195 protein-coding genes, 3 tRNA genes and 9 pseudogenes (2 of these 207 cut by a window edge) are annotated in these 227957 nt (G+C 71.2%); 98 read left to right on the top strand and 109 right to left on the bottom strand.

Translation table 11 applies throughout. From position 1 onward, the window contains the following. Positions 1-1077 carry the end of an immunoglobulin I-set domain protein gene (locus ACQEV8_RS14270; RefSeq protein ID WP_432960119.1) on the top strand. 1476 nt of this gene lie to the left of the window's left edge, so the window shows 1077 of its 2553 coding nt (coding positions 1477-2553); its start codon lies off the left edge, out of view; it ends in the stop codon at positions 1075-1077. A gap of 1 nt (position 1078) precedes the next feature. On the opposite strand, the gene ACQEV8_RS14265 is transcribed toward ACQEV8_RS14270, so the two are convergent. Then, positions 1079-2422 carry an MFS transporter gene (locus ACQEV8_RS14265; protein WP_432960117.1) on the bottom strand — a complete coding sequence of 448 codons (1344 nt, stop codon included), beginning with the start codon at positions 2420-2422 and terminating at the stop codon, positions 1079-1081. Positions 2423-2635: 213 nt separating this feature from the next. Next, entirely contained in the window at positions 2636-3439 is an 804-nt protein-coding gene (locus tag ACQEV8_RS14260) for an IclR family transcriptional regulator (RefSeq protein ID WP_432960115.1), read from the bottom strand. Between the two features lie 144 nt (positions 3440-3583). Here ACQEV8_RS14260 and ACQEV8_RS14255 point away from each other — a divergent pair, with 144 nt between their 5' ends. The 9 genes from ACQEV8_RS14255 to ACQEV8_RS14215 all read left to right on the top strand — a co-directional run bounded on the left by ACQEV8_RS14255 (position 3584) and on the right by ACQEV8_RS14215 (position 11455). Further along, positions 3584-4480 carry a 5-dehydro-4-deoxyglucarate dehydratase gene (locus tag ACQEV8_RS14255; protein ID WP_432972687.1) on the top strand — a complete coding sequence of 299 codons (897 nt, stop codon included), beginning with the start codon at positions 3584-3586 and terminating at the stop codon, positions 4478-4480. After that, positions 4477-5766 (top strand): glucarate dehydratase family protein, encoded by a 1290-nt coding sequence (locus ACQEV8_RS14250; RefSeq protein ID WP_432960113.1) that lies wholly within the window; start codon positions 4477-4479, stop codon positions 5764-5766. Before ACQEV8_RS14255 ends, ACQEV8_RS14250 begins: the two co-directional genes overlap by 4 nt. 81 nt (positions 5767-5847) lie before the next feature. After that, entirely contained in the window at positions 5848-6981 is a 1134-nt protein-coding gene (locus ACQEV8_RS14245) for a carbohydrate kinase family protein (RefSeq protein ID WP_432960111.1), read from the top strand. Positions 6982-7154: 173 nt separating this feature from the next. Continuing rightward, on the top strand, positions 7155-8222 hold the full coding sequence (locus tag ACQEV8_RS14240; protein WP_432960109.1) for a PhoH family protein: 1068 nt from the start codon (positions 7155-7157) through the stop codon (positions 8220-8222). A 14-nt stretch (positions 8223-8236) separates the two neighbouring features. Continuing rightward, positions 8237-8734, top strand: coding sequence for an rRNA maturation RNase YbeY (ybeY, locus tag ACQEV8_RS14235; protein ID WP_184592507.1), 498 nt, complete (start codon positions 8237-8239; stop codon positions 8732-8734). An 8-nt stretch (positions 8735-8742) separates the two neighbouring features. Next, on the top strand, positions 8743-10047 hold the full coding sequence (locus ACQEV8_RS14230) for a hemolysin family protein (protein ID WP_432960107.1): 1305 nt from the start codon (positions 8743-8745) through the stop codon (positions 10045-10047). Next, entirely contained in the window at positions 10044-10403 is a 360-nt protein-coding gene (locus ACQEV8_RS14225) for an MmcQ/YjbR family DNA-binding protein (protein ID WP_432960105.1), read from the top strand. The genes ACQEV8_RS14230 and ACQEV8_RS14225 overlap by 4 nt, the downstream gene beginning before the upstream one ends. 36 nt (positions 10404-10439) lie before the next feature. Continuing rightward, positions 10440-10793, top strand: a complete 354-nt coding sequence (locus tag ACQEV8_RS14220) for a cytidine deaminase (RefSeq protein WP_432960103.1) — start codon at positions 10440-10442, stop codon at positions 10791-10793. Between the two features lie 185 nt (positions 10794-10978). Then, entirely contained in the window at positions 10979-11455 is a 477-nt protein-coding gene (locus ACQEV8_RS14215) for a hypothetical protein (protein ID WP_432960101.1), read from the top strand. Positions 11456-11479: 24 nt separating this feature from the next. Here the strand turns inward: ACQEV8_RS14215 and ACQEV8_RS14210 are convergent, their stop codons facing one another. Beyond that, on the bottom strand, positions 11480-11818 hold the full coding sequence (locus ACQEV8_RS14210; protein WP_215121499.1) for a P-II family nitrogen regulator: 339 nt from the start codon (positions 11816-11818) through the stop codon (positions 11480-11482). Then, positions 11815-13122, bottom strand: a complete 1308-nt coding sequence (locus tag ACQEV8_RS14205; RefSeq protein ID WP_432960099.1) for an ammonium transporter — start codon at positions 13120-13122, stop codon at positions 11815-11817. The genes ACQEV8_RS14210 and ACQEV8_RS14205 overlap by 4 nt, the downstream gene beginning before the upstream one ends. Positions 13123-13294: 172 nt before the next feature. Between ACQEV8_RS14205 and era the strand changes: the two genes are divergently transcribed. Continuing rightward, positions 13295-14257: a GTPase Era gene (gene era, locus ACQEV8_RS14200; RefSeq protein ID WP_432960097.1), complete on the top strand. Its 963-nt coding sequence runs from the start codon at positions 13295-13297 to the stop codon at positions 14255-14257. Between the two features lie 38 nt (positions 14258-14295). Here era and ACQEV8_RS14195 read toward each other — a convergent pair whose 3' ends face one another. After that, positions 14296-14739 (bottom strand): ATP-binding protein, encoded by a 444-nt coding sequence (locus tag ACQEV8_RS14195; protein WP_432960095.1) that lies wholly within the window; start codon positions 14737-14739, stop codon positions 14296-14298. A gap of 237 nt (positions 14740-14976) precedes the next feature. Here ACQEV8_RS14195 and ACQEV8_RS14190 point away from each other — a divergent pair, with 237 nt between their 5' ends. Genes ACQEV8_RS14190 through ACQEV8_RS14180 form a run of 3 tightly spaced genes read left to right on the top strand, consistent with a single transcriptional unit; the run spans position 14977 to position 16961 of the window. Next, positions 14977-15849 (top strand): helix-turn-helix domain-containing protein, encoded by an 873-nt coding sequence (locus tag ACQEV8_RS14190; protein ID WP_432960093.1) that lies wholly within the window; start codon positions 14977-14979, stop codon positions 15847-15849. Further along, positions 15846-16097: a DUF397 domain-containing protein gene (locus tag ACQEV8_RS14185; RefSeq protein ID WP_189723446.1), complete on the top strand. Its 252-nt coding sequence runs from the start codon at positions 15846-15848 to the stop codon at positions 16095-16097. The genes ACQEV8_RS14190 and ACQEV8_RS14185 overlap by 4 nt, the downstream gene beginning before the upstream one ends. Before the next feature lie 51 nt (positions 16098-16148). Next, a complete protein-coding gene (locus ACQEV8_RS14180) occupies positions 16149-16961 on the top strand; it encodes an SAM-dependent methyltransferase (RefSeq protein WP_432960091.1) in 813 nt (270 codons plus the stop codon). Here the strand turns inward: ACQEV8_RS14180 and ACQEV8_RS14175 are convergent. Genes ACQEV8_RS14175 through ACQEV8_RS14165 form a run of 3 tightly spaced genes read right to left on the bottom strand, consistent with a single transcriptional unit; the run spans position 16951 to position 19681 of the window. Continuing rightward, positions 16951-18273 carry a GH1 family beta-glucosidase gene (locus ACQEV8_RS14175; RefSeq protein WP_432960089.1) on the bottom strand — a complete coding sequence of 441 codons (1323 nt, stop codon included), beginning with the start codon at positions 18271-18273 and terminating at the stop codon, positions 16951-16953. The genes ACQEV8_RS14180 and ACQEV8_RS14175 overlap by 11 nt on opposite strands. A 58-nt stretch (positions 18274-18331) precedes the next feature. Beyond that, entirely contained in the window at positions 18332-18598 is a 267-nt protein-coding gene (locus ACQEV8_RS14170; protein ID WP_391097442.1) for a protealysin inhibitor emfourin, read from the bottom strand. A 21-nt stretch (positions 18599-18619) separates the two neighbouring features. After that, complete coding sequence (locus tag ACQEV8_RS14165; protein WP_432960086.1) at positions 18620-19681, bottom strand: M4 family metallopeptidase; 1062 nt, start codon at positions 19679-19681, stop codon at positions 18620-18622. A 333-nt stretch (positions 19682-20014) separates the two neighbouring features. Here ACQEV8_RS14165 and leuA point away from each other — a divergent pair, with 333 nt between their 5' ends. From leuA to ACQEV8_RS14135, 6 genes are all read left to right on the top strand, one after another. Beyond that, positions 20015-21736, top strand: a complete 1722-nt coding sequence (gene leuA, locus ACQEV8_RS14160; protein WP_432960084.1) for a 2-isopropylmalate synthase — start codon at positions 20015-20017, stop codon at positions 21734-21736. Positions 21737-21922: 186 nt separating this feature from the next. Further along, positions 21923-22618 carry a TerB family tellurite resistance protein gene (locus ACQEV8_RS14155; protein ID WP_432960082.1) on the top strand — a complete coding sequence of 232 codons (696 nt, stop codon included), beginning with the start codon at positions 21923-21925 and terminating at the stop codon, positions 22616-22618. A gap of 154 nt (positions 22619-22772) precedes the next feature. After that, entirely contained in the window at positions 22773-24872 is a 2100-nt protein-coding gene (locus tag ACQEV8_RS14150; protein ID WP_432960080.1) for an MMPL family transporter, read from the top strand. A gap of 46 nt (positions 24873-24918) precedes the next feature. Then, a complete protein-coding gene (locus ACQEV8_RS14145; RefSeq protein ID WP_432960078.1) occupies positions 24919-26160 on the top strand; it encodes a sensor histidine kinase in 1242 nt (413 codons plus the stop codon). Further along, on the top strand, positions 26157-26819 hold the full coding sequence (locus ACQEV8_RS14140; protein ID WP_432960076.1) for a response regulator: 663 nt from the start codon (positions 26157-26159) through the stop codon (positions 26817-26819). Before ACQEV8_RS14145 ends, ACQEV8_RS14140 begins: the two co-directional genes overlap by 4 nt. Before the next feature lie 39 nt (positions 26820-26858). Next, positions 26859-28043 carry a sialidase family protein gene (locus tag ACQEV8_RS14135; RefSeq protein ID WP_432960074.1) on the top strand — a complete coding sequence of 395 codons (1185 nt, stop codon included), beginning with the start codon at positions 26859-26861 and terminating at the stop codon, positions 28041-28043. Here the strand turns inward: ACQEV8_RS14135 and ACQEV8_RS14130 are convergent. From ACQEV8_RS14130 to ACQEV8_RS14110, 5 genes and pseudogenes are all read right to left on the bottom strand, one after another. Further along, positions 28040-28972 carry a dihydrodipicolinate synthase family protein gene (locus tag ACQEV8_RS14130; protein ID WP_432960072.1) on the bottom strand — a complete coding sequence of 311 codons (933 nt, stop codon included), beginning with the start codon at positions 28970-28972 and terminating at the stop codon, positions 28040-28042. The two genes, ACQEV8_RS14135 and ACQEV8_RS14130, sit on opposite strands and share 4 nt — an antisense overlap. Beyond that, a pseudogene (locus ACQEV8_RS14125) lies at positions 28969-29987 on the bottom strand (oligopeptide/dipeptide ABC transporter ATP-binding protein). The gene ACQEV8_RS14130 and the pseudogene ACQEV8_RS14125 overlap by 4 nt, the downstream one beginning before the upstream one ends. Next, positions 29984-31957 carry a dipeptide/oligopeptide/nickel ABC transporter permease/ATP-binding protein gene (locus ACQEV8_RS14120; RefSeq protein ID WP_432960070.1) on the bottom strand — a complete coding sequence of 658 codons (1974 nt, stop codon included), beginning with the start codon at positions 31955-31957 and terminating at the stop codon, positions 29984-29986. The pseudogene ACQEV8_RS14125 and the gene ACQEV8_RS14120 overlap by 4 nt, the downstream one beginning before the upstream one ends. 8 nt (positions 31958-31965) lie before the next feature. Further along, entirely contained in the window at positions 31966-32928 is a 963-nt protein-coding gene (locus tag ACQEV8_RS14115; RefSeq protein ID WP_432960068.1) for an ABC transporter permease, read from the bottom strand. Between the two features lie 4 nt (positions 32929-32932). After that, on the bottom strand, positions 32933-34561 hold the full coding sequence (locus tag ACQEV8_RS14110) for an ABC transporter substrate-binding protein (protein WP_432960066.1): 1629 nt from the start codon (positions 34559-34561) through the stop codon (positions 32933-32935). 243 nt (positions 34562-34804) lie between these two features. On the opposite strand from ACQEV8_RS14110, the gene ACQEV8_RS14105 reads away from it, so the two are divergent. The 3 genes from ACQEV8_RS14105 to ACQEV8_RS14095 all read left to right on the top strand — a co-directional run bounded on the left by ACQEV8_RS14105 (position 34805) and on the right by ACQEV8_RS14095 (position 37295). After that, on the top strand, positions 34805-35518 hold the full coding sequence (locus ACQEV8_RS14105) for a FadR/GntR family transcriptional regulator (protein ID WP_432960064.1): 714 nt from the start codon (positions 34805-34807) through the stop codon (positions 35516-35518). A gap of 145 nt (positions 35519-35663) precedes the next feature. Beyond that, a complete protein-coding gene (locus ACQEV8_RS14100; protein WP_432960062.1) occupies positions 35664-36809 on the top strand; it encodes an abortive phage infection protein in 1146 nt (381 codons plus the stop codon). A gap of 48 nt (positions 36810-36857) precedes the next feature. Then, positions 36858-37295 (top strand): VOC family protein, encoded by a 438-nt coding sequence (locus tag ACQEV8_RS14095; protein WP_432960059.1) that lies wholly within the window; start codon positions 36858-36860, stop codon positions 37293-37295. Between the two features lies 1 nt (position 37296). Here the strand turns inward: ACQEV8_RS14095 and ACQEV8_RS14090 are convergent, their stop codons facing one another. Beyond that, positions 37297-38772, bottom strand: coding sequence for an alpha/beta hydrolase (locus ACQEV8_RS14090; RefSeq protein ID WP_432960057.1), 1476 nt, complete (start codon positions 38770-38772; stop codon positions 37297-37299). A 105-nt stretch (positions 38773-38877) separates the two neighbouring features. On the opposite strand from ACQEV8_RS14090, the gene ACQEV8_RS14085 reads away from it, so the two are divergent. From ACQEV8_RS14085 to ACQEV8_RS14070, 4 genes are all read left to right on the top strand, one after another. Next, positions 38878-39651: an SCO2525 family SAM-dependent methyltransferase gene (locus ACQEV8_RS14085; protein ID WP_432960055.1), complete on the top strand. Its 774-nt coding sequence runs from the start codon at positions 38878-38880 to the stop codon at positions 39649-39651. Between the two features lie 32 nt (positions 39652-39683). Beyond that, on the top strand, positions 39684-41489 hold the full coding sequence (locus ACQEV8_RS14080) for an SCO2524 family protein (protein ID WP_432960053.1): 1806 nt from the start codon (positions 39684-39686) through the stop codon (positions 41487-41489). Continuing rightward, the gene (locus ACQEV8_RS14075) at positions 41483-42400 is read left to right on the top strand and encodes an SCO2523 family variant P-loop protein (protein WP_432960051.1); all 918 of its coding nucleotides are present in this window, start codon (positions 41483-41485) and stop codon (positions 42398-42400) included. Before ACQEV8_RS14080 ends, ACQEV8_RS14075 begins: the two co-directional genes overlap by 7 nt. A gap of 80 nt (positions 42401-42480) precedes the next feature. Beyond that, positions 42481-43443: an FAD-dependent oxidoreductase gene (locus ACQEV8_RS14070; RefSeq protein ID WP_432960049.1), complete on the top strand. Its 963-nt coding sequence runs from the start codon at positions 42481-42483 to the stop codon at positions 43441-43443. Positions 43444-43456: 13 nt separating this feature from the next. Here the strand turns inward: ACQEV8_RS14070 and ACQEV8_RS14065 are convergent, their stop codons facing one another. Beyond that, a complete protein-coding gene (locus tag ACQEV8_RS14065) occupies positions 43457-44674 on the bottom strand; it encodes a GNAT family N-acetyltransferase (RefSeq protein ID WP_432960047.1) in 1218 nt (405 codons plus the stop codon). 110 nt (positions 44675-44784) lie between these two features. On the opposite strand from ACQEV8_RS14065, the gene ACQEV8_RS14060 reads away from it, so the two are divergent. Continuing rightward, positions 44785-45771, top strand: a complete 987-nt coding sequence (locus ACQEV8_RS14060; RefSeq protein WP_432960045.1) for an SCO2522 family protein — start codon at positions 44785-44787, stop codon at positions 45769-45771. Continuing rightward, on the top strand, positions 45772-46722 hold the full coding sequence (locus tag ACQEV8_RS14055; RefSeq protein WP_432960042.1) for an SCO2521 family protein: 951 nt from the start codon (positions 45772-45774) through the stop codon (positions 46720-46722). Here the strand turns inward: ACQEV8_RS14055 and ACQEV8_RS14050 are convergent. The 4 genes from ACQEV8_RS14050 to ACQEV8_RS14035 all read right to left on the bottom strand — a co-directional run bounded on the left by ACQEV8_RS14050 (position 46704) and on the right by ACQEV8_RS14035 (position 48946). After that, positions 46704-47369: a hypothetical protein gene (locus ACQEV8_RS14050; RefSeq protein ID WP_432960040.1), complete on the bottom strand. Its 666-nt coding sequence runs from the start codon at positions 47367-47369 to the stop codon at positions 46704-46706. The genes ACQEV8_RS14055 and ACQEV8_RS14050 overlap by 19 nt on opposite strands. Before the next feature lie 75 nt (positions 47370-47444). After that, positions 47445-47912 (bottom strand): GNAT family N-acetyltransferase, encoded by a 468-nt coding sequence (locus ACQEV8_RS14045; protein ID WP_432972684.1) that lies wholly within the window; start codon positions 47910-47912, stop codon positions 47445-47447. A 24-nt stretch (positions 47913-47936) separates the two neighbouring features. Continuing rightward, the gene (locus ACQEV8_RS14040) at positions 47937-48131 is read right to left on the bottom strand and encodes a DUF397 domain-containing protein (protein WP_432960038.1); all 195 of its coding nucleotides are present in this window, start codon (positions 48129-48131) and stop codon (positions 47937-47939) included. Next, positions 48113-48946 carry a helix-turn-helix domain-containing protein gene (locus ACQEV8_RS14035; RefSeq protein WP_432960036.1) on the bottom strand — a complete coding sequence of 278 codons (834 nt, stop codon included), beginning with the start codon at positions 48944-48946 and terminating at the stop codon, positions 48113-48115. The genes ACQEV8_RS14040 and ACQEV8_RS14035 overlap by 19 nt, the downstream gene beginning before the upstream one ends. Before the next feature lie 116 nt (positions 48947-49062). On the opposite strand from ACQEV8_RS14035, the gene ACQEV8_RS14030 reads away from it, so the two are divergent. The 6 genes from ACQEV8_RS14030 (at position 49063) to ACQEV8_RS14005 (ending at position 54127) form a co-directional block, all read left to right on the top strand. Then, positions 49063-49269 (top strand): hypothetical protein, encoded by a 207-nt coding sequence (locus ACQEV8_RS14030; protein WP_229845541.1) that lies wholly within the window; start codon positions 49063-49065, stop codon positions 49267-49269. After that, positions 49266-49481, top strand: coding sequence for a hypothetical protein (locus ACQEV8_RS14025; protein ID WP_432960034.1), 216 nt, complete (start codon positions 49266-49268; stop codon positions 49479-49481). The genes ACQEV8_RS14030 and ACQEV8_RS14025 overlap by 4 nt, the downstream gene beginning before the upstream one ends. A gap of 44 nt (positions 49482-49525) precedes the next feature. After that, positions 49526-50272, top strand: coding sequence for a DNA repair protein RecO (gene recO / locus ACQEV8_RS14020; RefSeq protein ID WP_189723392.1), 747 nt, complete (start codon positions 49526-49528; stop codon positions 50270-50272). A gap of 40 nt (positions 50273-50312) precedes the next feature. Then, on the top strand, positions 50313-51143 hold the full coding sequence (locus tag ACQEV8_RS14015) for an isoprenyl transferase (RefSeq protein ID WP_432960031.1): 831 nt from the start codon (positions 50313-50315) through the stop codon (positions 51141-51143). A 50-nt stretch (positions 51144-51193) separates the two neighbouring features. Further along, on the top strand, positions 51194-52606 hold the full coding sequence (locus ACQEV8_RS14010) for an MFS transporter (protein WP_432960029.1): 1413 nt from the start codon (positions 51194-51196) through the stop codon (positions 52604-52606). Positions 52607-52753: 147 nt separating this feature from the next. Continuing rightward, entirely contained in the window at positions 52754-54127 is a 1374-nt protein-coding gene (locus ACQEV8_RS14005; RefSeq protein WP_432960027.1) for a histidine-type phosphatase, read from the top strand. Between the two features lie 96 nt (positions 54128-54223). Here ACQEV8_RS14005 and ACQEV8_RS14000 read toward each other — a convergent pair whose 3' ends face one another. The 4 genes from ACQEV8_RS14000 to ACQEV8_RS13985 are packed head-to-tail and all read right to left on the bottom strand — an operon-like array spanning position 54224 to position 57339. Continuing rightward, complete coding sequence (locus tag ACQEV8_RS14000; protein WP_432960025.1) at positions 54224-54643, bottom strand: Fur family transcriptional regulator; 420 nt, start codon at positions 54641-54643, stop codon at positions 54224-54226. A 58-nt stretch (positions 54644-54701) separates the two neighbouring features. Continuing rightward, positions 54702-55604 (bottom strand): metal ABC transporter permease, encoded by a 903-nt coding sequence (locus ACQEV8_RS13995; protein ID WP_432960023.1) that lies wholly within the window; start codon positions 55602-55604, stop codon positions 54702-54704. Continuing rightward, the gene (locus ACQEV8_RS13990) at positions 55604-56371 is read right to left on the bottom strand and encodes a metal ABC transporter ATP-binding protein (protein ID WP_432960021.1); all 768 of its coding nucleotides are present in this window, start codon (positions 56369-56371) and stop codon (positions 55604-55606) included. Before ACQEV8_RS13990 ends, ACQEV8_RS13995 begins: the two co-directional genes overlap by 1 nt. A gap of 20 nt (positions 56372-56391) precedes the next feature. Beyond that, positions 56392-57339: a metal ABC transporter substrate-binding protein gene (locus ACQEV8_RS13985; protein ID WP_432960019.1), complete on the bottom strand. Its 948-nt coding sequence runs from the start codon at positions 57337-57339 to the stop codon at positions 56392-56394. 192 nt (positions 57340-57531) lie between these two features. Between ACQEV8_RS13985 and ACQEV8_RS13980 the strand changes: the two genes are divergently transcribed. The 4 genes and pseudogenes from ACQEV8_RS13980 (at position 57532) to ACQEV8_RS13965 (ending at position 61182) form a co-directional block, all read left to right on the top strand. Next, positions 57532-58914 carry a glycine--tRNA ligase gene (locus ACQEV8_RS13980; protein ID WP_432960017.1) on the top strand — a complete coding sequence of 461 codons (1383 nt, stop codon included), beginning with the start codon at positions 57532-57534 and terminating at the stop codon, positions 58912-58914. Positions 58915-59051: 137 nt separating this feature from the next. Continuing rightward, positions 59052-59687, top strand: a complete 636-nt coding sequence (locus ACQEV8_RS13975; RefSeq protein WP_432960015.1) for a LysE family translocator — start codon at positions 59052-59054, stop codon at positions 59685-59687. A gap of 61 nt (positions 59688-59748) precedes the next feature. Beyond that, a pseudogene (locus tag ACQEV8_RS13970) lies at positions 59749-60204 on the top strand (TetR/AcrR family transcriptional regulator); the annotation flags it as partial. Positions 60205-60315: 111 nt separating this feature from the next. Beyond that, positions 60316-61182, top strand: a complete 867-nt coding sequence (locus ACQEV8_RS13965) for a GNAT family N-acetyltransferase (protein ID WP_432960013.1) — start codon at positions 60316-60318, stop codon at positions 61180-61182. Positions 61183-61201: 19 nt separating this feature from the next. On the opposite strand, the gene ACQEV8_RS13960 is transcribed toward ACQEV8_RS13965, so the two are convergent. From ACQEV8_RS13960 to ACQEV8_RS13950, 3 genes and pseudogenes are all read right to left on the bottom strand, one after another. After that, the gene (locus ACQEV8_RS13960) at positions 61202-61408 is read right to left on the bottom strand and encodes a hypothetical protein (protein ID WP_432960011.1); all 207 of its coding nucleotides are present in this window, start codon (positions 61406-61408) and stop codon (positions 61202-61204) included. Positions 61409-61524: 116 nt separating this feature from the next. Beyond that, positions 61525-62803: pseudogene (locus tag ACQEV8_RS13955) on the bottom strand (MFS transporter); the annotation flags it as partial. A 52-nt stretch (positions 62804-62855) separates the two neighbouring features. After that, positions 62856-63059, bottom strand: coding sequence for a hypothetical protein (locus ACQEV8_RS13950; protein WP_432960009.1), 204 nt, complete (start codon positions 63057-63059; stop codon positions 62856-62858). A gap of 260 nt (positions 63060-63319) precedes the next feature. On the opposite strand from ACQEV8_RS13950, the gene ACQEV8_RS13945 reads away from it, so the two are divergent. After that, positions 63320-64555: an IS701 family transposase gene (locus tag ACQEV8_RS13945; protein WP_432959818.1), complete on the top strand. Its 1236-nt coding sequence runs from the start codon at positions 63320-63322 to the stop codon at positions 64553-64555. 316 nt (positions 64556-64871) lie between these two features. Here ACQEV8_RS13945 and ACQEV8_RS13940 read toward each other — a convergent pair whose 3' ends face one another. Beyond that, complete coding sequence (locus tag ACQEV8_RS13940) at positions 64872-66326, bottom strand: MFS transporter (RefSeq protein WP_432960007.1); 1455 nt, start codon at positions 66324-66326, stop codon at positions 64872-64874. A gap of 78 nt (positions 66327-66404) precedes the next feature. On the opposite strand from ACQEV8_RS13940, the gene dusB reads away from it, so the two are divergent. Beyond that, entirely contained in the window at positions 66405-67538 is a 1134-nt protein-coding gene (gene dusB, locus ACQEV8_RS13935; RefSeq protein WP_432960005.1) for a tRNA dihydrouridine synthase DusB, read from the top strand. 10 nt (positions 67539-67548) lie between these two features. Here dusB and ACQEV8_RS13930 read toward each other — a convergent pair whose 3' ends face one another. From ACQEV8_RS13930 to ACQEV8_RS13920, 3 genes are all read right to left on the bottom strand, one after another. Next, positions 67549-69354, bottom strand: coding sequence for a sulfatase-like hydrolase/transferase (locus ACQEV8_RS13930; protein ID WP_432960003.1), 1806 nt, complete (start codon positions 69352-69354; stop codon positions 67549-67551). Between the two features lie 177 nt (positions 69355-69531). Next, complete coding sequence (locus tag ACQEV8_RS13925) at positions 69532-71469, bottom strand: amylo-alpha-1,6-glucosidase (RefSeq protein ID WP_432960001.1); 1938 nt, start codon at positions 71467-71469, stop codon at positions 69532-69534. After that, entirely contained in the window at positions 71466-72890 is a 1425-nt protein-coding gene (locus ACQEV8_RS13920) for an MGH1-like glycoside hydrolase domain-containing protein (protein WP_432959999.1), read from the bottom strand. Before ACQEV8_RS13920 ends, ACQEV8_RS13925 begins: the two co-directional genes overlap by 4 nt. A gap of 121 nt (positions 72891-73011) precedes the next feature. Between ACQEV8_RS13920 and ACQEV8_RS13915 the strand changes: the two genes are divergently transcribed. Beyond that, positions 73012-74250, top strand: a complete 1239-nt coding sequence (locus ACQEV8_RS13915) for an ROK family protein (RefSeq protein WP_432959997.1) — start codon at positions 73012-73014, stop codon at positions 74248-74250. 405 nt (positions 74251-74655) lie between these two features. Continuing rightward, positions 74656-77403 carry a pyruvate, phosphate dikinase gene (gene ppdK / locus ACQEV8_RS13910; RefSeq protein ID WP_432959995.1) on the top strand — a complete coding sequence of 916 codons (2748 nt, stop codon included), beginning with the start codon at positions 74656-74658 and terminating at the stop codon, positions 77401-77403. A gap of 122 nt (positions 77404-77525) precedes the next feature. On the opposite strand, the gene ACQEV8_RS13905 is transcribed toward ppdK, so the two are convergent. The 5 genes from ACQEV8_RS13905 to ACQEV8_RS13885 all read right to left on the bottom strand — a co-directional run bounded on the left by ACQEV8_RS13905 (position 77526) and on the right by ACQEV8_RS13885 (position 82391). Further along, on the bottom strand, positions 77526-78044 hold the full coding sequence (locus ACQEV8_RS13905; RefSeq protein ID WP_432959993.1) for an NUDIX hydrolase: 519 nt from the start codon (positions 78042-78044) through the stop codon (positions 77526-77528). Between the two features lie 91 nt (positions 78045-78135). After that, positions 78136-78642, bottom strand: coding sequence for an excalibur calcium-binding domain-containing protein (locus ACQEV8_RS13900; RefSeq protein ID WP_432972681.1), 507 nt, complete (start codon positions 78640-78642; stop codon positions 78136-78138). 108 nt (positions 78643-78750) lie between these two features. Beyond that, a complete protein-coding gene (locus tag ACQEV8_RS13895) occupies positions 78751-79908 on the bottom strand; it encodes an alkaline phosphatase PhoX (protein WP_432959991.1) in 1158 nt (385 codons plus the stop codon). A gap of 165 nt (positions 79909-80073) precedes the next feature. Further along, a complete protein-coding gene (locus ACQEV8_RS13890; RefSeq protein ID WP_432959989.1) occupies positions 80074-81561 on the bottom strand; it encodes a sensor histidine kinase in 1488 nt (495 codons plus the stop codon). After that, positions 81558-82391, bottom strand: a complete 834-nt coding sequence (locus tag ACQEV8_RS13885; RefSeq protein ID WP_432959987.1) for a response regulator transcription factor — start codon at positions 82389-82391, stop codon at positions 81558-81560. Before ACQEV8_RS13885 ends, ACQEV8_RS13890 begins: the two co-directional genes overlap by 4 nt. A 217-nt stretch (positions 82392-82608) precedes the next feature. Between ACQEV8_RS13885 and ACQEV8_RS13880 the strand changes: the two genes are divergently transcribed. Both ACQEV8_RS13880 and ACQEV8_RS13875 read left to right on the top strand, forming a co-directional pair. Further along, the gene (locus ACQEV8_RS13880) at positions 82609-83214 is read left to right on the top strand and encodes a carbonic anhydrase (RefSeq protein WP_432959984.1); all 606 of its coding nucleotides are present in this window, start codon (positions 82609-82611) and stop codon (positions 83212-83214) included. Positions 83215-84169: 955 nt separating this feature from the next. Further along, entirely contained in the window at positions 84170-85879 is a 1710-nt protein-coding gene (locus tag ACQEV8_RS13875; protein ID WP_432959982.1) for a SulP family inorganic anion transporter, read from the top strand. Positions 85880-85957: 78 nt separating this feature from the next. On the opposite strand, the gene ACQEV8_RS13870 is transcribed toward ACQEV8_RS13875, so the two are convergent. Next, positions 85958-86386 carry a peptidase inhibitor family I36 protein gene (locus ACQEV8_RS13870; protein ID WP_432959980.1) on the bottom strand — a complete coding sequence of 143 codons (429 nt, stop codon included), beginning with the start codon at positions 86384-86386 and terminating at the stop codon, positions 85958-85960. 232 nt (positions 86387-86618) lie between these two features. Here ACQEV8_RS13870 and ACQEV8_RS13865 point away from each other — a divergent pair, with 232 nt between their 5' ends. Further along, a complete protein-coding gene (locus ACQEV8_RS13865; protein ID WP_432959978.1) occupies positions 86619-87854 on the top strand; it encodes a helix-turn-helix domain-containing protein in 1236 nt (411 codons plus the stop codon). On the opposite strand, the gene ACQEV8_RS13860 is transcribed toward ACQEV8_RS13865, so the two are convergent. The 4 genes from ACQEV8_RS13860 to ACQEV8_RS13845 all read right to left on the bottom strand — a co-directional run bounded on the left by ACQEV8_RS13860 (position 87829) and on the right by ACQEV8_RS13845 (position 93054). Next, on the bottom strand, positions 87829-88755 hold the full coding sequence (locus ACQEV8_RS13860) for an SMP-30/gluconolactonase/LRE family protein (protein WP_432959976.1): 927 nt from the start codon (positions 88753-88755) through the stop codon (positions 87829-87831). The genes ACQEV8_RS13865 and ACQEV8_RS13860 overlap by 26 nt on opposite strands. Before the next feature lie 113 nt (positions 88756-88868). Next, on the bottom strand, positions 88869-89219 hold the full coding sequence (gene nirD / locus ACQEV8_RS13855; RefSeq protein WP_432959974.1) for a nitrite reductase small subunit NirD: 351 nt from the start codon (positions 89217-89219) through the stop codon (positions 88869-88871). Further along, complete coding sequence (gene nirB, locus ACQEV8_RS13850; protein WP_432959972.1) at positions 89216-91837, bottom strand: nitrite reductase large subunit NirB; 2622 nt, start codon at positions 91835-91837, stop codon at positions 89216-89218. Before nirB ends, nirD begins: the two co-directional genes overlap by 4 nt. Further along, entirely contained in the window at positions 91837-93054 is a 1218-nt protein-coding gene (locus ACQEV8_RS13845; RefSeq protein WP_432959970.1) for an NAD(P)/FAD-dependent oxidoreductase, read from the bottom strand. The genes nirB and ACQEV8_RS13845 overlap by 1 nt, the downstream gene beginning before the upstream one ends. Before the next feature lie 161 nt (positions 93055-93215). Between ACQEV8_RS13845 and ACQEV8_RS13840 the strand changes: the two genes are divergently transcribed. Then, positions 93216-93998, top strand: a complete 783-nt coding sequence (locus ACQEV8_RS13840) for a sulfite exporter TauE/SafE family protein (RefSeq protein WP_432959968.1) — start codon at positions 93216-93218, stop codon at positions 93996-93998. Here the strand turns inward: ACQEV8_RS13840 and ACQEV8_RS13835 are convergent. Continuing rightward, positions 93995-94897, bottom strand: coding sequence for an NAD(P)-dependent oxidoreductase (locus ACQEV8_RS13835; protein ID WP_432959966.1), 903 nt, complete (start codon positions 94895-94897; stop codon positions 93995-93997). The genes ACQEV8_RS13840 and ACQEV8_RS13835 overlap by 4 nt on opposite strands. Positions 94898-95004: 107 nt before the next feature. On the opposite strand from ACQEV8_RS13835, the gene ACQEV8_RS13830 reads away from it, so the two are divergent. Further along, positions 95005-95397: a winged helix-turn-helix transcriptional regulator gene (locus tag ACQEV8_RS13830; protein WP_432959964.1), complete on the top strand. Its 393-nt coding sequence runs from the start codon at positions 95005-95007 to the stop codon at positions 95395-95397. Here the strand turns inward: ACQEV8_RS13830 and ACQEV8_RS13825 are convergent. Continuing rightward, the gene (locus tag ACQEV8_RS13825; protein ID WP_432959962.1) at positions 95335-96039 is read right to left on the bottom strand and encodes a class F sortase; all 705 of its coding nucleotides are present in this window, start codon (positions 96037-96039) and stop codon (positions 95335-95337) included. The two genes, ACQEV8_RS13830 and ACQEV8_RS13825, sit on opposite strands and share 63 nt — an antisense overlap. Before the next feature lie 137 nt (positions 96040-96176). Continuing rightward, positions 96177-96695 carry a hypothetical protein gene (locus tag ACQEV8_RS13820; RefSeq protein ID WP_432959960.1) on the bottom strand — a complete coding sequence of 173 codons (519 nt, stop codon included), beginning with the start codon at positions 96693-96695 and terminating at the stop codon, positions 96177-96179. Between the two features lie 273 nt (positions 96696-96968). Here ACQEV8_RS13820 and ACQEV8_RS13815 point away from each other — a divergent pair, with 273 nt between their 5' ends. Further along, complete coding sequence (locus ACQEV8_RS13815; protein WP_432959958.1) at positions 96969-97586, top strand: NADPH-dependent FMN reductase; 618 nt, start codon at positions 96969-96971, stop codon at positions 97584-97586. 628 nt (positions 97587-98214) lie between these two features. Here ACQEV8_RS13815 and ACQEV8_RS13810 read toward each other — a convergent pair. Further along, entirely contained in the window at positions 98215-98844 is a 630-nt protein-coding gene (locus ACQEV8_RS13810) for a TetR family transcriptional regulator (RefSeq protein ID WP_432959956.1), read from the bottom strand. A gap of 121 nt (positions 98845-98965) precedes the next feature. Here ACQEV8_RS13810 and ACQEV8_RS13805 point away from each other — a divergent pair, with 121 nt between their 5' ends. The 4 genes and pseudogenes from ACQEV8_RS13805 (at position 98966) to ACQEV8_RS13790 (ending at position 101374) form a co-directional block, all read left to right on the top strand. After that, positions 98966-99958, top strand: coding sequence for an aldo/keto reductase (locus tag ACQEV8_RS13805; protein WP_432959954.1), 993 nt, complete (start codon positions 98966-98968; stop codon positions 99956-99958). A 312-nt stretch (positions 99959-100270) separates the two neighbouring features. Then, a pseudogene (locus ACQEV8_RS13800) lies at positions 100271-100453 on the top strand (helix-turn-helix domain-containing protein); the annotation flags it as partial. Positions 100454-100481: 28 nt separating this feature from the next. Beyond that, positions 100482-101141, top strand: coding sequence for a hypothetical protein (locus ACQEV8_RS13795; protein WP_432973427.1), 660 nt, complete (start codon positions 100482-100484; stop codon positions 101139-101141). 5 nt (positions 101142-101146) lie between these two features. Continuing rightward, complete coding sequence (locus ACQEV8_RS13790; protein WP_432959952.1) at positions 101147-101374, top strand: hypothetical protein; 228 nt, start codon at positions 101147-101149, stop codon at positions 101372-101374. Between the two features lie 38 nt (positions 101375-101412). Here ACQEV8_RS13790 and ACQEV8_RS13785 read toward each other — a convergent pair whose 3' ends face one another. Continuing rightward, complete coding sequence (locus ACQEV8_RS13785) at positions 101413-102186, bottom strand: SDR family NAD(P)-dependent oxidoreductase (RefSeq protein WP_432959950.1); 774 nt, start codon at positions 102184-102186, stop codon at positions 101413-101415. A 44-nt stretch (positions 102187-102230) separates the two neighbouring features. On the opposite strand from ACQEV8_RS13785, the gene ACQEV8_RS13780 reads away from it, so the two are divergent. Then, entirely contained in the window at positions 102231-102896 is a 666-nt protein-coding gene (locus tag ACQEV8_RS13780; protein WP_432959948.1) for a TetR/AcrR family transcriptional regulator, read from the top strand. Between the two features lie 311 nt (positions 102897-103207). Here the strand turns inward: ACQEV8_RS13780 and ACQEV8_RS13775 are convergent, their stop codons facing one another. Then, positions 103208-103618 (bottom strand): gamma-glutamylcyclotransferase family protein, encoded by a 411-nt coding sequence (locus ACQEV8_RS13775; protein WP_432959946.1) that lies wholly within the window; start codon positions 103616-103618, stop codon positions 103208-103210. Between the two features lie 139 nt (positions 103619-103757). Between ACQEV8_RS13775 and ACQEV8_RS13770 the strand changes: the two genes are divergently transcribed. Then, positions 103758-105404, top strand: coding sequence for a M4 family metallopeptidase (locus ACQEV8_RS13770; RefSeq protein WP_432959944.1), 1647 nt, complete (start codon positions 103758-103760; stop codon positions 105402-105404). An 82-nt stretch (positions 105405-105486) separates the two neighbouring features. Here the strand turns inward: ACQEV8_RS13770 and ACQEV8_RS13765 are convergent, their stop codons facing one another. After that, the gene (locus ACQEV8_RS13765) at positions 105487-106197 is read right to left on the bottom strand and encodes a GntR family transcriptional regulator (protein ID WP_432959942.1); all 711 of its coding nucleotides are present in this window, start codon (positions 106195-106197) and stop codon (positions 105487-105489) included. A 93-nt stretch (positions 106198-106290) separates the two neighbouring features. Here ACQEV8_RS13765 and manD point away from each other — a divergent pair, with 93 nt between their 5' ends. Genes manD through ACQEV8_RS13740 form a run of 5 tightly spaced genes read left to right on the top strand, consistent with a single transcriptional unit; the run spans position 106291 to position 112373 of the window. Next, positions 106291-107499: a D-mannonate dehydratase ManD gene (manD, locus tag ACQEV8_RS13760; RefSeq protein WP_432959940.1), complete on the top strand. Its 1209-nt coding sequence runs from the start codon at positions 106291-106293 to the stop codon at positions 107497-107499. Then, a complete protein-coding gene (locus tag ACQEV8_RS13755; protein WP_432959938.1) occupies positions 107496-108869 on the top strand; it encodes a mannitol dehydrogenase family protein in 1374 nt (457 codons plus the stop codon). Before manD ends, ACQEV8_RS13755 begins: the two co-directional genes overlap by 4 nt. 48 nt (positions 108870-108917) lie before the next feature. Next, on the top strand, positions 108918-110312 hold the full coding sequence (locus ACQEV8_RS13750; protein ID WP_432959936.1) for an MFS transporter: 1395 nt from the start codon (positions 108918-108920) through the stop codon (positions 110310-110312). Beyond that, positions 110309-111367, top strand: a complete 1059-nt coding sequence (locus ACQEV8_RS13745; protein ID WP_432959934.1) for an L-idonate 5-dehydrogenase — start codon at positions 110309-110311, stop codon at positions 111365-111367. Before ACQEV8_RS13750 ends, ACQEV8_RS13745 begins: the two co-directional genes overlap by 4 nt. Before the next feature lie 40 nt (positions 111368-111407). Next, a complete protein-coding gene (locus tag ACQEV8_RS13740) occupies positions 111408-112373 on the top strand; it encodes a sugar kinase (protein ID WP_432959932.1) in 966 nt (321 codons plus the stop codon). A gap of 11 nt (positions 112374-112384) precedes the next feature. On the opposite strand, the gene ACQEV8_RS13735 is transcribed toward ACQEV8_RS13740, so the two are convergent. Both ACQEV8_RS13735 and ACQEV8_RS13730 read right to left on the bottom strand, forming a co-directional pair. Next, positions 112385-114790 carry a molybdopterin oxidoreductase family protein gene (locus ACQEV8_RS13735; protein WP_432959930.1) on the bottom strand — a complete coding sequence of 802 codons (2406 nt, stop codon included), beginning with the start codon at positions 114788-114790 and terminating at the stop codon, positions 112385-112387. 352 nt (positions 114791-115142) lie between these two features. After that, positions 115143-115301, bottom strand: a complete 159-nt coding sequence (locus ACQEV8_RS13730; protein WP_432959928.1) for a hypothetical protein — start codon at positions 115299-115301, stop codon at positions 115143-115145. A 107-nt stretch (positions 115302-115408) separates the two neighbouring features. Here ACQEV8_RS13730 and ACQEV8_RS13725 point away from each other — a divergent pair. Then, a pseudogene (locus ACQEV8_RS13725) lies at positions 115409-116244 on the top strand (IS5 family transposase). A gap of 104 nt (positions 116245-116348) precedes the next feature. On the opposite strand, the pseudogene ACQEV8_RS13720 reads toward ACQEV8_RS13725, so the two are convergent. Beyond that, a pseudogene (locus tag ACQEV8_RS13720) lies at positions 116349-117046 on the bottom strand (SanA/YdcF family protein). A gap of 212 nt (positions 117047-117258) precedes the next feature. Here ACQEV8_RS13720 and ACQEV8_RS13715 point away from each other — a divergent pair. The 5 genes from ACQEV8_RS13715 to ACQEV8_RS13695 all read left to right on the top strand — a co-directional run bounded on the left by ACQEV8_RS13715 (position 117259) and on the right by ACQEV8_RS13695 (position 124160). Continuing rightward, positions 117259-118026: a sirohydrochlorin chelatase gene (locus ACQEV8_RS13715; RefSeq protein WP_432959926.1), complete on the top strand. Its 768-nt coding sequence runs from the start codon at positions 117259-117261 to the stop codon at positions 118024-118026. Between the two features lie 140 nt (positions 118027-118166). Further along, positions 118167-119444, top strand: a complete 1278-nt coding sequence (locus ACQEV8_RS13710; protein ID WP_432959924.1) for a deoxyguanosinetriphosphate triphosphohydrolase — start codon at positions 118167-118169, stop codon at positions 119442-119444. Positions 119445-119578: 134 nt separating this feature from the next. Continuing rightward, on the top strand, positions 119579-120844 hold the full coding sequence (locus ACQEV8_RS13705; protein ID WP_432959922.1) for an NAD(P)/FAD-dependent oxidoreductase: 1266 nt from the start codon (positions 119579-119581) through the stop codon (positions 120842-120844). Between the two features lie 29 nt (positions 120845-120873). Beyond that, positions 120874-122796, top strand: a complete 1923-nt coding sequence (dnaG, locus tag ACQEV8_RS13700) for a DNA primase (RefSeq protein ID WP_432959920.1) — start codon at positions 120874-120876, stop codon at positions 122794-122796. 86 nt (positions 122797-122882) lie between these two features. Then, complete coding sequence (locus ACQEV8_RS13695) at positions 122883-124160, top strand: RNA polymerase sigma factor (protein ID WP_432959918.1); 1278 nt, start codon at positions 122883-122885, stop codon at positions 124158-124160. Positions 124161-124255: 95 nt separating this feature from the next. On the opposite strand, the gene ACQEV8_RS13690 is transcribed toward ACQEV8_RS13695, so the two are convergent. From ACQEV8_RS13690 to ACQEV8_RS13675, 4 genes are all read right to left on the bottom strand, one after another. After that, the gene (locus ACQEV8_RS13690; RefSeq protein WP_432959916.1) at positions 124256-126184 is read right to left on the bottom strand and encodes an ABC transporter ATP-binding protein; all 1929 of its coding nucleotides are present in this window, start codon (positions 126182-126184) and stop codon (positions 124256-124258) included. Then, positions 126184-127917 carry an ABC transporter ATP-binding protein gene (locus ACQEV8_RS13685; RefSeq protein ID WP_432959914.1) on the bottom strand — a complete coding sequence of 578 codons (1734 nt, stop codon included), beginning with the start codon at positions 127915-127917 and terminating at the stop codon, positions 126184-126186. The genes ACQEV8_RS13690 and ACQEV8_RS13685 overlap by 1 nt, the downstream gene beginning before the upstream one ends. Before the next feature lie 113 nt (positions 127918-128030). After that, complete coding sequence (locus ACQEV8_RS13680; RefSeq protein WP_432959912.1) at positions 128031-129482, bottom strand: xylulokinase; 1452 nt, start codon at positions 129480-129482, stop codon at positions 128031-128033. Positions 129483-129637: 155 nt separating this feature from the next. After that, positions 129638-129943: a YtxH domain-containing protein gene (locus ACQEV8_RS13675; protein WP_432959910.1), complete on the bottom strand. Its 306-nt coding sequence runs from the start codon at positions 129941-129943 to the stop codon at positions 129638-129640. Between the two features lie 160 nt (positions 129944-130103). Here ACQEV8_RS13675 and ACQEV8_RS13670 point away from each other — a divergent pair. The 3 genes from ACQEV8_RS13670 to ACQEV8_RS13660 all read left to right on the top strand — a co-directional run bounded on the left by ACQEV8_RS13670 (position 130104) and on the right by ACQEV8_RS13660 (position 130522). Beyond that, a tRNA-Asn gene (locus ACQEV8_RS13670) sits at positions 130104-130176 on the top strand. A gap of 5 nt (positions 130177-130181) precedes the next feature. After that, positions 130182-130254, top strand: a tRNA-Asn gene (locus tag ACQEV8_RS13665). 191 nt (positions 130255-130445) lie between these two features. Continuing rightward, a tRNA-Ile gene (locus tag ACQEV8_RS13660) sits at positions 130446-130522 on the top strand. A 208-nt stretch (positions 130523-130730) separates the two neighbouring features. On the opposite strand, the gene ACQEV8_RS13655 is transcribed toward ACQEV8_RS13660, so the two are convergent. Next, positions 130731-131945: an FUSC family protein gene (locus ACQEV8_RS13655; RefSeq protein ID WP_432959908.1), complete on the bottom strand. Its 1215-nt coding sequence runs from the start codon at positions 131943-131945 to the stop codon at positions 130731-130733. 236 nt (positions 131946-132181) lie between these two features. Between ACQEV8_RS13655 and ACQEV8_RS13650 the strand changes: the two genes are divergently transcribed. Beyond that, positions 132182-133090: a helix-turn-helix transcriptional regulator gene (locus ACQEV8_RS13650; RefSeq protein WP_432959906.1), complete on the top strand. Its 909-nt coding sequence runs from the start codon at positions 132182-132184 to the stop codon at positions 133088-133090. Between the two features lie 65 nt (positions 133091-133155). Here ACQEV8_RS13650 and uppS read toward each other — a convergent pair whose 3' ends face one another. Next, entirely contained in the window at positions 133156-134922 is a 1767-nt protein-coding gene (gene uppS / locus ACQEV8_RS13645) for a polyprenyl diphosphate synthase (RefSeq protein WP_432959904.1), read from the bottom strand. Between the two features lie 469 nt (positions 134923-135391). Continuing rightward, positions 135392-136069, bottom strand: coding sequence for an ANTAR domain-containing protein (locus ACQEV8_RS13640; RefSeq protein ID WP_432972678.1), 678 nt, complete (start codon positions 136067-136069; stop codon positions 135392-135394). Between the two features lie 192 nt (positions 136070-136261). On the opposite strand from ACQEV8_RS13640, the gene ACQEV8_RS13635 reads away from it, so the two are divergent. Together ACQEV8_RS13635 and ACQEV8_RS13630 are read left to right on the top strand one after the other, a co-directional pair. Then, a complete protein-coding gene (locus tag ACQEV8_RS13635; protein WP_432959902.1) occupies positions 136262-136612 on the top strand; it encodes an STAS domain-containing protein in 351 nt (116 codons plus the stop codon). Further along, positions 136609-137562 (top strand): anti-sigma factor RsbA family regulatory protein, encoded by a 954-nt coding sequence (locus ACQEV8_RS13630; protein WP_432959900.1) that lies wholly within the window; start codon positions 136609-136611, stop codon positions 137560-137562. The genes ACQEV8_RS13635 and ACQEV8_RS13630 overlap by 4 nt, the downstream gene beginning before the upstream one ends. Before the next feature lie 21 nt (positions 137563-137583). Here the strand turns inward: ACQEV8_RS13630 and ACQEV8_RS13625 are convergent, their stop codons facing one another. The 9 genes from ACQEV8_RS13625 to ACQEV8_RS13585 form a co-directional block, all read right to left on the bottom strand. Further along, positions 137584-138621 (bottom strand): rod shape-determining protein, encoded by a 1038-nt coding sequence (locus tag ACQEV8_RS13625; protein WP_432959898.1) that lies wholly within the window; start codon positions 138619-138621, stop codon positions 137584-137586. Positions 138622-138805: 184 nt separating this feature from the next. Beyond that, positions 138806-139144, bottom strand: coding sequence for an HAD family hydrolase (locus ACQEV8_RS13620; protein WP_432959896.1), 339 nt, complete (start codon positions 139142-139144; stop codon positions 138806-138808). After that, positions 139042-143145: an SAV_2336 N-terminal domain-related protein gene (locus tag ACQEV8_RS13615; RefSeq protein ID WP_432959895.1), complete on the bottom strand. Its 4104-nt coding sequence runs from the start codon at positions 143143-143145 to the stop codon at positions 139042-139044. The genes ACQEV8_RS13620 and ACQEV8_RS13615 overlap by 103 nt, the downstream gene beginning before the upstream one ends. Continuing rightward, the gene (locus ACQEV8_RS13610) at positions 143135-144172 is read right to left on the bottom strand and encodes an AAA family ATPase (protein WP_432959894.1); all 1038 of its coding nucleotides are present in this window, start codon (positions 144170-144172) and stop codon (positions 143135-143137) included. Before ACQEV8_RS13610 ends, ACQEV8_RS13615 begins: the two co-directional genes overlap by 11 nt. A 70-nt stretch (positions 144173-144242) precedes the next feature. Next, a complete protein-coding gene (locus tag ACQEV8_RS13605) occupies positions 144243-145967 on the bottom strand; it encodes a trypsin-like peptidase domain-containing protein (protein WP_432959893.1) in 1725 nt (574 codons plus the stop codon). Next, on the bottom strand, positions 145964-146353 hold the full coding sequence (locus ACQEV8_RS13600; protein WP_432959892.1) for a CU044_2847 family protein: 390 nt from the start codon (positions 146351-146353) through the stop codon (positions 145964-145966). The genes ACQEV8_RS13605 and ACQEV8_RS13600 overlap by 4 nt, the downstream gene beginning before the upstream one ends. 126 nt (positions 146354-146479) lie before the next feature. Beyond that, positions 146480-147832 carry a carboxyl transferase domain-containing protein gene (locus tag ACQEV8_RS13595; protein ID WP_432959891.1) on the bottom strand — a complete coding sequence of 451 codons (1353 nt, stop codon included), beginning with the start codon at positions 147830-147832 and terminating at the stop codon, positions 146480-146482. 7 nt (positions 147833-147839) lie between these two features. Then, on the bottom strand, positions 147840-149288 hold the full coding sequence (locus tag ACQEV8_RS13590; RefSeq protein WP_432959890.1) for an acyl-CoA synthetase: 1449 nt from the start codon (positions 149286-149288) through the stop codon (positions 147840-147842). Positions 149289-149335: 47 nt separating this feature from the next. After that, positions 149336-150664, bottom strand: a complete 1329-nt coding sequence (locus ACQEV8_RS13585; RefSeq protein WP_432959889.1) for an SLC13 family permease — start codon at positions 150662-150664, stop codon at positions 149336-149338. Positions 150665-150881: 217 nt separating this feature from the next. Here ACQEV8_RS13585 and ACQEV8_RS13580 point away from each other — a divergent pair, with 217 nt between their 5' ends. The 3 genes from ACQEV8_RS13580 (at position 150882) to ACQEV8_RS13570 (ending at position 153665) form a co-directional block, all read left to right on the top strand. Next, positions 150882-151589, top strand: a complete 708-nt coding sequence (locus ACQEV8_RS13580; protein WP_432959888.1) for a FadR/GntR family transcriptional regulator — start codon at positions 150882-150884, stop codon at positions 151587-151589. A gap of 65 nt (positions 151590-151654) precedes the next feature. Continuing rightward, positions 151655-152583 (top strand): IS5 family transposase gene (locus ACQEV8_RS13575; protein ID WP_432972675.1). Its coding sequence is split into 2 segments (ribosomal slippage): positions 151655-152020 and positions 152023-152583, totalling 927 coding nucleotides; the frame shifts between segments, so codons are not numbered across the junction. Positions 152584-152702: 119 nt separating this feature from the next. Beyond that, entirely contained in the window at positions 152703-153665 is a 963-nt protein-coding gene (locus ACQEV8_RS13570) for an IS481 family transposase (protein ID WP_432958423.1), read from the top strand. Between the two features lie 129 nt (positions 153666-153794). Here the strand turns inward: ACQEV8_RS13570 and ACQEV8_RS13565 are convergent, their stop codons facing one another. The 3 genes from ACQEV8_RS13565 to ACQEV8_RS13555 all read right to left on the bottom strand — a co-directional run bounded on the left by ACQEV8_RS13565 (position 153795) and on the right by ACQEV8_RS13555 (position 157811). Further along, entirely contained in the window at positions 153795-155030 is a 1236-nt protein-coding gene (locus ACQEV8_RS13565; RefSeq protein WP_432957533.1) for an IS701 family transposase, read from the bottom strand. Positions 155031-155402: 372 nt separating this feature from the next. Further along, positions 155403-156638, bottom strand: coding sequence for an IS701 family transposase (locus ACQEV8_RS13560; protein ID WP_432959887.1), 1236 nt, complete (start codon positions 156636-156638; stop codon positions 155403-155405). Positions 156639-156710: 72 nt separating this feature from the next. Then, a complete protein-coding gene (locus ACQEV8_RS13555; RefSeq protein ID WP_432959886.1) occupies positions 156711-157811 on the bottom strand; it encodes a MerR family transcriptional regulator in 1101 nt (366 codons plus the stop codon). 169 nt (positions 157812-157980) lie between these two features. On the opposite strand from ACQEV8_RS13555, the gene ACQEV8_RS13550 reads away from it, so the two are divergent. Beyond that, entirely contained in the window at positions 157981-158868 is an 888-nt protein-coding gene (locus ACQEV8_RS13550) for an ATP-grasp domain-containing protein (RefSeq protein WP_432972672.1), read from the top strand. Here the strand turns inward: ACQEV8_RS13550 and ACQEV8_RS13545 are convergent. Beyond that, positions 158856-159119, bottom strand: coding sequence for a hypothetical protein (locus tag ACQEV8_RS13545; RefSeq protein WP_432959885.1), 264 nt, complete (start codon positions 159117-159119; stop codon positions 158856-158858). The genes ACQEV8_RS13550 and ACQEV8_RS13545 overlap by 13 nt on opposite strands. A gap of 56 nt (positions 159120-159175) precedes the next feature. Between ACQEV8_RS13545 and ACQEV8_RS13540 the strand changes: the two genes are divergently transcribed. Beyond that, entirely contained in the window at positions 159176-160573 is a 1398-nt protein-coding gene (locus ACQEV8_RS13540; protein ID WP_432959884.1) for an MFS transporter, read from the top strand. Here the strand turns inward: ACQEV8_RS13540 and ACQEV8_RS13535 are convergent. The 10 genes and pseudogenes from ACQEV8_RS13535 to ACQEV8_RS13490 form a co-directional block, all read right to left on the bottom strand. Beyond that, complete coding sequence (locus ACQEV8_RS13535; protein ID WP_432959883.1) at positions 160564-161157, bottom strand: hypothetical protein; 594 nt, start codon at positions 161155-161157, stop codon at positions 160564-160566. The genes ACQEV8_RS13540 and ACQEV8_RS13535 overlap by 10 nt on opposite strands. Further along, positions 161132-161959: an FkbM family methyltransferase gene (locus tag ACQEV8_RS13530; RefSeq protein ID WP_432959882.1), complete on the bottom strand. Its 828-nt coding sequence runs from the start codon at positions 161957-161959 to the stop codon at positions 161132-161134. The genes ACQEV8_RS13535 and ACQEV8_RS13530 overlap by 26 nt, the downstream gene beginning before the upstream one ends. Continuing rightward, entirely contained in the window at positions 161956-162177 is a 222-nt protein-coding gene (locus tag ACQEV8_RS13525) for a Trm112 family protein (RefSeq protein ID WP_432959881.1), read from the bottom strand. Before ACQEV8_RS13525 ends, ACQEV8_RS13530 begins: the two co-directional genes overlap by 4 nt. Continuing rightward, entirely contained in the window at positions 162174-163079 is a 906-nt protein-coding gene (locus tag ACQEV8_RS13520) for a hypothetical protein (protein ID WP_432972669.1), read from the bottom strand. Before ACQEV8_RS13520 ends, ACQEV8_RS13525 begins: the two co-directional genes overlap by 4 nt. A 15-nt stretch (positions 163080-163094) precedes the next feature. After that, positions 163095-163847, bottom strand: coding sequence for a methyltransferase domain-containing protein (locus tag ACQEV8_RS13515; RefSeq protein WP_432959880.1), 753 nt, complete (start codon positions 163845-163847; stop codon positions 163095-163097). Continuing rightward, positions 163844-165087: pseudogene (locus ACQEV8_RS13510) on the bottom strand (condensation protein). The gene ACQEV8_RS13515 and the pseudogene ACQEV8_RS13510 overlap by 4 nt, the downstream one beginning before the upstream one ends. Positions 165088-165095: 8 nt before the next feature. Next, positions 165096-169210 (bottom strand): annotated as a pseudogene (locus tag ACQEV8_RS13505) (alpha-(1->3)-arabinofuranosyltransferase domain-containing protein); the annotation flags it as partial. Further along, complete coding sequence (locus ACQEV8_RS13500) at positions 169207-169932, bottom strand: class I SAM-dependent methyltransferase (protein WP_432959879.1); 726 nt, start codon at positions 169930-169932, stop codon at positions 169207-169209. The pseudogene ACQEV8_RS13505 and the gene ACQEV8_RS13500, both read right to left, overlap by 4 nt. Further along, positions 169929-170890, bottom strand: a pseudogene (locus tag ACQEV8_RS13495) (glycosyltransferase family 4 protein). Before ACQEV8_RS13495 ends, ACQEV8_RS13500 begins: the two are co-directional and overlap by 4 nt. Before the next feature lie 464 nt (positions 170891-171354). Then, positions 171355-172350: a DUF3068 domain-containing protein gene (locus tag ACQEV8_RS13490; RefSeq protein ID WP_432959878.1), complete on the bottom strand. Its 996-nt coding sequence runs from the start codon at positions 172348-172350 to the stop codon at positions 171355-171357. A 214-nt stretch (positions 172351-172564) separates the two neighbouring features. On the opposite strand from ACQEV8_RS13490, the gene ACQEV8_RS13485 reads away from it, so the two are divergent. Both ACQEV8_RS13485 and ACQEV8_RS13480 read left to right on the top strand, forming a co-directional pair. Then, positions 172565-172717, top strand: coding sequence for a hypothetical protein (locus ACQEV8_RS13485; RefSeq protein ID WP_432959877.1), 153 nt, complete (start codon positions 172565-172567; stop codon positions 172715-172717). A 2-nt stretch (positions 172718-172719) separates the two neighbouring features. Continuing rightward, positions 172720-173964, top strand: coding sequence for a PucR family transcriptional regulator (locus ACQEV8_RS13480; protein WP_432959876.1), 1245 nt, complete (start codon positions 172720-172722; stop codon positions 173962-173964). Positions 173965-173980: 16 nt separating this feature from the next. Here ACQEV8_RS13480 and ACQEV8_RS13475 read toward each other — a convergent pair whose 3' ends face one another. Continuing rightward, complete coding sequence (locus ACQEV8_RS13475) at positions 173981-176038, bottom strand: TerD family protein (RefSeq protein WP_432959875.1); 2058 nt, start codon at positions 176036-176038, stop codon at positions 173981-173983. Between the two features lie 231 nt (positions 176039-176269). Between ACQEV8_RS13475 and ACQEV8_RS13470 the strand changes: the two genes are divergently transcribed. Both ACQEV8_RS13470 and ACQEV8_RS13465 read left to right on the top strand, forming a co-directional pair. Continuing rightward, positions 176270-177043 carry an IclR family transcriptional regulator gene (locus ACQEV8_RS13470; protein ID WP_432959874.1) on the top strand — a complete coding sequence of 258 codons (774 nt, stop codon included), beginning with the start codon at positions 176270-176272 and terminating at the stop codon, positions 177041-177043. Continuing rightward, positions 177040-177900, top strand: coding sequence for an SMP-30/gluconolactonase/LRE family protein (locus ACQEV8_RS13465; protein ID WP_432959873.1), 861 nt, complete (start codon positions 177040-177042; stop codon positions 177898-177900). Before ACQEV8_RS13470 ends, ACQEV8_RS13465 begins: the two co-directional genes overlap by 4 nt. Positions 177901-178031: 131 nt before the next feature. Here the strand turns inward: ACQEV8_RS13465 and ACQEV8_RS13460 are convergent, their stop codons facing one another. From ACQEV8_RS13460 to ACQEV8_RS13450, 3 genes are all read right to left on the bottom strand, one after another. Continuing rightward, positions 178032-179432, bottom strand: coding sequence for an NAD(P)/FAD-dependent oxidoreductase (locus ACQEV8_RS13460; protein ID WP_432959872.1), 1401 nt, complete (start codon positions 179430-179432; stop codon positions 178032-178034). Positions 179433-179721: 289 nt separating this feature from the next. Then, on the bottom strand, positions 179722-180891 hold the full coding sequence (locus ACQEV8_RS13455) for a DUF6545 domain-containing protein (protein ID WP_432959871.1): 1170 nt from the start codon (positions 180889-180891) through the stop codon (positions 179722-179724). Positions 180892-180946: 55 nt separating this feature from the next. Further along, complete coding sequence (locus tag ACQEV8_RS13450) at positions 180947-181558, bottom strand: toxin-antitoxin system, toxin component family protein (protein WP_432959870.1); 612 nt, start codon at positions 181556-181558, stop codon at positions 180947-180949. A 260-nt stretch (positions 181559-181818) separates the two neighbouring features. Between ACQEV8_RS13450 and ACQEV8_RS13445 the strand changes: the two genes are divergently transcribed. From ACQEV8_RS13445 to ACQEV8_RS13430, 4 genes are all read left to right on the top strand, one after another. After that, positions 181819-183174, top strand: a complete 1356-nt coding sequence (locus ACQEV8_RS13445; protein WP_432959869.1) for an extracellular solute-binding protein — start codon at positions 181819-181821, stop codon at positions 183172-183174. Continuing rightward, positions 183171-184109, top strand: a complete 939-nt coding sequence (locus ACQEV8_RS13440) for a carbohydrate ABC transporter permease (protein ID WP_432959868.1) — start codon at positions 183171-183173, stop codon at positions 184107-184109. The genes ACQEV8_RS13445 and ACQEV8_RS13440 overlap by 4 nt, the downstream gene beginning before the upstream one ends. Further along, on the top strand, positions 184106-184954 hold the full coding sequence (locus tag ACQEV8_RS13435) for a carbohydrate ABC transporter permease (protein ID WP_432959867.1): 849 nt from the start codon (positions 184106-184108) through the stop codon (positions 184952-184954). Before ACQEV8_RS13440 ends, ACQEV8_RS13435 begins: the two co-directional genes overlap by 4 nt. Before the next feature lie 94 nt (positions 184955-185048). After that, complete coding sequence (locus ACQEV8_RS13430; protein WP_432959866.1) at positions 185049-186560, top strand: alpha-N-arabinofuranosidase; 1512 nt, start codon at positions 185049-185051, stop codon at positions 186558-186560. Positions 186561-186573: 13 nt separating this feature from the next. Here the strand turns inward: ACQEV8_RS13430 and ACQEV8_RS13425 are convergent, their stop codons facing one another. Both ACQEV8_RS13425 and ACQEV8_RS13420 read right to left on the bottom strand, forming a co-directional pair. After that, positions 186574-187629 carry a hypothetical protein gene (locus ACQEV8_RS13425; protein ID WP_432959865.1) on the bottom strand — a complete coding sequence of 352 codons (1056 nt, stop codon included), beginning with the start codon at positions 187627-187629 and terminating at the stop codon, positions 186574-186576. 129 nt (positions 187630-187758) lie between these two features. Further along, complete coding sequence (locus ACQEV8_RS13420; protein WP_432959864.1) at positions 187759-190737, bottom strand: glycoside hydrolase family 35 protein; 2979 nt, start codon at positions 190735-190737, stop codon at positions 187759-187761. Between the two features lie 126 nt (positions 190738-190863). Between ACQEV8_RS13420 and ACQEV8_RS13415 the strand changes: the two genes are divergently transcribed. Continuing rightward, the gene (locus tag ACQEV8_RS13415) at positions 190864-191322 is read left to right on the top strand and encodes an RrF2 family transcriptional regulator (RefSeq protein WP_432959863.1); all 459 of its coding nucleotides are present in this window, start codon (positions 190864-190866) and stop codon (positions 191320-191322) included. Between the two features lie 294 nt (positions 191323-191616). Beyond that, positions 191617-192270, top strand: a complete 654-nt coding sequence (locus tag ACQEV8_RS13410; protein WP_432959862.1) for a DUF4360 domain-containing protein — start codon at positions 191617-191619, stop codon at positions 192268-192270. A 54-nt stretch (positions 192271-192324) separates the two neighbouring features. Here the strand turns inward: ACQEV8_RS13410 and ACQEV8_RS13405 are convergent, their stop codons facing one another. Further along, a complete protein-coding gene (locus ACQEV8_RS13405; RefSeq protein WP_432959861.1) occupies positions 192325-192717 on the bottom strand; it encodes a hypothetical protein in 393 nt (130 codons plus the stop codon). Between the two features lie 148 nt (positions 192718-192865). Further along, a complete protein-coding gene (locus ACQEV8_RS13400) occupies positions 192866-193642 on the bottom strand; it encodes an alpha/beta fold hydrolase (RefSeq protein ID WP_432959860.1) in 777 nt (258 codons plus the stop codon). An 89-nt stretch (positions 193643-193731) separates the two neighbouring features. Here ACQEV8_RS13400 and ACQEV8_RS13395 point away from each other — a divergent pair, with 89 nt between their 5' ends. After that, on the top strand, positions 193732-194286 hold the full coding sequence (locus tag ACQEV8_RS13395; protein ID WP_432959859.1) for a YciI family protein: 555 nt from the start codon (positions 193732-193734) through the stop codon (positions 194284-194286). Positions 194287-194334: 48 nt separating this feature from the next. Next, on the top strand, positions 194335-194760 hold the full coding sequence (locus tag ACQEV8_RS13390; protein WP_432959858.1) for a hypothetical protein: 426 nt from the start codon (positions 194335-194337) through the stop codon (positions 194758-194760). Positions 194761-195604: 844 nt separating this feature from the next. Here ACQEV8_RS13390 and ACQEV8_RS13385 read toward each other — a convergent pair. Together ACQEV8_RS13385 and ACQEV8_RS13380 are read right to left on the bottom strand one after the other, a co-directional pair. Beyond that, positions 195605-196366 carry an intradiol ring-cleavage dioxygenase gene (locus tag ACQEV8_RS13385; protein WP_432959857.1) on the bottom strand — a complete coding sequence of 254 codons (762 nt, stop codon included), beginning with the start codon at positions 196364-196366 and terminating at the stop codon, positions 195605-195607. A gap of 123 nt (positions 196367-196489) precedes the next feature. Continuing rightward, a complete protein-coding gene (locus ACQEV8_RS13380) occupies positions 196490-196942 on the bottom strand; it encodes an Lrp/AsnC family transcriptional regulator (protein WP_432959856.1) in 453 nt (150 codons plus the stop codon). A 167-nt stretch (positions 196943-197109) separates the two neighbouring features. On the opposite strand from ACQEV8_RS13380, the gene ACQEV8_RS13375 reads away from it, so the two are divergent. Then, positions 197110-198039, top strand: coding sequence for a DMT family transporter (locus ACQEV8_RS13375; protein WP_432972666.1), 930 nt, complete (start codon positions 197110-197112; stop codon positions 198037-198039). Here ACQEV8_RS13375 and ACQEV8_RS13370 read toward each other — a convergent pair. Next, the gene (locus tag ACQEV8_RS13370) at positions 198017-198202 is read right to left on the bottom strand and encodes a DUF397 domain-containing protein (RefSeq protein WP_432959855.1); all 186 of its coding nucleotides are present in this window, start codon (positions 198200-198202) and stop codon (positions 198017-198019) included. The genes ACQEV8_RS13375 and ACQEV8_RS13370 overlap by 23 nt on opposite strands. Beyond that, positions 198199-199008, bottom strand: coding sequence for a helix-turn-helix domain-containing protein (locus ACQEV8_RS13365; RefSeq protein ID WP_432972663.1), 810 nt, complete (start codon positions 199006-199008; stop codon positions 198199-198201). The genes ACQEV8_RS13370 and ACQEV8_RS13365 overlap by 4 nt, the downstream gene beginning before the upstream one ends. Before the next feature lie 144 nt (positions 199009-199152). On the opposite strand from ACQEV8_RS13365, the gene ACQEV8_RS13360 reads away from it, so the two are divergent. After that, on the top strand, positions 199153-199614 hold the full coding sequence (locus tag ACQEV8_RS13360; protein WP_432959854.1) for an ATP-binding protein: 462 nt from the start codon (positions 199153-199155) through the stop codon (positions 199612-199614). A gap of 11 nt (positions 199615-199625) precedes the next feature. Here the strand turns inward: ACQEV8_RS13360 and ACQEV8_RS13355 are convergent, their stop codons facing one another. Then, complete coding sequence (locus ACQEV8_RS13355; protein ID WP_432959853.1) at positions 199626-199751, bottom strand: hypothetical protein; 126 nt, start codon at positions 199749-199751, stop codon at positions 199626-199628. Positions 199752-199863: 112 nt separating this feature from the next. On the opposite strand from ACQEV8_RS13355, the gene ACQEV8_RS13350 reads away from it, so the two are divergent. Further along, entirely contained in the window at positions 199864-200844 is a 981-nt protein-coding gene (locus tag ACQEV8_RS13350) for an arabinan endo-1,5-alpha-L-arabinosidase (protein ID WP_432959852.1), read from the top strand. Positions 200845-200903: 59 nt separating this feature from the next. Here the strand turns inward: ACQEV8_RS13350 and ACQEV8_RS13345 are convergent, their stop codons facing one another. The 8 genes from ACQEV8_RS13345 to ACQEV8_RS13310 form a co-directional block, all read right to left on the bottom strand. Continuing rightward, positions 200904-202625 (bottom strand): pyridoxal phosphate-dependent aminotransferase, encoded by a 1722-nt coding sequence (locus tag ACQEV8_RS13345; RefSeq protein ID WP_432959851.1) that lies wholly within the window; start codon positions 202623-202625, stop codon positions 200904-200906. 189 nt (positions 202626-202814) lie between these two features. Then, positions 202815-203963: an aldose epimerase family protein gene (locus tag ACQEV8_RS13340; RefSeq protein WP_432959850.1), complete on the bottom strand. Its 1149-nt coding sequence runs from the start codon at positions 203961-203963 to the stop codon at positions 202815-202817. Between the two features lie 58 nt (positions 203964-204021). Further along, entirely contained in the window at positions 204022-205266 is a 1245-nt protein-coding gene (gene mmsB / locus ACQEV8_RS13335) for a multiple monosaccharide ABC transporter permease (protein WP_432959849.1), read from the bottom strand. After that, positions 205263-206813 carry a multiple monosaccharide ABC transporter ATP-binding protein gene (gene mmsA / locus ACQEV8_RS13330; protein WP_432959848.1) on the bottom strand — a complete coding sequence of 517 codons (1551 nt, stop codon included), beginning with the start codon at positions 206811-206813 and terminating at the stop codon, positions 205263-205265. Before mmsA ends, mmsB begins: the two co-directional genes overlap by 4 nt. A 46-nt stretch (positions 206814-206859) precedes the next feature. Further along, entirely contained in the window at positions 206860-207972 is a 1113-nt protein-coding gene (gene chvE, locus ACQEV8_RS13325; RefSeq protein WP_432959847.1) for a multiple monosaccharide ABC transporter substrate-binding protein, read from the bottom strand. 142 nt (positions 207973-208114) lie between these two features. Beyond that, complete coding sequence (locus ACQEV8_RS13320) at positions 208115-209083, bottom strand: hypothetical protein (protein ID WP_432959846.1); 969 nt, start codon at positions 209081-209083, stop codon at positions 208115-208117. Positions 209084-209200: 117 nt separating this feature from the next. Beyond that, positions 209201-210205 carry a zinc-dependent alcohol dehydrogenase gene (locus ACQEV8_RS13315; protein WP_432959845.1) on the bottom strand — a complete coding sequence of 335 codons (1005 nt, stop codon included), beginning with the start codon at positions 210203-210205 and terminating at the stop codon, positions 209201-209203. 70 nt (positions 210206-210275) lie between these two features. Next, positions 210276-211439, bottom strand: a complete 1164-nt coding sequence (locus tag ACQEV8_RS13310; protein ID WP_432959844.1) for a mandelate racemase/muconate lactonizing enzyme family protein — start codon at positions 211437-211439, stop codon at positions 210276-210278. A gap of 255 nt (positions 211440-211694) precedes the next feature. Between ACQEV8_RS13310 and ACQEV8_RS13305 the strand changes: the two genes are divergently transcribed. Next, positions 211695-212420, top strand: a complete 726-nt coding sequence (locus ACQEV8_RS13305) for an SCO2400 family protein (protein WP_432959843.1) — start codon at positions 211695-211697, stop codon at positions 212418-212420. Positions 212421-212604: 184 nt separating this feature from the next. On the opposite strand, the gene ACQEV8_RS13300 is transcribed toward ACQEV8_RS13305, so the two are convergent. Beyond that, entirely contained in the window at positions 212605-213054 is a 450-nt protein-coding gene (locus ACQEV8_RS13300) for a MarR family winged helix-turn-helix transcriptional regulator (RefSeq protein ID WP_432959842.1), read from the bottom strand. 101 nt (positions 213055-213155) lie between these two features. Between ACQEV8_RS13300 and ACQEV8_RS13295 the strand changes: the two genes are divergently transcribed. Both ACQEV8_RS13295 and ACQEV8_RS13290 read left to right on the top strand, forming a co-directional pair. Next, positions 213156-214178, top strand: a complete 1023-nt coding sequence (locus ACQEV8_RS13295) for an NADP-dependent oxidoreductase (protein ID WP_432959841.1) — start codon at positions 213156-213158, stop codon at positions 214176-214178. A 94-nt stretch (positions 214179-214272) separates the two neighbouring features. Further along, positions 214273-214692 carry an organic hydroperoxide resistance protein gene (locus ACQEV8_RS13290; RefSeq protein WP_432959840.1) on the top strand — a complete coding sequence of 140 codons (420 nt, stop codon included), beginning with the start codon at positions 214273-214275 and terminating at the stop codon, positions 214690-214692. A gap of 68 nt (positions 214693-214760) precedes the next feature. Here the strand turns inward: ACQEV8_RS13290 and ACQEV8_RS13285 are convergent, their stop codons facing one another. Then, positions 214761-215906: a serine hydrolase domain-containing protein gene (locus tag ACQEV8_RS13285; protein ID WP_432959839.1), complete on the bottom strand. Its 1146-nt coding sequence runs from the start codon at positions 215904-215906 to the stop codon at positions 214761-214763. After that, positions 215903-218470 (bottom strand): M14 family zinc carboxypeptidase, encoded by a 2568-nt coding sequence (locus tag ACQEV8_RS13280; protein ID WP_432959838.1) that lies wholly within the window; start codon positions 218468-218470, stop codon positions 215903-215905. The genes ACQEV8_RS13285 and ACQEV8_RS13280 overlap by 4 nt, the downstream gene beginning before the upstream one ends. Positions 218471-218613: 143 nt before the next feature. On the opposite strand from ACQEV8_RS13280, the gene ACQEV8_RS13275 reads away from it, so the two are divergent. Next, on the top strand, positions 218614-219441 hold the full coding sequence (locus ACQEV8_RS13275; RefSeq protein ID WP_432959837.1) for an EI24 domain-containing protein: 828 nt from the start codon (positions 218614-218616) through the stop codon (positions 219439-219441). On the opposite strand, the gene ACQEV8_RS13270 is transcribed toward ACQEV8_RS13275, so the two are convergent. Both ACQEV8_RS13270 and ACQEV8_RS13265 read right to left on the bottom strand, forming a co-directional pair. Further along, entirely contained in the window at positions 219392-220624 is a 1233-nt protein-coding gene (locus ACQEV8_RS13270) for a pyroglutamyl peptidase (protein WP_432959836.1), read from the bottom strand. The two genes, ACQEV8_RS13275 and ACQEV8_RS13270, sit on opposite strands and share 50 nt — an antisense overlap. 112 nt (positions 220625-220736) lie before the next feature. After that, entirely contained in the window at positions 220737-221318 is a 582-nt protein-coding gene (locus tag ACQEV8_RS13265) for a TetR/AcrR family transcriptional regulator (RefSeq protein WP_432959835.1), read from the bottom strand. Between the two features lie 64 nt (positions 221319-221382). Here ACQEV8_RS13265 and ACQEV8_RS13260 point away from each other — a divergent pair, with 64 nt between their 5' ends. Beyond that, a complete protein-coding gene (locus ACQEV8_RS13260; protein WP_432959834.1) occupies positions 221383-223860 on the top strand; it encodes a beta-glucosidase H in 2478 nt (825 codons plus the stop codon). Between the two features lie 91 nt (positions 223861-223951). On the opposite strand, the gene ACQEV8_RS13255 is transcribed toward ACQEV8_RS13260, so the two are convergent. Together ACQEV8_RS13255 and ACQEV8_RS13250 are read right to left on the bottom strand one after the other, a co-directional pair. Beyond that, complete coding sequence (locus ACQEV8_RS13255) at positions 223952-224923, bottom strand: aldose epimerase family protein (protein WP_432959833.1); 972 nt, start codon at positions 224921-224923, stop codon at positions 223952-223954. 15 nt (positions 224924-224938) lie between these two features. Beyond that, a complete protein-coding gene (locus tag ACQEV8_RS13250; protein WP_432959832.1) occupies positions 224939-225826 on the bottom strand; it encodes an SGNH/GDSL hydrolase family protein in 888 nt (295 codons plus the stop codon). A gap of 257 nt (positions 225827-226083) precedes the next feature. On the opposite strand from ACQEV8_RS13250, the gene ACQEV8_RS13245 reads away from it, so the two are divergent. Continuing rightward, positions 226084-226578 carry a DUF3145 domain-containing protein gene (locus tag ACQEV8_RS13245; RefSeq protein ID WP_432959831.1) on the top strand — a complete coding sequence of 165 codons (495 nt, stop codon included), beginning with the start codon at positions 226084-226086 and terminating at the stop codon, positions 226576-226578. Positions 226579-226748: 170 nt separating this feature from the next. Here the strand turns inward: ACQEV8_RS13245 and fabF are convergent, their stop codons facing one another. After that, positions 226749-227957 carry the 3' portion of a beta-ketoacyl-ACP synthase II gene (gene fabF, locus ACQEV8_RS13240; RefSeq protein WP_432959830.1) on the bottom strand. It continues 63 nt past the right edge of the window, so the window shows 1209 of its 1272 coding nt (coding positions 64-1272); its start codon lies off the right edge, out of view; it ends in the stop codon at positions 226749-226751.

The raw sequence follows: 227957 nt of genomic DNA, 5'->3' as shown, positions 1-227957 counted from the left end.
GGTTCCGTCTATCTGACCCACCAGGCGGAGAGTTCGGTCCTCCGGTTCGACCGCCGGGTCTCGCCCAAGGTCACCCGGTCCCCGACCGACCAGACCGTGGCCCCGGGCGACAAGGTCACCTTCGTCGCGGCGGCCGAGGGCACTCCGGAACCGTCCGTGCGCTGGCAGGTCAGCACCGACGGCGGCCAGACCTGGTCCGCGATCGAGGGCGCGACGCGCACCTCCTACTCCTTCACGGCGCGGGCGGGGCAGAACGGCTACCGGTACCGCGCCGAGTTCGAGAACACCGCCGGTACCACCCGCACCTCTCCGATCTCCCTGACGGTGAAGGAGGCCGGGGGCGGTCCCGGGGGCGGTGACAGCGGTGAGGACACCGAGCCGTCCGGCACCAGGACCGTGACCGGTCCGAACGGGCAGAAGCTCACCGTCACCCCGGTCAACCATCTCTCCACCGAGGACCAGACCCTCAAGATCACCGGCTCCGGCTACGACGTGAAGAAGGGCGTCTACGTCGCCCTGTGCGTCGACAACGGGGAAGGTGAACTGCCCACCCCCTGCATCGGCGGCGTCGACATGTCCGGCACCTCGCACTCGTCGGCGTGGATCTCCTCCAACCCACCTGACTACGGGCAGGAGCTGGCGATCCCGTACGGCAAGGGCGGCACCTTCGAGGCCGAGCTGACGGTGGACGCCAAGGACGAGTACACCGACTGCTTCAAGGCCACCTGCGTCCTGGCCACCCGCGCCGACCACACCCTCTCCGGCGACCGCTCCCAGGACGTCAAGGTCCCGGTCGCCTTCGTAGGCCAGGACCCGGTGGGCACCGACGGCGGAAACGGTGGGGGACCCGGGGGCGGCACCGGTGGCGGCGGCACGGACGGTGGTACCGCTGCGACGGGCGGCGCGGGCGGCGGCGGTGGTGCCGGTGGCGGCACCGGGACGTCGGCCGCCGGTTCCTCCGGCAGTCTCGCCTCCACCGGCGTCACCGTCCTGACGGTGGCCGCGCTGGCGGCGGCCCTCACGGCGGCGGGCTGGTTCGTGCACCGGCGAGCCCGCACGGGCGGCACTCTCGGCTGACCTACCGGGCTCCGGACCCCGGTGCGGCACCCGCCTGCCGGGGTCCTGCCTTGTCGTAGGCCCGCTGGGTGGGGATGGCCGCGGCCTCCACGGCGATCTCCACGACCGGCTGTTCCGGGGCGCCGATCTCGGGGACCGCGCCGTGGGGCGCGCCCGTGGCGGCGGCGACCAGGGCGGCCGGGTGGCCGCCGCGGCGGCGGATCGCGCCGGGCAGCAGCGGGCGCCCGCCGGTGTGCAGGGCGACGGCGGTCATCGGCACGGCGATGACCAGCAGTCCTGCGGCCAGGATCGCGCCCATGACCGGGAATCCGGCCTGCGCCGACAGCACACTGCCGGTGAGCGGTCCGGCGGCCGTGCCCAGCGAGGACGCCGAGCCGACCAGCACCGCCCAGCGGCCGCGCGGGTCGAGCGAGGCGGCGAGCCCGATCAGATACGACAGCACCACCGGGTACATCGTGTTCCAGGCGATCTCGCCGGCCGCGAAGCTCTTCAGGTCGCTCGAGGAGGCGCTGAGCGCGATACAGCCGGCGATGAGGACCGTGCCCGCCCCGATCGGCACCGCACGACCCAGTCGCGCCCCGAGCACGCCCGCCATCAGGACACCGGTCAGTCCGGCCACCAGCGCCACGGCGAAGACGGCACCGACGGTGGCCTCGCTCAGCCCGGCCTGGTCGAGGCCGATCCGTCCGCTCACGCCCCACAGGGAGTTCTGGGCGAGCGACCAGCACAGCATGGCGGCGGCCAGCACCAGTCCCGAACGGGCGTGCGGCAACCGGGCCTTGTCGTGCCGGGCGGTGGGTGTGGCGGGCACACCGGCCGGGAGACGGCCGGTCAGCGGCCACACGACCAGGGCGGTGAGGGCGATCGCGGCCAGCGGCAGGCCGTGCCCCGGGCCGAGGTGCGGGACCGTCAGATACACGGCACCCGCGAGGGCGGAGACGGTCAGCAGTCCGGCGGTGGAGGCCCGGTGGGGGTCGCGCTGTCCGGCGATGAGGGTGGCGGCGACGGTGGTGGCCGTGCCGGATCCGAAGCCGCCGACCATAGCGCCCGCGACGACGGCGGGGACGGCGGTGGTGAGCGCGGCACCGCCGTAGCCGAACAGGGCCAGGGCGAGCCCGATCCGGGCGAGGGTGCGGGCGCCGATCCGCTCCACCCGTGAGGCCAGGGCGAATCCGGCGGCGGCCGAGCTCAGCAGCAGCGCACTGCCGACGGCGCCGGCCTGGGTGGCGGAGAGCGGAAGACCCGAATCGAGCCTGCCGACGGTGGTCGGCAGCAGATACGGAGCGAGGTACCCGGCCGTGAAAAGGGCGACGAGGGACCAGGGAGTGGTGCGGGGGGCGAACACGGGCGTTCCCAGGGCATGCGAAAGGGCGGAGAAGAGGGGGATTGGGCGACGACCGTCGACGGACAGGAACGCGCGGGCAATTTGTATCAAGCAAGTAGTCGAACGCGTGAACCGAGAAGATGTGATCTGGGACACGTTGCGTTTGGGGCAAGGAGCTCCGGGTAGAAGTGCGCTTTTTGCTCACGCCGGTGGCCCTTCACCGGCGGGTTTCGGCTAACGCCAGTGCACCGATCCGCCGCCCGCCGGAACCGTCGCCTCGGCCTTCACCCGGATCTCCCGCATCACGGCGACGATCCGCTCCTCATGCTCCGGAGTGAGCCGGGCGACCGGCACCGAGCAGCTGATCGCGTCCAGCGCGGGGGAGTCGTAGCGCAGGGCGAACCCGAAGCCGACGATCCCGCTCACGCCCTCCTCCCGGTCCACGGAGTGGCCACGGGCCCGGACTCGCGCGAGATCGGCCGCCAGGGACTCCCGGCTCGTGTGCGAGCTGGGGGTCAGCGCCTCGTACGGCCCCTCGGGCAGCTCCTCGTCCGGGCGTTCCGCCAGCAGCGCTTTACCCAGGGCCCCGACGTGCGCGGGCAGCCGGCGCCCCACCCGGCTGATCGTGCGCAGGTACTCGTGCGACTCCCGCGTCGCCAGATAGGCCACGTCCCGGCCGTCCAGGCGCCCCATGTGGATGGTCTCGCCGAGCGCCTCGGACGCCTCGTCGAGACAGGGCCGTACGGCCCGGACCCGGGGGTCGGAGTCGAGGTAGCTCGTGCCGGTGAGCAGGGCGTGGATGCCGATGCCGTACAGGGAGCCGGTGACGTCGGTGCGGACCCAGCCGCGTGAGATCAGGGTCTGGAGCAGCGCGTACATCGAGCTGCGCGGCACGCCGAGTTCGTCGGCCAGCTCCTGCAGCCGGGCCGGGCGGTCGCCGCGTGCCGCGAGGAGTTCCAGCAGCTCGACCGTGCGCGCCGCGGACTTCACTTCGCGGACGCCTCCGGTGTCTGAGCGGACGCCCCCTGTGTCTGACATGAGCCGATGGTAATCGGGTGGCCTCGGGCGGTTGACGTTCGCGTATCCAACCGTCATTCTCATATATAGATGACGTCTACATAAGGAGATGCCGTGAGTGCTGGCGCTGGACCGGAAGCGGTCGCGCAGCGGCTGCGGGACGGCATGGCCGGTGGCGTGCTGTCGTTCCCGCTGACCAGCTTCCGCGACGACGGCACCCTCGACCCGGACGGCTTCCGCTCCTACGTCGCGGAGCGGCTCGCCGCCTCGCCCGGCGCCGTCTTCCCCGCCTGCGGCACCGGCGAGTTCTTCTCCTTGGATGAGGACGAGTACCGGCAGGTCGTCACCCTCACCGTCGAGGAGGCGGCGGGCCGCGTCCCCGTCGTGGCCGGCATCGGATACGGCTGGGCGCAGGCCGTCCGGTTCGCGCGCATCGCCGAGGACGCCGGCGCCGACGCGCTCCTCGTGCTGCCGCACTACCTGGTCGCCGCCCCGCAGGACGGCCTGGTCGCCCAGCTCGAACAGATCGCCGCCCGCACCCGGCTGCCGCTGATCGCCTACCAGCGCGGCCAGGTCGCCTTCACCGCCGAGTCGCTCAAGCGCGTCGCGGCCCTGCCGAACGTCATCGGCCTCAAGGACGGCCACAGCGACCTCGACCGGCTGCAGCGCCTCACGCTCGCCGCCCCCGAGGACTTCCTGTTCTTCAACGGCGCCGCCACCGCCGAGATCCAGGCCCGCGCCTACGCCACCGTCGGCGTCCCCGCCTACTCCTCCGCCGTGCACGCCTTCGCCCCCGAGATCGCCGGCGCCTTCTTCGCCGCCCTGCGCGACGGCGACCACGGCACGGTCGACAAGCTGCTGCGCGACTTCTACGTCCCCCTCGTCGAACTGCGCGACCGCGTCCCCGGGTACGCCGTGTCGCTGGTGAAGGCGGCGGCCCGGCTGCGCGGCCACCCGGTCGGGCCGGTCCGCGCCCCGCTCACCGACCCCTCCGACCGCGACCTCGCCGAGCTCTCCTCCCTGCTGAGCGCCGGCCTCGACCTCGTAGGAGCCACCCTGTGAACCTCGCCATCACGGACGTACGGCTGACGCCGATCCTGGTCGCGGACCCGCCGCTGCTGAACACGCAGGGCGTGCACCAGCCGTACACGCCCCGGCTGATCGTCGAGGTCGTCACGGCCGACGGGGTCACGGGCGTGGGGGAGACCTACGGCGACGCCAAGTACCTGGAGCTGGCCCGCCCCTTCGCCGAGCGGCTGAAGGGGCACCAGGTCAGCGATCTGAACGGCCTGTTCACACTCGCGGACCAGGTCGCCGTGGACCGCTCCCGGGTCGAGAACGCCGTCGACGTCGGCGGGCTGCGCGGCGTCCAGACCGCCGACAAACTGCGGCTGTCCGTCGTCTCCGGCTTCGAGGTCGCCTGTCTCGACGCCCTCGGCAAGGCCCTCGGGCTGCCCGTGCACGCGCTGCTCGGCGGCAAGGTGCGCGACGCCGTCGAGTACAGCGCCTACCTGTTCTACAAGTGGGCCGACCACCCGGAGGGCGTCCCGGCCGAGAAGGACGACTGGGGCGCCGCCGTCGACCCGGCGGGTGTGGTGGAACAGGCCCGGCGGTTCAAGGAGCGCTACGGCTTCACCTCCTTCAAGCTCAAGGGCGGCGTCTTCCCGCCCGACGAGGAGATCGCCGCCGTACGGGCGCTCGCCGAGGCCTTCCCGGGGCATCCGCTGCGGCTCGACCCCAACGGCGCCTGGTCCGTCGAGACGTCGGTCAGGGTGGCACGGGAGCTCGGGGAGGTCCTGGAGTACCTGGAGGACCCCGCGCTCGGCACGCCCGCCATGGCCGAGGTCGCCGAGCGGACCGGTGTGCCGCTCGCCACCAACATGTGCGTGACGACCTTCGCCGAGATCAAGGAGGCGTTCACGCGGGGAGCCGTGCAGGTCGTCCTCTCCGACCACCACTACTGGGGCGGACTGCGCAACACCCAGCAGCTCGCCGCCGTCTGCCGCACCTTCGGCGTCGGGGTGTCGATGCACTCCAACACCCACCTGGGCATCTCGCTCGCCGCGATGACCCATGTGGCGGCCACCGTCCCCGACCTTCACCACGCCTGCGACTCCCACTACCCCTGGCAGTCGGAGGACGTCCTCACCGAGCGGCTGACCTTCGAGGGCGGCAAGGTCGCGGTGCCTGACGCGCCCGGCCTCGGCGTGGAGCTCGACCGAGAGCGCCTCGCCGAACTGCACCGGCGCTGGCTGGACGACGACGGCGCGCTGCGGGACCGCGACGACGCGTCGGCCATGCGGATCGCCGACCCGGAGTGGGTGACGCCCTCGATGCCCCGCTGGTAGGACATGACGGAGTGATCGGCGTCACGTTGTCGGTGGTGTGGTGCAGACTGGCCTGATCCGCACCACGTCAGGGAGCGCACCGTGATCGCGTCCACCGCCCCGGCCGGAAAGGGCCCGAGAAAGGGATCGCACCGCCAGACCCAGGTCGATCCCCTCGCCCCGCTGCGCATGCCGGACGACCCGCCCTGGGACGTCTATCTCACCGGCACCGTCTTCCTCGACATCATCTTCACCGGGCTCGACTCCGCCCCGGTGCGCGGGACCGAGTCCTGGGCACGCGGGATGGGGTCGAGCCCCGGCGGCGTCGCCAACATGGCCACCGCGTTGGCCCGCCTCGGCCTGCGCACGTCCCTCGCGGCGGCCTTCGGCGACGACCACTACGGCGACTACTGCTGGGACGCCCTGGAGCACGGCGAGGGCATCGACCTCTCCCCGTCGCGGACGGTGCCCGGCTGGCACTCCCCGGTGACCGTCTCCATGGCGTACGAGGGGGAGCGCACGATGGTCTCGCACGGCCATGAGCCGCCCCCGGAGGAACCGGCCCCCGAGTGCCCGCCCCGCGCCCGTGCCGCCGTCGCCTCCCTCGCACCGGGCGTGAGCGCGCCCTGGATCGCCCAGGCCGCGAGCAAGGGCACCCGGGTCTTCGGCGACGTCGGCTGGGACGACACCGGCGCGTGGGACCTGGCGGCACTGCCCGACCTGCGGCACTGCGAGGCCTTCCTGCCGAACGCGCAGGAGGCGATGCGCTACACGGGCGCCGACTGCCCCCGGGCCGCGGCGCACGCCCTGACCGAGTACGTGCCGCTCGCGGTGGTCACGCTCGGGGCGGACGGGGCGTACGCGGTGGACCGGCGCACCGGGGAGACGGCGGAGGTACCGGCCATCGAGGTCGAGGCCCTCGACCCGACAGGGGCCGGGGACGTCTTCGTCGCCGGGTTCGTGACCGGGACGCTGGCGGACTGGCCGCTCGCGGACCGGCTGGCCTTCGCCGGGTTGACCGCGGCGCTGTCGGTGCAGGAGTTCGGCGGGTCGTTGTCGGCGCCGGGGTGGTCGGAGATCGCGGGGTGGTGGCGGAAGGTGCAGTCGGTCCAGGGACAGTCGGCGACGGCGTTGCGGCGGTACGGGTTCTTGGCGGGGCTTGTGCCGGAGAAGCTCGTGCGGCCCTGGCCGTTGCGGAGGGCCGTCCCTACGATCGGGTTCCGCCGCTCGGCGTGACGTCCAGGCCTGCTCGGGGCTCCGGGGCAAGGGAAACCGTCGCCTCGGTTTCCAACCCCACCCCTAAAAGCCCTACGGCGTTGTCAGTGCTCCGTCGTACCCTTGGAATCGCGAGGCCGCCCTCAGCTACGCGGCCGTGACGAGGAGGAACCGCAGGCCTTAAGCGCCGGCCCATGACTCAGACACCCACAGCTCACACCCCCGCGCAGGAGCGGGCGAGAGCGCAGTTCACCGTCCCCGCCCAGCACCCCATGGTGACCGTGCTGGGGTCCGGCGACAGCCTCCTGCGCGTGATCGAAAAGGCCTTCCCGGCGGCCGACATCCACGTCCGGGGCAACGAGATCAGCGCGGTCGGCGACCCAGCGGACGTCGCCCTCATTTCGCGCGTGTTCGACGAGATGATGCTCGTGCTCCGCACCGGGCAGCCGATGACGGAGGACGCAGTGGAACGCTCGATCGCCATGCTCAAGGCGAGCGAGAACGGGGAGAGCGACGGCCAGGAGACCCCGGCCGAGGTGCTCACGCAGAACATCCTGTCCTCGCGGGGCCGCACGATCCGCCCCAAGACGCTCAACCAGAAGCGCTACGTGGACGCGATCGACAAACACACGATCGTCTTCGGCATCGGCCCCGCCGGCACCGGCAAGACCTACCTGGCCATGGCCAAGGCCGTCCAGGCCCTGCAGTCCAAGCAGGTCAACCGCATCATCCTGACCCGCCCGGCGGTCGAGGCCGGCGAACGCCTCGGCTTCCTCCCGGGCACGCTCTACGAGAAGATCGACCCGTACCTGCGCCCGCTCTACGACGCGCTGCACGACATGCTCGACCCGGACTCGATCCCGCGGCTGATGGCGGCGGGGACCATCGAGGTCGCGCCGCTGGCGTACATGAGGGGCCGTACGCTCAATGACGCCTTCATCATCCTGGACGAGGCCCAGAACACGAGCCCCGAGCAGATGAAGATGTTCCTCACCCGCCTCGGCTTCGAGTCGAAGATCGTGATCACAGGAGACGTGACGCAGGTCGACCTCCCGAACGGCACCAAGAGCGGTCTGCGGCAGGTGCAGGAGATCCTGGAGGGTCTGGACGACGTCCACTTCTCCCGGCTGTCGTCGCAGGACGTGGTCCGGCACAAGCTGGTGGGCCGTATCGTCGACGCGTACGAGCAGTACGACACCGAGCACGGCACCCAGAACGGCTCGCACAAGAGCCGCGGCAAGTCCGCGCCCAAGGGGAAGTAGACAAGCACCACACCATGTCGATCGACGTCAACAACGAGTCCGGCACCGAGGTCGACGAGCAGGCGATCCTCGACATCGCCCGCTACGCGCTCGCTCGGATGCGCATCCACCCGCTCTCCGAGCTCTCGGTGATCGTCGTGGACGCCGACGCCATGGAGCAGCTCCACATCCAGTGGATGGACCTCCCCGGCCCCACGGATGTCATGTCCTTCCCGATGGACGAGCTGCGCCCGCCGTCCAAGGACGAGGACGAGCCGCCGCAGGGGCTGCTCGGCGACATCGTGCTCTGCCCGGAGGTCGCCACCAAGCAGGGCGCCGAGGCCGACACGCAGCACTCCATGGACGAGGAGCTCCAACTGCTCACCGTCCACGGGGTGCTGCACCTGCTGGGCTATGACCACGAGGAACCGGACGAGAAGGCCGAGATGTTCGGCCTCCAGGCGGCCATCGTGGACGGCTGGCGCTCGGAGCGGGGCCTCACCGGCCCGTCCCCCGCGCCGACGGTCTCGTAGAGCCGCCGATGAATCCGCAACTCGCCCTGGGCGCGGTCGCCCTGGTCGTCGTGGCCTGGCTCGCCGCCTGCGCGGAGGCGGGCCTCGCACGCGTCTCCAGCTTCCGCGCCGAGGAGGCCGTACGCGTCGGCAGGCGCGGCAGCGCCAAGCTCTCCCAGGTCGCCGCCGACCCGACCCGCTATCTGAACGTGGCGCTGCTGGTGCGCGTCGCCTGCGAGATGGCCGCCGCCGCGCTGATCACCTACGGCTGCCTCCAGGAGTTCGACGGCACCACCGAGGCCCTCCTGGTCGCCATCGCGGTCATGGTCCTCGTGTCGTACGTCGCCGTGGGGGTGTCCCCGCGCACCATCGGCCGCCAGCACCCGCTGAACACGGCGACGCTCTCGGCGTACGTCCTGGTGCCGCTGGCCCGGATCATGGGCCCGATCCCCTCGCTGCTCATCCTCATCGGCAACGCGCTCACCCCCGGCAAGGGCTTCCGCCGCGGTCCCTTCGCCTCCGAGGCGGAGCTGCGCGCGCTGGTCGACCTCGCCGAGAAGGAGTCCCTCATCGAGGACGAGGAGCGCCGCATGGTGCACTCGGTCTTCGAGCTGGGCGACACCCTCGTCCGCGAGGTCATGGTCCCGCGCACGGACCTGGTGGTCATCGAGCGTTTCAAGACCATCCGCCAGGCCCTCACCCTCGCCCTGCGTTCCGGCTTCTCCCGCATCCCGGTGACCGGCGAGAGCGAGGACGACATCGTCGGGATCGTGTATCTGAAGGACCTGGTCAGAAAGACGCACATCAGCCGCGACGCCGAGTCCGAGCAGGTGTCCACGGCGATGCGCCCGGCGTTCTTCGTGCCCGACACCAAGAACGCGGGCGACCTGCTGCGCGAGATGCAGAAGGAGCGCAACCACGTCGCGGTCGCCGTCGACGAGTACGGCGGCACCGCCGGCATCGTCACCATCGAGGACATCCTCGAGGAGATCGTCGGCGAGATCACCGACGAGTACGACCGCGAACTGCCGCCGGTGGAGGACCTCGGCAAGGACCGCTTCCGGGTCACGGCCCGGCTCGACATCGGCGACCTGGGCGACCTGTACGGCCTGGAGGAGTTCGACGACGAGGACGTCGAGACGGTCGGGGGTCTGCTGGCGAAGGCGCTGGGCCGGGTCCCCATCGCGGGCGCGTCGTCCGTCGTCGCCCTGCCCGACGGCCGGGAACTGCGCCTGACGGCGGAGGCCGCGGCCGGCCGGCGCAACAAGATCGTGACGGTGCTCGCGGAGCCGGTGGAGCCCGCGGACGCCGCCCAGGAGGAGAAGCCGGAATGACCCCGCAGGAGCTGCGCGCGTTCTGCCTGTCCTTCAACGCGGCGGTGGAGGACTTCCCCTTCAGCCCGGAGATCTCGGTCTTCAAGATCCAGGGCAAGCTGTTCGCCCTGTCGCATCTCGACGAGCGGCCCCTGAAGGTCAACCTCAAGTGCGACCCGGACGACGCGATCCGGCTGCGCGGCGAGCACGAGGGCCTCGTCGTCCCCGGCTGGCACATGAACAAGCGGCACTGGAACACGGTCACGGCCGACGGAGACCTCCCGGACCAGCTGGTCCGGGAGCTCGTCGAGGACTCCTACGATCTCGTGGTCGCGGGCCTGCCGCGGGCGGACCGCCTCCGCCTCGACCGGCCCTGAGACCGGGCCGGGGCAGTCGCTACGTATGCTCGGATCATGACCGACAGCAGCGCGCTCGACCCCGAGGACCGCAAGATCGTCACCTTGGCCCGTTCCGCGCGGGCCCGCAACGGTGTGCCCGAGGGGGCGGCCGTACGGGACGAGACCGGACGTACGTATGTCGCGGGGACCGTGGCCCTCGACTCCCTGAAGCTCAGTGCCCTGCGGACGGCGGTGGCGATGGCGGTGGCCTCGGGGGCGAGGTCGCTGGAGGCGGCGGCGGTGGTGACGGAAGCGGAGTCGCCCACTGCCGAGGACCGGGCGGCGGTACGGGATCTCGGCGGGGCGGAGACGCCGGTGTTGGTGGCCGGGCCCGACGGTACGGTCAGGGCCACCGTGACCGCCGGCTGACGTGTTGGCCGAAATTCGCTGTAACCGGCGGTAATTAGGCCAGTTTTCAACCTTGCCGCCGCCTGCCCCACACGCATCAATGGAACCGTCAGTTCCGACGGACCGTCAGGTTCGACTCTCGGCAGTGTGTCCGCATCCATGTGCCGAGCGGTCCACCCCCCCCACGGAAACGGAGCCGGAATCCCATGAGATGCAAGCGAATCGGAGCAGGTGCGGCACTGGCGGCCGGGGCCCTCGCGGTCAGCGGGCTCGCCTTCGCCCCCGCCGCTCTCGCCGTGACCCCCCAGACGGCAACGATCAGCGCGGACTGCGGCACCTTCGGCAGTGGCGAGGCCACGCTCACGGCCACGCAGAACGGCACCGCCGCCACCCTCACCGTCAAGTCCTCGGCGATCACCGCGCCGATCGCCCTGGGCGCGGACTCGATCGCGTCCTCGCTCACCCTGGTGAAGTCCGGCGGCGGCACCGTCGCCTTCACCGGCACGGAGAACCCGGCGATGGCCGCCGGCGCCCCCGTCGAGGTCGGCCCCCTCAGCGGCACCGTGGCCTCCGGCGACAGCCTGGAGGCCTTCGGCGGCTCGCTGAAGATGACCGTCTTCGGCATCACCATCACCTGCACGGCGACCGGGCCGCAGTCGCCGGGCCCGTTCGTGTTCGACTGAGACCGAAGCGACGCGGCCCCGGTGTCAGAGCGCGTCGGGGCCGCGCTCGCCCGTCCGCACCCGCACGACGGTGTCGACGGGCAGCGCCCACACCTTCCCGTCGCCGATCTTGCCGGTGTGCGCGGCCCTGACGACCGCGTCGATGACGGCCTCGGCGTCCGCGTCCTCGACGACGACCTCGATACGGACCTTCGGCACCAGGTCGACCTGGTACTCGGCGCCGCGGTACACCTCGGTGTGGCCGCGCTGCCGGCCGTAGCCGCTGGCCTCGGTCACGGTCAGGCCGTGCACGCCGAGTTCCTGCAGGGCGTTCTTGACCTCGTCGAGGCGGTACGGCTTGACGATCGCGGTGATGAGCTTCATGCCTGGGGGGTGACCTTCTGGGCGTGGGGGACGACGGAGGAGGAGACCGGGGCGCCGTGGCCCAGGACCCCGTGATCGTAGGCCGTCTCGGCGTGCACCGTAAGGTCCAGGCCGGTCTGCTCCTGCTCCTCGCTCGCGCGAAAGCCCATGGTGACGTCGATCAGCTTGCCGATGCCGTACGTCACGGCGAACGCGTACACCGCCACCACGACCACGGCCAGCAGCTGCTTGCCGAGCTGGGCGAGGCCGCCGCCGTAGAGGAGGCCCTCGGCGCCGCCGGTCATCGAGTCGACGGCGAAGACGCCGATGAGGAGCGTGCCGATGACACCGCCGACCAGGTGGACTCCGACGACGTCGAGGGAGTCGTCGTAGTTCAGCTTGAACTTCCAGCCGACGGCGTAGGAGCAGACGGCACCGGCGGTGAGGCCGACGACCAGGGCGCCGAGCAGGGAGACCGAGCCGCAGGACGGGGTGATGGCGACCAGGCCCGCGACCGCGCCGGACGCGGCGCCCAGGGTGGTGGGGTGGCCGCGCTTCTGCTCGACGAAGAGCCAGCCGAGCAGGCCGGTGCAGCCCGCGGCGAGGGTGTTGAGGAACGCGGCGGCCGCGAGGCCGTTGGCGCCGAGGGCGGAGCCGGCGTTGAAGCCGAACCAGCCGAACCAGAGCAGACCGGCGCCCAGCATCACCATGGGCAGGTTGTGCGGGCGCATGGAGTCCTTCTTGAAGCCCAGCCGCGGGCCCAGGACCAGGCACAACGCCAGTCCCGAGGCACCGGAGACGATCTCGACGGGCAGACCGCCGGCGAAGTCGAGGGCGCCGAGCTTCTCCAGGATCCAGCCACCCGGGCCCCACACCCAGTGCGCGACCGGAACGTATACGAGCAGCGCCCACACCGGTACGAAGACCAGCCAGGCCCCGAACTTCGCCCGGTCGGCGACCGCACCGCTGACCAGCGCGGCCGTGATGATCGCGAAGGTGAGCTGGAAGGTGGCGAAGAGGAGTGTGGGCACCGTCCCCTGGACGCTGTCCGGGCCGAGGCCGCTCATGCCGATGTGGTCGAGGCCGCCGATGAGACCCCCCGCGGCGTCCTCGCCGAAAGTGAGGGAGAATCCGGCCGCCAGCCACACCACCGTCACCAGGGCGATCGACACGAAGCTCATCATCAGCATGTTGAGCACGCTCTTCGTGCGGACCATGCCGCCGTAGAAGAGGGCCAGGCCGGGAGTCATCAGCAGGACGAGGGCGGTGGCGGCGAGCAGCCAGGCGGTGTCGCCGGTATCGGCGCTTGCGGCGGCCAAGGACACGGTGTCTCCAACGGGGTGGGGCTCCGGGGGCTCGTCAGAGGTTCACCGCCGTCCGTTTCCGGTTGCGTACGGGTGTGTTTCCATGACGTTTCGTTGCGTGAGGGTTTCCGGGAGCTCACGAGTCGGCCGGTGTTCGGGCGCCTGTGCGGCGGGGCTCTGTGGATCAGGGAGAATGGGCGCCATGAGCGTTCGTACCCAGTCATCCGAAGAGTCGGCCGAAGCTGTCCACAGGGCCGGCTTCGCCTGCTTCGTGGGCCGTCCCAACGCGGGCAAGTCCACCCTCACGAATGCTCTGGTCGGCCAGAAGGTGGCGATCACGGCGAACCAGCCGCAGACGACGCGGCACACCGTGCGGGGCATCGTGCACCGCCCGGACGCGCAGTTGATCCTGGTCGACACCCCGGGGCTGCACAAGCCGCGCACACTGCTGGGCGAGCGGCTGAACGACATCGTGCGCACGACGTGGGCCGAGGTGGACGTGATCGGCTTCTGTCTGCCGGCGAACGAGAAGCTCGGCCCCGGCGACCGCTTCATCGCGAAGGAACTGGCGTCCATCAAGAAGACGCCGAAGATCGCGATCGTCACGAAGACCGACCTGGTGGACAGCAAGACGCTCGCCGAGCAGCTCATCGCGATCGACCAGCTCGGCAAGGAGCTCGGCTTCGAGTGGGCGGAGATCGTCCCGGTGTCGGCGGTCGGCGATCAGCAGGTGAGCCTGCTGGCCGACCTGATCGTCCCCCTCCTGCCGGAGGGCCCGGCGCTCTACCCCGAGGGCGACCTCACCGACGAGCCCGAGCAGGTCATGATCGCGGAGCTGATCCGGGAGGCCGCGCTGGAGGGCGTCCGCGACGAGCTGCCGCACTCCATCGCCGTGGTCGTCGAGGAGATGCTGCCCCGCGAGGACCGCCCCGCCGACAAGCCCCTCCTCGACATCCACGCCTTCGTCTACATCGAGCGCCCCAGCCAGAAGGGCATCATCATCGGCCCCAAGGGCAAGCGCCTGAAGGACGTCGGCATCAAGTCCCGCAAGCAGATCGAGGCGCTGCTCGGAACACCCGTGTTCCTCGACCTCCATGTGAAGGTCGCGAAGGACTGGCAGCGGGATCCCCGGCAGCTGCGCAAGCTGGGGTTCTGAGAGGCCTCTCCGCGTCATGTCTGAGGGGCCTCACCGCCCTATAACGCCCTCGCCAGGCTCGCCCACACCGCGTTGCCGCCCGTGAGGGACGAGCGGGTGATGCCCCAGCTCTCCGCTATCTCCCGGACGAGCAGCAGGCCGCGGCCGTTCTCGTCGTCGAGGCCGGGACAGCGGTCGGGGATGCCGCGGCCCGAGAGGTCGCCGTCGTGCACCTCCAGACGGAAGCGCTCGTCGGGCATCAGCCCGACGCCGCACAGGATCCGCTCACTGAGCGTGTGCAGCACGGCGTTGGTCACCAGCTCGGACACCAGCAGAACGGCGTTGGCGCACGCCTCGTCGGGCACTTGCCAGGAGGTCAGCCGTGCCTGCGTGTCATGGCGGGCCACTCTGACGCTGGTCCGGTGGGGCGGTAGTTCCAGCCAGTGCGTACGGCCCGGGCGCACCGCGTCCAGGAAACGGGGGGAAGTCGTGTGGGGGGACACGGCGGTCGCCTTCCGTGGGGGTGGGAAGGGGCGAGGCGGACAACGGACCGGCCGGAAAAGGGGAGTGGGGGGTTCCGGCGCCCTGGTCACACAAGTAACTATGCTCGCAGAGCAGTTCACGCTGCAACCATCTCCCTGATAATTTCAAACGGAACGCATCGCACCGCTCGGATGCCCGGCATGACGATCAAGTCCCCGCCGGCCTTGCGCCGATGACGACCCCTCAGGAGGTACGGCGTGAACGACGCGCGATCAGGCACCGGCGCCGGCGCACCCACCGTTCTCCGCATGATCCTCGGCCGCCGCCTCCAGGAAGCCCGGCAGCACGCGGGCCTCACCCTCGACGACGCGGCCAAGACCCTGCGCGTGACCCCGCTGACCATCCGCCGCCTCGAGAAGGCCGAGGTCGGCCTGAAGATCCTCTACGTCGAGAAGCTGCTGGAGACCTACGGCGCCGGACGGCAGGAGATCGACGAGTTCGTCACCCTGGCCGAGCGGGCCAACGAGCCCGGCTGGTGGAACCCGTACCGCGATGTGATGCCGTCCTGGTTCACCGCCTACGTCAGCCTGGAGACCGGCGCGAGAACGCTGCGCACCTATGAGCCGCAGTACGTCACCGGCCTGCTCCAGACGCCCGGGTACGCGCGTGCCGTGCTGGGCGGAGGCTTCCCGAACGACGACGAGGAGGACCTCCGGCGGCGCGTGGAGCTGCGGCTGCGCCGCCAGAGCCTGCTCACCAGGCAGGACGCGCCCACGCTCTGGGTGGTGATGGAGGAGGCCGTACTGCACCGCGTGGTGGGCGGCCCCGAGGTGATGCGGGAGCAGATCGACCGGCTCCTGGAGGCCTCCGAGCTGGAGCACGTCAGCGTCGACATCGTGCCGTTCGCCGCGGGCGCCCACGTCGGGGCGTGCGCGCCGTTCACCTACTTCCGGTTCGAGGAGCGGGAGCTGCCCGACATCGTCTACAGCGAGATCCTCTCCGCCTCCGTCTACCTCGACCAGCGGGCCGACGTCGTGGCCCATCTGGAGGCGCACAACCGGCTGTCTCTGAAGACCTCGTCCGCGGACAGCAAGGCGCTGTTGAACCGCATGCGGAAGGAGTACGCATGACCATCGCCGAGGGCACCGTCTACAACGGGATGCCCGCGTCGGACCTGGGGGAGCAGGGCTGGGAACGGCCCTGGAGCGGTCCGAACGGGGGGCAGTGCGTGGAGGCCAAGCAACTCGCCGACGGCCGCGTGGCGGTCCGGCAGTCCACGGATCCGGCCGGTCCCGCGCTGATCTACACGCCCGAGGAGATCACCGCGTTCGTCGCGGGGGTCAAGCAGGGCCTCGCCGACCATCTGACGGCTCACTGAAGCCCCACTGGGCCGACTCGCACCACCACCCCCACCGAGAGGCACCCCCCCATGAGCAACTCGCAGGCCGCGCGGGACATAGACACCAGCAGGCCGCACTCCGCCCGCATGTACGACTACTACCTCGGCGGCAAGGACCACTTCGAGGTCGACAAGCAGGCGGCCGAGCGGGTCGCCGAGGCCTACCCGGCCATCTTCGTGTGCGCCCGGGAGAACCGGGCCTTCATGCACCGGGCCACCCGGGTCCTCGCCCGCGAGCACGGCATCCGCCAGTGGCTGGACATAGGGACCGGCATCCCCACCGAGCCCAACCTGCACCAGGTCGCCCAGTCCGTGGTCCCCGACGCCCGGGTGGTCTACGCCGACAACGACCCCCTCGTCCTCAAGTACGCCGAGCGCCTGATGCGCAGCTCCGCCGAGGGCCGTACGACGTACATCGAGGCGGACGTCAACGACCCCCAGGCGCTGCTGAACGCCCCCGAGCTGGCCGAGATCCTGGACCTGAGCCGCCCGGTCGCGCTGTCCCTCAACGCCCTGATGCACTTCGTCACCGACGCCCAGGACCCGTACGGGATCGTGCGCCGTCTGCTGGACGTCCTGCCCTCGGGCAGCGCCCTGGCGCTGAGCCACTGCACGCCCGACTTCGACGCCCCCACCTGGCAGAAGGTCACCGACATCTACACCTCGGCCGGGACGCCGGTGCGGTTCCGCTCCCAGGCGGACGTCGCGCGCTTCTTCGACGGCCTGGACCTGCTGGAGCCGGGCGTCACGGTGGGCCACCGCTGGCGCCCGGACCCCACCGACGGCGACACCCCGACGGACGCCGAGGTCAGCCTCTGGACCGGCGTGGGCATCAAGCCGTAGCGCCCTGGGCCTTCAGCAGCTCCCGGTACCAGCGGTACGACGACTTCGGGGTCCGCTCCTGGGTCCCGAAGTCGACATGGACCAGTCCGAAGCGGCGTGCGTAGCCCTCCGCCCACTCGAAGTTGTCGAGCAGGGACCAGACGAAGTAGCCGCGCACGTCGACGCCCGCCTCCAGCGCCCGGTGCAGCGCCCGGACATGGCCGTCCAGGTAGGTGACGCGGTCCTGGTCGTCGACGCCCGGGTACGAGCAGCCGTTCTCGGTGATGACGACGGGCGGGAGCCGGTCGCCGTAGCGGTCGCGGAAGCCGGTGAGGAGTTCGGTGAGGCCCTCGGGCACGACCGGCCAGCCGAAGTCCGTGACCGGGTGGCCTTCGATCTCCCGGACGGAGAAGGGCAGTTCGGCGGGCATGGAGACACCGCCGAACTCGATCTCCGTGCCCTGCGGGGCGCCCACCCGGGTCGGCGCGTAGTAGTTGACGCCGTACCAGTCGAGCGGCTCGGCGATCACCTTCAGGTCGGCCTCGACGTCCCCGGGCATCAGCTCGCCGATGCCGTCCGGGTACCGGCCCAGCAGCAGCGGGTCCGCGAAGAGGCGGTTCAGCAGCAGGTCGTAGAACTCGGCCGCCTCCACGTCCGGCGCCTCGGTCGAAGCCGCCCAGGTCGGGCCGTGCGAGTTGGCGACGCCGATGTCCGTGGCACCCGAGGCGCGCAGGGCCCGTACGGCCAGACCGTGGGCCAGCAGCTGGTGGTGCGCGACCGGCAGCGCGTCGAACAGCAGCTTCCTGCCCGGTGCGTGCACGCCCAGGGCGTGGCCCAGCAGGGTGTGCTCGGCGGGCTCGTTCAGGGTGATCCACTTGGTCACCCGGTCGCCGAGGCGGTCGGCGACCAGCGACACGTACTCGGCGAAGCGTTCCGCCGTGTCCCGCTCCAGCCAGTCCAGATCCGCCGGCAGGTCCCAGTGGAACAGGGTCGGCACCGGGCGGACGCCCGCCGCGCACAGGTCGTCCACCAGCCGGTCGTAGAAGTCCAGGCCCTTCTCGGAGCGCACCCGCGGCCAGGAGACCGAGAAGCGGTACGCGTTCACACCCAGCTCCGCCAGCAGCGCCACGTCCTCGCGGTGGCGGTGGAAGTGGTCGCAGGCCACCGCCGCCGTCGAGCCGTCCTTGATCCGCCCGGGCTCGGCCGTGAAGGCGTCCCACACGGACGGCTCACGGGTGTCCGCCGCGCCCTCGATCTGGTGCGCCGAGGTGGACACGCCCCAGAGGAAACCGGCCGGGAAGCGGGGGATCGGGTTGCCTGCGTCAGTCGCCATGCGCTGGATCATCCGTACCGGCGGTAACGGAAGTCAACGGCCAGGTGCGCAGGACCTGTTAAGCCCCTTCCTTCAGGACCCGCGAGATCAGCTTGCGCTGCTCGTCCGTCAGCCGGGGGTCCGAGCAGTAGACCGTCTTGCCGTCCACCGTGATCTGGTAGCTGAAACCGTCCGGCACCCCGACCGGCGGGGTGCCCCGGCCGGCGGCCACGGCCTGCTCGGCCAGGGCGTGCCACTCGGCGGCATCCGGGCGGCCCGAGGTGTCCACCTCGGCAAACCGCTCGATGCCCGCGAACCCGCCCGTGCGCCTCACCTGAATCCGCATGGCACCTGTTCTAGTACGGAACTACAGGGTCCGCACCCCGACCTGCTCCCAGGCCTTCGACACGGCGTCCAGCTCCTCCCCGTCGCCGAAGCGCTCCCGGGCGGCCTTGACGGTGAGCGTGGCGAAGTCGGTGAACATCGCCTTCTCCTTCAGCTCGCCGCCGGTCAGCACGTCGTACCAGACCTGTCCCGCGCGCTCCCAGGCGTGTCCGCCGAGGGCCGTGGCCGCGAGGTAGAAGGCGTGGTTCGGGATGCCCGAGTTGATGTGGACACCGCCGTTGTCGCGGCCGGTGCGGACGAAGTCGTCCATGGTCGCGGGCTGCGGGTCCTTGCCGAGGACGTCGTCGTCGTACGCCGTGCCCGGCTCCTTCATGGAGCGCAGCGCCACGCCCGTCACCCGCGGGGCGAGCAGGCCCGCGCCGATCAGCCAGTCGGCCTCGGTGGCGGTCTGGCCGAGCGTGTACTGCTTGATCAGTGCGCCGAAGACGTCCGACACGGACTCGTTCAGCGCGCCGGGCTGGCCGAAGTAGGTGAGGTTCGCGGTGTACTGCGTGACGCCGTGGACGAGCTCGTGGCCGATGACGTCGATCGGGATGGTGAAGTCGAGGAAGATCTCCCCGTCGCCGTCCCCGAAGACCATCTGCTCGCCGTTCCAGAAGGCGTTGTTGTAGTCGCGGTCGTAGTGCACCGTCGCGTCCAGCGGCAGGCCGTTCCCGTCGATCGAGTCGCGCTGGTACGCCGTGAGGAGCAGCTCGAACGTCGCGCCGAGACCGGCGTAGGCGCGGTTGACCGTGGCGTCCTTGCCGGGCTTGTCGCCCTCGCCGCGGACCTTGTGGCCGGGCAGGTCGGTGCCGTGCCGGGCGTCGTGGACCGTGCGCTGCGGCTTGCCGTCGGCGACCGAGGCGACGGCACTCGCGCCGATGACCGTGGTGAGGCGGCGCTGGGTGCGCTCGTAGGCGTCGCGCTGCAGGGTGCGGCGGGCGGGTCCGGCCAGCGCGGGGTCCTCGGCCTGGGAGAGCTTGTCGAGGACATGGGGCGGAACGATGGTGCAGAAGACGGGCTCGAAGCCCCCGTGAGTCGTCATGCCTGGCACCTTTGCACTGCGTGACGAGCCTGTCACCGGTCGCCACCATGATTGGTGAAATACGCGGACAAGCGCCTTCACTCTCCGTGGCGCAGTGGTATGGCGAAGTGGCATAGCGCACTTTTTGTCCCGTATGTTCGCCCGGTCCCGCATACTGATACGGATCCGCGCACCGGGAGGGCCTCGGCTAGCATGCTGCGCATCATGCGTTTCGGGCTGCTTCTCCTTAGCTGCCGCGGCGAGGGCCTGTAGTCGAGGCCGACTCCCTCCCCGCGGAGCTTGGTGCTGCGTCGTCGGCCGTCCTTCCGGACACTCTGAGGAGCCCTACGCATCATGGCGAACCGCCAGCAGCCCAGCACCATGCCGATCCACAAGTACGGCCGCTACGAGCAGGTCGACATCCCGGACCGCACCTGGCCGGCCAACCGCGTCACCACCGCCCCGCGCTGGCTCTCCACCGACCTGCGTGACGGCAACCAGGCCCTGATCGACCCCATGTCGCCCGCCCGCAAGCGCGCCATGTTCGATCTGCTGGTCAAGATGGGCTACAAGGAGATCGAGGTCGGCTTCCCGGCCTCCGGCCAGACCGACTTCGACTTCGTGCGCTCCATCATCGAGGAGCCCGGGGCCATCCCCGACGACGTCACCATCTCCGTACTGACCCAGGCCCGCGAGGACCTGATCGAGCGCACGGTGGAGTCCCTGAAGGGCGCCAAGCGCGCCACGGTCCACCTGTACAACGCCACGGCCCCCGTCTTCCGCCGGGTCGTCTTCCGCGGCTCCAAGGACGACATCAAGCAGATCGCGATCGACGGCACGCGGCTGGTCATGGAGTACGCGGAGAAGCTGCTGGGCCCGGAGACTGAGTTCGGCTACCAGTACTCGCCGGAGATCTTCACGGACACCGAGCTGGACTTCGCGCTGGAGGTCTGCGAGGCGGTCATGGACGTCTGGCAGCCCGGCCCGGGCCGCGAGATCATCCTGAACCTGCCGGCGACCGTCGAGCGCTCCACGCCCTCCACCCACGCCGACCGCTTCGAGTGGATGGGCCGCAACCTCTCCCGCCGTGAGCACGTCGTCCTGTCCATCCACCCGCACAACGACCGCGGCACGGCCGTCGCCGCCGCCGAGCTGGCCCTGATGGCCGGCGCCGACCGCGTCGAGGGCTGCCTGTTCGGACAGGGCGAGCGCACCGGCAACGTCGACCTGGTCACCCTGGGCATGAACCTCTTCTCCCAGGGCGTCGACCCGCAGATCGACTTCTCCGACATCGACGAGATCCGTCGTACGTGGGAGTACTGCAACCAGATGGAGGTCCACCCGCGCCACCCGTACGTGGGCGACCTGGTCTACACGTCCTTCTCCGGCTCCCACCAGGACGCCATCAAGAAGGGCTTCGACGCCATGGAGGCCGACGCCGCCGCCCAGGGCGTCACCGTCGACGACATCGAATGGGCCGTCCCCTACCTGCCGATCGACCCCAAGGACGTCGGCCGCTCCTACGAGGCGGTCATCCGGGTCAACTCGCAGTCCGGCAAGGGCGGTATCGCGTACGTCCTGAAGAACGACCACAGCCTGGACCTGCCGCGCCGTATGCAGGTCGAGTTCTCCAAGGTCATCCAGACCAAGACGGACGCCGAGGGCGGCGAGGTCACGCCGAAGGACATCTGGGCGGCCTTCCAGGACGAGTACCTGCCCAACCCCGAGAACCCGTGGGGCCGGATCCAGGTCAAGAACAACCAGTCGACCACCGACACCGACGGCGTGGACACGCTGAAGGTGGAGGCCACGGTCGACGGCCAGGACACCGTCCTGACCGGCTCGGGCAACGGCCCGATCTCGGCCTTCTTCGACGCGCTGCAGTCCGTCGGCATCGACGTACGGCTGCTGGACTACCAGGAGCACACGATGAGCGAGGGTGCCTCCGCGCAGGCCGCCTCCTACATCGAGTGCGCGATCGGCGACAAGGTCCTGTGGGGGATCGGAATCGACGCGAACACCACGCGCGCCTCCCTGAAGGCGGTCGTCTCCGCCGTCAACCGCGCGACTCGCTGACCAGTCGTAACGGGGATTGTGGGGCTCTGCCCGCCGTTGTCCGGCGGGTGGAGCCCCGTCACATACCGGCCAATCCCTGTGAGGGTCACGGAAAGGTCTCCTCCGGGGTGCTGACTCCTCCTCATGGATGTGGCTAACATCACGCAAGCGCGGCGACGCTGCCGCGCGGCGTGACGGAGGTGCGACGTGCTGCCAGGACGGGTACGAAACGGCCATGCCGCCAGGTTTTCGAGCATCCTGGGCACCCGTATCGCATGGACGGCCGTCGGCGACGGGGAGTTCTTCTGCCCCGGCTGCGGCGGCGACCGGAACTACCAGCGGCTGACCGGACAGCGCCGCTTCACCCTGCTGGGCCTGCCCGTGCTGCCGCGTGGCGAGACCGGCCCGGTGGTGGAGTGTGCCGCCTGCCGCCGCCACTTCGGCACGGACGTCCTCGACCATCCGACGACCACCCGCTTCTCCGCGATGCTCCGCGACGCCGTGCACACCGTCGCCCTCGCGGTACTGGCCGCGGGCGGCGCCGGGTCCCGTGCGGCGCTGGAGGCCGCCGTGCTCGCCGTGCGCGCGGCCGGCTTCGACGACTGCACGGAGGAACAGCTGGCCGCTCTCGTCGAGGCGCTGGAGGCGGACACCGGCCGGATCTCCGGCGAGCCCTGCGGCGCCGGGCTCGCCATAGAGCTGCACGAGGCACTGGACCCGCTCGCCCCGCACCTCGCCACCGTCGGCCGCGAATCGATCCTGCTCCAGGGCGCCCGCATCGCCCTGGCGGACGGGCCGTACACCCCGGCCGAGCGGGACGTCCTCGCGACGGTGGGGGCGGCGCTGGCCATCTGCTCCGACGACGTGACGCGATTGCTGGCGGCCGCGCGTACCCCGTCGTAGGACACCTCCCCGCGTTACTCCCCGGGGAGTAGTCCGCGGCCCGTGCCGCCCCGGGCAGTACCCCGCAAGTCGGCCTCGCGCCCGACGAACCGGCCCTCGCGCGCCGGGAGTCTGGAGAGCGTTCCAGACACCCGACGCGGAAGGAGCCCGGCTGATGGGGGACACAAGGATACGAACGGGGCGGCGGCGGGCCGTGGTGCCCTGGGCGGTGGTCGGGTTGTGGCTGGCCGCGCTCGTCCTGCTCGGACCGCTCGCCGGAAAGTTCTCCGGTGTTCAGCAGAACCGCGCGGTCGACTATCTGCCCGACAGCGCCGACTCCACGCAGGTGGCGCGGATCCAGGACCGGTTGCCCGGCGGTGAGTCGACCGACCTGGTGCTCGTCTACCACCGGGACGGCGGTCTGACCGACGCCGACCGGCGCACCGCCGCCGAGCAGGTCGCCGAGGTGAGCGGCGCCTACGACCTGACGGGCGGCGAGACACGGGGCGTCCCCTCGAAGGACGGCTCCACCCTGATGTACCCGGTCTCCAGCACCCAGCCGGGCCAGGACGAGGAGGCCCGGGACGCCTTCGTCGACGGGGTGCGCGACATCGCCGAGGGCGGTGGCGGGCTGAGCGCCGAGGTCGGCGGGCCGGGGGCTCTGAACACCGACATGAACAAGGTGTTCGGGACCCTCGACGCCACCCTGCTGCTCGCCACGCTCGGCGTCGTCACCGTGCTGCTCGTCCTCATCTACCGCAGCCCCTTCCTGTGGCTGGTCCCGCTCGCCGTCGCGGGCGTCGCCGCCGCCACGGCGATGGCCGCCGCGTACGGGCTGCACGAACTGTTCGACGTCACCGTCACCGGCCAGAGCGGCGGCGTGATGACCGTGCTCGTCCTCGGCGCCGGCACCGACTACGCGCTGCTCCTCATCTCCCGCTACCGCGAGGAACTGCGGCGCCACGAACGGCCGTACGACGCCATGCGCACCGCTCTGCGCGGCTGCGGGCCGGCGATCCTCGCCTCCTCGGGGACCGTCGCGGCCGGGCTGCTGTGCCTGCTCGCCGCCGACCTCAACAGCAGCAGCGGCATGGGGCCGGTCGGCACGGCCGGGGTGCTCGCCGCGCTGGTCGCCATGACGACCCTGCTGCCCGCGGTGCTGGTCCTGCTCGGGCGGCGGGTCTTCTGGCCGCTGATCCCAGCGTTCGGGAGCGAGCCGAAGGCCCGGCGGTCGCTGTTCGCCGCGATGGGCACCTCGGCGACGCGCCGGCCCGCCCTGGTGCTGGCCGGTGGGGGCGTGCTGCTGGGCGCCCTCGCGCTCGGCACGCTCAATCTGTCCGGCAGCATCAAACAGGAGGACTCGTTCACCGAGCGGCCCGAGTCGATCACCGCGATGCGGACGCTGGCGCAGGAGTATCCCGAGCGCAGCAGCCGGCCCGTCACCGTCATCGCCCCCGAAGGCCGTGCTCAGGCCGTGCTGGACCGGGCCCGTGCGACCGACGGTGTCGCCGAGGTGGCCCCGGGCCGCAGCGGGTCGGGCTGGACCGAGATCGCCGTCTTCACCACCGCCGCGCCGGAGACCGCGGGGGAGACCCGGACCATCGAGGCGCTGCGTGCCGGGCTCGATCCCACGGGTGCCTACGTCGGCGGGCCCAGTGCCCAGCAGATCGACCTGGCCGACAGCGAGTCCAGGGACCGCAAGTTGGTCGTGCCGCTGGTGCTCGCCGCCGTGTTCGTCATCCTGGTCGGCCTGTTGCGCAGCCTCGTCGCGCCGTTGCTGCTGCTGGCGGCGGTGGTCGCGGTGTGGGGTGCGGCGCTGGGCATCGGCGGGCTGGTGTTCGAGCCGGTGTTCGGGTTCGGCGGTACGGATCCAGGGCTCGGGCTGCTGTCCTTCGTGTTCCTGGTCGCCCTCGGGGTCGACTACGGCATCTTCCTGATGCACCGGATGCGCGAGGAGTCCGTGCGGGGTGCCGAGCCGGAGGCGGCCGCGCTGACCGCGCTGCGGACGACGGGTGGGGTGATCGCCTCCGCCGGGGTGGTGCTCGCGGCGACGTTCGCCGTGCTGACGACACTGCCGATGGTCGGGCTGGTGGAACTCGGGTTCGTCATCGCTGTGGGGGTGTTGCTGGATACGTTCCTTGTGCGTACGTATCTGGTCACCACGGCGAGTGTGCTGTTGCGGCGGCGGGTGTGGTGGCCGGGCAGGCTCTCCCGCGCGCCGGAGCGGACGGTTCCGCAGAAGGAGCAGGAACCGGTGGCCGCCGACGCCCGCTGACCGACGGCGCCCCTCCTCTCCCGGAGGGGCGCCTTCCTGGCCGAGGATGATGCCCGTGCAGGCACCCACCACCCCGCAGGCGACCCGGTCGCGGTCCGCCGAGCGGATCATGGCCGCGATCAACCGCGACCCTCTGACCGCCCCGCACGCACTGCGCAACGACGCGCTGCTCGCCGTCTCGGTGGCCGTTGTCGCCGCAGCGCTCGCGCTGTTCGTCGACGACGGCCGCAGGCCCGACGCGCTCGGCTGGGCCCTGCTGCTCGTCTCCCACGTGCCGCTGGTGTGGCGCCGCCGCCGTCCGGTGCTCGTCCTGGTCGCCGTGATCACCTGCGTGTTCCCCTACCACTTCCTCGACTACCCGCACACCGCGGCCACCCAGGCCGCCTACGTCGCCCTGTACACCGTCGCCGTCACCGGCCGGCCGCTGCGCACCGTCCTGGTCGGCATCGGCGTCATCACCATGGCGGTGGGCGTGCTGCTCACCATCAGCGCGCAGGAGGCGCTGGGACTGCTGAAGGCGTCCGGCTGGGTCGTCGCCGTGCTGTTCTGCGGCGTCGACGTGCGGTTCTACCGCCAGTACGTCGCCTCCATCGTGGAGCGGGCCGAACGGGCCGAACGGACCAGGGAGGAGGAGGCCCGGCGGCGGGTCGCCGAGGAGCGGCTGCGGATCGCCCGGGACCTGCACGACCTGCTCGCCCACAGCATCACCCTCATCGGCGTGCAGACCTCCGTCGCCGCCCATGTGCTGTCCGCCGACCCCGAGCGGCTCGACCGGGAGACGGTCGCCAAGGCCCTGGACGACATCGCCGAGACCTGCCGCAGTGCCCGCGGCGAACTCCGTACGACGCTGGAGGTGCTGCGCGAGCACGGCCCGCCGGAGGCCCGCGGCCCGCTGCCCGGCCTCGACGGCCTGCCCGACCTGGCCCGGGCCGCGCGGCTGGCCGGTGCCCGGGTCGAGCAGACCGTACGGATACGGCAGGCACCGCCCGCCGTCGGCGCCGCCGCCTACCGCATCGTGCAGGAGGCCCTGACGAACGCGGTCCGGCACGCGGGGCCCGACGTCTCGGTCCGGGTGGAGCTGGACGAGCGGCAGGGCGCCCTGCATCTGTCCGTCAGTGACGACGGCACGGGACCGGCCCCTGGCGGCACCCCCGGCTTCGGACTCGTCGGAATGCGGGAGCGGGCCCGGAGCGTGGGTGGCACACTCGACGCCGGACCGCGCCCCGGGGGCGGATTCGAGGTGGCCGCGGTCCTGCCGCTGACCACGACGGGGAAGAGGACCGGATGACCATCCGCGTACTGCTCGCGGACGACCAGACCCTGGTGCGGGAGGCGTTCGCGATGCTCGTGGAGTCGGCCCGCGACATGGAGGTCGTCGGCCAGGCCGCCACCGGGCGGCAGGCCGTCGAACTGGCCCGCAGCGGGCGCGCCGACCTCGTGCTGATGGACATCCGCATGCCCGACCTGGACGGTATCGAGGCGACCCGGCTCATCGCGGCCGACGAGGACCTCGCGGGCGTCCGCGTCCTGGTCCTCACCACCTACGACACCGACGAGTACATCGTGGACGCCCTGCGCGCGGGCGCCTCCGGGTTCCTGGTCAAGGACACCAGGCCGGCCGAACTCCTGGACGCCATCCGCACGGTCGCGGCCGGCGACTCCCTGCTGTCGCCCGGGCCCACGGCACGGCTGATCGAGCGGTTCCTGCGCAGCCCCTCGGCACCGGCGACCGGCGGGCCGGAGTGTCTGTCCGAGCGCGAGCGGGAGGTGCTCGCGCTGGTCGCCCGCGGCCTCAACAACACCGAGATCGCCGAGGTGCTGGGCCTGAGCCCGCTGACCGCGAAGACCCACGTCAGCCGCATCATGGGCAAGCTGGCGGCGCGGGACCGGGCGCAGCTGGTCATCGTGGCGTACGAGTCGGGGATCGTGACACCGGGGAACATCTGACGGACAGGCACGGTCCGACGCCCCCGTTACAGGAGCAGGATGAGACTCCTCAGCCGCACCCTCCTCGTCACCACGGTCCTCTTCCCAGCCTTCACCGCGACGCCCTCCGCCTCGGCTGCCCCAGGCTGCGTGTCCTCCGTCCCGTACGTCTCGGGCGAGGGCGGCTACGACACGTACCGCATCCCCGCCGCCGTCTCCACGGGCGAAGGCACCGTCCTCGCCTTCGCCGAGGGCAGACGCGGCGGCGCGGGAGACACCGGCGCCATCGACGTCGTCCTCAGGCGCTCCACGGACGGCGGCTGCACCTGGGGCCCGCTCACCGTCGTCGCCGCCGGGAAGGGCGACACCCGGGGCAACCCGGCCCCCGTCGTCGACCCGCGTACCGGCGCGGTCGTGCTCCTCACCTCCTACAACAGCGGCAAGGTGACGGAGGCCCAGATCATGCGAGGTGAGGTCACGCCCGAACAGAGCCGCCGGGTGTTCGTGCAGCACAGCCGGGACGACGGCGTGCACTTCACCGCACCCCGAGAGATCACCGCGCAGGTCAAGCGCCCGTCCTGGCGCTGGTACGCGACCGGCCCCGGCCACGCGATCGCCCTCACCCGGGGCCCCCACGCGGGCCGGCTGGTCGTCCCCGCCAACCACTCGGCGGCCCCGCCCGCCGGCTCCCCGGACACCGGCCAGGAGCCCCGCCACTACGGTGCCCACGCGCTCCTGAGCGACGACGGCGGCAGGACCTGGCGCCTGGGTTTCGTCGACGACTCCTACGACGGCGTGAACAACGCCAACGAGTCGATCGCCGCCCAGCTCCCCGACGGCAGGGTCTACTTCAACGCCCGCGACCAGCACGGCACGAGCCCCGGCAACCGCCTGGACAGCCACTCGCGTGACGGCGGCCGGTCCCTGGAGCGGCCGTACACCGTGCAGCCCGCCCTGAACGATGTCCCGGTCGTCCAGGGCAGCGTCCTGCAACTCGCCGGAAAGCGCGCGCCGTTGCTGTTCTCCGGCCCCTCCGTCCCCACCGCCCGCCGGGCGATGGCCCTCTGGCGCAGCACCGACGGCGGGGCCACGTTCACCAAGGCCCTGACGCTCTCCCAGCAGCCCGCGGCCTACTCCGACCTCGTGCCGCTCGGCCGGAAGGCGGTGGGGGTCCTCTATGAGACGGGAGCCCGGGGGACCTACGAGACGATCGAGTTCCGCCGTCTCCCGGTCGGTGACCTCTAGAGCAGCCCGGCCGCCGCCAGGTACTTCCCGACCCGCTCCACCTCGTCCGGCGACAGCGGCACCTGCGGCTCCGCCGTCGCCGGGCAGTCGATCACGCCCCGCAGGTGCAGCGCGGCCTTGAAAGCGCCGATCGCCGAGGAACCGGGGCCCATCCGGGCCCGGTCGCCGACCGTGACCATGCCGAACAGGGCGCACAGGCGCTCCTGTTCGGCACGGGCCTCCTCCCAGTCCCCGGAGCGGCACAGGTCGTACAGGCGGACATAGCCGTGCGGGTCGACATTGCCGAGGCCGGGCACCGTCCCGTCCGCGCCGAGCGCGAGCGCCGCGTCGACGATCAGCTCGGAGCCGGTCAGCACGCTGAAGCCGGTGATGCCCCGGCGGTCCCGGGCGCCGGTCAGGACCTGGCGGAAGGCGGCCAGGTCGCCGCTGGAGTCCTTCAGCCCGGCCAGCACACCGTCGGCGGCCAGTTCCAGGACCACGTCCGCGGGCAGCTTCGTGTGGACGGCGACGGGAAGGTCGTAGGCGATGACCGGGACCGGGCTGCCGGCCGCGACCGTGCGGAAGTGGCGGGCGATCTCCGCCGGGTGGGTGCGGGCGTAGAACGGGGCGGTGACGACGACCGCGTCCGCTCCGGCCGCCGTCACCGACGCGACATGGTCCAGGACCCGGGCCGTCGTCATGTCGATCGCCCCGGCCAGCACCGGGAGCTGCCCGCTCACATGGGCCGCGACCGACTCGACGACCAGTCCGCGCTGCCGGTCCGGCAGATACGCCGCCTCGGACGTCGAACCGAGCACGAACAGTCCGCTCACCCCGCCGGCCAGCAGATGGTCGACGAGCCTGAGCAGCGAGGGGACGTCCACCTCGCGGTCCGGTGTCAGGGGCGTGCACACGGGCGGGATGACACCGGTCAGCGGGGCGAGGGTCATGGAGCCTCCGTCGGGGCGCGTCGGTGGACGAGGTCGCGGGTCGACTCGTCCTCCTGGACAGGATGGTGGCAGCGGAAGCGGTGGGCGGGGGCCGACGCGGCCGAGAAGTCCGGCATCGCCTCCGCGCACGTCCCGTCCGCCTTCCAGCAGCGCGTCCGGAACGGGCAGCCGCTCGGCGGTCGGGTCGCCGACGGCACCGGACCGACCAGCGGGATCGGGTCGATCGGGTCGAGCAGGCCGGGCGTGGCGGAGAACAGGGCGCGGGTGTACGGGTGCCGGGCCCGGTCGGTGACCAGGGCGGCCGGGGACTCCTCCACGATCCGGCCCAGGTACATGGTGATCACACGGTCGCTCATCCGCCGCACCGTCTGGATGTCGTGCGAGACGAACACCAGGGCCAGGCCCAGGCGCTCCCTCAGATCCAGCAGGAGGTTGAGGATCTGCGCCCGCACCGACACGTCCAGGGCGCTCGTCGGCTCGTCCGCCACGACCAGGTCCGGGTCCAGCGCCAGCGCCCGGGCGATCGCGACGCGCTGCCGCTGCCCGCCCGACAACTGGCCCGGCAGGGCGTCGGCGAGGGCCCGGGGAGGCCGACGAGGGACATCAACTCCCGGACCCGCTCGTCGCGTCGGCTTCCGGTGCCCCGGTCGTGCACGTCCAGCGGGTCCCGCAGGATCTGCCGGACGGGCAGGCGGCGGTTCAGGGCCGTCGACGGGTCCTGGAAGATCATGCCGGTACTGCCGCCGACGGCCCGGCGGCGTTCGGCGGCCGGCATCGCCCACAGGTCCCGGCCCCGGAACGACACCGTCCCCCGAGTCGGCCGCTCCACCCCCACCAGCACCTTCGCCAGTGTCGACTTCCCGCAGCCCGACTCGCCGACCACACCGACGGTCTCGCCGGGGGCGACGGCGAGGTCCGCGCCGGTCAGGGCGTACACCCGGTCGCGGGTGAAGAGGCCGCCGCTGCGGGCCTTGTGGACGACGTGAGCATCCGCCAACTCCACGAGCGCACTCATGACACCGCCTCGGTCTCGGTGGCCGACAGCTCTATGGCCGGGTGATGGCAGGCCGCCGTGTGCGCCGGGGGGCCGGCCAGGACAGGAGCCGTCGTACGGCAGATGCCGCTCGCGCGCGGGCACCTGTCCGCGAACCGGCAGCCCGCCGGGAAGTCGGCCGGAGACGGCACGACACCCCTGATCTGCGTCATCCGCTCCTGCGCCGACTCCAGTGACAGCACACTGCCGAGCAGGCCGCGCGTGTAGTGGTGGGCCGGTGCCTCCACCAGGTCGGCGGTCACGCCCGTCTCCACGATCTGCCCGCCGTACATCACCACCACCCGGTCGGTGACGTCCGCGATCAGCGCCAGGTCGTGCGAGACGAGGATCAGCGCGAAGCCCAGCTCCGCACGCAGCCGCAGCAGCAGCTCCATGACCTGGGCCTGCACGGTCACGTCGAGGGCGGTCGTCGGCTCGTCGGCGACGATCAGCCGCGGGTCGCGGGACAGGGCCATGGCGATCAGGACGCGCTGGCGCTGCCCGCCGGACAGCTCGTGCGGGTAGCTGCGCAGGGTGCGTTCGGGGTCGAGGCCGACCATCGTCAGCAACTCGGCCGGAGTGCGCCGCCCGCCGCGCCGGACGACCTGCTTGAGCTGGGCGCGGATCGTCATCGCCGGGTTCAGCGACGACAGCGCGTCCTGGTAGATCATCGCCATCTCGTGGCCCAGGAGCTTGCGGCGTACGCGCATCGGCTCGGCGATGAGGTCCCGCTGCTGGAACCGCACCTGTCCGCTGACGCGCGCCCCCTTCGGCTGGAGTCCCATCACCGCCAGCGCGGTCAGTGACTTGCCGCAGCCCGACTCGCCGACCAGGCCCAGCACCTCACCGGGACGCACCTCGAAGCTGATGCCGTCCACGATGTCCACGCCGCCGTGCCGCTGGTCGAAGCCGATCGCGAGGTTCTCCACCGCGAGCACGGGCTGAGCGTCCCGGGGCAGCCGGCGGGCCCGGGCCCGCAGTCGCCGGGCCGCCTCCGCCAGGCCGGGCAGCTGTACGACCTCCCCGCTGCCGGGCTCCGGTGCCTCCAGCCGGTCGTCCTCGGGCGGCTCCACGTCCCGCGCCGACGGGGCCGCCCACGCGTCGGACACGCCCTCGGACAGGATGTTCAGCGACAGCACCGTGACCAGCATCAGCAGCCCGGGGAACACGGTCGCCCACCAGCCGCCGGTCAGCACCATGTTCTTGCCGTCCGCGATGACACTGCCCCAGGACGGGTCGGGCGGCCGGACACCCGCACCGATGAAGGACAGCGACGCCTCGAAGACCACCGCCTCGGCGACCTGGACCGTGCAGAACACCAGCACCGGGGCGGCACAGTTGATCGCGACGTGCTTGAGCACGATGTGCGGGGTCCGGGCGCCGATCACCCGTTCCGCCGTCACATAGTCCTCGCCGTACTGGTCGAGGACGTTCGCCCGGACGACCCGTGCCACCGGCGGCGTGAACAGGAACGCGATCGCGCAGATCAGCACCGTGATGCCACCGCCGAACACCGCCACCAGCACGGCGGCCAGCGCGATGCCCGGGAACGCCATCACGACGTCCAGACAGCGCATCAGCGTCTCGTCGACCGCCTTGCGGGAGGTGGCCGCGATCGCCCCGAGCAGCGCGCCGACCACCAGCGCCAGACCGGTGGCGCCGAGCCCGATCGCGAGCGACCAGCGCGCCCCGTACATCAGCCGGCTGAGGATGTCCCGGCCGAGACTGTCCTGGCCCATCCAGTGCGCGGCGGACGGATGCCCGGTGCCGTCGACCTGCGGCTGCTGGTCGAGCGGGTCGTGCGGGGCGAGGACCGGCGCGAGCACCGCCATCAGGACGACGACCGCCAGGAAGCAGACGGCGACCTTCGACAGCAACGGCAGCCGGCGCCAGCCGCGCAGCCGTACACCGGGCCGGGACAGCGTCTCGGTGAGGCCCTTCCGGGTCATCATGCGGGTCATCATGTGGTCGCATCCCTCAGTCGCGGGTTGACCAGCAGGTAGAGGACGTCGATCACGAGGTTCACGACGACGAACCCCGCAGCCGTGGTGAGGACGACGCCCTGGACGACAGCCGGATCGCCGTTCTTCACGGCGTCGATCATCAGCTTGCCCATGCCGGGCAGCGAGAAGATCGTCTCGATGACGACCGCGCCGCCGAGGAGATAGCCGACGCGCAGCCCGAGCACGGTGAGGGGATTGATGAGCGCGTTCCGCAGCACGTTCCGACCCACGACCACCCGGGGCGGCAGCCCGCTCCCGATCGCCGTCCGTACGTAGTCCTTGTCCAGCTCCTCGACCACGGCCGTCCGCACGATCCGGGTCAGCTGCGCCGCCACCGGCAGGGAGAGGGCGAAGGCCGGCAGGGTCATGGTCTTCAGCCAGCCGGTGAAGGAGTCGGCCGGGTTGATGTAGCCGCCGGTCGGGAACCAGCCCAGGTCGACCGCCAGGTACTGGATCATCAGCAGCGCGAGCCAGAAGCCGGGCGCGGCGACACCGGTCAGCGACACGACCCGGATGATCTGGTCGGGCAGCCGGTCCCGGTAGATCGCGGCGGTCACCCCGCCCAGCAGGGACAGGACGACCGCGATGCCCAGGCCCAGGAAGGTCAGCTGGAGGGTGAGCGGCAGCGCGGTGGTGACCTGGTCGATCACCGGCGCCCGGGTCAGCGCGCTGGTGCCCATGTCGCCGTGCAGCACGTCGGCGACGAAGTCCACGTACCGCACGGGCAGCGGGTCGAGCAGGCCGTGTTCCTCCCGGAAGTCGTGCAGTTGCTGCGGTGTCGGGTTGGCGCCCTGGAAGAACGCGGACGCCGGGTCGGCGTCCGAGAAGCGCATCACCAGGAACACGAACAGCACGATGCCGAGCATCAGCGGCACGAGCAGGGCGACACGGCGGAGCAGGATCCGAAGGACAGCGGTCATACCGCTAGGCCCACTTGGCCTGGAGGAGGTTGATGCCGGGGTACGGCTGTGGCCTTATCCCGCTGAGCCGCTGGGGGTTCCAGGCCGTCATCAGCTCGTTGTGGACGACCGGGTAGAGCACGGCCTGCTCGGCGACGACGTCGATGTAGTCCTGGACCATGGTCGTCTTCTTCGCGGCGTCCGGTTCCCGGGTGGCCCGGTCCATGTCCCTGAAGAGCGCCTTGGCGGCGGAGTCGCCGGCCCACCGGGTGTACTGCATCCACAGGTTCTCGGGGCCGTAGTTGTAATGCATGATCAGATCGGCGTCGAGACCGAACTGGTTGGGGTTCGATGCGGCGGCGACCACTTGGTAGTCCTGCTTCTGGTCCATCTTGGTGAAGACGGCGGTGGTCTCCTGCGGCGACAGGGTCGTGCGGACGCCGATCGCGTCCCAGGAGGACTTGACGGTCGGCAGGCAGTCCACGATCCAGCTGACGTTCACCGCGAGGATCTCGATGCTCAGCCCCTTGACCCCGGCGGCCTTGAGCAGCGCCTTCGCCTTGTCCGGGTCGTAGTCGTAGACGGTCTTGGCCCGGCGGTAGGACGGGTTGCTCTCGTCGAGGAAGGAGCTCGACGGCTTCCCGCGGCCCTTGAGCGCGACCTCCACCATCTTCTCGGTGTCGATGGCGTAGTGCAGGGCCTGGCGCACGCGTACGTCGTCGAAGGGCTTGTGCCGGGTGTTGAACATCAGGAACAGGTTGTTCATCCCGGCCCCGCCGGCGACGGTCAGGCCGCCGCTCTCCAACTGCCCGATGTTGGCGTACGGAATGTTGTCCGCGATCTGCGCCCCCGCGCTCGACCCCGAGATCTTCGCGACGCGGGGCGCGGCGTCCACGATCGTCAGCCAGTTCATCTTCCGGAAGGCGGGCTTGCGCGGCCCGTTGTAGTCGGCGAACGCCTCGAAGGTGGTGTTCGACTTGGGGTGGTGCGCGGTCTGCCGGTACGGCCCCGAGCCGATGGCCAGCCCCTTGATGGCCTCGTCCCAGCCACCCGGCTTGGAGAACACGTGCTTCGGCATGATCTTGGCGAGCGTCAGCCGCGCAAGCCCGTCCGGGAAGGGGAACTTGAGCACCAGCTCCACGTTCCGCGCGTCGATCTTCCGGACCTCCTTCAGCCAGCTCGCGAAGAATCCCTTGGCGAGGGTCTGGGTGTCCGGGTCGAGGATCCGCTCGAAGACGAACACCACGTCGTCGGCGGTCACGGGCTTGCCGTCATGGAACTTCGCGCCCGCCCGTAGCGCGAACTTCCATGACGTGCTGTTCGGATCCTTCGGCACCTCGGTCGCCAGGGCCGCGTACGGCTCACGGGAGATCGGATCGGTGTCGAGCAGGCCCTCGTAGATGTGGTTGTTGGCGGCCATGCAGAACGCGGACGCCGTCTGCGTCGGGTCCCAGCTGCCGTCGTTGCCGTAGCCGATCACCGCGGTGAGCGTCCGGTCCGCGCCGTCGCCCCCGCCGGTCTCGTTGGTGGACTGGGGCCCGGACGAACAGGCCGACAGCGACGCGGAGACGGCGGCGGCCGCGCCCAGCGCGCCGGTGTACTTCAGGAACGTCCGGCGGTGCGGCGCCGGTACGTCGTGGGTCACGTCGCGCACGGGTCCTCCAGCGGTGAGGTCTGGAACGGTGTGAAGGGGTGGGAGGTACGACGTCCTACGTCCTGACGGTCAGCGCGACCATAGGAGGGGGCGTGAGGGCGGTCAAGGGGTCGCACACGAATGGCGTATCTGCCAGAGGTCGCACCAATGGCACGTGAGACGACGTGAGTTGACGGCCTATCAAGGCAGGCCCAGCACTGGGTACCGCCAGAGGTGGGACGTGGGACGTCCGGGGCGCGTACGATGCGGCGCATGTCCGAGGAGCCCAGGACCAGCCGGATACAGCGCCAGGTCGTCCAGCTCATCCTCGACCGCAGACTCACCGCCGGCGCGCCGCTGCCCACCGAGGCCGATCTGATGGAGGCCCTCGGTGTCAGCCGCAACTCCGTCCGCGAGGCCCTCAAGGCCCTCCAGGCCCTCGACATCGTCGAGATCAGACACGGCTACGGCACCTATGTCGGCAGGGCCTCCCTCACCCCGCTCGTCGACGGCCTGACGTTCCGCGCCCTGGCCCGGCACGACGACGACACCGGCGCCCTCGCCGAGATCCTCCAGGTCCGCGAGGTGCTGGAGGAGGGCCTGATCCGCCGGGTCGCCGCGACGCTGACCGAGGCGGAACTGGACAAGCTGGAGGGCGTGGTGACCCGCATGGAGTCGGCCGGTGCCACGGCCCGGTCCTTCCCCGACCTCGACCGCGAGTTCCACGAGTCCCTGTACGCCTCCCTCGGCAACGCCCTCGTCCCCCAGCTCCTCGCCGCCTTCTGGACGGTCTTCCGACGGGTCTCCGGCGCCCGCGGCTGGACCGACGACCCGGCCCCCGAGATCACGGTCCGCCGCCACCGCGACATCGTCACGGCTCTGCGCGCCCGCGATGTGGAGGGCGCGCAGCGGGCGATGGCGGTCCATTTCCGGGGGATCGAGGCGCGGGCGGGGCAGGAGTCGCGGGGGGTGGGGTGATTCGGCTCCGGGGCGATGCCGCTCCCCGGCCCGGAGCTGGGGGGGATGAGCCTCTCCTTCGGCGCGGCACCTCATACCTTGGTCGCACCGCCGTAGACCGACGGCCGACAGCGCACCCGGCACTCGCGTCGGCACAGTAACCGGCATGGAAGAGACCAAGGGGAGCAGGCAGGCGCAGGGGATCAGCCGGGCGCGGTTCCTGGCCGGGGCGGCGGCGGTGGGGGCCGTCGGTGCGGTGGGCACGGCGGGGCAGGCCCTGGCGACGGAAGCCCGGCACGGCGGCCGGGGGCTGCGCCGGCAAGGCGTCGTCTACACCGTCGGGGCGGGGGAGACACCCGGCACCGCGTGGAGCGCGCGGCGGATGCGGGCGGATGTGCGGGCCATCCGTGACGACCTGCACGCCGACACCATCGACGTCACGGGGGACGGCGTCGAACGGCTCACCGCCACCGCCGCCGAGGCCGCCGAACGCGGGCTGCACATCTGGCTGCAGCCGACCCTCGGGGACGCCCCGCAGCGGGACATCCTGGAACACCTCGCCGAGACCGGCCGGTTCGCGGAGCGGCTGCGGCGGCAGGGCGCGAGCGTCGACCTCAGCGTGGGCTGCGAGTTCTGGCTGTTCGTCCCCGGCATCCTGCCGGGCGAGACGGCCCTGGAACGCATCAGGCACCTCCAGAACGGCACGGTCGACTGGCCCCGGACGCTGCGCCGGCTCGCCGAGTTCACGGCCAAGGCCGCGAAGGTCGGCCGCTCCGTCTTCAAGGGCAACCTCAGCTACGCCGCCGCCCAGAGCATCGACGACCCGGACTGGAGCCTCTTCGACATCGTCGGCATCGACTACTACTCGTACTTCGAGAAGCGGTCCGACTACGTCCGGGAGTTGAAGCAGTATCTGCGATGGGGCAAGCCGCTGGCCATCACCGAGTTCGGCACGTGCGCGTACGCCGGCGCCCCCGAGGCGGGCGGCATGGGCTGGGACATCGTCGACTACGACAAGGAGCCGCCGGAGATCAAGGGGAACCTGGTCCGCAGCGAGCGCGTCCAGGCCGACTACGTGGGCGAGCTGCTGGACGTCTTCGCTTCGATGGGCCTGTACGGGGCGATGACCTTCGAGTTCATCAGCGCGGACGCCCCGCACCGCCCGGACGAGCCCCGGCTCGACCTCGACATCGCGACGTACGCCATCACCAAGGTGATCAAGGACCGTCCGGACGACCCCGCCTCCGGCTGGCACTGGGAGCCGAAGGAGGCGTTCCACGCGGTGGCCCGCCGGTACGGCCGACACCGCTGACGCGCGCGGTCCGTGCCCCCGAGGGACCATGGCTGAGGAGGTGCGCCCATGGAATGGACCCTTGAGGTGATCACCGTGCCGGTCACCGACGTGGACCGGGCCAAGGCCTTCTACGTGGACCGGTGCGGTTTCCGTGCCGAGATCGACGCGTCGTTCTTCGAGGGCGTGGGCCGCTTCGTCCAGCTCACGCCCCCCGGCTCGCGCTGCTCGATCGTGCTGGAGTCCGGCATGCCCGAGGCGCCGGGGCAGCCCCGGGCGGCCCCGGGTTCGCTGCAGGGCCTCCAGCTCTGTGTCACGGACATCGAGAAGGCCAGGGCGGAGCTGGTGGGACGCGGGGTGGAGGTATCCCCGGTCCTGCATGTGAGCGGCTCCGGCTGGGCGGAGGGCCGGGGCGAGGAGATCTGGAACTCCTTCCTCTTCTTCCAGGACCCCGACGGCAACGGCTGGGCCGTCCAGGAGGCCCCGGCGCCGCTCGCCCAGCGCTGACCTAGGCGCAGTAGGTGTCCCGGTCCGGGCGCTCGCCCGTAGCGAGGAAGCGGGAGACGGTCCGGTCGCCGCAGGCATTGCCGTTGGCGAGGTAGGCGCCGTGGCCCGTGGAGTTCACCGTCACCATGACCGCCCGGTCGCCGAAGGCGCGCCGGAGCTCGCGGGCCCCGCTCAGCGGACTGGCGACGTCCCGCTCGTTCTGGACGAGCAGGATGTTCGACGGTCCGCGGTCGGTGATCCGGACCGCGGGCTCCCGCGGCTCGTACGGCCAGGCCGCGCACAGCATCGGGCCGCGCGGCATGCCCGCAGTCAGCGGGAACTCGGCGCGGCTCTCGTCGACGCCCTTCTGGTAGTGGGCGGCGGACCTGGGCCAGGCGACGTTGTTGCAGAGGATGCCGGCGCCGACCGCGGCGGCGTTCTGCATCATCGACTCGTCCGGGGCCTCGGGCACGGGCGGCACGGTGCCCTTGCGGGCGGCGAGGATCATCTCCGCCAGCACGGGGTAGTCGTCGGGGCCGTACAGGCCGCTCAGCATGGTCTGGCGCAGGACGTTGCCGTTCAGCTCCGCCGGGTCGGCACCGGGCCAGGGGAGGGGCTCGCGGTCGAGCCGTTCGGCGAGGCGCAGGAAGAGGGGGCGTACATCGGCAGCCTTACGGGCCACCCGGTACGGATTCCCGGGCCGGGAGGCCCACTTGGCGAACTCCGGGAAGTTGTCCTCCACGCCGGTCTCGAACGCGGCGAGCCAGGCGCGTCCGACGCGGGTGTGGTCGGGGTTGTTGTTGCTGTCCAGCACGATGCGGTCGGTACGGTGCGGGAACAACTGGCTGTAGACGGAGCCGACGTACGTGCCGTACGAGTCGCCCCACGCGGAGATCCGGCTCTCGCCCAGCGCGGCCCGGACGCGGTCGAGGTCGCGGGCGTCGTTGGCGGTGCTGAGGTGCCGTATCAGCTCACCGCCGTTACGGGCACAGGCGTCGGCGATACGCCGGGCGGTGGCCATGGCCTCGGTGACGGAGCCGTCCGGGGCGGGCCAGGGCAGCTTGGCGAGAGCGAGGTCCTTGCTCCCGAGCCCGCAAGCGGCGGCACTGGACGGTGCCATCCCGCGCGGCGCGAACCCGATCAGGTCGTAGACGTCCCGCACGCTTTGAGGCAGCTGCTGCCCTTTGCCGGAGGGATCCCCGAGACTGACCCCACCGGGCCCGCCGGGGATGAGTAACAGGGCACCCCGGCGAGCGGAGGGTTTCTCACTGGGGATGCGGGAGACGGCGATCCGGAGCTTCCGTCCGTCGGGGTCGGAGTAGTCCATGGGGACCTCGACGGTGGCGCACCTCTGACGGGGGTGGAGGCCGGTGCCCTCGCACTTCGTCCACTTGAGGGACCCGGCACCGGCCGCGGACGCACCACTGCCAGGCCCGGCCAGCCCGAGAGCGACACCCGCGGCGGCGATCAGCGCGGCGTTCTTCGTGATCTGCTTCATGCCAGCAGCCTGACCGACCGCGGGAAGCTGTCCCATCCGGGTAACTGCCCTACGCGGCAGGGGGATTACCCCAGGACACGGACGCCAACTTGGTACCGTGAGTGAATGACGTCGAGCTCGTCGTGGGACGCCCGGCTGAGGAATTCGGATGTGGCCTGGGTGAAATTCGACCCCATCGCCTACGTTGATCACAACTACCGCGACATACAGGCGGAGGACGCGGAGATTCTGCGCATCGTCGGGGATCACTTCGCTGATCATTTTCGGACGACGCATACGACCGGGCCGGTTTCCGGCATCGACGTGGGTGCCGGCCCGAACCTCTGTCCCGCACTCGCCATGCTGCCCTGGTGCGAAGAGATCACTCTGCTCGAGTACTCGTCCGCGAACGTGACGTACCTGGAGAACCAGGTCAGGTCATACGACGCGAACTGGGACCACTTCTGGGACGTCCTGCGCGAGCACGATGCGTACAGCGCCTTGGAGTTGGACCCGCGCGAGAGGTTCCGCAGGGCCGTAGAGGTGAAGGAGGGGAGCATCTTCGACCTGGCGCCGGACGAGGGGCGGTGGTCCCTGGGGACCATGTTCTTCGTCGCCGAGTCGATGACCACCTCGTCGCAGGAGTTCCGACTCGGCGTCGAGTGCTTCGTACGGGCGCTGATTCCCGGCGCCCCCTTCGCCGCCGCCTTCATGGAACATTCCATGGGCCACTACGCAGGTGAGCATTTCTTCCCCGCCTGTGGCGTGGGGGAATCCGAGGTGCACGCGAGCCTCGAAACACTCGCGGATGACTTAAAGGTCAGGCGACTCGTCTCATCGGCATGCCTGCGCGAAGGACACGGGGGAATGATCCTCGCCTGTGGTCGGCGTCGGCAGTGACGGCTGGGTGACCTGTACGGGGGATGAGGTAATTGCAGATCAAACCACGGCAGCGACTCCTGGACATATGGCAGGCGATAGCCCGCCAGTCCTTCGACGAGGGAACGTGGAACTGGGGCGACCTGGGCGGGGAAAGCAGTGTCGCCGATGCGGAACGGCTGCTCTGTCTGCTGTATCCGGCCACGGAGATCCCAGCGTTCCGGCTGGATGATCCCGATACCACGGAGCGGGACGTCCTGCGGGCGATGGAGAGGGCAGGCGGTCGGCTGGACCTCCCGGCGTCTCTCGTCGAGGTCGTCGGCGAGTTCATGCGGACGCACACGCGACGCGACGGCAGTACTCCCGCCTTCGCAGGCGGCTACTACTTCCGCCCCGCGGGTAAGGGCACGGACCTCACCGACGAGCAGCGCGAACTCGGCGTGGTCGACTCCTACTCCCTGTCGATCACCCTCTGTCTGGCCACGCTCGGCTTCCTCAAGGTCTACCAGACCAGGACCCGGCGTCCCCACGTCCAGGCGGCGATCGCCGAACTGCGCGACGCCACCAGCAACCGCCTCACGGCCGCGATGGTGAGCCTGCTGCGCTCCTTCACCGTCAGCGTCTACGACCCCGACTCCTCCCAGGGCGAGGCCCTCACCGACCTCCTGGGACAGGGCCGGGTGCCGCAGCGGCACGTGGTTCAGAGGTTCCGGCACCGCTTCAAAGCCCTGCGTGCCGTGATCACCGAGAGCCTCGTCCTCGGGCTCGACGTCCATGAGGGGCTTCTGGACGGGAACCGGCTCTTCGAATGCGGCTGGGCCTGGGGCATCGTGAGGGACGCGCCCGAGGTCGAGACCGACGAACCCGTCGGCCCTCAGCCGTACGGCATCGCCGACCCGGTCCCGTACCTCTACTTCACCGTCGTGGCACTCGATGGCATCGAGGACCTGTTCTCCTACCGCACCCTCACCTTCGGGCTGCTCGACTCCGAACAGCAGAGGCTCGCCGAGGCGCTCCGGCTGCGCTGGGAGGTCACCCATCAGTTCTGGTCCGGCATCGCCCGCTTCGACGCCGACCGCTGGCCCCTGGAGGACATCCCCTGGCGTACCACCGGGCAGCGGCAGGAATCCGAGTACTTCTCGCTCTCCGTCACCTCCCTCCTCGTCCACGACCTGATGCGGCGGCGCGCCACCGACGACGACCTGACGCGTGTCGTCGGCGTCCTGGAGCGTCTCGCCGATCGCGCCCGCATCACCAGCCGCGTGACCCACGACGACCCGATGGTGCGGCTGCACGACCCCGGCGTCACGATGCCGCTGCTGGGCACCGAACGGATCGGGCCACCCCTGCGATGGACGATGACCGACTTCTCGGCACAGCTGCTGAAGCGGACCGTGCAACTGCGCGCGCTCTCCCGCGACCCCGACGCGCACGGCCGGCTGTCCGGACTCGCGGAGGACATCCTGGAGCACGTCTGGCGGCGCCGTATCGGCCACGATGAAGGGGCGGGCCTGTGGGGCTCCTGGAGTTTCACCGAGCGCGTCGTCGAGGTGATGGTCCAAGCCCACCACATGTACCGGCAGCCGCCGCTCCGCAGCCCCGAACTGACCCACCTGGCCGAGGCGCTGCTCAGCGAGGCCGCCCAACTCTTCGGCGTCGAGGAGTTGGAACTGGCACCCCCGGGCGGCGGCAGCCGCGAGAGGGCGCTCAGAGACATCGAGCTCAAGCTGCGCCGCGCCCGTGAACTCGTCGGCGAACGGCCGGGAACGGCCTACGCGCTGGCCCTCGACGTCCTGGGCCTGCTGGACGTTCTCGCCCAGGCCCGGGCAACCGCCCGCCTCGGAGGCGGAACGTGCTGATCTTCGCGGCCTCCGACAAGGGCGGCGCGGGCCGTTCCGTCACCAGCGCCAACCTCGCCTACCACCGGGCACTGTCCGGAGACGAGGTCTGCTACCTGGATTTCGACTTCGGCTCGCCCACCGCGTCGGCCGTCTTCGACGTGCCCGAGGCCCGCCGGGCCGCCGAGGGCAGCGGCCTGCACGCCTACTTGAAGGGCGAGGTCGTCGACCCCGCCCGCATCGACGTCTGGGCAGAGACCGGGCACCAGGCGCTGCGCGACCGGCCGCCCCGCTCCGGACGGCTCGTGCTGATGCCCGGAGACCTCAGCGGCGGCGACTTCGCCACCACCGAGAACGACCTGCGGCGGTGCGTCGACCTGCTGCTGAAGCTGCACCACGAGTTCGACCTGATCCTCGTCGACCTCCGGGCCGGCCGCAGCTACGCCGTCGACCTGGCCTTGGCCGCCACCGCACAGCCCGAGATGAGGGCCGTCCCGTCCCGCTGGCTGGTCTTCCACCGCTGGACCCGCCAGCATGTGGCCGCCGCCGCGCACCTGGTCTTCGGCAGGTACGGCCTCGTCGCCGGTGGCGTGGCCCGAGGCCACGACGAGGACGCCCTGCGCGGCGCCATCCGCTTCGTACGGTCCGCCGTGTCCGATCCCGACGCGCCGCTGTGGTCGCAGGTGCGGCCCGCGCAGTCGGCGTGGATGCGGGTGTGCGACGACGGCCTCGATCAGCTCGCCTCCGAACACGGCATGGGGCGCAGCCAGGTCCTCGGCACCGTCCCCTTCGAGCCTGTCCTCCAGTGGCGGGAGCAGCTCATCACCGACGAGGACGTGCTCGGCAGCCGGATCGCGGACATGACGACCTGGCAGGCCCTGAGCGACCTGGCCGATCGGCTCACCGACGACAGGCACTGGGAACCGGCGTGAACCGGGCCCCGTGCCGCCGGGGCCCCGCGGAGCGGGTCGGTTAGTCTCGGCGGAGAGTCGCAGACCAGGGAGGCGAGCCCGTGTCGGCCAGTGCGGTGGTGATCGGCGCCGGAGTCTCCGGACTCACCACGGCGGTGTGCCTGGCGGAGTCCGGCATGGACGTCCGGGTGGACACCGACCGGCTCCCGTCCGAGACGACCTCGGCGGCCGCGGGCGCCATGTGGGATCCCTATCTGGCCGAACCCCGCGATCTGGTGGAGCGATGGAGCCGGGTGACCCTGTCGGAGCTGACCGAGCTGAGCACGGACGCCGGCACGGGGATCCGGCTGCTGGAAGGGACCCAGGAGTCCAGAGTCCCCTGTGACCTGCCGGCCTGGGGCGGCCTGGTCGGGGCGGTGGCGTGCCCACCGGACGACCTGCGGGAGGGCTTCGTGTCCGGCTGGCGCTACCGTGCCCCGCTCGTGGACATGCCCCGCTACCTCCAGTACCTCGTAGAACGACTCGCCAAGGCCGGCGGGCACATCCGCGATCATCACTACGAGACCCTCGACGACGCGATGGGCGAAGAGCCCGTGGTGGTGAACTGCACCGGCGCCGGGGCCCGGGACCTCGCCGCCGACGTCGCGGTCGAGGCGGTGCGCGGCCGGCTCGTCGTCGTGGAGAACCCCGGCATCCGGGCATTCTTCACCGACGACACCCCTGGTGCCGAGGAACTCACCTACATCTACCCGCACTCCGACGTCGTGGTCCTGGGCGGAACCTCGGACCGGGGCAACTGGGACCTCGGCTCCGACCAGGCCGAGGCCGAGGCGATCATCCGGCGCTGCGCCGCCGTCGAACCGTCGCTCGCCGGAGCCCGGGTCGTCGAGCACCGGGTGGGACTGCGGCCGGTCCGCAGCCGGGTCCGGCTCACGGAGGAGTGGCATCAGAGCACGCTGCTGATGCACAACTACGGACACGGGGGAGCCGGACTGACCCTGTCCTGGGGGTGCGCCCGCGAGGTCGCGGACCGGGTTCGCACAGCACTGCGGTCGCATCCCTGAGCCGGGACGGGGGCTACCCCCTGATCTGCCACTGCCTGCGCTCCGCGATGTCGGCCTCCGCGCCTCTGCGAAAGAGATACAGCCAGGTGCGGGCCATGAGCGTGGCGGTCAGGGCGATGGTCCATGGCCAGCTGACGGCATCCGCCTCCACCAGCGCCGCACCGACCGTCGGAGAGGCAGCCGTGAGGACCATCAGCCCGACTTCACTCCGGCTTCTCCGGAAGCGGTGGGCGATGGAGAACTCCGACCGCTCGTACCAGGCCATGGCCGCGCTGATCACGACGGCCAGCACCATGGTCGTCCAGGGATTGCCGCTGACCTGTGCGTAGGTGACGGGCAGTGAGATGAGGAAGGGGAACACGCCGCCGTACTCGGACAGCACGTTCCCCCACTTCATTATCTTGCCGAACGCGTTCGAGCGGATCCGGGCCAGCTCGCCGGAGGCACTCGCGTAGACGATCAGGGAGAGCACCGTGCTGAACGTCGCCCCGATGAGAAGCAGACGGACGTCGTCGGGGAACCGGGTGGAAGAGAAGGCGAAGCCCAGGAGGAACGTGATGGCGGCCAGGATGGAGCCGGAGAACGCGATGCCGGCCGCGGCCTCCCCGGACTGGAGCGTCGCGGGGTCGTCCTTCTCGAACCGGGCGATCTCGAAGGCGGGTTCACCCCCCAGGCTCACCAACGCCGTCACCGCGTGGTCGGACGCCCCCAGCGACTCCGCGAGCTGCTCCTTCGCGGTGACATGGACGAGATGCCGCGCGTCCGGATCGATGTACTCGACGCGTGACTTGTACTGGTAGTAGATGCGGTCGGCGCCGTCCGCACCACCGGCGCGCATGACCCGCGTCCCGATGAACCCGCAGGCCAGAAGGAGGCGTGTCACCGCCAGTTCCTCTGTCCTCGCCACGGCGGAGATCAGCGGCGGCTCGCTCGACCTCCGGGGCAGATCCCGCACCATCTCGTCCAGAAGCTGCGTGGCAATACCCTGCCGCCGCGTGCGGTCCCGCACCGCGATCAGAGACAGCCGCGCATGCCCCGGTGACGGCATTTCCGCGGCGATGCACCCCACCAACTCGCCTTCGGATTCGACTACTCGGACCAGCTCGTGTTCCACGGCCGCGATGACAAGAGGGAGCGACGGAATGACCTCCGCTTCGCACGATTCAGCCAGAAGCAAGCGGAGTCGGTCCAGATCGGCGGGGCGGGCCAGCCGGGTGGACCATGCAGTCATATCCGCCCATTTCATTCGGATCGTAGTCGTGTCTCGTCATAGTGCAGCACAACTGGCGAAGCCTGGCGTCGAGTTGTACTTTTTGAGGACGGTGCGAAGGAGGGTCGGCCATGACGGAGTCCGTGTTCCGGGAGTCCATGGCCGAGCCCCGTACCCAGGCCGTACCGCTCGCCCATCTCTCCCTGGAAGTGGGCCACCTCTACATGGAGGACTTCGAGGCCGGACCCGGGCGGCTGCGTGCGCACTTCGCCGAGACGCGCCTTTGGGCGGACGCCGCCCGCGCCGCCGCGTCCCGCCGCATCGGCGACCGGCGCCCCCGCATCAGCACCTGCTTCCTCGTCGACGACTACTTCACGCGCTTCTCCACCCCGGCGGAACTCCTCCCCGTCGTCCTCGGCGAAGCGGAGAAGGCAGGCCTGCGCATCGACTATCTGGCACGCGAGTCCGGCTGCGCGGCCGACGGCAGGACCGATCCGGCCGAGTCCGTCGCGCACCGTCTCGTCGAATCGCCGCCGCCCGGCAGCTACGGCGCCCGCCCACCCGTCGGCCAGACCGGCTGGCTCTCCAACGGGCAGCGCACGCCGAGTGCCGCCCGCAGCGCGCTGTCCGGGGCCCCCGGCTGGCAGCCACCCCAGGAGACCGCCGCCCGCAACCACTCGGTCTTCATGGACGTCGAGCTCTGGTCGGAGCGGGAGGGGCGGCGCTTGTGGTCCTGCCCGTTGCTGGCCGCCGTGTGGCAACTGGCCCGCCTCGGCCTCCTACGGCACCTCGGCGAGCCCGTCCTCACCCCGCAGCCCTGGACCGGAGGGAGCTTCCCGCGCGACTGGGACCACCTGCCGCCGCTGCTCCGGCTCAACGACTCCGCGGCCCCCTTCAGCGCCTACCGCACTTGCACGCTGCTGCCCAACCGCTTCCTGCCCGTCGAGGACGCCGTACGGCTCATCCTCGACCAGACGGACGTCGACGCCGGGGCGCTGCGGCAGGTCGCCGAGCGGTCCGCTAGCGAAGGGGTGCCGGTGCCGGCGGGGGTCGCGCAGCGGTCGACGTACGTCTTCTACGAGGAGCCCCCGGACTTCTGCTTGGCCGAGGGGACTTGAGTGGCTTCCCCCATCCAGCCGGTGCGTCCGGTCCTGGTCTGCGGTGAGGTGCGCACCTGTCTGCTGCCGGCCCTGCGGGCACTGGACAGCCGGGCCGCTCCTCAATTCCTGCGGCTGCGTGCCGACGAGCACGTCCGTGTCTCCGAGCGGCCGAACCTGTACGTCCGTTCACCGGAGGTCCTCACCGGCGTGGACTGCGGGCTGCCGACCTCCAACGGAGCCAAGGTCCGTGCCGTGGGGACGGTGGCCGCCCGCGCCGCGCTCACCGAGGGGCGTGTCCTCCAGGCCACCGCCTACTTCAGCGCACCGGGCTCCGGTCCGGAAGCCCGGCGGCCCTGGGGCCAATACCTCGTACGGCCGGGCCTGGTCGAACCCATCGGAAAGCTGCCCGAGGAAGCGACGGCGAAGGGCATCCTGCACGGCCCCGGACGTGACGAGCTCAACCTCGGGATGATCGCGGAAGCGGTGCTCGCCCAACTGCGCCGCCATCCATTGCTCGATCGTCGCGTGCCTTTCAAGTCGAGTCCCACGCGACTGCGTTGGGTCGCGCGGCACGTCCCGGTGGCGGAGGAGGCATCCCTGGAACGCTTCACCTTGGCCGAGGGAGGGCTGCGGACTGTGGAGCTTCGACTGCCGGCAGGCGTCCCGGCCTCCGCGGCGGCGGGCTTGTGCGAGGACCTCGCCCTGCACGACTGGCTGCTCACGACCGTGACGCACATGCTGGACGGCAGCCGCGGTCCCACCTCCTCCGTCCCGGCACTGGGCGCAGCCGCGGAGCACCTCCTGCATCTGTGGATGCCGCGCGCCCGCGTGGCCCTCTCACTGGGCCGCCTGTGGGACGCCCTTGAGCAGACCCCGGGCTTCACCCGTCAGTGGCAGAACCTCGTCCAGCACATCCGCGATCGACTGGCCGTCCAGGCCGTATCGCTGTCTCACCAGGAGACGGTATGAGCGATTGGGTCGCGATCGTGTCCCTGGGCGGCTGTGCGGTCGTGATCGTGTGGATGCTGATGCGTTTCGACAAGCGGCTGAGAGCCGTGGTGAAGAGTCAGGAGGACGCGTCGGCCAGGATGGGCACCGCTACGGAAGTGCTCAGCGGAGTGGACGCTTCGGTACTCCGCTCCCACGACGTGATCCGGCTGGCCCGCCCGTACGCCCGAATCCCTGAGCTGGACTCCCACTTCGTGCGGAATTTTGCCGAGGAGGAGACGGGCCGTCACAACTCGTTGCTGGAAGGCCTCGGCCAGGGCAGCGTGGAATGTCCCGGCGAGAACCACGGCTGGCTGCTCGCCCTCACTGCCTGCGCGTACAGGAACCTCTACGCCATCAGCACATCTCTCGACCGGGACTTCTGGGGCAGCGAGCCGGGGCAGTGGTATCTCGCAGCTCAGCGGGAGGCGATTTTCCGCGGGGTCGACGTACGGCGGCTGTTCCTGGCGCGCGACGAGAGCGAGGTCACCGAGAGCCTCGAGCGGCTTTGCCGCAGCCACGGCGAGCTGGGCATCGAGGTGCGGATCGTGGTGTTGACGCAGCTCGGGCCGAGAACGCGGGCGGCCGTCCTCAGTGACTTCGTCCTCTTCGACGGGGAGCTCAGCCACGAGATCCTCCCGGACATCCGGGCGTGCCCGCCCAAACTACGCTGCGGACGAGTCCCGGACATGTCCAGGAGCGGATCAGTCGCTTCCAGGCGCTCTGGGAAGCTGCGAGCCCTCCCCACCGCGATGCTGTCTCACCATGAAGACGTCGATCGGGTCCTGGGTCTCGACCGTGAAGCCGTGGCGTTCGTAGAGGCGGCGGGCCGGGCTGCCCTGGAGGACGTTCAGGCGTACGGGTTCGGCGGCGGCGTCGGTTCGGACCAGCAGGGTTCGCAGGACCGAGGAACCGAGGCCCCGGCCCTGGAGGCCGGGATCGAGGTAGAAGTGCTCCAGCCAGGTGCCGTCCTCGGCCGGACGCAGTGTGACGCTGCCCGCGAAGATGCCGTCGGCCTCGATGACCGAGCTGTGCTGCGGGGCGAAGCCGTCGCGTAGCCGCTGCCTGACCCGGTGCGCGTCGTAGCGGCCCAGCCGTTCCAGGTCCGGGCGCATGACGATCGCCCGCAGTTCCGCGATCTGCTCGACGTCCGCCGGTTCGGCGGGGCGCATGGTCCAGTGCACGTCCGGATCGATTCAGTGGCTGTGGTGACGTATGAACGCGCCCCAGGCGGCGGCCCCGACCAGGACCACAGGGCTGTCCGCCAGCTTGCTGTCCCGGACGGGGACGGTGCCGGGGATTCCGTCGGCGACCTCGACGCAGTTGCCGCCGTTGCCGTCGCTGTAGCTGCTCTTGCGCCAGTGTGCGGTGGTCAGGTCGTACTCGCGCATCGTCTGAAGTCCTCCGCCGCCGATTCGATCAGGTCCAGGGACGCCTCCGGCGACAGCGCGGCAGCCCTGAGCAGATCGTAGGCCGACTGCACCCGCTTCACCACGGGTGGATCGTCCAGCAGGGTCCCCGAATACACGGCTTCTGTATAGGCCGTCGGCGGTGCGTCTGCGAACTCCATGAGCCGCAGATCGCCGGTCATCACGGAGTACGCCCCAGCCGTGTACGGCAGCACCTGCACCATCACCGTCCGCTCTCGCGCCAGTGCCACCACGTGCTCTAGCTGTTCCGCCATGACGGCCGGTCCACCGACCGGGATTCGCAGCACGTTCTCATGGAGGATTGCCCAATACACGGGGCGTGTAGCGTCCTTGAGAATCTGGGCGCGTTCCATACGGCCCGACACCTTCTCGTCGATGAACTCGTCCGGAGCGAACGGGTTCATCGCCAGCGTGACCGCCCTCGCGTAGGCCGGTGTTTGCAGCAGACCCGGCACCAGCGCGGGCGCGAACTCGCAGATCTTCGTAGCCTGCGCCTCCAGCTCCGCCGCTCGCGCGAAATAATCCGCATACCGTTTATCGTCAATCAGCTTCCTGCACAGCCGCTCGAAAATACCGTCGGTTTGCAGCACCCCGTCGATCCGCTGCGCCACATCCAACTGTGGCTTGCGAATGGCCTGTTCGAACTGGCCGATGTATCCGCCGGAGACGAAAACCCGTAGCCCCAGCTCCGCCTGGGTGATCCCCGCGTCCTCCCTCCGTCGCTTGAGCTCCGTGCCGAAGAACTCCCACGCTGCCTGACGAGAACCGTTGGCCATTGCCGAACCCCTTTGTGCTGCCCCGCAGTTGTAGGGCACAGACCCCTCCCGAGTGTAGGCGCGGAGCGTCACCGTGGGGATGCGAAGAGTGAAAATCCAAAAGGAAGGGGAGCACGGTGGAGGCACGACACTCGGCGCACTGCGTCGAAGAAGCGGAGGACGCGGTGAAAGAATTGCGGGCAGAACTCGCGAAGGCAGGAATTACCCTGCCCTCACTGGGGCTGGACCCGGTGAGTCTTGCGCGGGAAGCACCCTGTCCGCTCGTGGAATTGGGCCGGTGTTCCGTGGAGACCGCCCGGCGGCTCGCGGCGGTGCTGCGATGAAGCCCCCGGTCGGCGCGTATGTCGTGGACACCCGCAGCGGACGCATCGGCATCGTCATGGGGCATGAGGGGCCCTACGTGCAGCTGCGGCCGTACGGCGGCGGGAGGGAATGGGACGTGGACCCCGGCGCCGTCCGGCACGCCACCCAGGCCGAGCGGCTGAGCGCGGCGACGGCGTACGCCAACGCCCGCAGCAGGGGTGAGGTCCCTTGACCCGGGTAGCCCGGGTGCCCCGGTGACCCTGCGAGAATGACGCCATGAGCCTGTTCCGCGACGACGGCATCGTGCTGCGCACCCAGAAGCTGGGTGAGGCGGACCGGATCATCACGCTGCTCACACGCGGTCACGGACGAGTACGGGCCGTGGCCCGGGGCGTGCGCCGGACGAAGTCGAAGTTCGGTGCGCGCCTCGAACCCTTCTCGCACGTCGACGTGCAGTTCTTCGCGAAGGGGAGCGAGCTGATCGGGCGCGGCCTGCCGCTGTGCACGCAGAGTGAGACCATCGCGCCGTACGGCGGCGGGATCGTCAGCGACTACGCGCGGTACACGGCCGGGACCGTCATGCTGGAGACGGCGGAGCGGTTCACCGATCACGAGGGCGAGCCGGCCGTGCAGCAGTATCTGCTGCTCGTCGGCGGGCTGCGGACCCTCGCCCGGGGAGAGCACGCCCCGCATCTCGTGCTCGACGCCTTCCTGCTGCGCTCCCTCGCCGTCAACGGGTACGCCCCGAGCTTCACGGACTGCGCGAAGTGCGGAATGCCCGGGCCCAACCGGTTCTTCTCGGTCGCCTCGGGCGGTTCAGTCTGCGTGGACTGCCGGGTGCCCGGCAGCGTCGTACCCTCGCCCCAGGCCCTCGAACTCCTCGCCGCGCTGCTTACGGGAGACTGGGACACCGCGGACGCGTGCGAGGCGCGGTACGTCCGCGAGGGCAGCGGGCTGGTGTCCGCGTATCTGCACTGGCACATGGAGCGCGGGCTGCGCTCCCTGCGCTACGTCGAGAAGTAGAGCAGCCCAGAAGCAAGCGAGCACGAGGAGCGAGAGACACATGGCCGTACGCGGGATCCTGGGGCGGCAGCGCCGGGAGTACAGGACGCCGGAGCCGCACCCCTCCGGCGCACGGCCGCCGAAGCTCGGAGAGCTCGTACCGAAGCATGTGGCGATCGTCATGGACGGCAACGGCCGCTGGGCGAAGGACCGGGGCCTGCCGCGCACCGAGGGCCACAAGGTCGGCGCCGAGCGGGTGCTCGACGTGCTCCAGGGCGCCATCGAGATGGGCGTCGGCGCGATCTCCCTGTACGCCTTCTCCACCGAGAACTGGAAGCGGTCGCCGGACGAGGTGCGCTTCCTGATGAACTTCAACCGGGACTTCATCCGCAAGACCCGCGACCAGCTCGACGAGCTGGGCATCCGGGTGCGCTGGGTGGGCCGGATGCCCAAGCTGTGGCGTTCCGTGGCCAAGGAGCTGCAGATCGCCCAGGAGCAGACCAAGAACAACGACAAGCTGACGCTGTACTTCTGCATGAACTACGGCGGGCGGGCCGAGATCGCCGACGCCGCGCAGGCACTGGCCGAGGACGTCAAGAGCGGGAAGCTCGACCCGTCCAAGGTCAACGAGAAGACCCTCTCGAAGTACATGTACTACCCGGACATGCCGGACGTGGACCTGTTCCTGCGCCCGAGCGGTGAGCAGCGCACCTCCAATTACCTGATCTGGCAGAGCGCCTACGCCGAGATGGTCTTCCAGGATGTGCTGTGGCCGGACTTCGACCGGCGTGACCTGTGGCGGGCGTGCCTGGAGTTCGCCTCGCGCGACCGGCGGTTCGGCGGGGCCATCCCGAACGAGGAGCTGCTGGCCATGGAGGGCAAACAGGAGTAGAGCCGGTCGGCCCGGCCGCCCTCCGGTGGCAGCCGGGCCCCACCGGCGGTGTGCTGGGGGATGGGTTCGACGGCCGTCAGCGCCCCTCGGGGACCGCTCCCAAGCGGGCCGGGGCCTTCGTCGCGGCCTCGCTCGCCCTGTTCTGCATCCAGCTGGACTTCTTCGCGCTGAACCTGGCCATCCCCGGCATCTCCGCCGAGCTGGACACGACGGTCTCGGCGGCCCAGTGGACGCTGTCCGCCTACATGCTCGCCGTCGGCTGTCTCTTCATCGTCGGCGGGCGGCTGGGCGATCTGCTCGGCCGCCGTCCGATCCTGCTGATCGGGATCGGCCTGTTCGCCGCCGCCTCCGTCGGCTGTGCTCTCGCGCCCACCCTGGGCGTCCTCGTCGTGTCCCGGGTGGTGCAGGGCGCGGGCGCGGCGCTGATCTTTCCCGTGTCGGTCTCCGTCATCAGCAACGCCTTCCCCGAGGAGACCCGGGCCCGGGCGCTCGGCGCGATGTTCGGGGTCGCCAACGTCGGCACCGCCCTCGGGCCGTTCGTCGGCGGTGGCTTCACCGACGGGCCCGGCTGGCGGTGGATCTTCTGGCTGCTGGCTCCGCTCAGCGCCCTCTCCTTGCTGATCGCCCTGTGGTACGTCCCCGACTCCCGGGACGAGAGCGCTCCCCGCCAGATCGACCTGCCCGGCTGTGTGGCCGTCGTGATCAGCCTGGCCGCGCTGACCCTCGCCGTGGAGCGGGGCAGCGCCTGGGGCTGGGACCACGCGCGCACCCTCGCCCTGCTGGGCGTCGCGGTGGTGGCCGGTGCGCTCTTCGTCCTGCGGGAGCGGATCTGCCGGCATCCGCTGGTCGACTTCCGGCTCTTCCGCAACATCCCCTTCGACCTCGTCACCGTGATGGGGTCGGTGGCCAACACGGGCTACGCCGTCACCGTGTTCCTCGCCACCCTGCAGTTGCAGCAGGTGCGGGGCCTGTCGGCGCTGCTGTCAGGCACGGTGTTCCTCGCCCCGGCCGTGATGGTGGCCTGCGCCGGGCCCATCGGCGCCTGGCTCTCCACCCGGATGCGCCCCACCAGCGTCATGGCCCTGGCCGGGACCATCGCGGGCACCGGCATGATCGGGCTGAGCTGGGCCTGGTCATGGTGGGTCTACCTGCCCGTCTTCACCTGGTGCGCGCTCGGCCTGGGCCTGGGCTGGACCTTCGCCAGCGTGGCCACCCAGCAGGTCGTCCCGCCCGCACGTGCCGGCGAGGCCTCGGGTGTCGTCCTCACGGCCCTCGTCACCCTGGGCGCCATCGGTCTGGCCGCCGTGGCCGCGGCGATCACCTCCCTCACCCCGGAGACCGGTCCGGAGCGCGCCTACGACCTCCTCCTGCGCATCGGCGGCGTCGTCATCCTGGCCACCTCCGCCCTGTCGCTGCTCGTCCGCCGGGGGCTCACCGCCCGGGGCCTCGTACCGTCCGCCTGAGAAACCTTTGGCAAGGGCAGGACAGTCGGCCACTGCCCGGCCGCCATCGAGCCACGCGGCGTTCACGCACCGACTCGACGATGCGTCGGATCACCCGGTCTGCCGCATCAGTCGCTTTGATGCGGCCATGAACGAAACGGCACCTCCATGAGACGCCTCACCCCCGCTCTGGCCCTCGGCCTCGCGACCCTGGTGGTGGCCCCGTCGGCCGCCCAGGCGACGGACCACCGCACCGGCCATGACTCCGGCGCCGTCCGGGACAGCTTCGGCACCAAGGCCTCCTACGCCCCGCGGCAGAACACCCACTCCTACCAGCGGCCCCCGGCCGGTTTCACGCCCGTCTTCACCGAGAACGTCTCCCGGCACGGCTCCCGCGCCGCCACCGACAGCGAGGACGGCGACCTGATCCTCGCCCTGTGGGACAAGGCCCGGGCCGAGGGGCAGCTCACGCGTGAGGGGCGGGAGTTCGGGCCCCAGGTGCGGGCTCTGGAAGCCGAAATGGCCAAGGTCGGCTACGGCAGCCTCAGCGGCCGCGGCAAGCGGGAGATCGAGGGCACGGCCGTACGCATGGAGCAGCGGCTGCCGGGGCTGTTCCGGCAGATCGCGAGGGACGGCGAGAAAGTCGACGTCGTCAGCTCCGGGCAGGGCCGGGCCGTCGACAGCGGCAACCTGTTCGCGGCGACCCTCGGGAACACCGACCCGGAGCTGAAGCCGCAGATCGGCCCGGCCCGCGCCGACGAGAACCTGCTCTACTTCCACAAGGCGGCCGGGGGTGCCGCCTACCGCGACTACATCGCGGGCGACCAGCGCCTCGCGGACACGCTCAAGAGCCTCACCGACCAGCCGAAGACCCACCGGGCCGCCCGCAGCGTCCTGCGCGGGCTCTTCACTCCGGCCTTCGTCCAGCGGATCACCGACGGCGAGTTCGCCTCGATCGGAACCGAGGTCGAAGCCGCGCAGGCCGTCTACAACCTGTACGCCATCGCCCCGGCCATGAGCGAGGAGAGCCCCGGCGGCAAGGGCTGGGGAATGGAGCGGTACATCTCGCGCGGCGACGCCGCCTGGTTCGGATACCTCAGCGACGTCGAGGACTTCTACGAGAAGGGCCCCGGCTTCGCCGACAGCGACATCACGTACAAGATGGCGGACGTCCTCCTCGACGACTTCTTCAAGCAGGTCGAGGCCAAGCGCGCCGGCACCAGTGACCTGGGCGCCGAACTCCGCTTCACCCACGCCGAGGAGATCATCCCGCTCGCCGCGCTGATGAAGCTGCCGGGCAGCACGCAGGGGGTGACCGCCGAGAGGCCCTACACCTACGCCGGCAACACCTGGCGCGGCGCCTCCGTCGCCCCCATGGCCTCGAACATCCAGTGGGACGTCTTCCGCAAGGGCAACACCTACCTCGTGCGCATGCTCTACAACGAGAAGGAGACGCCCTTCAAGACCGGCTGCCACCCCATCACCAAGGGCAGCAAGTTCTACGACCTCAAGGAACTGGAGCGCTGCTTCAACCGGGCCTGAGCGTCACGCCCCTGAAAGGGGCGCGGGGAACTGCGCGAACGGCTGCAACGCACCCGCAGTCGGCGACCGGGCGCACCCCTCACGGCGATCAACCGCTCAACCGCCGGAGGCCGCCGCACAATCCGCACAGGTCCCGAAAATCTCCACCGTATGAGCCACGTTGACGTAGCCATGCTCCGCCGCGATGGACTCGGCCCACTTCTCCACGGCCGGACCCTCCACCTCGACGGCCTTGCCACACCCGCGGCACACGAGGTGATGGTGATGGTCGTCGGTGGAGCAACGCCGGTAGACCGACTCACCGTCGGCCGTACGCAGGACGTCGACCTCACCGGCGTCGGCGAGGGACTGCAGCGTGCGGTAGACCGTGGTGAGCCCGACCGAGTCGCCCTTGTGCTTGAGCATGTCGTGCAGGTCCTGCGCACTGCGGAACTCGTCGACCTCTTCCAGGGCCGCCGACACGGCGGCCCGCTGCCGGGTGGCGCGGCCCTTCACGGACGGTCCAGCGGTCGTCACCGTTGCCTCCTCACGTCTGCCTTGCCCGGGTCATTGTGCCAGCCCGGGGTGGGGGCGGTCAGACGCCGACTTCGTCGGCCGCTCCCCGGGTACCCGGAATCGCGCACTCGCCGGGGTCATGGGCGGATTGCGCGGAAGTCCGGGCGCGGGCGCGGCGGTGGGCCAGCGGAGCCGCGAGTGCCGTCAGCACGATGAACGCGCCGATGGTCAGCAATACGATCGTCGCACCGGGCGGGACGTCCTGGTAGTACGAGGTGACCGTGCCGCCGATCGTCACGCTCACACCGATGGCGACGGCGATCACGAAGGTGGCCGCGAAGCTGCGGCTGATCTGCTGGGCCGCCGCGACGGGCACCACCATCAGCGCGCTGACCAGCAGCAGGCCGACCACGCGCATCGCCACCGTCACCGTGACGGCCGCGGTGATCGCCGTCAGCAGGTTCAGGGCGCGCACCGGCAGGCCCGTCACCCGGGCGAACTCCTCGTCCTGGCTGACCGCGAACAGCTGCCGGCGCAGGCCGAGCGTGACCAGGACGACGAAGGCGGCCAGTACACAGATCGCTGTGACGTCCGACTCGGACACCGTCGACAGGGAGCCGAACAGGTACGACGTCAGGTTGGCGTTGGAGCCCGTCGGCGCGAGGTTGATGAACATCACACCGCCCGCCATGCCGCCGTAGAAGAGCATCGCGAGGGCGATGTCGCCGCGGGTCTTGCCGTACCAGCGGATCAGCTCCATGAGGACTGCGCCGAGGACGGAGACGAGGGTCGCCATCCACACCGGGGACCAGGTCAGCAGGAAGCCGAGGCCGACGCCGGTCATCGCCACGTGGCCGATGCCGTCGCCCATCAGGGCCTGGCGGCGCTGGACCAGGTAGATCCCGACCGCTGGGGCCGTGATGCCGACCAGGACGGCGGCGAGCAGGGCCCGCTGCATGAAGGCGTAGTCGAGGAAGTCCATCAGCTCAGCAGTCCCGTACGGATCGGTTCGGCGCCCGCCGGCGCGTGCGGGTGTACGTGGTCGTGGCCGGGGAGGGCGTGCTGCCCGACCGCCTTCGGGGGCGGTCCGTCGTGCACGACGCAGCCGTCGCGCAGGACGACCGCCCGGTCGATGAGGGGCTCCAGCGGGCCCAGTTCGTGCAGCACGAGCAGCACGGTGGTGCCCTGGGAGACCTGCTCGGTGAGGGTGTGCGCGAGCACCTCCTGGCTGGCCAGGTCGACGCCCGCCATCGGCTCGTCCATGATCAGCAGCTCGGGCTCGGAGGCGAGCGCGCGGGCGATCAGGACCCGCTGGTGCTGGCCGCCTGAGAGGGCGTCGACGGAGTCCTTGGCCCGGTCCGCCATGCCGACGAGGTCCAGGGCGCGTCGTACGGCCTCGCGGTCGGCCTTGCGCAGCACGCTGAAGCGGGCCCGGGACAGGCGGCCGGAGGAGACCACCTCGGTCACCGTGGCGGGCACGCCGCCCGCGGCCGTGGTGCGCTGCGGGACGTAGCCCACGCGGTGCCAGTCACGGAACCGCGCGCGAGGCGTGCCGAACAGCTCGATCTCGCCGGCGCCGGTCTGCACCTGGCCGATGACGCTGCGCACGGCCGTGGACTTGCCGGAGCCGTTCGCGCCGAGCAGCGCGACGACCTCACCGCGATGAACGGTGAGGTCGATGCCGCGCAGGACGGGGCGCGAGCCCAGGTCAGCGCGGACGCCGCGCAGGGATACGACGGGCTCGGTCATGCCGTCCTCCGATGGGTGGGTCACTTGGCTCCCAGAGCCGTCTGCAGGGCCTTGAGGTTGGCTTCCATGACCTGGAAGTAGTCGTCGCCGCGGGACTTGTCGGTGATGCCCTCGAGCGGGTCGAGGACGTCCGTCTTCAGGTTCGCGTCGCGGGCCAGTGTCTTGGCTGTGCGGTCGGAGACCAGCGTCTCGTAGAAGACGGTGGTGACGCCGTCGGCCTTGGCCTCCTGCTGGAGCTCCTTGACCCGGGCGGCGCTCGGCTCGCTCTCGGGGTCGACGCCGGAGATGGCCTCCTGGGTGAGGCCGTAGCGCTCGGCGAGGTAGCCGAAGGCGGCGTGGTTGGTGAAGAAGACCTTGGACTTGGAGTCCTTCAGGCCGTTCTCGAAGTCGCTGTTCAGGCCGTTCAGCTTCTTGACCAGGGCCTGGGTGTTCTTCTTGTAGTCGGCCGCGTGGTCCGGGTCGGCCTTCTCGAAGGCCTTGCCGACGCCCTGGGCGATCTCGGCGTACTTCACCGGGTCCAGCCAGACGTGGGGGTCGCGGCCGTGTTCCTCCTCCTCGGAGTGGCCCTCCTCACCCTCGTGGCTGTGACCGGCGCCGCCGTGGTCCTCGAGGTGGGTCAGCGAGGCCGCGTCGATCTTCGTCTGGATGCCGGTCTGCGAGACGGCCTCGTCGACGGCGGGCTGGAGGCCCTTGAGGAAGAGCGCCGCGTCGGCCTCTTCGAGCTGGGCGCGCTGCTGGGTGCTGATCTCCAGGTCGTGCGGCTCCTGGCCCGGCTCGGTCAGACTGGTGACGTTCGCGTGGTCGCCGCCTATCTGCTCGGCGAGGAACGCCATCGGGTAGAACGACGCGACGACGTCGAACTTCTCCGTGTTGCCCGTCGCCGCGCTGTCGCTGGAGCAGGCGGTGAGAGCGCCGAGGCCGAGAGAGGCGGCCGCGGCGGCGGGTATGAGGCGTCGTCGTACGTTCATGACACTCATTTTCAACAAATATGGAAACCGTTGTCAACAAACGCCCTGAACTGGGGCCGAAACAGGGTTCGCGGCCCTCTGGCGGTCGCTGAGGGGGAGCGATTTGATTGAGGGGGCGTCCCCGCCGGTAACCTGAACCATTCGCTGGAAGCAACTCGCTTCGTCGCCCGTCGTCGTAATGAAGAGAGCACCGTGGCCGCCGACAAGATCGACACCATCGTCAGCCTGAGCAAGCGCCGTGGCTTCGTATTCCCCTGTAGTGAGATCTACGGCGGTCAGCGTGCCGCCTGGGACTACGGCCCGCTGGGTGTCGAGCTCAAGGAGAACCTCAAGCGCCAGTGGTGGCGCTACATGGTGACGTCGCGCGAGGACGTGGTCGGTATCGACTCGTCCGTCATCCTGGCCCCCGAGGTCTGGGTCGCCTCCGGCCATGTCGCCACGTTCACCGACCCCCTCACCGAGTGCACCTCCTGCCACAAGCGGTTCCGCGCGGACCACCTGGAGGAGGCCTACGAGGAGAAGAAGGGCCGCGCCCCGGAGAACGGGCTCGCGGACCTCAACTGCCCCAACTGCGGAAACAAGGGCACCTTCACCGAGCCCAAGCAGTTCTCCGGCCTGCTGTCGACCCACCTCGGCCCGACGCAGGACTCCGGCTCCGTCGCCTACCTGCGGCCCGAGACCGCGCAGGGCATCTTCACCAACTTCTCCCAGGTGCAGACCACTTCGCGCCGCAAGCCGCCGTTCGGCATCGCCCAGATGGGCAAGTCCTTCCGCAACGAGATCACGCCCGGCAACTTCATCTTCCGCACCCGCGAGTTCGAGCAGATGGAGATGGAGTTCTTCGTCAAGCCGGGCGAGGACGAGAAGTGGCAGGAGTACTGGATGGAGCAGCGCTGGAACTGGTACACCGGTCTCGGCCTGCGCGAGGAGAACATGCGGTGGTTCGAGCACCCCAAGGAGAAGCTCTCCCACTACTCCAAGCGCACCGCCGACATCGAGTACCGCTTCCAGTTCGGCGGCAGTGAGTGGGGCGAGCTCGAGGGCGTCGCCAACCGCACCGACTACGACCTCGGTGCCCACTCCAAGGCCTCCGGCCAGGACCTCACCTACTTCGACCAGGAAGCCGGCGAGCGCTGGACGCCGTACGTCATCGAGCCCGCGGCCGGTGTCGGCCGGTCGCTGCTCGCCTTCCTGCTCGACGCCTACGTCGAGGACGAGGCACCCAACGCCAAGGGCAAGATGGAGAAGCGCACCGTGCTGCGCCTCGACCACCGCCTCGCGCCGGTCAAGGTCGCGGTGCTCCCGCTGTCCCGGAACCCGGAGCTGTCCCCGAAGGCCAAGGGCCTCGCCCAGGCGCTGCGCCAGAACTGGAACATCGACTTCGACGACGCCGGCGCCATCGGCCGCCGCTACCGTCGTCAGGACGAGATCGGCACGCCGTTCTGTGTGACCGTCGACTTCGACACGCTCGAGGACAACGCGGTCACCGTCCGCGAGCGTGACTCGATGAAGCAGGAGCGGGTGTCCCTCGACCAGATCGAGGGGTACCTGGCGGCTCGTCTGATCGGCTGCTGATCGCCTTCTCGTGCACGTCGGTGCCGGGTCCCTCTTCGGAGGGGCCCGGCGCTTTCGCGTTCATGGGGGAGTGGTCCTCCAGCTGGGCGGCCGATTGGACCTGTTTCCCGCCGGTGGCGCCGCGCCAGGGTGGGCGCATGAGTATCGCGTTCCTGCTGACCACACTGGTCATCGTCGTCACGCCCGGTACCGGCGTCGTCTACACCCTCGCCGCCGCGCTCTCCCGGGGCCGCCGCGCCAGTGTCGTCGCGGCCGTCGCCTGCACGCTCGGGATCGTGCCGCATCTGCTGGCCACGGTCACCGGCGTCGCCGCCCTGCTGCACGCCAGCGCGACCGCCTTCGAGGTGCTGAAGTACGCCGGGGTCGCGTATCTGCTGTACATGGCGTGGGCGACCGTGCGGGACAAGGAGGCGCTCGTGGTGGAGGAGGAGCGGGCGTCCGCGCCGGGGTCGGCGGTACCGGCGGTGCCGGCTCGGCGGGTGATCGTGCGGGGTGTGCTGATCAACCTCCTCAATCCGAAGCTGACGATCTTCTTCTTCGCGTTCCTGCCGCAGTTCGTGAGTCCGGGGGAGCCGCACGCGGTGGTGCGGATGCTGGGGTTGGGCGGGGTGTTCATGCTGGCGACCTTCGTCGTGTTCGCCCTGTACGGCGTGCTGGCCGCCTCGGTACGCAGTCACGTCATCGGGCGGCCCCGGGTGATGGCGTGGCTGCGGCGGGGGTTCGCGGGGTCGTTCGTGGCGCTGGGGGCGAAGCTGGCGTTCACGGGGCGGTAGTCGGTGGTCGGTAAGCGGTGGTCGGTAGCCGGGAGTCGTCGGGCGGGGTGGCAAATATCGTGTCTACCGCCGCTTCCGGACCAAGGCGGCGCTGCGCGAGGCGGTCACCAAGCGCTGGCTGGACCGCACGTCCGGGGAGCTCTCCGGCATCGTGACCGGCGGCAGCGCCCCGGAGGCCCGGCTGCGGGACTGGCTCGCCGCGCTGTTCGACGCGAAGCGCCGCAAGGCGGGCGAGGACCCGGAACCGTTCGCCACGTACCTGGTCCTCACCGACGAGGCCGGCACAGCGGTCGGTGAGCACATCACCGACCTCACCGCCCAGCCGGCCCGCATCATCCAGTGCGGGGTGGATACCGGCAGCTTCACCGTCACAGACCCGGAGGCCTCGGCCCGTGCGGTGTTCCAGGCGACGGGGAGGTTCCACGACCCCTGCTGTGCGCGGGAGTGGGAGCAGCCCGGTGTGGAGGGGGAGTTCGAGGCGGTCACGGACCTGGTGGTGCGGGGGCCGCAGCCCTGAGGGGGATCGCCGTACCGGGTGCGCGACGACCGGAAGGGGCACAGGATGGGAAGTGAGGGGTGGGTCGCCGCGCGGGGTGCGCTGAGAAGCGGGGTGCGCTGAGAAAAGGGGATGGCGATCGTGGATCTCATACTGCGCCCGGGCACTTCGGACGACGCTGCGGAGTGCGGAAGGATCTGCTACGAGGCCTTCGCCGGCATCGCCGGGGAGCACGCCTTCCCGCCCGACATCCCGAGCCCCGACGTGGGTGTCGCGCTGATCGAGGGAGCCCTGACGCACCCCGGTTTCTACAGTGTCGTCGCCGAGCTCGACGGGCGGATCGTGGGCAGCAACTTCCTCGACGAGCGCTCGGCCGTCGTCGGCGTCGGGCCGGTCACCGTCGACCCCACCGTGCAGAACGCGGGCCTGGGCCGCCGCCTGATGCGGGACGTGATGGAGCGGGCCGACGAGCGGGGGGCGCCGGGCATCCGGCTGTTGCAGAGCGGCTACCACAACAGATCGTTCTCGCTGTACGTGAGCCTGGGCTTCGCCCACCGGGCCACGGTGGCCTGTGTGCAAGGCCCGCCGATCGGGCGCGCGATGCCGGGGTACCAGGTGCGGGAGGCCACGGACGCGGACCTCGGAGCCTGCAACGACGTGTGCCGGGAGGTCCACGGCGTCGACCGGGGCGGTGAGGTCGCCGACGCGCTGAAACAGGGCACCGCTCGGGTCGTCGAGCGTGCAGGACGGGTCACGGGATACGCCACCGACCTGGCCTTCTTCGCGCACGCGGTGGGCGAGACCGCCCCAGACCTCCACGCCCTCATCGCGGCGGCCCCGCAGTTCGGCGGTCCGGGCATCCTCGTACCCGCGAGCGACAGCGCGCTGCTCAGGTGGTGCCTGTCCAACGGCCTCAAGGTCGTGCAGCTGATGAGCCTGATGACCATCGGTCTGTACAACGAGCCCGCCGGGGCGTACATGCCCTCGATCCTCTACTAGAGTCGGCCCGCCCTGCCCTTCAGGCCGCTGTCGGGTCCACGGTCGCCTGGTGGGCCTCCGCCAGGTGCTCCTCCGCCTTCAGCCAGGGCAGGAACTGCGCTCCTCTGCGCCAGCCGCAGGTGTCGCATCTGATCGTGCGCTGCATGCCCGTGCGCTGAACCCACACCACGTGTTCGCGGCCGTGCTGGTCCCAGCGGCTGACCTTGCTGGTGTCGATCTGCGTCATGACGCCTCCCGCGTCCAGGAATCCGGCCCGTCCGGCTCGCTCGCAGTAAGGAGTGTGCGGCAAGACCAACATCAACAGGGTTTCCCCGGATGCGAGTTATCAGGCCGTGAGGGACCTCAAACGACCGTACGCGGCAGCCTGAGGCTCAGCAGGCCCGTCAGCACCACGCCGCCGAGTTGCACCAGCAGCGTCGTGACCAGGGCGTCCCGCATGCCCATCCCGGGGACCAGAGACAGGAACAGCGTGCCCAGGGTGGCCACGCCGAGGGCCAGCGCCGACTGCTGAGTGGTGATCATCACGCCGCTGCCGACACCGGCGCGGGCGGGTGGCACCTCGGAGAGGGATGACCCGGTAGATGACGGGCAGTTGCAGTGCCTGGCCCGCGCCGGCGACCGCCGCGCCCGGGAGCAGTTCGACGAAACCGAGGTGCGGCCAGAAGCGCCAGGCGGCCAGGGCCATCAGCGCCAGGCCCACGCCCTGGAGCACGGCACCGGCCGTCACCACCCGAGTCCCGTACCGGGCGACCAGCCGCGGGCCCAGCAGGGAGAAGACGAAGAACACCACCGCCAGAGGCAGGAGCGCCAGGCCCGCGGCGACCGGGCCGAGCCCGGCGCCCTCCTGCAGGGCCACCGCGATCACGAACATGAAGCCGCTGAAGCCGATGGAGAAGGGCAGAACGAGCAGCAGTCCGCGGAGCAGTGAGGTGAGCGCGAACAGGCTCGGCGGGACCAGCGGCGTACGGCCCTCCCGGTCGGCCCCGCGCTCCACCGCGTAGAACGCCGCCGCCACGAACGGGAACGCGGCCAGCGACAGCCACGTCCACAACGGCCAGCCCGCCGCCCACCCTTCGGTGAGCGGCACGAGCAGGGTGAGCAGCGAGGCCGCGAGGAGGAACGTGCCGGGGACGTCGACCGGCTCCGGCCGCGGCGAGCGGGTCTCCGGCACCACCCGGACGGCCAGCACCAGGCCGGCGAGGACGACCGGCACATTGACGAGGAACACCGAGCGCCAGCCGGTACCGGCGATGTCGGCCGCGAGGAGGAACGTGCCGGGGACGTCGACCGGCTCCGGCCGCGGCGAGCGGGTCTCCGGCACCACCCGGACGGCCAGCACCAGGCCGGCGAGGACGACCGGCACATTGACGAGGAACACCGAGCGCCAGCCGGTCCCCGCGAGGTCGGACGCGACGAGGACCCCGCCCAGGATCTGTCCGGCGACCATGGACAGCCCGGCGGTCGCCCCGTACAGGCCCATGGCCCTGGCACGCCGGGGGCCGGTCGTGGTCGCCTGGATGGTGGCCAGTACCTGCGGCAGCATCGCGGCGGCCGATGCTCCCTGCGCGACCCGGGCCGCGACCAGCGACCAGGCGTCCGGCGCCAGTCCGCACGTCAGCGACCTTCTTCGGCCTCTGGTTGGGGTTCTGCTCCTGTACGTGCCTGTAGACGTACTAGCTGCCCAGGGTCACCAGCAGGGCACCGATCTGGGTGACGTCCAGGGCCCGCGCTCCGGGCGGGACCTCCCCGCCGGGGAGCGTCGTGACGTCGTCCACATCGAGATCGAGCAGTTCCTCGCGCAGGCAGGCGGTCAGCTCCGCGACATGTTCGGCTTCCGCGTCCTCTTCGGCGAGGAGGATGTGCAGGGTGTTGTCCACCGGCTCAGCCCCTTTTTCCGTACTGGCCGGGGCGGCGCAGAGTCGGACCATCGGTGGGCTCTACGTCTTCATTTACAGTTTCTGCTGCTCACTGCGGGGTGGCAAGTCGCGGACGGTGGAATGAGTTTCACGGTTCAACCGTAGGATTCCTCACCTAACCGCCGTGGATACGCCCCGTGTTGTCGAATGGGCAACAAACCACGGCTAGTAGTGCTTCGTTACGTTGAGTGATCTCGGTTGATTGTGGGCAGCTTCCCGGGGTGAGGTTGGGGGAGGTGGAACGGCTCCGGGGTGAGTTGGCGGAGTTCGTTGCCGATGTGTTCGGGTCGTTGCCGCGGCGGGATCAGCGGCGGTGGGGCGAGTGTTATCTGCGGGGCCTGATGCTCGATGGCCGGCGCAAGTCGGTCCAGCCGATGGCCGAGCGTCTGCCGGACGGGAACATGCAGGCCCTGCAGCAGTTCGTGAACCAGTCGCCGTGGGATCCGCTGCCGGTCAGGCAGCGGATCGCCGAGCGGCTGTCCGAGGTGATCACACCTGAGGTGTGGGTGATCGACGACGTGTCGTTCCCCAAGTGCGGCAAGGCGTCGGCCGGAGTGGCCCGCCAGTACTGCGGAGCACTCGGCAAACGGGCGAACTGCCAGGTCGCGGTCAGTGTCCATGCCGCCACCGACACCGCCTCGTGCCCGTTGCAGTGGCAGTTGTATCTGCCGCGTGAGTGGACGGATGAGCCGGACCGATGCCGCAGAGCAGGAGTCCCCGACGAGGTGGTGCACCAGGAGAAGTGGCGTCTCGCGCTCGGCCTGCTGGACACGCTCGCCGACTGGCGGTTGAAGGCGCCGGTCGTGGTCGCCGACGCCGGATACGGCGTCAGCACCCCCTTCCGGCTCGGCCTTGAGGAGCGAGGGCTGTCCTTTGTTCTGGCCCTGAACGGGAAGGAAGTCGCTCACCCGGAGAATACCGAGCCGCACCAGCCTGCTTACGGTGGGCTCGGGCCGCCCACCCTTCCCCGCTATCGCACCCCACCACGAGCCGTCTGCGTCCTCGCAGCGGAGGCGGGTGCGGAGCGGTTCACCGAGGTGACCTGGCGGCAGGGCAGCAAAGGCGCGATGACCTCACGGTTCGCGGTGCTGAGCGTGCGGCCCGCGGGCAAGCAGTCCCTCGCCGCAGCCCAGGCGGCGGGCGGCGGCCGCAACCAGTGGGACGGTGTCCTGCCCGTCCAGACACTCCTCGTTGAATGGCCGGAGGGCCAGGACACTCCGACGGACTACTGGATATCGAATCTGCCCGCCACCACACCGGCCGCTGACCTGGTGCGGTGGGCGAAGATGCGCTGGCGGATCGAGCACGATTACCGCGAGCTCAAGCATGGCCTGGGACTGGACCACTTCGAGGGCCGCACCTGGCGCGGCTGGCACCACCACGTCACCCTCGTCACCGCCGCCCAGGCCTTCCTCACCCTCAGGCGGCTCGACCCAAAAGTCCGCACACCGGCCTGACCCTCTACCAGGTCCTCGACATTCTTCAGGACCTGCTCAGGTGCTGGACCGGTACCTGCACCACCTGCGGACGCCCCCTGCCCAACCCCCGAAGAAGCCACAGACAGCCCAGAACCTAACGAAGCACTACTAGGGCCTGTCGTTTGGATCACGCCGCAGACGCGGGGTCCGGCACGCGCATCTGCCGCGTTGTCGTCGGTTGCCGATGCTCCGCATCGCCGCCCTCCTCCGCCTTGCAGCTGCACGCACCAGACCCCGCTCACCGGCGATTTCCAGGAACCGTCAGTTTCCTGCGACCTGATCCAAACGACAGGCCCTAGGTGGCTCGGTCCGCGGTCACCATCACATCCCGCACCTCAGCCGCCTCCAGCCTCTCCGCGGCCCGCTCGGCGGTTCCCCGGGCCCACCGCCCGCTCGTCACCGCGCCCAGCGCCAGCACCGCGAACCCGCAAGCCGCGAGGATCCACCACCCCGGCCGGGCCGCCGACACGAACGTCTCCCGGTACGACGACGAGCCCACGCCGGAGGCGAGCACGGCACCCACCACCGCGACGCCCAGCGTCTGCCCGAGCTGGCGGCTCGTGGAGGCGACCGCGGCGGCCACACCCGCCTGGGCGCGCGGCATGCCGGACACCGCCGTGTTGGTGATCGGCGCGTTGACGAACCCGAAGCCGATACCGAAGAGGACGTACCCGATGAGCAGGGTGACGTTGGAGGTCTCGGCCTCGAACGCGGCGAACAGTACGCCGCTCGCGGTCATCGCGAAGCCGGCGATCAGGAGCGGGAGGCGTGGGCCGCGGGTGCCGACCAGGCGGCCGGAGAGCGGGGCGCAGAGGAACGTCGGGGCCGCCATCGGGAGCATCCACAGGCCCGCTTCCAGGGCGGTCAAGCCACGGACGTTCTGGAGGTACAGCGTGGACAGGAAGAGGAACCCGCCGAGTGCGGCGAACGCGCTGACGGCGATGGCCGTGGCCCCGCTGAACGGGGCCGAGCGGAAGAAGCGCAGGTCGATCAGAGGCTCCGCCCGACGCGGTTCGTACCAGAGGAGACCGGCGAGGGCGGCCAGGGCGACCACGACGAGCGGGGCGATCGACGTGAACCCCGCGGTCGGTGCCTCGATGATCGCGTACGTCAGGGAGCCGAAGAGGGCGATCACCAGGAGCTGGCCGACCGGGTCGGGGCGGCGGGCCTTGGCGGCGCGGGACTCGGGGACGAAGCGCAGGGTGAGGAGGAGGGCGGCCAGGCCCACCGGCAGGTTGATCCAGAAGATGGAGCGCCAGCCGACGGAGTCGACGAGGAGGCCGCCGACCAGCGGGCCGGCGGCCATCGATATGCCGACGACCGCGCCCCACACGCCGATCGCCCGGGCCCGTTCGCGTGGGTCCGTGAACGTGTTGGTGATGATCGACATGGCGACCGGGTTCAGCATCGAGCCCCCCACCGCCTGGATCATCCGGAAGGCGACCAGCGCCTCCAGGTTCGGTGCGAGGGAACAGAGGACCGAGCCGAGGGTGAAGACGATCAGGCCCGCCATGAAGACCCGCTTGCGGCCGATCCGGTCGGCCGTGGAGCCCGCGAGCATCAGCAGCGAGGCCAGGACCAGGGTGTAGGCGTCGATCGTCCACTGCAGGCCGGACGTGCTCGCGTGCAGGTCCTGCTGCATGGACGGCAGGGCCACGTTCAGGACCGTGTTGTCGAGGCTCACGATCAGCAGGCTCATACAGCAGATCGCGAGCACGAGCATGCGGCGGCGGGGGCTGAGCTCGGGCATGCGGGCCATCGTACGCCGATTTCGATAGTGTGGCTAACTAACGAATTTTGCCATCTCATTGCACGGCACAATGGATGCATGTCCACGCCCCTGCAGATCGGCCCGCACACCGTCCGGCCCCCCGTCGTCCTGGCTCCCATGGCCGGGATCACCAACGCGCCCTTCCGCACCCTGTGCAGGGAGTTCAGCGAGGGCAAGGGCCTGTTCGTCAGCGAGATGATCACCACCCGGGCGCTGGTCGAACGCAACGAGAAGACCATGCAGCTCATCCACTTCGACGAGACGGAGCGGCCCCGGTCGATCCAGCTCTACGGCGTGGACCCGGCGACCGTCGGCAAGGCCGTCCGCATGATCGCGGAAGAGGACCTCGCCGACCACATCGACCTCAACTTCGGCTGCCCGGTGCCGAAGGTCACGAGGAAGGGCGGCGGCTCCGCGCTGCCGTACAAGCGGCACCTGCTGCGGGCCATCCTGCGCGAGGCCGTCAGCGGCGCCGGTGATCTGCCGGTGACGATGAAGATGCGCAAGGGCATCGACGACGACCACATCACCTTCCTCGACGCCGGCCGGATCGCCGTCGAGGAGGGCGTCACCTCCATCGCGCTGCACGGCCGCACCGCCGCCCAGCACTACGGCGGCACCGCCGACTGGGACGCCATCGCCCGGCTGAAGGAGCACGTGCCGGAGATCCCCGTGCTCGGCAACGGCGACATCTGGTCGGCCGAGGACGCGCTGCGGATGGTGCGCGAGACCGGGTGCGACGGTGTGGTCGTGGGGCGGGGCTGCCTCGGGCGGCCGTGGCTGTTCGCCGACCTGGTCGCCGCCTTCGAGGGGCGCACCCAGGACATCGCCCGCCCCACCCTGCGCGAGGTCGCCGACGTCATGGTCCGGCACGCCACGCTGCTCGGGGAGTGGATCGGGGACGAGGCGCGGGGCGTCATCGACTTCCGCAAGCACGTCGCCTGGTATCTGAAGGGCTTCGCGGTCGGCTCCGAGATGCGCAAGCGCCTCGCGATCACGTCCTCGCTGGAGGAGCTGCGGTCCGGGCTGGACGAGCTGGACCTCGACCAGGCCTGGCCCGTCGGTGCCGACGGGCCCCGGGGCCGTACGTCCGGCAACAACCGGGTGGTGCTGCCGGACGGCTGGCTGAAGGACCCCTACGACTGTGCCGGGGTCGGCGAGGACGCCGAACTCGACACCTCCGGCGGCTGACGGCGGCTGATCAGCCTTTCGAGCGGTGCGGTGTGGAGCCGTACGCCTTCAGGAAGCGGTCGCGGAAGCTGCTCATCTTCCACACCGGGGCGTCGCGGTCGGGCTTGAGGCCCTCCGTCCAGTTCCAGTCGGCGACCTTGTCGAGGACCTTCGGGTCCTTCGCGACGATCGAGACCGGCACGTCCCGGCTGGCGCGGGTGCCGCTGACCCGGGCCATGGGCTGGTGGTCGCCGAGGAAGACCAGGACGGTGTCGTCGGTGCCGTAGCGCTCCAGCCACTGGGTGAGGCTGGTGACCGAATACTGGATGGACTTGCCGTACTCCTGCCGGGACCTGGTGGTGTCGGTGATGATGTCCGACGCCTTGTTGCCGGCCTTCTCGATGGCGTCGAAGCGTGAGCCGTCGCCGAGTTCGTCCCAGCCGACCATCTTCGGGATGGGCGCCCAGGGCTGGTGGCTGGAGGTCAGGATGACGAACGCCATCAGCGGCTTGTCGCGCTTCCTGCCGTGCACCTGACGCTGGAACGCCTCCAGGGCGTACTGGTCGGGCATGGTCGACCAGCTGAACTTCGGGCCCTTGTACCCCAGGTCGTAGGCGTCGTAGAGCTTGTCGAGGCCGTACCACTTCTCCTCCGGCCAGCCCTTCTGCACGCCGGGCATCACGCCGACCGTGTCCCAGGCGCCGCTCTTGCGGAACGCCTTGGTGAGGGTGAGATGGTCGCCCGCGGTGACCGTGCGATAGCGGCGCTGGTTGTCGATCCACAGGCCGGACATGGTCGTGGAGTGGCCGAGCCAGCTGCTGCCGCCGTAGGTCGCCGAGGTCAGCCAGCCGCTGCGGGCGGCGAAGCCGGCCTTCGCCAGGGCCCTGGTGCTGGTGTCGAGGGTGCGGTCGACGCCGGGTGCCATGATCGGGTCCTCGATGGCGCTGCGGCCGTAGCTCTCGATGAACGTGAAGACGACGTCCTTGCCGCGCAGGTCGGGCAGCAGCTGGCCGGGCGGGGTGTTGCCGAAGGTGTCCGCCTGGGCGTGCTTCGCGAAGGCCGCCTCGTCGCGCAGGGACTGCACCGTCCGCTGGGCGTGGACCCGGAGGGCTCCGGCGCCTCGCTCGGAGGCGATCGGCCCTCCGAGGAGTGTCAGGCCCAGGGCGGAACAGGTGACCCAGACGACGCCGGCGATCAGCGCGCCCCGGGCCGCCCGGGGCCGGTGGCGGACGAGCAGATCGCTGAGCCGGACCGTCGCCGCGACCATGACGGCCGCCAGCAGCAGGACCAGCACGATCGCGCCGACGGCGGCGGCGGTCGCGACACCCCCGCCCAGCGTGTCCCCGACGTACGCCTGGGCGTCGGGCAGCAGGTCCCAGTCCAGGGCGGCGTTGAAGCCACGGCCCAGGTATTCGTTGAACCCCATGTCGAGCAGGTTCACGGCGGTCAGCGCGGTCAGGCCGAGCCCGTACAGCGCCGCCGCGACCAGCCGGGGCCGTCGCGGCAGCCACAGCACGACGACGGCGCCGATGACCGCCTCGGCCGGTATGCGCGTGAAGCTCTTCGGCCCGACGGCGGGGAGCGTGTTGGGCAGCAGCAGGGCACCGAGGATCAGGGCGGCGGCGAAGGTGGTGGTGACCAGGGTCAGAGCGCGGGCGGCTCGGGGGTGACGGGTGCGCCAGGTACGGAGGCGGGCGAGGCGGGATCTGCCGCCCGGCTCCCGCTCGTTCGCCGCTGTCTCCTCTTCCGGCCTCTCGTCACCGGGTGTCTCTGGCTCTGCCTCGGACGGAGCGTCGACGGGTCGCGATGACTGGCGCAAGCGTGTGAAGACAGGCACCCGGAGGTCCTTCCCGTACGAAACCCGGTGAGGTGGCGGACCCGCGTGGGGGGTCGGGTCCGCCTCCGTTCCGTACGGGGCGCCCACCAGGTGTGTTCAGCCCGCCGGGCCAGCGCTCGGCAAACACCCGGCAAACGACCGGCCAACCGTCCGGCCGGCCGTCCCGTCAACCGCCCCTCAGACGCCCCCGACCGCCGTGAGCAGCGCCAACGGGGCCGAGGCCGAGCGGGATTCGCGTACGCACGCGTGCGGGTACGGCACCGGCTCCGGGTGGGTGTCGCGGCCGTAGCCCGCGAGGACCTCGGGGAGCCGGTTGCCGGTCGCGGTCGCCGCGTCGACCAGGCCGCGGGCGATCGCGCGGGCCTCGTCGTGCAGTCCGTAGCGGGCCAGGCCCAGCGCGATCAGCGCGTTGTCGTGCGGCCAGACCGAACCGCGGTGGTAGGAGAGCGGGTGGAAGGCCGGCTGGCCGGCGGCCAGGGTGCGCACGCCCCAGCCGGAGAAGAAGTCCGGTTCGAGGAGGCGCCGGCCGACCTGTTCGCCGTACTCCTTGTCCAGCAGGCCCGACCAGAGCAGATGCCCGGCGTCGGAGGCGAGGGCGTCGACCTGGTCGCCGCGGCCGTCGAGCGCGAGGGCCGGGAAGGAGTGCTCCGCCATCCAGAAGTCCCGCTGGAAACGGTCGCGCAGGTCACCGGCCGCCTGTTCCAGCAGGGCCGCGTACGTCCCGTCCTGCCACACCGTGCGCGCGAGCCACGCCGTGCGGCGCAGCGCGTCGTAGGCGTAGCCCTGGGCGCCCGCGGCCGTCACCGGACCGTGGGGGCGGGTCCCCTCGGCGGAGCAGATGGCGCCGGGGGAGTCCTTCCAGTTCTGGTTGGCGAGGCCGCCCTGGTCGGCGCGGTAGACGAGGTACCCACGCGAGGTCAGACCGCCGTGGTCCAGCATCCAGCCGACCGCGGCGCGGGCGTGCGGCTCAAGGCGGCGGGCCAGGGCGGTGTCGCCGGTCTGCTCCGTGTAGGCGCCGAGGAGGACGAGGAACAGCGGCGTGGCGTCGACCGAGCCGTAGTAGCGGCCGTAGGGGACCTGGCCGAAGTGGGCCAGTTCGCCGTGCCGCACCTCGTGCACGATCTTTCCGGGCTGGGCGACCTCGTTCGTGCCGGCCTCCGTGGCCTGGGTCGCGGCGAGGGCGGGCAGGGTGGCGGCGGCCAGCCGGGGCCGGTAGGGCAGCGCGAACAGCGACGTGAGCAGGGCGTCCCGGCCCAGCAGGGTCAGGAACCAGGGGGCGCCGGCGGCCGGGACGCGCAGTTCCTCGCCGTCCGGGCCCTTCGCCGGGATCTGGAGCACGGCGAGGTCGGCGAGACCCCGGGAGCAGGCGGCGGCCAGCTCCGGCCAGCCGGTCGGGAAGGCCATGCCCTCGACGAACTCGCCCTCGCGGGCGAGCAGGTGCTCCCGCACGGCGGCGGGGGAGCGGGGTACGCGCAGGGCCCGCTTCTCGCCGTGCGGTCGGGCCATGACCCGCAGGACCAGCTCGGCGGTGCCGTGCGGTGCGAGCTCCAGGGTCCACACCAGGCGGCGGGCGCCGGTGCCGGTCTCCTCCACGGCGTCCGGCTGGGGCTCGGCCGTCACCGTCGTGCACGAGCGCCACTCGCCGCGCCGGTAGGTGAACTCCACGCCGTGGCCGAGGACCTGGCGGGAGCGGACCGCACCGGCCTTGGTGTAGGTGCGGTGGTCGGAGCGCAGCTCGAACTGGTCGGTGAAGTCGGCGTCGGCGGTGACCGCGAGACGGACCGTCGTCGGAGCCGGGCGGTTGCTGGTGATGCGCAGCGACTCCACGAACGAGGCGTCGCCGACGGCCTGTTCACGGAAGAGCGTGCAGGCGGGCGGCTCGTCGCGGCCGCCGCGCGGGACGAGGACGCAGCGCGCGGTGTCCCCGTCGGCCACCGGTGTCAGCGTGTCGGGCACGGCCCCGTCCACCGTGAGCTGCCACCGGCTGAGGTGCCGTGCGTCCCGTACGAACATTCCGTCCGGGGCGCTGCCGCCCCGGTAGCCGCTGATGTCGCCGCGGTCCCCCACGGCGGCGAACGTCCCGCCGTGCACGAGCAGATGATGCCGGTCCGTCATCCCCTGTCCCCTCCCTTGATCGCCGTGACGCCGTTTCTGTCCCCTGCGGGCCGGTCGTGCAGGAGGTCGAGCGTGAGCGCGGCGGTCCAGCCGAAGCCGGTGGCGCCGCAGGCCTGTGCCGTGTACGGGTCGACGTACTCCGCGAAGCCGGAGGCGCCGGCGGTGTGCAGGATGCCCTTGCGCAGGGCGTCGGCCCGGCCGCGATCACCGTGCAGCCGCAGACCGCCCTCCAGCAGCCAGTTGGTGTTGATCCAGGCCGGGCCGCGCCAGTAGCGGTGCGGGTCGAAGGCCTCGCCGAGCAGGTCGTAGCTGGGCACCAGGCGGGTGGTGCCGCCGAGACCGAAGTGCGGGCCGCACATCGTGCGGACCAGGCCGGCCGCGAGGTCGCGCGGGAGCGACGGCAGCAGCAGCGGGATCAGCCCGGAGACCCCGCGCTCGGGGATCAGCTCCCCGGCGCGCACGTCCCGGCACAGGAACATCCCGGCGGCGGGCTCCCACAGCCGCTCCACCAGGGCCGCCGTCAGCCGCTCGGCGCGGGCCTGCCGGGCCGACCCCGCCGCGCCCAGCTCGTGGGCGATCCGGGCCAGGGCGTACTCGGAGGCGATGAGCAGGGCGTTGAACGCCGGGTCCTCCACGGCGAACTCCCCCGCCCCGTCGGCGTATCCGCGGTCCCGGTAGTCGTTCGCCAGCCGCACGTACCGCCCGTAGTCCAGATCCGTCGGACGGCCTTCGGGGGAGCCGTGGTCGAGGTCGGCGCGGCGGAAGGAACGGGCCGGGGCCGGGGTGACCCGGGACAACGGACGGTCCCAGCAGGGGCTGTTGTCCATACCCTGCTCCCAGGGGTGCACGACGGAGACCAGCCCGCCCCCGCCCAGGTCGCGCCGGTGCAGCAGATACCGGTGCCAGGCCGCGAGGCGGGGATACACCCGGGCGAGGAAGCCGCGCGCCCGCGACAGACCCGGGTCGGCGAGGTGCACCAGCCACGCGGCCAGCGCGTGGACCGGTGGTTGCACGATCCCGGAGGTCTGTACGGTGCGCGGGGCGCCCGCGGTACGTCCCGCGGTCGAGGAGCGCCAGAAGTCGGGGCTCGGGAAGTACGCGTCGAGCGGGACGGAGGGGTTGAAGACGATGTGCGGGATCCGCCCGTCCGCCCACTGTGCCGCCAGCAGCGTGTCCAGTTCCGTCTGGGCGCGTAACGGTGAGACGTGCCGCAGGCCGATCGCGATGAACGCCGAGTCCCACGACCACTGGTGGGGATACAGGCTGCGCGAGGGCACCGTGGACGTCCCCGTCCAGCCGGCCTCCAGCACGGCGGCGGCCCTGACGTGCAGGGGCGGCGCGGTACCGGGCGCGGTACTCGACGGATCGTATGCAACGGTGCGTCCCGTGGGACGTAGGGCGCGTTGGGCGGTGCGGTCCACTCGGGGCTCTCCGAAAAGACGTCCGGCCGGCCGGTTCGGCTGCGGCTACCGTGGGGTTACGTCTATTTAACACGCAAAACCCACTATGTAAGGCAAGGTTGGGAAACACAAGGGGGTGGGCATGACCGGACAGCCCGGGAGAACGGGACAGAGGGCGGGACGAGGCGCCGGCCAGGCCAGCGCCGGCGAACTGCTCGAACTGGTGCGCAGCCGCCGCGCCGTGACCCGGGGTGCTCTGCAGCAGGCGACCGGACTGTCCCGGGCCACCGTCGGGCAGCGGCTCGACCGGCTGTTCCGCGCGGGCTGGCTGCGCGAAGGCGCCGGGGGGCCGGTGGACTCCCCGCTGGGCGGACGCCCCTCCATCACCCTGGAATTCGACGACGAGCACGCCGTCGTCCTGGCCGCCGACCTCGACACCCGGCACGCGCGGGCGGCCGTGCTGTCGCTGAGCGGCGAGATCCTCGCCGAGCACTCCGGCACCCTGGTCGTCGAGGACGGGCCGGACGCCGCGCTCGGTGAACTCGGCCGCTGGTTCGCCGAGCTGCTGGAGAAGGCGGGCTGCCCGGCCGCGTCGGTGTGCGGGGTCGGGCTCGCGGTGCCCGGCCCGGTCGACACCGAGACCGGCCGCGTCGTCCAGCCGCCGATCATGCCCGGCTGGGACGGCTACGGCATAAGGGCCCGGCTGGCCCGGGCGCTCACCGAGCACACCGGCGCCGCCGCCGTGCCCGTGCTGGTGGACAACGACGCCAACCTCATGGCGTACGGCGAACAGCGCACCGGCTACCCCGACTGCTCCGCCTTCGTGCTGGTCAAGGTCTCCACCGGCATCGGCGCCGGGGTCGTGGTGGACGGCTCGGTGTTCCGGGGCATCGACGGGGGCGCCGGGGACATCGGGCACATCCGGGTGCCGGAGGGCGCCGAGACTCTGTGCCGGTGTGGTTCGTACGGCTGTCTGGCCGCCGTCGCGAGCGGCGGGGCGGTGGCGCGGCGGCTGGCGGAGGCCGGGGTGCCGGCGGCCTCCGGCTCGGATGTGCGGGACCTGCTGGCGTCCGGGCACCCCGAAGCGGTCGGTCTCGCCCGGGAGGCCGGGCGCCGGGTCGGGGACGTGCTGGCGACCGTCGTGACCCTGCTGAACCCCGGCGTGCTGATGATCGCCGGGGATCTGGCCGGAACTCCCTTCCTGACGGGTGTGCGCGAACTTCTCTACCAGCGGGCGCTGCCCCGCTCCACGGCCCACCTGGACGTGGTGACCTCACGGCTGGGCGAGCGTGCGGGGCTGGTGGGAGCGGGTGCGATGGTCGTGGAGCATCTGTACGCCCCCGAGCGGGTCGAGGAGCGGCTGCGGGCGCTCGGGGTGTGACAGGGACATTTCGCCCCCGTCACCCGTCCGCATGGTGAAATCCGGCTGGCTGTGGCAGCGTGATTCTCGCCACCTCTGATAAGGGTTGCGCTCAGATGAGCGGATCTTGAGCGGCTGCACTTCTCCAAGGGGTGGCACTGAGTGCCACGCTTTGATCGTTCATCGATCGAACTCAGGCGTGCGAACGCCGCTCATGTGAGCGCTCGGTAGGCTCAAACGGAGGTTCATGCGTTCAAGAAGTGAACACATGCGGCTGTGATTGCTTGCCAAGCCTTGACTTTCGATCCGCTGGCGGACGAGTGGTTACAGGCGCATGACGCGCGCATGGACGTACCCAGACGCCTTCGATCTGGGTATGTTCCTCGCCGTCAGGGCAGCCACCGCGTCCTCGAGGAGTCGAGACCCGTGTCGGAAAACAAAGATCTCCCGGTAGCCGAGCAGGCCGCGAGCGTTGAGGGCGTGAAGTTCGTTTACGACTTCACCGAGGGCAACAAGGACCTCAAGGACCTCCTCGGTGGCAAGGGCGCGAACCTCGCCGAGATGACCAACCTGGGCCTTCCGGTCCCGCCTGGCTTCACGATCACCACCGAGGCCTGCAAGGTCTACCTCGACAGCGGCGAGGAGCCGGCGGCACTGCGTGACGAGGTGAGTGCACACCTCGACGCGCTCGAGGCCCGCATGGGCAAGAAGCTCGGCCAGGCGGACGACCCGCTGCTGGTGTCGGTGCGCTCGGGTGCCAAGTTCTCCATGCCCGGCATGATGGACACCGTCCTCAACATCGGCCTCTCCGACAAGTCGGTGCAGGGTCTCGCCAAGCAGGCCGGCGACGACCGCTTCGCCTGGGACTCCTACCGCCGCCTCATCCAGATGTTCGGCAAGACCGTCCTCGGCGTCGACGGGGAGCTCTTCGAGGACGCGCTGGAGGCGGCGAAGGCGGCCAAGAAGGTCACGGTCGACACCGAGCTGGAGGCGGCCGACCTCAAGAAGCTCGTCACCAAGTTCAAGAAGATCGTCAAGACCGAGGCCGGCCGGGACTTCCCGCAGAGCCCGCGCGAGCAGATGGACCTCGCCATCCACGCGGTCTTCGACTCCTGGAACACCGACCGGGCCAAGCTCTACCGCCGTCAGGAGCGCATCCCCGGCGACCTGGGCACGGCCGTCAACGTCTGCTCCATGGTCTTCGGCAACCTCGGCCCCGACTCCGGCACCGGCGTCGCCTTCACCCGCGACCCCGCCTCCGGCCACCAGGGCGTCTACGGCGACTACCTGCAGAACGCGCAGGGCGAGGACGTGGTCGCGGGCATCCGCAACACCGTGCCGCTCGCCGATCTGGAGCAGATCGACAAGAAGTCGTACGACCAGCTGATGCAGATCATGGAGACGCTGGAGAACCACTACAAGGATCTCTGCGACATCGAGTTCACCATCGAGCGCGGTGTGCTGTGGATGCTCCAGACCCGTGTCGGCAAGCGCACCGCGGGCGCGGCCTTCCGCATCGCGACCCAGCTCGTGGACCAGGGCCTGATCGACGAGGCCGAGGCGCTCACCCGCGTCAACGGCGCCCAGCTCGCGCAGCTCATGTTCCCGCGCTTCGACGAGGACGCGAAGGTCTCGCAGGTCGGCCGCGGCATCGCCGCCTCCCCGGGCGCGGCCGTCGGCAAGGCCGTCTTCGACTCCTACACCGCCGTCAAGTGGTCCCGCTCCGGCGAGAAGGTCATCCTGATCCGCCGCGAGACCAACCCCGACGACCTGGACGGCATGATCGCCGCCGAGGGCATCCTCACCTCGCGCGGCGGCAAGACCTCCCACGCGGCCGTCGTCGCGCGCGGCATGGGCAAGACCTGTGTCTGCGGCGCCGAGGACCTGGAGGTCGACACCAAGCGCCGCCGGATGACCGTCCCGGGCGGGCACGTCGTCGAGGAGGGCGACGTCGTCTCCATCGACGGCTCCTCCGGCAAGGTCTACCTCGGTGAGGTGCCGGTCGTGCCCTCGCCGGTCGTGGAGTACTTCGAGGGCCGGATGCACCCGGGTGCCGACGACGCCGACGAGCTCGTCGAGGCCGTCCACCGGATGATGGCCTTCGCCGACCGCAAGCGCCGGCTGCGCGTGCGCGCCAACGCGGACAACGCCGAGGACGCGCTGCGGGCCCGCCGCTTCGGCGCCCAGGGCATCGGCCTGTGCCGCACCGAGCACATGTTCCTCGGCGACCGGCGCGAGCTGGTGGAGCGGCTGATCCTGGCCGACACCCAGAACGAGCGCGAGGAGTCCCTCAAGGAGCTGCTCCCGCTCCAGAAGCAGGACTTCGTCCAGCTCTTCGAGTCGATGGACGGCCTCCCGGTCACCGTCCGCCTCCTGGACCCGCCGCTGCACGAGTTCCTCCCGGACATCACCGAGCTGTCCGTCCGGGTGGCCCTCGCCGAGTCCCGCCAGGAGCCGCACGAGAACGAGCTGCGCCTGCTGCAGGCCGTGCACCGGCTGCACGAGCAGAACCCCATGCTGGGTCTGCGCGGTGTCCGGCTCGGCCTGGTCATCCCCGGCCTGTTCACCATGCAGGTCCGGGCGATCGCCGAGGCCGCGGCCGAGCGCAAGGCCGCCAAGGGCGACCCGCGCGCCGAGATCATGATCCCGCTCGTGGGCACGGTGCAGGAGCTGGAGATCGTGCGCGAGGAGGCCGACCAGGTCATCGCCGAGGTGGAGGCGGCCTCGGGCGCGCAGCTCAAGCTGTCCATCGGCACGATGATCGAGCTGCCGCGCGCCGCCCTGACCGCCGGTCAGATCGCCGAGGCGGCCCAGTTCTTCTCCTTCGGCACGAACGACCTGACCCAGACGGTGTGGGGCTTCAGCCGGGACGACGTGGAGGCCTCGTTCTTCACGGCGTACCTGGAGAAGGGCATCTTCGGTGTCTCCCCGTTCGAGACGATCGACAGGGACGGCGTCGGCTCCCTGGTGAAGCTCGCCGCCAAGGCCGGCCGCGAGACCCGCCCCGACCTCAAGCTCGGCGTCTGCGGCGAGCACGGCGGCGACCCGGAGTCGGTCCACTTCTTCCACGAGGTCGGACTCGACTACGTCTCCTGCTCCCCGTTCCGCATCCCGGTGGCCCGCCTGGAGGCGGGCCGGGCGGCGGTCCAGTCGCAGGGCAGCGACCACCGCTAGACCCGCGGCCCGCCTCAGGGCCACCCAGGCTCCGGAGCCGTCGCGGTCCCCGACCAAGCCGATCGCGGCGGCTCCGGACTACGGAGGAGGACGAGGGCGGCACCTTGTGCGGAGGTGCCGCCCTACTGGGGCAGGCCTTCCCGCAGGCATACGGCGGTGCCGGTCAGTGCGGCGGTGTGCAGGGCGGTCAGGGTCGCCGGCTGGTTCGTCAGCGGGGAGGACTCCAGGTCGCTCAGGGCGAACAGGCCGTCGTCGTCGTGCTCCGCGCTGCGCATGACCGACAGCTCGGCCGGGAGGCGGCCGCCGTGGAAGTAGAAGTCGATGACCGGGCCCGTGCCGTTCACGTCGGCCCGGTGGTCGTAGCCGATGAGCCGGGGGTCCCGGTCGAGGAGGATACCGGTCTCCTCGTACAGCTCCCGGCGCGCGGCACCGACGGGGTCCTCTCCGTGGTCGAGCATGCCGCCCGGCAGCCCCCAGAGCCCGGCGCCGGGCTGGTGCCCGGCGTAGCGCAGCAGCAGGATCCGGTCCTCGGCGTCGAGGAGCAGAACGCAGGACGCGACGATGGTCTGCGGCAGCGTCTTGACCCACTCGGCGCGCGGCAGCACGGGCTGGGCGTCGGGGGCGGGCACGGTCGTGTCCACGGTGATGTTCCTTCCGTCGGCCGGGCAGCCCGTACGAGCTGCCCAACCGGAGGAACGGCCGGACGCACCGATGGTCACCGGCCCGCCGGGGTCACGTGTCGCAGGCGACCCCGTCGTTGTCACGGTCCAGGTGCGAGGCGTACCCCGGCTCACCACGGCTGATGGGGGCGGCACCGGCGGCCCGGACGGCGCTGCAGTTGGCGTAGTAGACGTCCGTGCCGCCGGAACCGCCGTCGTCCGAGCCGCTGTCGCCGGAGCCGCCGCCGGCCGCGGGCCGGGCGGTGACGGTGGTGGTGGCCCTGACGGTCTTGGTGGCGGTGACCGTGGGAGCGGGTTCCGGCTTCTTCGCCTGCGGTGTCGCGGTGGCCGTCGCCGTCGCGGTGACCGTGACGGTGGGCTGCGGCTTCGCGGCCGCGGGCTTCGCGTCGTTCGTCGTCTCGCCGCCACCGGCACCGATGCCCGCGCCTATGAGCAGGGCCAGGCCCAGGGCGGGCAGCATGTAGCGCTTCCTGGCCCAGCGGGGCGCCGGGCGTGCGGGCTGCGGCGCGGGCGGTGCGGGATACGGGTTGTTGTGCGGGTTGCCGTACGGATTGGTCATGGTCATCCCCCGGAGGTGTTACGTGAGGGGATGACCGTAGGACCCGGAAGCCCTTGATGAGGGCTGGGTGACCATTCTGTGATGATTGTGTGAAGTCCAGTCGTGCGACTACGAGCGGAACGGGCCCTTCACCTCGTACGTGATGCCGCCCGAGGAGCTGCCGCTCGTGCCGCGCTGGCTGGAGAAGTACAGGCGGGTGCCGTCAGGGGAGAACGCCGGGCCCGTGATCTCCGAGCCCGACTGGCCGTCGATGCGCAGGAACGAGGCGACGACGTCGTCCGGGGTGATGACGCAGACCTCCATGTTGCCGCCGTCCTCGGCGACGAAGAGGTCACCGGAGGAGGCGCCGGTGATGTTGTCGACGCCGGTGAGGGGGGCCGTGCCGTTGACGAGGGAGTCGTCGTAGGCCAGTTCGTACGTGTTGTTCAGCAGGTCGATCTGCCAGACGCGGTTGTCGCCCTTGGTCGTGAACCAGACGGTGTCGTTGGCGTAGTGGCAGCCCTCGCCGCCGTTGAAGGACTTCGAGCCGGAGACCTGGGAACGGGTGGCCGTGGGGGAGCCGTCCGGGTCGGGTACGTCGGCCCAGGTGAAGGAGCCGCTCGCGGCGCTGCCCGCGACCATGACCTGGAGGGTGCCGGACGACAGGTTGCCCCAGGTCGCCGGCACGAAGCGGTAGAAGCGGCCGTTGGTCTCGTCCTCGGTCAGGTAGATCGCCTTGCGCACCGGGTCGGCGGCCGCGGCCTCGTGCTTGAAGCGGCCCATCGCCGGACGCTGCACCGCCGCGTTCGTGCCCCACGGGTCGGTCTCGTAGACGTAGCCGAGGGACACCTCCTCGCAGGACAGCCAGGTGTTCCACGGCGTCTTGCCGCCCGCGCAGTTCTGGCGGGTGCCGGACAGGATGCGGTGCGCGCCGGTGATCGTGCCGGTCGACGAGAACTTGACCGCGCTCGCGCCGCCCGACGGGTTGATCTCGGAGTTGGAGACATAGATCCAGCCCGTGCCGTCGGCGTAACAGGCACCGCCGTCCGGGGCGTTGTGCCAGGTGTATGACGTGCTCCCGACCTGCTGGCCGGAGCGGGCGATCACGCGGCTCGTGAAGCCGCTGGGGAGTCTGATGCCGTTGGTGTCCGGGGAACCCAGCGCCCCGTAGGGGCCGGTGCCGGGCTGGGCCGGGGCCGCGTAGGCGGCGCCGCGCCACAGGGTTCCGCCCAACGCGGCCGAAGTGCCGCCGATGACGGCCGCACGCAGCAGGCTACGACGTTCCACTCTCACTCCAGGAGGTGCCGTACCGCCCTGCCGGCGGTCGACGGCAGGGTTGTGCGTGGGGGGAGGCGGAAAGGACGCTATGGGGGCGGGGTTGACGGGGCATGGACAACTTGTGGCCGCGGGACGGCATGCTGTGTGCCGGCTGTGCCATGTGCGGGACGGGCCTTAGGCGGGCAGCGCCGGCGCCTCCCGTCTCGGCCTTCTCGACCGGTCACCGCCCGGCCCGGGGCCCTCGACCGGCGGGAGTACGGACGGGAGGCGGATCACCACGTCCAGGCCGCCCGTCGCCGCCGCGTGCAGGGCCGCCTCGCCGCCGCTGGCATGAGCGAGCCGCTGCACCAGGGCGAGGCCGAGCCCCGTGCCGCCCTTCGGAGCGCCCGGGGCGCGCCAGAAGCGGTCGAAGGCGCGGGCGCGCTGCTCCTGAGTCATGCCCGGGCCCTCGTCGGTGACGTGCAGGTCGACCCAGCGGGGGCGGCTGTCCCGCAGGGCCCGGCGGGAGGGGGCCTGCAGACGCAGCTCGATGGTGACGGTGCTGCCGGCCGGGGACGCCCGCAGCGCGTTGGAGAGCAGGTTGTCCATGATCTGCTCGACGGCTCCCGGCACCGCGAGCACCGGGCCCACGCTCCCCGCGAAGAGCACGAGGGAGACGTCCTCCCGCGCGAACAACGGCTGCCAGGTGCGGTGCCGTTCCGCGCAGACCGCGCCCAGATCGACGGTGGCGGGGATGGCCGCGTGCTCCTCCAGCCGGGCCATCGCCAGCAGGTGCTCGACCATCCGGGCGAGCCGGTCCGTCTCCGTGATGGCGGCCGTGAGGCTGCCCCGGGCCCGGGCGGCGATGTCCGGCTCCAGGTTCTCCAGGCGCAGCCGCAGCGCCGCCAGCGGCGTCTTCAGCTGATGAGAGGCCTCGCCGGCGAACGCCCGCTGGGAGGCGAGCAGATGGGCGAACCGGGCCGCGGTGTGGTTGAACGCGGCGGCCAGGCTGCGGACCTCCGGCGGGCCCTTCGTGATGGTCACCGGGGTGAACCGGCCGCCGCCCTCGGCCAGCTCGTGCGTGGCCTCCTCCAGTTCGCGGATGGGGCGGCCCGTCCAGCGGGCGAAGGCGAAGCCGACCGCGGTGACCGCCGTCAGCACGGCGAAGCCGCCCAGCGCGAGCAGCAACCACACGTGGTGGACGCGCTCGTGCACCATGCGCGTGGGCACCGTCAGCCACACAGCGCCCACCGGCCGCGCCTCCTGGCCGACCGGCGCCGCCACCGACAGGTACTCGACGCCGCCGATGGTGGAGGTGCGGACGTCCACCGTCGAGGTGCCGCGCAATGCCGCCGCGATGCCCGGCCGAGCGGCCAGATTGCCGGACATCGCGGGGTCCCTGGGGTGGGAGGTGGCGAGCGACGCGCCCGAGGCGTCGACGATCACCACCTTCCCGCCGATGCGCTGCGCGCAGTGCGTCACCCGCTTGGGCAGGTCCCGCTCGGCCCGCCCCGCCGCGAGGGACAGCGCGGCGTACGCGGAGACCGACTCGGCCTCGTCCTTCGCCGCGTTGACCACCCGCTCCCGCTCCCCGCGCGAGTAGACGAAGCCCAGCGGGATCTCCAGGCAGAGCAGCACCAGCGCGGCGAGACTGAGGTAGCTGAGCAGCAGCCGGCGGGTCACGGAGAGGCCACCTGCGCGGCGTTCGGCCCGGTGTGCACGGACAGCCGGAAGCCGACGCCCCGCAGCGTCCTGATCCACGCCGGATGCCCCAGCTTGCGGCGAAGCGCGGCCACATGGACGTCCAGCGTCTTGGTCGGGCCGTCGTAGTGCGGGTCCCAGACGCGGTCCAGGATCTGCTGGCGCGAGTAGACCGCGCCCGGGTCCTCGCTGAGGAGCGCCAGCAGGTCGAACTCCTTGGGCGTGAGCAGGACGGGGACCTCGCCCACCCAGACCTGGCGGGTGCGGCGGTCCACCACGAGCGGGCCCGGGTCGTGCGGGGGATCGGGGGCGGGGTCGTACGAGGCCGTGGCGGGAGGCTCGTAGGAGAGTGCGGGGGTCGGTTCGTACGACGGCTGTGGCAGTGGCTGTCGCCGTGTGTCGGGGGTGGCCGGTGTGCCCGGTGCGGCCGGCGGCTCCGGGAACGCCCCCTGGGTGCGCTGCGTGCGCCGGGTCACCGCTCGGACCCGGGCCACCAGCTCTCGCACGCTGAAAGGTTTCGCCAGGTAGTCGTCGGCGCCCAGTTCCAGGCCCAGTACGCGGTCGGCCTCCTCGCCTCGTGCGCTGAGGATGACGATGGGGACGTCCGAGACCTGCCGGATGCCCCGGCAGACGTCGATGCCGTCCATGTCCGGCAGTCCCAGGTCGAGCAGGACGACGTCGTTGTACGGGCCTCTCAGCCCGTCCGTGCCCGTGGCGACATGATCGACCGTCAGTCCGAAGTGGCCGAGCCCCTCGGTGAGCGGCTCGGCGATCGTCTCGTCGTCCTCGATGAGCAGCACTCGTATGCCCATACGTCCTGTCTCTCCGTGAGCCGACATGAATCCGGGCAGCGTGAATTCGCATTCTCTGCCCTGGAGTTCACACGCTACAAGACGACCGTTCGTCTGTATATGCGGGGCAAAGAATGTTCAATTCCTGGCCGGGCTCTGGAGTTCGCTTAACCTTCCTCTGTAGGTCGGCCGTCTACGGTGGGGAGCAGAGAAAGAAACCCCAGCTCAGGAGGCGGAGTTGAAGGCACTGCTCGATCGGGCCCGCACGTTCAGGACGCGCATCGATTTCGACAGCGGCGAATACCGGAAACTGGCCGATGGGCAATATCCGGAGGTGTTGTTCATCACCTGCTCGGATTCGCGGGTCATTCCAGCACTGATCACGGGCGCGCGGCCCGGCGAGATATTCGAGTTGCGCAACGCGGGCAATATCGTGCCGCCCTACGGACGGCCCGGGGCCTCCGGAGAGGCGGCCACCATCGAGTACGCACTGGAGGTGCTCGGGGTTCAGGACATCGTGGTGTGCGGTCACTCACACTGCGGTGCGATGGGCGCGCTGAAGTCCGGCGACGACCTGTCCGCGCTGCCCGGCGTCGACGCCTGGCTCCGCATCGCCCGCCCGGAGCTGACGTCCGTACTGGAGACCGCGCCGGACGACCCGTCCCTGCCGGAGGTGTCCCAGGGCAACGTCGTCAACCAGCTCGCCGCACTGCGGAGTCACCCGGTGGTGCGGCAGCGGCTCGACTCGGGCCGGCTGCGGTTGCACGGCTGGTACTACGAGGTCGACACGGGGTTCGTGTACGAACGCGGCGACGACGGCACGTTCCAGGTGCATGCCGCGTGAGCGGGGCGCACGCGCGGGGACGGGGTGCTGCCGCACGGGGTGGCCGGGGGGCCGCTCCGGGGGGAGGCACGGCGGATCCGGGAGCGGCCGGGGCCCAGGGGGGTGTTTCGGACTGGGGGAGCAGCGGTCGTGGTCCGGGGCAGGACACGGGGAGTTGGGGGTCGGCCGGGGGTGTCGCTGACTGGGGGCCCGGCGATTCGATGGGAGGCGCTGAGGGCTGGGGGTCGAGTGGATCCGGGGAGGGCACGGGAAGTTGGGGGTCGGCCGGGGCTTCGGAGTCTGTAGCGGATTGGGGGGCGGGTGGTCGTTCGGAGGGTGGGACCGGCAGAGGGGTGAGCGGTCCTGCGACGGGGGCTGCCGCGGGCTGGGGGCGGGCGGTCCCGGGGAGGAGACGGGGAGTTGGGGGTCGGCCGGATCGGCGGATGCCGCCGCCGATTGGGGGGCGGGTGGTCGTTCGGAGGGCGGCGCCGGCTGGGGGGCGGACGGTCCTGCGGGCTGGGTGCCGGGCAGTCCCGGGGAGGGCACCGGGAGCCGGGGGCCTGCCGGGGCTTCGGATGCTGTCGCTGACTGGGGGCCGGGTGGTCCTTCAGAAGGTGGGGGCGACTGGCGGTCCGGTGGCTTCGCAGGGGGTGCCTCGGACTGGCGGGCCGGTGCGATGGACGGGCCGCCGGGAGGCGTGGCGGGGGAGCCCGGGGCCCGTCCGGGGGGTGGCCCTGGTGGAGGTCTGGTGGCGGGTCGGCCTTCCGGAGGACCGGCATCGGGCGGTCCTGGCGCAGGCCCGGGGCGTGGGCCTGCCGGAGGTCCGGCCTTACGCGGTCCCGCCGCGGGCCCGCATAGGGACGGCCCCGGCGTAGGCCCGGCAGGGGGCGGTCCCGGCGTAGGCCCGGCAGGCGGCGGCTCTGCCGGCGGTCCGGCAGGGCGTGCCGGGGAAGGCGGGCTGGGCGGGCTCGTCCGGATGGTGACGGGGGGCGCGAAGGGGGCGGGAGGCAAGGCCGGGGCCAAGGCTGACCTCGTCACCGACATCACCGCCTCGCTCGTCGTCTTCCTCGTCGCGCTGCCGCTGTGTATCGGTGTGGCCGTCGCCTCGGGGGTTCCGGCCGAGCTGGGGATCATCTCCGGGGTGATCGGCGGCCTGGTCGTCGGCGCGGTCAAGGGCAGTACGCTCCAGGTCAGCGGGCCGGCCGCCGGGCTCGCCGCGCTCGTGGCGGACACCGTCGCCGACGTCGGCGTGGCCATGCTCGGCGTGATCGTGCTGTTCTCCGGCATCCTGCAGATCGTCCTGGGGCTGGTGAAACTGGGCCGGATGTTCCAGGCCACCTCGGTCGCCGTCGTCCAGGGCATGCTGGCCGGCATCGGCGTGCCGCTGATGTTCAGCCAGGTCTATCCGATGGCCGACGCCAAGGCCCCCGGCGCGGCGATCGAGAACATGGCCGGCATTCCCGGGCTGCTGGCCGGCATCCTGACGAACCCGCAGGCGATGATCGCCACCCTGCTCGGCATCGTCACGATCGTGCTCAGCTTCGTGTGGAAGAAGGTGCCCGGTCCGGCCGGGAAGATCCCGGCCGCACTGGTCGCCGTGGGCATCGGCATGCTCGTCGCCGCGCTGCCCGGCGTGGACGTGAAGACGCTCCAGGTCGGCAATCTGCTCGCGTCCGTGAACCTGCCGGGAGCGGAGCAGTTCGGCGCGCTCACCGACGGGGCGATCATCACCGCCATCCTCACCTTCACGGTCATCGCGTCCGCCGAGAGCCTGTTCACGGCCGCCGCCGTGGACCGGATGCACAGCGGCCCGCGCACCCGCTACAACACCGAGCTGGTCGCCCAGGGCGTCGGCAACACCGTCGCGGGCGTCCTCGGCGCACTCCCGATCACCGCGGTCGTGGCGCGCAGTTCGGCGAACGTCCAGGCCGGGGCCAAGACCCGGCTCTCCCGCACGCTGCACGGCCTGTGGCTGCTCGCGTTCGCGCTGCTGCTGCCGCAGGTGCTCGCCCTGATCCCGATCTCCGTGCTCGCCGGAGTCCTCGTGCACAGCGGCTGGAAGCTGTTCGCGCCCGCCGAGTTCCCGAAGATGTGGCGGCAGGACCGGGGCGAGTTCGCGGTGATGACGCTGACCACGCTGGTCATCGTGGCGACCGCGCTGCTGGAGGGCGTGCTGTTCGGCGTCGCCGCGGGGATCGTGCTGGCCGCGCTGCGCATGTCGCAGACCGTGATCCGCCAGCACATGGAGGAGGACACGGCCAAGGTCGTGATGGCGGGCAACGCCACGTTCCTGCGCCTGCCGAAGGTGATCGAGGCGCTGGAGGCGGCCGCCGCGTCCGGAAAGCCGCGGATCCGGCTCGACCTGACCGGCGTGACGCACCTCGACCACGCCTGCCGCAACCAGGTCGAGGAGTTCACCGCTCAGCAGCGGGGACTGGGGCTCCGGGTGGAACTGCTGATGCCCGGGGAGGCCAAGCAGACCGGACCGGCCGGGTCCCGTACCGCCGCGTCCGTGGGGGAGGCCCCGGCCACCGGGCCGTTGCCCAGGCGGTCGGTCGCCGCCATGGGCGAGGAGCCGGCCGGAGCGGGGGAGCCGTCGCCCTGGCCCACCGCCGACGCCGAGTGGTTCTACCTCGACACCCGGCCCCTTCCGGAGGAGCAGTCCCGCTCGTCCCTCCTGGGATGACCCCCCACGCGGGACAGCCGCGGTGGCGTGCACGCAGGAGCGGGCGTGCACGCCACCACGTGCGTATCCCCGGCCCCGTCAGCCGCAGCTTCCGCTGATCCACTGGTGGGAGCGGACCTTGTACGTACCGGCCAGGTTGCCGCCGTGCTGCTGCCGGGTGCAGCCGACCCGGTTGCTGTAGTTGGCGCCCCGGTAGTAGGCGACGCCGCTGAAGTCGCCCGTGCCGGCGTTCCACACCGACTTCACGTTGGTCGTGGCGGCCCAGGAACACCTGACGGCGCCGCTCTGCCAGTCGGGGTCGGCCGCGTCCCACGCGCACTTGCTGCCGGTGAAGTTGGCGCCGGTCCAGAAGCAGATGTGCCCGCTCGCGCAGTCCACCGCCGCGGGCGCGGCCGGGGCGGCCGAAGCGGAGGACGGCACGGCCAGGGTGGTGATGGCGGCGGCGCTGACGGCGAGGACCGCGAACAGCGGTGTGGTGCGGGAGTTCCTGCGGACGGAAAGGCGCATGAGCCTGGTCTCCTCGAGGAGTCGGGGGCGGTCGTTCGGACGGCCCGACGCTGGCAAGGCCCGCCCGGGTCCGGCAAGGACAGCGGGGCCGACTGGGATGCCGGGACGGGTGGGACGGCGCCTGACTGGCGCGTTCCGAAACCGTTGGGACGGCCATGGGATGCCTTTGGTGGCACAGTGGCGCCCGAGGCGCCCGACCAGCGCCCATGGGGGTATCCGAGGGGGAAACCCGATGTCCGTATGCCCGGAAACGGAACGGTTCGCCGCGCTGCTGCGCGCGCTGAAGAGCCGGTCGGGCCTGAGTTACGAGGCCCTCGCCAGGAAGTCCGGCCTGGCCGGGTCGACGCTGCACCGCTATTGCCGCGGCACGTCGGTGCCCCAGGACTACGGCAGCGTCCACCGGCTGGCCACGGTCTGCGGCGCCACCCCGGAGGAACTCCGCACCCTGCACCGCCTGTGGGCCCTGGCGGACGCGGCGAGAACCGCGGCGGCCGGTGCCGAGGAAGAGGAATCGGCAACGGGAACGGAAACGCGGCAGGACACGGGACAGGAAACGCGGCAGGACACAGGACAGGTAGCGGAGGAACGAGCGCAGGACGGAGCGGTAGCGGAAGAAGGAGCGCAGAAGGAAGCGGAAGCGGAAGCGGAAGAGACGGCACTGGAAGCCGAGGGGGAGAGGGCGGGGGAAACGGTCCGTGACACGGCCGGGGAGCCCGGACCCGAACCGGCTCCCACGCCCTGGCCCACGGACCGCTCATGCCGGCGCCGCCTGCGCACCTCCGTCGTCACCGCCACCGTCGTCGCGGCCCTCAGCGTCTCCGCCTGGGCGCTCTACGGTGCCCGGACTCCGTCCGGCAGCGGCGGTGGCGGGCGCGGTCCGGGGGACGGCCGGCCGTTGTTCTCGGCCAACTGCCCGCCCGTGATCGCCATGGGCGAGCACGACGAGTGCGTGCGGGAGGTGCAGCGCCTGCTGCACGCCAAGGGCGCGGACATCGGCGTCGACGGCAGCTTCGGGCCGCAGACCCTGCGCCGTGTCACCGCCTTCCAGGTGCTGGCCGGGATCCAGCCCAACGGCGTCGTCGAGGAGCCCACGAAGAAGGCGCTGTACGCCTCACGGATCCGGATGGGCGTGTGGTCGCAGGAGAAGGTGCGGCAGCGGGTCCGGGAAGTGTTCCCCGAGGTTCCGGACAAGGCGGTGGCCATCGCCGACTGCCAGTCCTTCCTGGACCCGCTGCACATCCTGCCCAACACCAACGGCACCCGGAACTGGGGCCTGTTCCAGATCTCCGACGCCCGGCTGCGCGAACTGGGCGGTACCCCGCGTCAGGCCCTGGACCCGGAGTGGAACATCCAGGCGGCCCGACGGCTGTGGAGCGAGGACCACGACTTCGGCGACTGGCCGCACTGCGCACGGGCCGCCGAAGCCACCCCGGCCACCTCCCTCACAGCGACACCGACACCGCGTTGAACGTCGTCTGAGGCGTCTGCGGGCTGCTGAAGCGGGCGTTGACGAGATAGAGGCGGTCGCCGAAGCGGGCGGCGGTGGTGGGGACGTCGAAGCGAGGGTCGGTGATCGTCCGGCGCAGGGTGGCCGTGGTGGCGTTCCGGTCGAGGTCCCAGACGGTGATCTTGTTCTGGCGGTTCTGGACGACGTACAGGACGCGGCCGAGACGCACCAGACCGTCGCCGTTCGTCACGTCGGTCCCGCCCACCAGCGCGACCTCGGTGGCATGACCGGTCCGGATGTCGACCGTGTACAACTGACCCGCGTTGACGACGAGCAGGCCGCGTCCGTCGGGGGTGGCGACCAGGCCGTTGGCGCTGTTGGTCCCGGCCGGTGCCTGCACCCACTCGCCGGTGATCGGGAGGGCGCGGACCTCGCCCTCGCGGCCGCGCGGGACGCCGTGGAGGACGGCGTCCCGGGAGTCGGTGAACCAGGCGCGGTCCCGGTGCAGGACGACGTCGTTGATGAAGGGGGCGGCGTTCCGGGTGAGCTGGTAGGTGGTGAGCAGCTCACCACTGCGCGCGTCGACGACCTTCGCGGTCCCTCCGGCGCCGCCCGCCACGTACAGCAGTCCGTCGCCGTCCAGCTTCAGGCCGATCGACGCGAGGCCGGTGGCGCCCTGGTGGAGGACGCCGCCCTCGCCGGTGCGCAGGTCGGTGCGGTAGATCGAGCCGTCGGCACGGGAACCCATGTACGCGTACGGCTTGCTGCCTGTGGTGATCCCCTCGGGGAGCCACCCGTCGGGCAACGGGAACTCGCTCGGCCAGGACGAGGCCTGTGCCGTGCCCGTACCGGCGACCGCGAGCGCGGCGACGGCCCCGCCGAGCACGGTCCGCCGGGACGGCTGGAAGTGGTTCCGAGTCATGATCGCGCCTCCGTGGGAGGGAAGGTGGGGGATGCCTCGATGAAACTCGAAGCACCCCGCGCACCGCTCCCGGTCGGCGAACTCGACAGGAACCCGACAGAAGCCCGGCGCTCCTACGCCGTGCGCACCTTGTACGCCGTCACCCGTACCTCCTCGTCGTCCAGGCACTCCCCGGACGTCAGGTCGAAGCGCTGCTTCAGCAGGGGCGAGGCGACGAACGGGCGGCCCTGGTGGGTCCCCGTCAGGCCGCGGGAGAGGACGGCCGCGCCGGTGAAGGGGTCGCGGTTGTCGATGGCGAACAGTTCGCCGGAGCGGTCGCGGAAGATCGCGGCCTGGTGGCCGTCGGGCAGCAGTGCCGCCACTCCGCGGCCCGGGAGCAGCGCGCTCAGGTCGCAGACCGGGAACCAGTCGCCGTCCAGGGCGAGTTCGATCTTCAGCTCGGTGGTCTCGGGTGCCAGGGTCATCGCTGGGCGCTTCCTTCCAGAACGTCGGCGGGTCGCATACCGATGGACAGCAGCGGCAGGTCGGGCTTCATCTGGTCGCGCTCGGGCACGAAGGCGACGACCGGGTCCGGGGTGTCCGGCGCGTTCACGAAGGACACGAACCGGGCGAGCTTCTCGGGGTCGTTGATGGTCTCGGCCCACTCGTCGCGGTAGTAGGCGACGTGCGCCCGCATCAGCTTCTCCAGCTCGTCGCAGATGCCGAGGGAGTCGTGGACGACGACGTCCCGTACGTGGTCGAGTCCGCCCGGGATCCGCTCCAGCCAGGTCGAGGTGCGCTCCAGCCGGTCGGCCGTACGGATGTAGAACATCAGGAACCGGTCGATCAGGCGGATCAGCTCGGCGTCCGAGAGGTCCTGGGCCAGCAGGTCCGCGTGGCGCGGGGTCGCGCCGCCGTTGCCGCCGACGTACAGGTTCCAGCCGTTGGCCGTGGCGATCACGCCGAAGTCCTTCGACTGGGCCTCCGCGCACTCGCGCTGGCAGCCGGAGACCGCCGACTTGAGCTTGTGCGGCGACCTGAGACCCCGGTAGCGCAGCTCCAGGTCGATCGCCATGCGGACCGAGTCCTGGACGCCGTAGCGGCACCAGGTCTGGCCGACGCAGGACTTCACCGTGCGCAGCGACTTGCCGTAGGCGTGTCCCGACTCGAAGCCGGCGTCGACCAGGCGGGCCCAGATCAGCGGCAGCTGCTCGACGCGGGCGCCGAACATGTCGATCCGCTGGCCGCCGGTGATCTTCGTGTAGAGGCCGAAGTCGCGGGCGATCTCGCCGATCACGATCAGCTTCTCCGGGGCGATCTCACCGCCGGGGATGCGCGGCACGACCGAGTAGGAGCCGTTCTTCTGCAGGTTGGCCAGGAAGTGGTCGTTGGTGTCCTGCAGCGAGGCCTGCTCGCCGTCCAGGACGTAGCCGCTCGCGCCGATCGCCGGGGCGAGGGAGGCGATGATCGAGCCCACGGCCGGCTTGCAGACCTCGCAGCCGCCACCGCCCCGGGCCTCCTCGCGGCCGTGCTTGTCCAGCAGGTCCTGGTAGGTGGTGATGCGCAGGGCGTGGACGATCTCGTAGAGCTCCTCGCGGGTCTGCCCGAAGCAGCCGCACAGGCCCTTGTCGACCTCGATGCCACTGGCCTCCAGCTCGGCGTTGACGAGCTGGCCGAGGACCTTGACGCAGGAGCCGCAGCCGGTGCCGGCCTTGGTGCACTTCTTCACCTCGGGCACGGTCGTGCACTGGTGGTCGGTGACCGCGCCGCGGATCGTGCCCTTGGAGACGTTGTGGCAGGAGCAGACGATCGCCTCGTCCGGCAGCGCGGACGGGCCGAGCTGCACGGACTCCCCGGACCCTGCGGGCAGCACGAGCGACTCGGGGGAGACCGGCGGGACCGAGCCGGTGAAGGCCTTCAGCGTGCCGTACGCGTCCGCGTCGCCGACCAGGATGCCGCCGAGCAGGGTGCCGTCGCGGCCGATGACCAGCTTCTTGTACAGGCCGGAGCGGGAGTCGGAGTAGACGACGTCCAGGCAGTCCTCGGCGGTGCCGTGCGCGTCACCGAAGGACGCCACGTCCACGCCGAGCAGCTTCAGCTTGGTGGACAGGTCGGCGCCGGTGAACGACAGCTGATCGGTCTCGTCCGCGGCGATGGTGGCCGCCGCCGTCTCGGCCTGCTCGTAACCGGGGGCGACCAGGCCGTACACGCGGCCGTCGGAGGCCAGCGCGCACTCGCCGATCGCGAACACGTGCGGGTCGTTCACCGTGCGGCACTGCTCGTCGACCGTGATGCCGCCGCGCTCGCCGACCGTCAGACCACAGTCGCGGGCCAGCTGGTCGCGGGGGCGGACACCGGCCGAGAACACCACCAGGTCGGTGGCGAGTTCGGAGCCGTCGGACAGCTTCATGCCGGTCACGGCACCGTCCTCGCCGACCACGACCTCCTGCGTGCCCACGCCGGTGTGGACGCTCAGGCCCATCTCCTCGATGGTGCGCAGCAGGGCCGCGCCGCCGCCGTCGTCGACCTGCACCGGCATCAGGCGCGGCGCGAACTCCACGATGTGGGAGGTGAGGCCGAGGCCCTTGAGGGCACCGGCCGCCTCCAGGCCGAGCAGACCGCCGCCGACCACGGCACCCACCTGGGCGTTCTTCGCGTACTCCTCGATCGCGAGCAGGTCCTCGATCGTGCGGTAGACGAAACAGCCCTCGGCGTCCTTGCCCGGGACCGGCGGCACGAACGGGTAGGAGCCGGTGGCCAGGACCAGCACGTCGTAGTCGACGACGAGACCGGAGCGGGCGGTGACCCTGCGGGCCTCCCGGTCGACGGTCTCGGCCGGGTCACCGATGTGCAGCTCGATGCCGTGGTCCTTGATGAACTCCATGTCCGTCATGGACAGGTCCTCGGGCGTCCGGCCCGCGAAGTACGAGGTGAGCTGCACGCGGTCGTACGCCGGGCGCGGCTCCTCGCAGAGCACGACCACGCGGTGCGTGGCGGTCAGGCCGCGCTCGGCGAGCGCTTCGAGGAAGCGCTGGCCGACCATGCCGTGGCCGACGAGCACGATCGTGGGGGTGGCCTCCGTGGCCTCCGGGGTGGCGGTCATCAGGAGCCTCCATCGTTGGTGAGCAGGTGGAGCAGCGGGCCGCCGTCGGAGGGGAGCGGCTCTGCTCCCTCCCAGGCGCGGGCGAGCGCGCCGACGGTGCCGAGTTCGCCGACGAGAACCCCGCCGACCAGGCGGTCGTCGCGGACGACGACCTTGCGGTAGGTGCCGCGGGTGGCGTCGGCGAGCTGGACGACGTCGTCGCCCGGGAGAGCCTCGGTCTCGCCGAACGCGGCGAGGTCGAAGGGACTGTCGTGCCCCGTGAGCGTCAGCCGGGTCAGCGAACGCGTGCCGGTGTACCGGGCGTTCGTGTCACCGGCCAGCGACTCGGCGAGCGCGTCGGCCTGTTCGAGCGCCGGGGTGGCGAGGCCGTAGAGCACGCCGTCGTGCTGGGCGCAGTCGCCGATCGCGTGGATGTACGGGTCGGAGGTGCGCAGCTCGTCGTCCACGACGACGCCCTTGCGGACATCGAGGCCGGCGGCCTGCGCGAGGCCCACACGCGGGTGCACACCGCAGGCGACGACCACCAGGTCGGCGTCGAGCGCGTACCCGTCGGCCATCTCCACCGAGCGGACGGCACCGCCGACGCAGCGCACGTCCCGCACGCGGCACTCGGTGTGCACCTCCACGCCCAGCTCGGTCAGATGCCGCTTGACGAGCTTCGAGGAGGCCGGGTCGAGCTGGCGCTCCATGAGCCGCTCGGACTGCTGGGCGAGCACGACCTGGGCGCCGCGCAGGGCGAGCGCGCGGGCCGCGGAGACCCCGAGGAGCCCACCGCCGATGACGACGGCCTTCACTCCCGGCCGGACCGCCTTGGAAAGACCCAGGCAGTCGTCCATGGTCCGGAAGGCGTGCACGCCCTCGGGCAGCCGGTGGTCCTCGGTGAACAGCCCGCGCAGCGGCGGCAGTACGGGGTTGGAACCGGTGGCCAGCACCAGCCGGTCGTATGCGATCACAGAACCGTCCGCGCACGCGACGGTGCGCGCGTCACGGTCGATGCCGGTGACCCGGCCGCGGGTCAGCTCCGCCGGCGCGGGCAGGGCGATCACCTCGGGGCTGTACCGTCCGGCCAGCACCTCGGCGAGCAGCACCCGGTTGTAGGGCCGGTGCTCCTCCTCGCCGATCAGCAGCGCGGGCGTGCCGAGCTCACCGAGCCGCCGGGCGAGCCGTACGCCCGCGAGGCCGGTGCCGATCACCACCACACGCTCATTCGAGGTCATGTCCTTGAGCGTGCGGTGCCGGTGTTACCCGGCAGCATCACATCTGTTTCCCACGGGGAACGCTGCCCTCAGCGGGGGCGGCGGGCGGATGTGAGGGTTCCTGAACTGCGGCGAGGGCGGGCTGTGAGGGGCGCGCACGGGCCTCGCATAGGGTCTCGATCGTGCCCGACATATCGCTGACCATGATCGTCCTGCTGTGCCTGGCGGCGCTCGCCGCCGGATGGATCGACGCCGTGGTCGGCGGGGGCGGGCTCCTGCTGCTGCCGGTGCTGCTGCTGGGGCTGCCGTCGCACACACCCGCCGCGCACGCGCTCGGCACCAACAAGGCGGTCGCCATCGTCGGCACGACGGGCGCGGCGGTGACGTACGCCCGCAAGGCCCCGGTGGACGTGAAGACAGCGGTCCGCATCGGTCTGGCCGCCCTCGCCGGATCGTCCGCCGGGGCCTTCTTCGCGGCCGGGATGAGTACCGAGGTCCTCAAGCCGGTGATCATGGTGGTGCTGCTCGCGGTCGCGGCCTTCGTGATCCTGCGGCCCGCCTTCGGCACGGCCCCCGCGACCGGCCCGGCCACCCGCCGCCAGATCCTCGCGGCGATCGGCATCGCGGGTCTCGGCATCGGTTTCTACGACGGTCTCATCGGCCCGGGCACCGGCACCTTCCTGGTCCTCGCCCTGACCGCGATCCTCCACCTCGACCTCGTCGCCGCCTCCGCGACCGCCAAGATCGTCAACTGCTGCACCAACGCGGGAGCGCTGGTGACATTCGCCTGGCAGGGCGCGGTCCTGTGGCAACTGGCCGCCCTGATGGCCGTCTTCAACCTGGCGGGCGGCACCCTGGGCGCCCACACCGCCCTGAAGAAGGGCAGCGGCTTCGTCCGCGTGGTGCTGCTGACGGTGGTGTTCGCCCTGGTGGCGAATCTGGCGTACGAGCAGTGGCTCGCCTAGGCGGACGCCCCCCGCCGCAGATCCAGCAGCTCGACGATCCCCGTCCCGTCCTCGTCGCCGTGCCCCTGGGCGAGGCGGCGCTCCATCAGGGCCATGTACGGGGCCAGCAGCTCCGGGCTGACCCGCTGTTCCTCGGCTGTGCGCAGCAGTGTGGTGTTGCCCGCGACCTGCATCGCGAGGTTGGAGACGACGTTCCTGGTGTAGTCGCCGCTCTCCAGCCCCTCGGCGGTCTGGTGCACGGCCGGGGCCATCGCGGTCAGCCAGTCCATGAGCAGCGGCGCGAAGTCCTTCGGTGCGATGTCCTCCGGGCGGATCAGCCCGAAGGCGTGCGTGATGCCCGCGAACATGCCGCTCATCGCGCTCAGCAGCGCCACGTCGTACAGCGCGGCGAAGCCCGGGTCGGCCCCGACCCAGCGGGTGCCGGCCGGGACGGCGAGGGTGTCCCGGTGTTCCTCGAACAGCTCGGGGGAGCCGCTGTAGAAGACGTAGCCGCCGGAGTCCGCTACCCCGATCATCGGCGGTACGGCCATGATCCCGCCGTCCAGGAAACGGGCGCCGCGGACTTCGGCCCAGGCGGCGCGGGTGCGGCCCTCGGCGGGCGTTCCGGTCGTGACGTTCACCAGGTCCCGCCCCGCCAGATCGGCCCCTTCCAGGGCTTCGCCCACGGAGGCGTCGTCGAGCAGGCAGACGATCACCAGGCGGTTCGCGGCCACCGCCTCGGCGGCACTCGCGGCCACCCCCGCGCCCTCGGTGGCCAGGGCCTCGGCGCGGGCGGGGGTGCGGTTCCAGACGGTCACCGGGTGACCGGCGGCGAGCCAGGCGCGGGCCAGGGCGGTGCCCATCGCGCCGGTGCCGAGGAGGGTGAGGGGTGTAGGGGGAACAACGGCGTTGTCAGTCATGGCGTTTACAGTCGTCGAAGGGGAACGGCCTGCTCAAGTACGTACTTCGAAGTGGGTGGTTACTCCGGGGGAAGCATGCAGGCGGCAGCAGGGGAAGGGGCTCGGGCATGGGGACGACGGGGCGGCGGCCGGGTGCGTACATCTGCGGGATCGACGCGGCGATGGACGTGATCGGCGGCAAGTGGAAGGTGCTCATCCTCTGGGCGCTCGACGAGCGGCCCTGCCGCTTCGGCGAGCTGCGCCGGGAGCTGCCGGGCGTCACCGAGAAGGTGCTCGCCTCGCAGCTGCGGGAGATGGAGGCCGACGGCCTGGTGCATCGCGAGGCGTACGACGAGGTGCCGCCCCGCGTGGAGTACTCGCTGACGCCGCGGGGCCTGTCCCTGAATGAGGCCTTGGAACCTCTCGGGGCCTGGGGAAGGTCCAACATCCTGGGCGGCTCACCGGCTCCCGGTCAGGTGCGCGAAGACGACCACGTTGCCCTGATAGCCGGTGGCCCGTGAGTAGCCGCCGCCGCAGGTGATGACCCGCAGCTCGGGGCGCCGGGCGGGGCCGTAGACCTTCTGGTCGGGAAAGTCCTTCGCTGCGTACGCCTCGACGGAGTCCACGGTGAACACGGCGACCCTGCCGTCGCGCCGGTCCACCTCGATCTTGCTGCCCTTGGTCAGGGCGCCCAGGCCGTAGAAGACGGCGGGGCCGTCGGCGTTGTCGACATGGCCGGCGACGATCGCGGTGCCCCGCTCACCCGGCGTGGTCCCGGCCTCGTACCAGCCTGCGAGGTTGCCGCGCGCGACGGGCGGTGCGTCCAGGCTGCCGGTCTTCGTCAGGCCGAGCCCGGTCAGGGGCGCGTCGACGCGGATCGCCGGGATGCGGATGCGGTCGGGCGGCGAGGGCGGCAGCGCGGGCGCGGCATGCCGCTCACCGGCCCGGCCGACCTGTCCGGCCCGGCTCTCCTGCCCGTCCTGACGGTCCTGCCCGGCCTGACTCGCGCGGGCCTGCGCGAGGGACGGCTGGGGCGGGGCATGCGTCTCGGTGCCGTTGCGCAGCAGCCACGCCCCGCAGCACAGGGCGAACACCGTGACGGCCGCCATGGCGGCATTGGCCGGATTGCCGAACGTCTTGCCGTATATGGGGAATCTGCGCATGGCCGGCCCTTTCCTGATCTGCCCTCTGCGTTCCAGGAGCCCTGCGGGCCCCGTACCCCCCTCCGGGCCGCGAGGGGCGTCGGACCCGGAGGGGGAGGGGACATGCGGTACCGGCGACGGACAGCGGAGGGTGTCCGTCAGATCCCGTCGCCTCTCGCCCGGCGATGCAGGAGCCAGGTACCGCCCGCGGCGGCGACGGCGAGGGCCGCCACACCGGCCGCGGTCTGCACGGGATCGGGGCCAAGGGTGCCGCCGACCCCCGTCTTCACACTCCCCCTGGGATGCACCTGCCCGCGCACGGACGTCAGCGTGACCACCAGATCACCGGTGATCCGCCTGCCGCTCCCGCTGCACGTCGCGGTGATCTCGTACGTCCCCGGCTGCGCGCTCGGCGGCACCCTGAACCGCCCGGTCGCGTCCTGGTCGTCCGGGCCCGGTACCAGGCTGAGGGAACCGGCCCCGACCGCGCTGGCGTCACTCGTCGCCGTACCGCCGTCGCCGCAGGCCGCCGTGCGCACGGTGACCTGTCCGCCCGGGACCACCGAGGAGGGGGAGACCTCCAGGCCGCCGGCGGCGCCGTACGCGGGAGCGGCGGCGAGGGCCGCGGCGGCGACGGCGAGCGCGGTGCCGGTCAGCGGCCGGGCGGTACGTCGCATCGGTGCTCCTTCGAGCGGTTCGTTCGTGCACCTGCCCTTCCGAGGTAACGGGCAGCGCGGCGACCGCGCTTTCTGAGGGGGTGTCAGAATTGGGGTGAATGGGTGTCGAGGGCGCTGGACCCGACGGCCCGACAGAGGATGTTTGGGCAGGTCAAGGGCGCTATCGAGGGTGGGTGCCGGAAAAGCCTGACGAGCGCGTGTGAACGGGTGACCCGGACGGGGAGCACGTCCGGGCTTGACCTCAACAAAAGTTGAGGTATGAGGCTGTGCCGTATGAACTCAGCCGTTACGCACGCACCCATCGCTGCCCTGCCCGCGACCGAGCCCCTCCGGGTGACCCTTGTCGTCGGCAGCAACCGCCACGGCCGCTTCGGTCCCGTCGTGGCCGACTGGCTCCTCGATCATCTCCGGGACCGGGACGACCTGGTCGCCGAGGTCGTGGACGTCGCCGAGGCCGAGCTGCCGATGTCCTTCGAACCGACGCCCGGGGCGACCGCCGCCCTCTCCGGCATCACCCCGAAGCTGGCTGGCGCGGACGCCTTCGTCATCCTCACCCCCGAGTACAACCACTCCTACCCGGCGGGCCTGAAGAACCTCGTCGACTGGCACTTCGCCGAGTGGCGGGCCAAGCCGGTCGCCCTCGTCTCCTACGGCGGACTGTCCGGCGGCCTGCGCGCGGTGGAGCACCTCCGCCAGGTCTTCGCCGAACTCCACGCCGTGACGGTCCGCGACACCGTCTCCTTCCACAACGCGGGTGCGTCCTTCGACGACGCGGGAACCCTGCGTGACCCCACGGTCCCGGACGCCGCCGCGAAGACCATGCTGGACCAACTGGTGTGGTGGGGCGAGGCGTTGCGAGAAGCGAGGGCGACCCGCCCGTACGCGGACTGACGGGCTGCCCGTTACCGCCCCGGGGTCAGCCACGTGCGCGGCCCGCCTCGGGCGCGCTGCCGCCCCGGGTGCCGTGATCACGACTGGCCTCGGCGCCGGCCTGGTGCCTCACCTGCGTCGGCCTGCTGCTGAGCCGGGGCGTCGTGGTCATGTCCCGTCGAGCGTCCATCGCACGCGCTGCCTGCGTCCGCCTCGTCGGCCGGCCCGGCCGTGGTGATCACGACGGCCCCAGGCGTCCGTACGGCCGTGCGACCTGCCTCGCATGCGTTGACTCGCCAGTCCCCGGGCGTTGAAGTCACGACCCGCCCTACGCCCCTACGTACGCGCCGCACATGCTCGTCCCGCCGTGGGTGAGAACCCGCGCTCTCAGTGGTCGGCTCCGGAAGTCCTTCGGGGGTTGACCCCGGGGCGGCGCGTCTGTCGGGTGTCGCCGAACTCCTGGCTGGCACAGCCGTTGACGAGGGCTGCTACCGCCAATCCGGATGGCCACGGCCATCACGACCGTCTGGCTGGCCGCGGGCTCGACGTCATCACTCCCGCGCCAGCGGGCCGCGCGTTCGTCCGCCAGGTCATCTTCGACGGACGCACCCGGAGGTGTGCGTCAAACCGAACGGTTTGGGCGTTGGTCTCAGTCCGGGCGAGGGAACATGCGCTCGACGGCGGTCACCAGTGCGGCGCGGCGGGCGGTGATGGAGGGGTCCACGGCCTGGTCTGCGGCAGCGGCGGCGATTTCGGGCTGACCTGCCCAGGTCATGGCGATCTGGTTGATCAGGGCGAGGACGTCGACCGGGTCCCAGGCCGGGTCGAGCAGCCCGATGCGCTGAGCGTCGCGGAGTTTGTCGAGCTTGCCGGCGATCGTGGCCTGGAGGGGGCCGGTGGTGTTGTCTGCGGCCTCGGCCAGTTCCAGGCGACCCCACGTGATCAGGCGGTAGTGGTCCGGACGAGCCGCGAAGTGGTCGAAGAGGATGCCGGCATAACCGGGCAGGTCGGCCGGATCCAGCTGAGTCGCCTCGACGAGTGCGGTCGTCTCGCGTTCGGCGACGTGCGCGTAAAGGGCTTCCTTGCTGCGGAAGTAGGCGTAGACACGTTCCTTGCTCGTCCTGGCCTGCTTGGCGATGCGGTCCACGCGGGCGCCAGCGATCCCGTGCCGGGCGAACTCCTCCTTGGCTGCGGCGACGATCCGCTGGCGCGTGGAGTCGGTGGACTCGCTCGAGGTGGCGGCGTCCGGGGTCTGGCCAGGGTTGGTGGAGCGAGGCATGAGCCCAGGATAGGTGACCGAACCGTTCGGTTTTGCGCGGCACTCCGGACAGCGTAGGGTCATACCGAACAGTTTGGTTTGGTCGGCCATGGGCTGCCGACATGACACGAGGAGCGATCTCATGCAGCACCGCACCCTGGGACAGCAGGGACTGCGCGTCTCCGCGCTCGGACTGGGCGTGATGGGGATGTCCCTGGCCTACGGCCCCTCGAACGACGAGGACGGCATCTCCACCATTCACCGCGCCCACGAACTCGGAGTCGACTTCTTCGACACCGCCGAGCTGTACGGCCAAGGCACCGGCAGCAACGAGACGCTGCTCGGCAACGCAGTCAACGACTTCCGCGACGAGGTCGTCCTGGCCACCAAGTTCGGCTTCGACATGACCAGCACGACGTTGGGGAGCGGCGTCAACAGCCGCCCGGAGAACATCCGCGAGGTCGCCGAGAACAGCCTGCGCTACCTCCAGACCGACCGCATCGACCTCTTCTACCAGCACATCTCCGACCCCGACGTACCGGCCGAGGAGGTCGCCGGGACTGTCGGTGACCTGATCACCGAAGGCAAAGTGCAGTACTTCGGCCTGAGTAACGTCGGCCCGCAGTACATCCGCCGCGCCCACGCCGTCACCCCGGTCACAGCCCTTCAGTACGAGTACTCGATCTTCGAACGCGAGGTAGAGGACGAGATCCTGCCGGTCCTGCGGGAGTTGGGGATCGGCCTGGTGCCGTACTCGCCGCTCGGCCGCGGCTTCCTCTCCGGTGTGGTCAAGCCCGCCGACGAGTATCCCGAGGACGACATGCGCCGCTGGGACGAGCGCTGGCAGGGCGAGAACTACGCCTACAACCTGAACGCCGCCGAGCAGCTCCGAAAGCTCGCCGCCACCAAGGGCATCACCCCCGCCCAGCTCGCCCTGGCATGGCTGCTCGCCCAGGGCGAGGACGTCGTCCCGATCCCGGGCACCCGCAGCGCCACACGTCTGGAGGAGAACGTCGGCGCCACCGACGTAGAACTCACCGAGGCCGACCTGGCCCGTATCCGGGAGGTCCTCCCCCAGGGCTCCGCAGGCAGCCGCTACCCGGCCTCGGTGATGGCCGGCTTCCGCACCGACTGACAGCCGGTACTCCAAGTTCGGCGGTCCCGGGCAAGCGGCGGCGAGCAGCGGCAGCGTGTCCTCCCGGGCAGGGCTATGACCGGGAGGACACGCCGACGCGCGCACCAGCCGCAGCGCGCCCTGCTCCTCCTGGTCATCCTCGGGGTCAACCACTGACGGAAGAACCGGCGGGGTTCCGGCGATGCGACAAGCAGGCCCTCCCAGAATGCGGGCGGTTAAAGACCACTTCTACAGATTGGCCTGCCTGTCTTGTCTGTTGCCCGGGCCCGTGCGATAGCCCCGACCCTCGCCGAGCGCGAGCGGCTGAAGAGGATGGCCTACGGTCAAAAGACCGAGCACCGGCTGCGTATGCGGGCTCAAGTGGTCCTGCACGCGGCGCGTGGGCGCTCCAACGCGCGCATCGCCCGTGAGACCGGATTACACCTGGACGCCGTGCGGACCTGGCGAAACCGATTCGCTGCGCTGGGACTCGCTGGGCTAGCCGACCGCAAGCGCTCCGGCCGTCCGCCCCCGCTTCACCGCCTTGCAGGTCGCCCAGGTCAAGGCCCTGGCCTGTCGGCTTCCCTTCGAGGCCGACGCGCCACTGTCACATTGGTCGTGCCCGGAGCTGGCCCGCGAGGCCATGGCGCGAGACATCACCACGTTCGTGTCGGCCTCCACCGTGCGTCGCTGGCTCGCTCAGGACACCCTCAAGCCCTGGCAGCACCGCTCCTGGATCTTCATCACCGACCCTGACTTCCGCCCCAAGGCCGAGCGCGTGCTGCACCTCTACGCCCGCACCTTCAACGGCAGGCCGCTCGGTGCGGACGAGTACGTCATAAGCGCGGATGAGAAGACCTCCATCCAGGCCCGCTGCCGCTGTCACCCCACCCTCGCACCAGGACAGGCGAGGGCGATGCGCGTTAACCACACCTACGGCCGCGGCGGCGCGCTGGCCTACTTGGCCGCCTACGACGTCCACCACGCCCGCGTGTTCGGCCGCACCGAAGCACGCACCGGCATCGACCCCTTCATGGCCCTCGTCGCTCAGGTCATGAGCCAGGAACCGTACACGAGCGCAAAACGCGTGTTCTGGGTCGTCGACAATGGCTCCTCCCACCGCGGCAAGAAGGCCGCAGACCGGCTGACCGCCGCGTTCCCGAACACGGTGCTGGTCCACACCCCGTGCACGCCTCCTGGCTGAACCAGGTGGAGATCTTCTTCTCCGTCGTGCAGCGCAAGGTCGTGGCGCCCAATGACTTCACCGACCTTGCCCAAGTCGGGAACCGGCTCCGAGCTTTCGAAGACCGCTACAACGCCACGGCACAGCCGTTCCAGTGGAAGTTCACCCCCTCCGACCTGGACAATCTGCTGGCCAGACTCGACCGGCACATCGCCGATCACCCGGAAGAATCCTCCGTCGCGCTGGCAGCTTGATCAACCCCCGAAGGACTTCCGGAGCCGACCACTTAGTGTCAGACGCGTGGACCGAGGAACAGGCCGCCGCTCGCGTCGATGACCTGGCCGGTGATCCAGCGAGCAGCGTCGGATGCGAGGAAGGCGACCACGTCGGCGACGTCGTTGGGCCCGCCCAGCCGGTCGAGTGCCGTCATGGCGGTGATCTGTTCTGCGAGGCCCGGCACGTCGAAGATGGCTCCGTTGGCCGCCGTCCTGGTGGCTCCGGGAGCGACAGCGTTCACCGTGATCCCCCGGGGCCCGAGTTGGTTGGCCAGGGTCCTGCTCATCGTCTCGACCGCGGCTTTCGTCATGGCGAAGGACGTCTGGGCCGAGTTGGCCATCCGGGTCGCCACCGATGAGATCGTGATGATCCGGCCGCCGTCACGCAGCAGGGGCATTGCGTGCTCGATGATGAAATACGGCGCTCGCACGTTGACCGCGAACAGGCGGTCGAACTCCGCCCGGGTCGTCGCGCCGAGGGGGCCGGCCGGTACAGCCGCGGCGTTGTTGACGAGGATGTCGAGCGGTCTACCGGACAAGCAGTCCTCGACACCGGCGAAGAGCGTCTCGACATCGCCGTCCACGCCCAGTTCAGCCCGGACGGCGCGGGCGGCCCCACCAGCCCGTTCTACCGCCTCGACCGTTGCCGCCGCCCCGCTCTCGTCCGTGCCGAAGTGCACGATGACCATGCTCCCTTCCGCCGCGAGCCGGGCTGCGATCGCTTGGCCGATGCCACGCGACGCACCCGTCACCAAAGCCGTCCTGCCGACCTGACCGCTCACACCGGCCACCCCATCCGCACGTTAGTTACTAACATTGCGGTAGTGTCTACCATGTGACGGAGCGAAAGCCCACCCTGAGGGAACGGCAGCGAGCCGGGACGCGGCGCGTGATCCAGGAGCATGCGGTGCGGCTGTTCACCGACCGCGGCTACGACACGGTGACGGTGGCCGAAGTCGCTGAGGCAGCCGGTGTCTCGGCGATGACCGTGTACCGGCACTTCCCCACCAAGGAGGACCTCGTCCTCATCGACCAGCCCGCCCGGCTCATCGCCGAGAAGGTCGCCGCATCGCCCGCGACGCAGCCCGTGGTGCGCCGCGTCGGTGGCGCACTCGTCGATGCGGCCACGGTGTTGACCGGTGACGAGGGGGACGATCCGGCAGTGAGCGAGCGGTTCCTGCTGGACTGCCTCCGGCTGATGGTCTCGACGCCCGCGCTGCGGGCCCGGCATCTGGACAGCCAGTACGCGCTCCAGCAGGCCATCGTCGACGCCCTCGGCCTGGACGACGCGACTACCCATGACGCCGCGTTCCGTGCCCAGGCCGCGACCAGCGCATGCCTGGCCGCGATGCACACGGCATTGACGCGCTGGGCCGAGGACGACGGGCAGACGGAACTGCCCGACCTGATCGCGCTAGCACTCGCCGCGTCGTTCGGGGACGTCGTCGCCACCGGCCATAGGAATCGAGGCGGCCGTAACCCGCCGCCAGGACAGGACTGACCCCGAACCTCGTGCGTCGGCCCGCTGCCGGCCACAGGCCTCGCGGCCACGACCGGCCCCGGCGTCGGCACGCCCACCTCGCCTGCGTCGGCCCGCTGCTGCCCTTGGGTGCCGAGGCCACGCCCCGCCCGACGCCCCCACGCACGCGCCGTCGCCCGCCTCGCCCCCCGGCTGCCGACAGAGGACACCGCGGTCACAACCACCCCGGCCCCCCTGTACATCTACCGCCCGCGCCCCCTCACTCCGGGCTTCCCTGCACATCCACCGCCCGCGCCACCCGGGCTCCCCTGCACATCCACCCCTCGCCCCGCTCACCCCCGCCAATCCCCACCCGCAATCCGTCTCCCCCCAACCCGAAGCCGTGACGCCACAGCCGGCCCGGCGACGTACACCCAGGCCCGGACCGCCGCCCCGTCCGCCACCCTCACGACCTTCCGCTCGACGCGTACGTACAGGCTGCGCGGATCCCCAGGTACGTAGTCCTCCAGCCGGTCCAGCTCCGCGAGCAGCGCCCCGTACGACTCCGGCAGTGCGGTGACCAGCTCGCCGTTCACCGCGCCGCCACCCGGTTCCTCGACGGCGTAGGGGTAGCCGGGGCCGGCGTACAGCACCGCGTCATCGAGTCGTCCCGGGGCCTCGGAGCGGGTGCGGCCACGCAGGAACAGGTCGTGGTTGACCTCGCCGGGGCGGAGCGTGCCGTAGACGAAGAAAGGGAGGGTCACAGGAACGATTCTGCACCCTCACACACCTGCACAACGGGCCTATGGACATGCCAGGTCCGGGCCGAATTAACTCGCGGTCAACATCAACGCCGCCCCCGGTCGACCCCACGCGACCGGGTGCGCCCGTATGAGGAGACCGATGAGTCGGATACGTCCCGTCCGAGGTTCCCGTCTCGCCACCGCAGGCGTGGCCGCCACCGGCATCGGCGCCCTGGTAGCCGCCGTCCTCTCGCCTACCGCCCAGGCGGACGAACGGCCGACCCGGTCCGACGCGGTCGAGAGTGCGGAGACGGTCCTCGCCGACCGGGCCGCGGAACTGGGCCTCGGCTCGGCCCAGGAGACGAAGGTCCGGGACGTGGTCGTCGACAAGGACGGTACCCAGCACGTCCGCTACGACCGCACCTACCACCGACTCCCGGTCCTCGGCGGCGACTTCGTACTCCACCTGAACCCGGACGGCACGTACCGCGGCGCGAACCGCGCGACGAAGTCCGCGCTCTCCATAGCCAGTGTCACCCCCAAGGTGGCCGCCCCGAAGGCCGCCGACCTGGCGGCGAGCCTGCTGCGCGCCGCGCACCTCGGCGAGACCCTGAAGAAGCTGACCGCCAAGCCGCGGCTGGTCGTCGACGCCCTGCACGGCGCCCCGAAGCTGGCCTGGCAGACCGACGCGGTCGCGCACGACGGACTCGGCAACCCCGTCGGGCAGACCGTGCTGACCGATGCGACCACCGGCGACCGGATAGACGCCTGGGACACCTTGGAGTCGGTGTCGGGCGACGGCAAGTCCCTCTACGGCGGCACGGTCGCGCTGGACACGACGAAGTCCGGGTCGTCGTACCGGCTGAAGGACGCGACGCGCGGCGGCACGTACACGGGCGACGCGGAGAACAAGACGGACAAGTGCCTGCTGACGGTCTGCGTGACCCGCGCCCCCGCGACGCTCTTCACCGACGCGGACAACCACTGGGCCACGGGCGCGACCTCCGACCGCGCCACGGTGGCAGTGGACGCGCAGTACGGCACGGACGTCACCTGGGACTACTACAAGAACGTCCACGGCCGCAGCGGCATAGCCGGCGACGGCAAGGGCTCCTTCAACCGCGTCCACTACGGCAAGAACTACAACAACGCCTTCTGGGACGACAACTGCTTCTGCATGACCTACGGCGACGGCGACGGCAAGCAGCTCGGGCCGCTGGTGTCGCTGGACGTGGCCGGGCACGAGATGTCCCACGGCGTCACCTCGAAGACGGCGGCGCTGACGTACTCGGGCGAGTCCGGCGGACTGAACGAGGCCACGTCGGACATCTTCGGCACGCTGGTGGAGTTCCACGCGAACAACTCCAAGGACCCCGGTGACTGGCTCATCGGCGAGAACGTCGTCCGCTCCGGGCTCGGCCGGGAGGCCCTGCGCCGCATGGACAAGCCCTCGAAGGACGGCAAGTCCGTCGACTGCTGGAGCGACAAGGTCGCCGACCTCGACGTGCACTACTCCTCGGGCGTCGGCAACCACTTCGCCTACCTGCTCGCGGAGGGCAGCGGCGCCAAGACGATCAACGGCGTCAGCCACTCCTCCCCGACCTGCGACGGCGCCACGGTCAAGGGCATCGGCAAGGCCAAGCTGGGCAAGATCTGGTACCGCGCCCTGACGGTCTACATGACGTCCTCGACCGACTACGCGGCCGCCCGCAAGGCGACCCTGAACGCCGCGAAGGACCTCTACGGCAGCGGCAGCACGGAGCAGAAGGCCGTGGCCGCGGCCTGGAGCGCGGTCGACGTGGGCTGAACCGCCCCCTCACGACTCTCGGTGGTGTCCGCAGTTCGGGTGCGGACACCACCGAGGCCTGTGTGGGAGCATCCCCGCTCCGTCACTCCCAGACCACCACGTTCCGCCGCACCGGCACCGACGAGGAGCCGGTCGCGAAGAGCTCGGGTGAGTGGGCCCGGATGCGCTCGATGTCGCTGAAGACGGCGCGCAGGTGCGTACGCATGGCCGCGCGGGCCAGTGCGAGGTCGCCGACGGCGACCGCGTCGAAGATCTCCTGGTGCTGGTCGGCGAAGACCGCCGGGGAGACGTTCTCGTGCAGGCCCAGCCGGCGGGCCCGGTCCAGGTGACCCTTGGCCGCGGCGACCGTGGTCCACACATTGCCGTGGCCGCCCAGCCGCATCAGGCCGTGGTGGAAGGCCTCGTCCAGTTCGAAGAACTCCTCCAGGCTCAGTGGCGTGCGCTGCTGACGCCCGAGGTTGTCCCGCAGTTCCGCCATGACCGACGCGTCCAGCTCGGACGGCAGGGCGTCCAGCGAGGCCAGTTCGACGGCCTCCCGCAGGAACTGCGCGTCCGCGACCTGCGCCGGATCCACCCGGGACACGAACGACCCGATCTTGGGGAAGATCTGCACCAGCCCGTCCTGGGCCAGCAGGATCAGGCTCTCCCGTACCGGGGTGCGGCTCACGCCCAGGGACGCTGCCAGCTCGTTCTCCGACAGAGCGGCGCCCGGGGGGAGTTCGAGGGTCAGCACCATCTGGCGGAGCTTCAGGTAGATGGAGCGCCGGCTGGTCCGCCGGTTCGTCTGGGCCATGCGCACATCCTACGTATCGAAGCACGGGTATTGCTCCCCTGTGCGACAAGTGCTTGTATACAAGTACTGCACGACAGGGAAGGAGAGCCCTCAGTGAGCACCATCGAGCGCGTCGAGGTCTTCGTCGCCTCCCCGGGCCGCACGTTCGTCACCCTGCGCGTCACCACCTCGGACGGCGTGACCGGCCTCGGCGACGCCACGCTCAACGGGCGCGAGCTGGCCGTGGCGAGCTATCTGCGCGACCACCTCGCCCCGCTGCTGATCGGCCGCGACCCGGCGCGCATCGAGGACACCTGGCAGTACCTCTACAAGGGCGCCTACTGGCGGCGCGGCCCGGTCACCATGACGGCCATCGCCGCCGTCGACACGGCCCTGTGGGACATCAAGGGCAAGACCGCCGGGCTCCCCGTGTACGAGCTGCTCGGCGGCCGGTCCCGGGACGGTGTCCTGGTCTACTCGCACGCCAGCGGCACCGACGTGCCCTCCCTCCTCGACGACGTCGAGCGCTATCTGGACCTCGGCTACAAGGCCGTACGCGCCCAGGCGGCGGTCCCGGACGTCGGCGGTACCTACGGTGTCCGCAAGGGCAAGGTCTACGAACCGGCCGCGACCGATCTCCCCGACGAGCAGCCCTGGGACACCGAGGCCTACCTCGGCTTCGCGCCGACGTACCTGGAGGCCGTACGGGAGCGCTTCGGCTTCGGCTTCCACCTCCTGCACGACGTGCACCACCGGCTGACGCCGATCGAGGCGGCCCGCTTCGGCAAGAGCGTCGAGGCCTGCCGGCTGTTCTGGATGGAGGACCCGACACCAGCCGAGAACCAGGAGGCGTTCCGGCTCATACGGCAGCACACCACGACACCGATCGCCGTCGGCGAGGTGTTCAACTCGATCTGGGACGTCCAGCACCTCATCACCGAGCAGCTCATCGACTACGTGCGCACCACCGTGGTCCACGCGGGCGGCATCACCCACCTCCGCCGGATCTTCGACCTCGCCGCGCTCTACCACGTACGCACCGGCTCGCACGGCGCCACCGACCTCTCCCCGGTCAGCATGGCCGCGGCCGTGCACCTCGACCTCGCCGTGCCGAACTTCGGCATCCAGGAGCACATGGGCCACCCCGACGAGGCCGCCGAGGTGTTCCGCACGGGCGTCACCTTCGCCGACGGCATGCTGCACCCCTCGGACGAGCCGGGCCTCGGGGTCGAGTACGACGAGAAGGCCGCCGAACGCTTCCCGTACCAGCGGCGTTACCTCCCGGTCGCCCGCCGTCCCGACGGCTCGGTGCACGACTGGTGAGCGGCATACAGCAGCTGAACCGCGCCGCGCTCGGCGCGCTTCCGCCCGCCTCGCGCCCCCGCGTCGACCCCGCCGGACTGCGCACCCGCGTCGTCCACTTCGGCATCGGCGCCTTCCACCGGGCCCACCAGGCCCTCTGCACCGAGAACGCCGTCGCGCACTCCGGCGAGCCCTGGGGCATCGCCGCCGTCGCTCCCCGGTCGGCGGCGACCGTCGACGCCCTGCGCGCCCAGGACTGCCTGTACTCGGTGACCGAGCGCTCTGACGAGGACGCCGTCCCCCGGGTCGTCGGCGCGCTCACCGGCGCGTACGCGCTCGGGCGGGACGGGGCGGCCGTCGATGCCCTGCTCACCGACCCCGAGGTGACGGTGGTGACGCTGACGATCACGGAGAAGGGCTACCGGGCCGCCGGCCCGGACACGGTCGTCGGGCGCCTCGCCGCCGGGCTGGCCGCGCGGATGCGCTCCGGAGCCGCGCCGGTCAGCCTCGTGTCCTGCGACAACATGGCGGACAACGGCGCCGTGCTGCGGAGGGCGGTCCAGGACGCCGTGCGCGCGGCGGGCGGGCGCGACGCGGATCAGATCCTGGACCTGCTCGACCGGCAGGTGGCCTTCCCCGCCACCGTGGTGGACCGGATCGTCCCCGCCACGGCCCCGGGAGACCTCACGGCGACGGCCGCCGCGCTGGGCGTCCACGACGCCCTGCCCGTGAGCGGCGAACCGTACCGGCAGTGGGTCCTGGAGGACCGCTTCACGGCCCCGCGCCCCCCGTGGGAGCTGGACGGCGCCCTGCTCGTGCCCGACGTCGCCCCCTACCAGCTCACCAAGCTGCGGCTGCTCAACGGTTCGCACTCGGCCCTCGCCTTCCTCGGGATCGCCGCGGGCCGCGCCACCGTCGCCGACGCGATGGCCGACGGCTGGGGCGAGCGGCTCGTGAGGTCCCTGTGCGCCGAGGTCGCACCCACCCTGCCCGACGGCGGCCCGGACCCCGGCCGGTACGCCGACGACCTGGTCGCCCGCTTCCGCAACCCGGCCATGCGCCACCTGCTGCGGCAGATCGCCTCGGACGGCTCGCTCAAGATCACCGAACGCTGGCTGCCGGCCCTGCGCGTCCTGCGCGAGCGCGGTACGGCCACCCCGGTCCTCGAACTCGCCCTGGCGGGCTGGGCGACCCTCACCCGTGACCACGACATCCCGGACCCCGCCCGGGACGCCCTCACCGCCTGCTGGCACACCGGAGCGGACGACACGGCCGTCGTCCGCGCGCTCCTCACCACCGTCGGCGCGCCCGACCTCGCCGGCGACTCCGGGCTCGTCACCGCCGTGGTCCGGCATCTCCCCGCCCTGCGCGCCGGACACGTGGAGCTCTGAGCCGCCCCCCCCACCGGATCGTCCCCGCTCACGAACAACGGAGTTCAGATGAAGGACACCACGACCACGGCCGAGCCGGCCGGTGCCGTGCGGCGCACCACCCGTGACCTGACCAAGGCCGCCGTGTCCGGCTGGCTGGGCACGGCCATGGAGTTCATGGACTTCCAGCTGTACTCGCTGGCGGCCGCCATCGTCTTCAACAAGATCTTCTTCCCGGACGTCAGCCCCGCCATCGGCCTCATCGCCGCGATGGCCACCTACGGCGTCGGCTACGTCGCCCGGCTCGCCGGCGCGGTCTACTTCGGGAGAATGGGCGACCGGCTCGGCCGCAAGAAGGTCCTGACGATCACCATCCTGCTGATGGGCGCCTCCACCACCCTCATCGGCGTCCTGCCCACCTACGCGACCATCGGCATCCTGGCGCCCGTCCTGCTCGTCGTCCTGCGGCTCGCCCAGGGCTTCGGAGCGGGCGCGGAGATCGCGGGCGCGACCGTGATGCTCGCCGAGTACGCCCCGACGAAACGGCGCGGACTGGTCGCGTCGCTGGTGTCGCTGGGCACCAACTCGGGGACGCTGGCCGCCTCCGGGCTGTGGGCGGTGCTGCTCGCCGTGCTCAGCGAGGACCAGTTGCTGTCCTGGGGCTGGCGGCTGCCCTTCCTGCTGAGCTTCGGGCTGCTGCTGTTCGCGGTGTGGCTGCGGCGCAACCTCAAGGAGAGCCCGGTCTTCGAGGAGCGGCCCGACGTCGTGGACGGTGTCGCGATGAGCCGCCGCGAGGTGGAGTCGGCCGTCACGGAGGGGGCGGACGACGACACCGGGCTGCTGGAGGCGGGCCTCAAGCAGCGCAAGGGCAAGGCGTTCTTCCTGGCGCTCGGTCTGCGCTTCGGGCAGGCCGGAAACTCCGGGCTGGTCCAGACGTTCCTGGTCGGCTACATCGCCACCGAACTCGCCGCCGAGCGCTCGGTACCCACCGACGCCATCGTGTACGGGTCGCTGCTGGGCTTCCTCACGGTGCCGGCCGTCGGCATGCTCGGCGACCGCTTCGGGCGCCGCGCGGTCTACCTGGCGCTCACCTCGCTCACGGCCGTCGCGGCCTTCCCGCTCATGATGCTGATCACCTCGGGCAGCACGCCCGCCCTGATGCTCGGCATGGTCCTGGGCCTGAACATCGGCGTCCTCGGGCCGTTCGCGCTGGAGAGCGTGACCATGGCCGAACTCTTCGGCTCCCGCACCCGGTTCACCCAGCTCGCCCTGTCCAAGGAGATCGGCGGCGTCCTCGCCACCGCGATCGGGCCGGTGCTCGCGGCGAGCCTCACCGCCGCCACCGGAAGCTGGTGGCCCATCGCGGCGATGCTCGTCGTCTATTCCCTCATCACCCTCGTCAGCGCGCTGCTCTCGCCCGAGACGCGCGGACGCGACCTGGTCCGGCTGGAGGACGCCGCATGACCCCTGTGACCGCAATGAAGGCCGTCGTCGTGCACGGCGCCGGTGACGTCAGGATCGACGAGCTGCCCCGGCCCGAGCCCGCGCGGGACGAGGTGCTGCTCGCCCTGGAGTGGGGCGGCATCTGCGGCTCCGACGTCGCGTACTGGAAGAAGGGAGCCTCCGGCACCGCCGCCCTCGCCCATCCGCTGGTCCTCGGCCACGAGTTCGCCGGCCGGGTCGCGGCGCTGGGCTCCGGGGTGAGGGGTCTGTCGGAGGGGCAGCCCGTGACCGTCCACCCGGCCCAGCTCATCGGGGAGCCGTCCGCTCGGCTCGCCGGGCGCACCAACCTCCACACCCACGTCCGCTACTTCGGCTCGGCGGCCCTCACCCCGCACACCGACGGCGGGTTCAGCGAGTTCCGTACGGTCCCAGCGGCCCAGGTCCGGCCGCTGCCCGAGGGCGTGGACACCGAGTCGGGGGCCCTCGCCGAGCCGCTGGCGGTCGCCCTGCACGCCGTGGGCCGGGTTCCGGCGCTGCGCGGCCGTACGGTCCTGGTCAACGGGGCGGGCCCGATCGGCTCGCTGGTCGTCGCGGCCGCGAAGTACCGCGGTGCCGACACGGTGTTCGCCGCCGACCTCTCCTCCTCCTCGCTCGCCGTGGCCCGCCGGATGGGCGCCGACGCGACGGTCGACGTCTCCCGGGGCGAGGAACTGCCGTCCGACGTCGACGTCGTCTTCGAGGCGTCCGGCGCGCCGGCCGCACTGGGGGCGGTCCTGCGGGCCACCGCCCGCGGCGGCACCGTCGTACAGGTCGGCAATCTGCCGGGCACGGCCGAGCCCGCCGTCCTCGGCGACCTGGTCACCCGGGAGATCACCTGGATCGGCTCCTACCGTTTCGTCGACGAGATCGACGACGCCCTGACCGCCCTGCGCGACGGCCTGGACATCTCCCCGGTCATCACCCACCGCTTCTCCCTGGAGCAGGCCGAACAGGCCCTCACGATCGCGGCGGATCCGACGAGCGCGAGCAGCAAGGTGATGCTGCGGCTCGGCGGGGGAGCGCCGGCCGTCCTCTGACAGCACGCCCGTAGTCCCACCGCTCCCGCAGGAGACCCCCGTGCCCCACCCGACCGCCGTATCCCCCGAGCACCCGCCGGCGGACGTCGTGTGCATCGGCGAGACCATGGCCGTGCTCAGTCCGCCGGACGACCGGCCGCTCGCCGACCAGTCCGCGCTGCGTCTCTCCGTCGGGGGCGCCGAGTCCAACGTGGCCTGTGGCCTTGCCGCGCTCGGGCATCGCGCGGCCTGGCTGAGCCGGGTGGGTGACGACGCGTTCGGGCGGCGCATCCGCTCCGAACTCGCGGCCCGGGGCGTGGAGGTGGGCGCCGTCGCCGTGGACTCGGCCCATCCGACCGGCGTGTACTTCAAGGACCCGGGCCCGGACGCCACCCGGCCCCTGTACTACCGGGGCGGATCGGCCGCCGCCCACATGGGACCGGAACTGGCCGGCGCGCCCGGATTGCGGGGGCCGCGGATCGTGCACGTGTCGGGCATCACCGCGGCGCTGTCCGGCAGTTGCGCCCGGCTGCTGGAGGAGATCGTCGTGCACCGCACCCCGTGGGGCGGCCCGGCTGGGCCCCGGCCGCTGGTCTCCTTCGACGTCAACCACCGCCCCGCCCTGTGGAGCGGACGGAACGCCGACGCGGCACCGGTGCTGCGGGACCTGGCCCGTGCCGCGGACCTCGTGTTCGTCGGGCGCGACGAGGCCGAGGCCCTGTGGGGCACGGCCCACCCCGACGACATCGCGAGCCTGCTCGCCCCGGCACCGCGCATCGTCGTCAAGGACGCCGAGCACGGCGCCACGTCGTACGCTGCGGGCGAGGTCACCTTCGCCGCCGCCCTCACCGTCGAGGTCGTCGAACCGGTCGGCGCGGGCGACGCGTTCGCCGCCGGGTATCTGTCCGGTGTCCTGTCGGACCTCGACGAGCCGTCCAGGCTCCGCCTCGGCCACCGGACGGCGGCGACGGCCCTGCGCAGCCGGGACGACATCCCCGACCTGAGCCAGGCCCTGGCCCGGCGGTAGCCCCCGGGCCCTCAGCCCCGCACCGCCTCCAGCCGCACCGCACACGCCTTGAACTCCGGCATCCGGGAGGTCGGGTCGAGCGCGGGGTTGGTGAGGGTGTTGGCGCGGCCCTCGCCCGGCCAGTGGAAGGGCATGAACACGGTGTCGGGGCGGATGGCGTCGGTGATCCTCGCGGGCGCCACGGCCCGGCCCCGCCGTGACACGACGGCGACCGGATCCCCCTCGGCCGCCCCCAGCCGCGCCGCCAGCCGCGGATGCAACTCCACGAACGGCCCGGGGGCGGCGGCATTCAGCTCCGCCACCCGCCGCGTCTGCGCCCCGGACTGATACTGCGCCACGACTCGCCCGGTGGTCAGCAGCACGGGGTACTCGTCGTCCGGCTCCTCGGCGATCGCCCGATGCGAGACGGGAACGAACCGTGCGCGTCCGTCGGGGGTGGCGAACCGGTCGAGGAAGAGGCGGGGGGTGCCGGGGTGCGCCCCGTCGGCCGTGTCACCCGTGACGGTGGGGCGGCGGGTCGCGCCCCGTTGCGCGACCGTGCCCCCTGCCGTGTCTTCGGGTGTGGCCTGGGCTGCCGCTGCGTGTTCGGGTGTGGCGGGGCCCGCCGCCGCGTCCGCAGGTGCCCCCGGTCGCCCGGCCGTCGCGCCGGGCGTGCCGCCCGCCGGGCTTCCCGGTGCCGTCGCGAGGGCCTCAGCCGGGCTTCCCAGCGCCGCTGCCGATGCCGTAGCCGGGGCGGTGGCCCGATCCCCGGACTCCGTCGCCGTAGCCGGGGCGGTGGCCCGGCCCCCGACCTCCGGCTCCACCACCTCCGCCCCCGCCGGACAAGGCCAGAACACCCCGTCCTCCTCCACCAGCCTGCGGTAGGTGATCCCCGAGTAGTCCGCCGGGCCGCCCGCGCTCGCACGGCGCAGTTCCTCGAAGACCTCCTCCGGGTCCGTCGGGAAGCCCTTCTCCACGCCCAGCCGGGCGGCGAGTTCGTGGAGGACCTCCAGGTCGCTGCGGATGCCCTCGGGCGGCGTGATCGCCCGGCGGCGGAGCAGGACCCGGCCCTCCAGGTTCGTCGTCGTGCCCGTCTCCTCCGCCCACTGCGTGACCGGCAGGACCACGTCCGCCAGCGCCGCCGTCTCCGACAGCACCACGTCACACACGGCCAGGAAGTCCAGCGACCTGATGCGCTCCTCGATGTGCGCGGCACGCGGCGCCGACACCACCGGATTGGACGCCATCAGCAGCAGGGATTTGATGTCCGTGCCCAGCGCGTCCAGCAGCTCGTACGCGCTGCGCCCCGGGCCCGGCAGCGATTCCGGGTCGACACCCCACACTTCGGCGACATGCCGCCGCGCCGCCGGATCGTCGAGCTTGCGGTAGCCCGGCAGCTGGTCGGCCTTCTGCCCGTGCTCACGGCCGCCCTGCCCGTTGCCCTGCCCGGTCAGACAGCCGTACCCGGACAGCGGACGGCCCGCCCGGCCGGTCGCCAGGCACAGGTTGATCCACGCACCCACCGTGTCCGTGCCCTTGGACTGCTGCTCGGGCCCGCGCGCGGTGAGCACCATCGCCGACTCCGGCTCGCAGAACAGCCGTACGGTCTCCCGCAGTTGAGGAACGGACACCCCCGTGATCCGCTCCACGTACTCCGGCCAGTGCGCCATCGCCGCGGCCCGCGCGTCCTCCCAGCCCACCGTGCGCTCCTGGACGTACTCCTCGTCCACCCGCCCCTCGGCGATCACCAGATGCAGCAGGCCCAGCGCCAGCGCCAGGTCCGTGCCCGGCCGGGGCGCCAGGTGCAGGTCCGCCTGCTCGGCGGTCTTCGTGCGGCGCGGGTCGATCACGATCAGCGTGCCGCCGTTCTCCCGCAGCTCGTTGAAGAAGCGGAGCGACGGCGGCATGGTCTCCGCGAGGTTCGACCCGACGAGGATCACACAGCCCGATTTCGGGATGTCCTCCAGCGGGAACGGCAGCCCCCGGTCGAGCCCGAACGCCTTGATGCCGGCGGCGGCCGCCGACGACATGCAGAAACGGCCGTTGTAGTCGATCTGGGACGTGCCGAGCACGACCCGCGCGAACTTGCCGAGCGTGTACGCCTTCTCGTTGGTCAGACCGCCCCCGCCGAACACCCCGACCGCGTCCGGCCCGTGCCCCGCACGCGTCCGGCGCAGCCCCACGGCGATCCGGTCCAGCGCCTCGTCCCAGGAGGCGGGCACCAGCTCGCCCCCCGAACGCACCAACGGTGAGGTCAGACGGACGCCGGAGGCGAGCACCGCGGGTGCCGTGCGGCCCTTGCCGCACAGCGCGCCCCGGTTCACCGGGAAGTCCACGCGCTCACTCACCTCGACGGTCCCGTCCGGCGCGGGCGTCAGGTTCATCCCGCACTGCAGGGCGCAGTACGGGCAGTGCGTGGGTGTGGCGGTGTTCTGCATACCGTTCAGCGTGCTTCGGCGGTGTTACGCCCGGCACGGTTCCCTGTTACGCGGCCGGGACGGGGACCTCCCCGTCGCCGCCGGGTCCGCGTGAGGCACGGGCCCGCCCGGGGATGACGCACGGATCGGGGGTGGGAGCGCGCCGGCCGCGCTCCCACCCCGGCCACCTTCAGAGACCGTGCCTGGTCAGGGCGCGGCCCCGGTCAGCACTCGTACGCGTAGTACGGCTCGTCGCCCACGTCCAGACCGATCCTCCTACCCCGCCGGGGCCGATCTGGATACAGGAGGGGTCGAAGCTGTCGACTTCCACGCTGGCGGAGATGGTGTGCCCGCACACGTTGTGGATGTCGGCTCACCACTGGCCGGAGGCGCCGAGCTTCGCGCAGCCCGGCTCCGGGGCCTTGACCGCCGCTGCGGCCACGGGCGCCGCCGAAGCGGTCCCCATGGCGGCCGGCACGGCCAGCAGCGCGCCCGCGGCGGCCATCACCAGCGCGGTGCGAAGTCGAGTCATCAGGTGTCCTTTCCCCCCGTTCGCGACGGCGGCCCGATCCGCCGCCGCACGCCGAAGACACTAAGAGGTCCTAACAGAAGTTGTTGATCATGTGACTTTCGGCTTGGGTGGTCGTTGGGCTGTTCGTGGGGAAACGACAGTCGCGGCCATGGATCGTGTCGGATGAACTGTGGTCGCTCATTGAGCCGTTGCTGCCCGAGCCGGGTCCCAAGCTGGTGGAGGGCAGGCCGCGGGTCCCCGACCGGCAGGCCCTGTGCGGGATTCTGTTCGTGCTGCACACCGGCATCCAGTGGGAGTACCTGCCCCAGGAGCTGGGCTTCGGATCCGGCATGACGTGCTGGCGGCGCCTGGCCGCCTGGAACGAGGCCGGCGTGTGGGACGAACTGCACCTGGTGCTGCTGCAAAGGCTGCGGGCCGCGAAGAAGCTGGACTGGTCGCGGGCGGTGATCGACTCCTCCCACGTGCGGGCCGCTCGGCGCGGCCCAAAAGCGGACCCAGCCCGGTCGACCGCGCACGGCCGGGCAGCAAGCACCATGTCCTCACCGACGGCCAGGGCATCCCGCTCGCGGTGTCGCTGACCGGCGGAAACCGCAACGACGTCACCCAGCTGCTGCCCCTGCTGGACAAGGTTCCGGCAGTGGCCGGCCTTGTCGGCCGCCCCAGACACCGGCCAGACGCACTCCTCGCCGACCGCGGCTACGACCACGACAAGTACCGCCGCCTCCTTCGGCTTCGCGGGATCCGCCCGGTCATCGCCGAACGAGGCGTCGAACACGGCTCGGGCCTGGGCGTCTTCCGCTACGTGGTCGAGCGCACGATCGCCTGGCTGCACGGCTTCCGCCGACTGCGGATCCGCTGGGAGCGACGCGACGACATCCACGAAGCCTTCCTCGGACTCGCCACCTGCCTCATCACCCACCGGCATGTCCAACGCCTTTGTTAGGACCCCTAAGTGTGATGACGCGAACACGGAGAGTTTCGTGGATGCTTTTCACGCCCTGGGGTGAAATGTGCGCATCAAAACACGCTTCAGCAGAACGTCCTGATTCATCCGACAGGCCATTCGGCCGTGGCCAACGCCCGCTCCACGCCCGGCTCTTGAGGCCCGAGGAACCGGGGATCCGGCCGGAACGCCGCGTCCAGCGCCGCCTTCCCGGCGGCGAAGATCTCCCGTGCGCCGCCGTAGTACCAGGTCGCGTCGTGCACCGCGTCCACCCCGACCCCGTACGACTCGACCCCCGCCGCCCGGCAGAGCGCCACCGCCCGCCGGATGTGGAAGCCCTGGCTGATCAGCACGGCCTCGTCCACACCGAAGATCTTCTTCGCGCGTACGCAGGAGTCCCACGTGTCGAACCCCGCGTAGTCGCTGACGATCCGCCCGCCGGGCACCCCGTGCCGGGTCAGATACCCGCGCATCGCGTCCGGCTCGTCGTAGTCCTCACGGCTGTTGTCCCCGGTGACGAGCACCACCTTCACCCGCCCCTTCCGGTACAGCTCCGCCGCCGCGTCCAGCCGGTGCGCGAGATACGGCGAGGGCTCCCCCTCCCACAGCCCGGCCCCGAACACCACGGCCACATCGGTACGCGGCACGTCCGCCGCAGTACGCAGCCGGTCACCCGCCACCGCGTACATCCAGGTCGCCGGAAGCAGCCCGAGCACACACCCCGCCATCACGGCCTGCACCAGCCGCCGCTGCCCCTTCGGGTGCGCGGCAGCCGCGGTCTGCGGAACTTCGGATGACGCATCGGACGGTCCCTCCCCAGGTCGCTCTCGACATCCGAGGACGTCCGATCGGCCCGTCCGGTTCACCGCGAGACGGGTGACCAGCTTCACGCCAGACCTGAAGTCACCTGGTCAAGGGCGCTCACACCCGCCGTGTCCCACATGGTGAACAGCCGGAAAACACCCGTGACCCCCACGCAACGGGAAGGCAACGTGGCGCGGCGACCATCGGTACATGCCCAGCCAGCTCAGCCTCGTCCCGCCGACCGCCACGCGCCGCCCGGCCCCGCCCGCCCTCGTGGTCGTGGCCCACGGCAGTCGCGACCCCCGCGCGCTGAGCACCGTCCGCGCGCTCCTCGACCGGGTCCGCGCCCTGCGCCCCGACGTACCGGTGCACCTCGGACACATCGAACTGAACGCCCCGCTGCTCCCCGACACGCTCGCCGCCCTGGGGGACACGGAGGCGGTCCTGGTCCCCCTCCTCCTCAGCCGCGGCTACCACGTCAAGCAGGACATCCCCGAGATGGCCGAAGCCTCCCGGGCCCGCACCCATCTGGCGGCCCCCCTGGGCCCCCACCCCCTCCTGGTGGACGCCCTCCAGGCCCGCCTGACGGAGGCCGGCTGGGGCCGGACACCCCGCGGCACCAGCGCGGTCGTCCTCGCGGCGGCGGGCTCCCGCGACCCGGACGCGAAGCGGGACACCGCCCGCACGGCCGCACTCCTGGCGGCCCGCCTGGGCGTCCCCGTCCTCCCCGCCTACGCCTCGGCCGCGACCCCGACGGTCGAAACGGCCGTCCGCACCCTCCTCGCGAGAGGCCGCCACCAGATCGCCCTCGCGTCCTACTTCACGGCCCCGGGCCGCTTCGCCACGGAGTGCGCCCAGCAGGCCCCCTGGATAGCGGCGGCCCCCCTGGGCACTCACCCGTCGATGGCCGACCTCGTCCTGCACCGCTACGAGGAGGCACTGGCAAGGCATACCCTTCCGGAACTGGCGTCCGCCTGAAACCGGGTGCGGGGCCGTGCCCCAGGGGCGCGGGGCTGAATCGACATGCGGCTCTGCCGCGTGGGCGAGACCAGCCCGAAACGACCCGCACCCGCCCGAAAAGAGAACCCGGCACACGCACAGGCGCCTACTGTCGAGCCATGGACGGCACCGCACAAACCACCACCGCCTACGACCCGACGTCAGTCGACCGCTGGGCCCAGGAACCAGACAAACGCCCAGGCCGCACCGCCTTCCAACGCGACCGCGCCCGAGTCCTGCACTCCGCCGCCCTGCGACGCCTCGCCGGCAAGACCCAAGTGGTGACGCCCGGCACCATGGGCCCCGCCTGGGACGCCAGCCCCCGCACCCGCCTCACCCACTCCCTGGAATGCGCCCAGGTCGGCCGCGAGCTCGGCGCCGCCCTCGGCTGCGACCCCGACCTGGTCGAAGCCGCCTGCCTCTCCCACGACCTCGGCCACCCGCCCTTCGGTCACAACGGTGAACAGGCCCTCAACGAGTTCGCGTCCGACTGCGGCGGCTTCGAGGGCAACGCCCAGTCCCTCAGACTCCTCACCCGCATCGAGCCCAAACGGTTCACCCCGGACGGCTCCGTCGGCCTCAACCTCACCCGCGCCACCCTGGACGCCGCCACCAAGTACCCCTGGCCCCGAGGCGCCCACCCCACCGACCCGGACTCCCCGAAGTTCGGTGTCTACGAGGACGACCGCCCCGTCTTCGACTGGCTCCGCAAGGACGCACCCGGCACCCGCACCTGCTTCGAGGCGCAGGTCATGGACTGGTCCGACGACGTGGCCTACTCGGTGCACGACGTGGAGGACGGCCTGCACGCCGCCCACATCGACCCGAACTGCCTGCACGCCGACCCCGAACGCAGGGACGTCTTCGAGGTCGCCCGGGGCCGCTACGTACCGTCCGACACGGACCCCGCCGAACTCGCCGAGGCCCTCGACCAGCTCCTCGCCCAGGAGTGGTGGCCGCACGGCTACGACGGCACCGCCGTGGCGCAGGCCCGGCTGAAGGACGCCACCAGCCAGCTCATCGGCCGCTTCTGCCTGGCCGCCGAGGCCGCGACCCGAGCCGCTTACGGGGGCGGGCGGCTCACCCGGTACGCCGCCGAGCTGGTCGTGCCGCGCCAGGCCCGGATGGAGTGCGCCGTCCTCAAGGCCGTCGCCGACCTCTACGTCATGCAGCGCGCCGAGCAGGAACGCCTGCGCGCCGACCAGCGGATCGTGGTGGCCGAACTGGCCGAGGCGCTCACCGCCCGCGCCCCGGACGGCCTGGACCCGCAGTTCCGCGCCCTTTTCGACCGCGCGCCGGACGACCGTGCCCGCAAGCGGGTGATCGTCGACCAGATCGCCTCCCTCACCGACACGTCGGCCCGTTCGCTTCACGCCCGTCTGACGGGGAAGGCATGAGACTGACGCGACGGCCGGGACATGAGCACCCCCGAATGTGACCCTCCGTGGCCTGATCGGGTCACTCCCTCTTCCCGCATCACGCTCCGTGCGGGACGCTCGCAAGTGGCGACATCGTTATGAGGAGGCATCAAGTGGTCGACGCGGATCAGACATTCGTCATCGTCGGAGGCGGCCTGGCAGGCGCCAAGGCAGCCGAGACGCTCCGCACGGAGGGCTTCACCGGCCGCGTGATACTGATCTGCGACGAACGTGACCACCCCTACGAGCGCCCGCCCCTGTCCAAGGGCTACCTCCTCGGCAAGGAGGAACGCGACAGCGTCTTCGTGCACGAGCCCGCCTGGTACGCGGCGAACGACATCGAGCTGCACCTGGGCCAGACCGTCGACGCGATCGACCGCACCGCGAAGACGGTCCGCTTCGGCGAGGACGGCACCGTCGTCCGCTACGACAAGCTGCTCCTGGCGACCGGCGCCGAGCCCCGCCGCCTCGACATCCCGGGCACGGACCTGGCGGGCGTGCACCACCTGCGCCGCCTCGCCCACGCCGAACGGCTCAAACACGTCCTGACCAGCCTCGGCCGCGACAACGGCCACCTCGTGATCGCGGGCGCGGGCTGGATCGGCCTGGAGGTCGCGGCGGCGGCCCGCGAGTACGGCGCGGAGGTCACGGTCATCGAGCCCGAGCCGACCCCGCTGCACGGCGTTCTCGGCCCGGAGCTCGGCGGGCTCTTCGCCGAGCTGCACCGCGAGCGCGGCGTCCGCTTCCACTTCGGCGGCCGGCTCACCGAGATCGTCGGCCAGGACGGCATGGTCCTCGCGGCCCGCACCGACGACGGTGAGGAGCACCCGGCGCACGACGTCCTGGCCGCGATCGGCGCGGCCCCCCGCACCCACCTCGCGGAGGCGGCAGGCCTGGAGATCGCCGACCGTGCCCACGGCGGCGGCATCGTCGTCGACGAGCGGCTGCGCACCTCCGACCCGGACATCTACGCGGCCGGCGACGTGGCCTCCTTCCACCACGCCCTCTTCGAGACCAGCCTGCGGGTGGAGCACTGGGCCAACGCGCTGCACGGCGGACCGGCGGCAGCCCGCTGCATGCTCGACCGCGACGTGACGTACGACCGCGTGCCCTACTTCTTCTCCGACCAGTACGACCTGGGCATGGAGTACTCCGGCTGGGCGCCCCCGGGCACCTACGACCAGGTGGTGATCCGCGGGGACGCGGGCAAGCGCGAGTTCATCGCCTTCTGGGTGAAGGAGGGCCGCGTCCTGGCCGGGATGAACGTCAACGTGTGGGACGTCACAGACAAGATCCAGCACCTGATCCGCACCAAGGCCCAGGTGAACACGGAGTCCCTGGCGGACCCGCACGTGCCGCTGGAAAACCTGGCGCCGTAGGCCCGCTCCGGCCCCCGTAGAATTCACGCGTGGCAGGACGGATCAACGACGAGGACGTGAAGGCGGTACGGGACGCGGTCCCGATCGACGCCGTGGTGTCCGAGTACCTCCAGCTGCGCAACGCGGGCGGCGGGAACCTGAAGGGCCTCTGCCCGTTCCACGACGAGAAGTCACCGTCCTTCCAGGTCAGCCCCAGTAAGGGCCTGTTCCACTGCTTCGGCTGCCAGGAGGGCGGCGACACCATCACGTTCGTGATGAAGATCGACCACCTCTCCTTCTCGGAGTCGGTCGAGCGCCTGGCCGGCCAGGCGGGCATCACCCTGCGCTACGAGGAGGGCGGGTACAACCCCTCCCACCAGCGCGGCGAACGGATCCGGCTGGTCGAGGCCCACAAGATCGCCGCCGACTGGTACGAGGAACAGCTGGCCACCAGCCCGGAGGCCGACACCGGCCGCCAGTTCCTCGCCGAGCGCGGCTTCGACCAGGCCGCCGCCCAGCACTTCTCCGTCGGCTACAGCCCCCAGGGCTGGGACCACCTCACACGCTTCCTGCGCGGCAAGGGCTTCACCGACAAGGAGCTCCTCCTCTCCGGGCTCTCCCAGGAGGGCCGCCGCGGCCCCATCGACCGCTTCCGCGGCCGCCTGATGTGGCCCATCCGCGACATCGGCGGCGACGTCGTCGGCTTCGGCGCCCGCAAGCTCTACGAGGCGGACAACGGCCCCAAGTACCTCAACACGCCCGACACGGCGATCTACAAGAAGTCCCACGTCCTCTACGGCATCGACCTGGCGAAGAAGGACATCGCGAAGTCCAGCCGCGCGGTCGTGGTCGAGGGCTACACCGACGTCATGGCCTGCCACCTGGCCGGCGTCACCACCGCCATCGCCACCTGCGGCACGGCTTTCGGCGGCGACCACATCAAGATCCTCCGCCGTCTCCTCATGGACAACGGCTCGGCCCGCGTCATCTTCACCTTCGACGGCGACGCCGCCGGCCAGAAGGCGGCCCTGCGCGCCTTCGAGGACGACCAGAAGTTCGCAGCCGAGACGTACATCGCCATCGCCCCGGACGGCATGGACCCCTGCGACCTGCGCCTGGCCAAGGGCGACGAGGCCGTGGCCGACCTGGTCGAACCCCGCACCCCGCTCTTCGAGTTCGCCCTCCGCCAGATCGTCGCCCGCTACGACCTCGACACCCCGGCGGGCCGCGCCGCCGCCCTGGACGAGGCGGCCCCCATCGTCGCCCGCATCAAGAACAGCGGTGCCCAGCACGAGGTCGCCGTCCAGCTCGCCGGCATGCTCGGCATCCTCGACACCCAGTTCGTGGTCAAGCGCGTGGCCCAGCTGGCCCGCTGGGCCCGTGACCGCGGCGGCAAGGGCCCCGCCCCGGACCGGCACCAGCAGGCGTCCCAGCAGTACGCCGGCGTCCAGCCGTCCGCCGCCCCCCGCGGCCCGGCCCTCAACCTCCGCAACCCCGTCTTCGCCACCGAACGCGAACTCCTCAAGCTGGCCCTCCAGCGCCCGGAGCTCGTCTCCCCGGCCTTCGACGCCTACGGAGCCGACGAGTTCACCGCCCCGCCCTACACCGCCGTCCGCATGGCCATCCTGGACGCGGGCGGCGCCGAACTGGGCGTCGCGGACCCCCAGGACTACCTGGTCAAGGTCCGCGAGGCCGCCCCCGACGACGCGGTCCGCGCGATGGTCACCGAACTGGCCGTCGAGGCGATCATGCTGCACAAGGGCGTGAAGGGCGTCGACGAGGTGTACGCCGGCGCCCAACTGGTCACCGTCCGCCGCCGCGCCGTGGAACGCCGCATCCGGGACATCACCAGCCAGCTCACCCGCCTCGGCACCCAGGGCGACCCGGCCCAGCTGGCCGCGGTGCAGAACGAACTCTGGGTCCTCCAGCAGTACGACCAGACCCTGCGCGTACACGGCGCCGCCGCGCTCTGACGTCACCGCGCGGTCACGTCCCGAACGCAAAAAGTCATCGCACGCCCCTCGTGGCGACGATGTGTCTTCCCCCACACTGGGTTGCGGTGCCTGAGTCCTCGGAGCGCGGCCGATCCGTCACCGACGGGTCCCAGACCCCCGCGGTTCCGCTCATCGCGTACGGGACGGAAAGCGGCGAGGCCGTCGACTCCGCCCCCGAAGTACCGCTGCCGCACACCTTGGCAGCGATCATCCTGGAGGTCGCCCCCGTGCAGACCCAGACCCTCACCCAGACCGACGCCGATGGCGCGCCGGACGCGGAGGCCGATGCCCTGCCCGCGGTTCCGGCGCAGAGCCTCGTCGTGCACCACCCCGAGACGGAACCGGAGCCGGAGGAGCCGCCCGCCGAGGCCCTCGAGACGGCCGAGGCCGCTGAAACCGTCGTGAGGCCGCCTGTCCGCACCGAGAGCGGCAGTCCCTCCTCGGACCTCTTCCGCCAGTACCTGCGGGAGATCGGCCGCATCCCCCTGCTGACCGCGGCCGAGGAGGTCGAACTCGCCCGACGCGTCGAGGCCGGCCTGTTCGCCGAGGAGAAGCTGAGCAGCACGCCCGACCTGGACAGCCAGTTGGCGCTGGACCTCGACCGGCTCGTCGTCATGGGCAGGATGGCCAAACGCCGGCTCATCGAGGCGAACCTGCGCCTCGTCGTGTCCGTGGCGAAGAGGTACGTCGGCCGCGGGCTGACCATGCTCGACCTCGTACAGGAGGGCAACCTCGGCCTCATCCGGGCCGTCGAGAAGTTCGACTACGCCCGCGGCTACAAGTTCTCCACCTACGCCACCTGGTGGATCCGCCAGGCCATGTCCCGCGCCCTGGCCGATCAGGCCCGCACCATCCGGGTCCCCGTCCACGTCGTGGAGCTGATCAACCGGGTCGTGCGGGTGCAGCGGCGGATGCTCCAGGAACGGGGGTACGAGCCGACGCCCGAGGAGGTCGCCGCGCACCTGGACCTGGCGCCGGAGCGGGTCAGCGAGGTGCTGCGCCTCGCCCAGGAGCCGGTGTCGTTGCACGCGCCCGTGGGCGAGGAGGACGACGTCGCCCTCGGCGACCTCATAGAGGACGGCGACGCCACCAGCCCCGTGGAGTCGGCGGCGTTCCTCCTCCTCAGGGAGCACCTGGAAGCGGTCCTGTCGACCCTGGGGGAGCGCGAACGCAAGGTCGTCCAGCTCCGCTACGGCCTCGCCGACGGCCGCCCCCGCACGCTGGAGGAGATAGGCCGCATCTTCGGCGTGACGCGGGAGCGGATACGGCAGATCGAGTCCAAGACCCTCAACAAGCTGAGGGACCACGCCTTCGCGGACCAGCTGAGGGGCTATCTGGACTGAGAGGCGCAGTTCGCCCGTGCCCTGAAGGGGCGCGGGGCTGTATCGATATGCGGCTCCGCCGCGTGGGCGCGACCAGCCACAACGGACCCGCAGCCTCAGTCCACTTCCGCCACCGCCTGCGCGAACTGCGCCTTGTACAACCGCGCGTAGGCCCCGTCCGAGGCCAGCAGCTCCCCGTGCGTCCCCTGCTCCACGATCGCCCCGTTCTCCATCACGAGAATCGCGTCCGCGTCCCGGATCGTCGACAGCCGGTGCGCGATGACGAAGGACGTACGCCCGTGCGCCAGCTTCGCCATGGCCTTCTGGATCAGCACCTCGGTCCGGGTGTCGACCGACGACGTCGCCTCGTCCAGCACCAGGATCACCGGATCGGACAGGAACGCCCGGGCGATGGTGATGAGCTGCTTCTCGCCCGCGCTGACCCCGGTCCCCTCGTCGTCGATCACCGTGTCGTACCCGTCCGGCAGCGTGCGGATGAACCGGTCCGCGTGCGCCGCCCGAGCCGCCTCCTCGATCTCCCCCCGGGTCACCTTCCGGGACGCCCCGTACGCGATGTTCTCCGCGATCGTGCCGCCGAACAGCCAGGTGTCCTGGAGCACCATGCCGATGCCGGCCCGCAGTTCGTCCCGGGACATCCGCGCGATGTCGACCCCGTCGAGGGTGATGCGCCCGCCGGTGACGTCGTAGAACCGCATCAGCAGATTCACGAGTGTCGTCTTCCCGGCACCCGTCGGCCCGACGATGGCCACCGTCTGCCCGGGCTCGACCTTCAGCGACAGGTCCTCGATCAGCGGCGTGTCGGGGTCGTAGCGGAACGCCACACGCTCCAGCGCCACCAGCCCGCGCAGCTCCTCGGGCCGCACGCCCGGCACCGGGTCGGCGCTCTGCTCCTCCGCGTCCAGCAGCTCGAAGACCCGCTCCGCCGAGGCGACCCCCGACTGCACCAGGTTCGCCATGGACGCGACCTGCGTCAGCGGCATCGAGAACTGCCGCGAGTACTGGATGAAGGCCTGTACGTCACCGATGGACAGCGAGCCCGAGGCGACCCGCAGCCCGCCGACGACCGCGACCAGTACGTAGTTGAGGTTCGACACGAACATCATCAGCGGCTGCATGATCCCGCTGTTGAACTGCGCCCTGAACCCGGCCTCGTACAGCGCGTCGTTCTGCTCGGCGAACTGCTCGGCCGACTCCTCCTGCCGCCCGAACACCTTCACCAGGGTGTGCCCGGTGTACATCTCCTCGATGTGCGCGTTCAGCTTGCCCGTCGTACGCCACTGCTGCACGAAGTGCGGCTGCGACCGCTTGCCCACCCGCGTCGCGATGACGAACGACAGCGGCACGGTCACCAGCGCGACCAGCGCCAGGATCCAGGAGACCCAGAACATCATCGCGAGGACGCCGATGATGGTCAGCACCGAGTTGATGAGCTGCCCCATCGACTGCTGGAGCGTCTGCCCGATGTTGTCGATGTCGTTGGTCGCCCGGGACAGCACCTCGCCGCGCTGACGCTTGTCGAAGTAGGACAGCGGCAGCCGCGACAGCTTCGTCTGCACGTCCTCGCGCATCCGGAACATGGTCCGGTTCACGGCCCGGTTCACCAGCCGCGTCGCCACCGCCATCAGCAGCCCGGCCACCGCGAACACGCCCAGCGCGAGCAGCAGCACGTGCCCCACGGCCGTGAAGTCGATGCCCTTGCCCGGGGTGAAGTCGGTGCCGCGCAGCATGTCGGCGACGTCACCGTCCCCGCGCTGCCGCATGGAGTCGAGGACCTGCTCCTTGCTCGCCCCCTCGGGCATGCCCCGCCCGACGATGCCCGCGAAGACCAGGTCGGTCGCCTTGCCGAGGATCTTCGGCCCGACGACGCTGAGACCGACGCTCAGCACCACGCACAGCAGCAGCACACAGATGGTCACGCGCTCCGGCCGGAAACGCGCGACCAGACGTTTGCCCGACCCCTTGAAGTCCATTGAGCGCTGGTCGGGGCCGCCCCCGGCCATCATCCGCCCCATCGGCCCGGCCATCAGGCAGCCTCCGCTTCCGTGAGCTGGGAGAGCACGATCTCCCGGTAGGTCTCGTTGTCCGCCATCAGCTCGTGGTGCCGGCCGGTGCCGACGACCCGGCCCTCGTCGAGGACGACGATCCGGTCGGCGTCCCGGATGGTCGCCACCCGCTGGGCGACGATCACCACGGTCGCCTCGGCGGTCTCCCGCCCCAGCGCGGCCCGCAGGGCGGCGTCCGTGGCGTAGTCGAGCGCGGAGAAGGAGTCGTCGAAGAGATAGATCTCGGGCCGCTGCACCAGCGTCCGGGCGATCGCCAGCCGCTGCCGCTGACCACCCGACACATTCGTCCCGCCCTGTGCGATCGGCGCGTCGAGCCCGCCCTCCAGACGCTCGACGAACTCCTTGCCCTGGGCCACCTCCAGCGCGTGCCACAGCTCCTCGTCGGTGGCGTCCGGATTGCCGTAGCGCAGATTCGTCGCCACCGTGCCCGCGAAGAGGTACGGCTTCTGCGGCACCAGCCCGACGGTCCGCGCGAGCAGCACCGGATCGATCTGAGCCACCTCGACGCCGTCCACGAGCACCTGCCCGTCGGTCGCGTCGAACAGCCGCGGCACCAGCCCGAGCAGCGTGGACTTGCCGCTGCCGGTCGAGCCGATGACGGCGGTCGTCTCGCCCGGCCGGGCGAGCAGGTCCACGGACCGCAGCACCGGCTCCTCGGCACCCGGATAGCGGAAGCCGGCCCCCCGGATCTCCAGATGCCCGTGCCGGCGCAGCTCCCGCACCGGCGCCGACGGCGGCACGACGCTCGACGAGGTGTCCAGCACCTCCTGGATCCGCTCGGCGCACACCTCCGCGCGCGGCACCATCATGAACATGAAGGTGGCCATCATCACGGACATGACGATCTGCATCAGATAGGCGAGGAACGCCGTCAGATCACCGATCTGCATCCCGCCGCTGTCGATGCGGTGCGCGCCGAACCACACCACGGCGATCGACGACAGGTTCACCACCGTCATGACGATCGGGAACATCAGCGCGAGCAGATTGCCGGTGCCCAGCGCGAAGTCCGTGAGATCGGTGTTGGCCTTCCGGAAGCGCTGCTGCTCGTACTCGTCCCGGACGAAGGCGCGGATCACCCGGTTGCCGGTGATCTGCTCGCGCAGCACCCGGTTCACCGAGTCCAGCCGCTCCTGCATCGCCCGGAACAGCGGCCGCAGCCGCCGCACGATCAGCGTCACGCAGATGCCCAGCACCGGGACGACCGCCACCAGCACCCCGGACAGCGGGACGTCCAGGCCGAGCGCCAGCACGATGCCGCCCACACACATGATCGGCGCCGACACCAGCAGCGTGAACGTCATCAGCGCCAGCATCTGCACCTGCTGGACGTCGTTCGTCGTACGGGTGATCAGCGAGGGCGCCCCGAAGTGACCCAGCTCACGCGAGGAGAACGACTGCACCCGGTCGAACACGGACGCCCGCAGATCCCGCCCGACCGCCGACGCCGTACGGGCGCCGTAGTACACGGCACCGATGTTGCACACGACCTGGACCAGCGAGATGCCGATCATCAGACCGCCGTAGCCCACGATGTAGCCGGTGTCGCCGTTCACGACACCCTGGTCGATGATGTCCGCGTTCAGCGTGGGCAGGTAGAGCGTGGCGCAGGTCTGCAGGAACTGCAGCAGCACCAGCAGGACTATGGGTTTCTTGTAGGGCCTGAGATAGGTCCGCAGAAGTCGTATGAGCACGCTGCTTCTCTCGGAGTGGGCGACAGGGCCGGTTGGTTGCCCCTGGCCCCTATCGTCGAACACTCCACCCGCGTTACCTCAACCGAATTAACCCAACAGGGCCTCCCGGGCCGCTACCGCAGCGCCCCGGGATGCGTCTGCTCCCGTACGGCCACGAACTGCTGCCGCACCGCCTGGCCCACGGCCAGTTCCTCCCCGGGCTCCAGCACCTGCGCGACCGCGCCCTGCCAGACCGGCGGGTTCCGCGCGTCGAGGGCACCCTGCGAGACGCCGAGCGCCCAGGCTGCCTGGCGGGCGGCGCCGATCGCGGCGTAGTCCGCTGGCTGCGGCACCACGACCTGCGTCCCGAACAGCATGGGCGCGGCGGCCTGCACGGCGGGCAGTTCGGCGGCCGACCCGAGCAGGAAGACCCGCCGCACCTCCACGCCCCGGCCGCGCAGCACGTCCAGCGCGTCCGCGAGCCCGCACAGCATGCCCTCGAACGCGGCCCGCGCCAGATGCTCCGCCTTCATCGACTCACGCCGCAGCCCCGCCAGGGTCCCGGCGGTGTGCGGCAGGTTCGGCGTCCGCTCACCCTCCAGATACGGCAGCAGCACCAGCCCGTGCGACCCCGGCGTCGACTTCATCGCCAGGTCGGACAGGCTCTCCAGATCGGGCAGCCCGAGCAGCTCGGCGGTCCCGCGCAGCGTCCGTACGGCGTTCAGCGTGGTGACGACCGGCAGATGCATGCCGGTCGCGTCGGCCAGCGCGGTGATCATCCCGGACCCGTCGACCAGCGCCTCGGGGTGTACGGCCATCACGGACCCGGACGCGCCCAGCGACACGACCGCGTCCCCGAGGCCGATGCCCAGCCCGAACGCCGCCGCCATGGTCTCGCCGGTCCCTACGGAGATCAGCAGGCCCTCCGGCGTCCGGCCCGCCGCGTCCGCCGGGCCGATCACCTCCGGCAGCATCACCTGCTGCCCGAGCGCCAGCTCCACGAGATCGGGCCGGTAGCCGCCGGTAGCCGCCGACCAGTACCCGGTGCCGGACGCCCCGCCCCGGTCGGTGGTTCTTCTGACCGGCCGGCCCAGCAGCTGCCACACCAGCCAGTCGTGCGCCTGCAGGAGGATCGCGGTGCGCTGCGCGTTCTCGGGCTCGGTCCGGGCCAGCCAGCGCAGCTTCGTCACCGGCTGCGCGGCCTGCGGCACACAGCCCACCGCCTGCGCCCACGCCTCGCGCCCGCCGAGCGCGTCGACCAGATCGGCCGCCGCGACCTGCGTCCGCTTGTCGCCGCCGACCATCGCGGGACGCACGGTGTTGCCCTGCGCGTCCAGCGGTACGACGGCGTTCTGCTGCGCCGACACGCCGATGGCCTGCACGCCTTCGAGGAGCCCGCCGCCCGCCGCCTCGCCCAGGGACAGCAGCCAGGCCTGCGGATCGACGTCGGACGGCCGGCCGCCGCCCTCGGGGCTCTCCACCGGATGCTGCGCATATCCCTGCCTGAGCACGGCTCCGGAGTCCGTGTCACAGACGACGATACGAGTGAAATCGGGTGAACTGTCCAACCCGGCGACTATCCCCATGGCCAAAATTCTGCCGCACGCTCCGCTCGGGTCGGGCCGTGGGCGCTGTGGGGGCGCGTCGCCGGGCCTCGGTTGCGGGCGCGTCGTGGCTGGTCGCGCAGTTCCCCGCGCCCCTCAGGGGCGCGAGTGCGTGCTCGAGGTCTGAAAAGGAACTGTTACGTGTTGCTCGTGCCCCAGTCGTCCTCGCCGCCGTTGTGGGTGGCGCGGTCCTTGAGGTGGCGGACCCGGTCGGCCACCGACTCGGGGACGCGGTCCCCGACCTTGTCGCTCACCACGTGGTACGCCTTGCCCGCGAACTCACGGCCCTGGTGGGCCGCCGACTCGGCGGTGTTGCGGACGGCCGGGTTCTGAGCGAACTGCTGGGCCGTCTTCTTCAGCTGCTCGTAGCGCTCGCGTCCGGCCCGCGTGCCCAGCACGTAACCCAGGACGACTCCGGCGACGAACGTGAGCCGGTAACGCATGGCGGCCACCCTTCCCTTGCGTAGGTCTCCTGTGCGGTGTCGGCGCCCCGCCGGGTACCGATTGGCGGAGCACCCCCCTGCTTGCGCTAATGTATGTGTCGCAGCGAGCGAGCGCCCCCTGGCGAATACCCAGGTAGGTACGTTCGATGCAACGAGGCATTCCTCGGTAGCTCAATTGGCAGAGCAGCCGGCTGTTAACCGGCAGGTTACTGGTTCGAGTCCAGTCCGAGGAGCTCGGTCCTCCGTAGCTCAATTGGCAGAGCAGCCGGCTGTTAACCGGCAGGTTACTGGTTCGAGTCCAGTCGGGGGAGCATGGTGAACGAGGACCCCTCTCAGGGGTCCTTTTTCATGTCTGTTCCGATCTCCTGGGAACCGCGCGGAGCCCGTCGCAGTCCTCATGGTCACGAAGGCGCATGCGAAGCCGCCCAGCCGAAGCAGGAGATCGTATGAGCGGCTATGCTGCGGCAGACGGCGCGCACACGTGTACGCGACACGCCGCTATGGGGCGGTAGCTCAGCCGGTTAGAGCAGCGGACTCATAATCCGTCGGCCGTGGGTTCGAGTCCCACCCGCCCCACCAGGCACCATCGGTGCAGGAACGATCTGACCAGCGGAAAGGTCAGAGCCCTGAGATTACCGTGGCAGTGTTCGCCACACGGGCGCCACACCGTAGCCCATACGATTTTTCTCGAGGCACCGATCACGGTGCGGCAGCGGCGCAGGAACTCGCGTTCATCAAGGGCTTGTTCCATATCAGGCGGGGCGCACGAGGTGGCCGCCTCTCCCACTCATCTACCCACTGAGTCGACGCCGTGCTTGAGCACGTCGCAGGTGTGCTGGAACTCGTCCGTCAGCCGGGACGCCTCGGCCATGAGGATGCCGTACGGCTGCGCGGGGTCACTGAGCGGGAGGGAGCAGGCGCGGGCCTCCTCCTCCAGCCGGTCGCGGCATCGCTGAGCCTCGGCCGCGGCCTCGCACAGCTCGTCGGCCTGGTCGCGGAGACGGTCCTCGTCGACCTGGCTGAGCAACTCGGCGATCCGGGCGAGGGAGGCCAGGAAGTCGCCGTAGGAGCGGGCGAAGTCGACATAGCCCGGGCTGGAGTCGGCGTCGATGTGCCACTGGTCGAGGCTGCGGGTCATGGAGGCCAGCTGGTGGGAGACGCGTTCCAGGGCGTCGACGACGGCCTGGTAGCCGTCGAAGGAGGTGCGGTGGCGATGACGGCGTCGCAGGCGCAGGGGGTTGTAGAGGGTGCTCTCCCAGGCGGTGTGGACCGAGGACTGGGCCTGCCGCACGATCGGTGCGAGGTCGGAGGCGCGCCGGCGCCAGTGCCGGGTGCGTTCCTCCTCCAGCTTTCCCTCGCGCAGCGCCGGGTACATGTCGCCGACCAGGGCGCACAGCGAGTGGGCGAGGGTGTGGATCCCGTACTCGGCGCTGCGGTAGCGCAGGGGAGGCAGCACCAGCGTGTTCACCACGACGCCGACGCCGCAGCCGATGAGCACCAGCACGACGATCTGCCCGAGCTGGGACCAGCGCTGAGAGTCGCTGGTGGCCGCGACGTACGTGGAGAAGGAGAAGAACGCCGCGGTGGCGACCTGGGAGCCCTGCGAGCCCAGCGGCCGCCACCGTCCGATGGCCAGAGCCGCCAGGGTCACCATCACGAACGTGAGCAGGTGGGGGCCGGTCAGCAGGCCCAGCACACCCTGCAGCCCTACACCCACGGTGACCGCGCCGACGTAGCGCAGGGCCTGCACCAGCGACTGGTAGACGGTGACCTGCATGATCAGCACCGCGGAGAACGGCGCGAACGCCGGCGACTGCGCGGCCATCACATCACGCGCGATCACCCAGGCGACGGTGGCCGCGAGGGTGCACTTGCCGATGAGGACCAGGGTGTGCCGCTCATGCCCGTCCGAACCCGCCCGGACGAACCACTGCCTCACCCGGGACGCCCAGTCCTGGGGTGCCGCCTGTACTCGCTGCGCTCCTGCAGCGGCTTCGCCCATCTTCACTCCCGTTCCCGTTCCCGTTCCCTCACGGCTGACTGGCCACGGGGTACCCCGTGCTGTTCACCGCAGACCAGGGACTAGCCCGACCGCCCCGGAACCACGCTGGACGACGGCAAGCTGTCCGCGATGTCGGGCAGCGGGCCGGCCACGCCCGTACGGTCTCGGGGAGGGCGCGTCCATGGGGGTACAAGCTCGACCTCCCTCAGCACCACGCGGTGGCTACCGTGGAACGCATGGCCGACCAGACCAGTGACCACCGCACGGAGATCCGGGACTTTCTCGCCAGCCGGCGCGCCAAGATCACGCCGGAGCGAGCCGGGCTGCCGACCAGCGCCCGGCGCCGGGTCCCGGGGCTCAGGCGTGAGGAAGTGGCCGTGCTCGCAGGGGTGAGCACCGAGTGGTACACCCGCCTGGAGAAGGGTCACATCAGCGGCGTCTCCGAGGACGTGCTCGCCGCGGTCGCCCAGGCCCTGCAGTTGGACGACGACGAACGCACCTACCTGTTCGACCTGGCTCGCGCCGCCCGGCCCGCCCGGCGCACGCCGTCCCGCCGCAGGGACGTCGAGGTCCCGCCCCGCATCCAGTGGCTGCTGGACTCCGTCGCGATGTCCGCTGCCTTCGTACGCAACGGCCGCCTGGACGTCATCGCCACCAACCCGCTGGCCAGGGCCCTGCACGCGCCGATGTTCGCCAGCCCCACCACCGACCCGCGCGGCCGTGCCAACTTCGCCCGCTACCACTTCCTCGACCCGGGCTCACAGGACTTCTTCGTCGACTGGGACTCCGGCGCCGCCGCCACCGTAGCGCTGCTGCGTGCCGAGGCCGGGCGTGAACCGCATGACCGGGCCCTGCGCGAACTCATCGGTGAACTGTCCACGGCCAGCTCCGACTTCCGCACCATGTGGGCCGCACACGACGTCCGTATCCGTCACGAGGGCACCAAACGGCTGCAGCACCCCGAGGTCGGAATCCTGGAACTGACCTACCAGTCCCTGGACCTGCCCGTGTCTCCCCGGGCCGTGCACGACCTGAGCCTCTACACCGCCGAACCGGGCACGACCTCGGAAGAACGCCTCAGACTCCTCGCCAGCCTGGCAGCCACTCCCGTCCGGGCGACGGGGCCCACCGACCAGCCGCGCTGAGCGGATGATCGTTCGTGTTCCCCGCGTGCCACGACGCACCAGGGGGCATCGGTCATCGGCCCGGCTCATTGCCGCTCTGAACGGCCCTCTTCCGGCGGGGCCGTGGTGGCCGGAGTCGTGCCGTGGCGGCGTTGGCGGTGGGTGTACGAGGTGACGGCCTGCCAGAGGTCGCGGCGGTCGGTGTCGGGCCAGAGGCCGGGGGTGAAGTGCAGCTCGGCGTAGGCCGTGTGCCAGGGCAGGAAGTTGGAGACGCGGTGTTCGCCGCCGGTGCGCCAGAGCAGGTCCACGTCCGGCAGGTCCGGGCGGGGCAGGTGCCGGGCGAAGTCGTCCTCGGTGATCAGGTCCGGATCGAGACGGCCGGCCCGGGTACGGCGGGCCAGGGCGGCGGCCGTTCGGGTGAGTTCGTCCCGGCCGCCGTAGTCGATGCACATCGTCAGCGTCAGGGCCGTGCGAGTGCGGGTGGTGCGCTCCCGGAGGTGGAGGAGGTCGACCAGGTCGGGCGGCAGGCGGCCGGCGCGGCCGTGCCAGCCCAGCCGGACGTCGAGGTCGCGGAAGGGGTCGTCGGTCAGTTCGCGGAGCAGGAGGTCGAGGATCGCGTCGACCTCTTCGGTGTCGCGGTGCCAGTTCTCGGTGGAGAAGGTGTAGAGGGTCAGGTGTCGTAGGCCGATGTCCAGGGCGCCGTGGACCACTTCGCGGACGGCGGTGGCGCCGGCGCGGTGACCCTCGTGGCGGGGGAGGCCTCGCTGCTGGGCCCAGCGGCCGTTGCCGTCCATGATGACGGCGACGTGGGCGGGCAGGTGCGCGGACGGGATCTCCGGTGGGCGCTCGCCACTGGGGTGGGGTGGCGGGGAGTGGAAGGCCGCGGTGTGGGCCGGGCGGGTGAGGGCGGGGTGGTCGCCGTGGACGGGCTGGTGTGGGGGCGGCACCGTCAGGGGGGTCAGGCTCCAGGCCAGGGTGGCGCGGGCCCGGGCCGGGGCGAGGATCCGGGCGCGGGTGAGGGGCGCGGGCCGGGGCGGGGCCTGGAGGAGGGCCGGTCCCGCGGTGTCGATGGCGTCGAGCTGGGCGCGCAGCAGGGCCGCCATCGTGTGCAGGACGGTGGCGGGGCCGGGGTGCATGCCACGGCTGAGGGTCTCCTGGGTCACCCACTGGCGGGCCAGGCCGGTCAGATGCGTGACCAGGGCGGACACGGCGGGGCTCCAGCGGCGGTGTGCCAAGTCGGCGGCGGATCCGGGGTGGTGGTCGAGGACCTCGGCGGGCAGGAGGAGGTCGCCCTGGGCGAGGTCGGCGGACAGGTCGGTGAGGATGTCCGTGAGCCGGACGCCGTCGAGGAACTCCTCGTAGGTCTCCCGGGTGTCCAGTCGGAGCGCGACGGGGACGCCGGCCCGGTCGAAGAGGGTGCGGACCTGGCCGAACCAGGGGAGCAGGTTGTCCCGGCCCCAGGCGCGCCACTCGGTCCAGTCGGTGAAGTGCCTGCCCCGGGTGTCGTCCCGCACCTGAGTCATGGCGGCGTGCAGTTCGGACAGGTCCAGGCGCCAGCGGGCCGCGGTGTGCACGAGGGCGTGGCGGACGGGGTCCGGGCTGGTACCGGTGGGCAGTTCACGGCGCAGGGCGCTGATCCACTCCTCGACCCGGACGGCCCGTTCGGCGGCGGGGGCGGTGCGGTCGTCGCCCAGGTCGTCGAGGGCGTTGGCGGCCGCCCACAGGGCGTGGAGCGCCGGGCGCAGCGGGGCGGGCACCAGCTGGATCAGGGCGTACTCCGCGGGGTCCTGCCGCCTGGTACGGAGCCGGCACAGCCGGTAGGCCGCCCGCAGTGCCGGGTCGTCGCCGATCACCGCCCGAGCGGTGGTCGTGCGTCGGTCTGCCGGGGCTGGGGTCGCGGGAGGCACATCGCTGACAACGAGAGCGATTCGTCCAGGTATTGCGCTGATCAAGTGGGTTGCTGCGGGGCAGAGGGGAGGGGCGCGCCGGGGTGGGCGGTGGTGGGTCGCCGGCGGAGCGTTCGCCGCATTGTGGTGCCACTGGCCGGCCTGCGGCAGCGGGGCGGGGGCGTTGTCCGACGAGGGGCGACGGGCCGCTGCCGAGGCCGCCCGGGCCGGGGGGGCGTCACCCGCCACCCTCCTCCGAGCCGCGGCCGGGTGGCTCGGAGGTCCGGTCGGTCGCTGCCCCGAGACCTGCCCGGGCTGCCTGGAGGGGACGGGGTCGGTGACGTGGGTCGTCGCTCCGAGTCGGGCCCGGGCGACACCGAGTGGACGGTCCGGTGAATCGGATCGCCGTTCCGGGGGCGTGCCCGAGCCCGGCGGGTCAGCTGTGGTGGCGGCGGGTCAGGGCCTTGTTCAGGGCCGTGCGGAGTTCGGGGGGTGGGGGAGGGCCGTTGGATTCCGCGCTGGCCGTGACCGCGGCGGCCACGTCGCGGAGCTTGGTGTTGGAGAGCTGGGACGTCTCCCGGAGGATGTGCCAGGCCTGGTCGGAGGTGCAGCCGTGGGTGGCCATGAGGATGCCGCGGGCCTGGTCGATGACCGGGCGGGAGGCGATGGCCTGGCGGAGCTGCTCGACCTCCGACTGGAGGAGGTGCAGGCGCTCGGCGCGTTCCAGGGCGACCGCTGAGGAGGCGGCGGGGGCGGGATCGTGGGGCGCGGTGCGCAGCGGGTCCGTGGTGTCCAGGCCTGCCAGCTCCAGGATCCGGCGTGGCTGGCCGTTCCAGTTCGTGGTGGTGACCGTCGTCGCCCGGCCCCGGCCGTAGTCGCTCAGGACGTCCAGGAACTGGAGTCCGGCCGTGTCCATGAAGTGCACGCGCCCCATGTCCAGGTCGACCCGGGTGACCGTGGCCGGCAGCTCGGCCAGGGTTCTGGCCAGGATGTCCGCGCAGCCGTGAACGAGCTCACCGCGCGGGGTGAGCTCGGCGCGGTCCGCGTCGACGCGGCCACTGATGACCAGGGTGTTCAGCCCTCCTGTGAGGTGTGGTGATGCCGCTGACGTCATGTCACCGCCCTGTCGGTCCTCGTCGGTCGTCATCGGTCCCAGCCGGACTGTGCAACGATCACGTCGCCCCCCCGGTGGACATCGGTGTGACGTGCGCCTGCCCGCCTTACGGCGTACTACACCCGGTTCTGGGGCATGAGATTTTCCCGGGCGGGTACGAGCGCTGTGGTCCACCGGCGTGGGGAGAGGGGCTTGAACACTCGATACCAGGTGCCTGCCGCCGGACCCCGCGTGCCGGGCCTGGCGGTGTTTCCGCTGGCCGGGCGGCAGGGGGTCCGCGCGACGGGAGAAGTCGGCCTGACCACCCGTGCGATCTGGGAAGGCGTACTGGAGCAGGCCGTTCGCGAGGATGAGGACGTGTACTACCTGGAGCTGTCCGACGTGACGTTCGTCGACGTCGCGGGCGCCGGTGCGCTCGCGGCCGCGGCCGGGAAGCTCCGGGACGGCCGCAGGTTCGTCGTGCGCCGCCCGCCGCCGGCCCTGCGACGGACGCTGGACCTGCTCTGGCCCGACCAGGAGGGGATCGAGGTGTCGACGTCATGACCACTGCCGTCACCGAGCCCTTCGGGCCCCTCGACCCCTTCGTCCACCCCGCGCTCTTCTACCGGGACGAGCAGGAGTACCTCGACGTCACCGTGCCCTTCGTGCGCGACGGCCTGGCGGCCGGCGAGCCCGTGGCGGTCGCGGTGCCCGGCAAGAACCTCGCGCTGATCCGGGACGCCCTGGGCGAGGCCGCGGGCGCCGTGAAGCTCCTGGACATGCGGGAGGCCGGGCGCAATCCGGGCCGGATCATCCCGGGCGTGCTGCGCGCGTTCGCCGACGCCCAGCCGTCCGGCCGCCGGGTGCGGATCATCGGCGAGCCCATCTGGGCCGGGCGCTCCACCACCGAGTACCCCGCCTGCGTCCAGCACGAGGCGCTCATCAACGCGGCCTTCCGGGGCCGTACGGCGACCATCCTGTGTCCGTACGACGTCGAGCAGCTCCCCGAGCACGTCCTCGCCGACGCGTACGCCACCCACCCCACCGTCATCCCCTCCGGCTCCCGGGCGGAGGAGAGCAGCGAGGCGTACGCCCCCTGGGCCGTCGTCGACCGCTACAACGAGCCGCTGCCGCCCGTGCCGGACGCGCTGACGTTCCCCTTCGACTCCGACTCGCTCTCCCCGGCCCGGCACGAGGCCGTCGGTGAGGCGGCGCGGCTCGGTCTCACCGGCGTCAAGCTGGACGACCTGGCCCTCGCCACGGCCGAGCTCACCACGAACAGCGTGGTGCACGGCGGTGGTTCGGGTGTGCTGCGGATGTGGGCCGAGGACGGGTACGTGGTCTGCGAGGTGCGTGACGAGGGACGGCTCGAGGACATCCTGGCCGGGCGCCGGCCCGTCCCTCGCGACCAGCGCGGCGGACGCGGGATCCTGCTGGTCAACCTGATCGCCGACCTGGTGCGGGTGCACCGGAGCGACGGCGGGACGACGGTGCGCTGCTGGTTCGCTCGCTGAGGACGTGGCCCCCGGGGCGGCTCAGGCCCCCAGCGGATCCAGGGCCAACGGTTCGATCTTGCCCTCCAGCATGGCGCCGAGGCCCTGTACGGCGCACACGTCCGGGCGCTCGGCGATGCGCACGGGCATGCCGGTCGCCTCGCGCAGCATCTCGTCCAGGCCCGGCAGCAGGGCGCTGCCGCCGACCATCATGATCCCCCGGTCGGCGAGGTCGGCGACCAGGTCGGGCGGGCAGTCCCGCAGCACCTTGCCGATGCCGTCGAGGATGGCGGTGAGCGGCGTCTGGATGGCGTCCCGCACGGCGGCGGTGTCGACCAGGACCGAGCGGGCCAGGCCCGTGGCGACATCCCGGCCGTGGATCTCCGTCGAGGCCGGGCCGTGCGGAGTGAGGCCGTTGCCGGACAGGGCGAGCTGCAACGGCCGTACCGACTGGCTCGGCAGCATCAGCTCGTGCTGGTGACGCAGGTGCTGCACGATCGCGTGGTCGACGGCCTCGCCGCCCACCGGGATGCGCTCGGCGGTGACGATCGCGCCCAGGGACAGCACGGCCACCTGGGTGGCCGCCGCCCCGCACACCATGATCATCGTGGCCTCGGGCTGCTCCACGGGCAGTCCGCAGCCGACGGCGGCGGCGAGCAGCGTGTCGACCAGTTCCACCCGGCGGGCCCCGAGACCGACCAGTGTCTCGATCGTGGCGCGCTGGGCCAGCGGGTCGGAGTCGTGCGGGGTGCAGGCCGCGGCGCGCAGGATCGGCTTGCGGCGCAGGCTGCGGCGCATCTTGTCGCCGAGCAGGTGCCGCAGCATGCGCTGGGCCATCTCGATGTCGACGACGGTGCCGCCGGTGACCGGCCGTACCACCCGGATGTAGTGCGGCGTACGGCCCGTCATCTTCTCGGCGAGCTCGCCGACCGCGATCAGGGCGCCGGTGCGGGTGTTCACGGCGGCGGCGGACGGCTGGTCGACGACGAGCCCGGCTCCCTTGACGTAGACGCGGGTGCGGGCCGCCCCCAGGTCGACGGCGAAGTGGCAGCGGCGCAACTGCTCCAGACTGGCGGTCATGGCAGGTCCTCCCGAGAGCACAGACCGTGGAGGGCCGCCAGACGGCGGGCCTCCCTCGCATCGTGCGCGCGAGGGGCCGGGGCCGCCTTTCCAAGGGGGCCGGGTGGGGTACCGCCGAACGGGGGTTCGGGCGTGCCGAGCCCCGCGTCTGCGGCGTGATCCGAACGGCAGGCCCTGGAACTGGCTAGGGCTGGAGCGAGCGCGCTGCCTCCAGCAGGGGGGCCAGGGACGTGACCGTGGTGTCGCAGCCCGCCTCGCCGAGTTGCCGGGCGGCGGTGGTGTTGCGGGCGAGGCCGATGAAGCGCAGACCGGCCTGCTGGGCGGCGGTGAGTTCGGCGACCGTGGAGCCGATGAGCACACCGGTCGCGGCGGCGCCGCCCGAGGAGTGCATCGCGCGCAGGAGACAGTCGGGGTGCGGGGTCAGCAGGGCGAGGTCCTCGCCCCGGCCGTGGACGCCTGCCAGGGGGAGGCCGTAGGGCTCGAGGTAGCGGTGGACGGCCGGGGCGCCGACGTCCGTGACCACGCTGACACGGCGTCCTGAGTCGTGCAGGGCACGGACCAGCGGCACACAGTTGTGCGTGGTCGGCGCCGCCGGGAGCGCCAGCAGTTCGAGTTCGTCCAGGCGGTCCCGGAGCAGCGGGCCGAGCCCGTCATGGGCGAACGCCCGCAGGACGTCCAGCGGATGGACGAACGTCTCCGGCCCCGCCCCGCCCACGGTGTCCTTCGGGTCGCGGTGCTCGGCGACCAGGGCGAGCAGGTCGAGGGCGGCCTCGCGCGCGGTGGTCGCGGAGAACAGGCGGGCCACGGGGCCGTCGAAGCCGAGCAGTACGGTCTCGGCGTCGCCGAGGAGAGCGGACAGCGGGCGCGCCGCCGGGGCCGGGCCCTGAGGTCCGGGCAGGGCCGCCCCCTCCGGGCCAGCTGCACCGACGCCGTCACCGAAAGACCCGGCACGGGCCAGCGGCGCAGCCCGGCGTTGACCGCGCGCTGGGCCGCGCCCGCCCGGCGCAGCGGATGGCGGCGGGTGATCCGGGCCGCCTCCTCCAGCAGATGGCCGAGCAGCGGCTCGGACACCCGGGCGACCTCGCCGCGGACGAAGGCGACCGGATCGTCCACGTGCCAGGACAGCTCGACCGCGGCGGCGAAGGCGCCCTTGCCGGAGCTCGGCAGGGAGACCCGGTGATGGGACTGGTGCGTGGTGAGGTCCACCTCGTAGTACGTGACGTGCCGCGGCGGCCGGGCGCCGTGTGGCCGGGCGGGGTTGAGGAGGGTGAGCGGGCCGTCCGGCTGGGTGTGGACGACGGCTGTGCGGCCCGGGGCCGGTATGCCGAGCCGGCGCAGATCGTTGGTGATGAAGGGCCCCCGCACCAGGTCGCGGTCCTCGGGTTCCGGGGCCGTGGAGGGGGACAGCGGGCAGAACCAGGCGACGGGCGGGGTGTCCGTGGCGCCGTCCTGGTGGACGGGCTGGAAGCGCCGGGGCCCCTGGGCCGCCGAGCTGCCGGCGAACTGCTCGTACACGGCCGGGGAGACGACCACCTGGAGGTCGGCGGGCACGGGCACCGCCACCGCGGGCGGGGTGGGCCGGTCCCAGAACGTCACGGTGAGGGGCGGCGGGTCCACGAGCCCGGTCAGGACCTCGGGGAGCCAGCGCAGTACGGCGACCAGCACGGGCAGGACGTAGGTGCCGGGCTCGGTGTGGACCACGTAGCCGTTGCCGCGGACCCGGACGTCGGTCTGGTGGGTGGCGAGGGAGCCCCGGGACAGCATCTCGTGCACCGCGTACTCGAGGGTGATGCGCGCCTCGGGGTGGCCGGTGAGGTCGTCCGCCTCGAAGAGGATCGTGGGGCCGGCGGCCTCTTCGGACGACGCCCGGTCCAGTTCGGCCCGTGTGGTCTCCAGGTCCAGCCTCAGGGCGCGCAGGCGGTCCCGGGTGGCCGCGGCGGCGGGGCCGGGGATGCCGTCCAGGGGGTCGCCGTACCAGAGGTCGAGGACGCGGCCGAGCTCGGCGGGCCAGCGCATCGTGTCGCTGAGCAGCTCCTCGCAATGGAGTACGTCGACGTACACGTCCGGTGCGTGCAGGGCGTAGGCATGGGGGAGAGTGACGAGCGCGCCGGGGGGCAGCACCCGTAGCAGCTCGGGAATCAGACCCTCGATGCGGGCTTCGGCCTCGCGTTCCGCCGGCGGCTCCGCCCACAGCCCTCCGGCCAGCTCGGCGTGGCTCACACGGCGGCCGCGGTGGAGGAGCAGCATGCACAGCAGCGCCTGGGCCTCCGGTGAAGGGGGCTCGACGACGTCCGTGCCGTCGCTGATGCGCAGAGGGCCGAGCAGTGTGAAGCCGCGCGAGGGCGGCCACGAGGCCGTCGCGGGCAGCCCGGCGGCGTATCCGGCGGCTTCGCGCATCCTGCGCCCGTCGATCCGGTCGAGCAGCTCCCTGTGCTCGTGGGGAATCGCCACGCCTGCGGCCAGCTGCTTGAGGAACCAGCGGAATTCGGTCACGTCCGACTCGGGGCCCTTGCCCCGGGACTCCTCGCCCAGCGCGACCCGGCTGATCATCACCGTGCCGTCGGGCCGGAACAACAGGCCCGCGGGGCCGGGCTCCCCGCGCACCAGTCCGTGCGCGTGGAGCGCGTCGAGGCCGGCCAGGCCCTGGCACACCAGGCGTGCGAACGTCCAGAAGGAGATGCCCGAGAGGATTTCGGAGAGCGTCAGCCCGTCCACGAACTCCGTGACCAGGTAAGGCGTGTTGCCCTCCATCCCGAAGTCGAGCACCCGCACCACGTGCGGATCGTCGACGCCGGCCAGCGCGCGGGCCTGCCTCAGGAACCGCTCGTGCGGCGCGGGCCGGTCGCGATACATCTGTACGACCACCTGCCGGCCGGTGTGGACGTCCACCGCCCGCACCTTCCGCCGGCCGGCCCCTCGCGGCTCGGCCAGCCGGTACCGCCCCGCGAACAGCGGCTCCTGCCGCCCCTCCCCGCCCAGCCGCCGTACCGTCTCCTCGCTCACCGTCGCGAACGCCGGCCCCGAGCCGTTCTGTCCGCCGTCCGTCTCCGCCCGGAACTCCCCGGCCGCGAGCCCCGCTCGCTCGTCGATCAGACCGCCGACGCGCTCAAGGAACTCCCGGGTCCTGCCCCGGGCCGTGCGGGGCAGGGAGCGCAGCAGCAACTCCCGCACACCGGACCGGAATTCGTAGGAGCCAGGTGGGCCGGGGGCTGCGGCGAGCATGCCGCTGAGGATCACCTCGGCGAGGTGCTGGGGGCGCGGGTCGCGGTCCACGGCGCGCTGGACGAGGCGCATCACCGGCACCGAGGGGACCGCCAGCGCGAGATGCCCGGCGAGGCGGAAGGCCTCCGGGGACGCGGTCGCTCGGAAGCGCAGCACCAGGTCCTCCGGGGACGCCGAGGCGAGGTCGGGGACCGGTTCGGCGGGTGGTGCGGGGGCGGGCGGCAGCCAGGCCGCCGCGCCCGGGGTGCGGGCGCCGCCGGGGTCGCGGACCAGGGCCGCCCAGTGGGCGAGCCAGGCCGCGCCCGGTTCCAGCACCGGCAGGGGCAGGGCCTGGTCGGGGGCCGGCGTGGCTTCGTAGGGGGCGAAGGTGAGCGCCGCCGAGGGCGCCGCCGTGGACGGGGCGGTCAGCAGGCCCGGTTCGGCGGGGAGTGCCGTGGTGGGCCAGAGGTGTTCCGGCAGGGGCTGGACCACGGCGACCGGCAGGTGGCGGGCCCAGTGGCGCAGCGTGCGGTACCAGCGGTCGCCCGCCTCGCCCGGGCGCCACTGCGGGCCCATGCAGTCGCTGACGACGAGGGTGACCGTACGGCCGTCGCCGAGGACGGGGACCTGGCGGGCCCGGCCGTCGGGCGTGGCCGGGTGCAGGGTGACCGTGCGGAAGATGCCCGACTGGGCGAGTGCCGTGTGCAGTTCGCTCACCAGGGGGCGCCAGACCGGCATGGTGGGACCGGTGTCGTGCACGAGGTTCAGCCGCAGCCAGCGGTCGGGGGCCGGGCGCAGCACCGGGAGCCATACGTCGGGGTGGGCGCCGAGCCGGGCGATCCGGTCGGCCGTCGCCCGTTCGTCGAGCACCCGCAGGTGCGGGGAGGGCACCTTGCGCTGCAGCGGGCGCAGGGCGCGCTGCAGCGCGAGGGGGTGGGGCAGCATCGGGGGTGCGGGGGCGAGAAGGGGTGAACCGCCGCCGGATCCGTCTCCCTGCGCGAGGCCCGGGGGACGCGGTGCGGGCAGGCGCAGGGGAACGCGGTCGGGCGTGGGCGCCGGGGCCGTCGGGGGCGGTTCGGAGGAACGCGGTGGTACGGGGGCGGCTGGGGAGTCGCCCTCGGGCGTGAGGGCCCCGGCTGCCTCCTCGGGCGTGGCGGGACCGACGGGCCGGGGCTCCTCCACGGACGGCTCGTGCGCCTCCAACCGGCCCGCCAGCCACAGCAGTTCCGCCAGCTCCCGGGGCGTCGGCGACGCACCGGCCGCGGACAGCGCGGCGGCCAGGCGGGCGACGGGGGACTGCCCGGCTCCGTGCTCAGAAGCCATCGCCGTCGGCCGTCGCGCTGAGGTACGGCATCAGTTGCTCGGCGAGGTCGTCGCGGGACTCGGCGTCCAGGCCGGAGACTCCGGTGAGGTAGAGGGCGTTCAGGAGCTGGTCGGTGGCGAGTTCGCCGCCGTTGGCACGCTCCAGGAAGCGGGTGATCAGACGGTCCGCGGTGGCGTCCGGGGTGTCGAGGTGGGCGCGGACGATGTCGGTGAGCTGGTCGCGGTCGGGGCGGCGCAGCTTCAGCCGGACGCAGCGGCGCAGGAAGGCGGGCGGGAACTCGCGTTCGCCGTTGCTGGTCAGCACGACGAACGGGAAGGCCCGGCAGCGGACCCGGCCGCGGTGGACGGCGACCGGGGTGTCCGTGCCGTCGGCGAGGACCTCGGCCGCGGTGTCGTCCGAGTGGCGGGCGGCGCGGACCAGTTCGGGGATCTCGTACTGGCCCTCCTCCAGGACGTTCAGCAGGTCGTTGGGCAGGTCGAGGTCGCTCTTGTCGATCTCGTCGACGAGCAGGGCCCGGGGCCGGTCATAGGGGAGCAGGGCCGTGCCGAGCGGACCCAGACGCAGATGGTCCTCGACGTCGCCGGCGGCCGGCCGGTCCTGCCGCTGCCGGTCTTGCCGGTCCTGCCGCTCCCGGGCCGCGTAGAGCCGGGACAGCGGGTCGTACTGGTAGAGGCCGTCGGACAGCGAGCTGCGGCTGGTGATGTTCCAGCGCAGCACCGGGCCGAGGCGCAGCTCGCGCGCCACCGCGTACGCCAGTGAGGACTTGCCGGTGCCGGGCGGGCCGGTGACGAGCAGGGGGCGGCGCAGGCAGAGCGCGGCGTTGACGAGCCGGACGCTCTCCGGGGTGGCCACGTACGACCTGGCCCGGTGCACGCGGTCGGGCGAGACGGCCGTCGAGTCGTCCCTGTCGTCGGGCGGCGGCAGGGTGGGCCCGCCGTCGAAGGCACGCCAGGGCGGGGGGACGGGGAGGTGGTCGATGCCGTCGTGCGGCTCGTTCCTGCCGGTGTAGACCGACCAGTGCGGCATGGGGGGTGGTCTCCGCTCTCCGTTTTCGTGCTGGTGTTTCTCAAGGCGCCCCGGAACGCGTCCGGGTGGGTCAGGACACCGGCGACCCCGCGTGCGCGGCGATGACCGCGTGCGGGTCGGTGAAGACGCGCGGGTCGTCCCAGAGCAGCTGGATGCCGTGCGCCCAGTGGTCCTCCTCCGCGTCGGCCTCCTCGCGCAGGGCCAGGATGTGGCGGGGGAGTTCGGCGGGCGGTACGGCTGCCAGACAGGCGTCGAGCGCGTCGAGGAAGGCCTTGCCGGTGCAGCCGTCCGCTCCGGCGCACTCCTCCTGCCCCGAGTCGCAGCCGCCGCGCGACCACACGATGACCGGGGCCGGCGCGGTGAGCGAGGTGTCGAAGTGCGGCCGGGTACGGGAGGCGGCCGGGGCGGTGCCGAACCCGGCGAGGCAGGCGTCGGGCCGCCGCATCCGCATCCGCAGCCGCCCGGGCTCCTCCGGGCCGCCGCACTCCACACGGTGCATCCGCGCGCCCGGCAGCAAGTCCAGGCGCTTCCACGCCCGGGTCAGGACATGCCGGGTGCTGGCCTTGCGCCGGGCGTGGTCGGTGACGACCAGCGGGTAGACGCAGCCGAGCGGCGTCGCGTCGTCGGGGGCGCTCTCCCAGAGGTCGACGGGCCAGTCCAGCCAGTCCCGGGGCAGCGCGAACGCGACGAGTTCGTCGGCGCCGGGCGTCAGATACCGGAACGCCGCCTCGATCCGGTCCCGTACGTAGGCGTGCAGCCGGTGCTGTTCGACCGTGCCGGAGTCCACCGGGTGCCGTCGCCCCTCGCTGTACGCGGACACCTCGACCCGGACCAGGCCGTCGCCCGCTCCGCTGTGCCCCAGTTCGACGAGGATGGGCGACCAGTCGGGCGCCGACGGCTCCACGGCCGGGGTGTGCAGCAGGGCTTCGAGCCGGTCGGCGAACCGGGACACGGTCCGCCCGGCGCCCGGGCCGTCGAGTTCGCACAGCACGAACAGGGCCGCCGACCAGAGCGATGCGAACCCCTCTTCGGGCGGCGGCGGGTCGAAGGGGTCGGCGGCGGCGGTGTAGAGCCGGGCCGGGTCGCAGTCCACGCCCGTCCGGGCCGCCTTCTCGACCAGGGCGCGCAGCCGGGCCCGGTCGGCGCCGGCGTGGTCGGAGGTGGGGACGAGGCTCTGCAGGCCGGGCCAGTAGCGGGCCATGACCTGGGTGGGCATCATCCGGCCGTTGCGCACGTCCCGGCTGCCGGCCGCCGCCGTGACCATGCCGATGACCTCGCCGGTGTCGGCCAGGGTGACGGCGGCCCCGCTGAAGCCGGGTGCCAGGGCCTGGCCGCCCTGGTGCCAGGCCTCCAGCTGGAGCCATTCCCGTTTGATCAACTGCGGTGCGGTGACGCGGTATTCGGCGAGGGTGCCCTCGTCGAAGCCGGCCGGGAAGCCGTAGACGACGAGCTTGCGGGGGCTCGTGCCGTGCGCGGCGTCGACGGGCGCGAGCGCGGCCGGGGCGATGGGCATCTCCCGGTCCAGTTCCAGCACGGCGAGGTCACCGAGGTCGGTGCTCGAGCCGGTCCAGCCGCCGTGGGCGACGACCCGGGCGGGCACGGCCGGGGAGCCGGGCAGCTCCGTGAAGGTCACCGTCAGGCCGTCGCCGTCCTGCACGACATGGGCGCAGGTCAGCACCGTGCTGGGGGTGACCAGGAAGCCCGCTCCGGCCACCTGGCCGCGTGATTCGACCCGGGCGTGCCACTCGGCGCTGTTCAGGGTGGTCTCCAGGGCGCTGCCCACGGCGCTGTTCATGAGGCGGCGCCGGCCTCCCGCGCACCGGCACCCGGAGCGGACGGGGCCTCCGGAGTGGACGGGGCCTCCGGAGCGGACGGAGACCAGGACAGCTTGACCACGAGATGCCCCTCGGCGGTCCCCTTGGCGATGAACGCGCCCGCCTCGGCGGACAGTTTCACCCCGAACTCGATCTCCACGCCGTCGGGCTTCAGCGAGCCGTCCCGGAAGACCCGCAGCGCGGACTCGGCCGCGGAGCGCACCCCGTCCAGGGCGCCCTCGAAGGTACGGGTCGCCTGGACCGCCCCGTCGCCGCGGGAGACCAGGCGGGAGCCGGACCGCTCCTCCACCCCCTCGACCGCGACCACGGCACCGTCACCGGTCCTGAATTCGACCAACCCGTCCATGGCGCCCCCGTCGTTCCCTTGCTCGTCCCACTGCGCTGAGCATTTCCATTGTTACGGAAGGTACTTGATGTTGCGTGGGGCATCCACCGGACTCACGGACCCACTGTGCTTACGGACCCACCGTGCTTACGGACCCACCGTGCCGCGGATCACCCCCAGTTCCACCAGATCCTGCGGCCGGACGCGGAGCTGGTCCGCCGTCGGCTCGACCTCGCGCGGCGGCCGCTTGAGGATGGCCGCCGCGAGTTCCGGGGCGATCACCGAGAAGTAACTGTCGGCCGTCGCCCAGGTGTTGCCGGGCGCGGCCAGGGCCAGCGCGCCGCCCGAGCCGCCCTCGCCTGTCACCAGCGTCGTCACCGGCGTACGGGCGCCCGCCACCGCCGCGAACAGGTCGGCGATCGCCGCGCCCGCGCCCTGCCGCTCCGCCTCCGCGTCGTTGGCCGCGCCCGGGGTGTCGACGAGGGTCAGCACCGGGATGCCGAGCCGGTCCGCGAGCCGGATCAGCCGGGCGGCGGTGCGATAGCCGGCGGGGCGGGTCGCGGTCCCGGTCTGCGCCGCGTACGCGACCGTACGGCCCTCGTGTTCACCGAACCCGCACAGCATCCCGTCCGGGTCGGTGCCGCCGCAGCGGTCGCCGCTGATCGCGACCCGGTGGGTGAAGTAGGCGTCCAGATAGGCGGCGGCGCGCGGACGCCGGGGTGAGCGGGCACGTCGTACGGCGTCCCAGCCCGTGCCGGGCAGGCCCGCGCTGGCGCCGAGCGGTTCCGGCGGCGGGGCGGGCGTGCCGGACGGTGACGTCAGCAGCGGCAGCCACCGCCCCAGCGCCTCGCGCAGTTCCTCCGGCTGTACGACCGCGTCCACCGCCCCCGCCGCGAGCTGCGCCTCGGCCGTGTACGCGGCAGGGTCGGCGTCCGCCGGCCGCACCCGGGAGCCGGCGAAGCCGACCTGCGCTCCGGGCAGCGCGAGGACCACGTCCGCGCCCGCGCCGAGGGTGGCCCAGCCGCCTCCGGTCGTCGGGTCGCGCACCACGGCGACCTGGGCCAGACCGGCCTCCCTGGTGAGCGCCGACTGCCGGGCCACCCGCTGGAGCTGGGTCAGCGCGAGCATGCCCTCCTGCATCCGGCTGCCGCCGGTGGCGACCAGCGGTACGACCGGGAGGCGGTGGTCACGGGCGTACATGTACGCCGCCTCCAGCAGGTCGCCGGTGCGCTGCCCCAGGGAGCCGCCGAGGAAGCCGAACTCGAACGCGATCAGCACGGCCCGGGCGCCGCCGATCCGGGCGGTGCCGCAGACGACGGACTCCTGCTCGCCGGTGCGTTCGGCGGCACGGGCGCGGGAGGCGTCGTAGCCCGGCCAAGCGAGTGGGCCGTCAGGCCTGGGGTCCCTCATGGACGCGGGGAGTTCGGCGAAGGTGGAGTCGTCGGCGACGAGGGCGACGATCTCGCGAGCCGAATGGCGGTCGGCCGGCTGGTCACTCATCGGCCGGTCACTCATGGGTCAGCGCCCGCTTCATGATCTTCCCCATGTCGTTGCGGGGCAGCGCGTTCAGGTGGTGCACGACCCGTGGGCGCTTGTGCGGTGCGAGGCGCTGGGCCACATGATCGGCCAACTCGGCCAGGGCGGGCGGCGACTGGGGATCAGCGGGCACGATCCACGCCACGATCCGCTCGCCCAGGTCGGGGTCCGGCTCCCCGGTGACCGCGGCCTCCCGCACCCCCGGGTGTTCGAGGAGCGCGTTCTCGATCTCCCCGGCCCCGATCTTGTAACCGCCGCTCTTGATCAGGTCGGTGGCCTTGCGGCCGACGATCCGGACATAGCCGTCGGGGTCGCGCACCGCCATGTCGCCTGTGCGGAACCAGCCGTCGGAGGTGAAGGCGGCGGCGGTGGCGTCGGGCCGGTTGAGGTACTCGGTGAACAGGTTCGGGCCGCGCACCTGGATCTCGCCGACGGTCTCCCCGTCGTACGCGCCGACCTCCGAGCCGTCCTCCTCGACCAGCCGCAGCTCCACGCCCGGCAGCGGCACGCCGACCGTGCCCGGGCGGGCCTCGCCGTCCGCGCGGACGCTGGTGTTCATCAGCGTCTCCGTCATGCCGTAGCGCTCGATCACCCGCCGCCCGGTCGCGGTCGCGATCCGCCCGTGGTCGTGCACGGGCAGCGCGGCCGAACCGGAGACCAGCAGCCGCGCCCCGGTCAGTGCCTTCACCAGATCCGGGTCACTGGTCACCGCCTCCGCGATCCGGTGGTACATCGTCGGCACGCCGAACAGCATGGTCGCGCCGCCGGCCAGCTCACGGGCCACGCCCTGGGTGCTGAACCGGCCCAGGTGCCGGACCGACCCGCCGCGCCGCAGCGGTCCGAGCGTGCCCAGGACCAGGCCGTGGACGTGGAACAGCGGCAGTCCGTGGACGAGGACGTCGTCGCCGCTCCACTGCCAGGCGTCGGCCAGCGCGTCCAGGGTCGAGGAGATCGCCCGGCGCGGGATGACGGCGCCCTTGGGCGGGCCGGTGGTGCCGGAGGTGTAGACGATCAGGGCCGGGTCGGCGTCGTCGGCTTGCTCCTCGGGGGCGGCGGGGCCGGTGCCGTGTACGTCGACGTCGAGGCGGGGCAGGTCCCGTACGGGGGCGGGGAGTTGGTCCTCCGGGGCCGTGAGCACCAGGTCGGGGGCGCTGTCCGACAGGATGTGGCCGAGTTCCTTCTCGCCCGACTTGGGGTTGAGCGGTACGGCGGGGACGCCGGCCAGCAGGGCTGCGACGACCGCGACGGCGGTCTCCATCGTGGGCGTCGCCCAGACGGCGACCCGGCGCGCGGCCCGGAGGTGTTCCGCCGTCGCACCGGCCGCGGCGGCGAGCTCTCCGTACGTCAGTGAGCGCTCGCCGAACCGCAGGGCGGGCCGGTCGGCGGGGCCGCTGGTCAGGGCCGGGAAGAGAGAGGTCACGCGTCACATCTCCTTAGCTGTTCTGCCTGTCACGGGTCATCGGCCGGCTATCCCCAGCCGGGCACGACCATCACCAGCCATGCCGCCGCCGGTACGACCGCCACCACGATTCCTCCGTACACCATCAGCTGCCGGAAGAAACGCTCGCGGTCCACGTCCGGCGCGGCGGCCAGGACCAGGGCGCCGTTCGTGGAGAACGGGCTCACGTCCACGACGGTCGCCGATACGGCGAGTGCGGCGACCATGCCTATCGCGCCGATCTCGCCCCGCTCCAGGAAGGGGACGGCCAGGGGGATCAGCGCGCCCATGATTCCCACGGAGGAGGCGAAGGCGGATACCAGTGCGCCGATGTAGCAGAGCAGGAGGGCGGCGAGGAGGGGGACTCCGATGCCGCCTACGCCCTCGCCGGCCCAGGTGATGGTGCCCATTTCGTCGAGGACGCCTACGTAGGTGAGGACGCCGCAGATGAGGAGGACGGTGGGCCAGGCGATCTCGCCCACTGCCTTGCGGCTGTCTTCGGGCCAGGCGGTGCTGAGGATGACGGCAAGGGTGATGGCGGTGAGGCCGGCGTCGAGGTCGAAGACGAGGACGGCGACGACCAGGGCGAGGAGGGAGGTGAGGGTGGCTGTGCGGGACGGGGTGAGGCTGGTTTCTTCCGGGCTCAGGGTGGGGGTGGCTGGAGCGGGGTGGGTCCGCGGCTCGGCGGGGCCAGGTGCTGCTTTCTGTGGGGCGGGCGCCGCCCCAGTGGCACGACTGCCCGCAGCTGGGTCCGCCCCCAGCTTCAGCCCTCCGCACACCACGAACACCACCCCGGCGATGACCAGGTTCGCCGCGAGGGACGCCAGGAAGAGGACGAGCTCGTTGCCGGGCAGCTTCTCCCGTTCGACGATGCCGTTGACGATCGAGCCGTAGATGCTGATCGGGGAGAAGCCGCCGGCCTGGGCGCCGTGCACGACCATCGCGCCCATCAGGAGCGGGCTGATCCCGTAGCGCGTGGCGAAGCTCAGTGCGATCGGGGCGACGATCGCGACCGCCGCCGGGCTGACCGCGCCGATCGCTGTGAGCGCGCCGGTCAGCGCGAACATCACCCAGGGGATGAGCGCCACCCGCCCCCGCACGAGCCGGACCGCGGCGTGCACCAGCCAGTCGGTGGTGCCGTTGGCGCGGGCGATCGCGAAGAGGTACGTGACGCCGACCAGGACGACGAACAGGTCGCCGGGGAAACCGGCGAAGATGCCGTCCGCGTCGAGGCCGGCGACGAGCCCGCCCACCCCGAAGGCCGCGGCGAAGGCGAGCGCGCCCATGTTGACGGAACGGGTGGTGGCGATGACGAACACCACGACGAGGACGAGGATCGAGATGAGTTCGGGCGACATACGGGCTCCCGTCGTTGGGCCCCGGAGCGGTGGGGAGTACCTGGGAGTACCTGTGAGTGGCCAAGTGGATGAGCCACTTGAGGTGCGTTGGCTGAAAGCGTGGGTGCGGCCCGGGCGCCCGTCAAGGGGTCGGGGGAAAATTGGTTCAGCCACTCGTCCACTAACGGGACGAACACGGCAAGGCCCGGTGCTACGCTCCCGGCGAGAGGGGGACTCCGTGACCGACGCCCTGCGCCCCATGACGAAACAGCGCCTCTACGAACAGGTGCTGGAGCGGCTGCGCCAGTACGTCGCCGAGGGCGGGCTGCGCGCCGGCGACCGGCTGCCGCCCGAGCGTGATCTCGCGCAGCGGCTCGGGGTCAGCCGGGCCTCGGTGAAGCAGGCGATCGTGGTGCTGGAGGTCCAGGGCCTGGTGGAGGCCCGGCACGGGGGCGGTACGTACCTCGTGCGGGACAGCCTCGACACCGAGCCCGTCGAGCGGATGGTCGAACGCCGAAGGCGCCTCCCGGACGTCCTGGAGGCCCGGGAGGCGCTGGAGACGAAGCTCGCCGAACTGGCGGCCGAGCGGCGCACGGAGGACGACCTGGCGGCGATGCGCTCGGCGCTCGCGCACATGGCCGAGGAGATCGAGGCGGACGGTCACGGTGTGGAGGGCGACCGCCTGTTCCACGCGGCCGTGACGGCGGCGGCCCACAGCAGTCTGCTCGCCGAGTTCATGCGCTCCATCTCCGAGCAGATCGCCGAGAGCCGCACCGAGTCGCTCCGCCAGCCCGGCCGCCCGTCCCGGTCCCTCTCCCAGCACCAGGCCATCCTCGACGCGATCGCCGCGCAGCAGCCCCGCCAGGCGGCCACGGCCATGCGCCGCCACGTCCGCACGGTGGCGAAGGTGCGGCTGCTGGACTGGGAGCCGGGCGAAGAGGGTTAGGCCGTTTCTGATGGCTCTTGTTGGCTGGGTGGATCTCGTGGTCAGCCGGGCAGGACGCTCGTATGGTGCGGCGACACGAGCTCACGGACGCGCAGTGGCGGAAGATCGAAGCTCTCCTGCCCGGTAACGGCAGGCCGGGTGGGCAGTGGGCGGATCACCGCAGGGTGATCAATGGGGTGCTGTTCCGGGCCCGGACGGGGGTGCCCTGGCCGGACCTGCCGGAACGGTACGGTCCCTGGCAAACCGTCTACGAGCGTCATCGCCGCTGGTCGGCCGACGGCACCTGGAGGGCGATCCTGCGCGAGTTACAGATCGAGGCGGATGCCGGCGACCCGGACGGGGCGCTTGCCCGACAAGAGTGGGCGGTGAACATCGACTCGACTTCCTGCCGGGCGCATCAGCACGCAGCCGGGGCACCGCGCAAGCCCCCGGCCGACTACCCGCAAAAGGGGGCGGGGCGCGTGAGGAGGCAGATGGGCGGGAGGCGTTGGGACGCTCACGGGGCGGGCTGACCAGCAAGGTCCATCTGCTCTCCGACGACCGGGCCCGCCCGCTGCACTGGCTGACCTCGCCCGGTCAGCGGGGTGACAGCCCGATGTTCGCCCCGGTGCTGGACGGCCTGCGCATCCAGCGGCGCGGTATGGGCCGCCCGCGCAGCCGGCCGGACCGGGTGCGCGGCGACAAGGCGTACTCCAGCCGCGACAACCGCGCCTACCTGCGGCGGCGCGGGATCAAGGCCACCATCGCGCAGCCCGATGACCAGCGGGCCCACCGGAAGCGCCGCGGACGCTTTGGTGGCCGGGCCCCAGCCTTCGACAAAACTCAGTACCGCAGCCGCAACGCAGTCGAGCGGTGCATCAACAAGTGGAAACAGTTCCGCGCGGTGGCCACCCGGTACGACAAACGCGACTACATCTTCAACGGCACCCTCACCGTCACCGCGATCGTCATCTGGCTTCGAGACACCGTCCAAGAGCCGTCAGAAACGGCCTAGGTGTGCTGTCCCGGGACGTTGGTGACAGGCGACACGCCTTGAGTGGTCCTTGAACGGAGCGAGGGCCTCTGGGTTCGGTGTGGATTGCGAAGTCTGCACCGATGCCCAGGAGGCCCTCGTTGTTCCACCGTAATGCCCCGCTGACCGCGACCGGCCGGCTGCGTCTGGCCCGGTGTGTCGTCGACGGCGGATGGCCGCTCCGGCGGGCCGCGGAACGCTTCCAGGTCAGCCACACCACCGCGGCACGTTGGGCAAGCCGCTACCGCAAGCACGGCCCCGCCGGGATGCAGGACCGCTCCAGCCGCCCGCACCACCAGCCCCGCCGCACCCCGGACACTGTCGAGGAACAGGTCGTGCGCCTGCGCCGCGAACATCGCATCGGACCGGTCCGGCTGGCCGCCCGCTGCAACATCGCCGCCTCCACCGCCCACCGCATCCTGCAACGGCACCACCTGCCCGCCCTGGCCGCCTGCGACCGGGCCACCGGCGAACCCGTCCGCCGCTACGAACGCGCCCGGCCCGGCGAACTGGTCCACATCGACGTCAAGAAACTCGGCCGCATCCCTGATGGCGGCGGCCACAAGGTACTGGGCCGGGCAGCAGGCAGCCCGAACAAAGACCGCCGCAACGGCGCCGGATACGCCTACCTGCACACCGCCCTGGACGACCACTCCCGCCTGGCCTACACCGAAGACCTGCCCGACGAGAAGGCCGCCACCTGCGCGGCCTTCCTGGGCCGGGCCACCGCCTGGTTCGCCAGCCAGGGCGTCACCGTCGAACGCGTACTGACCGACAACGCCTGGGCCTACACCAAGAACACCTGGCGCGACACCTGCCAAGACCTGGGCATCGGCCCCCGCTGGACCCGCCCCTGGCGGCCCCAGACGAACGGCAAGGTCGAACGCTTCCACCGCACCCTGCTCGACGAGTGGGCCTACCAGCGTCCCTACACCTCAGATGCCGAGCGCCAGGCCGCGTTTCCCGACTGGCTGGACTGGTACAACTACCACCGACCCCACACCGGCATCAGCGGCCAAACACCAGCCAGCCGCGTCACCAACCTGTCCGATCAGCACACCTAGTAGTGCTTCGTTAGGTTCTGGGCTGTCTGTGGCTTCTTCGGGGGTTGGGCAGGGGGCGTCCGCAGGTGGTGCAGGTACCGGTCCAGCACCTGAGCAGGTCCTGAAGAATGTCGAGGACCTGGTAGAGGGTCAGGCCGGTGTGCGGACTTTTGGGTCGAGCCGCCTGAGGGTGAGGAAGGCCTGGGCGGCGGTGACGAGGGTGACGTGGTGGTGCCAGCCGCGCCAGGTGCGGCCCTCGAAGTGGTCCAGTCCCAGGCCATGCTTGAGCTCGCGGTAATCGTGCTCGATCCGCCAGCGCATCTTCGCCCACCGCACCAGGTCAGCGGCCGGTGTGGTGGCGGGCAGATTCGATATCCAGTAGTCCGTCGGAGTGTCCTGGCCCTCCGGCCATTCAACGAGGAGTGTCTGGACGGGCAGGACACCGTCCCACTGGTTGCGGCCGCCGCCCGCCGCCTGGGCTGCGGCGAGGGACTGCTTGCCCGCGGGCCGCACGCTCAGCACCGCGAACCGTGAGGTCATCGCGCCTTTGCTGCCCTGCCGCCAGGTCACCTCGGTGAACCGCTCCGCACCCGCCTCCGCTGCGAGGACGCAGACGGCTCGTGGTGGGGTGCGATAGCGGGGAAGGGTGGGCGGCCCGAGCCCACCGTAAGCAGGCTGGTGCGGCTCGGTATTCTCCGGGTGAGCGACTTCCTTCCCGTTCAGGGCCAGGACATAGGACAGCCCTCGCTCCTCAAGGCCGAGCCGGAAGGGGGTGCTGACGCCGTATCCGGCGTCGGCGACCACGACCGGCGCCTTCAACCGCCAGTCGGCGAGCGTGTCCAGCAGGCCGAGCGCGAGACGCCACTTCTCCTGGTGCACCACGTCGTCGGGGACTCCTGCTCTGCGGCATCGGTCCGGCTCATCCGTCCACTCACGCGGCAGATACAACTGCCACTGCAACGGGCACGAGGCGGTGTCGGTGGCGGCATGGACACTGACCGCGACCTGGCAGTTCGCCCGTTTGCCGAGTGCTCCGCAGTACTGGCGGGCCACTCCGGCCGACGCCTTGCCGCACTTGGGGAACGACACGTCGTCGATCACCCACACCTCAGGTGTGATCACCTCGGACAGCCGCTCGGCGATCCGCTGCCTGACCGGCAGCGGATCCCACGGCGACTGGTTCACGAACTGCTGCAGGGCCTGCATGTTCCCGTCCGGCAGACGCTCGGCCATCGGCTGGACCGACTTGCGCCGGCCATCGAGCATCAGGCCCCGCAGATAACACTCGCCCCACCGCCGCTGATCCCGCCGCGGCAACGACCCGAACACATCGGCAACGAACTCCGACAACTCACCCCGGAGCCGTTCCACCTCCCCCAACCTCACCCCGGGAAGCTGCCCACAATCAACCGAGATCACTCAACGTAACGAAGCACTACTAGGGCCTGTCGTTTGGATCACGCCGCAGACGCGGGGTCCGGCACGCGCATCTGCCGCGTTGTCGTCGGTTGCCGATGCTCCGCATCGCCGCCCTCCTCCGCCTTGCAACCGCACGCACCAGACCCCGCTCACCGGCGATTTCCAGAAACCGTCAGTTTCCTGCGACCTGATCCAAACGACAGGCCCTAGTAGTGCTTCGTTAGGTTCTGGGCTGTCTGTGGCTTCTTCGGGGGTTGGGCAGGGGGCGTCCGCAGGTGGTGCAGGTACCGGTCCAGCACCTGAGCAGGTCCTGAAGAATGTCGAGGACCTGGTAGAGGGTCAGGCCGGTGTGCGGACTTTTGGGTCGAGCCGCCTGAGGGTGAGGAAGGCCTGGGCGGCGGTGACGAGGGTGACGTGGTGGTGCCAGCCGCGCCAGGTGCGGCCCTCGAAGTGGTCCAGTCCCAGGCCATGCTTGAGCTCGCGGTAATCGTGCTCGATCCGCCAGCGCATCTTCGCCCACCGCACCAGGTCAGCGGCCGGTGTGGTGGCGGGCAGATTCGATATCCAGTAGTCCGTCGGAGTGTCCTGGCCCTCCGGCCATTCAACGAGGAGTGTCTGGACGGGCAGGACACCGTCCCACTGGTTGCGGCCGCCGCCCGCCGCCTGGGCTGCGGCGAGGGACTGCTTGCCCGCGGGCCGCACGCTCAGCACCGCGAACCGTGAGGTCATCGCGCCTTTGCTGCCCTGCCTCCAGGTCACCTCGGTGAACCGCTCCGCACCCGCCTCCGCTGCGAGGACGCAGACGGCTCGTGGTGGGGTGCGATAGCGGGCAAGGGTGGGCGGCCCGAGCCCACCGTAAGCAGGCTGGTGCGGCTCGGTATTCTCCGGGTGAGCGACTTCCTTCCCGTTCAGGGCCAGAACATAGGACAGCCCTCGCTCCTCAAGGCCGAGCCGGAAGGGGGTGCTGACGCCGTATCCGGCGTCGGCGACCACGACCGGCGCCTTCAACCGCCAGTCGGCGAGCGTGTCCAGCAGGCCGAGCGCGAGACGCCACTTCTCCTGGTGCACCACGTCGTCGGGGACTCCTGCTCTGCGGCATCGGTCCGGCTCATCCGTCCACTCACGCGGCAGATACAACTGCCACTGCAACGGGCACGAGGCGGTGTCGGTGGCGGCATGGACACTGACCGCGACCTGGCAGTTCGCCCGTTTGCCGAGTGCTCCGCAGTACTGGCGGGCCACTCCGGCCGACGCCTTGCCGCACTTGGGGAACGACACGTCGTCGATCACCCACACCTCAGGTGTGATCACCTCGGACAGCCGCTCGGCGATCCGCTGCCTGACCGGCAGCGGATCCCACGGCGACTGGTTCACGAACTGCTGCAGGGCCTGCATGTTCCCGTCCGGCAGACGCTCGGCCATCGGCTGGACCGACTTGCGCCGGCCATCGAGCATCAGGCCCCGCAGATAACACTCGCCCCACCGCCGCTGATCCCGCCGCGGCAACGACCCGAACACATCGGCAACGAACTCCGCCAACTCACCCCGGAGCCGTTCCACCTCCCCCAACCTCACCCCGGGAAGCTGCCCACAATCAACCGAGATCACTCAACGTAACGAAGCGCTACTAGCGGCCCAGGCCCGGAGTCAGGCGGCCGCCCGCTCCACCACGTCCGCCACCACACAGCTCACGTTGTCCGGGCCGCCGGCCGTGTTCGCCGCTCCGACCAGGGCCTTGACCGTTTCGTCCGGGCTGGTCCGCGAGGTGAGCAGATCGTGCACGCGGTCCTCGGGGACGACACTCGACAGGCCGTCGGAACAGAGGAGATAGCGGTCGCCCGGGTGGGCGTCGTGCAGGCGGAGGTCCGGGATCACCGCTGCCCCGCCGCCCGTCAGGGCCTTCAGGAGGAGGGCGCGCTGCGGGTGGGAGACGGCCTCCTCGGCGGTCAGACGTCCCTCGTCGATCATCGACTGGACGATCGTGTGGTCGTGGGTGATGAGGAACAGTTCGCCGTCGCGCAGCAGATAGGCGCGGGAGTCGCCGACGTGCATCAGGGCCAGCCGCGAGCCCGTCCACAGCAGGGCGGTCAGGGTCGTGCCGATGTCGGCGGCACCGCCGGCCACGTCCTGGACGGCCTGGGCCGCGCCCCGCACCGCGTCCTCCAGGAGGTTGAGGACCCCGCCGGCCGCGATCTCCTCCGTGTCCAGGAAACGCAGTGCCTCCACGGCGGCACTGCTCGCGGGCGCGCCCGCCGGGCCGAAGCCGTCGGCGACGGCGAGCAGCCGGGTGCCCGCGTACGCGGTGTCCTGGTTGGCGGGGCGGACGCGTCCGGTGTCCGAGCGGGCGGAGTAACGCAGTTCCAGCATGGCGGTGTCCTTCATGGCGGTGTCCTTTCCTGGCTCTTGCGAGTCCGTCGTCAGGTGATCGACCAGGAATGCGGCGAGGTCCCGCCGTACCGCCGTCTCCACCTCGACCCGCGCCCAGTAGGCGCGGATCTCCCGGGCGGCGGCCGTCGAGTCGCGGTCGTGCAGGCGGCACACCCGGCGGATCTCGGCCAGCGGCATGCCCAGCCGCCGCAGCCACGCCACCAGCCGGGCCTGCTCCAGCTGGGCCACCGCGTAGTACCGGTATCCCGTGTCCGGGTCCACCCGGGCGGGCCGCAGCAGGTCCAGCTCGTCGTACAGGCGCAGTGCCTTCGGTGAGAGCCGGCAGGCCTTCGCGAAGGAGCCGATCGTCAGCATGTCCATGCGTCCCCCCGCGGTTCCGCGCTCCTCGCGCTCATCCGTTCCGCCACCGATGCTGGGGCTTCCCCAAAGGTGAAGGTCAAACAGGGTGTCGCGGTTCCGGAAGGGATTGTTAGCCTGCGGCGGACATCGGTTCGATCGTCCGTACGAGAATGGAGTCGCCGTGGCCGGGATCCCGCGCATCGCGCTCGTCACCTACGACCCCGGCGGCGAGGTGAGCAAGGACCGGGACCTGCCGGTGCTGGCCGACGCGCTGCGGGAGGCCGGGACCGAGACGGCCGTCGTCCACTGGGACGACCCCGAAGTGGACTGGGCCGGGTTCGACCTCGCCGTCATACGGTCCACCTGGGACTACAGCTGGCGGGCCGAGGAGTTCACGGCGTGGGCCGAGCGGTGCGGGAAGGCGACACGGCTCGCCAACCCGGTGGACGTCGTGCGGTGGAACGCCGACAAGAGGTACCTGGGCCGGCTCGCGGAGGCCGGGGTGCCGGCCGTGCCCACCCGCTACTTCGCGCCCGGCGACCCCGTCGACCTGCCCGACGACCACGAGTACGTCGTGAAGCCCACCTCCGGAGCCGGCGCCCGGTACGCCGCCCGCTACCGGGCCGGAGAGCGGGACGCCGCCCTGCGCCAGGTCGAGCGGATGCACGCCGAGGGCTTCACCGTCATGCTCCAGCCCTATCTGACCGGCATCGACACACACGGCGAGCGGGCCCTGCAGTTCTACGGCGGACGTCTGCTGCACGCCAGCCGCAAGGGCGCCGTCCTCGCGCCGGACACCCCGTACGACGCCGACAAGATCGCCCACCCGGATCTTCAGCCCTGGGAGCCGACCCCCGCCGAACTGGCCGTCGCCGAGCGGGCCCTGGCCGCCGTGCCCCTGCCCGGTGACCAGGAGCTGCTGTACGCCCGCGTGGACCTCGTCAACGGGCCGGACGGGGAGCCGTGCGTGATGGAGCTGGAGCTGATCGAGCCCAATCTGTTCCTGTGGCTGCACCCGGATTCCGTGCCGGTGGTGGTGCGGGCGGTGCTGGCCGCCGCGGGCTCTCACACCGGCTGACGCGCCGCCCCTGGCCCGGGTGCGGTCACCGCGGTGCGCAGCAGTGCCGCTCCCAGCGGCGTGAGGGTGTGCAGGACACGGGGCCGCGGGGTGGCGAGGACGGCCTCCAGACCCGCGTCGAGTCCCTCCGTCGCCTCGGGCGGGGTGAGGAAGTCGGGGAAGCAGGCGGCGCGTGGACCGACGCCGGCCTGATCGTGGACGGCGACTGGGGCACCGCCACCACCAAGGCCCTTCAGAACGCCCTCAACCAAGGGAGGTTTTGACCGCTTACGCCCCTGGGTGAGGCTTTTGGTGTAGTGGTAGGGCCATGCCCTCCGAGCGACGGCCTTCCCAGCGACGGTCCTGGACACCGCTGCTGGCGGTGTGCGCCGGGTACTTCATGGTGATCCTGGACGTGACGGTCATCAACGTCGCCGTGCCGGTGATCGGGCGGGAGCTGTCGGCCTCGCTGACCGGCATCCAGTGGATCACCGACGGGTACACCCTGGTCCTCGCCGGGTTCCTGCTGACGGGCGGCGCGCTGGGGGACCGGCTGGGCAACCGGCGGGTGTTCTGCACGGGCGTGGCGGTGTTCACCGTGTCCTCGGCCGCGTGCGCGCTGGCGCCGAGCGCCCCGTTCCTGGTGGTGGCCCGGCTGGTGGAGGGGCTCGGGGCGGCGCTGATCGTGCCCGGGTCCCTGGCGCTGCTCCAGCAGGCCTATCCGGAGAAGGCCGTACGCGCGCGGGCCTTCGGGCTGTGGGGGTCGATGGCGGGCATCGCCGCTTCCGCCGGGCCGCTGCTGGGCGGGCTGCTCGTCTCCACGGCGGGCTGGCGCTGGGTGTTCCTCATCAACCTGCCGGTCGGCGCGGCCTGCCTGGCGCTGACACTGCGGCACGTCGGCCGCTCGCCCCGGCGCGCCGACCGGCCCCTGGACTGGCCGGCGCAGGTCGCGGTCGTCTCGGCGGTGGCCCTGCTGACGGCGGCGCTCAACGAGGCCGGACGGCGCGGCTGGTCCGACCCGGCCGTGCTCGCCGGTCTTGGCCTGGCCGTACTGGCCGCCTCGGCCTTCGCGCTGCGGGAGCGGCTGGCCCGCTCCCCGGTGCTGCCGCTGGGCCTGCTGCGCTCCCGCGCCATGAGCGGCGGAGCCGTCATCGGACTGCTGTTCAACTTCGGCTTCTACGGCATGGTGTTCACCGCCAGCCTGGACTTTCAGCACCAGCGCGGCTACAGCGCCCTCGGCACCGGGCTCGCGCTGTTCCCGGCGGTGGCGATGACCATGTTCGCCTCCGTCCTGTCGGGCCGGCTGAGCCGCCGCACCGGGGACCGTCCGCTGGTGGTCTCGGGCATGCTCCTGGCCGCACTCGGGCTGGCCGGCTGGGCCGCGGCGGGCGCCGATCCCGCCTACGTGCTGCTGGTGCTCCCCATGATGGCCGCCGGGTTCGGTACGTCCTTCGCCCTCACCGGTTCGACCGCCACCGTGATGGGTGCCGCCCCCGAGGCGTACTCGGGGGCCGCCTCCGCCCTGTTCAACACCACCCGTCAGGTCGGCAGCGCCGCCGGCGTGGCACTCGGCGGCAGCCTGCTCGCCTCGGCCGGCGACTACGGCACCGGGATCCGCACCAGCATGTTCATCGGCGCGCTGGCCTGTCTGGCCGCCGCGGCCCTCGCCTGGCGGTGCGTTCCCGCGAAGGGCGCCGCCCCGGGGCCGGAGCCCTCTCAGTCCTGACGGCCGGTGACAGCCAGTCGCTGCAACAGCCCCCACGTGAACTCCGCGACGACCTCCCACCGCGCCCCCGCCGCGTCGGGCGCCTGGAACGCCAGCCCCCACCGGGTCGGCGCCGAACCCTCCAGGGGGCGGGCCGGGGCGAAGGCGCGGGCCGCCTCGTCCACCGTGCAGGACCAGGGGGCGAGATCGTCGAGGGTGCGCAGCTCGGGGCCCTCGGCGCCCGGCGCGCGGACCAGCCATTCGTTCCACACGGCGCCGTTCGGGGCGGTGAGGACCTCGAAGCGCAGATCGGGCCAGAGAGGGACGGGCCAGAGCCACGCCTCGCAGTCGAGGTCTCCGATGCGGCGGGGCGTACGGGACTCCGGCTCGCCGAGGACGGAGCGATAGCGGGACAAGGCCGGGCGCGGGGAGCGGATCATCGCCTGCCAGCGCTTGTTCGCCTCGCGCATGTCCGCGAGGGAGACCCCCAGCTCGTGCCGGGCGTCCTCCACCGGGCCGGGATTGTGGTCGGCCATGCGGCGCAGCAGCACCAGCTGGAAATCGAGCGGCGTGAAGGGTCTAGCGGGGCGCTTCGCGGAGGGCATGGGAACCATCGTCGCCCACCGGGGCCGTGCCGGGGCGGCGGCCGTCGGGCAGGAACAGCACCGAGTTGACGTAGCGCGGGCCCCGGAGGAGGGGCGAGGGCAGGACGCGGCGGAGCAGGCCGTGGGAGACGACGTAGGAGGCGTCGGCCTGGTGGTCCTCCAACGGGAACTCAGCCAGGGGCACCCATGTCTCGCCCGGCAGCACCCAGCCGTCGTAGCCCAGCAGGGCCAGATAGGTCACCACCGGGGCGATCGGCTGGATGCGGGACTCCAGCTCCACGAACAGGGCAGGGCGGTCGCGGGCCAGCAGACCCGTCGCCCCGCGCAGGACCGCCGGCTCGTTGCCGTCCACGTCGATCTTGATGAAGCCGACGTCGCGCAGCCCCAGCTCGTCCAGCGTGACGCAGGGGACGTCCAGAGCCCGGCCGTGGATGTCACGGCGGACCAGCGAGGACACGCCCCGGTCGCCCGCGTCGTCCGACGGCAGCCACAGGCGGGCGAGGCCCGGGCGGTCCGAGGCCGCCGCGCGGATCACCCGTACGTTCGACGGGACGGCGGCGGCCAGCAGCCGGGCCAGATGGGGCACCGGCTCGATCGTCACGACCTGCTCGGCGCGGCCGGCCAGCCGGTGCGTCCAGGGGCCGTACCAGCCGCCCACATCCACCGCCGTACGGCACCCGGGCGGGCACAGCTCGGCCAGCCGGGCCAGCTCCGGTTCGAACCGGGGATAGAGCGCCCGGGCCGTCGCGGCCACCAGACGGGTGGGCAGCAGGGGAGCGACACGGGCGGCCAGGCTGGTCACGGCGACATCCTCTTGAGGAGCTCCTCGTGCTCGTCGTCCGGCACCTGCTCCCCCGACGACGGCAGCAGCTGGGGAATGCCGTCGAGGATCGGATAGCGGCGGCGCAACCGCGGGTTGTAGAGCGCCTCCTCCTGCTCGGTCTCCTCGGCCAGCAGATGCAGCGGTCCCTTGTCGAGGGGGCACGCCAGGATCTTCAGCAGTGGGTCGTCGGGCTTCACGGTGATGCCAACTCCTTGGCTGGGGAGGACTCCTGGGGAGCGGAGTCGTGTTTGGGCATGGTCAGCAGTACGGCGACGGCCAGGATCGTGCCCGCCACCCGCAGCGCGAGCCGCAGCGGATCGTCCGGCAGCGCCTCGCCGAACGACAGCGTGCCGAGCACCGCCGTGAACAGGCAGGTCACGGTCGTGCACACCGGCACGATCAGCGAGGCCCGGCAGCGCTGCAGCGCCGCCTGCGACATCACGAGGCCGAACACACCGGTGAACAGCAGCAGATACGGATAGGGCGAGGCCAGCAGGTCCAGGACCGCGCCGCCGATCCCGCTGGTCGTCAGATGGCTCGACACGCCCTTGATGGCCAGCGAGCTGACTCCGTACAGCAGGCCCACGGCCACGCCGTACTCGACGCCGGTCGTCGGGCGCCGGTGCCGGTTGCGGGCGCGCCGCTCGGCGGAGCCGTACAGCCACACCCCGGCCGCCAGCGACGGCACGCACACCAGCAGGATCAGCGGATAGGGCGCCTCCTGGCTGACGGAGTCCGAGCCCTCGCGCAGCGACAGCACCACCATCAGCAGGGCGAGCAGGATCGCGCCCAGAGCGTACCGCTCCCGGCCGGTCGTCTCCTCGCCGAGCAGCCGGGCCGACAGCAGTACGAGCAGCACCAGGCCGGAGACGAAGATGCCCTGCGCTGCGGCGATCGGCAGCGTCCGGTACACGGCGAGCTGGGCGGCGAACCCGGCCGCGAGCGAGAGCGAACCGCCGATCCACAGGGGGCTGCCGAGCACCAGGCGCAGCAGCCGGGCGGGCCGGCGGATCGTCACTTCCGGCAGGGCGGCGAGCGCGCGTTTCTCCAGGACGAATCCGGTGCTGTACAGGACGTTCGCCAGCAGGGCCGCGGCCACTCCCCACCACATCGGCTACGTCCTCCTGGCGTGCAGCAGCAGGATCGACGCCAGCCTCGGCCGGGCGCAGGCGAGCCGGTCCAGCGGCCGCAGCGGGCGCGGTACGCCGTGGAAGGGAGCACCTTCGAGCCCTACGACCGTGAACCCGGACGCGGCGACGAACTCCCTCAGCGCCCGGGCGGTGTAGAGGCGCAGGTGCCCCACGACCTCCTTCCCCGGGCGGCCGTGGATGCCGCGCAGGCTGACCTCCGAGAAGACCGGCTGCACCCCGGCGAGCAGCAGGGCGCGGTTGTACCAGGCCGCCAGGTTCGGGGTGGACAGCATTAGATGGCCACCGGGCCGCAGGATCCTGCGGATCTCGTCGAGCGCGGCGTCCGGATCGACGAGGTGCTCGATCACCTCGCTGAACAGCACCGCGTCGGCCGACTCGGAGGCGAACGGCAGCCCGCCGCCGGTGAGTTCACCGCGGACCGCGTACGGAATGCGGGCACGGGCGCGTCTGAGGGCGTCCTGGGACCAGTCGACGCCGATGACGCGGTGGCCGGGCAGCAGGGGCGCGGCGGTGGCCGCGGCGGTGCCGTCGCCGCAGCCGACGTCGAGGACCGTGCGAGGGTGGTCGGCGGCCGGGCCGAGTGCCCGGGCCAGCATGCGGGCCTGGCGGAGGCTGCGGGGGGTGCCGGAGGCGACTGGGACGGCGGGGTTCTCGTAGAAGTCGCGCAGGTCGCGGGGCGGGCGCCGTCGGCTGGTGGTCGTTGCCGGTGTTGTCATGGGGCGACCTCCGTGGTGTGCAGATAGTGCTCGAAGAGGTCGCGGAGATGGGCGCCGTCGCCGTGGCCGAGCAGGGACCGGGACCAGCGCAGGGCCAGGTGGAGACGGCCGGCGGTGGAGGCGGTGGTGACGGTCAGGCCGCGCGGCATCCGGGCCGGGGCCGAGAACCAGACCGCGTGCGCGCGGCCCGCCTCCTCGCCGAAGTCCAGCGGGTACGGGATACGGCCGATGTTGCTGAGCAGGGTCGTCGACGTCCAGGGGGCGGCGGCCCTGCGCAGGCCGCGGGTGAGGGCGGCGCGGGCGGCGACGGGGGCCCAGGGGGAGGTGAGGAGTGCGGCCCCGTGGCCCAGTTGGGGGCGGGGCAGGGACTTCAGCGCACGGGTTCGCTCCGCGGTGCGGCGGAGCAGGGTGGGCATCTCGGCCTTCAACTCCACCGGCGCGAAGGGTACTTCGACCAGGCGGGTGCCGTTGCCGATCGGCATCGTGGTGTCCCGGGGCGGTCGTCCACCGGCATGGTGATGCGCAGGGGGCGGGGGCGGGCGCCGTGTTCCCGGTTCCAGTGGGCGATGGTCAGGGCCGTGGTGACCATGAGCTGGTCGTTGACGGTGTAGGGGGAGCCCTTGGGGCGGTGCGGGAGGGGGAGTTCGGTGACGAGCATGCCGTTGCCGGGGGAGGGGTCGGGCGTGCCGTGCGCCACTCGCGCGGGGGGTGACCAGGTGGTGGGGGTGTCCGGGGCCTGTTGAGGTGGTGCCGCGGGGCGGGTCGGGGGTGCGGCGGGGTTGTTGTCCCTGCCGCCGTAGAGCTCCGCGGCGGTGGCCAGGACGCGGAGGCAGGCCGGCCCGTCGAGGGCGGTGTGGTTGATGGTGAGGAAGAGAACCGATCCCACTGCCTCGAGCCGTATCGGCGGCGACATCGACAGGGGCGGTGCCTCTGCGAGCGCCCTCGTCCTGGCGTCCTGCAACGCCCGCGGGCCCGGCGGGATGAAGGTCACCACCTCCGTGTCCGGCTCGCGCGTCAGCTCCCACTCGTAGCGGCGGCGGAACCACGGACCTCCTGCCTCCCGCATCAGGATCCGGGGATGCCGGTGCAGGGCCTCCGTGAAGGCCTTGCGCAGGCGGGGTTCGTCGAGGGGGCCGGGGAGGTGGACCTCGATGTGGACCGTTTCCGGCTCCTGCTCCTGGAGGCAGTGCCGGGACACCTCGTCCACCACCGGGAACGGGATGCGTACCGGTGCCGTCATGCGGGTTCGTCCTCCCCGGGTTCGCGCAGGCTCACGAGTCCCGCGAACAGGCCGATCAACGCCAGCAGTTGGGCCACATGCCCGAACGCACCCGTATCCGACCCCACCGGCTCCCCGGCACCGGTCGCGGCCGCGATCCCCGCCCCCGCCAGCGCCACGAACGCGATCGGCACCAGCAGGGCGTGCCGTCGCGAGGCCAGCAGTGCCAGGGCCGGGACCAGCAGCGCGAACCAGCCCGCGATCACCACACCCACCAGCGTCAGCGCCACCGTGCCGAGCCACAGCCCGGGCAGCGGCGGGACCGGCTGAGGCGCGTCGGGGTTGGGGGCGCGGCGGCGCCACAGGGCGAGGCCCAGCAGGACCGCGATGCCGGCGCCGCTGCCGATCAGTCCGGCGTCGTAGGTGGTGGCCGGTTCGTACGACAGCTTGACCGCGCCGCCCGCCCCGGCAGGGACGCGCCAGCCCTGCTGCCAGCCGTCCAGCCGCACCGGCGTCAGCTCCTTGCCGTCCAGGGTGGCCTTCCAGCCGTCGTTGAAGTTCTCGTACGTCGTCAGGTACGAGGCCGCGCCGGAGCCGACCGTCACCTCGCGCCGGTCGCCCAGCCAGTCCCGTATCTCCAGCTCACGCCCGGCCGCCGCGGCCTCGGGAATCGTCCCGCGGGTCAGGGCCACGTCCGTGAGGGCGAGCGGGCCCGCGTCACCGCCCTCCAGCCGGTGTTCGCCGGCGGGCAGCCGCACCTCCGCGTCGCCCCGGCCCTCCTGGCAGAGCGTCACCTCGACGCCCCGCCGCTCCACCAGATCCCGCACCGTCCCCTTGACGCTCGTCCGGTACAGCTCGCTGTCCAGCGCCACGTCCGGGCCCTTCCCGCACGGCAGGGAGAACTTCCGGGTGCCGTCCGGCTGCGGGGTGCGGTACTGGTCGAGGGACGGGACATACGCCTCCGTCAGGCCCACCGGGAGGCGCAGGTCCTCGTCGGCGACCGGGTTGTGCAGGGTCAGCGGGGCGGTCTCGGTGACGGTGATGTCGAGCCGGTCCGTGGTGATCGGCGGGAAGCGGACCCAGCCGTTCTCGTCGACGCCGGCGATCGTCGCGCCGTCGGGGGAGCTGATGTGCACCTCGGAGGCGCGGGTGGACAGGCCGCCCGCGGGGGCCAGGACGAGTTCGCCGACCGGCTGCTTGCCCTCCCAGCTCAGGTGGATCGTCGGCCGGTCGCCCGCGATCCACGCCGTCGTGAGGTCGCCGTCGGTGAGGTTGCGCGCCGTCAGGCCCGCTCCGAGGCTCGCCGTGGAGTCGGCGGTGGCGACGATCCTGGTCTGCTGCTCGGGCGCGACCTCGTAGAGCAGCCGGTCGAGTTCCTCGCCCGGGACCGGCACCGCGTTCGCCTTCACCTCGTACGTTCCGGCGGCCGGTGTCGTGAAGCGGCGGTGCAGTCCGGCCTCCGTGCCGGTCGCGGACAGGCCGGTCGGGTCGGCGGCGCGGTGCAGGGAGACCACGGTGGCGGCCGCGGTGGCGTTGTCCGCGTCGGCCGGCAGCTTCAGGAGCCGGGTCACCTGGATGTCCGGCAGATCGATCTCGGAGAAGCCCGCGCCCGTCAGACCGGCCCGGCGCTCCACCGAGTCCACGATCGTCAGCTTCATCCACCGGCTCGTGCCCTCGGGCGCCTTGATCCGCTGCGTCTTGCCGTTCGGCTGGAGGAAGCTCGTCCTCGAGCCCTTCTCGGTCTCCACCCGTACCTTCGTCGCCGCCGCCCGCACGCTCTCCTGCGGCAACGGCGTGACCTTGAAGGAGGACGGCATGTCGTAGGGGCCGGTGAAGCCGACGCGCAGCCACTGCCCGTCCGGGGTGTCCGGCGCGCCCTCAGCCCACGCGGTGTCCGGGTTGCCGTCGAAGGCGTTCACCGGGTCGTACTGCGGCAGGTGGAAGAGCCAGTTGCCGTACGAGGACGCCGTCACCGAGTCGGCGCCGCGCAGCTCGGCCACGGTCTGGTGGCCGGTTCCCTCGGCGGGCAGGATCTGGCGCGGCTTCTCGCCAGGGTCCTGCTGGGCGTCGGGCGCGTTGCGCTCGTCCCGCGTGTACGTGTACGACGTACCGGCGTTGACCAGGCCGAACCGGGTGTCGGCGCGCCGCATCCCGTCGCCCACCACCTGCACGGCGGGGGTGCCGAGCCCGGGATGGTTGTCTCCGGTCAGGACGGCCGCCCGTCCGCGCAGCCGGGACGCCAGCGGCAGCAGCGCCTCCGGGCCGCCGGACACCACGGCCGTGTCCGAGACCGGGGCCAGTCCCGCCTGCCCGGGCCGGAGCACGTCCGCGTCGGCCGGCCGGTAGATCTCCACCGCCCGCTGCCGTGCGTACAGCCCCTCGACCTGGAGCGGGGCGTCCTGCGCGATCCGCCCGCCGGTCATCACAGGACCGAGCCCCGTCACCCGCTCGTACCCGGACTGCTCCAGCGTCCGCTTCACCGTCGCGGTCGGCACCGCGCCGATCTGGTCGGGATCGAGATCGTTGCGTACGACGACGTAGTACAGCCCGGCCCGGCTCAAGTAGTCGGCGAGACCGGGGACTTCGCCTCCCGTCAGCAGCGCCTGCTCGACGGCGTCCATCGCGCGCCGGTTGCCGGGCGTACCGAACGGCACGTAGTCGCGCTGCGCCCAGCGCGACTCGGCGAGCACGTCGAGCGGCTGGTCGACGGGGGAGCCCCAGGTGTACATGCCGTGCGCGGTCGCCGGGACGACCAGGGCACGGGAGTCGGGGGAGTACTTCTCCAGCCAGTCGGCCGTGGCCTGCCAGTAGGTGGGCAGCTTCTGGAAGGAACCCGGGTTCAGGATCGAGCCGTTGAGATACGGCAGCAGCAGCCCCGGCAGGATCAGCACGGCCGCGACCAGCGGGGCGAGGCGCCGGCCGCGCACCTGGCGGGCCCCGCGCGGCTCGGCGGCCACACCCACCAGATGGACCAGGCCCAGCACGAGCGCCAGCGCCATCCCCGCCTGGAACTTGTAGATGTTCCTGAACGGCGACAGCCACCCGTCCAGCCAGCCCTGCACCACCCCGTGGAACGGCGCCCCGAACGCCCCGCCGTACCCGGCGAGCAGCACCAGCGCCGCCACCAGCACGGTCAGCACCAGCCAGCGCCGCTCGGGCACATCACGCCGGGCGAGTCCGGCGAGCCCGAGCCCGGCCGCCAGCGCCGAGCACACGATCACGACGACCGAGGAGGCCACGGCCCACCCCGCGGGCAGCCACGCCTCACCGAAGTGCAGATAGGCGACCCAGTTCCCGGCGCCGCGCAGCGCCTCGGTCGCCGACATGGTGTCCGTGGTCGTCTGCGAAGTCTCTATATAGGGGAGGAAGTTCTCGCCGTAGACCCCGAGCAGCAGCAGCGGCACCCACCACCAGGCCGTCACGACGATCACGGCCGGGGCCCACCAGGCGATCAGCTTGCGCTGCCGGGGCCCGGGCGGCCGGGACAGCAGATAGAGCCCGACCGGCAGCAGCGAGGCCAGGGTCGCCGAGGCGTTCACCCCGCCCATGAACGGCACGAGCAGCGCCGACCGCAGCGCGGCGACCCGGGCGGCGTACCGCTCGTTCGTCAGCGGCAGCAGCACCCACGGCAGGAACGCGCCGGGCAGCGCGGCGGCCGACGTCGACCCGATGACGGTCGTGAACACCGGCCACAGCGCGTACGCCACGGCCCCCAGCAGCCGCGAGGTGCCATTGCCCACCCGCAGCCGCTCGGCCAGCCGCAACGCACCCCAGAAGGCGACGGACACGATCAGCGACAGCCACAGCCGCTCCGCCAGCCACACCGGCAGCCGTACGAGGTCGCACAGCCAGTAGAACGGCAGCATCGGCCAGAGATAGCCGACGTACTGGTCCTGGATCCCGCCGAACCCGGCCCGGTCGTGCCACAACTGGCCCAGATCGGCGAGGAACTGCCCCGGATCGACGGTGACGCCCAGCTTGGTGTCGAAGGTCTGCCGTCCGGGCTGCACGGCGAGGTACAACACGAACACCACGGCCCAGAAACCCAGCAGCCAGCGCCGCGACCGCGGGCCCTCGGGGGACCTGCCGCGGTCGCGGTGGTGGGAACGGCTGCCGGGGGAGGAGCCTGGACCGTGGTTGTCATGAAGGGCACCGCCGCAGGATGAGGAGGAGGTTCCAGGTGGCGAACTCGCGGATGCCGGGCGCCTTGACGACGGTCTCCGCGAGGAAGGGCCAGTAGCGGGAGCGCGCCGAGACGACCGTGACGTCGTCGCGGGCACGCACCTGCCGCAGGGTGGAGCCGATGTGCACCGCGAACAGGTTCTCGCCGAGCGTGTGCTTGGCGGGCCGGCCGGTCCGCCGCAGATAGCGGGCCCGGGCCCGCTCGGCACCGAGGTAGTGCCACGGGGCCCACTCGTGTCCGCCCCACGGCGACAGCCAGTTGGTGAACGACACATAGATCAGCCCGCCCGGGCGCGTCACCCGGGCCAGTTCACTGAGGAAGGTCTCCGGGTCGGCCACGTGCTCCAGCACGTTGGAGGAGAAGGTGACGTCCGCGATGCCGTCCCGCAGGGGCAGCAGATACCCGTCGGCGACCACCGCACTGTCGGGCGGCTTCTCACCCAGCTCGGCCATGTCCGGCTCGAACAGATAGGCCTGGGCACTGCGACGCCGGAACTCCTCGGTGAAGTAGCCGCTGCCGCCACCGATGTCCAGGACGGTACGCCCGGCGACGGGCCCGTCGTAGGCCTCGACCTGATCGACGGCGTCACGGGCGAGCAATGAGTAGCAGGCCTCGGGGTCGTCCTGTTCGTGGAGGAAGGCACGGAACAGGGCGAGAGATCTTCGAAGCGAGGGGTCTTTCACGGCCCCCAGCCCCTCACCGCCTCCGCGGCCACCACCTGGAACTGCCGAACCGTACGGTCCCACCGATACGAAGCGGCCCGCTCCCGCGCGGCCTTCCCCATCGACTCCCGTTCCCGCCCGGCCAGGGCCAGCGCACACCACGCCGCGGCGAACGACGACTCGCCCCGCGCGAGGACCCCGGTCTCACCATCGACCACGGAGTCCTTGAGCCCGGGCACATCGAAGGCCACACTCGGCGTCTCCCGCGTCGCGGCCTCCGTCACGACCAGCCCCATCCCTCCACGGCGGAGGGATGCAGCAGCAACCAGGCCGCACACAGCAGCCGGTGCTTCTCGGCCTCGGAGACATACCCGGTGAACTCCACACCGGGCCCGGCCAGCCGCTCCAGCCGTTCACGCTCCGGCCCGTCCCCGACGATCACCAACCGCCCGCCGGTCACCGGCCGCACCCGCTCCCACAACCGCAGCAGCAGATCGATGCGCTTGTACTCGACGAGCCGCCCTACGGCGACGAACAACGGCTCCGCCGAGCGCTCGGCTCGCGGCCCCGGCTCCTCGACCCCGTTGTGCACGACCCGGATCCGGTCCCGCTCGACCCCGATCGCCCGCAGCGCGTGGGCCGTCGAGGAGGACACGGCGACCATCAGGCTGCCCTGCCGCGCGCCGGTCAGCGCCCAGTGTTCGAGTCTTCGGCCGATCCGCGCCGCCGGGGCCAGCGGCCCGCCGAAGCGCATCTTCCACAGATCCGTATGGACGTGGTTGACCAGACACAGCGTGGGACCGCGATGCCACAGCGGCGCCAGATACGGCATGCCGTTGCACACCTCGACCAGCAGATCGCAGTCGCCGATCTGGCGGGCGAAGGCGGAACGGGCCCGCAGATAGTGCCCGTACGGGCCGCCCGCCGACACGACCCGGTAGTCACGGAAGGCAGCGGGGCCTCCGCACAGCAGGGTCACCTGGTGACCCAGCCGGGTCAGCCCGTCGGCGAGCTTGTCGACCAGCAGCTCGGAGCCGCCGGCGGAGGGGTTGTCCAGATCACGATGGGCGAGGAACACGATCCGGCGCGGATGTGGGGGGAGCGCCGGAAGGGCCCGCTGCGCGCTGTTGGAGGTGGCGCGGTGGGGGTCCCCCGCTCGAGCGAAGTCGAGAGTGGGGGAGGGGACGGTACGTGCTGGGGCATGGGTGCTCCAACTCGTCTCGGGGTGCGGAACTCAACGTGGGAAAACGTGGGGGGTTCGTTCCGAACGGGAGTCTGGAAGGGGAGTCTTGAAGAGGTCGGCCTGTGGGGGGCCTGAGCTCTTCCTGGGAGGGGAGTGTGGACGGGATGTGCTCGGGTGGGGTTGGACAGTTTTCGCCCGGACGTTCGCCAGGGCTACTCACCGGCGTGACAATTTCGGGCTTTGTTGGAGCTGACGTCACATCACATCGTGAGGGTGGGCTGGGGCATGTCCGGCTTTTCGGACGGAACAGGCTGCTCCGGCTCCTTCCGCCCACGCGCCACGAGAACACCACCCACCACCGCGAGCACAAAACCGGTCACCGCCGCCCCGATCGGCAACGTCACGCCCACCAGTCGCAGTTGGCCGCTGTCCCGCTTCGCCTGCCGCACCGCTTCCTTCTGCGTCGCGGTCGTGAACGAGACCTTCCGGCTGTCCAGCAGCACCGCGGCGTCCTTCTTCCCGCCCGGCGCCCGCAGGGTCCGCTTCGGGCCGGTCTGCGCGTAGATCACGCGACCCGTCGCCTGGTCCACGACCAGCTCGAACCCGTGGTTGGAGTACCACTCCTCGGCGAGCACCTGCGGCCGGCCCGGCTGGTCGACGATGCTGCCGGGCACCATCCGGGTGCCGGTCCTGGTCGGCGGCACCGAGCCGGTGAACTTGTAGCCCGTGTAGCCCTGGACCTTCGCGGTGCCCCGGTAGCGCAGCACGACCGTGTCGCCGAGGGTGTTGTCCCACCACTGGTACGAGCGTTTCTGCACGTCGAAGGGGAACTTCAGATAGGCCTCGCCCTCGATGTACGGCTTCTCCCCGCAGCAGTGCACCGGCCGGGTCGTCTCGCGGTCCATCACCCAGCGGTGCGGCGTGAAGTCCAGCGCGTCGTGCGGATCGGCGGCCGGCAGCGACTTGTCCGTGTCGACGGTGGTGATCACGTCCCAGACGGCGTTGCCGCTGCGTTCGCTGTCCTCGACATTGCCCCGGACCCGCTGTGTCACGGTGATCTTCCGGCCGGAAACCGTCTCGATCCGGTCAGTGTCGAAGACGCTGCCCCGGCCGGTGTAGACGGCGGTCGTGTCGATGTCGATCGGATTCACCGCGGCACGCGGTTGCACATACCAGGCGAGCAGGGGCGCCAGCACCAGCAGGAACGTGCCGAGACCCAGCAGGACCAGGGAAAACGGAGAGGTTGTACGGCGCATCCGGGCACTCCAGTGGCTTGGGACGGCTCGACGTACGAGGAGACCGGCACGGCGGCGAAGCGCGCGCATGCGGTTGGGCCGGGAACCGTAGGCGGCTCTTGACGGGGTGTCAATGCTTGTCGAGACTGGGCGCGACAGGCAGGGACGGGACGCCAAGGTGGGGCGACCTCCGGACGAACGCCGGACGAATCCGGACAGAGAGGCTGACCCTGCGATGTCCAGACTGCTCGCTGCCGCGCTGACTGTCGCGCTCGCCGCCGCCCTTGCCGTGGGCGCCGCGCTGGGCGTGGTCGCGCTGCTCCAGACCACACCCGACCAGCCGAACACCCCCCTGATCACGTACGAGCGAGCGGGCCAGGGGAGTTGACGGTGACGGCCGCCCGCACCGGAACCCTCACCACACGCTCGGCCTGGCACGACGTACCGCGCTTCCAGGTGCGCCGGTTCGCGGCGATCGCCATGGCCGAGGCGCCCGAGCTCGCCGAGGAGATCCTCCGCGAGATACAGCGCGAGTACCCCCATCTGCCGTTCGTCGTGGACGACTCCGGCGAGCCCATGGCCCTGGTCGGCATCCGCCGTGCCATCGAGGTCTTCGTGCAGCACCTGGAACACTCCGAGGGCCGGCCCACCGTCCCGCCGGGTGTCTTCCAGGACTTCGGCCGCGGCGAGGGCCTGAACGGCCGCTCCCTCGACTCCCTCCAGGCCATCTACCGCATGGGCGTACGCCTGGCCTGGCGCCGCTTCGCCGACATCGGCCAGCGCGTGGAGATCCCGCCCCCGGCGATGTACGAACTCGTCGACGCGGGCTACGAGTACCTGGACGGCCTCGTCGACCAGTCCGTACGCGGCTATGCCGAGGCGGCGGCCCGCCAGGCCGGTGAACGCCTGCGCCTGCAGCGGCGATTGATGGAACTGCTCCTCGCCGAACACCACCGCGGCGACCCCTCCGAGGCCCTCACCGAACGGGCCGCCCGGATCGGCTGGCCCCTGCCGGCCAAGGTCGCCGTGGGTGTCCTGCTGCGTCCCGCCCGGGAGGCCATGGCGCCCGCGGTCGGCCAGAGCGTGCTGCTCGACATGGAGTACGAGCAGCCCCGCATGGTCGTGCCCGACCCGGACGCGGCGGGCCGCCCCGAACTCCTGCACCGGTCCCTGGCCGGCTGGTCGGGCGCGATCGGCCCACCGGTCCCGCTCGCCGAAGCGGCGAAGTCCCTGCGCTGGGCGGAGGCGGCGGTCCGCCTGATGGAACGGAACCTCCTCCCCGCCGGCGAGGTCCTCTACTGCACCGAGCACACCGAGGCGCTGGTCCTCCTCCAGCCCGAGGAACTGATCGACGACCTGGCCCTCCGCTGCCTGGCGCCCCTGACCCACTGCGGCCCCACCCACGGCCGCCGCCTCGCGGAGACACTCCTGGCCTGGCTGGAGACCAGGGGCGGAGCCCCGGAGGTCGCGACCCGCCTCGGCGTCCACCCCCAGACGGTCCGCTACCGCCTGCGCCAGATCCGCGAACTCTGGGGCGACGAGATCGACGACCCCGACCGCCGCTTCGAACTGGAACTGGTGCTGCGGGCGCAGCGGCTGCGGGGGGAGCTGGGGGCGATGCGCGGGCGGCGGTGACCACCGCCATCAGCTGTCACACCGAGGCCCGCTCCCTCGCCGCCGCACGCCCGGAGGCCGGGGCGTCCAGGTGGACCACCACCGACGAATAGAACCGCTGCACGGCGTCGTCGACACTGCGGATGAAGCCGGACTCGGCGCTGCCCCGCCCGCTGCCCATGCCCTTGAAGAGGGACAGGCGGAAGCCGGTGATCTGGGTGGAGCCGTCCTTCGGGAGCAGATCCGCCGGCTCTGGACGCAGCCGCTCAAGCGTGCCCCGCGGGCCGCCCGCCTCGCCCTCCACCAGCGTCTCGACATGCAGGTCCGCCGGTGCCTCGGCGAGCTGCCGGACCAGACGCTTGGCCCAGGTGAGGGGATAGCCCTGCTCGGGTGCCGGGATCTCCACGGACGTGCGCAGTTTCGCGGTACGCAGATCAGCGCTGAGGGTGAGCAGGCCGGGTGCCCCCTCGACCCGCAGTTCCGCCTGGAGTCTGCCCTCCAGACAGAGTTGGTCGGCGAGGCGGGCGCGGCGGGCCCCGGGATCGGTGCCGCGCCGGGTGCGCTGGGCGGGCAGTACCTTCTGCCCGAGTTCGCCGCCGAGCCGCAGGCACACCTGACGGATGAGCCTCTCCCAGCTCTCCACCACCTCCAGGGCGTGCGGGTCGCCCTGACACAGGGTCTCGTCGCCGATCCCGTTGCGCACGGGCACCCATGCCGCGCCCATGTTCTGGAAGCCGTGGCAGCCGGAGTTCTCGTGCTGGAGGTAGTGCAGGAGGTCCTGGAGCAGCCAGGTGCGGGCCGCGTTGCCGACGCCCTCGTGACGGATCAGCATCTGTGCCTGGTGGGCCACTTCGGCCCAGGACAGGTGCCAGAGCGCCACCTGGTGCTTGCGCCGCCGGTCGATCTTCACGTCGACCAGCGGGCTGCCTTCCAGCGCGACGTCGTTCGACAGCGTGATCACGGCCTCGTAGCCCCGCCGGGCCGCGATGTCCATGTAGGCCTGCACCTGGTCGGACCTGAGGGGGTTGCCGTTGGTCTTGGTCTCGACGAGCGCCGTCCACAGCTTGCCGGCGCGCTCCACGCGGATCACTCCGTCGGGGCGCCGGGGCGTGTCACCGTGCGGCAGGGAGACCTCGGTGAAGGTCTCCATGCGGCCGGACGGCGCGCCGAAGGGAGCGGTGACCCGCCTGCCGAATCGGGGCACCTGGGTCATCACCGACAACAGCACCGAGGTGGCCCGCGTCTCCCGGTCCCGGTCGCTCTTGAGCGCCGACACCGGGAAGAGCCGGGCCTGCCTCCAGGACTCGTTCTCCGCCAGGCTCTTCGCGGGCGCCCGGGGCGGCGTGACCTTCTTCTTCGCGGTCCGGGGCCGGGCCGCCCGCTTCTTCGGAGCGGCCTCCTCCTCCGCTTCGACCGGCCCTCGCGGTGCCGGGACGGCCTGCAGAGTTGCCGTCGGCCGGGCCTCGGGCACGATGACGGTGGCGGGATCCTCCTCGACCGCCGTCTTGGACGCCGTCCCGGCCTGCGCCTCGGTCTCCGCCTCGGCGGTCTCTGCTTCGTCGTCCTCGATATCGACGCCGAAGTCCGTCGCCAGCCCCGCCAGGCCGCTCTCGTAGCCCTGCCCGACGGCCCGGAACTTCCACTCCTCCGCTCTCCGGTACAGCTCGCCGAAGATGATCGCGCTTACCTCGCCGGCGTCCTCGATGACGAACCGCAGCAGGCTCTCGCCCCCCGCGTCGGCCAGGGTCACCTTCAGGTCGTCCAGTTCCCCGAAGCGGGCGCCTTCGTAGCGGCTCGCGGCCACGACGATCCGCTCCACATCGGCCGGGACCGCCGTCAGATCGAAGCTGATGCGGTCCTCGCTGCCGTCCCCCGTCGGCTCTTTGCCGAGGAGCTGCACACTGCCGTCGGCAGCCACCGGGTTGTTGTAGAAGTAGAAGTCGGCGTCGCTGCGCACCTTGCCGTCGGCGTCCAGCAGCAGGACGGACACATCGGCGTCGCCCTCCCCGGTCGGGCTGGACCAGCCCAGGCTGATGATCGCCGAACCGACGTTCTCGCTCAGGGCCGTTAAGGACAGGTTCGAGCCCTTGGTCATGTCACGCACAGAAATCCCCCACCTCTGCGACACATGTGACGTGCCGCACATACGGCACTTTAATGTGCACGCAACGCGCTCGTAGGGTGCTCGTGGGTTTCCGCCCGCCGGGCCTCTGCCTCATCTGCCCATTGCCCGGCCAAACCTCTATGGCTAGCCTGTGTTCGTCATGCCGATCGCCTGTTGATATCTCGAACACAGGCGCCTGAGACACATAGGGAGGGGCCGGTCGTGGGACGACTCGTACCAGCCGTGACCCGGGCTCTCGACATTCTCGAGCTCTTCCTCGACGGGGACGGGACGCTCTCCGCCCCCGACATCGTGCGCAAGCTGCAGCTGCCGCGTACCACCGTGCACGAGCTGGTGACCACGCTCGCCGCCCGGAAGTACATCGTCCAGGTGCCCGGCCAGCCGGGACGCTACCGGCTCGGCGTGCGGCCGTACCAGCTCGGCGCTCGTTACGCCGAGCAGCTCGACCTCGCCGCCGAGGGGCAGCTGGTCGCCCGGTCCGTCGCCGAGACCTGCGACGAGACGGTGCATGTGGCGATCCTCGAGGACACGGACGTCATCTACATCGCCAAGGTCGACTCCACGCACGCCGTGCGGATGGTGTCGGCGGCCGGCCGCCGGCTGCCCGCCCACTGCACCTCCGTCGGCAAGATGCTGCTGGCCTCCCTTCCCGATCAGGAGCTCGCCACGCGGATCCCCGACAACGCGGCGCTGGTCGCGATGACCCCCAACAGCATCACCGACCCGGCCGCCCTGCGCGAGGCCCTGGCCGAGATCCGTGAGCGGGGCCTCGCCGTGGAGAGCCGCGAGTCCAACCCGGACGTGAGCTGTGTGGCAGCGCCGGTCCGCGACCGCACGGGTCAGGTCGTCGCCGCCCTGTCGATCTCCGTTCCCATGATCCGCTGGAGCGAGGAGCGCCGCGCCGAGCTGGAGCAGCTCGCCGCGAAGGGTGCCGCCGAGCTGTCCGAGCACCTCGGCCACCGGAGTGTGGCATGACCGCGAAGCCGTACGAGGTCGCCGTACGGGCCGAGGCCGAGCTGGGCGAGGGCCCGACCTGGGACGCGGCGGCCGGCCGTCTGATCTGGATCGACATCCTCGGCTCCCAGGTGCACACCTACGACCCGTCCACCGGCCGCCGCACGGTCCGCCGCACCGAACAGCACGTGGGCGCGGTCAAGCCGCGCGCCGGCGGCGGACTGGTGCTGAACCTGCGCGACGGCATCGGCCTCCTGGACGGTGACGCCGACGGCGGCGGGTTCCGCTGGCTGCACCACGAGCCCGTGCCCGGCCGCCGTGCCAACGACGCCGCCGTGGCGCCCGACGGCACGCTCTGGGCCGGCACGATGCGCTACGACGAGGCACCGGGCGGCGGCTCGCTGTCCCGCGTCGCCGGTGACGGCACGGTCGACGTCGTCCTGGACGACGTGGCCGTCAGCAACGGCACGGGGTGGAGCCCCGACGGGCGGCTCCTGTACTACATCGACTCCCCGACCCGGCGGGTCGACGTCTTCGACTACGCGGACGGGCGCGTGTCCGGCCGCCGGACCCTCGCCGCGATCGAGGACGGCGCGGGCTTTCCCGACGGGCTGACCGTGGATGCCGACGGGTGCGTGTGGGTCGCCCTCTGGCAGGGCTCGGCGGTACGGCGGTACACACCCGACGGTGAGCTGGACCGGGTGATCGAGCTGCCGGTGCCGTTGGTGACGGCGTGCGCGTTCGGCGGGGCCGGGCTGAGCGACCTGTACATCACCACGGCCCGTACGGGGCTGAGCGAGCCGCCCGCGCTCGCGGGATCCCTGTTCGTGGTGCCCGCGGCGGGCAAGGGACTGGCACAGCCCGCGTTCGCCGGCTGACAGGGGACAGGGCGGGCGGCGGACGGAGCGGGACGAGGGCGGCCGGGTCCCCGAGACGACCGCACATGACCACGCCGACGGGGGGCGGACCGGACCGGAACGCCCCCGTCTCGGACCGGGACGCCCCCGTCTCAGCGTCCCGTCCGGTCCAGCCGCCGCAGGACCGCCCGCTCGTCCTCCGTCAGCGGCGCCCCCACCACCGCCGGCAGCGGCGGCCCGCTCAGCGTCGCCAGTACCGTCGAGGGCCGTAGCAGCCGCGTCGGCCCCGTCGTCATGCTCATCACGTCCCATACCGCCGACGCCGCTGTGTACGAGCCGGTCGCCGTGCGGATCATGCGGCGGGTGTAGGCGGTGACCAGACGGTCGGCGACTCCGGGCGAGCCCCCTCGCGTCCCGGGGTACCAGACGTCCTGGCTCACCGCCATCGTCCACGCGGCCTCCACCGGCCTGGCCACCCGCCGCTGCACACGCCGGGCGAGACCGGGCTCGCCGAGGCCGGACCGCCGCAGCTCGCGGTCCAGCTCCCCGGTGCCCAGCGCGGCCACCGACATGCCCTGTCCGTAGGCGGGGTTGAACGTGGCCAGCGCGTCACCGAGGACGACGAGGCGGTCGGGCCAGGAGCGGACCTTCTCCAGATACCGGCGGTGATTGCTGGTGCTGCGGCTGACATGGACCTCGGTGAGCGGCTCCGCGCCGGAGATCAGCCGGCCCACGATGGGGTCGGGCAGGTCCAGGGTGTACCGGAGGAACGCGTCCGGATCGGACGGCGGTTCGCCGCCGCCCCGCGTGCCGGCGAGGCTGACCATCCAGCGGTCGCCCTCGACCGGCAGCACCATGCCGCTGCGGCCGGGCCGCCCCTGATACGGGTCGGCCTGCACCATGGTCAGGGGGAAACACCCGGCCCCCTCGGGGGCGCGGTAGAGGCGGGTGGCGTTCACCAGGCCGGCGTCCACCGTCTTCTCGCGCACGTCGTCGACGCCCAGCCTCGCCAGCCAGGTCACGATCCGCGATCCGCGCCCGCTCGCGTCCACCACGAAGTCGGCGGCGAGGTCCTCCTCCCCGGCGGCGGTCGAGAGGCGGACCCCGGTCACCCGCTGCCGCGACCCTGTCAGCTCCAGCACCCGCGCCTTGCGGATCACCACCCCGGTGTTGTCCAGCACGGCGCCCCGCACCGCCCAGTCGAGCAGCGCCCGGGTGCAGGTCAGCATCCGTGGTCCGGGGTGACGCCAGCGCCGGAGCCAGCCCTCGGGCGTGAGGGCGACCATGCCCGAGCCGAGCGGTATCTCGTGCGCACCGGCGGCGAGCAGGTGCTTGCGCATGCTCACGCCCGGCACCAGGTCCTCCATGGGGGCCAGCCCGCCGGCCATGAGGAGATGCGCGTGACGGCCCTGCGGCAGGCCCTTGCGGTGCTCCGGCCCCTCGGGCAGGTCGTCCCGATCGAGTACGACCACCTCGTCCGCGACGGCGGACAGGGCCGCCGCGGCCAGCATGCCGGCCAGACCCGCGCCGATGACGACTGCTCTACGCGACATGCGACCCCTCGCACTCAGCCATGAAGGCTCCGTTGCCCTGCGGGCATTCCCCGATGTCCGGTCACCATCGCGCGCAGCGCACAACACCGGCCCGCCGGCACCGGTTTCGGGCCAGGCGGGCCTCGTCCCGGACGGCTCTCACCGTACCTTCACGTACCGTGCCCGCGGCCCTCCGTGCAGGTCCCGTCCGTGAATCGCGCCGGGCACGCCGGGCACGCCGGGCACGACGGGCACCGAGCGCGGCCGGGCGCGGCACCCGTGGCCGCCGTGGGCGACCCCGGGGACGTGATCAGCCGGTGAGCGACTTGCCGTCCGTGCGGTCACCGGCCAGGGCGCGGATCGCCCGGAGGTCCTCCGTGCGACGCAGGACCCGGGACACGGCGCCGATCTCGCGCAGCAGATCCGTGGTGTCACGGGCACCGGTGCCGTCGTCCTCCCGTGTCCGGGTCCTGGCGTCGACCGCGTCCAGGATCGCCGCGGTGGCCGCGAGTGCCTTCGCCAGGTCGGGCGGGTGGCCGAGGGCGAGGGCGGCGTCGTGGAACCGTTCGCGCCGGTCCTCGTCGATGTGCCGGGCGAGCGGCAGCAGCATGTCGCGGATGAACGTCTCCCGGCGGACCAGCCGCAGCTCCGGCGTCGCGCGCAGCAGGAACGGGACCCCTGTGCCGTTGACCGTCCTCATCAGCAGGTACAGCGGCCGCAGTTCGTGGTGGGCGAGCCGGACGTGCCAGCGGCCGTGCAGGTACTGCCCGGCGTGCGGGAGGATGAAGCCGACCGCGATGAGCACCGCGGACAGGCAGGCGAGCGGCGGTGCGACGGCCGTGCTGAGCCAGTCCAGGTCCCGCCCGGACCAACGGGCCACCACGGCACTGATCTTGGCGGCGTCGAAGAGCAACTGCGCCGCGTAGCCCACGCCGAGGAACTTCAGCCCCCAGCGCAGCAGCGAGTCGAGCCCGTCGGTGCGGACCCAGTTCCAGATCAGCCCGTTGGTGACCAGTGCGGCCACGGTGTGCGCGAGCAGGTAGAGCACGATGACTTCGCGCATGTACGGGGTGTTCGCGTAGTACGTGTCGAGATCCCGCAGCCGCTCCACCGGTACGTCCGCGAGGGCGAACAGCACCCACATCGCGACGATCACACCCGAGTAGACCGCCACGACCCCGCGCATCGCGCGCCGGGTGCGGTCCGAGCGGTCGGACAGGCCGTTGCGCCAGGAGATGATCAGCAGCAGGCAGAAGGCGCAGAACGCGGTGAGCAGCGAGTAGACCCACGGGCCGGAGAAGTTCGTCACTCCGGTGAGCCGGTTGACCCGGGCGATCGTCGAAGGCGCCACGAAGACGAACACCGCGCAGGCGAGCAGCAGCAGTCCGCCGACCGCGCGCAGCATCGGGTCCTTCCAGAGCCGGATGATGCTGGGCAGCTTGATGGCCAGGGCGGCGGCCAGGACCCCGCGGGGATCCACCAGAAGTTCGGATAGAACTGGTTGACGAACTCGGCCGGGGTCAGCGCCACCGTCGTCACGGCGCCGCACCTCCTCGCGGCCCCCGGTAGCCCAGCGACCGCTGCACGGGTTCGAGGGGTACGTCCGGCCCGCGCCCACCCGGCAGCAGCGCCCGGCACCCCGCCGCCAGCCGGTGTCCGAAGGCGTCGGCATCGGCCTCGTCCCGTTCCCGGGAACCGTTGCGGGCGGCCACCGCCAGCGCGACGTCCTCCCACCCCGGCCGGCCGGCGAACGCGTGGGCCGCCGCCGTACCCGCCCCGTGGTGATGGCGGTGCCCCGCGTGCAGATGCCACAGCTCGTGCCCGAGGATCACCAGCTGCTGAACGGCCTCGGCCCGCTCCTCGACGATGACGAGGTCGAAGTCCTGGAACTCGACCCACAGTCCGGTCACTTCGATCTCGTCGGGAAAGCGCTCGAAACGCAGCTCGACGGGACGCCCTCCGCGCCGTGCGCTCATCTCCTCGCACAGCGCCCGGCACAACGACCGTACGTCGGTGGGGGACTGCTCTCTCGCCCGGACACCGGCGGCGAGCCCGGCGGCCAGGCCGCGCATGGCGGAGCCACGTCGCGAGCGCCTGAACGCGGCGGTGACTCGGGCGGCCCTCATCCGCGCGCCCGCGATGTCCATCGCTCCCCCTTCTCACCGCCGGCCGACGGCTTGGCAGCGGGTCCGAGACTACGCGCCCGAAAGTGTTCACGTCATGCGATCCGACGCCCGTAGTTCAACGGAGAACGACCGTTCTTGTACGGAACGTCGTGTCCACAGTCCGGCTGGGCCATTGACGCGCAAGCGCTTCGAATTTACGGTCCCGTTCGAAGTAACGAGCGATTTTCGAAATACCGAACGAACATACCGACAGTTAGGGCACACCGACAGTAAGGCAGGGCATGGGACGACCTGACCTGAACCGTAGACAGCTTCTCGGAGGACTCGGAGGACTCCTGGCCGCAGGCAGCTTCGGCTTCGCCGCGCTCGGCACCGGAGCCGACGCCCTCGCCTCCAGTGCGAACACCCGCGTCCGGTACTGGAACCTCTTCAGCGGCGGCGACGGCTCCAACATGATCGCCATGCTGGACGCCTTCCGTAAGGACAACCCGGACATCGCGGTGAAGGACTCCACGCTGCAGTGGGGCAGCCCCTTCTACACCAAGCTCGCGATGGCCGCCGCGGGCAACCGCGCACCCGACCTCGGCGTCATGCACCTCGGCCGGGTCACCGGCTTCTCGCCCGGCCGCTTCCTCGACCCCTGGGACGTCGGCCTGCTCGCCGAGTACGGCGTACGGGAGGAGGACTTCAACCCCGCGCTGTGGAAGCGCGCCGTCATCGACGGCAAGCTCTACGCCCTCCCGCTCGACATCCATGTCCAGCTCTGCTTCTACCGCAAGGACGTGCTGAAGAAGGCGGGGCTGCTCGGCGACGACGGCCGGATCGTGCCGGTCACCTCCCCCGACGAGTGGTTCGACGTCCTCAAGGAGGCGAGGAAGGCCACCAGGAAGGGCCTGCAGACCATCGGTCTGTGGGCCAACGACCAGAACTTCCAGTGGTGGTTCTTCGTCGCCTTCTACACCCAGCTCGGCGGCACCTGGTTCGACGCCGCCCACACCGAGGTCACCTTCGACACCGACAAGGCCACCCAGGTCCTGGAGTTCCTGCGCCGCCACACCGCCGACGGGTACGCCGATCCGGGCATGGGCTCCGTCGGCGCCGAACAGTTCGTCAACGGCGCCCCCTTCGCCTGGGAGGGCAACTGGTCGGTCCCGGTCTACTCCGGAGCGAAGCTCGACTACGGCGCGACCCCGCTGCCGCCCGTCTTCGGCAAGCAGGCCACCCACGCCGAGTCGCACGCCTTCGTCCTGCCGCACCAGTCCGACCGCGGCGGCCCCACCGACGAGGCCGCCCACCGCCTCGCCGCCTACGTCGTCCGGCACGCTCAGCAGTGGGCGGCAGGCGGCCACATCCCCGCCTACACGCCGACCCTGTCCACGGCCGCGTACAAGGACCTGAACCCGCAGAGCGAGTACGTGTCGGCCATGGACCACCAGGCCACCGAACCGAAGGTCTGGTTCGCGGGCTCCACCGGCATCCTCGCCCAGCGCGTCGGCCCGATCGTCGTCTCCGCCACGGTCGGCTCCGCCGAGCCCGGGACCGCCGCCCGCCGGATGAACAGCGCGCTCACCCAGCTGCTGGCCATGAAGAACCCCATGGACGGCCGCACCGCCGCAGAGGGAGGTGCGGCCGCGTGACGACCAGCGCCCAGAGCATCGCCGCACCCGCACGCGTGAAGACCGCCGCCGACAGCGCCCGCCTCCACCGCGGCCAGGGCTTCCAGCACGGCGGCTGGTTCGTCGCCCCGTTCCTGGCGCTCTTCGCCCTGTTCGTGATCTGGCCGCTGCTGCGCGGCGTCTACCTCAGTTTCACGGACGCCAACATCTCCGGCGAAGGCGCGAGCTTCGTCGGCCTCGACAACTACCGCGAGGCCCTGAACGACCCGCTGATGTGGGACTCCCTCGGCCACAGCGCGTACTTCACGCTCCTGGTCGTCCCCTGCATCACGGTCCTCGCCTTCCTCCTCGCGATGCTCGCCCACCACATCGAACGCGGCAAGTGGCTGTGGCGGCTGTGCTTCTTCGCCCCGTTCCTGCTGCCGTCCACCGTCGCGGCCAACCTCTGGCAGTGGCTGTTCAACCCCGGCACCGGAATGATCAACCACGTCTTCGGCATCGAGACGCCCTGGCTGACCGACAAGTCGTACGCGATGCTCGCCATCGTCATCCAGACCCTGTGGTGGACGGTCGGCTTCAGCTTCCTGCTCTACCTCGCCGCACTCCAGGGCATCCCCGGCCACCTCTACGAGGCCGCCAGGCTGGACGGCGCGAACGCCTGGCACCGCATGGTCCACATCACCCTGCCGATGCTGCGCAACATCACCGGCCTCGTCATCGCCCTGCAGATCCTGGCCTCGCTCCAGGTCTTCGACCAGGCCGTCGTGATGATGGACTTCCTCCCCGGGCCCGAGGGATCGACCCGCACCTTCGTGCAGTACACCCTCGAAGAGGGCTTCACCAGCTACCGCGTGGGCTACGCCTCCGCGATCTCCGTCATCTTCTTCGTGATCATCGCGGCCGTCGCCCTCGCCCGGATGTGGCTGCTGCGAGGCCGTGAGGAGGCCGCCCGATGAGCACAGCCGCAGAGCCCCGCAAGCCGTGGACGCCCAGCCAGATCGTGCTCACCCTCCTCGGCACCGCCGTCTCCGCCGTCTTCCTGGCGCCCTTCGCCTGGGGCCTGTTCACCTCGCTCAAGTCGGAGACCGAGGCGGTGGAGGTCCCCCCGCACTGGCTCCCCAAGGACTGGACGGGCCAGGCCTGGAAGGCCCTCTTCGAGACCGGCAACATCACCAACTGGTTCGTGAACTCCCTGGTCGTCTCGGTCTGTGTGACGTCCGTCGTCCTGCTGGTGAGCGCCCTCGCCGGATACGGGTTCGCCCGCACCGAGTTCCGCGGCAAGAACGCCCTGATGGGGCTGGTCATGGCGGGCCTGATGATCTCCCCGGCGGTCCTCGGCGTGCCGCTGTTCACCACCGTCCAGCAGATGGGCATGGTGGACACCTACTGGGGCATGATCCTGCCGCAGTGCGCACCCGCCGCGATGGTCTACATCCTCTACAAGTTCTTCCAGGGCATCCCGCGCGAGCTGGAGGAGGCCGCGTTCATCGACGGCGCGGGCCGCTGGCGGGTCTTCTTCACCATCGTCCTCCCGCTCTCCCGCCCGTCCCTCGCGGCGGTCGGCATCTTCACCTTCATCGCCTCCTGGAACAACTTCCTCTGGCCCTACATGGTGACCAACAACCCCGACCTGATGACCATGCCGAACGGCATCGCGACGGTCATGAACTCCTACGGCATCCAATGGGCCCAGCTCATGGCCGGCGGCCTGATGGCGGGCCTGCCTCTGATCATCGTCTTCGTCTTCTTCCAGAGGCAGATCGTGGCGGGTGTCGCACATACCGGTCTGGCGGGCCAGTAGACGATCGCCTCAGGGGCGCGGGGAACCGCGCGCCCAGCCCCCACGCACCCGCAGCCGCCCACGAGAAACGAACCACCCACCCCGAAAGGCGAAAATGCACAAGGCCCGCTTCACCCTCGACCCCGCGTTCACCGTCGGCCAGGTCAACCCTCGCCTCTTCGGCAGCTTCGTGGAACACCTCGGCCGCTGCGTCTACACCGGCGTCTTCGAACCCGGCCACCCGACAGCCGACGAAGCCGGCCTCCGTCAGGACGTCCTGGACCTCGTCAGGGAACTCGGCGTCACCGCCATCCGCTACCCCGGCGGCAACTTCGTCTCCGGCTACAAGTGGGAGGACTCGGTCGGCCCCGCGGAAAACCGCCCCCGCCGCCTCGACCTGGCCTGGCACTCGACGGAGTCCAACCGCTTCGGCCTCTCCGAGTACATCGACTTCCTCCGCAAGGTCGGCCCCCAGGCCGAACCCATGATGGCCATCAACCTCGGTACCCGAGGCGTCGCCGAAGCCCTGGAACTCCAGGAGTACGCCAACCACACCGAGGGCACCACCCTGTCCGACCTCCGCGCCTCCCACGGCGACAAGGACCCCTTCGGCATCAGGCTCTGGTGCCTCGGCAACGAGATGGACGGCCCCTGGCAGACCGGCCACAAGACGGCCGAGGAGTACGGCCGGGTCGCCGCCGAGACGGCCCGCGCCATGCGTCAGATGGACCCGAAGGTCGAACTCGTCGCGTGCGGTTCCTCCAGCCAGTCCATGCCGACCTTCGCCGAATGGGAGGCGACGGTCCTCAAGGAGACGTACGACCTCGTCGACTACATCTCGCTGCACGCCTACTACTGGCCCGAGAACGGCGACATCGACTCCTTCCTCGCCTCCGCCGTCGACATGGAGTCCTTCATCGACAACGTCGTCGCGACCGCCGACCACGTGGGCGCGCGCCTGAAGTCGAAGAAGAAGATCAACCTCTCCTTCGACGAGTGGAACGTCTGGTACATCTCGGAGTGGCACGAGATCGAGAACTCCGGCGAGCGGGCCTGGGCCGAGGCCCCCCGCCTCCTGGAGAACAACTACAGCGTCATGGACGCGGTCGTCTTCGGCTCGCTCCTCATCGGCCTGCTCCGGCACGCCGACCGCGTCACGGTCGCCTGCCTCGCCCAGCTCGTCAACGTCATCGCGCCGATCATGACCGAGCCCGGCGGCCCGGCCTGGCGGCAGACCACGTTCTTCCCGTTCGCGCAGGCGAGCCGGTACGGCCGCGGCCAGGTCCTCGACGTCCGCGTCGACTCGCCGACGTACGAGACGAAGAAGTACGGCGAGGCCGACCTGCTGCACGCCACCGCCGTACGCGCCGAGGACGGCACGGTCACGGTGTTCGCCGTCAACCGCGGCCGCACCGAGGCGCTGCCGCTGGAGGTCGCCCTGAGCGGGCTCGGCCTGACGTCGGTCGTCGAGCACAGCGCCCTCGCGGACGCCGACCCCGACGCCCGCAACACGCTCGACGACCCCGAGCGGGTCACCCCGCACCCGGTCGAGGGCACGACCCTCCAGGACGGCACACTCAGCACCGTCCTGGAGCCGCTGTCCTGGAACGTGATCCGGCTGGCGTGAGGGGCCGGCCGGGTCAGCGCTCGATACGGAGCAGGGCGGACGAGGACGCCGAGGTCGACGTCGTGCCGACCGCCCAGTAGCCGCCCGCCGAACCCGGCACGGAGGCAAGGGCGTTCATGACGACGGGGGTCGTGGCCACCGGCCCCCGCTCGCTCACCCAGGCCGCGCCGTCCCACCGCAGATGGTGGGCCCGGGTCTGGTCCCAGAAGTCCCACCCGGCGATACGGTCCGGCCGGCCCTGCGCGTCGGCGACGATCCCGTTCAGCATGCCGACGCCGAACGGCCGGGTGACGCTCTCCCAGGTGCCGCCGTCGCCGTGCAGGAGCAGCACACCCGGGGGTTTGCCGACCGGGCCGCCCACACCGTAGTCGTACCCGACGAGCCACAGGTCGTCGTCCGCCACCGGCAGCAGCCCGGTGATGCTCGCCCGGATGCCCTGGTAGGCGGGCAGTTCGCTCCAGGCCGAGCCGTCCCAGCGGGCGACGATCCCGACGCCGTACAGCCAGACGTCACCGGCCGGAGTCAGCTGGACGCCCGAAGGCGTGGCGGCGGTCGCGCTCGGCGGCGCGGGCAGCCAGGTCCAGGTGCCGCCGTCCCGGTGCAGGAGCAGTTGGCCGTCGGAGGTACGCCCGGAGAACCAGGCTCCGCCACCCGGGTCGACCGCGACACCGGTGAGGGAGGTGCCGGACTGCCCCCGCCCGGGGAAGTCCGTCTCCCGCCAGGTCTGTCCGTCCCACCGCAGCACGTGCGTGGCCCCGGCCGTGTCGGTGCCGACGGCCCACGCCGAGCGGGCACACGTACCGGCGACGGAGTGCAGATACCCGCGCCAGCCCAGATGACCGAGGCCGGTGCGCGCCCATGCCGTGCCGTCCCACACCAGGGCGAGCGGTGAGCCCAGCGTGCCGCCGCTGCGGGCCTCCTCGCCCACGGCCCACGCGAGACCGGCCCCGGCGGCGGCGACGTCCCGTAACTGGGCCGCCGGTGTGCCGTCCGGCACCGGCACGGCCTGCCACGCATGGGGCTCACCGGTTTCCCGGGCGATCGCGGCCGGGGCGAGCGCCAGCCCCACCCCGCACCGGCTAATCCGCTGATGAAACGCCGTCTTCGCACGAGGTTCCCCTCCCTCTTCGGCGGATGCGAGGCAACACGGTGGCCCAGCCCGCCTCAGAAGGCAATGCGCCCGGACGGCTCGATCCGGTCACACCGGCTTGACCGGCACCCCGCCCGCCGCCGCGCCCAGCAGGGTCAGCCGTACATCCTCGGGCCCGGAAGGTGTGCTGCCGTCCGACAGCACCGCCAGCGCCAGTGTGTTGGCACCACGTGTGCGGAGGATCCCGTTCGGCAGCACGAAGGTGTGTTGCGGGCCTACGTCGTTGATGTACTGGCCCATGTTCCAGCCGTTGAGGAAGATCTGGACGCGATAGGCCCGGTCCGGTTCGCCGTCGAGGACGAGCCCGATCGAGGCGTCGACGCCCGGGTCGACGTCCAGCCGGAAGCCGGTCCGGTACCAGGTCACGCCCTGCCGCCGGTCGGCCCGGGGCAGCTCGGCGTCCTTCCAGTCCGTGTCGTCGTGCTCGGGCAGATGCCAGCCCTCGCGCTCCCCGTGCAGCCCGCCGTTGTTCATCGGGCCGCGCACGGGATCGGGCGTCGACGCGCCCTGGATCCGCCACCTCACCTCGGGGGAGCCGCCCTCGAAGGTGACGGCGGTCAGGCCGCGCGCCGCCTTGTGCGTGTCGAGCGCCTTGCCGTCCATGTCGTGCGGCATCGGCCGGACGAGCACGGACAGCACATGCCGGTCGCGCTCTCCGTCCCGCGCCTCACTGAACCTCTCCCGCAGCTCCTCGGGCAGGGCGAAGGAGGCCTTCGCGGTCCACGTGCCCTGCCGGGCCCGGCTCTTGTCCGGTACGGGCATCCGGTGCGTGCCCAGCGGCTCGCCGTCCAGCCAGGCCATGAGCAGGCCCTGAGTGCCCGTGCTGTAGGCGAGGGAGACGGACTCCATGCCGTTCTCGTCGTTCCACTCGCCCCGGTACCAGACGTCGCCGTAGTGGAAGCCGTAGTCGTCGGCGAACAGGACGGGCTGTCCGTCGGGGACGGGCGTCGTGCTGAAGGACGTCGTCTTGTCGGCCGCCGTCCAGCCGGAGTCGTCGAAACCGGGCTCGGCCTCCGGGTTCTCGGCCTGCCGCCGCCAGCCGTCGAGCGCGGGAAGGGCCGGCCGGGTCACGCCGGGGAGCGGCCGGAGCGCCAGCAGGCTGCCGGAGGCGCTGATCCGGACGGGCACCGGGCGTCCGTTCCAGGTGACATGGGTGATCCCGCGCGGCCCCCACACCTCCAGGCCGGTCGCGCCGGTGGTGTCGCCGGTGAGATGGACCGTGGAGCCGCGCAGGGTCGCCGACCGCAGCAGGGCGGGGCCGTAGACGAGGAGCTGCCCGGACGGTGTCTCGTACGGCCACAGCCGCAGGGCGGTCGCGTCGTCGGCGAACAGCACCAGCATCGGCGTGTCCACGCCGTCGCCCTCGACCCGCACCCGGCTCAGCCCGCCGGCGCCGAGCGGAGCGGTGATGTTCAGTTTGTTGAGGTTCCAGGACCACGCGGGCTCCGCGTCCAGCCGCATGGGTGTCGGCTCGTCGACGCACTCCAGCACGACCTGCGCGAGATCGCCCCGCCGGCCCGCGAACACGGCGATGTCCAGCCGTCCGGCGGTCAGGCTCAGCATCGGCTGCACGGTGGCGTGCACCAGCGTCCGCTTCCCGAGCTTCAGATCGGCGGCGATCAGTTTGGCGTCCCGCGCCGGGACCATGACCGGCACGTCGATCCCGGCGTCCGGCAGCGTCACCGTGACCGCTTCGGCGGAGTCGTTGCGCAGGACGTAGAAGTGGGCGCCGGTGTCGGGGTTGGCCAGGGGGTAGACCTTGATCCGCTCGTCGGTGGCGCGCACGGCCTTCGCCCGGTTCAGCCTGGCGAGGTCGGGCAGGTGGCGCACCGACTGCCCGATCTGGTGCATCGCGGCGAGCTTGGGGGTGGCGTTGCGGGCCTCGTCGAAGGCCGCGCCGTAGTCGTACGACGTGTAGACGGCCGGCGCGGGCAGCCAGCCCCAGGAGGTGCCGCCGAACGTCATGTAGACGTTGTGCAGCGTGATGCCGTTGGCGAGGTTGGTCAGATAGAAGCGCCGCTCGTACGCCGCGTCCCGGGTCCGGCGCGCCTCGGCGTATCCCTTCCCGTCGAACCAGGACCCGCCCCACGGGTCGAACCAGCCCCCGCCGAACTCCGGCACGAACCCGGGCGTGCGCGGACTGGCCGTGGCCCCGCCCCTCGCGCCGCCGGACCCGAAGTGCCCCCAGTCGGGAGGCACTTCGTCCGGCTCCGGATACCCGTCGAACCCGTACAGCCAGCGCCCCTTCTCCCCGCCGGTGCCGAACGACCCGGGCGCCCAGTGGCCGCCCCGCCCCTTGTCGTTGTGGAACAACGGCACGTCGATGCCGTCGGCGCGGACCTTCTCGTACAGGTACGACATGTAGGCGCGCCCGGCCGGCTCGTCGACGTGGGCGTCGTACTCGTTCTCGATCTGGTACAGCAGGACCGTGCCCGTCCCCCGCGTGAACATCCGCTTGGCGACGATGGCGTTGACGGCGGTCAGCCACTCGTCGACGTACTTCAGATACGTCGGGTCGGAGGTCCGGGCCGTGCCCTCGGTGGCGGTCAGCCAGCCGGGGAAGCCGCCGGCGTCGACCTCCGCGTTGATGTAGGGGCCGGGCCGCAGGATCACGTACAACCCGGTCTCGGCGGCCGTCCGCAGGAACAAGTCCAGATCGCGCACCCCGGTGAAGTCGTACCGGCCGGGAGCGGCGGAGTGGTAGTTCCAGGCGACGTACACGCTGACGGCGTTGTAGCCATGGGCACGCATCTTCTGCAGCATGTCCCGCCACAGGGACGGGCTCGGCAGCCGGAACGGGTGCATCTCGCCCGACCAGAGCACCAGGCGGCGGCCGTCGACCAGCAGCGAGTACCGGTCGAAGCCGATGTGATGCCGTTTGCCGTCCGCGCTCGGCACCGGTGGCGGCGGGCCCGTGGGCACGGTCCGTGCCGGGTTGGCGGAGGTCGGCGACCCGCTGCCGGTCAGCGCGAAGCCGAGCGCCGCCGTGCCGGCGAGAGCGTGGAAGGTACGCCTGCTGAGCTCCAAGGGAGCGCCTCCTGTTGTGCTGCCGTGCCGTGCGTGGTGCTTACGTGGTGCGTGGGTTGTGCCGGGTACGTGGTGCCCGGGTGGTGCTGTGCGTCATTTTCCACAGCCCGCCGCGACAATGGTCCTATGAGGATCTCGGCACGTGCGGACTACGCGGTACGAGCGGTCGTGGAACTGGCCGCCCGGCAGGGGGAAGGGCCGGTCAAGGCGGAGGCCGTCGCCACCGCGCAGGACATCCCCCACAAGTTCCTGGAGGGGATCCTCGGCGATCTGCGGCGCGGGGGTGTCGTCGACAGCCGGCGGGGCGGGGGCGGCGGCTACCGGCTGGCCCGGGAGGCCTCGGAGATCACGGTCGCCGACGTGATCCGGGCGGTGGACGGACCGATCGTCTCGGTGCGCGGCGAACGGCCGACCGGCCTCGCCTACAGCGGCACCGCCGAGCCGCTGCTGCCGCTGTGGATCGCCCTGCGGGCCAATGTGCGCAGGATCCTGGAGGGCGTGACGGTCGCAGACCTCGCGGCCGGCGCGCTGCCCGAGCAGGTGGAGCGGCTGGCGGCGGAACCGGCGGCCTGGGAGAACCCGTGAGGTGCGGCCGCTCGCCGCGCTGTGCGTGATCCTCATGACGTCCTCGGAGTGTCCTCGTTCTGACGCGTCGGTGGAACGCACCCTATGTGCCCGCCGGCACCCCGGACGAAATCCCGCCACTGTGAATGGCCGGGGAGCGACCTGGCCGACCTCTGCCGCCCTGCGTACGATGCGACCGCTCCCAGCCTTCACAGCTCCTTCATGGAACGGTCACAGGTCGGGTGCGCATGCACTGTCGTCTTGACATGTCCATGCTCTTCGGTGTTCCACCCCCCACGAACGGATGGGAGAACCATGGCCGGTGGCCTGCTTCTGAGCGGCGCGGTAGCCGCGCTCCTCACCAGCGCACTCCCCGCAACAGCCCCGTCCTCCGGGGCCTCCGGGTTCGACGACCCGCCCCCGGACAAGATCATCATCCAGGTCGCCACGGTGAACGGCTCCGGCTGTCCGCAGGGCACGGCGGCCGTCGCCGTCTCCGAGGACAACACCGCCTTCACGGTGACCTACAGCGACTACCTCGCCCAGGCAGGCGGGAACTCCGACCCGACGGCGTTCCGCAGGAACTGCCAGCTCAACCTGAAGGTCCACGTCCCCGGCGGCTTCACCTACGCCATCGCGAGCGCGGACTACCGGGGCTTCGCCGCCCTCCAGCGGGGCGCGAGCGCGAGCCAGAGAGCCTCGTACTACTTCCAGGGCTCGCCCAGCACGGTGTACAAGAACCACCCCTTCAGCGGCCCCCTCAACGACAACTGGCAGGCCACCGACGAGACGGACTGGGCCCAACTGGTCTACGCACCCTGCGGAGTCCAGCGCAACTTCAACATCAACACCGAGATCCGGGTCAACGCCGGCACCCAGTCGGCCGACAAGGTCAGCTTCATGACCATGGACTCGACGGACGGGGACATCAGCACGGTCTACCACCTGGCGTGGAAGGAGTGCCCGTAGTCCTGACGCGGTGAGGGGGCGGCCTTCCGGACCGGCGGGCCGCCCCCGGCAGCGTCAATCGCGGCGGGCCGTGCCGGCCCCGGCCAGTGCCGTGCCGAGCAGCACGAAGGCGACGAGGGCCAGGACCGGTATGTGCCCGCCCGCGCGGTCGATGTCGTCGATGAAGTAGCCCGAGACTCCCGCCCAGACCAGCCCCCCGACGAGGACGAACACGGTGTTGCCGGTCTCCCGCAGCACCAGCATGCCGAACCACAGCAGCAGGGGCATGAGTACCCACGAAGCGGCTGTGGTGAGCAGGAACTCGAAGGCCCCGGCGAACGTGTTGTCTTCGTTCTCCCCGGCCCCGATGCCGCGTGCCCATGAGAAACCGGCGTACATGAGGGTGTGGCAGGTCGCGGTGGCGGCGGTTACGGTGACGGCGCCTTTGACGAATCGTACGTACCGCATGGTGGGGATCCTCGCTCTTCGCAGGCCGATGGGCCCGTGGAGCCGGGCGCCGGAGATCTTCGGCTGGAACGACTTCATGGCAACTGACGTCACCTCGCGACGCGCTGCGCCCGCATCACGCGGGCGCAGCACCGCTTTTGAGGCCCGGTCAGCCCTGCGGCGCCAGTGCCGCGGCTGTCGCTTCCACGAAGGCCTCCGGGTTGTCCAGCATGATGTTGTGGCCGCAGTCGGGAATCGCGACGACGGACACGCCGGCCTCGGTGAGGGTGTCCGCGCCCGGGAGCGGGCCGTCGGCCTCGGGAAGCAGGAAGGTCCGGGGGATCTTCAGGTCCAGCAGGAGTTCCCGCATGGTGGGGGCCGTCCCACGGGTGAGGTTGACCGCGCTGCGGTGCAGGGCCTCCCGGCCGGCCAGCCGCATGGTGGACCACCAGTGCGCCCCGACCCGGTCGCGGACCTCCGCCCAGCCGCCGCCCCGCGTGAACTCCTCCTCGGTGTGGGAGGCGATACCGCTGCTGCCGGACGACCCGGGCTCACGCGGGATCGGGTCGAGATTGGCGTCGATCAGGACCAGCCGGGCGAGCAGACGGGGGTGGCGGGAGGCCAGGACGATGGCCACGGAGCCGCCCATGCTGTGCGCGATCAGCTCCGCGCCCTCGACACCGGCCCGGGTCAGTGCGGTGGCGAGGGCGTCGGCATGTGCTTCCAGCGTGTAATCGAAGGTGGTCGGCCGGTCACTGATGCCGTGCCCCAGCAGGTCGATCAACAGCGACCGGCGTCCGGCCAGCCGGGGATCGACCGCGACCTCCGTGAAATAGGCGGGCGATGTGGCGCCCAGCCCGTGCACGTAGACGCGCGGCGGCTCCTGCCCCGGCAGTTCGACCCAGCGGATGAGATCGCCCTCGGGCGTTACGGCGGCGCTGCGCACGGTCTGTTGTCCCCCTGTTGATCGTCCACGGTCACGAGTCGATGGAATGACGAGAGTAGCCAGCGGTCGGGGTGGCAGGGTCTGGGGTCATGGAGTTCTTCTGCTTTCACCGTGACCGGGTCGGCTCCCTGCGGCTGCGTGAGGAACTGGGGGAGGCGCACTGGGCCTATATGGACCAGTACGAGGCCGAGTTGATCGCCCGCGGCCCGACTTTCGCCGATGACGGCGAGACTCCCACGGGCAGCGTCCACATCGTCGACCTCCCCGATTCCGCCGCCGCCCGTGCGTTCGCCTTCGACGAGCCCAACTACCAGGCCGGGGCGTACCGTGACGTACTGCTCCGCCGCTGGCGCAACCTGCTGGGCCGCACCATGTGGGACTTCCCTGGCGGCCCGACGACCGGCAACCGCTACCTGGTGATCGGCCTCGGCCCGGACCCGGCTACCGACCTCGACGTGCCTTCTGGAGCGGCCCGGGACGAGCTGATCGCGTACGGGCCGTTGCTGTCGGACGACGGTGAGGCGTGGGTGGGTACGGCGGTGCTGGTGAGGGCCTCGGACGCGGAGGGGGCGCGTGGTGTGCTGGTGGAGGGGCGGTATGCGGATGTCGAGGTGTGGGCCTGGGAGTTCGGGGGGCGGCGGTGACGGGCGTGCTTTTGGATCACACCGGTCGGCAACCAGGAACGGGCACTGATGGCATTCTTCGATGATCTCTCGCCTTATGAATACTTGCCCGCAACAGTCCCGGGGAATGTCCAGGCTCTCAATGTGGGGTGGCTGGATGAAAGGCATCCCTATGCGACAGGCGCCGTTTCGGTCGGCTTCCTGGACGCCCTGTCCCTCTTGGCTCGTGATGCCGGGCAGGTCAGGACGAGGGGGTGGCATGACTGCCCAATTTCCCACGTCGGCGGCGAAGTTGCATACCCGGTCGCATATGACATGTCAGACGGCGAGGTGTATCTGGGCGGAGCTGAGATCCGTGTCGTTTCGAAGACCGGGGAGTGGCTCATCGCGCCCGACCTGGTTCTCCATTATGTTGCCGCGCACTCCTACAGCCCGCCAATCGACTTCGTTGATGCGGTCATGGAGCGCCGGATCGCTCCCCGTCTTGCGGCGTGACGCCTGGGGTGTCGCGTTCGACGGTTCCGGCAGGGGTGGTGTTGCTCGCAGGGTGGAAAGGCACTGTGGGTAAGGTCGTCCCTGACCCGCAAGTGAACCGAAGGGGCACCGTGTTCGGCAGGGACAGGCACATCGACGAACCTCCCAGCCATGTCGTCCCCTGGACCGACGTCTTGTCTTCGCTTACGCACTCCTGCGGAATGGTTTTCCAAGTATGGCTAAGAAGAAGAGGAAACGCCCTGCGGAGCAATATCAACTCCCACCCCATGTGGAGGAGGCGCGCCAAGCCGCCGCAAGAGCAGCGGGGTGGAAACCACCACCGAAGCTCCCGCAACGTCGGGTCATTCTCGCTGGGTTCGGACTGTTTCTGCTGTGCGTAGGGATGACTCTCGCCCTCTGGCTCCCGGCGCATTCTTTGGTACAGGACCTGCGTGCTCGCGGAATCACGTCCGCTGTCACAGTCGTGGGCGTCGACTCGAAGCCGAAGTATGTCAAGGTTCGCTTTGTGAGCGGCCCCAAGGCGGGTACAGAGACCAAGATTTCGGACTACGCCGGGATGTACCCGGAAACGCATAATGGTGCTGCAATGCTCGTCACGTACGACCCGAAGAACGCATCCCACAGTCTCTCCCACCGTTGGGTAGGGGATCCGCCGGTGAATCTGCCGGCGTACGGCACCTCGGCTCTGGCCTTGCTGTTTCTGAGCCTCGCAGTGGCAGTGATTTTCCGTCGTCATCGAGTCCTTCGAAGCATGGAATCCGTTGCAGGTCAGAACCCCCACTTGCCGTAAGCGCTCATGGGGGCCGCCCGCTGAGCGAGCGGCCCCTGTAGCGCCTGGTCGGCGTCAGCCTTGTTCCACGCCCAGCGTCAGCGTGCCGGCGTAACCGGCGGAGGTCGTGCTGCCGAGGGGCGTGAGGGTGAGGAGGCCTGAGGCGGCGCCTCCCTCGTCGTAGATGGAGTCCTGGGCCAGGGTGGTGCGGGGGACCGTGTTGACCTTGTATGCGGCGAGTGCCGCGACCCTGGTCGTGATCGTCTCACTGAAGAAGAGCTGGCCGGTGTGGAGTTCCTCGCCGCCGGTGAAGGAGCCGTCGGGGGTCAGGGTGACGTCCGTGTGGACCTTGATGTGGATGTGCACGCAGCGGCCTCGGTACCAGCCCGGGTAGATCGTGGTGATCTTCGCGACGCCGCCTGAGTCGGTGAGGACGCCGCCGCGCAGGAACGTGCCGTTGTCCGGTTCGTCGTGGCCGTTGTTGCCCACGAAGCCGGAGTACTCGCCGAGCGCGTCCGAGTGCCAGATCTCGACCAGGGCGTTCTTGAGCGGGACGCAGGTGTCGTCGTCCACGACCGTGAGCGTCAGCTTCAGGGGGATGCCCGTCTTGTCCTCGCTGATGTCGGAGCGGACGTACTGTCCGTCGAGGTAGTACGGGCCTTCGGTCATCTCCTTGGTGAGGGTGCAGACGGCCGCGGCGGCCACGGGGGTTGTGGGGGGCGTGGGGGTGTCCGTCGCCGCGGCTGTGCCGACTGCCAGGGTGGCGGCCGTGGCGCCGGTGGCGAGCAGTACGGTGCGGCGGCCGATGGGGGTGCGCGCCGATGAATTGTCTGTCATGAGCACGGCATGTTAGGAGGAAAGTCTGTTGGTGTGCTGTGAGTTCGGCAAAGTGATGGATCGTCAAGTTACTTGTCGGACAGGGGGCTTGAGGGCCCGCCCCCGACTGCGCCTGCGCCTTTTTTACGTCGGACCGATGACCTTCTTGCGCATGTGCCCGTAGACCACCGACGTCCGGACGTCGGCGAGTTCGGGGCGCTTCGTCAGCTTGTCCAGGACCACTGCGTGCAGATGGTCGGTGTCGCGGACGGCGACGTGTACGAGGAAGTCGTCGTTTCCGGTGAGGACGAAGAGCGAGATGACCTCGGGCATCTCCTCCAGGAAGGTCTGGAAATCCTCGATGACCGCACGCGTCGGCGGGCGGACCCGTACGGCGATCACTGCCTGCAACCCTCGGCCGATCGACGCGAGGTCCGCCTCCGCGTGAAATCCCGTCAGGATGCCGCTTCTGCGGAGCGACCGGATTCGCTCCAGGCATGTGGACGGGGCGATGCCGAGTTCCTGAGCCATGTCTCTGTTGGTGCGCCGACCGTCTTCCTGGAGCATCCGCACCAACGCCGAATCTAGTTCGTCCACGCTTGCCCCATCCCACTGATTTTCGAAGGTAATTCGGACACTTCGCCATATCTTCGATGATGTTGTTAGCCTCCAGCCTATTCGACTGGCGTTCGTTCGGGCGGGGTGGAGAGGGGCTGTTTGCTGTGCGTGAACGAGGACCCACGGTGGGGGCGGTGTCCGCGGTCATGGCGGCCGCCCTGTTCTGGAGCAGTTCCTACGCGGTGACCAAGCGGGTCCTGGATGATGTCGGCCCGCTCAGTATCGGCGCCGTCAGGTTCACCCTCGCGGCGTTGCTCCTCGGCGGGATCGTACGGCTGAGCCGGAACCGCCCGGCCCGGCCGGATCCGCGGCAGCGACGGCAGCTGTACCTGAGCGGGTTCCTCGGCATCACCGTGTACTTCATCCTGGAGAACGTCGGCGTCGACCTGTCCGCGGCATCCGACGCGTCGCTGATCGTGGCCACGTACCCGCTGATGACGATGCTGGTGGAACTGGTTGTCTTCCGCATCCGGATGCCGCTGCTGAGGGTGGCGGGCGTGCTGGTGGCCACCCTCGGCGCCTTCCTCGTGGTACGCAACGGGGCTGAGGTCGGCGGCAGTTCGCGCTGGCTGGGGGACGTCCTGCTGCTGCTCGGCGGGCTGGCCTGGGCCGGCTACAACGTGCTCGGCAAGCGCGCGAGCGCCGGCCAGGACGCCGTCGGCGTCACGTACTACCAGACTCTGGCGGGCGCGGCCGGCTTCCTGCTCGCGTCCCTGCTGGAGGCCGACGACTGGCGGATGCCGGGCGCGACCGCCTCATCGCTGCTGGTCTATCTGGCCGTGGCGTGCTCGGTCGGCGGCTTCCTGCTCTACAACTACGGTCTGCGCAGGATGGCGTCGAGCGTCGCGGTCAACATCCTCAACCTGGTCCCGGTCTTCGGAGTCATCGGCGCCGTCGTGATCAACGGGGAGTCGATCCGGCTCGCCCAGGTGACAGGCGGCGTGATCATCGTCGCGGGGGTGGCACTGGGCATGATCGAGCGCGGACACCGACCCGGGCGGGAGCCCGCCGGAGACCACGGTGCGCCGCGAATCCGCCGGGCCGCCCCAGGGGCTACGACTCGGTCGCGTGCGTGAGGAAGGCCGACCAGGTGGTGGGGGAGAGGGTGAGCTGGGGGCCCTGTTTGTTCTTGGAGTCGCGGATGTGGATGGCTTCGGGGCAGGTCGCTATCTCGACGCAGTCGCCAGAGCCGCCGCTGCTGTAGCTGCTCTTGAACCAGGCCAGTTCGCTGGTGCTCATAGGTCCCCTCGCATCCGCTGCAACAGGCTCATGGAGTCCTTGAGAGTGAGAGCCTGTGAGCGCATCCTGGCATACCGCATCTGGAGCATGCTGACCACCTTTCGGTCAACGATGAATTGCCCGCTTTCCTGCCCTTCGCAGTATGCGAACCACTTGTTCTCCGGGGTCTCCAGCAACTGCATGGGTCCGTCCAGTCCCGCGTGTGTGTCCTGCTCCGTCGGCATGATCTGGATCTCCACGTTGCGCAGTTCGGCGATCTCCAGCACGTGGTCGATGAGTCCCCGCGTGACGTCCACTCCGCCAGTGCGCCGCCGGAAGAGGTGCTCCTCCAAGATGAAGCCAAAGGCCGTGTTCGGTCGTTCCCGCAGCAGTCGTTGCCGCTCCGCCCGCGCCACCCACTGTGCCTCGATCTGCTCATCGCTCAGCGGCGGGAGCTGGTTCGTGAAGAGCGTCCGCGCGTACGCCTCGGTCTGCAGCAGGCCCGGCGCCAACCGGCATTCGTACGTGTACAGCGTGATAGCCGTGGCCTCCAGCTGGGCCCACCGCCGAAACCAAGCCGCCAACCCCGGCTGCCTCTCCAGACACCCCGCCGCCTTCCGTAACGCCCCCGTCCTGCCGAACACCTCCTCCGCCCGAGTCACGAACTCCGGGTCCGGCATCCGCCTCCCCAGCTCCACGGACGCCACCGTGTGTTTGGAGAACCGCACCAGCTCCCCGAACTCCTCCCTGCTCAGCCCCGCGTGCTCGCGCAAGCCCTGGACCACCGCCCCGAACGTCCGCAGACTGTCCGACGACTCCGGCTCCATCGCGCCATCGACCACTGTCGGTCACCTCCCGGAGCATGGTTACGGGCCGTCACGGGTACTGTCCAGTCCGTCACCGCGTACGCTGTCGCAGCGTACGCGGCGCCGACCTGGAGAATTCCGGCTGTCACCCGCCACATTGGGCGCATGACAGCACCGACCACCCCCACGGCCTCCCAATATCCGGTCACCGTACGTGTGTTCAGTCAGCGCCTCAGTGCCACCCCTCGCGGCGCCCGCCTCGCCCGGCGTCTGGCCGCTCACCAGCTGGACGGCTGGGGGATCCCGCACGGCACGGACGTCTCCGAGACCGTCGCCCTGATCGTCGCCGAGCTGGCCTCGAACGCCGTGACGCACGGGCGCGTGCCAGGGCGGGACTTCGAGTTGCGGATCAGTCTCGTCGCCGGTGGTGTGCGGATCGAAGTCAGTGATGCGCGTGCCGGATCGCACCCGCCAGGGCCGCGAGACGTGCACCTGCCGTGCCCCCTCGACGAACACGGCCGCGGCCTCCTCCTCGTCGACGCGCTCGCCGATCGGTGGGAAGTGCTGCGGCGGGAGCCGGGAAAAACCGTTCGCGCCGAGATCGATCTGCCGGCCACCACCCCGTAGCCGGCCGCCGCTCAACATTCGCCCAGTACGGCGGACAGCAGCGCCCGGGCCTCGTGCGGGGCGAGGACGTCGAGGCGCAGCGGTGCGGCGCCGTCCTGGGCGACCAGGCCGGTCACCGCAGTTGCTGCGCGGACCATTGACGCGCAAGGGGTTCGATTCTACGGTCCCGTTCGAACTTGCGATCGCTGTTCGAGATCTCGGTCAGTGCTGTAACCCCCACGCAAGCCCCCCACCGCAAGGAGGACCCGCATGAGCCGCTCCATCCTGCGCAAGAGAACCGCCCTGCTCGCCCTCCCCACCGCGTTCCTGCTCGCCCTCGTCCCGGGCACGGCGTCCGCTTACCCCAACCCGGGTCGCGTCACCGGTGACATCGTCACCCACGACCCGTCGATGATCCGCACCGCGTCCGGCCAGTACCTGCTCTACGCCACCGGCGGCGGCATCGCCAACAAGACCTCCACCGACCGCACCGCCTTCCGCAACGGCGGCGACGCCTTCGCCGGCAGGCCGAGCTGGTGGCGGAACTACTCCTCCGTGCCGGAGGCCTGGGCGCCGGACATCTCGTACCACGGCGGCAAGTACCTGATGTACTACTCCGTCTCGAAGTTCGGCTCGAACACGTCCGCCATCGGACTCGCGACGTCCAGCACCGGCCAGCCGGGCAGCTGGACCGACCAGGGCACCGTCTACACCTCGAACTCCGCCAGTGACTTCAACGCCATCGACCCGAACCTCTTCGTGAACGACGACGGCAAGTGGTGGCTGTCCTTCGGCAGTTGGTGGACCGGGCTCAAGATGATCCAGATCAACCCGTCCACCGGGAAGCAGCTCTCCTCCAACACCACCCGCTACTCGCTCGCCTCCCGTCCCACCGGGACCAAGGCCGTCGAGGCGCCCTTCATCGTCAAACGGGGCGGGTACTACTACCTCTTCGCCTCGTACGACACGTGCTGCGCCGGCACCAGCTCCACGTACAAGGTGAAGGTCGGGCGCGCCTCCGCCGTCACCGGGCCGTACCGCGACAGGAACGGGGTCGACCTGATGAACAACGGCGGCACGCCCGTCCTGGAGTCGCACGGCAGCGTCATCGGCCCCGGCGGGCAGTCGATCATGAAGGACATCGACGGCGACCTGATCGTCTACCACTACTACGACGGCAACGACAACGGCACACCCAAACTGGGCGTCAACCTCCTGAACTGGAGCAGCGGCTGGCCCGTGGCGTACTGACGTCGCCACGGCGAGCTGATGTCGCCACGGCGAGCTGATGTCGCCACGGTGAGACGGCCCTAGCCCGCGGCCCCCATGCCCGCCGCGTTGGGCCAGGCCTGCGTGCCCGGCCAGCCCGTGGCCGGGGCGGGCGACAGGCCGTTCGTGCCCCTGACCTGCGCGGCGGTCAGTCCGCCCCGGGCGGGAACGCCCGGCGGCGTGGGCCCGGCCGCGGCCGGTACGGGCGCCGGTGTCGGTATGGGCGCCGGCGCCGGAGCAGGGACCGGAGCCGGGGTCGGGGCTTGGGCGACGGGTGCCAGTGGCTGCTGGACCGGTGCGGCCATGGGCTGCGGAGCGGGCTGGGGCACGGGCTGCGGCACCGCCTGCGGCATCTGCTGCTGCCCCATCTGGCCCATCTGCGGCATCTGGCCCATCTGCGCCGCCGCCGGCATCGGCATCCCTCCGCCCGGGCCCGCCGGTACGGCGGACGCGGCGGCGGGGAGCGGCATGCCGGTACCGGCGGCGGCAGGGGCTGCGGCGGGCCCCGGACCACCGAAGCCGGCGGCCTGAGCGGCGAGCCCCCGCATGCCCGACCCGTTGGTCTCGCTGACCAGGCGGTCCACGGCCGCCGTACCCGAGCTGTAGCTGGTCCCGTTGCTCAGCTCCGGTACGGCGGCTCCCCTCCTGGACGTCCCGTAGAGCACCTGTTCCAGGCCGGACACCAGGCGACGCACGTCCACCTGGGGGCGCACGACGAGACGCAGGAAGCGGCTGGACGAACCGATCTTGTTGCCGCACTCGCGGACCAGGATCCGGTGCTCGGTGAGCATCCTGTCCCGGACCACGGTGCCCTCGGCGCCCACGGGGAGGCGCACGAAGAGGAAGTTGCCCTGCGACGGGTAGACCGTCAGCCCGGGCAGAGAGGAGAGCTGGCCGGCCATGTCGAGGCGGTCGCGGCGCACCTGCTGGAGGCTCTGCGCGTACTCGGCGCCGTGCTCCTTGAGCATGAAGACGACATGTTCGGCGAAGGAGTTGAGGTTCCACTTCGGGAGCATCGAGCGGACCCGGCCCGCGAGCGCCGGGTTGGCGACGAGGTAGCCGAAGCGGATGCCGTGCAGGCCGAAGTTCTTGCCGAGGCTGCGCAGCACGATGACGTTGGGCCGCAGCATGGCCTCCTGGACGACGGACGGCTCGGCCTCGGCGTCCGCGAACTCCAGGAACGACTCGTCGATGACGACCAGGTCGAGGTCGGCCATGGCGTCCATGAACTGCACGATGGCGTGCTTGTGGAGGAAACCGCCGTCGGGGTTGTTGGGGTTGCAGATGACGGCGACGCGCGTGCCCCTCGCGCGGATGAACTCGGCGTACTGCGCGAGGTCGAGGGCGAAGCCGCTGGACTCCTGGAGCGGGAACATGTCGACCCGCTTGCCGGTCTCCATGGGCTGGTCGGTCCAGCGGCCGAAGGTGGGGACGGGGACGGCGAGGGACTCGCGGACCAGCAGGTGGTCGATCCAGGTGATGAGCTCGGTGGAGCCGTTGCCCATCGCCACGCACTGCGGCGGCAGCTGGAGCAGACTGCACAGCTCGGCCGTGATGGTGTCGGCGCTGCTCGGGTAGTACGTGATGATGTCGCGCAGCCGGGCCGACATGTCGTCGAACATGGCAGGGGTGGGGAAGTAGGGGTTGCAGGGGATACAGAAGTCCACGGGCCCGGCGCCTTCGCCGCCCTCACGTGTCAACGCCGCCATCGACGGGCTGTGTGCCGCGGTACTGCGGAACAGCGACGTGACGTTGTCGGCCATGGAACCTCCGTATGAGGCGGGTCCGTTGGGGACGGCCGGACCCGACGTTTAAGGGCGGCCCGCGCGGGGGAGCGCGGGCCGCCCTTACATACGGAGACTGTGGTGACACTGTTCAACCGTTGGGAGTCCGGTCAGAACATGTGTGGCACCTGTGAAGGCTTGTCATCAGCCCCCATGACCAGGTGCCGATCAGCAGCCGAACGTGTGGATCGTCGTCGTCCGGTACGTCTGCCCCGGACGCAGCACCGTCGACGGGAACTTCGGCTTGTTCGGCGAGTCCGGGAAGTGCTGCGTCTCCAGGCAGAGCGCGTCGCCCTGCCGGTAGGTGCGGCCGGACGGGCCGGTCAGCGTGCCGTCGAGGAAGTTGCCGGAGTAGAACTGCAGGCCCGGCTCGTTCGTGGCGATCTTCAGGGTGCGGCCGGAGGCGGGGTCGCGCAGGGTGGCGACGTGCTCGGGCCGGGCGGTGATGCCCTTGTCGAGGACCCAGTTGTGGTCGAAGCCCTTGGCGGTCACCAGCTGCGGGTGTGAGACGCGGATGTCCCGGCCGATCGGCTTGGCACGGCCGAAGTCGAAGGGCGTGCCCGCGACCTTGGCCAGCTCGCCCGTGGGGATCAGGCCCGCGTCGGTGGGCGTGTAGCGGGAGGCGGCGATCTGCAGCTCGTGGTCCTCGATCGTGCCGCTGCCCTCGCCGGCGAGGTTCCAGTAGACGTGGCTGGTGAGGTTGACGACGGTGGCCTTGTCGGTGGTGGCCTCGTAGTCGATGCGCCAGTCGCCGTGCCGGGTGAGCGTGTACGTCACCTTCGTCTTGAGCGTGCCCGGGTAGCCCATCTCGCCGTCGACGCTCGTGTAGTACAGGTGCAGACCGACGTCGGAGCCCTTGGTGAACGGCTCGACGTCCCACACGCGCTTGTCGAAGCCCTGCGTGCCGCCGTGCAGGCTCTGCTCACCGTCGTTGACGGACAGCTGGTAGTTCTTGCCGTCGAGGGTGAACTTGCCCTTGCCGATGCGGTTGCCGTAACGGCCGATCAGGGCGCCGAAGTACGGGGTCTTGGCGACGTAGTCCTCGATGTTGTCGAAGCCCGCGGAGACGTTGGCGTACCGGCCGCGGCGGTCGGGGATCTCCAGGGACTGGACGACACCGCCCCAGGAGAGGACCTTCAGGCGGGTGCCGCCGTTCTCCAGCGACCAGCTGTAGACCTTCGTGCCGTCGGCGAGCTTGCCGAAGAGCGTCTTCACCGGCTTCCTGCCTCCCGTGGCGTGCGCCGTGCCGCCGAGGGTGGTGGCGGCTATGCCCGCCGCCGCTGCTCCGGCGATGACCGTGCGTCTGTTCAGTTCCATGCGTGCGGCTCCCGTATAAGGAGAGGGCCCCGCCTTCCCGGCGGGGCCCCGATCTGACTTACGAACCGACCTTGCGCTTGTTCCACACGTCGAACCCGACCGCCGCCAGCAGGACCAGGCCCTTGATGACCTGCTGCCAGTCGGTGCCGATGCCGACGAGGTTCATACCGTTGTTCAGCACGCCCAGGACCAGGCCACCGATGATCGCGCCGAGCACGGTGCCGACACCGCCGCTCATCGACGCGCCGCCGATGAACGAGGCCGCGATCGCCTCCAGCTCGAAGTTGAGGCCGGCCTTGGGAGAGGCCGCGTTGAAGCGGGCGGCGAAGACCAGACCCGCCAGGGCCGCGAGCATGCCCATGTTCAGGAAGACCAGGAAGGTGACCTTCTTGTCCTTCACACCCGACAGCTTGGCCGCCGGGAGGTTGCCGCCGATGGCGTAGATGTGGCGGCCGACGATCGCGTTGCGCATGACGTAGCCGAAGCCGACGAGCAGCACGCCCAGGATGAGCAGCACGATCGGGGCGCCCTTGTAGCTGGCCAGCAGCATCGTCAGCGTCAGCACGGCGGCGCCGATCGCGACCAGCTTCAGCAGGAACAGCTTGGCGGGCGGGACGTCCAGGTTGAACTCCTGCTGCCGCTTGCGGTCCCGGACCTCCTGGAAGATCACGAAGGCGATCATCGCGAAGCCCAGCAGCAGCGTCAGGTTGTGGTAGTTGGTCTTCGGCCCGACCTCGGGCAGGAAGCCGTTGGCGACCTTCTGCAGGCCCTCCGGGAACGGGCCGAGCGTCTGCCCCTCCAGGAAGATCTCGGTCAGACCGCGGAAGATCAGCATGCCCGCCAGGGTCACGATGAACGACGGTATGCCGCCGTACGCGATGAAGAACCCCTGGACGGCGCCCGCGACCGCGCCCACGGCCAGGCACAGCACCACGGCGAGCAGCCACGGTATGTCGTGTTTGACCATGAAAACGGCGGCCATCGACCCGACGAACGCCGTCAGCGAGCCGACCGACAGATCGATGTGGCCCGCGATGATGACCAGCATCATGCCGATCGCGAGGATCAGGATGTAGCTGTTCTGCAGCACCAGGTTGGAGACGTTGCGCGGCAGCAGCAGGTCGCCGTCGGTCCACACGGCGAACAGGACCACGATCAGACCGAGGGCGAACAGCATGCCGTACTGCCGCATGTTGCGGCGCATACCGTCCAGCATCAGCTGCAGCAGTCCGTTGCCCGTGCCCTCCCCGCCCTTGCCGGCCGGCGCCGGGGCCGGGGTCTTGGCGGTCACGTCCGTGCTCATCGGGTTACCTCTTTGTCCTTCGTCATCTGACGCATCAGCGATTCCTGGGAGGCCTCGGCCTTCGAGAACTCACCGGTCAGCCGCCCCGCGGCCATCGTGTAGATGCGGTCGCACATGCCGAGCAGTTCGGGCAGCTCGGAGGAGATGAAGACGACCGCCTTGCCCTGGGCGGCCAGCTGGTCGATGACCGTGTAGATCTCGTACTTGGCGCCGACGTCGATCCCGCGGGTCGGCTCGTCCAGGATCAGCACGTCCGGACCCGAGAAGATCCACTTGCTGAGGACGACCTTCTGCTGGTTGCCGCCGGACAGCTTGCCCACCGGCTCGAAGACGGTCGGCGCCTTGATGTTCATGGACTTGCGGAAGCCCTCGGCGACCTGCCGCTCCTCGTGCTCGTCGACCACACCGCGCTTGGCGACCTTGCCCAGGGCGCTCAGCGAGATGTTCCGGTTGATGGTGTCGATGAGGTTGAGGCCGTAGTGCTTGCGGTCCTCGGTGACGTACGCGATCCCGTGTTTGACCGCCTGGGGCACGGTCTTCGTGCGGATCTCGGTGCCGTCCTTGAGGACCGTGCCGCCCGCGTACCGGCCGTACGTCCGCCCGAAGACGCTCATCGCGAGTTCGGTGCGGCCGGCGCCCATCAGGCCCGCGATGCCGACGATCTCGCCGCGCCGCACCTGGAGCGACACGTCGTCGACGACCTTGCGCTGCTGGTCGATCGGGTGGTGCACGGTCCAGTCCCGGATCTCCAGGGCGGGCGCCACGCCCTCCTCGGGCTGGTGCGGCGACCGCTCCGGGAAGCGGTTCTCCAGGTCGCGCCCGACCATGCCGCTGATGATCCGGTCCTCGGTGGTCTCCGCCGCCTTCACATCGAGGGTCTCGATGCTCTGGCCGTCGCGGATGATCGTCACCGAGTCGGCGACCTTGCGGATCTCGTTGAGCTTGTGGGAGATGATGATCGAGGTGATGCCCTGCTTCTTCAACTCCAGGATGAGATCGAGGAGTTTGCCGCTGTCCTCGTCGTTCAGCGCGGCGGTCGGCTCATCCAGGATGAGCAGCTTCACCTTCTTCGACAGGGCCTTGGCGATCTCCACGAGCTGCTGCTTGCCCACGCCGATGTCGGCGACGCGGGTGTCCGGGTGGTCGGAGAGACCGACCCGGCGCAGCAGTTCGGTGGCGTGCCGCAGGGTCTCGGTCCAGCTGATGATCCCGCGGGTGGCGTGCTCGTTGCCGAGGAAGATGTTCTCCGCGAGGGAGAGGTAGGGCACCAGGGCCAGCTCCTGGTGGATGATCACGATGCCGCGCTCTTCGCTGGCCCGGATGTCCTTGAACTGGCAGACCTCACCCTCGAAGAGGATGTCGCCCTCGTAGGTGCCGTGCGGGTGGACGCCGGAGAGGACCTTCATCAAGGTCGACTTGCCGGCGCCGTTCTCCCCGCAGATGGCGTGGACCTCGCCCTGCCGGACGGTCAGCGTGACGTCCGAAAGCGCCTTGACGCCGGGAAAGGTCTTGACGATCGAGCGCATTTCCAGGACGGGTCCCGCCATGGTCGTGCCTTCCAATCAGTGGTGAATCGTCGGTCGGTGGCGGGGACTACTTGACGTCGCTCTCCTTGAGGTAGCCGGAGTCGATGAGCTCCTTCTGGAAGTTGCTCTTGTCGACGGCGACCGGCTCCAGCAGGTAGGCCGGGACGACCTTCGCGCCGTTGTCGTAGGTCTTGGTGTCGTTGACCTCGGGCTTCTTGTCGTTCAGCAGCGCGTCGACCATGTTCGAGGACACCTTGGCGAGCTTGCGGAGGTCCTTGAAGACGCTCATCGACTGCTGGCCGGCGATGATCGACTTCACCGAGGCGACCTCGGCGTCCTGGCCGGTGACGATCGGCAGCGGCTTGCTCTTGGAGCCGTAGTCGTCCGACTTCAGCGCCGACAGGATGCCGATGGAGATGCCGTCGTAGGGGGAGAGGACCGCGTCGACGCGCTCGCTCTTGTAGGCCGACGTCAGGATGTCGTCCATGCGCTTCTGGGCGGTGCCGCCGTCCCAGCGCAGGGTGGTGACCTGGTTGAGCTTGGTCTGGCCGGAACGGACGACGAGCTGCTTCTTGTCGATGTAGGGCTGCAGGACCTTCATCGCGCCGCCGAAGAAGTAGCGGGTGTTGTTGTCGTCGTTGGAGCCGGCGAACAGCTCGATGTTGAAGGGGCCCTTCTTGGAGCCGTCCTTCAGGCCGAGCTTCTCGACGATGTAGGTGCCCTGGAGCTCGCCGACCTTCTCGTTGTCGAACGACGCGTAGTAGTCGACGTTCTTCGTGCCGAGGATCAGGCGGTCGTAGGAGATGACCGGGATGTTCGCGTCCTTGGCCTGCTGGAGCACGTTGTTCATCGACTTGTTGTCGATGGCGGCGACGATCAGCGCCTTGACGCCCTGCGTGATCAGGTTCTCGACCTGTGAGACCTGCTGGTCCGGGTCGTCCTCGCCGTAGACCAGCTTGGTCTTGTAGCCCTTGGACTCCAGCTCCGTCACGACGTTCTTGCCGTCGGCGATCCAGCGCTCGGAGGACTTGGTCGGCATCGCGATGCCGATGGTGCCGCCCTTGGCGTCCCCCTTGCCCTCCTCGCTGCCTCCCTCGCTGCTCTGGCCGCAGGCGGACAGGGTCAGGGCGAGGGACGCGGCTCCGGCTATGGCGGCGAGAGCGGCTCTGCGGTTACGCATATTGATCATCCTTGATCTGTGTGCAGGGCTCGGTCCGGGAGGCGCGAAGTCGCTCCGGGTGGTCGTGCCGGAAAGACCGAGAAGAGATGTGTCGGATTGTGGTCGGCTGTGTCTTCTTTTGTGAAGCCGAGTTTCCGGAACGTTATGCCGAGATCTCGAACCGTTGCAGATCGCCCGGCAGTCGGGAGCCCAGCGGGGCCATGTCGCCGTCCGCTCCGTGGCGCGCCAGGAGGTCCAGGGCGAGCCGGCCGCGCCGCACCCGTTCCTTGGCGGTGGCCAGGGTCAACTCCCGCATGTGGTGCCCGTAGGGGTAGATCCCGGGCGCCTTCGACAGGCCGAACTTCAGATACAACGGGGCGCCGCGCCGGATGAGTTCGGCGACCTCGTACATCCGGACGTAGCCGCCGAGGTCGTCGGGGGCCTCGATGTACATGTCCATGGGAGCACCCGACACCCGGCGGATCTCGGTGAGGTGATCGAGCGTCAGGTCGCTGGGCACGTTGACCGAGTCGGCGCCGAGGCGCTCGTACACCGCGTACGCCGCCGGGTTGACCGGCCCGATGAGCGCGCTCACCTTGAGGGTCGTGTCGGCCGGGATGATGCCGGCCGCGCGCGCCCGGTGCAGGGTCCACAGCACGCCCTCGTCGGCGACGAGCAGGCACTTGACGCCCAACTCCGTGGCCCGCACGGCGTCTTCGACACAGCCGGCCACGGCGTCGTGGCCGCGGGCTCTGAGGCCCCCGCCGCGCGAGTCGGTCCGGGTCGAGCCGCCGATGTCCCAGGTGCCGCGCGGGCCGGTGAACAGGCAGAGCTCGATGTCGCGTTCGGCCGTGGACTCGACCATCTCGGTGATCTCGGCGTCGGTCAGCATCCAGACGCCGCTGCCCTGGCTGATCCGGTGGATCGGCACATCCAGCCGCGAGGCCTCCTTCAGGACCACCGCCAGCGCCTCGGGACCCTCGCAGGAGGGGATCTCGGTGCGCCAGCGGCCGCCGCCGGGGAAGGAGTGCGGCGAGGCGTCGGCGGGGTCGAGGGCGGGCGCCTTCAGGCCGAGGTCGGCGAGCGCCTGCTCACCGGGCCTGCGGGCTGCCGTGGCGGGAGCGTCGGTCACAGGAAAGTCCTTCGGTTCGATATTTCGGACGAGGTTCGCGGCTCTGGGTACGGCAAGGTGCGGGGGTGGGGTACGCCGGTACGGGAGCCGTCAGGTTGCCCCCGTACCGGCGTACGTCTACGGGCGGAGCAACACCTTGCCCACCTTCGGATCACCGGCCCCCACCAGCTCGATGGCCTGCGGGAACTCGGCGAGCGGCAGCTCGTGCGTCACCAGCGGCAGCGGATCGAGCAGACCGGCGGCGAACACCCGAACCGTGTGCGCCCAGGCGTCCGGCGGAGCACCGAAGACGGTGTGCGTCTCCAGCTGCTTCACGACGAGATCGGTCGGGTCGAGGCCATCGGCACCCGGCGCCGGGATGCCGGTCAGGACCAGCCGGCCGCCCCTTCGGAGCAGGGCTGCGGAGATCCGGGCGGCGTCCGCGGACCCGGCCGTCTCGATCACCACGTCGATGTCGTCCGGGAGTTCCTGGTCCTTCGTCAGGAAGTCCGTCGCGCCGTACTGCCGCGACAGCGCCTCACGGTCCCGGCGGGTGCCGACGACCAGCAGCTCGGCCGGCGAGTTCGCCTTCAGGAACTGCACGGCGAACATGCCGAGCGTGCCGGTGCCGACCACGGCGACCCGCTCGCCGGGCTGCGCGTTGGCCTTCAGCGCGGCGGCCGCGATACAGGCGGCCGGCTCCAGGAGGGCCGCGGCGGTGAGGTCGCAGTCGTCCGGGAGGGTGTGGAGCAGACGGGCCGGGAGCGTCAGCGTGGCCGCCATCGCGCCCGGCTGGGTGAACCCCGTCTCCTCGTAACCGGCCGTGCACAGCGTCGTGTCGCCCGCGTGGCAGCGGTCGCAGACCTGGCAGTTGCGGAAGCCCTCACCGACGACCTTGCGGCCGACGAGAGACCCGGGGACGCCCGCGCCCACGGCCTCGACCGTCCCGGACCACTCGTGGCCCGGGGTGAGCGGGTAGCGGACGTAGCCCTCGGGGCGGTTGCCCTGGTAGACCTCGCGGTCGCTGCCGCAGATGCCGGACGCGTGGACGCGCACCAGCGCCTCGCCGGCCTCGGGCTGCCGGGGCTCGTGCGGGACGAGGCGGTGCTCGCCCGGGGCGTCGATGACTACCGCGGTGCTCACGTCGCTCCTCCGGTTTTCGAAGCTTTCGAGGGGCTGTTCGAGGGTTTAAAGGGTTCAGAGGGTCGGGCGGTCACTGCTTGCCCTTGGGCTTGCGCTGCTCCCAGCCCTCCGCCCAGAGGTCGAAACGGGCCTGCTGCTGCGGGAACTCGGCGGCGGCGTCCACGTCCAGCTCGACGCCCAGTCCGGGGGCGTCGGAGAGGTGGAAGCAGCCGTCCTCCGGGTTCACCTGCGGGGCGCCCTTGACGACCTTCTTGATCTCCGCGTCCGCGAAGTCGTTGAAGTGCTCCAGGATCTTGAAGTTCGGGGAGGTGAAGCCGACCTGGAGGGAGGCGGCGGTCAGCACCGGGCCGCCGACGTTGTGCGGGGCCACCAGCATGTAGTGCGTCTCGGCCGTCGCCGCGAGCTTCCTGGTCTCCCAGATTCCACCGATATGGCCGACGTCCGGCTGGATGATGTCCACGGCCTGGCTCTCGAACAGCTCGCGGAACTCGATCCGGTCGTGGATGCGCTCACCGGTGGCGACCGGCATGTCGACCTTGGCCGCGACCTTCTCCAGCGCCTTGAGGTTCTCCGGCGGCACCGGCTCCTCCAGCCACGCCGGGTTGAACGGCGCCAGCTCCCTGGCCAGGCGTACGGCCGTGGCGGGGGAGAAGCGGCCGTGCATCTCCAGCATCAGCTCCGCCTCGGGGCCGATGGCGTCCCGGACCGCCTCGATGAGGGAGACGGCGTACATGGTCCCCTGGTGGTCCAGCTCGAAGTGGCCCGTGCCGAACGGGTCGATCTTCAGTGCCCGGTAGCCGCGCTCCATCACGCCCTGGGCGGCCTTGTGGTACGCCTCGGGTGTCCGCTCCGTGGTGTACCAGCCGTTGGCGTACGCCTTGACCTTGTCGGTGACCTTGCCGCCCAGCAGCTGCCAGACGGGGACGCCGAGGGCCTTGCCCTTGATGTCCCAGCACGCCATCTCGATCACGGCGATACCGGACATCACGATCTCGCCCGCGCGGCCGTAGTCGCCGTACTTCATGCGCTTGACGAGGTCCTCGACAGCGAAGGGGTCGGAGCCGAGAATGTGGTTGGCCTCGGCCTCCCTCAGATAACCGAGAAGGGCGTCGGTGTGTCCCAGCATCCGGGTCTCGCCGACTCCGGTGATCCCCTCGTCGGTGTGCACCTGGACGTAGGTCAGGTTGCGCCAAGGCGTCCCGACCACGTGTGTGCTGATTCCGGTGATGCGCACGGCGGTTGTCCCTCGCAGCTTCGTCGGCTCAGTTCCGTCAGTCATTCAGTTCATCCAGCCGGTTCGACGTGTTCGAGATTTCGGCACACGTTCGAAATGCTGGCGTGACAGTAAGGACGCGGTGGTCGGGGTGTCAATGGGTCGCGCGCATAACGGTTTCGACAGTTTCGAAACCAGAGGAGAGGCGGGTCCGTGCAGAACCTTCACAGCTGGATCTAGGAACGTGACCGGCGCGGAACTTAACCTTCCCGCGTCATGGACTACTGCGACCCGTGCCGACGGCACCTCAACGGCGCACTGGCGTGCCCGGGGTGCGGCACCTCGGCGGATGCGCTGCGCCGGCGTGAGCGTGAGTACGGCGATCAGGACGACTCGGGTGACTCTGTCGGGTCGGGCGGGGCCCATGGTGACCGCGACGCCTACGGCGACGAAGAGCCGCTCGGGCGTGCCGCTCGTCGGCGTGGACGCGGGCGCGAGCACGGGCCGGTCGCCGATCGCCCGGGTGGCGCGAGCCGGCGGGACCGGAAGGCGGCCGCGCATCGCCGACGGCGGCGCCGGACCCTGTTCATCGCGGCGGGGTTCGTGCTGGCTGCGGGTGGGCTGAGCCTCGCCGAACTGGGCATGGACGCGCCCAAGTCGACGTCGAAGCCGGCGGAAGCGGAGGGGGAGCCGACGGAGGCGGGCGAGACGGCCCGCCCTGCGGGAGACAAGGCCGGGGTCGAGGGAGCGTCGAGGTCTCCTTCCCCGGGGGCGTCTGACTCGCCGTCGGCTTCCGAATCCCCGAAGGGCGAGAAGTCGAAGGCTCCCGAGCCGACCCGGTCTTCCGCGCCGGAAGCGTCCCCGAGCCGCCCGGCCTCGGCCCCCACGGCGGCCCCTCCGGCTCCGGCACCGACCCGAACCACGGATCCGACGCCCCCGGCCGCGTCGCCGGAACCGGCCCCGACGAAGACGTGCAACCGCTTCCTGTGGTGGTGCGCGTAGCGCCTGTCCGGCGGGTGCGTGCCGCCCCGGCTGCGGGCGTGCGTGCCTCCCCCAGTGCCTTGAGGGCCTGGGAGGTGCCCCCAGGGCGGCACGGGTGGGCGGTGGGGGGAGGCACCCCGCTCCGCCGGGCCGCGGACCCACCCGGGCTCAGCGACGACGCCGGGCACCGAAAAGGCTCAGCGCGTCACGCAACCCCCAGCATCCCCCTCAGCGCATCCCGCAACGCCACCCTCTCCCCCTCGGGGAGCGCCGCCAACGGCTCCCTGGCGAACCGCAGGGACTCCCGCAGGCTCCGGGCCACCCGCCGTCCCTCACCCGTCGCCGCCGCCACCTTCACTCTCCGGTCCGCGGGATCCGGCTGCCGTTCCACCAGCCCCCGCGCCTCCAGCCGGTCCACGATCCCCGTGACGTTGGACGGCTCGCACTTCAACCGCTGGGCAAGCCTCCGCATGGGCAGCGGCTCCAGGCACAGCAGGCTCAGCAGCCGGGCCTGCGCCCCGGTGAGGGAGTGTCCCGCCGCGGCCTCCTCGTAGTCCTCGTGGAACCGGGCCACGACCTCCCCGATGAGCTCGACGACCTCGATGGTCAGCGAGTCGGGGTGGGGGGAGTCCGGGGTCGGTGTGGTGGAAACCATGGCTTCGAGGGTACCCGGTTATTTGACAACATGAAATTTTCAGGAGCATGGTTGTTTCAGCTACTGAAACATCCGTCCGAGCCAGTGAGGACAGGCGCATCATGACCGACACCCCCACCCTCCCCGCCGTCAGCCGCGAGTGGCACCTGGCGAGCCGCCCCGTCGGCTGGCCGAAGCCCGAGGACTTCGCCTTCGTCGAGGCGGAGGTCCCGCAGCCGGGCGAGGGTCAGGTTCTCGTACGGAACAAGTACCTCTCCGTGGACCCGTACATGCGTGGCCGTATGAGCGACGCGAAGTCCTACGTCGCCCCGTTCGAGCTGGGCAAGGTCATGCAGGGCGGTGCCGTCGGAGAGGTCGTGGCCTCCAACGTCGACGGGCTGGCCGTCGGGGATCACGTACTGCACTTCCTCGGGTGGCGTGAGTACGCCGTCGTGGCCGCGAAGAACGCCGTCAAGGTGGACCCGGACGCCGCGCCGCTGTCGACGTACCTCGGTGTGCTGGGCATGACCGGCCTCACCGCCTACGCGGGCCTGCTGCGCACCGCCGCCTTCAAGGAGGGCGACACCGTCTTCGTGTCCGGCGCCGCCGGTGCCGTGGGCGGCCAGGTCGGGCAGATCGCCAAGCTGAAGGGCGCCTCGCGGGTCATCGGGTCCGCCGGGTCCGACGAGAAGGTGAAGCTCCTCGTCGAGGAGTACGGCTTCGACGCCGCCTTCAACTACAAGGGCGGGCCGGTGAGCGAGCAGCTGCGTGCCGCCGCCCCGGACGGGATCGACGTCTACTTCGACAATGTCGGCGGTGACCACCTGGAGGCCGCCATCGGCTCCCTCAACGAGGGCGGCCGGATCGCCGTCTGCGGCATGATCTCCGTCTACAACAACACCGAGCCCGCCCCGGGCCCGAGGAACCTCGCCCGCCTGATCGCGACCCGCGGCCGCATCGAGGGCTTCCTGGTCGGGGACCACTACGACCTGCAGCCCCAGTTCGTCCAGGAGGTCGCCCCCTGGGTCGCCTCCGGTGAGCTGAAGTACCGCGAGACCGTCGTCGAGGGCATCGAGAACAACCTCGAGGCGTTCCTGGGCGTGCTGCGCGGTGACAACACCGGGAAGATGATCGTCAAGCTCTGACGCCTTCTGTCGGTTTTCGGCATGCGGTAAGTTTTTTCCGAATCCGCTCGGCCCGGGCGCGAGCCGCGGCGGACGACCGAAGGAACACAACCGCATGCCGATCCAGCAGTCCGACGTCCTCTACACCGCCGTCGCCACCGCCGAGAACGGGCGCGACGGGCGCGTGGCCACCGATGACGGCCGGCTCGACGTCGTCGTCAATCCGCCGCAGGCCATGGGAGGAAGTGGCGCCGGGACCAACCCCGAGCAGCTCTTCGCCGCCGGGTACAGCGCCTGCTTCCAGGGAGCCCTCGGTGTCGTCGCCCGTGAGACGGGCGCCGACCTCACCGGGTCGACCGTCACCGCCAGGGTCGGCCTCGGGAAGAACGGGGACGGGTTCGGGATCATCGTCGAGATCTCGGCCGACCTGCCGAAGGTGGAGCGGGGTGCCGCGCGGGCGCTCGTCGAGAAGGCGCACGAGGTGTGCCCCTACTCGAAGGCGACCCGCGGGAACATCACCGTGACGCTGGTCTGACCGCAGTCGTTGCGTACGCGGAGGCCGCACCCTTGGACGTGGGGTGCGGCCTCCGCTCGTGCCCGGGGTCAGCGCGCGAGGGCCGCCCGGTGGATCGCCCGCGCCAGGCGGTCGTTCTCCGGGGCCGCCCCGCCCGGGAAGGCGAACCGGCGACGGGTGTAGCCGTAGGCGAGGCCGCTCCACGGGTCCGCGAAGGACTGCGAGCCGCTCGCGCCGCTGTGCCCGATCGTCCCGGCGCCGAGGAACGGGTGCCACGTGTCAGCCGTCGTCTGGAAACCGAGGCCGAACGACTTGTGGGCACGTGCCACCAGGTCGTAGCCGACCGAGTGGAACTGGCCGAACTCCGCCACCGTGTCCGGCTTCAGCAGCGGCGCCTGCTCGCCCACCCCGCTGATCGCCGCCGCGTACATCCCGGCCAGGCCTCGTGCGGACGCCACTCCGCCCACCGACGCCGGGCCCTTGGCGCGGATCAGCGGCATGTTGGGCAGTGAGGCCAGGTCGGTCGGTTCGCTCGCGTTGCGGTTGAAGGCGATCGAGGCGAGCGTGTGCGGCCCCGTCGGCGTGGCGTCGAGGAGGGCCTGCTGTTCCGGGGTCGGGGCCATCGGCTGGGTGGTGCGGAAGCGGGGTTCCTGAGGGGCCGGCAGGCCGAGGTGGAAGTCCAGGCCGTACGGGGTCCGGACGCGCTCCTGGTAGATCTCCTGGAGCGTGCGGCCCGTGGCGCGGCGTACGACCTCGCCGGCCAGGGCGCCGGCGACCAGTGCGTGATAGCCGAAAGCAGTGCCGGGGCGCCAGAACGGCCGCTGGTCGGCGAGGCGTTCGGCGAGCTGGCGGTCGTCGCCCAGCTCCGCCAGGCTGAAGCCGGTGTCCGTGCCGACCACGCCCGCCCGGTGCGCGAGCAGGTCCCGCAGGGTCAGCTCGCCCTTGCCCTCGGCCGCGAACTCCGGCCAGTAGTACGTCACCTTGCGGCCCGGTTCGAGCGTGCCGTCCTGGACGAGGAGAGCCACGACCAGGTAGGCGGCGCCCTTCGTGGACGAGAACACGCCGTAGAGGGCGTCCGCCTCGGTCCCCGCCCACAGGTCCACGACCTTCCGGCCCCGCAGGTAGGCACACAGCTGGCCCTCGTAGTCGGGCCGTTCCCCGGCCACGAACGCGGCGAACTCCTCGCGCACCCCCTCGAAGCCGTCGGCTACGGTGCCGTGGATCTCTTGCGTCATCCGTTCTCCTCATCTGAACCGCTGTGTGCCACTGTGAACAATGCCCTCGCCACCTGCGGGAATTCCCCCTTGGGGTGGTCCCGGAAGAGGGGTTCGGTGCCGAACAGGACCGTCCTGCCGCCGCTGACCACCGAGGCCTGTCCCGCTGCCGCCGCGGGGCCGCCGGTGCCGTCCCGGAGCGGGCGCCAGTGCCCGGAGACGAGCGGGTTCCCGGTCGCGTACGACTGCTCCTCGCGCACCCCCGGGCCGAGGTCGGTGAACCAGAGCGGCGCGTAGACGAAGGTGTGCGCGGGCGCGTCGTGCGTGAGGCGGCCCGAGTTCACCGCGCGTACGACGCCGTTGGCGTCCGGGTTGCCCTCGACCGGCTTGACGGCCAGCAGGTCCGCCGCCGCGTTCAGGGCCGCTCCCGTCGCGCCCCGGCCGACCAGGCCGTGACCGTCGAGGAAGGTGTCCAGGGCCTTGCGGGCGGGGGCGGTGAGGGCGGCGTGGTCCAGGCCGGCGGAGACGAACAGCACGTCCGTGCCGGACCAGTCGAAGCCCGCGTTCAGGACGGCCGTCGAGACCGGTGTGACGTCGAAGCCCATCTCCCGCAGGGCGAACAGCTCACCCGGGGTGACGGCGGCGGCGACGCGCAGGCGGTGCAGGGGCGTGTCGCCCTTGAGCCGCGCGGCCGTGAAGGAGACGTCGTGCGCGCGGGCCGCGATGAGCGCCTCGCGGCGTGCCGACGCCGGGACGATCGCGCTGCCGTCCGGGGCCTGCCGCACCCGGACTCCCCGCCCGAGGAGGGAGTTGAGGGCCGCGATCTCGCGCGGATCGGTCAGACGCAGGCGGAGAGCGCCGTGCGCGGGCACGTGGGCGACGGGTGCGGCCTCGGTGACCGGGCGCAGGGGCGCGCCCCGCAGGCTGCCCGAGGTCACCCGCTCGACCGTGGCGCCCCACAGCCGGCCCAGGCTCCAGCCGGAGATGTCGTACATCACCGACACCTTGTCGCTGATGTCCCGGCCGTCGGCCAGCAGGACGTTCGCCATGCCGCGCTTGGGCTGGTGCAGGTCGACGACGTACGAGCCCTCGGGGTGCGTCCGGCCTTCGATGCGGAAGGGGCGGGTGGCACGGGTGACGCGGACGTCGTTGGCGAGGAGGTGGTCGACGAGGCGGGCGGCGGCCGGGGTCGAGCGCTGGGTGCGCGAGTCGCCGGGCGGGATGACGTAGGCGCGCGGGAAGTCGGTCGTGTAGACGTCCTCCGGGCCGATGCCGGGGACGCCGGGGACCGTCTTCGGTGAGACCGGCACCTGCGGGGCACCGGCCGCGCCGCGGCGGAAGGTCTCGATCTGGTCGGCGACGAGGGTGGTGCGGTGCTCGCGGACGTGGTTCAGGGTCGCGCGGACGGCGGCGCCCGCCACGGCCGTGTTGACCGCCGAGCGGCGGCGCAGCTCCCGGACGGGGAGGGTGTCGTACTCCTCGTTGTTCACCGCCAGCGGGATCTCCACCGTGTGGGCGGCCACCGTGCCGTGGAAGGCGGCGTACTGCGGGGTGAAGATCGGCGGCCAGTCGTCCCAGCCCTCCTCCTGGTCGCGGAACGGGATCTGCGCCGGTTCCACACCGTCCTTCGCGGGCGTGTAGCCGAGCGCGTTGACGGCGGACTCCATGCCGAGGGCGTTGGCGTAGGAGTTCTTCAGGAAGAGGTCGTACTCGTAGTTCTCGCCGTGCGGGGGAGTGGTGGGCTCGATGAGCGTGCCGTTGACGTAGCCGTGCAGGTCGAGCAGGACGGCCGGCTGCTTGTCCAGCTCGATCTGCCGCATCGCGCGGGTCTCGGGCTGGGAAGCCGTGACGAAGTCGCGGTTCAGGTCGAAGCCGTTCGCGTTGGCGCGGGTGCCGGCGATACGGCCGTCCGGGTTGGCCGTGATGTTGAAGTACAGGCGGCTGTGCGCGAGGAGTTCCCTGGTCTTGGCGTCCTTGGCCGTCGCGAGCCGTTCGATGACCTTCAGGGAGGCGTCCGTGCCCTCCCACTCGTTGCCATGGATGTTGCTGTTGACGAAGACCGGGGCTTTGTACGCGCGCTTGATCTCGCGGGACTTCGCGGCGGACGCGGGCGCGCTCTCGATCAGTTCACGCATCCGCTCCTGGGCGCGGGCCTGGCGGGTGGTCTCCGGGGCGGTGACGGTGACGAGGAAGAGGCGGTGGTCGCCGGCCGAGCGGCCGGTCACCTCCACACTGACGCGGTCGCCCAGGCGTTGCAGGGCGTTCAGCTTCGGGGCGATCGCGTGGTACGGGGTGAGCCCCAGCTTCAGGGACTTGTCGCCGGGGTTCTCCGGGTCGGGGGAGAGGACCTGGCGGCGGGGGTAGCCGCGGCCGGTCATGCCGGTGGAGGTCTCCGCGGTCAGGGCGCGACTGGCGGCGCTCGCGGGTGCCCGGGCCGCGCGGTCGTCGACGGCGGGGCCCTCCCGGGTGACGGGCTTCGGGTCGGCGCCGGCGGTGTGCGGGGTGAGCAGGGGTAAGCCCGCTGTCGCGAGGCTGAGGGTGACGATCAGTACAGGTCTCGCAGGAACGGTTCTCGTGGTGCGCACGCGTACCTCCTCCGGGGCTTCCTGAGATCGGTACGGCGAGGTGTACCGGTTCGACTCAACGGCAACAAGTGCGCGTCGGTGTCACCGGTGACCCGGATGGCCCCTGCGGAGGGCGCCCGGGCCTGCCCCGATAGGGTTTTCCCATGCGCGATCTCGGGGTGGGCTTCCAGTACCTGCTGAAGGGCCAGCGATGGGTGGCCCGGCACGGCAAGCAGTACGGCTTCGGGTTGCTCCCGGGCCTGATCACTCTGGTCCTCTACGCGGCGGCGCTGGTCGCGCTGGCGCTGTGGGGCGAGGACGCCGTCACCTGGGCGACACCGTTCGCCGACGACTGGTCCAGCCCGTGGCTCGGGCTCTTCCGCGGCTTCCTGACCGCCGTGCTGTTCGCCCTCGCCCTGCTCCTCGCCGTCGTGACCTTCACCGCGGTGACGCTGCTGATCGGGCAGCCCTTCTACGAGAACCTCTCCGAGAAGGTCGACCGGGACGTGTCCCCGGACGGCCACGCCCCCGAGTCGGGCCTGCCGCTCTGGCGCGAGCTGTGGATCTCCGGCCGCGACAGCCTGCGCATCGTGGTGCGGGCCGTCCTGTGGGGTGTGCTGCTGTTCGCGTGCGGTTTCATCCCGGTGATCGGGCAGACGGCCGTACCGGTGCTCGGGTTCTTCGTCACCGGGTTCTTCCTGACCGAGGAGCTGACCGCCGTCGCCCTCCAGCGCCGCGGCGTCGACCTGCGCACCCGCCTCAGGCTGCTCCGCTCCCGCAAGACCCTGGTCTGGGGCTTCGGCACGCCGCTGGCCGTGGCCTTCCTGGTGCCGGTCGTCGCGGTCTTCCTGATGCCGGGGGCGGTCGCCGGTGCCACCCTCATGGCGCGGGAACTGCTGGGCGAGGAGATCCAGGAGGGTGACGGGGACGGCGACCGGGCTGTCACGACTCTTCCGCAGCCGCCTTCAGGATCGCCCTCACCTGGGCGATGATGTCCAGCCGGTTCCGCACGAACTCCGGGTCGGTGACCTCGGCGGTGTTCCCGGAGCCGAACTGCAGCACCGGCGTGTGCACATGCCCGCCCGGCAGCCGGTCGTGCAGTCCCAGCCGGTCCCGCAGCAGCGTCGCCCGGTAGGCGATCTCGTTGGAGAGGTAGTCCCCGCCGCCGCCCGCGCGAGCGGTGGAACCGGGGGTCGGCCCGTCCGGGCGTACGACGGACTCGGTGCCGCCCGCAGGGATCTCGGTGACGCCGGTGTTGTCGTACACGGGGAAGCGGCCGGTGTTCGCGGCGACGATCGCCCGGTACGGCAGCGTGGTCGTCGTCCACTGAGGCTGCGAGGCCGGGTCGGTGACGGGGACGGTCTCGGTGCGGCCGATGTTGTCGTTGTCCCCGAAGCCGCCCCGCCAGGCCCCGTTGGTCCGCTCGATGTCGAACTTCCCGACCCGGCCCTGGCTCACGGTCGTGAACAGGTCGACCTTCGGCAGATACGGCCGCAGCGTCCGCTCCACGGTGCCGTCCGTGAAGTCCTGCCAGCGCACCGGGAACACGGCCGTCTCGATCCGGGCCGGGCCGTCCGCGGTCTCGATCACCGTGCCGTCGAGGGCGAGCGCGGTGGCGCCGGACGGGTTGGAGATCCGGATGTCCCGGTCCAGGGTGAACGGGTCGAAGCCGGTGAGCAGGATCCGCTTCAGTCCCTTGCTGTGCGAATAGCCGATGGCCGTCTGGTCGCGTGAGGTGCGCTCCAGTTCGTCGAGCAGCGCGGTCCGCTGTCGGTCCGTCAGGCCGAACTCCGGCTCCCAGGTGCGCACTTCACGCGTCATGCCGAGTCGCGCCCAGTACAGGGGCCGGTCGTCGTCCCGGCTGAGGTCACCGCCCGCCGGTCCACGCCCCTGCGCCCGGTCCACCGCACGCCGCCACAGCTGAGCCCCCTCGGACGCGACGGCCCGGCGGGCCTCCCCGTAGGAGCGGGCCGCGTCCAGCGCCCGGGTCAGCCGCGGGGCCACGGTGTCGAACCCGGAGCGGCGCAGGATCTCCTGCGGGACCGCTTTGCCGAGCCGTTGCTCCTCGACGGTGGGAGCGGGGCCCGTCTCTGCGGCGCTCGCGGTTGTCGGGGTGGTGAGGCCGGTCAGCAGGGCGAGACCGAGGACGCCGAGGCGAACGCGTATGGAGTTCAAGGAGGTTCAGGCCTTCCGTCACGGTGGGGGTGCTGCGGGGGCGTGGTGCCGGACGGCCGCAGTATCGCGTGACTGGAGTGATCTACGCCATGGGTGGAACCGGGAGTGGCGCTCAGTCGGCGCTCTCGCCCAGCAGCGTAAGGAAGTCCCGGAACGCCGACGGCATGTCCACCGACTCCGGGTCCAGCAGCCACTGGTACTGCAGGCCGTCCAGGATCGCCACGAGCAACGGCGCGGCCCGCTCGGGGGTGAGGCCGCTCGGCAGGCGGTCGCCGTACTCGGCGCGCAGCACCTCGGCCATGCCCGCGCGGACCCCGGCGTAGCGCTCCGTGAAGTACGCGCGGGCCGGATGGTCCTCCGTGACGCTCTCGCCGAGCAGCGCCGAGAAGGTCTGGATGATGGCGGGCCGCATCGCGTTGTACTCGACCAGCGAGGCCAGCAGGTCCAGCCGCAGCCGCCCGGCGGGCATCGCGTCCCAGCGGTCCCGCTCCCGGAGCACCGCGACCAGCAGCGCCTCCTTCGTCGGGAAGTGGTGCAGCAGCCCCTGCTGGGTGAGTCCGACACGCTCCGCGACCGCGGCCAGGCTCGCTCCCCGGTAGCCGCGCTCGGCGATCACTTCCAGAGCGGCCCGCACGATCTCCGCGCGCCGTTGCTCGCTCCTGGCCCTGGCCGTCATGGCGTCACCGTACGACATGACGAACGATTGATTGTTGCGAGAAGATAACGAAACCTACCGCATCACAGGTAGCGGGGGCACGATGTCGGAATCCAGCGGCTTTCGACGTGGAGGTGCCGGCGTGACAGAGACAGCGGAAGTACGGCGTGAGGCGGCGGTCGAGGCCGCCCTGGGCAAGCTCGACCTGGACACCAAGACACGGCTGCTGGCCGGGCAGGACATGTGGAGCCTGCCCGCGCTGCCGGAGGCGGGGCTGGGCTCGCTGGTGATGTCCGACGGGCCGATCGGCGTCCGCGGGGTGCAGTGGAGCGCCGACGACCCGTCCGTCGCGCTGCCCTCACCGACCGCCCTCGCCGCCACCTGGGACCCCGGACTCGCGCACCGGGCAGGCGTGCTGCTGGCCCAGGAGGCCCGCCGCAAGGGCGTCCACGTCCTGCTCGCCCCCACGGTCAACCTGCACCGCTCCCCGCTCGGCGGCCGCCACTTCGAGGCCTACAGCGAGGACCCGTACCTCACCGGCCGGATCGGCACCGAGTACGTCCGGGGCGTCCAGTCCGGCGGCGTCGGCACCACCGTCAAGCACTTCGTCGCCAACGACGCCGAGACCGACCGCCTCACGGTGAACAACCTCGTGAGCGAACGCGTCCTGCGCGAGCTGTACCTCGCCCCCTTCGAGGCGATCGTCGAGAACGCCCACCCCTGGGGCATCATGACCGCCTACAACACGGTCAACGGCACGACGATGACCGAGCACCACCACCTGGTCAACGAGGTCCTGCGCGGCGAGTGGGGCTTCGACGGCATCAACGTCTCCGACTGGACGGCCGCCCGCTCAACCACCGGCGCCCTCGCCGGCGGCCTGGACATCGCGATGCCCGGCCCGCGGACCGTCTACGGCGAGGCCCTCGCACAGGCCGTCCGGGACGGCGAGGCCGACGAGGCCCAGGTCGACGAGGCCGTCCGCCGCGTCCTGCGCCTCGCCGCCCGGGTCGGCATCCTGGACGGCGCCGAACCGGTCGTCACCGAACCGCCCGCGCATGTCGACGGCGAGGCGCTCGCCCGCGAGATCGCCCGCCGCTCCTTCGTCCTCGTCCGCAACGAGAGGGGCGTGCTGCCGCTGAAGCCCGGCCGGGTCGCGCTGATCGGCGCCGCCGCCCGTGACGCCCGTGTCCTCGGCGGCGGCTCCGCCACGGTCTTCCCCGCCCGGACCGTCTCACCGCTCGACGGTCTCACCGCCGCCCTCCCCGACGGCAGCCTCACCTTCGCCCTCGGTGCCGACCCGAACACCGAACTCCCCGTCGCAGACCCGGGCTTCGAGCTGCGCGCGGTCTGCCGCGACAGCGACGGCACCGTCATCGGCACCCGCTCGGCCCCCAGCGGCCACATCCAGTGGATGGGCGACGACCTGCCCGACGGCGTCACCCACGACACCCTGCACAGCGTCGAACTGACCGGCACCTTCACCCCGCGTGAGACCGGCACCCACACCTTCGGCATCAAGGGCCTCGGCCCCTTCGCGCTGACCGTCGCCGGCACCACGTACTTCGACGACGTCCAGCGCCCGGACGGGGACGACCCCTTCCTGACCTTCTTCGGCCCCCCGGTGCCCCACGCCCGGGTCGACCTGACCGCCGGCGACCCGGTCGAGGTCTCCCTCACCTACACCGTCGCGCCGCCCGACGGCCACCCCATGCGGGTCATCGGCTTCACCCTCGCCCACCGGGACCCGCAGCTCGACGCCGACGAGCGGATCGCCGAGGCCGTCGCGGCCGCCCGCGCCGCCGACACGGCCGTCGTCGTGGTCGCCACCACCGACCGCGTCGAGTCCGAGGGCTTCGACCGCACCGACCTGCGCCTGCCCGGCCGCCAGGACGACCTGGTCCGTGCCGTCGCCGCGGCCAACCCGAACACCGTCGTGGTGGTCAACTCCGGCTCCCCGGTGGAACTGCCGTGGCGCGACGACGTCGCCGCCGTGCTCCTGAGCTGGTTCCCCGGCCAGGAGGGCGGCGCGGCCCTCGCGGACGTCCTCACCGGCACTCACGAGCCCGGCGGCAGGTTGCCCACCACCTGGGGCTCCCTGACCGACGCCCCGGTCACCCAGGTCGTCCCGGCGGGCGGCGAACTCCCCTACGACGAGGGCGTCTTCATCGGCTACCGCGCCTGGGAGCAGCACGGCCGCACCCCCGCCTACCCCTTCGGCCACGGCCTGGGCTACACCGACTGGGCCTACGAGTCGGTCGAGGTCGCCGCGAGCGCCGAAGGGGCCACCGCGAAGGTCCGCCTCCGCAACACCGGCGACCGCCCGGGCCGCGAGGTCGTCCAGCTCTACCTCGCCCCGGGCGAGTCCGACCCCACCCGTCCGGCGCGTTGGCTGGCCGGCTTCGCGAGCGTCGAGGCCGCGCCCGGCGAGACCGTCGAGGCGACCGTCGAACTGCCGCGCCGCGCCTTCGAGAGCTGGGACGAGACGAACGCCTCGTGGTCGTTTGTGAAGGGTTCGTACGAGATCCAGGTGGCGCGCTCGATCACCGACCGCAGGATCACGGCGACGATTAACGTCTGACCCGGGACGCGTTCCCCACTGAGCAGCCCCGGTCCGGGACCTGACCCCTGGACCGGGGCTCATGGCTGTCCGGGCCGCGCGACGGACGGGCCTAGCGCGTGCCGAACCCGTACACCGTCTCCGAGCGGAACACCTCGCCCGGCCGCAGCACCGTGGTCGGGAAGCCCGGCCGGTTCGGGGAGTCGGGGAAGTGCTGGGTCTCCAGCGCGATGCCGTCGCCGGGCGCGAAGGGCTCGCCCAGGTGATCGGCGGTGTACAGCTGGAGTCCCGGCTCGGTCGTCGCCACCGTCAGCACCCGCCCGGACGCCGGGTCGTGCAGCTCGGCGACCTCCACCGGGACGTCCGCCACGCCCTTGTCGAGCACGAAGTTGTGGTCGTAGCCGGAGCCGACCTTGCGGGCCTCGCGGAAGTCGAAGCGCGTGCCGGTCACGTCCTCCGGGCCGCCGGCCGGGATCAGGTCCTCGTCGACGGGCGTGTAACGGGAGGCGGCCAGCCGCAGTTCATGGCCGCCCGCGTCGCCGGAACCGCCCAGGTTGAAGTAGCTGTGGTTCGTCAGATTCACCACGGTCGGCGCGTCCGTGACGGCCTCGTAGGCGATCCGCAGCGCGCCGCTCTCCTGCAGCGTGTACGTCGCCGAGACCTCCAGCCGCCCCGGGAACCCTTCTTCGCCGTGCGGACTGACCCGGGTCAGACGCACACCGTGCTCGACCGGAGCCGCGTCCCACACCCGCTTGTCGAAGCCGTGCACCCCGCCGTGCAGCGAGTTCGGCGCGTTGTTCGGTTCCAGCGCGTACATCCGGCCGTCCAGCAGGAAACGACCGCCGGCGATCCGGTTGGCGTACCGCCCGACCAGGGCCCCGAGGTAGGGCCCGGGGTGGGCGAGATAGCCCTCGAGATCCGGAAACCCGAGCACCACATTCCCGGCCCGGCCCTCCCGGTCCGGCACCTCGACGGACTGCACGATCCCGCCGTACGACAGCACCCGCACCCGTACGCCGGCCCTCTCCAGGGTCCAGCGCTGCACCGGTGTGCCGTCGGAAAGTGTGCCGAAGAGTTCGTTCATGTGCGGAACTCTAAGTCAGCGGCTTTGCGCCGTGACGGTGCGGTACGCGATCTCCGCCAACCGGGCCTGTCCGTTCACGCTGGGGTGGAAGTAGTCCCAGCGGCTCAACTGAGCCGTGCCGAAGCGGTAGTCGTACACCGCGCCCCCGTCGTACCGGCACCGCTTGTCCTCGGCGCAGACCTCCTTCAGGACCTTGTTGTAGTCCTCCACCCGCTTCTGCACCGTGTCCCGCCGCAGGGTCGCCGCCGAGTCCAGGGCATCCGCGTCGCCCAGCATCGACGGGCAGATGCCCAGCTGCCACACCTGCTTGCCCAACGGGCTGTTACGGCCCTCGGACCACAGCCGCTTCAGGTTCGGCACGCTCGCCACGAACACCTGGGCCTTGGGCAGGGCCTCGCGCAGGGTGCGCAGCGCGTCCTCGAAGTCGCTGCGGAAAGCGGAGACCGGGGTCATCGCCGCCGCAGAGGACCGGCAGGCGTCGTTCGCCCCGGCCATCACCGTCACCAGCTGCGGCTTCCGCCGCACCGCCTGGGTCATCTGCCCGGGCAGATCGGCCATCCGGGCCCCGGTCACGGCGTAGTTCCAGCTCCGCTCGGTGGCCTCGGCCTTCCCCAGCAGCCGGACGGCGAGCGAGTCCACCTCCGGGCTGGCGCCGGTCGCCCAGGACGCCTCCGGACAGTCCTGCAGCACGTCACAGGCGTCGAAACCACGCGTGATGGAATCACCGACGGCAGCGACGGAGCTGGGGCTGCGGTCCCACAGGGGCGTGGGTCTGGGAGACGGCTTCGAGCTGGCGGACGGGGCGGGGGAATTGCCCCCCACGGCGTCACATCCCGTGACCCCCAGGGCAGTCGCCACGGCCACGGCGGCAACGATCCGTGACCGGTGGCTTCGCTTCCGCATGCCTGTTCCATCCCCTCGCCGCGCCGTGGCTGTCTCCCCACCCATTAACAACGCACGAGGGTTCCCGACCGATCAGGTGCAACGGCTCACACCCGTACAAGCGTCCCCTGGGTGAATGGTGGGCGTTTCCCGGCACCGGGACCGACCGTACGTCACACTCCTTGCGTCACCGCACGGTAGCCTCGCCATCAACGTGACCCTCCCGGTCACAGCCGTTCCGCCCGTTCAAAGATGGTCCGCTCTGCCCGGAGGTTCCGGTGACGACACGTGGGGTTCTGTACATGCACTCCGCGCCGCGCGCGCTGTGCCCGCACGTCGAGTGGGCCATCGCCGGAGTGCTCGGCACACGCGTCAGCCTGGACTGGATCCGCCAGCCCGCCGCGCCGGGCACCTGGCGCTCGGAGTTCTCCTGGCAGGGCCAGCCGGGCACGGCGTCGAAGCTGGCGTCGGCCCTGCGGGGCTGGCGGCTGCTGCGCTTCGAGGTGACGGCCGAACCCTGCCCCACCGCCGAGGGCGAACGCTACAGCTGCACCCCCGACCTGGGCATCTTCCACGCCGTCACCGGTATCCACGGCGACATCCTCATCCCCGAGGACCGCCTGCGCGCGGCCCTGAAACGCTCCCAGCGGGGTGAGACCGACCTGGAGAGCGAGCTCAACAAGCTCCTCGGCAAGCCCTGGGACGACGAGCTGGAGCCGTTCCGCTACGCCGGCGAAGGCGCCCCGGTCCGCTGGCTCCACCAGGTGGTGTAAGCGCCTTCAGGGACACGCCCCCCCAGGGGCGCGGGGCTGTTTCGATTTGCGGCTCCGCCGCGTGGCGCGAACAACCCCCACCGGCCCGCACCCGCCCCACAACGCGACACGAAACGGCGAATGGCCCGAACCCCCTACCCAGGGAGTTCGGGCCACTCAGCACTCAGAGATCAAATGGTCCGGAACGCCAGCACAACATTGTGCCCACCGAACCCGAACGAGTCGTTCAGCGCGGCGATACGACCGTCCACCGGCAGCTTCCGAGCCTCACCACGAACCACGTCCGCGTTCGCCTCGGCCTCCGGGTCGAGGTTCTCGACATTGATGGTCGGCGGAGCCACCCGGTGGTACAGCGCCAGCACCGTCGCCACCGTCTCGACACCACCCGCACCACCGAGCAGATGCCCGGTCATCGACTTCGTCGCGGACACCGCGAAGTGGTCGGCGTCGTCACCGAACACCTTCCGCAGCGCCTTCAACTCGGCGATGTCACCGGCCGGCGTCGACGTGGCGTGCGCGTTGACGTGCACGATCTCCGCCGGGTCCAGGTCGTTGCGCTCCATCAGGTGCCGCAGGGCCTGCGAGATGCCCCGGCCCTCAGGCTCGGGCTGCACGATGTCGTGCGCGTCGGCGGAGATACCCTGCCCGACCGCCTCGGCGTACACCCGGGCACCGCGCTTCGCGGCGTGCTCGGCGGACTCCAGGACGACGACACCGGCGCCCTCACCGAGGACGAAGCCGTCGCGGGCCACGTCGTAGGGACGCGACGCGCCCTGCGGGTCGTCGTTGTTCTTGGACATCGCCATCATGTTGCCGAACGCGGCGATCGGAAGCGGGTGGATCGCCGCCTCCGTGCCACCCGCGACGACGACGTCGGCGCGGCCCGTGCGGATCATCTCGATGGCGTAGCCGATGGCCTCGGCGCCGGAGGCGCAGGCGGAGACCGGCGTGTGCACGCCCGCCCGGGCACCCACGGCCAACCCCACGTTGGCCGACGGGCTGTTGGGCATCAGCATGGGAACGGTGTGCGGGGAGACGCGGCGTACGCCCTTCTCCTTCAGCACGTCGTACTGGTCGAGCAGAGTCGTCACGCCGCCGATGCCGGAGGCGATGACCGCGCCGAGCCGGTCCGGGTCGACGTTCGGGTCCTCGTCGGCGCTCGCTTCGAAACCGGCGTCGGCCCAGGCCTCCTTGGCCGCGATCAGCGCGAACTGCGCCGAGCGGTCCAGGCGGCGGGCCTGCGGCCGGGGGATGACCTCGGTCGGCTCCACGGCGACCGGGGCCGCGATACGGACCGCCTGCTCGGCGGCCCACTCCTGCTCCAGGGGCTTGACGCCGGACTTGCCGGCGATCAGGCCCTCCCAGGTAGAGGCTGCGTC

The sequence above is a fragment of the Streptomyces sp. CA-179760 genome (assembly GCF_050937045.1).
Lineage (GTDB): Bacteria > Actinomycetota > Actinomycetes > Streptomycetales > Streptomycetaceae > Streptomyces.
This window is presented reverse-complemented; position numbering and strand designations above follow the sequence as displayed.

Excerpts from the sequence above, each read along its gene's own strand:
- ACQEV8_RS14260 (WP_432960115.1), bottom strand. The coding sequence starts at position 3,439 with ATGTCAGACACAGGGGGCGTCCGCTCAGACACCGGAGGCGTCCGCGAA.
- ACQEV8_RS14255 (WP_432972687.1), top strand. The coding sequence starts at position 3,584 with ATGGCCGGTGGCGTGCTGTCGTTCCCGCTGACCAGCTTCCGCGACGAC.
- ACQEV8_RS14240 (WP_432960109.1), top strand. The coding sequence starts at position 7,155 with ATGACTCAGACACCCACAGCTCACACCCCCGCGCAGGAGCGGGCGAGA.
- ybeY (WP_184592507.1), top strand. The coding sequence starts at position 8,237 with ATGTCGATCGACGTCAACAACGAGTCCGGCACCGAGGTCGACGAGCAG.
- ACQEV8_RS14230 (WP_432960107.1), top strand. The coding sequence starts at position 8,743 with ATGAATCCGCAACTCGCCCTGGGCGCGGTCGCCCTGGTCGTCGTGGCC.
- ACQEV8_RS14225 (WP_432960105.1), top strand. The coding sequence starts at position 10,044 with ATGACCCCGCAGGAGCTGCGCGCGTTCTGCCTGTCCTTCAACGCGGCG.
- ACQEV8_RS14220 (WP_432960103.1), top strand. The coding sequence starts at position 10,440 with ATGACCGACAGCAGCGCGCTCGACCCCGAGGACCGCAAGATCGTCACC.
- ACQEV8_RS14215 (WP_432960101.1), top strand. The coding sequence starts at position 10,979 with ATGAGATGCAAGCGAATCGGAGCAGGTGCGGCACTGGCGGCCGGGGCC.
- ACQEV8_RS14210 (WP_215121499.1), bottom strand. The coding sequence starts at position 11,818 with ATGAAGCTCATCACCGCGATCGTCAAGCCGTACCGCCTCGACGAGGTC.
- era (WP_432960097.1), top strand. The coding sequence starts at position 13,295 with ATGGGCGCCATGAGCGTTCGTACCCAGTCATCCGAAGAGTCGGCCGAA.
- ACQEV8_RS14185 (WP_189723446.1), top strand. The coding sequence starts at position 15,846 with ATGACCATCGCCGAGGGCACCGTCTACAACGGGATGCCCGCGTCGGAC.
- ACQEV8_RS14180 (WP_432960091.1), top strand. The coding sequence starts at position 16,149 with ATGAGCAACTCGCAGGCCGCGCGGGACATAGACACCAGCAGGCCGCAC.
- ACQEV8_RS14175 (WP_432960089.1), bottom strand. The coding sequence starts at position 18,273 with ATGGCGACTGACGCAGGCAACCCGATCCCCCGCTTCCCGGCCGGTTTC.
- ACQEV8_RS14170 (WP_391097442.1), bottom strand. The coding sequence starts at position 18,598 with ATGCGGATTCAGGTGAGGCGCACGGGCGGGTTCGCGGGCATCGAGCGG.
- ACQEV8_RS14165 (WP_432960086.1), bottom strand. The coding sequence starts at position 19,681 with ATGACGACTCACGGGGGCTTCGAGCCCGTCTTCTGCACCATCGTTCCG.
- leuA (WP_432960084.1), top strand. The coding sequence starts at position 20,015 with ATGGCGAACCGCCAGCAGCCCAGCACCATGCCGATCCACAAGTACGGC.
- ACQEV8_RS14150 (WP_432960080.1), top strand. The coding sequence starts at position 22,773 with ATGGGGGACACAAGGATACGAACGGGGCGGCGGCGGGCCGTGGTGCCC.
- ACQEV8_RS14145 (WP_432960078.1), top strand. The coding sequence starts at position 24,919 with ATGATGCCCGTGCAGGCACCCACCACCCCGCAGGCGACCCGGTCGCGG.
- ACQEV8_RS14140 (WP_432960076.1), top strand. The coding sequence starts at position 26,157 with ATGACCATCCGCGTACTGCTCGCGGACGACCAGACCCTGGTGCGGGAG.
- ACQEV8_RS14135 (WP_432960074.1), top strand. The coding sequence starts at position 26,859 with ATGAGACTCCTCAGCCGCACCCTCCTCGTCACCACGGTCCTCTTCCCA.
- ACQEV8_RS14130 (WP_432960072.1), bottom strand. The coding sequence starts at position 28,972 with ATGACCCTCGCCCCGCTGACCGGTGTCATCCCGCCCGTGTGCACGCCC.
- ACQEV8_RS14120 (WP_432960070.1), bottom strand. The coding sequence starts at position 31,957 with ATGATGACCCGGAAGGGCCTCACCGAGACGCTGTCCCGGCCCGGTGTA.
- ACQEV8_RS14115 (WP_432960068.1), bottom strand. The coding sequence starts at position 32,928 with ATGACCGCTGTCCTTCGGATCCTGCTCCGCCGTGTCGCCCTGCTCGTG.
- ACQEV8_RS14105 (WP_432960064.1), top strand. The coding sequence starts at position 34,805 with ATGCGGCGCATGTCCGAGGAGCCCAGGACCAGCCGGATACAGCGCCAG.
- ACQEV8_RS14100 (WP_432960062.1), top strand. The coding sequence starts at position 35,664 with ATGGAAGAGACCAAGGGGAGCAGGCAGGCGCAGGGGATCAGCCGGGCG.
- ACQEV8_RS14095 (WP_432960059.1), top strand. The coding sequence starts at position 36,858 with ATGGAATGGACCCTTGAGGTGATCACCGTGCCGGTCACCGACGTGGAC.
- ACQEV8_RS14090 (WP_432960057.1), bottom strand. The coding sequence starts at position 38,772 with ATGAAGCAGATCACGAAGAACGCCGCGCTGATCGCCGCCGCGGGTGTC.
- ACQEV8_RS14085 (WP_432960055.1), top strand. The coding sequence starts at position 38,878 with ATGACGTCGAGCTCGTCGTGGGACGCCCGGCTGAGGAATTCGGATGTG.
- ACQEV8_RS14065 (WP_432960047.1), bottom strand. The coding sequence starts at position 44,674 with ATGACTGCATGGTCCACCCGGCTGGCCCGCCCCGCCGATCTGGACCGA.
- ACQEV8_RS14060 (WP_432960045.1), top strand. The coding sequence starts at position 44,785 with ATGACGGAGTCCGTGTTCCGGGAGTCCATGGCCGAGCCCCGTACCCAG.
- ACQEV8_RS14045 (WP_432972684.1), bottom strand. The coding sequence starts at position 47,912 with ATGCGCCCCGCCGAACCGGCGGACGTCGAGCAGATCGCGGAACTGCGG.
- ACQEV8_RS14040 (WP_432960038.1), bottom strand. The coding sequence starts at position 48,131 with ATGCGCGAGTACGACCTGACCACCGCACACTGGCGCAAGAGCAGCTAC.
- ACQEV8_RS14035 (WP_432960036.1), bottom strand. The coding sequence starts at position 48,946 with ATGGCCAACGGTTCTCGTCAGGCAGCGTGGGAGTTCTTCGGCACGGAG.
- ACQEV8_RS14025 (WP_432960034.1), top strand. The coding sequence starts at position 49,266 with ATGAAGCCCCCGGTCGGCGCGTATGTCGTGGACACCCGCAGCGGACGC.
- recO (WP_189723392.1), top strand. The coding sequence starts at position 49,526 with ATGAGCCTGTTCCGCGACGACGGCATCGTGCTGCGCACCCAGAAGCTG.
- ACQEV8_RS14015 (WP_432960031.1), top strand. The coding sequence starts at position 50,313 with ATGGCCGTACGCGGGATCCTGGGGCGGCAGCGCCGGGAGTACAGGACG.
- ACQEV8_RS14005 (WP_432960027.1), top strand. The coding sequence starts at position 52,754 with ATGAGACGCCTCACCCCCGCTCTGGCCCTCGGCCTCGCGACCCTGGTG.
- ACQEV8_RS13995 (WP_432960023.1), bottom strand. The coding sequence starts at position 55,604 with ATGGACTTCCTCGACTACGCCTTCATGCAGCGGGCCCTGCTCGCCGCC.
- ACQEV8_RS13990 (WP_432960021.1), bottom strand. The coding sequence starts at position 56,371 with ATGACCGAGCCCGTCGTATCCCTGCGCGGCGTCCGCGCTGACCTGGGC.
- ACQEV8_RS13985 (WP_432960019.1), bottom strand. The coding sequence starts at position 57,339 with ATGAACGTACGACGACGCCTCATACCCGCCGCCGCGGCCGCCTCTCTC.
- ACQEV8_RS13975 (WP_432960015.1), top strand. The coding sequence starts at position 59,052 with ATGAGTATCGCGTTCCTGCTGACCACACTGGTCATCGTCGTCACGCCC.
- ACQEV8_RS13965 (WP_432960013.1), top strand. The coding sequence starts at position 60,316 with ATGGCGATCGTGGATCTCATACTGCGCCCGGGCACTTCGGACGACGCT.
- ACQEV8_RS13960 (WP_432960011.1), bottom strand. The coding sequence starts at position 61,408 with ATGACGCAGATCGACACCAGCAAGGTCAGCCGCTGGGACCAGCACGGC.
- ACQEV8_RS13940 (WP_432960007.1), bottom strand. The coding sequence starts at position 66,326 with ATGCCCGAGCTCAGCCCCCGCCGCCGCATGCTCGTGCTCGCGATCTGC.
- dusB (WP_432960005.1), top strand. The coding sequence starts at position 66,405 with ATGTCCACGCCCCTGCAGATCGGCCCGCACACCGTCCGGCCCCCCGTC.
- ACQEV8_RS13925 (WP_432960001.1), bottom strand. The coding sequence starts at position 71,469 with ATGACGGACCGGCATCATCTGCTCGTGCACGGCGGGACGTTCGCCGCC.
- ACQEV8_RS13915 (WP_432959997.1), top strand. The coding sequence starts at position 73,012 with ATGACCGGACAGCCCGGGAGAACGGGACAGAGGGCGGGACGAGGCGCC.
- ACQEV8_RS13900 (WP_432972681.1), bottom strand. The coding sequence starts at position 78,642 with ATGACCAATCCGTACGGCAACCCGCACAACAACCCGTATCCCGCACCG.
- ACQEV8_RS13885 (WP_432959987.1), bottom strand. The coding sequence starts at position 82,391 with ATGGGCATACGAGTGCTGCTCATCGAGGACGACGAGACGATCGCCGAG.
- ACQEV8_RS13875 (WP_432959982.1), top strand. The coding sequence starts at position 84,170 with ATGGTGACGGGGGGCGCGAAGGGGGCGGGAGGCAAGGCCGGGGCCAAG.
- ACQEV8_RS13870 (WP_432959980.1), bottom strand. The coding sequence starts at position 86,386 with ATGCGCCTTTCCGTCCGCAGGAACTCCCGCACCACACCGCTGTTCGCG.
- ACQEV8_RS13865 (WP_432959978.1), top strand. The coding sequence starts at position 86,619 with ATGTCCGTATGCCCGGAAACGGAACGGTTCGCCGCGCTGCTGCGCGCG.
- ACQEV8_RS13860 (WP_432959976.1), bottom strand. The coding sequence starts at position 88,755 with ATGACTCGGAACCACTTCCAGCCGTCCCGGCGGACCGTGCTCGGCGGG.
- nirD (WP_432959974.1), bottom strand. The coding sequence starts at position 89,219 with ATGACCCTGGCACCCGAGACCACCGAGCTGAAGATCGAACTCGCCCTG.
- nirB (WP_432959972.1), bottom strand. The coding sequence starts at position 91,837 with ATGACCGCCACCCCGGAGGCCACGGAGGCCACCCCCACGATCGTGCTC.
- ACQEV8_RS13845 (WP_432959970.1), bottom strand. The coding sequence starts at position 93,054 with ATGACCTCGAATGAGCGTGTGGTGGTGATCGGCACCGGCCTCGCGGGC.
- ACQEV8_RS13835 (WP_432959966.1), bottom strand. The coding sequence starts at position 94,897 with ATGACTGACAACGCCGTTGTTCCCCCTACACCCCTCACCCTCCTCGGC.
- ACQEV8_RS13830 (WP_432959964.1), top strand. The coding sequence starts at position 95,005 with ATGGGGACGACGGGGCGGCGGCCGGGTGCGTACATCTGCGGGATCGAC.
- ACQEV8_RS13825 (WP_432959962.1), bottom strand. The coding sequence starts at position 96,039 with ATGCGCAGATTCCCCATATACGGCAAGACGTTCGGCAATCCGGCCAAT.
- ACQEV8_RS13820 (WP_432959960.1), bottom strand. The coding sequence starts at position 96,695 with ATGCGACGTACCGCCCGGCCGCTGACCGGCACCGCGCTCGCCGTCGCC.
- ACQEV8_RS13815 (WP_432959958.1), top strand. The coding sequence starts at position 96,969 with ATGAACTCAGCCGTTACGCACGCACCCATCGCTGCCCTGCCCGCGACC.
- ACQEV8_RS13810 (WP_432959956.1), bottom strand. The coding sequence starts at position 98,844 with ATGCCTCGCTCCACCAACCCTGGCCAGACCCCGGACGCCGCCACCTCG.
- ACQEV8_RS13805 (WP_432959954.1), top strand. The coding sequence starts at position 98,966 with ATGCAGCACCGCACCCTGGGACAGCAGGGACTGCGCGTCTCCGCGCTC.
- ACQEV8_RS13770 (WP_432959944.1), top strand. The coding sequence starts at position 103,758 with ATGAGTCGGATACGTCCCGTCCGAGGTTCCCGTCTCGCCACCGCAGGC.
- ACQEV8_RS13765 (WP_432959942.1), bottom strand. The coding sequence starts at position 106,197 with ATGGCCCAGACGAACCGGCGGACCAGCCGGCGCTCCATCTACCTGAAG.
- ACQEV8_RS13750 (WP_432959936.1), top strand. The coding sequence starts at position 108,918 with ATGAAGGACACCACGACCACGGCCGAGCCGGCCGGTGCCGTGCGGCGC.
- ACQEV8_RS13745 (WP_432959934.1), top strand. The coding sequence starts at position 110,309 with ATGACCCCTGTGACCGCAATGAAGGCCGTCGTCGTGCACGGCGCCGGT.
- ACQEV8_RS13735 (WP_432959930.1), bottom strand. The coding sequence starts at position 114,790 with ATGCAGAACACCGCCACACCCACGCACTGCCCGTACTGCGCCCTGCAG.
- ACQEV8_RS13730 (WP_432959928.1), bottom strand. The coding sequence starts at position 115,301 with ATGACTCGACTTCGCACCGCGCTGGTGATGGCCGCCGCGGGCGCGCTG.
- ACQEV8_RS13715 (WP_432959926.1), top strand. The coding sequence starts at position 117,259 with ATGCCCAGCCAGCTCAGCCTCGTCCCGCCGACCGCCACGCGCCGCCCG.
- ACQEV8_RS13710 (WP_432959924.1), top strand. The coding sequence starts at position 118,167 with ATGGACGGCACCGCACAAACCACCACCGCCTACGACCCGACGTCAGTC.
- ACQEV8_RS13690 (WP_432959916.1), bottom strand. The coding sequence starts at position 126,184 with ATGGCCGGGCCGATGGGGCGGATGATGGCCGGGGGCGGCCCCGACCAG.
- ACQEV8_RS13680 (WP_432959912.1), bottom strand. The coding sequence starts at position 129,482 with ATGGGGATAGTCGCCGGGTTGGACAGTTCACCCGATTTCACTCGTATC.
- ACQEV8_RS13675 (WP_432959910.1), bottom strand. The coding sequence starts at position 129,943 with ATGCGTTACCGGCTCACGTTCGTCGCCGGAGTCGTCCTGGGTTACGTG.
- ACQEV8_RS13655 (WP_432959908.1), bottom strand. The coding sequence starts at position 131,945 with ATGGGCGAAGCCGCTGCAGGAGCGCAGCGAGTACAGGCGGCACCCCAG.
- ACQEV8_RS13650 (WP_432959906.1), top strand. The coding sequence starts at position 132,182 with ATGGCCGACCAGACCAGTGACCACCGCACGGAGATCCGGGACTTTCTC.
- ACQEV8_RS13640 (WP_432972678.1), bottom strand. The coding sequence starts at position 136,069 with ATGACGTCAGCGGCATCACCACACCTCACAGGAGGGCTGAACACCCTG.
- ACQEV8_RS13630 (WP_432959900.1), top strand. The coding sequence starts at position 136,609 with ATGACCACTGCCGTCACCGAGCCCTTCGGGCCCCTCGACCCCTTCGTC.
- ACQEV8_RS13625 (WP_432959898.1), bottom strand. The coding sequence starts at position 138,621 with ATGACCGCCAGTCTGGAGCAGTTGCGCCGCTGCCACTTCGCCGTCGAC.
- ACQEV8_RS13615 (WP_432959895.1), bottom strand. The coding sequence starts at position 143,145 with ATGGCTTCTGAGCACGGAGCCGGGCAGTCCCCCGTCGCCCGCCTGGCC.
- ACQEV8_RS13610 (WP_432959894.1), bottom strand. The coding sequence starts at position 144,172 with ATGCCGCACTGGTCGGTCTACACCGGCAGGAACGAGCCGCACGACGGC.
- ACQEV8_RS13605 (WP_432959893.1), bottom strand. The coding sequence starts at position 145,967 with ATGAACAGCGCCGTGGGCAGCGCCCTGGAGACCACCCTGAACAGCGCC.
- ACQEV8_RS13600 (WP_432959892.1), bottom strand. The coding sequence starts at position 146,353 with ATGGACGGGTTGGTCGAATTCAGGACCGGTGACGGTGCCGTGGTCGCG.
- ACQEV8_RS13595 (WP_432959891.1), bottom strand. The coding sequence starts at position 147,832 with ATGAGTGACCAGCCGGCCGACCGCCATTCGGCTCGCGAGATCGTCGCC.
- ACQEV8_RS13585 (WP_432959889.1), bottom strand. The coding sequence starts at position 150,664 with ATGTCGCCCGAACTCATCTCGATCCTCGTCCTCGTCGTGGTGTTCGTC.
- ACQEV8_RS13555 (WP_432959886.1), bottom strand. The coding sequence starts at position 157,811 with ATGGACATGCTGACGATCGGCTCCTTCGCGAAGGCCTGCCGGCTCTCA.
- ACQEV8_RS13540 (WP_432959884.1), top strand. The coding sequence starts at position 159,176 with ATGCCCTCCGAGCGACGGCCTTCCCAGCGACGGTCCTGGACACCGCTG.
- ACQEV8_RS13535 (WP_432959883.1), bottom strand. The coding sequence starts at position 161,157 with ATGCCCTCCGCGAAGCGCCCCGCTAGACCCTTCACGCCGCTCGATTTC.
- ACQEV8_RS13515 (WP_432959880.1), bottom strand. The coding sequence starts at position 163,847 with ATGACAACACCGGCAACGACCACCAGCCGACGGCGCCCGCCCCGCGAC.
- ACQEV8_RS13490 (WP_432959878.1), bottom strand. The coding sequence starts at position 172,350 with ATGCGCCGTACAACCTCTCCGTTTTCCCTGGTCCTGCTGGGTCTCGGC.
- ACQEV8_RS13485 (WP_432959877.1), top strand. The coding sequence starts at position 172,565 with ATGTCCAGACTGCTCGCTGCCGCGCTGACTGTCGCGCTCGCCGCCGCC.
- ACQEV8_RS13475 (WP_432959875.1), bottom strand. The coding sequence starts at position 176,038 with ATGACCAAGGGCTCGAACCTGTCCTTAACGGCCCTGAGCGAGAACGTC.
- ACQEV8_RS13465 (WP_432959873.1), top strand. The coding sequence starts at position 177,040 with ATGACCGCGAAGCCGTACGAGGTCGCCGTACGGGCCGAGGCCGAGCTG.
- ACQEV8_RS13460 (WP_432959872.1), bottom strand. The coding sequence starts at position 179,432 with ATGTCGCGTAGAGCAGTCGTCATCGGCGCGGGTCTGGCCGGCATGCTG.
- ACQEV8_RS13450 (WP_432959870.1), bottom strand. The coding sequence starts at position 181,558 with ATGGACATCGCGGGCGCGCGGATGAGGGCCGCCCGAGTCACCGCCGCG.
- ACQEV8_RS13445 (WP_432959869.1), top strand. The coding sequence starts at position 181,819 with ATGGGACGACCTGACCTGAACCGTAGACAGCTTCTCGGAGGACTCGGA.
- ACQEV8_RS13435 (WP_432959867.1), top strand. The coding sequence starts at position 184,106 with ATGAGCACAGCCGCAGAGCCCCGCAAGCCGTGGACGCCCAGCCAGATC.
- ACQEV8_RS13430 (WP_432959866.1), top strand. The coding sequence starts at position 185,049 with ATGCACAAGGCCCGCTTCACCCTCGACCCCGCGTTCACCGTCGGCCAG.
- ACQEV8_RS13415 (WP_432959863.1), top strand. The coding sequence starts at position 190,864 with ATGAGGATCTCGGCACGTGCGGACTACGCGGTACGAGCGGTCGTGGAA.
- ACQEV8_RS13410 (WP_432959862.1), top strand. The coding sequence starts at position 191,617 with ATGGCCGGTGGCCTGCTTCTGAGCGGCGCGGTAGCCGCGCTCCTCACC.
- ACQEV8_RS13405 (WP_432959861.1), bottom strand. The coding sequence starts at position 192,717 with ATGCGGTACGTACGATTCGTCAAAGGCGCCGTCACCGTAACCGCCGCC.
- ACQEV8_RS13395 (WP_432959859.1), top strand. The coding sequence starts at position 193,732 with ATGGAGTTCTTCTGCTTTCACCGTGACCGGGTCGGCTCCCTGCGGCTG.
- ACQEV8_RS13390 (WP_432959858.1), top strand. The coding sequence starts at position 194,335 with ATGGCATTCTTCGATGATCTCTCGCCTTATGAATACTTGCCCGCAACA.
- ACQEV8_RS13385 (WP_432959857.1), bottom strand. The coding sequence starts at position 196,366 with ATGACAGACAATTCATCGGCGCGCACCCCCATCGGCCGCCGCACCGTA.
- ACQEV8_RS13375 (WP_432972666.1), top strand. The coding sequence starts at position 197,110 with ATGGCGGCCGCCCTGTTCTGGAGCAGTTCCTACGCGGTGACCAAGCGG.
- ACQEV8_RS13370 (WP_432959855.1), bottom strand. The coding sequence starts at position 198,202 with ATGAGCACCAGCGAACTGGCCTGGTTCAAGAGCAGCTACAGCAGCGGC.
- ACQEV8_RS13365 (WP_432972663.1), bottom strand. The coding sequence starts at position 199,008 with ATGGAGCCGGAGTCGTCGGACAGTCTGCGGACGTTCGGGGCGGTGGTC.
- ACQEV8_RS13360 (WP_432959854.1), top strand. The coding sequence starts at position 199,153 with ATGACAGCACCGACCACCCCCACGGCCTCCCAATATCCGGTCACCGTA.
- ACQEV8_RS13355 (WP_432959853.1), bottom strand. The coding sequence starts at position 199,751 with ATGGTCCGCGCAGCAACTGCGGTGACCGGCCTGGTCGCCCAGGACGGC.
- ACQEV8_RS13350 (WP_432959852.1), top strand. The coding sequence starts at position 199,864 with ATGAGCCGCTCCATCCTGCGCAAGAGAACCGCCCTGCTCGCCCTCCCC.
- ACQEV8_RS13345 (WP_432959851.1), bottom strand. The coding sequence starts at position 202,625 with ATGGCCGACAACGTCACGTCGCTGTTCCGCAGTACCGCGGCACACAGC.
- ACQEV8_RS13340 (WP_432959850.1), bottom strand. The coding sequence starts at position 203,963 with ATGGAACTGAACAGACGCACGGTCATCGCCGGAGCAGCGGCGGCGGGC.
- mmsB (WP_432959849.1), bottom strand. The coding sequence starts at position 205,266 with ATGAGCACGGACGTGACCGCCAAGACCCCGGCCCCGGCGCCGGCCGGC.
- mmsA (WP_432959848.1), bottom strand. The coding sequence starts at position 206,813 with ATGGCGGGACCCGTCCTGGAAATGCGCTCGATCGTCAAGACCTTTCCC.
- chvE (WP_432959847.1), bottom strand. The coding sequence starts at position 207,972 with ATGCGTAACCGCAGAGCCGCTCTCGCCGCCATAGCCGGAGCCGCGTCC.
- ACQEV8_RS13305 (WP_432959843.1), top strand. The coding sequence starts at position 211,695 with ATGGACTACTGCGACCCGTGCCGACGGCACCTCAACGGCGCACTGGCG.
- ACQEV8_RS13300 (WP_432959842.1), bottom strand. The coding sequence starts at position 213,054 with ATGGTTTCCACCACACCGACCCCGGACTCCCCCCACCCCGACTCGCTG.
- ACQEV8_RS13295 (WP_432959841.1), top strand. The coding sequence starts at position 213,156 with ATGACCGACACCCCCACCCTCCCCGCCGTCAGCCGCGAGTGGCACCTG.
- ACQEV8_RS13290 (WP_432959840.1), top strand. The coding sequence starts at position 214,273 with ATGCCGATCCAGCAGTCCGACGTCCTCTACACCGCCGTCGCCACCGCC.
- ACQEV8_RS13285 (WP_432959839.1), bottom strand. The coding sequence starts at position 215,906 with ATGACGCAAGAGATCCACGGCACCGTAGCCGACGGCTTCGAGGGGGTG.
- ACQEV8_RS13275 (WP_432959837.1), top strand. The coding sequence starts at position 218,614 with ATGCGCGATCTCGGGGTGGGCTTCCAGTACCTGCTGAAGGGCCAGCGA.
- ACQEV8_RS13265 (WP_432959835.1), bottom strand. The coding sequence starts at position 221,318 with ATGTCGTACGGTGACGCCATGACGGCCAGGGCCAGGAGCGAGCAACGG.
- ACQEV8_RS13260 (WP_432959834.1), top strand. The coding sequence starts at position 221,383 with ATGTCGGAATCCAGCGGCTTTCGACGTGGAGGTGCCGGCGTGACAGAG.
- ACQEV8_RS13255 (WP_432959833.1), bottom strand. The coding sequence starts at position 224,923 with ATGAACGAACTCTTCGGCACACTTTCCGACGGCACACCGGTGCAGCGC.
- ACQEV8_RS13250 (WP_432959832.1), bottom strand. The coding sequence starts at position 225,826 with ATGCGGAAGCGAAGCCACCGGTCACGGATCGTTGCCGCCGTGGCCGTG.